Below are 202,139 nucleotides of genomic sequence, written 5' to 3'. Positions count from 1 at the left end.
GGGCGAGCAGACAAAGCCCGCAACAGAAAAAAGCAGAGAAGTTCGCATGGCTGTCGTATTTTCGATTAACGCTATGTTCTAACACGGTTCTTTCTGACGCTGGAAAGCCAGCGCGCCACCCAAGGCAGGCGCAGGCCCAGCAGAATCAGGACCAGCGCGCCGACCGCCAGTCCCTTGGGCGGCCACAGCTTATAGGCCCACAGCCAGTGCAAAACGCCCAGCAAAACAGCGCCATAGACCAGCCGATGCACGGATTTCCAGCGCGCAGCCCCCAGCCGCCGGATCGTCGAATCGGACGAGGTCGCGGCCAGAATCGCCAGAATCACGAACCCCGCCATGCCGAAGGTCAGATACGGCCGCTTGAGGATGTCGCGCAGCGCCTGTTCCCACAGCAGCCCCATGTCCAGGACCGCCCACGCCAGCAGATGCACCACGGCATAGCTGAAGGTGAGCAGCCCCAGCGGACGGCGCAGGCGGATCAGGTTGATTCGCGCCAGCCGCAGCAGCGGGGTCACGGACAGGGTCGCGATCAGCAGATACAGCGCCGTGCGGCCCAGGCGGTGCTCGATGTCGCGGATCGGGTCGACGCCCACGTTGCCGGTCGCGACATCTCCGACCAGCAGCGCCAGCGGAATCGCCCCCAGCAGCCAGACCGCCCAGATCGGGATGCGGCGCAGCAGATCCTGCAGGCGGGTCATCAATAGTCGCGCGCCAGATCCATGCCGGCGTAAAGCTGCGCGACCTGGTCGGCATAGCCGTTGAACATCAGCGTCTCTTCGCGCCCGGCCAGCAGGCCCGCGCCGATGCGCCGCTCGCTCGCCTGGCTCCAGCGGGGATGATCGACGGTCGGGTTCACGTTGGCATAGAATCCGTATTCCGACGGCTGCATCTGCTGCCACGTGCTGACCGGCTGCCGGTCGGTCAGGGTGATCCGCACGATCGACTTGATCGACTTGAAGCCGTATTTCCACGGCACCACCAGCCGGATCGGCGCGCCGTTCTGGTTGCGCAGCGGCTTGCCGTAAAGCCCCGTCGCCAGCAGCGTCAGCGGGTGCATCGCCTCGTCGATCCGCAGCCCCTCGCGATAGGGCCAGTCCAGCATACGCCCGCGCTGCGCGGGCATTTCCTCGGGGCGCAGCAGGGTTTCGAAGGCGACGAACTTCGCGCCCGGCTGCACGCCCGCGCGCGCCAGCACGTCGGCCAGCGGCACGCCCTGCCACGGGATCACCATGCTCCACGCCTCGACACAGCGCAGGCGATAGATGCGGTCCTCGACGGCGTTGGCGGGGGCGATGTCGGCGACCGACCAGCTGCCCGGCCGATCGACAAGCCCGTCGATCTGCACGGCCCAGGGCGCGGTCGTCAGCGCGCCCGCATTCTCGGCCGGGTCGGTCTTGCCCGCCCCGAATTCGTAAAAGTTGTTATAATTGGTGATCTCGTCAAAGCTGTTGGGCTTGTCCGCCGCGGCCAGCGCGGGCGCTGCGGCAGCGACACCCGCGCCGGCCAGAAAGGCGCGGCGGTTCAGGAACACGGCTTCGGGCGTGACGTCGGACCAGTTCAGTTTCATGGCGCGATCCCCCTGTCTGGCCACAGTGTAATCCCACGAACGCGATCCGCGGGAATCACGTTCCCGCCACAGGAAAAGCCCCGGCCCGCAATCGGGCCGGGGCCGCGCGTTACTGCAGCGGCACGTCCGCGGGGCGGTCGGCCGCGCCCCGCGCCCCGGTGCTGAGGCGGTTGCCCACCACCAGCCCGTCGGGCCCGGCCGTGACCCGGACGGTCTGGCCGTCCATCACCTCGCCCGACAGCAGCATCTCGGCCAGCGGGTTCTGCAGCGACCGCTGCAACACCCGCTTCAGCGGGCGGGCGCCGAAGACGGGGTCATACCCTTCGTCCGCCAGCCATGTCCGCGCCGCGTCGTCCATGTCCAGCGCGATCTTGCGATCCGCCAGGCGGCCTTCCAGCCCGCGCAGCTGGATGGTGACGATGCCGTCCATGTTCGCCCGGCTCAGCCGGTGGAAGATGATGATCTCGTCCAGCCGGTTCAGGAACTCGGGGCGGAAATGCGCCCGCACCGCCGCCATCACCTGTTCCCGCGCGGCCGAGCTGTCGGCCCCCTCGGGCAACTGGCTCAGCGCCTGCGCGCCCAGGTTCGAGGTCAGGATGATCAGCGTGTTCTTGAAATCGACCGTGCGCCCCTGCCCGTCGGTCAGCTGGCCGTCGTCCAGCACCTGCAGCAGCACGTTGAAGACGTCCGGGTGCGCCTTTTCCACCTCGTCGAACAGGATCACCTGATACGGACGCCGCCGCACCGCCTCGGTCAGCACCCCGCCCTCGTCATAGCCGACGTAACCGGGGGGCGCGCCGATCAGGCGGCTGACCGAGTGCTTTTCCATGAACTCGGACATGTCCACGCGGACCATCGCGCCATCGTCGTCGAACATGTATTCGGCGATGGCCTTGGTCAGTTCGGTCTTGCCGACGCCGGTCGGGCCAAGGAACAGGAACGACCCCAGCGGGCGGCGCGGGTCGTTCAGACCCGCACGCGCGCGGCGCACGGCGTTCGCGACGGCCGTCACCGCCTCGGACTGACCGATGACGCGGCGGCCCAGCTGGTCCTCCATCTTCAGCAGCTTGTCGCGTTCGCCCTCCAGCATCTTGCTGGTGGGGATGCCGGTCCAGCGCTCGACCACCTCGGCGATCTGCTCGGGGCGGACGGCCTCCTCGACCATGACGCCGTCGCCCTGGTCCTCGGTTTCGGCCAGCTGGCGTTCCAGTCCGGGGATGATGCCATAGGACAGCTCGCCCGCCTTGGCGAGGTTGCCCTCGCGCTTGGCCTGCTCAAGCTCGGCCCGGGCGCGGTCCAGCTGCTCCTTGATGTGGCGCGAGCCTTCCAGCTTGTCGCGTTCGGCCTGCCAGCGGGCGGTCATCTCGGCGCTGCGGTCCTGCAGGTCGGCCAGGTCGCGTTCCAGCCGTTCCAGCCGGTCGCGGCTGGCGGCGTCGTCCTCTTTCTTCAGCGCCTCGGCCTCGATCTGCATCTGCAGGATCTGGCGGTCCAGCGCGTCCAGCTCCTCGGGCTTGCTGTCCACCTCCATGCGCAGGCGGCTGGCCGCCTCGTCCATCAGGTCGATGGCCTTGTCGGGCAGGAAGCGGTCGCTGATATAGCGGTGGCTCAGCGTCGCGGCCGCCACCAGCGCGGCGTCGCTGATGCGGACGCCGTGGTGCAGCTCGTATTTCTCCTTGATGCCGCGCAGGATGCTGATGGTGTCCTCGACCGTCGGCTCCTGCACCAGCACCGGCTGGAACCGCCGGGCCAATGCCGCGTCCTTTTCGATATACTTGCGGTATTCGTCCAGCGTCGTTGCGCCCACGCAATGCAGCTCGCCCCGCGCAAGCGCCGGCTTGATCAGGTTCGCGGCGTCCATCGCGCCCTCGGTCTTGCCGGCACCGACCAGCACGTGCAGTTCGTCGATGAACAGGATGATCTCGCCGGCGGCGGTCTCGACCTCCTTCAGGACGGCCTTCAGCCGCTCCTCGAACTCGCCGCGGTATTTCGCACCGGCGATCAGGGCGCCCATGTCCAGCGCCATCAGCTTCTTGTTGCGCAGCGACTCGGGCACGTCGCCGTTGACGATGCGCAGCGCCAATCCCTCGGCGATGGCGGTCTTGCCGACGCCGGGCTCGCCGATCAGCACCGGGTTGTTCTTGGTCCGGCGCGACAGCACCTGCATGGCGCGGCGGATTTCCTCGTCGCGGCCGATGATCGGGTCGATCTTGCCCTCTCGTGCCGCCTCGGTCAGGTCGCGGGCGTATTTCCCCAGCGCCTCGAAGGTGTCCTCGGCCGACGCGCTGTCGGCGGTGCGGCCCTTGCGGATGTCGTTGACGGCGGCGTTCAGCGACTGCGCGCTGACCTTTCCCGCCTCGAGCGCGTCGCGGGCGCGGGTGTTCACCATCGCCAGCGCCATCAGCATCCGTTCCACCGGCACAAAGCTGTCGCCGGCCTTTTTCGCGACGGTCTGCGCCTCGTCCAGAACCCGCACAAGGCTGGTGTCCACATAGACCTGCCCGTCGCCGCCCGACACCCTGGGCAGTTTCGCCACCGCCTGATCGGCCGCCGCCTGAACGGCGCGGGCGTCGCCGCCCGACCGGGTGATCAGGTTGGCGGCCAGCCCCTGGTCGTCATCCATCAACGCCTTCAGCAGATGTTCGGGCACCACCCGCTGGTGGCCTTCGCGCATCGCGATGGTCTGCGCGGCCTGAATAAAGCCGCGCGACCGCTCGGTGAACTTTTCCATGTCCATCGGCAATTCTCCTTGTCAGCCCCCGCCCTGGCGCCGCCCGTCATGGCACGGCCCGTCGCGGGTCTTGCATCCCAGATGTGCGCCCCCGGGCGGGGTTTCAAGTGACCGGCTTCCGTGGCAAAAGCCGCTGATTTCGCAAGCCGAGGGGGTTCCGATGGACGACCGACTGATCGTGGCGCTGGACGTGCCTGACGCGCTTGCCGGGCTGGAACTGGCGCGGACGCTGGGCGACGCCGTGTCCTTCTACAAGATCGGGCTGGGCATGCTGACCGGCGGCGGGCTGGCGCTGGCGAACGAGCTGAAGCAGGACCACGGCAAGCGCATCTTCCTGGACATGAAGCTGTTCGACATCGGCGCGACGGTGGAATCGGCGGTGCGCGGGCTGGCGCGGTTCGACATCGATTTCCTGACCGTCCACGGCGATCCGCATGTGGTGCGCGCGGCGAAACAGGGCGCGGCGGGGTCGAACATGAAGATCCTGGCCGTCACGATCCTCACCTCGCTGGACCGCGCCGATCTGGATGCCGGGCTGATCCGTCCGGGCGACCTGCACGATCTGACCGTGGAACGCGCCGCCCGCGCGTTCGAGGCGGGGGCCGACGGCGTCATCGCCAGCCCGTGCGAGGCCGCGGCGATCCGCGCCCTGCCCGGCGCGCGGCTGATCGTGACGCCCGGCGTCCGCCCCGCGGGCAGCGCCTTGGGCGACCAGAAACGGGTGGAAACCCCCGCCGCCGCCATCGCCGCGGGGGCCGACCACATCGTCGTCGGCCGCCCCGTCTGGCAGGCCGCCGACCCCCGCGCCGCCGCCCGCGCCATCCTGGACGAACTGCCCGCGCGCTGACGGCCCGGCCGTGCTAGGCTCGCCCCGGACAACATCGGGGCGCGCGGGCGGGATGGGCGGCATCGACGGACGACACAGCGGCGCGGAACAGCGCGCCGACAACGATCTGGTGTTGTCGTTCCTGCGGGTGCGGCGCGCCATCGGGGTGCTGGGGTTCTTCCTGCCGACCGCGCTGGTGCTTTATTCGCTGACCCTCGGGTCCGGCCTGCTGCCCACGATCTCGGATTACTACTACTCTCCCATGCGCGAGGTGCTGGTCGGCAGCCTGTGCGCCATCGCCGTCTTCCTGTGGAGCTATGAGGGCTATGACCCCTGTCCCGGCGAATGGCTCAGCGACCGGATGGCGGCGCGCACGGCGGCGCTGGGGGCGCTGGCGGTCGCCTGGGCGCCGACCCGCCCGGACCTGCCGCTGGGCTGCCGTCTGGCCGAGCCGCCGCCCCTGATCTGCACCGCCAGCCAGGACGCGTTCGGCGAGACGGTCGCCTATGCGCTGCACTGGCTGGGCGCGGCGGCGTTCTTTGGCGCGCTGGCGGCCTTCTGTCTGGTGCTGTTCGTGCGCGGCACGGCCCGGACGCAGGAAAAGGCCGCCAGCAACCGCATCTATCGCCTGTGCGGCTGGACCATCATCGGCTGCATGGCGGCAATCGCGATCCTCAAGATCGGCCGGTTCGAGGCGGCGCTGATCGGCCTCAGCCCGGTGTTCTGGCTGGAAACGCTGGCGACATTCGCCTTTGCGACGTCGTGGCTGGTCAAGGGTGATTCGCTGCGCCCGGTGGTGCGGGCCGTCGCCCTGACCGACCCGCCCACGCCAGACGCCACCGTCCCCGCAGCGCCCCCGCCGGGCAGCGGCGGCGACCCGCTATCGGACGACTGACCCCGCCGACCGACACGGCGGCCGGGTTAACTCACCCCCAGCATCTCGCGCACGACGTCGCGGAAATGCGGGACGGCGCGGGGGTGGGCCACGAACTCGGCGACCGGCATCAGCCGCAGCTCGGCCCCCTCGTCGCCCAGCCGGGCGCTGGCGGCCTCGGCCTCGGTGATCTCGGCGCGGAAATAGAACCCGACGCGCCCCGGCTTGTGCGGCAGCGCCCGCGCGCCCCCCGACAGCCGCGAAGGCGCCAGCCGCAGGCCGGTTTCCTCGGCCAGTTCGCGCAGGGCGCAGGCGACCGGCGTCTCGTCCCCCTCGCGGCCGCCGCCGGGCAGATCCCACGCGCCGGGCCAGTTGATGGTCGGGATGTCGTCGCGCCGCATGACCAGCAGCCTGTCGCCGCAGGTCAGCACCAGCTTGGCCCCGCGCCAGTGCAGAGGGTCAGCGGTCATCGGCGCGCTGCCCGGCGCGGCCCTGGCCCGCATCCCACGGGCACCGGCCGCCCCATCGTCCCCGCCAGCGCGGGCGGCAGCCTCCCGGTCCGCAGCACGATCCATAGCGTCACGGCCATCGCCCCCGTCATTCGGCGGCAAGCGCCGCAGGCGGCTCGTCCATGCCCATCGGCGCAAGGCGCGCCACCACCGCGCCGAACCGCGCGGCAAAGGCGTCATAGCCCGCATGGGGCGCGATGCGCGATTCGTCCATGTAAAGCGCGCGGTCGATCTCGATCTGGACGACGTGGCGGCCCTGCGCCGGGCGGCCATAGGCGCTGGCGACATAGGCGCCCGCAAAGGGGCTGTTGTGGCGGATGGCAAATCCCGCCCCGCTCAGCACCGCCGCCACTGCGGCGGTGATGCCGGGCGCCGCCGACATCCCGTTGCGGTCGCCGATCACGATCTGCGGGCGCGGTCCGGGCAGATGGGCCAGGGCCTCGTGCGGCATCGAATGGACGTCGATCAGCACCGCGCGGCCGAACCGCCGCGCCGCCTCGGCCATCAGCGCCCCCAGCGCGGCGTGATAGGGCCGCCAATAGGCGTCCAGCCGGCGCATCGCCTCGTCGCGCGACAGGGGCGCGCGGCGGATCGGGCGGCCCTGCCCCACGACGCGGGGAATCACCCCCAGCCCAGACTGGATGCGCGGGCTGGGCGGGCGCGGCGGCGCGCCCGCGACGGCCAGCGGGTCCAGCTCGTCCACGGCGCGGTTCAGGTCCACCATGCAGCGCGGCATACGTGCCGCCAGCACCACGCCCCCCGCGCCCACCGCGGGCGCGATCAGCCGGTCCACGAACGCATCCTCGGACGACCGCAGCTGATGCGCGTCCAGGCCCGATTCGGCCAGAAACCAGTCGGGATAGTCGCGGCCCGAATGGGGCGAGGCGAAGATCACGCCGCCCGCCCAGCGGTCTGGCCGCGACAGGGTGAACGGCGCAGGCGCGGGGTCCGTCATGGCAGGGTGCGTCCCGTGGTTCCGGTCGGTCTGGCCCCGACTATACGCGTTGCAATCGCCTCGCCAACAGCACTTGCGCGGTCGAAATCCTGCCTATATAGACACGCGCACCAATGCGGTTCGGGGGCTTGCCCCGGTTCCACATGGAACGGGCGGTTAGCTCAGCGGTAGAGCACTACGTTGACATCGTAGTGGCCACTGGTTCGATCCCAGTACCGCCCACCATTTTTCGCCGCCCCCGGCATGTCACCGGGGGCATTTCAGTTTCAAGGCGCGATGCGAGCGCCGCGAAGAGGGAGAAAACCGATGAAGGTTCGCAACTCGCTGCGTTCGCTGAAAGAGCGTCACCGCGACTGTCAGATCGTGCGCCGCAAGGGCCGCGTCTATGTGATCAACAAGACGCAGCGCCGGTTCAAGGCCCGCCAGGGCTGATCCAAGGCAAGACCACGACAGGACGCCCGCGCCGAAAGGCCGCGGGCGTTTTCATGTGCGCCGGCCGGTTGCGCGCCGGTTCTTCCTTGCGCGGCTCATCCTTGGCTTGGGTCTTTCTCGGCCCGCGTATCTCTCGGCTCGGGTCTGCCTCAGGCCGCCTCTCCCTTGGCCCTCGTCTTCCTTCCCCGGCATCTTCCTTTGCCCGCGCCTTCCCCGGGCCGGTCATCTTCGGGCGGCGTCAGTTCTGCGGCAGCAGCGTGTCGGCCAGCAGCCGCACGATCGTCCCCTGGTTCAGATAGCCGCTGGCCGTCAGGCTGCGGTCCTGCTGGTAACGCCGGATCGCCTGCCGCGTCCCGGCATCGAATCGCCCGTCCACGGCCCCCGGTTCCAGCCCCATCTGCTGCAGCCGCGTTTCGACCAGCCGCATCGCGACGCCGTCCAGGTCCAGCCGCGCTTCCTCCGCCGCGTCCTGCTGGACGCGCGCGCGCAGCGCATCGTGGGCCTGCCGGGCGGCGGCCGCGTTGGCGCCGCGCGGGAACTTGTCCAGATACTCGCGATAGGCGGCCATCGTGTTGGCGGTCCGCGCGCGGGTCCAAGCCACCGCCTCGCCCGCGCCGTTCCCTGCGCCGCCGTTGCCGCCGGTCAGCCGGGCAAGGGCCTGCCGGGCCTGATCGGCATAAATCCCGTCGGGAAACCGCCTCAGATAGGTCTGCAGCCCGACCCGCCCGCCGCCAGCGCCCGACCGCGCCCAGTATTCCCGGTCGGCGGCCTCGGTCGCGGCGCGGACGCGGGCCGCCTCGGCCTCCAGCGTGGCGGTGCGGCGGGTTGCGGCCTGGTCCAGCCGGGCCAGCTGCTCGCGGGTCAGGTATCCGCTGGCGGCCTGGCCATTGCTGCGCTGCCACGCGGCGACGGCGCGGCGGGTCTGGTCGCCGAACACCCCGTCGATGCCGCCCGTGTCAAACGACAGCAGGGTCAGCTGCCGCTGGATCTGCGCGCGGCGCGGCCGGTCAAGGGCCAGCGCCGCCTCGGCCTGCGCGGCGGTGTTGGGCGCGGGGGCGGGCGCCTGCAGTTCGCCCATGCGTCCGCGCGCCGCGCCCGCAAAGATGCTTTGCGGGTATTTCGACAGAAACTCGCGATAGGCCGCGGCCGAGTTCGCGCGCTTGGCGCGCGTCCATGCCGCCATTTCCTCGTCGCCGGGCTGCGTCACGGTTCCGGGCGGAACGACGACCGGGGTCGCGCCGCCGTCGGGGCCGGGCACCACGACGGGGTCGGTCCCGGCCAGCCGGCTCCGCGCCTCGGCCGCGCGGCGGCCTTGCGGGTATTTCGACAGGAACTCGCGATAGGCGGCGGCGGTGTTGGTGCGGGCCGCGTCCTGCCAGGCGCTTTCCTCGTGCGGGTCGGGCGGGCGCTGATCCTCGCCCCTGACCTGCCGCAGCGAGGGCGCGGTGCTCATCACGTCGCGCAGGGTGGAACCGGGGCGCGCCAGCACCTCGGCCGCGCGCCGCACGCCATCGGCATAGCCGACGATGACCCTGACGCCCTCGGGCGGGTCCATCGGGCCAAAGCTGCGCTGCAGCCCGGCGCCGTTGGGAAACATGGACTGGTCCGTTCCCAGCATCAGCGTCGATCCCGGCCGACCGCCCGCCATCGCCTCGATGACGACGGACATCGGCACCCCGACCTGATCCGCCTGCAGCAGGTTGACCGGCCCGGCCTCGATGCCCAGGAACCAGGTGTCGCCGCGCGAATGGACAAAGCGGCCGATCAGCACGACGACGCGCGGGCCGGGCCGTGCATCGGCGCGCAACAGGTCGGCCAGCGCGCCCCGGATCTGGGCATTGGTCAGGTTGCGCCCCTCGACCATGCGATAGCCCGCCTGCTTGAACGCGGCGATGGCGGCGCTGGCGTCGGTCCGGTCCACGTCCGGCAACTGCTGGTAATCGCCGTTGGTCAGCACGACGGCGCGCGGTTCGGCCGCCGCCGCCAGCGGCGACAGCGCGGTCGTGGCGGCCAGCGCCGCGGCGCCCAGCATCTGCGAAATCCGGCGGCGCATGGCTGATCCTTTTGCGGTCGGGTCACGGGGTCAATGCCGGGGCGGCGGATCGGTTTCCGCCGCCCCGGCAATCGGCGATCAGTTCCGGGGCACGACCTGCCCGCGCAGCCGGGCCAGCTGCGCGGCGTCCAGATAGCCCGTCGCGGGCAGCCCGGCCGCCCGCTGCCACGCCGAGATCGCCGCCCGGGTGCCGGACCCGAAGCGGCCGTCGATGCCGCGGGTGTCGTGGCCCAGCGCGTTCAGCCGCGCCTGCACCTCGACCCGCGCCACCTGGTCCAGGTTCAGCGCCGCCTCGTCGGTGGCCTGCGCGCCGCGGCCGTTCGACACGACCGGCGTCGTCGTGCCCGCGTCGCGCAGCGCGCGCAGCTGGCCTTCGGTGACATAGCCGGTGCCCGCGTCGCCGCGCGCCCGCTGCCACGCCGCGATGGCGGCGCGGGTGCCCGACCCGAAACGCCCGTCGATGCCGCGCGTGTCATAGCCCAGCGCGCTCAGCCGCCGCTGCACGGCGGTGCGGTCGGCGTCGGTCAGGTTCAGCGCCAGTTCCGCCTGCGCCGCGCCCTGCAGGTTGCCCGGCTGCGGGTCGGCCAGCGCGGTCCCCCGCAGCGAGGCGACCTGCGCCGCCGTCAGANGTGTCATAGCCCAGCGCGCTCAGCCGCCGCTGCACGGCGGTGCGGTCGGCGTCGGTCAGGTTCAGCGCCAGTTCCGCCTGCGCCGCGCCCTGCAGGTTGCCCGGCTGCGGGTCGGCCAGCGCGGTCCCCCGCAGCGAGGCGACCTGCGCCGCCGTCAGAAAGCCGGTGTCGGCCAGCCCCTGCCCGCGCTGCCATGCGCCGATGGCGCGCCGGGTGCCGGACCCGAACACCCCGTCCACGCCGCGCGTGTCATGGCCCAGCGCGGTCAGGCGGCGCTGGATGTCCGTGCGGTCGGCGGTGGTCAGGCGCAGCGCGGATTCGACCCCCGCGGCATCGGTGGCGGGCGCGGGCGCAGCCGTTGACCCCCCGGCGATCAGCGTGTCGGCCTGCGAGCGGTTCAGATAGCCTGTCTCGGGCAGGCCCTGCCCGCGCTGCCAGTTGCCGATGGACCGGCGGGTGCCCGATCCGAACACGCCATCGACGCCCCGCGTGTCGTGGCCCAGCGCGGTCAGCCGCGACTGGATCGCGCGGCGCTGGTCGCGGGTCAGCCCCAGCGCCTGTTCGGTCGCGGAATCCGGCACGGCGGCGGTGCCGGGCGGCTGGCCCTGCGCCGCGCCCTGATCGCGGGCGATCGCCTCGGCCCGCGCCGCGTCGGCGGCCGACTGGGCGGCCCCGGATCCGCCAGCGCCAGACCCGCCGGTCTCGGTGCCGCCGGTCACGGGCACGCCCAGATCCTCAAGCCGCGCGCGGGCGACGGGCACATAGCGCCCGTTGGGGAATGTCGCCAGATAGTTGCGATAGGCGTCGGCCGTGCCGCGGCGGATGGCCAGCTGCCACAGCAGCTCGTCCTCGGCGTTGGTCGCCTGCGCCGCCGCGGGGGGCACCCCCGGCAGCGTCGCCGCGCCGGTGGCATTCGGGCCGACGACGACCGGCGCCTGCTGGGCGCCCGCGCCCCCGGCCGTCAGGATGGCGGCGCAGAGCGCGGCGGAAAAGGACAGTCTGACCATCTTGGTCCCCTTGTTCGGGGGCCGTGGTCAGCCATAGCTGCGGCGGTCCTCGATCACCTTGCCGTCGTTCGGCAGTGACCCCGGCGCAACCAGTTCGACCCGGCCCTTGAGCTTGAGTGCATCCAGCACCGATGCCTCATATAGCGCCGGGTTTTCCCCTTTGGTTTCAAGTTGCACGACCATCACGTCCATTTCATCCCGGCGGTCGGCGATGACACGGGCGCGTGACACATCCGGGTGGCGGGCGACAAGCGCCGCGACCTGTTCGGGGCGCACGAACATGCCCTTGATCTTGGCGGTCTGGTCGGCGCGGCCCATCCAGCCCGTGATGCGCATGTTGGTGCGCCCGCAGGGGCTTTCCCCCGGCATCACCGCCGACAGATCGCCGGTCGCAAAGCGGATCAGCGGATAATCGGGGTTCAGCGTGGTCACCAGAACCTCGCCCACCTCGCCGTCGGGCACCGGATCGCCGGTGCCGGGGCGGACTATCTCCACGATCACGCCCTCGTCCACGATCATCCCTTCGACGGCGTGGGATTCATAGGCGATGTTGCCCAGGTCGGCGGTCGCATAGCATTGCAGCGTGGTGATGCCGCGGTCGGCATAGGCGGCGCGCAGGCTGGGAAACAGCGCGCCCCCGCCCACCACCGCGCGGGTGATGGCCAGTGCCTCGCCCATCTCGTCGGCGCGGTCGAGGATCACCTTGAGGTAATCGGGCGTGCCCGCATAGCAGGTCGTGCCGATGTCCACGGCCGCGCGCACCTGCAGATCGGTCTGCCCGGTCCCGGCCGGCAGCACCGCCGCCCCCACGGCCCGCGCGGCGCTTTCGAACATCATGCCCGCGGGCGTCAGGTGATAGCCGAAGCAGTTCTGCACGATGTCGCTGCTGCCGACGTCGGCGGCGGCCATGAACCGGCCCAGCCGCCACCAGTCCCCCTCGACCCGGCCGGGTTCATAGATCGGGCCGGGCGACTGGAAGATGTGGTTGAACTCGTGCGGGTGGCGCGAGGTATAGCCGCCGAACGGGGGCTTTTTCCTCTGCGCCTCGGACAGTTCGGATTTGCGGATCACCGGCAGGCGCGCCAGATCGGCGCGGGTGCGGATCTGGTCGGGGTCCACGTCGCGCAGGACGCGGGCAAGCGCGGGGGTCTGGCGGGCATTGCCGATCGCGCGCGCCAGCGAGGGGGCCAGCGCCTCCTCGCGTTCGTCGGCGCTGCGGGTTTCCAGGTCGTCGTAATGGGCCATGATATCTTTCCTCAGGCCAGCCAGCGCTTGCGGCGGCGATACGACCGCACGTCGCGGAACGACTTTCGCCCCTCGTCCGACATGCCCAGGTAAAACTCCTTGACGTCCGGGTTCTCGCGCAGCGCCGCGGCCGCGCCGTCCATCACCACCCGGCCGCTTTCCAGGATATAGCCGTAATGGGCATAGCGCAGGGCGACGTTGGTGTTCTGCTCGGCCAGCAGGAACGTCACCCCCTCGCCCTCGTTCACGGCGCGCACGATCTCGAAGATCTGCTCGACCAGCTGCGGGGCAAGGCCCATCGACGGCTCGTCCAGCAGGATCGTTTCGGGGCGGCTCATCAGCGCGCGGCCCATCGCGACCATCTGCTGTTCGCCGCCCGAGGTATAGCCGGCCTGGCTTTTGCGCCGTTCCTTCAGACGCGGAAAATAGGTATAGACCATGTCCAGGTCGCGCCGGATCGCGGCCGAGCCGTCCGCGCGGGTATAGGCGCCGGTCAGCAGGTTCTCCTCGACCGTCAGATGCTCAAAGCAGTGGCGCCCCTCCATCACCTGGATGACGCCCTTTTTCACCAGCGCGGCCGGGTTCAGCGCCGAGATATCCTCGCCCCGATACAGGATCGAGCCTTTCGTCACCTCGCCGCGTTCGGAATGCAGCAGGTTGCTGACCGCCTTCAGCGTCGTCGTCTTGCCCGCGCCGTTGCCGCCCAAAAGGGCGATGATCCCGCCCTTGGGCACCGACAGGCTGACGCCCTTCAGCACCAGGATGACGTGGTTATAGATGACCTCGATGTTGTTCACCTCCAGCAGCGCCGGCGGTGCGGCGTCCGCGGCAGGCGCGGCGGCGGCGGGATGTGCGGCGTCCAGCATGGCAGGCCCTTTCGGTAACGGGGTGGCGCCCCGGCCGCGATCCGGCCGGGGACGATGTCAGACGCGCGGGATCAGCAGCGCGGCGTGATCCCGGCTTCCTTGGCATAGGCCTCGCTGTCGGCGGCGATCAGCGGCTGCAGGACGTCCTGGTCGGGTTCGGTGAACTCGGTGATCAGGTTCCACTTGCCGGCGGCGGCGTCCCACTGCTGGATGCGGGCCATGCCGCTGCCGCCGTGGTTGTCGCAGGTCATCTTGATCTCGGGGCCAAAGTCGGGAAGCCCCAGTTCCGTCAGCCGTTCCGGGGTGATGTCCAGCGCCTCGAACCCGTCGCGCACCTGGGCTGCGTTCACCGCCGGGGTGCCGGACAGTTCCTGCGCCTTGCGGATCGCCTCGGAGATGACCAGCGCCGCATAGAGGCCCCGCGAATACAGCACGCTGCCGACATGCTGGCCGCCCTGCGACGCCTTGCCGGGGTCGATGACATGGGTCTTGAGATCGGCATAGATCGGGTAATCCTGCCCGACCCCGTGGAACGTCGCGGATTTGTAACCGTTGGCGGCAGCGCCGGCCGGCACCACGTCAACCTCGGACCCCGACCACCAGATGCCGATGAACTGGTCCATCGGATAGCGGACGTTCGCGGCCTCTTGAATCGCGGCCTGGTTCATCACGCCCCAGCCCCACATGATGACATAGTCGGGCTTTTCGCGGCGGATCTGCAGCCACTGGGATTTCTGCTCCTGCCCGGCGGCGGCGTCCACCGGCAGCTCGGTCAGGGAAAAGCCGTGCTTTTTGCCCAGTTCCTGCAGGGTGCGGATCGGTTCCTTGCCATAGGCCGAGTTGTGATAAAGCAGCGCGATCTTTTTGCCGTCCAGCGAACCGCCGTTCTGGTCCAGCAGGTGCTTGACGATGACCGACGCGCCATCCCAATAGTTCGCCGGTGCGTTGAACACCCATTCGAACACCTTGCCATCCTTGGCCGAGGTGCGGCCATAGCCGGGCGTATACAGCGGGATGCCGTCGACCGAGACCTTGGGGATCAGCTGATAGGTGATCCCGGTGGACAGCGGGTTATAGGCCAGCGCCCCCTGCCCCTTGGTCGATTCATAGCATTCGACGCCCTTTTCGGTGTTATAGGCCGTCTCGCATTCCGGCACCTGCACCTTTTCCCCGCCGATGCCGCCGTCGCGTTCGTTCAGCAGGGTGAAATAGTCGTTGAAGCCGTCGGCGTATTGCGTGCCGTTCGCGCCATAGGCGCCGGTGCGATAGCTGAGGTTCGGCACCACCAGGTCGGCCAGTGCGGGGGCGGCCGACATGATGGCGGCGGCGACCAGCGAAGCGAAGCGAAGTTTCATCAGTTTCCTCCCAGAGGGGTCAGGGTTTCGCCGGGTTCGGCCCGGTCTGGTTGCAGGATTGTCAGTGCGGGAACGGCCACAGCCGCAGCTTTTCCTTGGTCAGGCGCCACAGCTGCGCCAGCCCGTGCGGCTCGACGATCAGGAAGAACACGATCAGCGCGCCCACGATCATCAGTTCGATATGCGCGGCCAGATCGGTGGGCCAGCCCAGGCCGCCGACCAGCAGGTTTTTCAGCAAGACCGGCAGCAGGACCAGGAACGCCGCCCCGGCAAAGCTGCCGAAGATGGACCCAAGCCCCCCGATGATGACCATGAACAGGACCAGGAACGACTTGTTGATGCCGAACGCCTCGCCCACCTCGGCCGCGCCGAGATAGACGCTGAAGAACAGCGCCCCCGCCACGCCGACGAAGAACGACGAGACGGCGAACGCGGTCAGCTTGGCGGTCAGCGGGTTCACCCCGATGATTTCCGCGGCGATGTCCATGTCGCGGATCGCCATCCATTTGCGCCCCACGGTGCCCCGCGTCAGGTTGCGCGCGATCCACGCCAGCCCGACCGCGAAGATCAGGCAGACCAGGTATTTCGCCGGCGCGCTGGTCTGCGGCCCGGTCACGAACCAGCCCAGCACCGTGCGTTCCGGGGCGGTGATCTGGCCCGACGCGGAATAGTTGTAGAACCACGGCACCTTGTTGAACAGCCACACCAGGAAGAACTGCGCGGCCAGCGTCGCCACGGCCAGATAGAATCCCTTGATGCGCAGGCTGGGCAGGCCGAACAGCATGCCCACGACCGCGGTGATGGCGCCCGCCAGCAGGATGTGGATCAGGATCGAGATGTCGGGAAACGAGGTCGACAGCTTGTAGGTCGCATAGGCGCCGACCGCCATGAACCCGCCCGTGCCCAGCGACACCTGGCCGGCATAGCCCACCAGGATGTTCAGCCCCAGCGCCGCGATCGCATAGACGAGGAACGGCACGAACACCGCGTTCGCCCAATAGTCGTTGATGACCAGCGGGATCACCAGGAACGCCACCGCCAGCGCCGCGTAATACCCCCAGCGGTCCAGCCGCAGCGGAAAGGTCTGGCTGTCCTCGCGGTAGGTGGTCTTGAAGTCGCCTGCCTCGCGGTAAAGCATCACTCGAACTCCCTGCCGTCGCGCGCCAGCGCCTCGGGATCGTCCGGCCCGACAAGGCAGAAGCGGTGGCCGGTCGGCGCTTCCATGACGATCCAGCCCTTGATCCGCGACACCTCGCGCGCGCCAAGCGCGCTCAGGCGCAGGCACTCGGCCTCCTTGTCGTCGGTCTCGAGGTCGAGGTGGACGCGGGGTGCGTGCTCGACCTTCTGCACCACCCAATAGGGGTCGGCGCCGTCGGCCGAGAGGCTGACATAGCGCCCGTCGCCCTCGTCCTTGGACTCGCGCCCCAGCGCGGCCGACCAGAAGCGCGCGGCCTCGGCAAGGTCGCCTTGGCAGTCGATCACGATCCCGCCCAGCCTTTGACGATGCGTCATGCTCATACCCTCTCGATGATGCGCTCGCCGAACAGGCCCTGCGGCCGGAACACGAGGAAGATCAGCGCCAGCACATAGGCGAACCAGTTCTCGGTCGCGCCGCCGACCAGCGGGCCGACATAGAACTCGAACAGTTTCTCGCCGACGCCGATGATGAGGCCGCCCACGATGGCGCCGGGGATCGAGGTGAAGCCGCCCAGCATCAGCACCGGCAGCGCCTTCAGCGCGATCAGCGACAGGCTGAACTGCACCCCGGACTTCGACCCCCACATGATCCCCGCGACCAGCGCCACGAACCCCGCGATGGACCAGACCAGCACCCAGATGAAGCGCAGCGAGATGCCCACCGACAGCGCCGCCTGATGGTCGTCGGCGACCGCGCGCAGCGCCCGGCCCTGCTTGGTGTATTGCGAGAACAGCATCAGCGCCGTGACCAGGATCACCGCGATGATCGCGGCCCAGATGTCCAGCTGGTCGATATAGAACCCATAGCCGGTCAGCCGCTCGGTCACGTTCATGATGGTTTCCGACGCGCCCTTGGGCACGCCCACGTCCAGCATCTTGATGTCGGCGCCCCACATCACGTCGCCCAAGCCTTCAAGGAAATAGGCCAGGCCGATGGTCGCCATGAACAGGATGATCGGTTCCTGGTTGACCAGATGCTGCAGCACCAGCTTTTCGATGGCGATCGCCAGCCCGACCATCACCACGGCGGTCAGCGCGATGGCCAGGATCGCGGGCAGCGTCCAGCCGAAGCTGTGCAGGTCCGTGCCCAGCGCGGCGTTGATCAGATGCGCGAACGGCACCTGCCCGTTCTGCAGCCCGACCAGCGTCAGCGCGGCGAACAGCGCCAGCACGCCCTGGGCATAGTTGAACACCCCCGACGCCTTGTAGATCAGCACGAAGCCCAGCGCGACCAGCGCATACATGACCCCGGTCATCAGGCCGTTCAGCACCACCTCGGCGGCATAGAGAAGCTGGTCCATCAGCGGTCACTCCGAAGGCGGGCGGGGAATGCGGGGCCGGCGTCAGTCATGGGCGACCCCCAGATAGGCGTCGATCACCTCCTGGTTGTTGCGCACCTCGTCGGGGGTGCCGTCGCCGATCTTGCGGCCGTAATCCATCACGACGACCCGGTCGGACAAATCCATGACCACGCCCATGTCGTGTTCGATCAGCGCGATGGTGGTGCCGAACTCGTCGTTCACGTCCAGGATAAAGCGGCTCATGTCCTCTTTCTCCTCGACGTTCATGCCGGCCATCGGCTCGTCCAGCATCAGCAGCTTCGGCTCGGCGGCCAGCGCGCGGGCCAGTTCGACGCGCTTTTTCAGCCCATAGGGCAGCCGCCCGACCGGGGTCTTGCGGATGTTCTGGATTTCCAGGAAGTCGACGATCTTCTCGACCCGCTCGCGGTGCCAGCTTTCCTCGCGCTCGGCCCGGCCCCACCAGAACGCCTGTTCCAACAGGCCGGATTTCATCATCGTCAGCCGGCCGGTCATGATGTTGTCCAGCACGCTCATCCCGTCGAACAGCGCGATGTTCTGGAAGGTGCGGGCGATACCCAGCCGCGCGACCTCATAGGGTTTCATCTGCGGGCGCTTTTCGCCGCGGAACCAGACCTCGCCCTGCTGGGGGACGTAAAAGCCGGACATGACGTTCATCATCGAGGACTTGCCGGCGCCGTTCGGGCCGATGATGGCGCGGATCTCGCCCTCGCGGATGTCAAAGCTGATGTCCTTGATCGCCACCACCCCGCCAAAGCGCAGGGTGATGTTGCGCATGTCCATCATCACGCCGCCGATGTGGCGGCCGTCGGCGGTGACATGGCCGCCCGCATCGGCGGAAATCGTCGGGGCGTGGGTCATTCTGCGGCCACCTTGTGATGCACGGCGGGAAAGGTCCGGGCGTCCTCGATCCGCACGGTCGCCTTCAGCAGGCCCTTGCGGCCGTCCTCATAGGTGACCTCGGTCTGGGTATGGATGCTGTCGCGGCCGGCATACATCGCCTCGATCAGGTCGACGAACTTCTCGGCGATCACCCCGCGCTTGACCTTGCGGGTGCGGGTCATCTCGCCGTCGTCGGCGTCCAGTTCCTTGTGCAGCACCAGGAAGCGGTGGATCTGGCAGCCCGACAGCATCGGGTCGGTCGCCACGCCGGCGTTCACCTCCTCGACGTGCTTTCGGATCGCGGCATAGACCTGCGGGTGGCCGGCCAGCTCCTGATAGGACGCATAGGCGATGTTGTTGCGTTCGGCCCAGTTGCCGACCGCGGTCAGGTCGATGTTGATAAAGGCCGTGCAGCGGTCGCGGCCGTTGCCGAAGACCACCGCCTCAAGGATGTTGGGGAAGAACTTCAGCTTGTTCTCGACGTATTTCGGCGCGAACAGGCTGCCGTCGGCCATGCGGCCCACGTCCTTGGCGCGGTCGATGATCCGCAGGTGGCCGCTGCCCGGTTCAAAGAACCCGGCGTCGCCGGTCGCGACCCAGCCCTGATCGTCCTTGGTGGACCGGGTGGAATCGGCGTTCTTGAAATATTCGACGAAGGTGCCCGGCCCGCGGTAATAGACCTCGCCGTTCTCGGCGATGCGGACCTCGACGCCGGGCGAGGGCACGCCCACCGTGTCGGACCGCACCTGCCCGTCGGGCTGCTGGGTGATGAACACCGACGCCTCGGTCTGGCCGTAGAGCTGTTTCAGGTTGATCCCGAGCGAGCGGTAGAAGTCGAAGATCTCCGGCCCGATCGCCTCGCCCGCCGTGTAGCCCACGCGGATGCGTGAATAGCCCAGCGTGTTCTTCAGCGGGCCGTAGACCAGCAGGTTTCCCAGCCCATAGCGCAGCCGGTCCACCAGCCCCACGGGCCTGCCGTCCAGCAGCGCCGGGCCGATCCGGCGGGCAAGCCGCATGTAATGGTCGAAGAGCCACTTCTTGAACCGGCCGGCGTCCTCCATGCGGATCATGACGTTGGTCAACTGCCCCTCGAACACGCGCGGCGGGGCAAAGAAATAGGTCGGCCCGATCTCGCGCAGGTCGGTCATCATGGTGTGCGCGCCTTCGGGGCAGTTCACGCAGAACCCCGTCCAATAGGCCTGCCCGAGCGAAAAGATGAAATCGCCGACCCAAGCCATCGGCAGATAGGCCAGCACGTCGTCGCCCGCGCGCAGCCCGTCGAAGGCCGAGGAATTGCGCGCCGTCTCGATGATGTTGCGGTTCGACAGCACCACGCCCTTGGGCTTGCCGGTGGTCCCCGAGGTATACAGCATGACGCAGGTGCTGTCGTAGCTCAGCTCGGCGATGCGGGCGTCCAGTTCCGCCTCGAACCGCTGGCGGGCGGCGCGCCCCTCGGCCTGCACGTCGGACAGCCAGTTCATGCGGGAATGGTCGTATTTCCGCATTCCGCGCTTGTCGGTATAGATGATCTGCTGGACGGTCCGGTCGTCCTCCTCGGCCTCGATGACCTTGTCGACCTGTTCCTGGTCGCCGCAGACGACAAAGCGGGCGCCGGAGTGGGTCAGCACATAGGACATCTCGGGCGCGGCGGCGTCCTGATACAGCGGCACCGGCACCGCGCCGCACATCTGCGCGGCCACCATCGCGCAGTAATGCGCAGGGCGGTTGCGCCCGATGATCGCAACATGGTCGCCGCGGTTCAGCCCCAGCGCCAGAAAGCCGGTCGCCAGCGCGCGGGTTTCCTCCAGCGTCTGGGCCCAGGTCCAGCTTTGCCAGATGCCGAACTCCTTTTCGCGATACGCCGGTCGGCCGCCCATGCGGGCGGCGTTGCGCGCCAGCAGCGCGGGAATGGACCGCAGGTCGCCCTGCGGTTCAGCCAAAGCCGTCATCGTGTTCCTCCCCGGTGCGCGGGCACCGCTGTCCGGGAACACCTCCCTGCCCCCGGACGCATCAGCCATCGCGGCCAAACCTTGCGGCAGTTTTACCCGATTCCTACGAATTGTTACCGGCTTTCGCCGTGGCGCGGGCGGTGCTAGCCCTTGGGGATGATGCCGCCCGACAGCCGCGCCGAACTGACCCAGTCGGGGTTGAACCTGATCCAGCAGGCGATCTCGATCTTTGACGCCGACCTGCGGCTGGCGGTGTCGAACCGCCCCTATCAGTCGATGTTCGACCTGCCCGACGCGCTGACCCGGCCCGGCGCCAGTTTTGAGGATACGATCCGCTATCTGGTGCTGCGCGGCGAATACGGGCCGCAGGACGACGCCGAGGGCGCGGTGCGCGCCCGCGTCGAGCAGGCCCGCACCTTCCAGCCCCATTATCTGGAACGCACCCGCCCCGACGGCAGCATCGTGTCGGTCGAGGGCTCGCCCCTGGGGCAGGGCGGGTGGATCGCCGTCTATACCGACATCACCGCCATCCGGCAGCAGGAACTGCTGCTGCGCGCCCGGTCCGAGGAGCTGTCGGAACAGGTGCTGGCCCACGCCGAACGGCTGTCGGCCGCGAACCGCCAGCTGGCCGCCACCAACGCGGCCCTGCAGGAAGCAAAGCGTGTCCTGACCGAATCCGAGGCCCGCACCCGCCACGTGACCGAGATGGTGCCCGCCCATATCGCGCATGTGGATACGGATTACCGCTATACGTTTTCCAACCGGCAGCTGGACAAGGTGTTCCCCGGCGCGGCCTCGGCCATCGTGGGGCAGACCGTGGCCGGCGTGCTGGGCGCCGAAACCTTCGCCCGGCTGCGCCCGCATCTGGACGCCGCCGTCGGCGGGCAGCCGCAGGTGTTCGAGGTGACGCACCCGCCGTCGGGGCGGCGCATCCGCATCGCGCTGACCCCGGATGGCGCGGCCGCGGGCGTCTATGTCCTGTCCACCGACGTCACCGCCGAGGTGCAGGCGCGCGAGGCGCTGACCCACGGCGCGCGCCGCGCGGCGGCGGCGCAGATGACCTCGGGGCTGGCGCATGACTTTGGCAACCTGCTGACCATCATCCTTGGCCTGCAGGGGCGGCTGGCCAAGGCCGGGCTGCCGCCGGGCGCCGCCGACGACGTGGCGGGCACGCTGGCCGCCGCCCGCCGCGGCGCGGCGCTGCTGGCGCGGATCGCCAAGATCACCGCGCCGCGCGATCTGGCGCTGGAACCCGTGGACCTGCCCGCGCTGCTGTCCGACCTGGCCGCGATGGCCAGCCCGATCCTGGGCCGCGGGCTGGTGCTGGCGGTCGAATGCGACCCCGGTCTGGGCCGGGTGCTGCTGGAACCCGGCGCGTTGCAGGATTCGCTGCTGAACCTGATCCTGAACGCGCGCGACGCCATTTCGGGCGCGGGGATGCAGGCCGGGCGGATCGTGCTGGACGCGCGCCCGGTCAGCGACTGGCTGGAACTGACCGTGACCGACAGCGGCCCCGGCTTTTCGCCCGAATCGCTGTCGCGCGCGGTCGAGCCGTTCTTCACCACCAAGGGCGGCCGGGGGTCGGGGCTGGGCCTGCCGATGGCCTATGACCAAACCAAGCTGGCCGGCGGCACGCTGCGGGTGGAAAACGCGGCCCAGGGCGGGGCGCGGGTGCGGCTGCGCCTGCCGCTGCGCCGCGCGGTGCCGCAGATGGTGCTGCTGGTCGAGGATGACGACGACATCCGCGCGCAGGTCCGCGCCATGCTGACCGGCATGGGCCATGCCGTGATCGAGGCCGGGTCGCTGGCCGAGGCGCAGGGACTGGCCGACCTGCCCGGCCTGACGCTGATCCTGTCGGACCTGCAACTGGGCGACGGGTCCGGCGCGGCGCTGGGTGCGGGGCCGCCGCCGCTGATCCTGATGACCGCCCTGCCCCCCGGCCACCTTGGCCGCGACGGGCTGTCCGCGCCGGTCCTGACCAAGCCCTTTGCCGCGGCCGAACTGGCGACGCTGATCGCCGCGCAGACCGCGCGCGCCCGTGCCGCCTTTGCCGCTGTCGCCCGTCCCACCCCTGCCCCTGCCGAAGCTGCCCCTGCCGAAGCTGCCCCTGTCGAACCTGCCCATGCCGACGCTGCCCATGCTGAACGTGCCGCAGCCGACCCTGCGCCAGCCGCGCGTGGTCCTTCCGAATCTGCCGCGGCCAAACCTGCCCTGTCCGAACCTGCCCGTGCCGGCGCCGACCCCTCGGCGCCCCGTCGGCCCGGTCCCGATCCGATAAAGGCCCGACGATGACCGACGCGCCGCTGATCGCCATCCTGGACGACGAGCCCGACATCCGCCGCCTGCTGGCCTCCGCGCTGGAGGAGGCGGGCTTCCGCACCGCGGCCTTTGCCCGCGCGACCGAGTTCGAGGCGGGCCTGCGCCGCATGACCCCCGACGCCTGCCTGATCGACCTGGGCCTGCCCGACCGCGACGGGCTGGCGCTGGTGCATCGGCTGGCGACCGAATCGGGCGCGGCGATCATCATCATCTCGGGGCGGGCGCAGGTGCAGGATCGGGTGACGGGGCTGGAACTGGGGGCCGACGACTATGTCACCAAGCCCTTCGATCCGGCCGAGGTCGTGGCCCGCATCCGCGCCCGCCTGCGCCGCCCCGCGCGCGAGGTGGCGCGCCCCGGCCAGCGCGCCCGCTTTGCCGGGTGGACCGCCGATTTCGACCGCTATGCCCTGACCGGCCCCGACGGCGCCGACACGCCCCTGAGCCATGCCGAGGCCGAGATGCTGCGCATGTTCCTGGACGCCCCGCGCCGCCTGATCAGCCGCGCGCAGATGCTGGAAACGCTGGGCGGCGCGGCAGGCGACAGCTTTGACCGGGCGATGGACGTGCGCATCTCGCGCCTGCGGACCAAGCTGGGCGAAGACCCGCGCAACCCGCGCCTGATCAAGACCATCTATGGCGCGGGCTATATCTTCCTGTCCGCGGTTGAATGGGGCTGACCGGGTGCGCCGCCCTGCCGCAGCCGCGCCGCTTGCCTGAACCGCCCCCGCGACGCAAACATCGCGCAAACGGAGGACTGTCATGCTGCTTGGCCGAATGATGACCCAACCGCTGTCGATCGCCTCGCTGATCGACCACGCCGCCCGCTATCACGGCGGCACCGAAATCGTGTCGGCCCTGACGCAGGGCGGGTTCGAAAGGGTGACGTGGGGATCGGTCGCGCAGAACGCGCGGCGCATCGCCTCGGCGCTGGTGCGGCGTGGGCTGGAACCCGGCGACCGCATCGGCACCATCGCCTGGAACAACCGCCGCCATCTGGAACTGTATTTCGGCGTGCCCGGCGCAGGCATGGTGTGCCACACCATCAACCCGCGCCTGTCGCCGGATCAGCTGGTCTTCATCGTCAACCACGCGTCCGACCGGATGCTGTTCATCGAACAGACCTTCGTGCCGCTGATTGCGGCGGTGCGCGACCGGCTGGCGTCGGTCCGGGGCATCGTGCTGATGGGGCCGCGCGACGACCAGGCGGCGGCGGCGCTGCCCGGCCTGTTGTTCCACGACGAGCTGCTGGCCGAGGGCGACCCCGGCTTTCCCTGGCCCGCGGTGGACGAGAACGCGCCCTCGTCGCTGTGCTATACCTCGGGGACCACGGGCAACCCCAAGGGGGTGCTGTATTCCCACCGCTCGACCATGCTGCACGCGCTGGCCGCCAACCAGCCCGACGGGTTCGCGGTCGGCGCGGGCGATTCGCTGATGCCGGTCGTGCCGATGTTCCACGTCAACGCGTGGGGCGCGCCCTATATGGCCGCCGCCGCCGGGGCGCGGCTGGTGCTGCCCGGCCCGCGGCTGGACGGCGAAAGCCTGGCGCGGCTGATCGACGCCGAGCGCGTGACCATCGCCGCCGGGGTGCCGACGATCTGGATGGGCCTGCTGGCGGCGCTGGACGCGGGCGTCGCCACCGCCGCCACGATGAAACGCACCATCGTCGGCGGATCGGCCCTGCCGCCGTCGATGCGCGCCGCCTTCCGCGACCGCTATGGGGTCGAGCTGATCCACGCCTGGGGCATGACCGAGACCAGCCCCCTGGGCACCGTCAACGCGCCTTTGGCCAAGCACCGCGGCCTGCCCGCCGCCGAACTGGACCGGATCCGCAACGGACAGGGCCGGCCGCTGTTCGGGGTCGAGCTGCGCATCGTGGACGCCGAGGGGACCGTCCTGCCCGCCGACGGCGAGACGCAGGGCGAGCTGCAGATCCGCGGCCACTGGATCGTCGACAGCTATTTCGGCGAGGAAAAGCCCGCGCTGACATGGGACGGCTGGTTCGACACCGGCGACATCGCCACGCTGGACCCCGACGGGTTCATGGTCATCCGCGACCGATCCAAGGACATCATCAAGTCCGGCGGCGAATGGATCTCCACCGTCGATCTGGAAAACATCGCCATCTCGCACCCCAAGGTCGCCAACGCCGCCGCCATCGCCGCGCGGCACCCGAAATGGGATGAACGCCCGGTCATCTGCGTGCAGAAACGCCTGCAAAGCGACCTGACCGAGGCCGAGCTGCTGGCCCACTATGACGGCAAGGTGCCGCGCTGGCAGGTGCCCGACCGCGCGGTCTTCGTCGAAAGCCTGCCGCTGGGCCCGACCGGCAAGGTGGTCAAGGCGCAGCTGCGCGCGGAATACGGCGAGGTGCTGTGGGACGAGGAGGCGGCTGCGTTGAAGGCCGAGGCGGAGGCGTAAGTGCGGCCTTGTGAGAGCAACCCGTGGTTGTTAAGGCGATCACCGTTGCAAAGGAAAATATCCACGGGGTCTCGATGCAGACGGAAACGCTGGCAAGCCATGACGATTATCTGATCACGCTGCATCGGGCGGGCGAAACGCCGAGCAAGAAGCTTGTCATTACATTCGGCCTGCTGCCTTCGGGAAAAACGCCAGCCGGCTTTGGAACAAGTTTTCTGCTGAAGAAAGGCTATGATACTATCTACGTCGCGCAAGAGCGCGGGACTCAGTATCAAGGCCTTTCTCAGGCGGCGTTCTTTGAAGCAGTTGCCGATCAGTGCATCGACCGTGACGTGGTCACTTATGGGTCAAGCTTGGGCGGCTATGCCGCGCTTTACTACGGGGGATGCCTAGACGCGAGGATAATTGCTGCAGCTCCCATGCTGCCGGCATGGCCTCCTCTCGAACATCCCAATTTCCCAGATTTCCGCATCGCGCACGAAGAGCTCTGGGATGCGTCCCGCTCCCTGAAGCCGCCGGTGGCCATTTATGACATGCATCTCCGATTTGATTGCATGATGATCGATGAAATGGTCCTGCGTGCCTACCCGAACGCCCGGCTGGTAAAGCTGGAACACACTGGGCATATCGTCCTTAAGGCTATCCAGAGGGCAGGCCAGCTGACTCCTTTCCTTCTGCGCCTGATCGAAGACGACGAGATCATCCCCTTGGACCTTCCAACCGAAGATTGCGCCTTATGGACCTTTGGGCGCGGCAAACTGCTGCTGAAGCAGGATCCGGAAGAGGCCCGGAGATTACTGGAGCGCAGCTTTGCACTCGAGCCGACCCGGTTTGCTTATGAGCTGCTTCTCAACATTCTATTGAGAAAGAACCTGCTCGCTGAAGCTCGCGACCTTATGAAACAAAGTAGCGAGCGGACGGGGCAAACATTTGATGTGAACAAGGGGATTGCCCGGCTGATTGAAGAAAAAGGCGTGAGCGCCTGAGAGACTCAGGCATTCGGCGGAAGGACAGCGGCACGAAAAAGGGCGCGTCACCGCGCCCTTTCCTTCTCGCCAACGTCAGGATCACTCGGCCTCGCCGTCCCAGCCCGAGATCTGCTTGCTGTCCATGAACTCCTCGATCCCCCAGACGCCGCCTTCGCGGGCGCGGCCCGAGGCCTTGACGCCGCCGAAGGCCGATCCGCGGCCGCGGCTGGTGCCGTTCATCTCGACCATGCCGGATTTCAGCTGCCGGGCCAGCCGGTTGCGGCGCGCGCCGTCGGCGGTCTGGACATAGTTCGTCAGCCCATAGATCGTGTCGTTGGCGATCCGCAGCGCCTCGTCCTCGGAGTCGAACGGCATGATCGCCAGCACCGGGCCAAAGATTTCCTGCCGGGCGATGGTCATGTCGCTGGTCACGTCGGCAAAGACGGTCGGGCGGACGAAATAGCCGCGGTTGACGCCCTCGGGCAGGCCGGGGCCGCCGGCGACCAGCCGCGCGCCCTCGTCGATGCCGGTCTGGATCAGGGACTGGATCTTGTCCCACTGCTGCTTGCTGACCACCGGGCCGATGTGCTGGCCCGGGTCGCGGGCGCTGCCGACGGCGGTGGCCTCGGCCACGGCCTTCGCGGTCTCGATCGCCGCCTCATAGGCCGGGCGCTCGACCAGCATCCGGGTCGGCGCGTTGCAGGACTGGCCCGAGTTATAGAACACGTGCCGCGTGCCGCGGGTCACCGCCTTGTCGTCGGCGTCGGCAAAGACGATGTTCGCCCCCTTGCCGCCCAGTTCCAGCGCGACCTTTTTCACCGTGTCGGCGGCGGCCTTGGTGATGGCGATGCCGGCGCGGGTCGATCCGGTAAAGCTGATCATGTCCACGTCGGGGTGGGTTGACAGCTGCGTGCCGACGCCCGCGCCGTCGCCGTTCACCAGGTTGAAGACGCCGGGGGGCAGGCCCGCCTCGTCCAGCACCTCGGCGAAGACCATCGACGACAGGGGCGCAATTTCGGACGGCTTCAGCACCACGGTGTTGCCCGCCAGGATCGCGGGGATCACCTTCAGCGTGACCTGGTTCATCGGCCAGTTCCACGGCGTGATCAGCCCGACGACGCCGATCGGCTCCCACGCGACCATGCTGGTGGGGGCGTGATCGCCCAGCGGGCGGATGAACTGGAAGTCCCGGAACTCGTTGATGAACGTCTCGATGTGAAACGACCCCGATCCGGCCTGATCCTCGCGCGACATGTCGGTGGGCGCGCCCATCTCGGCGGTCATGGCATCGCCGATGTCGTCGTTGCGGCGCTGATAGATGGCGAGGATGCGCTCGACATGCGCCAGCCGCTCGGCCGGGGGGGTCTGCGACCAGCCGGGGAACGCCGCCTTGGCGGCCGCGACCGCGCGGTCGGTGTCGGCCTGCCCGCCGACCGAGATGACGGCGACCGCTTCCTCGGTCGTGGGGTCGATGACCTCAAGGTCGCGGGGGCTGGCGGGGTCCACCCACGCGCCGTCGATATAGAATTTCCGCTTGTCGGCCAGATCGGACATCGCTGCTTTCCCCCTGCATAGGCGTCGGGCCGCAAGGTCGCACCCGGCCCGACCGGCCGCAAGGCGGGTGCGGCCGACGTTCTGCCCGGTTCGGCGGGCAGTCTGCCCGATGCACACCGCCGCGGGCGGCCGCGCCCATACCTCGGGCTGGCAATCGGGCGCAGGCGGCGTATGTTCCCCCTAGGTCATCACCCAGCAAAGGACGGCATCATGGGCTTGCGGATCAATGACATCGCCCCGGATTTCACCGCGGACACCTCGGATGGGCCGATCAGCTTTCACGACTGGATCGGCGACAGCTATGCGATCATCTTCAGCCATCCCCGCAGCTTCACCCCCGTCTGCACGACCGAATTCGGCGTCGTCGCCCAGCTGATCCCCGAGTTCGAGGCCCGCAGGACCAAGGTGCTGGGCGTGTCCGTCGATTCCGCCGACGATCACCGCAAGTGGAAGCGCGACATCGAGGCGGTCGCCGGCGTCCCGGCCAATTTCGCCATCGTGGACGACACCTCGCTGACCGTCGCCAAGGCCTATGACATGCTGCCGGCCGATGCCTATCTGCCCGACGGGCGCACGCCCGCCGACACGGCCACCGTGCGCACGGTCTATATCATCGGCCCCGACAAGAAGGTGCGGCTGACGATGACCTATCCGATGTCGGTCGGCCGCAACTTTGCCGAGATCCTGCGCGCGCTGGACGCGGTGCAGGCGACTGACGGCGTGCCGATCGCGACCCCCGCGAACTGGGTGCCGGGTCAGGACGTGATCGCCGCCATGTCGCTGACCGACGAACAGGCCGAGGCCAAGTTCGGCAAGGTCGACCGCAAGCTGCCCTATCTGCGCTATGTCGCGCAGCCCGCCCGGCCCTGACCTGACCGCCGCCGCGCCGCCGGGCCCGCCGCCCGGCGGCGCGCGCGCCCCAGCCCCTGCGAGGTGCGATGACCCCTTCTGATCCGCCGGCGCGCAAGGCCCTTGTCACCGGGCATTTCTCGACCGTGGGCGACCTCGAGGTGCTGGGCCACGTTCTGGACCGTCTGCGCGACAAGCGGGTCGAGCATGTCGTGTCACCCTATACGCAGGATCTGGTCGGGCTGGATCCCGGCTGGGTGGATGCGGCCACGCTGGACCCGGCCGGGTTCACCCATCTGATCGTCGTCTGCGGCCCCTATGCCCCGAACTATCCGGTCAGGCATCCGGTGATCTTTGACCGCTTTCGCCACTGCGTCCACATCGGGATCAACCTGACGATGGTCGCGCCCCTGGACGAGTGCAATCCGTTCGACGCGCTGCTGGAACGCGACAGCGACCGGATCGTGCGGCCCGACCTCAGCTTTCTGCGGTCCGTGCCGCGGATTCCGGTGGTGGGGCTGTGCCTCGTGCGCTCGCAGCGGGAATACGGCGACCGGCAGTTGCACAAGCAGGCCGAGGTCCGGCTGCGCGCCCTGCTGCTGCGCGCCGGCGTGGCGGTGGTCGAGATGGACACGACCGTCCCGCGGCAGGCCAACCGCAACGGCATCGGCACCGAGGCCGAGTTCGAATCGATCTGCGCGCGGCTGGACGCGGTGGTGACCAATCGCCTGCACGGCACCGTGCTGGCGTTGAAGAACGGCGTCCCCGCGCTGGCCGTCGATGCCATCGCGGGCGGCGACAAGGTCACGCGGCAGGCCGAACTGTTGCGCTGGCCCGAGGTTCTGGCGCTGGACAGCGCCACCGACGACGATCTGGACGCGGCGCTGGCCCGCTGCCTTGCCCCCGACGCGCGCGGCCGGGCGATGGCCTGCGCGGCGCGGGCGCGGGATCTGCTGGCGGGGCACGACGCCAGCTTTGCCGTCGCGCTCGAGGCCGAGGCCCGGCCCGACCGCCGCCCCCCGGTCACCGGGCAGCGCCACAGATTAAGCCAGATGGCCGCCCGCTATCGCCACTGGAAACGGGGGCGATTCCCGCGCCGGGGCTAAGCCGGCCGCCGCAATCGCCCCGCCCTGAACGCGGCCATGAAAAAGCCCCGGCCGCGCGGGGGCGGCCGGGGCGATGCGGGGACAGCCGCGCCGATTACTCGGCCGAGGCGTCCTCTTTCTTCTCGGTGATTTCCTCGCCGGTCTCCTGATCGACCATCTTCATGCCCAGGCGGACCTTGCCGCGGTCGTCAAAGCCCAGCAGCTTGACCTTGACCTCCTGGCCTTCCTTCAGGATCTCGTTGGGATGCTGCAGGCGCTTGTTGGCGATCTGGCTGACGTGGACCAGCCCGTCGCGCTTGCCGAAAAAGTTCACGAACGCGCCGAAATCGACCAGCTTGACGACCTTGCCGGTATAGACCTTGCCCTCTTCCGGCTCGGCCACGATCGACCAGATCATCTCGTGCGCCTTCTTGATCGAATCGGCGTTGGCCGAGGCGATCTTGATGGTGCCGTCGTCGTTGATGTCGACCTTGGCGCCCGAAACCTCGACGATCTCGCGGATGACCTTGCCGCCCGACCCGATCACTTCGCGGATCTTGTCGGTGGGGATCGTCATCGTCTCGATGCGCGGGGCGTGGGCGGAAAATTCGCGGCGGCCTTCCTTCAGCGCCTTGGCCATCTCGGCCAGGATCTGCATCCGGCCGTCTTTCGCCTGCGCCAGCGCCTGTTCCATGATCGCGGGCGTGATGCCCTGGACCTTGATGTCCATCTGCAGGCTGGTGATGCCGCGTTCGGTCCCGGCCACTTTGAAGTCCATGTCGCCGAGGTGGTCCTCGTCGCCCAGGATGTCGGTCAGCACGGCATATTTGCCGTCGTCCTCAAGGATCAGGCCCATCGCGACGCCGGCGACCGGCGCCTTCAGCGGGACGCCCGCGTCCATCATCGACAGCGAACCGCCGCAGACCGACGCCATCGACGACGAGCCGTTGGATTCGGTGATCTCGGACACGACGCGGATGGTATAGGGGAAATCCGCGGGTGCCGGCAGGACCGCCTGCAGCGCGCGCCACGCCAGCTTGCCGTGGCCGATCTCGCGCCGGCCGGGCGAACCCACGCGGCCGACCTCGCCCACCGAATAGGGCGGGAAGTTGTAGTGCAGCATGAAGTTCGACCGCGACGTGCCGTGCAGCGCGTCGATCATCTGCTCGTCGTCGCCGGTGCCCAGCGTGGTCACGGCCAGCGCCTGCGTCTCGCCGCGGGTGAACAGCGCGCTGCCGTGGGTGCGCGGCAGGATGCCCACCTCGCTGTCGATGGCGCGCACCGTGCGGGTGTCGCGGCCGTCGATGCGGGCGCCGCCGTTGATGATGTCGCCGCGCAGGATGCCCGATTCCAGCTTTTTCATGGCCGAGCCCAGGTTCGGGTTCGCCAGATCCTCGTCGGACAGGCCCGCCTTGACCTTGGCCTTGGCCACGTCGATCAGGTCGCGGCGCTCGCCCTTGTCGCGGATCGCATAGGCGGCGCGCATGTCGGCCTCGCCCAGCGATTTCACGCGGGCATACAGGTCCGAATAGTCGGGCGACTGGAAGTCGAACGGCTCTTTCGCGGCGGCCTCGGCCAGTTCGACGATCAGGTCGATGACCGGCTGCATCTGTTCGTGGCCGAACTTGACCGCGCCCAGCATCTCGTCTTCCGACAGCTCATAGGCCTCGGATTCGACCATCATCACGGCGTCGCGGGTGCCGGCGACCACCAGGTCCAGCCGCTGCTCGGGGTTGGACCGCAGGTGGTCCATGTCCTGAACCTCGGGGTTCAGCACATAGGCGCCATTGGCGAACCCGACGCGGGCGGCGGCGATCGGGCCCATGAAGGGGACGCCCGAAATCGTCAGCGCGGCCGAGGCGGCGATCATCGCCACGATGTCGGGGTCGTTGACCAGATCGTGCGACAGCACCGTGCACATCACCAGCACTTCGTGCTTGAAGCCGGGCGCGAACAGCGGCCGCACGGGGCGGTCGATCAGGCGCGAGGTCAGCGTTTCCTTCTCGGACGGACGGCCTTCGCGCTTGAAGAAGCCGCCCGGAATCTTGCCGGCGGCATAGAATTTTTCCTGATAGTGGACGGTCAGCGGAAAGAAATCCTGACCGGGCTTGGGTTCCTTGGCGAACGTCACGTTCGCCATGACCGAGGTTTCGCCCAGCGTGGCGATCACCGAACCGTCGGCCTGACGGGCCACCTTGCCCGTTTCCAGCGTCAGGGTCTCTTGCCCCCACTGGATCGACTTCTGAACAGCAGCTTCAAACATCACTTTTCCTTTGCAGCGCAGGGGCCCCTGCCCCCCGCCCATCATGCGCGGCCCCATTGCCGCGCGTCAGTCAAAACGAAACGCGCCCCGCAAAGGGGCGCGTCGGGCATCAGCGGCGCAGGCCCAGGCGGGCGATCAGGTCGGTATAGCGCGCCTCGTCCTTGCGCTTGAGATAGTCCAGCAGCTTGCGGCGCTGGGCGACCATCATCAGAAGGCCACGACGCGAGTGGTTGTCCTTCTTGTGGGTCTTGAAATGCTCGGTCAGCGTCGCGATGCGCGAGCTGAGGACCGCCACCTGAACCTCGGGCGAACCGGTGTCGCCGGCTTTGGTGGCGTATTCGCCCATGACGCGGGCCTTGTCTTCGACGGTGATCGACATCGGGGTCTCCTGTATCGGAAGGTTATGGCGCAGGCCGGGATGTCGTCCAGCACAGGCCCTTGGAGTGTGCCCGCCAGAGGGATTCGGACCGGCGGATCGGTGGCGCATACAGCAACGCCGCCCCAAAGGAAACCCCGCATGCGGGGCCGGGCGGCGGCAAGGCCCCACGGCAAAGGGCAACGGCGGCAGGCCGGGCCGGCGGTCAGGCGGTGGTTGCGGCGGCCCTCAGATGCGGGCGATGGCGATGTCGGCGGCGGCCAGCCCCTGCGGCGTCAGGACATGGGCGATGGCCTGCCCGTTCACGCGCAGCATCGCCGTGCCGTCGGGCTGCGCGTCGATCTCGATGCGCGGATGCGGCGCGTCGGCCGGCAGGGTAAGGGTGATGCGGTCGTGCTGCGCGTCGAAGTCGGCCAGCGTCGCCGGCCCGTGTCCGGCCCCGTGCGTCGCGGGCAAGGCGCCGGGCAGGTCGAAGCGGTCGGCCCCCGCGCCGCCCTCGGCCCAGTCGGCCGCGCCCACCGACAGGCGGTCGTCGCCCGCGTCGCCGTGCAGCCAGTCGGGCGTCGCGCCGTCGTCGTCCCCGATCAGCCAGTCGTCGCCCTCGTTGCCGGTCAGGTCGTCGGAACCCGCCCCGCCGCGCAGCGTGTCGTTGCCGCCGCTGCCGGTCAGCCAGTCGTGCCCCGCGCCGCCGTCGGCCCGGTCGTCGCCCTCGCCCCCGAACAGCGAATCATTGCCGCCGTCGCCGGTCAGGCTGTCGTTGCCGCCGTCGCCCACGACGCTGTCGTCGCCGTCGCCGCCCGACAGCGTGTCGTCGCCGCCCTGCCCGAAGGCGTCGTCGCCATAGATGACGTCGTCGCCGGCGCCGCCGCGCACCAGATCGTCGCCCAGACCCGCGCGCACGTCGTCATGGCCGTCCCGCGACATGATCCGGTCGCCGCCGTCGCTGCCGGTCAGCCATTCGTCGTCCGCCGTTCCCCAGACAAGGCGGCCCGGCTCGGGTTCGGGTTCGGGTTCGGGGTCGGGGTCGGTCGGATCGCCGTCCCCGTCGCCGGGCAGCGGGGCGGGCGTGTCGTCGCTGTCCTCGTCGTCCGCGCCCGTGGACGTGAAGTCCAGCGCAAGCCCCATCATCAGAACCGCGACCATGCTTGCCACGACCAGCATGACGAACCCCTTTGGCTGGGCGGCGCGCCCGATGGCCGCCGCGTCCACCATGACATAGCGTCGAACGATCCGCGGACGAACCGGAAAGTTGATGGAAAGTTAACGCCTTGGCGCGGCCGCGGTCAGACCCGGCGGCGCAGATAGACGTAATAGGCCCCGCCGCCGCCGTGGCGCAGATGCGCCGGGACGACCTGCAGCACCACCCCGGCCAGCGGCGCCATGTGCAGCCAATGCGGCACCTCGTGGCGCAGCGCGCCCGACCGGGTCGGCAGCGGGCCGTGATCGCCCTTGCCCTTGCCGGTGATGACCAGCACCAGCCGCCGCCCGGCGGCATGCGCCGACAGCAGGTATCCGGTCAGTTCGGCCTTGGCGGCGGCCAGCGTCATGCCGTGCAGGTCCAGCCGCGATTCGGGGCGCAGCTTGCCGCGCGTCAGCTGCTTGTGGGTCTTGTGATCCATCCGCAGCGGATGGGCGGCCAGCCGTTCGGCCGGTCCCGGCGCGGGATCGTGGCGCACCGGCGGCATGGGCGCCGGGCCGCCCCCACCCAGACGGAAACCGGGGGGCAGCGCGACCGCGCGCGGGGCCGCGACCGTCGGACCGGCCGCAGCGGCGGGCGGCCGGGCCGCTGCGGGGGGATCGCCAAGGGGGGCGAACGGGGGATCGCCAAGCGGGGCGAACTGCGCCCGCTCGGACAGGGTCATCGGCGCGATCTTGCGGGTCACGCGGGACCACAGGTCGCGGTCCTCGTCGCTCAGCCGGCCGCCCTTGCGGCGGCGCGCAGGGGGCGCGCGGGGACCATCCTTGCCGGGCGGTCCCGCGCCGTCGCGGCCCGCCATCGTCAGGCCGTGGCGACCAGTTGCCAGTTCGGGTCGTCCTGACCCATGCGCCGCGCAAAGGTCCAGACGTCGCGCTGCTTGCGCGCCGCCTTGGGGTCGCCGTCAACAACCGCCCCCGAGGCGTCGCGGTGGGCCGAGATCAGCTCGCCCACGAAACGCACCGACACCTCGCCGACGCCGGTCGCAGGGTCGTATTCCGCGCCCTCCAGCGCCGTCTCGCGGGTGCCCAGATAGGTCACCTCGGACGTGATGCCCTGCTGGCGACGCTGGGCGATGACGCCGTCCAGCGCCTCGGCGACGGGGGGGGCAAGAAACGCGCGCACCTCGGACAGGTCGCCCCGCTCGAACGCGGTCAGGATCATCTCATAGGCCTGGCGCGCGCCGGAAAGGAACGGCCCGACGGCGAAATCCGGCTCGGCCCGCTGCATGGCGGTCAGGGCGGCCGCGGCGGGCGAGCCTGCGGGCGCATGGTCCAGCACGTCGCTGGCGGGGTCGTCGTCGGGCACCACCGTCAGGCCGCCCCGGTCCGCGGGGGGCGAGACCTGGCGCGGCGGCTCGAACCCTTCGCGGGTGCCCAGCACGTTGCGCAGCCGCAGGATCAGGAAAACGGCGATGGCCGCCAGAACGACGATCTGCAACAGCGGGTTGGACATGGACCGGCGCCTCTGGTTGGTCTTGCGGGATTGCCTGTTTATGTAGGGACCACAGGCGGGCAAGTCCAGTTCGCCGCCCGCCGGATGCCGGCGTCTTGACCTAAAGGGGGCTGCCGATGTGGCTGCTGATACCGTTCGTCGTCTTGCCGGTCGTCGAGATCGCGCTGTTCCTGCAGGCCGGGGCGCTGATCGGGTTCTGGCCCACGATCGGCCTTGTCATCCTGTCCGCCGTGGCCGGATCGGCGCTGATGCGCCGGCAGGGGGCGGCGACGATGGCCGACATGCAGGCGGCGCTGCGCGACCTTCGCGACCCGACCGCGCCCCTGGCGCATGGGGCGCTGATCATGCTGGCGGGCGCGCTGCTGCTGATGCCCGGCTTTTTCAGCGACGCGCTGGGGCTGGCCCTGCTGGTGCCGCCGGTCCGGCGCGCGGTCATCCACCGCCTGGGCGCGCGGATGACCGCGCGGGCGGGTTTCGGCATGCGTCCGGGACCGGGGGTGCCGCCGCGCGGCCCTGCGGGCGAGCCGTGGCCCGGCAACGGCGGCCCGGGGCACGGCACGGTCATCGACGCCGATTTCAGCGTCGTGCCACCGGATCATGAGGCGCCGCCCCGCGATCCCCCGCGCCCCCCGTCGGGCTGGACGCGGCATTGAGCCGCCCTGCCCGCTTTGCTATCACGGCGGCTGACGCTTTATCCAGGGAAACACCATGACCGACGACACCCCGGCCAACGGCGCGGCGCAGCCCGCGCCCCCGCAGCAGCCGAAGGACCAGACGGTCCGCATGAACATCCTGGCCCAGTATGTCCGCGACCTGTCGTTCGAAAACGTGGTGGCGCAAAAGGGCCTGACCGGCGGCGAGGTCCAGCCCGAGATCAGCATCCAGGTCAGCCTGGACGCCCGCAAGCGCAGCGCCGACCACCAGTATGAGGTGATCTGCAAATACAAGGTCGCCTCGACCAACACCGCCGACAAGGCCAAGCTGTTCCTGTGCGAGCTGGACTATGCCGGCGTCTTCCACATCGAGGGCGTGCCGAACGACCAGATGCACCCGTTCCTGATGATCGAATGCCCGCGGATGCTGTTCCCGTTCGTGCGCCGCATCCTGTCGGACGTGACCCGCGACGGGGGCTTTCCGCCCTTCAACATGGACCCGGTCGATTTCGTGGCGCTGTACCGGACCGAGGCCGCGCGCCGCGCGCAGGCCGAACGGCCCGCCGACCAGCCGCTGTCGTGACCCGGCCGCAGGACTGAACGCGCCGCGGCCGGAACAGGCCGCGGCTTTTCATTGGGCGGGGGACGGATGGCCGGGCGGACCAGACGGGCGTGGCAGCGGATGCTGTCGGGGCGGCGGCTGGACCTGCTGGATCCCACGCCGATGGACATCGAGATCGGGGACATCGCCCACGGGCTGGCCTTTGTCGCCCGCTGGAACGGCCAGACGCGCGGCGACTGGGCCTATAGCGTCGCCGAACATTCCCTGCTGGTCGAGGAAATCTTCGCCGCCCTCGATCCCGCCGCGGCGGCGCGCTGGCGCCTGGCCGCGCTGTTGCACGATGCGCCGGAATACGTGATCGGCGACATGATCTCGCCGGTGAAATCCGCCCTTGGGTCGGAATACCGAGAGATGGATGCCCGGCTGGCGGCGGCGATCCACCGCCGTTTTGGCCTGCCCGCCACGCTGCCCGCGCCGGTCAAGCGCGCGATCAAGCAGGCGGACCGGCTGTCGGCGCGGCTTGAGGCGGTGCAGATCGCGGGGTTCACGCCGGCCGAGGCCGACCGGCTGTTTCCGGTGACCGACGACCTGCCGCCCGACGGGCTGGCGATCCGCCTGCGCCCGCCCGCCGAAACCCGCGCGGCGTATCTGGACCGTTTTGCCGCCCTGATCGTGCAGGTCGACCGCGACTGATCGGCCTTGACTGATCGGCCGGGCCTGGCGACGCAGCCCCGGCCGCGTTCTTATACCGCGAACTCCGACAGATCGCGCCCTGCGGCGACTTGTTCCGTCACCCAGCGCGGGCGGCGGCCGCGGCCCGACCAGGTCTGCGACGGATCGTCGGGATGGGCATAGCGCGGCGCGGACGCCTCGTCGGGGGCGCCGGCCTTGCGGCCGCGTCCGCGCCCGCGTCCCCCGCCGGCCCCGGTCAGGTCGGCCAGGGCAAACCCATGCTCGCGCGCGGCTTTTTCAACCGCGTCCATCGCCTCGCGTTTGCGGCGCGTTTCGAACGAGGCAATGGCCTGATCCACCTGCTTGCGCAGCGCGCGCAGCCGGTCCAGATCCATTCCGTTCAGATCGACATCCATTAACGTTTTCCCTTTGTGGAAACTTGCTGTGCATCAATAATCGCAGGAAATGCGGATTGGCGCAATCCGGGCCGTTACCGGGGACCGCGCTTGGCAAGAATGCGCTGCAATGTCCGGCGGTGCATGTGCAGCCGCCGCGCCGTTTCGCTGACATTGCGGTCGCATTGTTCGTAAACGCGCTGGATATGTTCCCAGCGCACCCGGTCCGCCGACATCGGGTTTTCGGGCGGCGGCGGCAATGCCCCGCCCGCCGCCAGCAGCGCGTTCGTCACCTCGTCGGCATCGGCGGGTTTCGACAGGTAATCGGTCGCCCCCATCTTGACGGCGGCGACGGCGGTCGCAATCGCGCCATAGCCGGTCAGCACCACGATGCGCGCGTCAGCGCGCTGCGCGCGCAATGCGTCCACGACGTCCAGCCCGCTGCCATCCTCAAGCCGCAGGTCGATCACGGCATAGGCCGGCGGCTCGGCCCGGACAGCGCCTGTCCCGGCCGCGACGCTGGTGGCGATGCGCGGGCGGAACCCCCGGCGCTCCATCGCGCGGGCCAGGCGCGCGACAAACACCTCGTCATCATCGACCAGCAGCAGGCTTGGGTCCGGACCGATCCGGTTGGCGATATCGTCGGACATGACAGCTCCGTTCTTGCCCTGCGGTCATAGGGCCAATCGCCGCACCCCGTCAAACGCCATTGCCGCGCGCGCCATTGCGCGGGGTCACATCCGGTCGACGAAACAGGCCACGCGATCCGCCATGTCCTGGGCCGTCACGTCGCGGCCAAAGAAATCGACGGTGCCATGCCCCGGCAGAACCAGGAACGTGGTGGTCATGTGATCGACCAGATAGTTTTCCTTGTCCGTCTCGTCGTTCAGTTTGTAATAGAACCGCCAGCCCTTGGCGACGTCGGCGATTTCCGCGTCCGATCCGGTCAGGCCGATCATGCGCGGGTGCATCGCATCGGTGAATTGCGCCAGCTGTTCGGGCGTATCGCGGCGCGGATCGACGGTCATGAACACCGGCGTCACGTCCACGCCTTTGCCGTCCAGCAGATCGACCGCGGCGGCATTGCGCGCATTGTCCAGCGGGCAGACGTCGGGACAGAACGTATAGCCCATGTAAAGCAGCGATGGCTTGGCAAAGACCTGCGCGTCGGTCACCCGCTCGCCGGTCTCGGACGTCAGGGTGAACGGCACCCCCAGCCCGCCCGCGCCGCCCGCAATCGCGCCGCGCCGGCACTGGGCGAACTCGTCCCCCCCCGCCGGGCGCAGCCAAAGCCACCCCGTCAGCAGCAGCAGCACCGCCGCCGCGATGCCCAGGATCATGATCCTACGGTCGGCCATCGTCATTCCCTCGCGTTGAAGCCCGTGTTGCCGGTCGCTATCAAGCGGGGGTCAGGTAACGCAAGGCGCGAAACATGCTGCTGGCCAACCGCCCGCCGATCGCCGCCCGGGCCGGGTCGATGCCCGACCCCATCCGGGCGCGCACGCTGACGGCCCTGCGCTGGGTCGCGCTGGCGGGCCAGGCGGCCGCCGTCGCCGGCGGGCTGGCGCTGGGGGTGGACCTGCCGCTGGGGCCGGTCGCGGCGATGATCGCGCTGTCGGGCGGGCTGAACCTGTGGCTGACGCGCCGCAGATCGACGCGCGTGACCCCGGTGCAGGCGGCCGCGCAGCTGTGCCTTGACGCCGGCCAGGTGGGCATCCTGCTGGCGCTGGTGGGCGGCATCAACAACCCCTTCGCGCTGTTCGTGCTGGCGCCGCTGACCATCGCGGCGACCGCCCTGCCGGCGCGGCTGACCCTTGCCGTGGGCGCGGTCACGGCCGGGATGATCGCGCTGATGACGCTGAACGACGCGCCCCTGCGGATGGCCGCGGACGCGCCCCTGTCGACCGGCACGGTGCTGACGCTGGCGCATGTGCTGGCGCTGTCGATCGGGGGCGGGTTCTTTGCGCTTTACGCCCACCGCGTCGCGTCGGAACTGGGCGCGGCTTCGGACGCGCTGGCCGTTACCGGGATGGCGCTGGCCCGCGAACAGCGGCTGCAGCACCTGGGCGGCGTCGTTGCGGCCGCCGCGCACGAGATGGGCACCCCGCTTGCCACCATCAAGCTGATCGCCGCCGAACTGGCCGACGAGCTGGACGACATCGCCGCCGACCGGCCGGGTCTGGCCGACGATCTGGCGCAGCTGCGCCGGTCCGCCGACCGCTGCCGCGACATCCTGCGCAGCATGGGCCAGGCCGGCAAGGACGACCTGCACCTGCGCCGTGCCCCGCTGGCCGCCCTGCTGGACGAGGCCGCGGGCCCCCACCGCGACCGGGGCAGGCTGGTGGTCATCAAGGCGGGCGATCTGGCCACCCTGTCGGTGCGCCGGGACGCCGCCACGATCCACGGACTGCGCAACCTGATCCAGAACGCCGTCGATTTCGCCGCCGCCACCGTCACCCTGACCGCAGAGCGCACCGCCACCGGCATCGCCGTGACCATCCGCGACGACGGCCCCGGCTATCCCGCGCATCTGCTGGGCCGTCTGGGAGAGCCGTTCCTGACCACCCGGCGCGGCGAACAGGGGCCGCCCGGCAGCTATGAGGGGATGGGCCTCGGCCTGTTCATCGCCCGCACCCTGCTGGAACGGCAGGGCGCGACGGTCGCGTTCCAGAATGACGGCGGCGCGTTGGCGACGGTGTCATGGCCGATCGAGGCGATCACCGGCGACGACCGGGCGGCGCTGGGGCACAACCCCGCAATCCCCGGTTGAAATGCGGGGGCCGCGCCGGTTAACCCTTTCTTAAATCCGGGCGTGCTACCGCCGGGGCAAGCCGCGCGGCCTGTCGCCCGCGGACCGGGGGATCGGATGTCCGCGACGGTGACGATGGTGATGGCGCTGGCGGCGGGGACGCTGTCGGTGATGCTGGCCCTGCTTGCCATGCGGCTTGTCGATCCGCTGCTGGATGCCCTGCGCGGGCGCGGCTGGACCGGCCGGCGCGCCAGCCCCGATTTTCGCGCCGAACCCGTGTGCCTGCTGCTGCGCGACGGGCGCATCATCGACGCCACCGGGCCTGCCCGCACGCTGCTGGCGACGCTGCCCGGCGACAGCGACTGGCAGCGGCTGCTGGCATGGCTCGCGCAGCGGTTCGACGACCCGCAGGCGGTGATTCGGCGCGCGCTGGCCGAGGGGCGCGCGGAAAGCCCCGGCGGGGCGGGCCTGGGCGCCGCGCGCCTGTGCCTTGCGGCCGAGGATCTGGGCGCGGGCGTCCTGCGCCTGACGATCACCGATCCGGCGGCCGAGAACGCCGGCATCGTCATCGATTCCCAGTCGCTGGCCGCGATGGAGGAGGAGCTGGCCGTCCTGCGCGAATCGATGGACCACGCCCCGGTTCTGATCTGGCGCGAGGATGCGGGCGGCGCCGTCACCTGGGCCAACGCCGCCTATCTGCACGAGGTCGAGACCCAGGCCGACGGCGAGGTGCGCTGGCCGATGCCGCGGCTGATCGACACCGGCGGGGCAGCCCTGCCGCGCCGCGCCAGCATCACGCTGGACGACCAGGTGCGCTGGTATGACTGCCATGCGCGCGCCGCCGACGGCCACCGGATGATCTTCGCGGTCCCCGCCGACGACGCGGTGCGCGCCGAACGCAGCCTGCGCGAGTTCGTCCAGACGCTGACCAAGACATTCGCCGACCTGCCCATCGGGCTGGCGATCTTTGACCGCGAGCGGCGGCTGCAGCTGTTCAACCCGGCGCTGATCGACCTGACCGGCCTTGCCACCGGCTTTTTGACCGCGCGCCCCACGCTTTACGCCGTCCTGGATGCGCTGCGCGAATCGCGCATGGCGCCGGAACCCAAGGATTACCGCAGCTGGCGCAACATGATGGCCACGCTCGAGGCGGCGGCGGCCAGCGGCCACCACGTCGAAACCTGGAGCCTGCCGGGCGGCCAGACCTATCGCGTCACCGGCCGGCCGCATCCCGACGGCGCCATCGCCTTCCTGTTCGAGGACATCACCTCGGAAATGGCGCTGACCCGGCGCTTTCGCGCCGAACTGGCGCTGGGGGCCGAGGTGCTGGACGCGGTCGGCGACGCGCTGGCGGTCTTTGACGCCGACGGCCGCCTGATCAGCGCCAACCGCGCATACGGGCGGCTGTGGGGCGACGGCCAGCCCTCGACCCTGCGCGGCCACCAGGAGCTGTGGCGCCGCACGGCGGGCGAAGGCGCGGGTTTCGACGGCTTGCGCAGCGCCCTGTCGGGGGCGGGCCGGGACGAGACCCCGCGCGGCGCGATGGCCGCGCCCGGCGGCGGGCTGCTGAGCTGGACCGTGCGCGGCCTGTCGGGCGCCCGGCGCATGGTGCTGTTCGGGCAGGCGCTGCCGCAGGCCGCAGCCGGCGCGGACAGCGCCACGGCCGGGTCGGGGGCGGGCGTCGCGGCCGCGCCGGTTGCGCCGGATGCCCGGCGCGCGGCACTGGCCGGGGCCGGAATTGAAGTCGCGGCCGGGGCCGGGTCCGGCGACGGACCCGCCCGCGAAGGATCGGGCGCAAAGGCCGGGGCCGCCTGACGGCTTGCTGCGGACGCCCGGCCTCGACGCGGGCAATCGGAAAGCCGCCCCGGCGACGCCGACAGATCGGGCAGCGGTTTTGGCCGCGCCGGCCGATCCGGCAATGCCCCGCCTCGACGCCGGTTCATCCGGCAGCCCCCGGCCCCGCAGGCTGGTCGGGCAACGCCCCGCATCGGCGCAGCCCGGCCAGACGCCCCGGGCCTCGCAGGCCTGTCCGGCCCACCGGCCACGCAGGCGGATCGGGCAATGCCCCGCCTGACGCAGGCCGGCCAGGCGCCCCGGGCCACGCGGGCCGATCCGGCAGCCTCAACCGCGCAGCCCGATCCGGCAGCAAATCCCCAAGACGCCCAAGTCAGGACGGGAGTTCGCCTGTCGCCTGTCGCGCGCCAAAGATCGCGCTGCCGACGCGGACATGGGTCGCACCCTCGGCGATGGCGGTCTCGAAATCCGCGCTCATCCCCATCGACAGGCCCGGCAGGCCGTTCCGTTCGGCGATGCTGCGCAGCAGGCGGAAATGGGGCACGGGGTCGGCGGCATCGGGGGGGATGCACATCGCCCCGGCCAGCGTCAGGCCCGAGCGGCGGCACTCGGCGACAAAGCCGTCCACCTCGTCCGGTAGGACGCCCGCCTTTTGCGGCTCGGCCCCGGTGTTGACCTGCACGAACAGCGTGGGCAGCGCGCCCGTGTCGTCGCCCACCTGCGCCAGCCGCCGCGCCAGCGACGGTCGGTCAAGGCTGTGGATCGCGTCAAAGAACCCGGCCGCCAGCCGCGCCTTGTTCGACTGCAGCGGCCCGATCATGTGCAGCGCAACGCCGGGATGCGCGGCGCGCCGGTCGGTCCAGCGGGCCTGCGCCTCTTGCACGTAATTCTCGCCGAAGACGCGCTGGCCCTGCGCCAGAACGTCGTCCACGCGGTCCGGCGGCTGCGTCTTGCTGACCGCGATCAGCGTCACGCTGCCCGCCGGCCGCCCGGCTGCCGCCTCGGCTCGCGCGATCCGCGCGCGTATGTCTGTGAGTGCCATCGCCCTGCCCCCGTCGTTGGCCCCTTGGCCCTTGGCCCCGACCCTGCCGCCATGCCGCGTCGGCCGGGGGTCGCAAATGAAAAGAGCGGGCGCAAGGCCCGCTCTCTCCGTTTCGCGTCGATCCGAAGGGATCAGAAGCTGAACTTGATACCCATGTCCGCGCGGGTCTCGTTGTCCGCGAACACTTCGTTCTTGATGATCGAGCCGGCCAGGACCGCGCCGCTGCCCAGGTCATAGGACGCGCCGATGCCGAAGGCGTCGTAGGAGTCCTCGGCGCCGTCGGCGAAGGCTTCCAGGATCTCGAGGTCGCGGCGGATCCACATCGCCTGCAGGCCGATGCCGTTCGCCATCGCGTATTCGACCGCCAGACCATAGGCCCGGTCATAGTCGACTTCGAACAGCGCCTCGTCGTCGCCGCCCAGGTCGAGATCGAAGTCACCCAGCTGGGCCAGGCCGCGATCGTCGTAATCGGCGTAGAACGCTTTGATCTTGAACTCGTTGATCGCAGCGGTACCGCCAAGCACGATCTCGCTGGCATCGCCGTCGTCCGAATAGGCCAGCGCGACGCTGTAGGCGCCAAACTCATAGCCGGCGGCCAGCGAGAAGGCGACGTCGGTGGCGGCGTCAGCGGCGGTGTCGTAGCAGTCCAGATCGCCGATGGTGGCGTTCGAGGCGCCGCAATCGCGACGCGAACCGTCGGTCAGCGAGGCGAACAGCTTCACGCCGTTGAAGGTGTATTCGTACAGCGCCGTCGGGCCCTGGTCTTCGTTCGCGCCGTCGCCGGTCAGATAGTCGATTTCTTCCGGGTTGGCAGCGAAATCACCGCTGGTGTAGCCCATTTCGACCAGGTCGCCGATCGCGGCTTCCGCGGCCGAGACGACGTCGCCCATCGACAGCTTGCCATAGGTGCCCGAGATGAACACCGAACCGGCCGAGCCGTGCGAGGCCGAGCGGCCTTCCGGGTTGGCCGAGAAGTTTTCCTGGTCGACGCGGAACGCACCGCCGAACGACAGGCCCGAGTCGGTTTCACCGGTCAGGTTGAACTTGGCACGGGCGCGGTTGCTGAACTGCATGTCGTCGCCGTCCCAGATCAGACCCATACGGCCATCACCGGTGACGGACACTTCGGCGTAGGCGGCGCCCGACAGGGCGACCAGCGCGCTGGTGGCGAAAAGAACCTTTTTCATGGCTTTCCCTCTTGTCTCTCTGTGTCCCCAATCCGGCATTGCGGCCTGGGTATGCGGTTAGCTGTCGCCGTTTAACCGCCGCATTGCAACGGATTGGCCCGGACCGGGGCGACTTGACGCGACTGTGATGCACAAGCGCCACAGTCCGTTGCAGGCCCGCCCCCGCGTCCCCGCGCCGCGCGCCACGGCGTTCCGGTGCGCTTCACAACAGCTTGTCGGCTTGCGGGCAAACGGGGTATGGCTGCCGCCAACGCCCCGCCGCCGGGGCCATCGGGGATGATCCTGCCATGACCGACCGCGCCGCCCTGCCGTTCCGCCGCCCGCTGCGTCTTGCGGCGGTCCTGTCGCTGACGGCGGCGCTGGCCGCGTGCGGCGGCGGCCAGCGCGGCCCGCTGGGGCTGCCGGCGTCGGATCATCAGGCGCGCGAGGCGGCGCAGCCCCGCCAGTCCACGATCTGGGACATGTTTTCCAACCGCGAGGATCCGAACCGCGCCGTCGCGGTGAACCGCTATCTGTGGAACGCCAGCCTGGACGTGCTGGATTTCCTGCCGATCCAGTCCATCGACCCGTTCACCGGCGTCATCGTCACCGGATACGGCACGCCCCCCGGCGGCGGCCGCGCCTATCGCGCGACGGTCAAGGTCAGCGACCCGGCGCTGGACGCACGCAGCCTGAAACTGTCGCTGCAGGGCGCCGGCGGGTCCGCCGTCGCCCCCGACACCGTGCGCGCGGTCGAGGATGCGATCCTGACCCGCGCCCGCCAGCTGCGGGTCCGCGACGGCCGGTTGTGACTCTGCTGGACCTGAACCAGCCGCAAGGCTAAACCCGCCGGGCATTTCACCGCCCGGAGCCGACGCCATGTCCTACGATCCCGCCACGAGCGAAAAGCACTGGCAAGACGAGTGGGAAAAGGCCGGCAGCTTTGTCGCCGTGCGGGATCAGCGGCCCAAGTATTACGTGCTGGAAATGTTCCCCTATCCGTCGGGGCGCATCCACATGGGGCACGTCCGCAACTATACGATGGGCGACGTGGTGGCGCGCTACAAGCGCGCGCAGGGGTTCTCGGTGCTGCACCCGATGGGCTGGGACGCCTTCGGGATGCCGGCGGAAAACGCCGCGATGGAACAGGGCGGGCATCCGCGCGACTGGACCTATGCCAACATCGCCACGATGAAGAAGCAGTTAAAACCGCTGGGCCTGTCCATCGACTGGAGCCGCGAGTTCGCCACCTGCGACGACGATTATGTCGCGCAGCAGCAGGCCCTGTTCCTGGATTTCCTGGACGCGGGGCTGATCTATCGCAAGAACGCCGTGGTCAACTGGGACCCGGTGGACATGACCGTGCTGGCCAACGAGCAGGTCATCGACGGCAAGGGCTGGCGGTCGAACGCCCCGGTGGAACGGCGCGAGCTGACGCAATGGTTCTTCCGCATCTCGGATTACTCCGAGGAGCTGCTGGAGGCCTTGGACCACCTGAACGGCTGGCCGGAAAAGGTGCGGCTGATGCAGGCGAACTGGATCGGCCGGTCGCGCGGGCTGCAGTTCCGGTTCGACACCGTGAACGCGCCCGATTTCCCGCAGATCGAGGTCTATACCACCCGCCCCGACACGCTGATGGGCGCAAGCTTCGTGGCGATCAGCCCGGACCACCCGCTGGCGAAATCGCTGGAGGCCGGGGACGCGCGCCTTGACGCCTTTGCGGCCGAGGCGCGCAAGCTGGGCACCAGCGAAGAGGCGCTGGAAAAGGCCGAGAAGCTCGGCATCGACACCGGCATCCGCGTCCGCCATCCGCTGGACCCCGACTGGGAACTGCCGGTGTGGATCGCGAACTTTGTGCTGATGGAATACGGGACCGGGGCGATCTTCGGCAGCCCGGCGCATGACCAGCGCGACCATGACTTTGCGCTGAAATACGGACTGCCGATCCGGGCCACTTTCGGCAAGCCGGGGATGGACGTCGAGGACGCCGACGCGCTGGTGGCCGCCGAACCCTTCGTGCCGCTGAAATCCGAAGCCGTCACCTATGTCCGCGGCTTTGCGGGCGAGGCCACCCAGACCGGCGAGGCCGCCGTGGACGCCGCCATCGCCCACGCAGAAAGCGCGGGCTATGGCGCGGGCGTGACGAAATACCGCCTGCGCGACTGGGGCATCTCGCGGCAGCGTTACTGGGGCTGCCCCATTCCGGTCGTCCATTGCGAGACCTGCGGCACCGTGCCCGAGGCGAAAGAGAACCTGCCCGTCCTGCTGCCGCGCGACGTCACCTTCGACGTGCCGGGCAACCCGCTGGACCGCCACCCGACGTGGCGGCAGACGACCTGCCCGAAATGCGGCGCGATGGCCCGGCGGGAAACCGACACGATGGACACCTTCGTCGATTCATCCTGGTATTACGCCCGCTTTACCGCGCCCCATGCGCCAACGCCGACCGTTCGCGAGGATGCCGATTACTGGATGAACGTCGACCAGTATATCGGCGGCATCGAACACGCGATCCTGCACCTGCTGTATTCGCGGTTCTTCGCGCGGGCGATGGTCAGGACGGGGCATCTGCCCGAGACGGCAAGCGAGCCGTTCGACGCGCTGTTCACGCAGGGGATGGTGACGCATGAAATCTACAGGACCACCGATGAACGCGGGCGGCCGGTCTATCACCTGCCCGAGGACGTGAGCGACGGAAAGCTGGCCGACGGCACGGCGGTCGACATCATCCCCTCGGCCAAGATGTCCAAGTCGAAAAAGAACGTCGTGGACCCGGTGAACATCGTCGACAGCTTCGGCGCCGACACCGCGCGCTGGTTCATGCTGTCGGACAGCCCGCCCGAACGCGACGTGGAATGGACCGCCGCCGGGGCCGAGGCTGCGGCCAAGTTCCTCGCCCGCGTCCACCGGCTGGCCGAGGCGGCCGCGCAGGGCGGCCAGCCCGCCGACGACCCCGCCCTGACCCGCGCCGCCCACCGCGCCATCGAGGAGGTGACGCGCGCGATCGACGGATTCGCCTTCAACAAGGCGGTGGCCAAGCTTTACGAACTGGGCAACGCGCTGGCGAAATCCCCTGCCTCGGGCGAGCCGCGGCGCGCGGTTCTGCGCCTGATGGCGCAGCTGATGGCGCCGATGGTGCCGCATCTGGCCGAGGATGTCTGGGCGCTTGCGGGGGGCACCGGGCTGGTCGTGGACGCGCCCTGGCCCAGGGCCGATCCGGCGGCGCTGGTCAGCGACGCGGTGACGCTGCCCATCCAGATCAACGGCAAGCGGCGGGCGGAAATCACCGTGCCGCGCGACATGGCCGCGCCCGACATCGAATCGCTGGTGCTGGCCGACGAGACGGTGCAGCGGTTCCTGAACCACCAGCCGCCGAAAAAGCTGATCGTCGTGCCGGGGCGGATCGTCAATGTGGTCGCCTGACCGCCGCGCCGCACTGGCCGCGCTGGCCGCCGTGGCGGCGCTGGCCGCCTGCGGGTTCACCCCGGTCCATGCGCCGGGCGGGGCGGGGTCGCGGCTTTTGGGGCAGGTGCGGGTGGCCGATCCGCGCACGCCCGACGACTATGCCTTTCTGCGGCGCATGACGGAACGGCTGGGGCCGGACCAGGCCGCCCGCTATGACCTGGCCTATACGCTGCGCATCGCGGTCGTGCCGCAGGCGATCACCCCCGACGAGGTGACGACGCGCTATTCCCTGAACGGCACCGCCGCCTATGCGCTGACCGACCGGACGACCGGCCAGGCCGTGGCGCAGGGCGAGGTCAGCAGCTTTGCCAGCCATTCGACCGTGGGCACCGTGATCGCCACCACCGCCGCCGAACAGGACGCCCGCGACCGGCTGGCCGTGATGCTGGCCGACCAGGTGGTGACGCGGCTTTATGCGGCGCTGCCGCCGCGATGATCCTGAAAGGCGCCGAGATCGCGCGCTATCTTGCCCGGCCCGACCCGACGCGCCCGGCGCTGCTGATCCACGGGCAGGACGCGATGCGCGTGGCGCTGAAACGGGCCGAGGCCGTGGCCGCCCTGACCGGCCCCGATGCCGAGGCCGAGATGCGCCTGACCCGCATCCCCGGCGCCGATCTGCGCAAGGATGCCGCGATCCTGTTGGACGAGATCAAGGCGGTGGGCTTTTTCCCCGGCCCGCGCGTGGTGCTGGTGGACGACGCCACCGACGCCGCCGCCCCGGCCATCGCGGCGGCGCTGGCGGACTGGGCGCATGGCGACGCGGTGATCGTGGTGACGGCAGGCACGCTGACCAAGGCATCCGCCCTGCGCAAGCTGTTCGAGCCGCACAAGGCCGCCGTCACCGCCCCCATCTATGACGACCCGCCCGGAGAGGAGGAGATCGCCCGCTGGCTGGCCGATGCCGGCCTGCGCGCCGTGCCGCCCGCCGCCATGCGCGATCTGACGGCGCTGGCCCGGGCGCTCGACCCCGGCGATTTCCGGCAGACGGTCGAAAAGATCGGGCTTTACAAATACGGCGACGAGACGCCCCTGACCCCTGACGAGATCGCGGCGCTGGCGCCCGCCACGGTGGACACCGACGTGGACGAGCTGATCAACGCCGCCGCCGAGGGACGGTCGGACGCGCTTGGCCCCCTGATGCGCCGGATCGAGACGCAGGGCATCGCCCCCGTCACCATCTGCATCGCCGGGCTGCGCCATGTCCGCGCGCTGCACGCCGCCGCGTCCGACCCCGGCGGGGCGGCGGCGGGGCTGGCGCGGCTGCGCCCGCCGGTCTTTGGCCCGCGCCGCGACCGCATGGCCCGGCAGGCGCAATCCTGGGGCATGCGCGCGCTTGAGGATGCGATGCATCTGATGGTGGACACCGACCTGACGCTGCGGTCGCGGTCGCGCGCGCCGGCGATGGCAGTCATGGAACGCGCGCTGATCCGGCTGGCGATGATGCCGCGGGGCCGGCGGTGAGCCACGCCGCCGACGCGCTGGTGATCGGCGCGGGGCCTGCCGGGCTGATGGCGGCCGAGGTGCTGGCCGACGCTGGCGCGCGGGTGCTGGTGGCCGAGGCGATGCCCACGCCGGCGCGCAAGTTCCTGATGGCGGGCAAGTCCGGGCTGAACCTGACCCGCGACGAACCCGCGCCCGTCTTTGCGGCGCGGCTGTCCGGGGGCGCTGCCCCCGCGTCCGTTCCGGCCGCCCCCCCGGAGTATTTCGGCCAAGAAGAACTGCGCGCCCTCGTCCGCGATTTCGGCCCGGCCGAGGTCGCGGTATGGGCGCGGGGGCTGGGGGTCGAGCTGTTCACCGGATCGACCGGGCGGGTGTTTCCGGTGGGCATGAAGGCCTCGCCCCTGCTGCGCGCGTGGCTGGCGCGGCTGGATCGGGCCGGGGTCGTGCTGCGGACGCGCTGGCGCTGGACCGGCTTTGACGGTGCGGCGCTGGCCTTCGACACACCGGGTGGCGCGGTGCGGCTGACCCCTGCGGTGGCGGTTCTGGCCCTTGGCGGCGCAAGCTGGCCACGGCTGGGGTCTGACGCGGCCTGGGTGCCGTGGCTGCGCGCGGCGGGGGTCGAGGTCGCACCGTTCCGCCCCGCGAACATGGGGTTCCGCGTGGACTGGTCGCCGCAGATGGCCCGGATGATCGGGCGCGCGGTCAAGGGGACGGCGCTGTCCGCCGGGCCGCTGTCCAGCCGCGGCGAATGGGTCATCGCCCGTCACGGGATCGAGGGTGGCGGCGTCTATGAGATCGCGTCCGCGCTGCGGGACGGCGCGGCGGGGGTGCTGGATCTGGTCCCCGACCTGGACGCGGCGGCGCTGGCCGCCAGGCTGTCGCGCTCCCGCGGGCGGCTGTCGGTCGGCAACCGGCTGCGCCGGGTGCTGGGCGATCCGGTGCGCACCGCGCTGGCGCTGGAATGGGGGCGGCCGCTGCCCGAGGGTCCGGCGGCGCTGGCGGCGCGGCTGAAGGCGCTGCCGGTCCGGCACGCGGGGCCGACGGGGCTGGACCGGGCGATCTCGTCGGCCGGGGGGATCGTCGCGGGCGCGCTGACGACCGCGCTGGAACTGCGCGCGCGGCCCGGCCTGTTCGCCGCCGGCGAGATGCTGGACTGGGAGGCGCCGACCGGCGGCTATCTGCTGACCGCCTGCCTTGCCACCGGCCGCCATGCGGGCCGCGGGGCGGCTGAGCGGCTGAGCGGCTAAGCGGGCCATGTGCGGGCCGCAATCCCGGCCTGCATGCGGGACATATTGACGCAGGCCCGCCCGGCGCGCCACTGTGCGCCGTCCTGCCCCGACCCGGAGCCTTTGCCGATGTCCCGCGACAGCGCGCGCCTGTTCACGCCGGTCCTGATCGGCGGCTCGTTGATCCTGATGATCAACTTTGCCCTGCGCGCCAGTTTCGGCGTGTTCCAGATCCCCGTGGCCGAGACCTTCGACTGGCCGCGGACCGAGTTCAGCATGGCCATCGCCATCCAGAACCTGGCCTGGGGCATCGGCCAGCCGATCTTCGGCGCGCTGGCCGAACGCTGGGGCGACCGGCTGGCGATCATCATCGGCGCGGCGCTGTATTCGCTGGGGCTGGTGATGACCGCGCTGGCGACCACCCCCGGCGAGATGCAGTTCTGGGAAATCGCCGTCGGCTTCGGCATCGCGGGCACCGGCTTTGGCGTCATCCTTGCGATCATCGGCCGCGCCGCCAGCGACGAGAACCGCAGCCTGGCCCTGGGCATCGCCACCGCCGCCGGATCGGCCGGGCAGGTCATCGGCGCGCCCCTGGCCGAGGGGCTGCTGGCCGTGCTGCCCTGGCAGCAGGTGTTCATCGTCTTTGCCGCGCTGGTCCTGCTGGTGCTGATCTTCCTGCCGATGCTGCGGTCCACCCGCCCCGCCAGCCGCCACGAGATCGAGGAATCGCTGGGCACCGTGCTGAAGCGCGCCTTTACCGACCCCAGCTATCTGATGATCTTCGCGGGGTTCTTTTCCTGCGGCTATCAGCTGGCCTTCATCACCGCGCATTTCCCCGCGATGATTACGGAAATGTGCGGCCCCATCGCGCCGGACGGCGGGCTGGCCGCGCTGGGGATCACCACCACCTCGGCGCTGGGGGCGGTCGCCATCGGGCTGATCGGGGTGGCCAACATCGCGGGGTCGATCGCGGCGGGCTGGCTGGGCAAGCGTTACAGCCGGAAATACCTGCTGGCGGGGGTCTATACGCTGCGCACGGTGATCGCGGCGTGGTTCATCCTGACCCCGATCACCCCCGCGACGGTCGTCATCTTCTCGCTGCTGATGGGGTCGCTGTGGCTGGCGACGGTGCCGCTGACCTCGGGTCTGGTCGCCTATATCTATGGGCTGCGCTATATGGGGACGCTTTACGGGTTCGTGTTCCTGTCCCACCAGCTGGGGTCGTTCCTGGGCGTGTGGCTGGGCGGCAAGCTGTATGATCTGTATGGCGACTATACGGTCGTGTGGTGGGTCGGCGTGGGTGTCGGGGCGTTTTCCGCCCTGATCCACCTGCCGGTGCGCGAGGCCCCGGCCCTGCGCCCCGCCGCGGTCCCCGCCTGAAGGCCGGGCCCGAGGTCCCCGCGCCCGGGGAAAGCGCGCCCTAGCCCGCCGCCGACAGGATATAGCGGGCGGCGATCAGGTCCAGATGCGCCCCGCCGCCGTTCTTGGCGACCGTGATCGCGTCATCCGACCGGCGGGCATAGGCCCCCGCGGGCAGGTCATAGAAATCGCCCAGAATGTCGTTTTCGGTGATGACGCCCGCATCCAGCGGGATCTGGATCTCGCCGATATGGCCGATGGTCGTGGCGCGGCTGTCCACGAACAGGCGGGCGCGGCGCAGAACCTCGTCGTCGGCCTCGCGCATGTCGGGGCGATAGGCGCCGATCAGGTCGACATGGGTGCCCGGCGACAGCCATTCGCCGCGCAGCACCGGCTGGCGCGACATGGTCGTGGTCGCGATGATCTCGGCGTCGCGGACGGCCAGTTCCAGGTCGCCCGTGGCCGCAGCGCCCTTGCGGTCGGCCAGCGCGCGGGCGGCCGGGGCCGAGCGGTTCCAGATCGTGACGGCGGCATCGGGGATCAGCGCGCGATAGGCGTCGATCATGCTGGCGGCGACGTTGCCCGCCCCGATCACCAGCACCCGGCGCGCGTCCGCCCGCGCCAGCCTGCGGGCCGACAAAAGGCTGTCGCCCGCCGTCTTCCATTTCGTGACCAGGTGGAAATCGACGATCGCCTCAAGCAGGCCGGTCGCGTCGTCCAGCAGGTTCACCGCGCCGTTGACCATCCCCAGCCCGCGGTCGGGGTTGCCCGGAAACACCGTCGCGGACTTGACCGCCAGCCCCAGCCCGTCGATCCACGCGCTGCGCGTCAGCAGCGTGTCGTCGCCGCGATAAAGGAAGGTGTCGGCCACCTCGGCGCGCGGCATCTCGTGCCCGGCGGCGATGGCGTCGGTCAGCGCGATCCAGTCGAGCCGCGGCTCGACCTCGGGTCCGATCAGGCGGGGGGCGGTCATGGGCAGTCCTTGTGCTGGGCCGCGTCGGCGATCACAGCGCAGGCTTTAGGCGGCGGCCGCCCGCGCCGCAACCCTGACGGGCAGGGCGGGCCAGGGGCGCGCCGCGATCCCCGTTGCGCCCGGCACCCAATTGCCGCAGCTTGCCCGCGTAACGACGCAAGGCCCCAGATGCGCGCCTTTCTGACCGCCGGCACGATCGCGCTGACGCTGGGCTATGTGCTCAGCCAGTTCTATCGCGCCTTCCTTGCCGTGCTGACCAGCACGCTGCAGACGGAACTGGGCGCGACGCCGGGCGATCTGGCGCTGTCGTCGGGGTTGTGGTTCCTGACCTTTGCGCTGATGCAGCTGCCGATCGGCTGGGCGCTGGACCGGGTGGGGCCGCGCCTGACCTCGTCCGTGCTGCTGGCGCTGGGGGGCGGGGGCGGCGCGGCGGTGTTCGCGCTGGCAACGCAGCCCTGGCACCTGCATGCCGCGATGGCGCTGATCGGCATCGGCTGCGCGCCCGCGCTGATGGCGGCCTATTACATCTTTGCCCACGACCACCCGCGCGCGGCCTTCACGACGCTGGCGGCGGCGGTGGTGGGCTTCGGCTCGCTGGGCAACATCCTGGGCGCGGCGCCGCTGGTGTCGCTGATCCACGCCATCGGGTGGCGGCCCGCGCTGTGGCTGCTGGCCGCGCTGACCTTGGCCGTGGCCGCGCTGCAGCTGCTGTCGGTGCGCGACCCCGCGCACCACGGCGGGGCGCCGCAGGTGCGGCTGTCGCAGATCCTGACCCTGCGGGCGTTGTGGTTCATCCTGCCGCTGTTCGCGGTCAGCTATGCGGCGTCGGCCGCGATCCGGGGGCTGTGGGCCGGGCCCTATCTGCGCGACGTGTTCGGCGCGGACGACACGGCGATCGGGCGGGCGACGCTGGTCATGGGGCTGGCAATGGTGATCGGCAGCTTTGTCGCGGGGCCGGCCGCGCGGCTGATCGGATCGACGCGGCGCGCGGTGCTGGCGGGCCATGTGCTGGCGGTCGCCACGCTGGCGGGGCTGTGGCTTGTGCCCGGCCACAGCCTGGCGCTGGCCGTCCTGCTGCTGGGGCTGATCGGGCTGACCGGCACCAATTATGCGCTGGTCATGGCCCATGCGCGGTCGTTCCTGCCGCCGCAGCTGGTGGGGCGCGGGGTGACGCTGCTGAACATGTTTTCCATCGGAGGGGTCGGCGTCATGCAGTTCGCCTCGCGTCCCGTGCACGCAACGGCGCAGGCGCTGAACCCGCCCGCGCAGGCCTACGGGTTCCTGTTCCTGTTCTTCCTGGTGCCGATGGCGGTCGGGCTGGGGCTGTATCTGCGCACGCCGGAATCCGGTGATGTCTGATCCGCGCACCATCGAGGTCGTGGCCCCGAACCTGAAACGCCGCCTGTCGGGCGTCACCGCGACGGTGGTGCGGCTGATCCCGGTGCAGGCGCGGATGGTCGGCATCGTCGCGACCGGGCCGGGCCTGCCGCCAGACGTGCCGCATATCCCGCTGGCCCGCGCCGCCGCCCTGCCGCGCGACCGCTGGCGGGTCTGGCACGCGCGCCGCAACACCGAAATGGCGCTGGGGCTGGTGCTGCGCCACGTGCTGCGCCGCCGCTATCGCTTGCTGTTCACCAGCGCGGCGCAGCGGCGGCACACCGGATTCACCCGCTGGCTGATCCGGCGGCAGGACGCGCTGATCGCGACCTCGCCGCAGGCCGCGTCGTTTCTGGAACGGCCCGCGACGGTGATCCTGCACGGCGTGGACACCGCCGTGTTCCGCCCCGCGCCCGACCGCGCGGCGCTGCGCCGCGACCTGGGGCTGGACGCGGACGCGGTGCTGGTCGGCTGCTTCGGGCGGGTGCGGGCGCAAAAGGGCGTGGACCTGCTGGTCCGCGCCGCGATCCGGGTGTTCCCGCGCCACCCCCGCGCGCAGCTGATCCTGACCGGGCGCATCACGCCCGACAATCGCGCATTCGCCGACGCGCTGATCGCCGAGGCCGCGGCCGCGGGCCTGGGCGACCGCATCCGGTTCCTGGGCGAGATCCCGTGGGATCAGGTGGTGCGCCATTATCAGGCGCTGGACCTGTTCGCCGCCCCGGCCCGGTGGGAAGGCTTCGGCCTGACGCCGCTGGAGGCGATGGCCTGCGGCGTGCCGGTCGTCGCGTCCCGCGTCGGCGCCTATGAGACGCTGGTCCGCGACGGCGAGACCGGGACGCTGATCGCGCGCGACGATTTGCCCGCGCTGGCGGCGGCGCTGGACCGCTGGCTGTCGGACGACGCGGCGCGCGCCCGCGCGGGACAGGCGGCGCGCGCCCATGTGGCCGCGCACCACGCGATCGAGGGCGAGGCCCGCGCCATCACCGCCGTCTATCGCGGGCTGCTGGCATGACGCCCCTGCGGTTCCTGCTGGCCCGGACCATGCGGAACGAGCCGATGCTGGCCAGCCTGTCCGCGCCCTTGTCCGACCTGCACGCCGAACTGGCCGGGCGGCGGGTGGCGCTGGTCGGGAACGCCCGCGCGCTGGCGCAGGCGCGGCAGGGCGCGCAGATCGACGCGGCCGACCTGGTGGTGCGGATCAACCGCGCGCCGATGCCCGACCCCGACAGCCACGGCACCCGCACCGACTGGCTGGGGCTGGCCGTGCGCCTGCCCCCCGCCGACCGCGCGCGGCTGGCGCCGGGGCGCATCCTGTGGATGTCGCCCAAGCGCAAGCGGCTGGACTGGCAGACCGCGCACAGCCCCGGGTTCTATCTGCATCCGCTGCCGGAATACGCGGCGCTGGCCGCCCGGCTTGGGGCGCCGCCCACGACGGGGGCGATGCTGATCGGGCTGATCCTGTCGGCGCCGGTGGCCGGGCTGACGCTGCACGGCTTCGACTTTTTCGCCAGCCAGTCGCTGTCGGGCCGCCGCCGCGCCGCGCAGGTGCCCCATGATTTCGCGGCCGAGGCCGAATGGGTCGCGCGCACGGCGCAGGACGATCCCCGGCTGCGGCTGGCCTGAGCGGCGGCGCGGCCGGACCGGGGTTTCACACCCCGGACCCCGTGGGATATTTGCCGCCAGAAGATCGCGCCGTCACGGCCCCATCGGCCCGTCGTCCCAGATCTGCGTCAGCGAGCGGTTGCCGACCCGCATCAGCCGCGCCAGCGTCGCCCCCAGCGCGGTGGCGTCCCGGCGGTCGGCGCAGGCGCCCACATCGACGGCCACGCCCGCCAGCGAGACCAGACCCATCTGCCACGCCAGCCGCGACAGCAGGTCGGCCTGCGCGACCAGCCGCGCCATCTCGCCGGCCATCGCGGCGCGGCGCGCCTCGGCCAGCGCGTGCGCCAGCTGTTCCAGCGCGACGCCGATGACGTTCTGCGCCGCCGTCTCGCCCAGCTCGTCCACGATGTCGCCCATCCGCCCGGCATCGAGGCGCACCGCCTCGTCCAGGGTCAGAACCGCAAGGTTCCCCATGTCCATCACCCCATCAACCCCGTGTCCCCACACGTCCGGGCACCTTTCGCCGCAAGCGCTTAAGATTTCCTTATGCGGCGCCGCGAAAACCTCTCGAAGTTTAGGCGACCGCTGCTTATGCACACGCCAGTCGCCGTCAAAACCGGGGGATATCCGATGACACAGGCCCTGCCCTTGCCGCATTATCTGGTGCAGCGCTATCACGGCTGGCGCGCCACCTCGTTCGCCGAGAACCGGGCATGGTACCGCCGGCTGGCGACCGACGGGCAGCGACCGCGGGCGATGGTGATCTCGTGCTGCGATTCGCGCGTGCATGTCACCTCGATCTTCGGCGCCGACACGGGCGAGTTCTTCATCCACCGCAACATCGCCAACCTGGTCCCCGGCTATGCGCCCGACGGCGAACAGCACGGCACCTCGGCGGCGGTGGAATACGCGGTCAAGACGCTGAAGGTCGCGCATCTGATCGTCATGGGCCACAGCCAGTGCGGGGGCGTGCAGGGCTGTCTTGCGATGTGCGCGGGCCACGCGCCGGACCTGGACGAAAAGACCAGCTTCGTCGGCCGCTGGATGGACATCCTGCGCCCCGGCTATGACCGCATCCGCGACCTGCCCGAGGATCAGCAGGTGGCCGCGCTGGAACGCCAGGCGGTGCTGATCTCGCTGGAAAACCTGATGACATTTCCCTTCGTCGCCGCCGCGGTCGAGGCGGGCGAGCTGTCGCTGCACGGCCTGCTGCACGACATTTCCGACGGGGCGCTGACCCAGTTCGACGGCGCCGGCTTCGTCGCCGTCTGAACGGCGGGGCCCTGCGGGCGGCGTCAGCGCGCCCGCAGGTGGTTCACCTTGGCCATGTGGTCGGCGATCTGCCCAACCTCGGCCAGCCACTGCCCGACCAGCAGCGGGTCGCGCGGCGCGGCATGGACGCCGGGCGCAAACCGCCCTTGCAGCGCCGATTCGACCGCCATCGCCACGGGGATCGACACCAGCTGCGCCATCGCCGTGCCGTCCTGGTTGCCCTGCGAATCCAGCACCCATTCCTTGCCGAACACCGCCGCGCCGTCGCGGCTGGCGTGCAGCGCCACGAACAGCACGACGCGGTCCGGCTCGCCCGGCGCATAGGCGTGGTCGGTCCAGAACCGCTCGGCCATCTGCCGCAGCCGGGCCTCGCCTTCCGGGCCGTCCAGCGTCTCGACCTCGGCAAAGACCGGCGCCCACGCCTCGGCCCACCCCTTCAGCCGGATGGTGCCGCGCACGAAGTCACGGATGTCCCAGTCGCGGTCAAAACCATAGTGATCGACGAACACCGTCGAATCGCGGTTGGGATAGACCTCGAACCGTTCGGGCACGGGCAGCGGCGCGTCATAGGGGTCGATGGCGTGCCACGGCCGGTCCACCATGCGTTCCGCCCCGTCCCGGATCGACCGCGACGGCGAGCGCAGCGCCCGCAGCACCCCCAGCGGCGACCACGAGAACTTGTAGCGGAACGGGTTCGGGTGCTTGGGGATGCCCCCGCAATAGCTGGTGAACCGCACCGCGTCGCCCGGCTGCGCGACGTGGCGATAGTCGTTGACCAGATCATGCGCCATCAGGTGGTCGATGCCGGGATCCAGCCCGACCTCGTTCACCAGCGCCACGCCCGCATCCACCGCCGCCTGTTCCAGCGCCGCCATCTCGGGCGAGATATAGCTGGAGCTGACGAAATGCGCGCGCCGGTCCAGGCAGGCGCGGGCCAGCGCCACGTGCTGGTCGGCGGGCAGCATCGACACCACCACGTCGCCCGGCCCGACCGCCCCGGCCAGCGCCGGCAGGCTGTATTCGCGGATGTCGTCCGCCACGTCGCCCACCGCGTCCCGCGCCTTGCCCACGGTGCGGTTCCAGACCGTCACCGGCACCGCGCCCCGCAGCAGGCGGCGCAGTCCGGGAACCGACGAGAGGCCCGTTCCGACCCAATGGATGGTCATGCCGAAAGCCCTTTCAGATGCGTGTCAAAGATGGCGGCGGCCCGGCCCCACGGCCCGGCGTCGATGGCGCTGAGCCCGCGCAGCACCGGCAGCAGCTGGCGGGCGTAATCCTCGCTGCTTTCGCGCGGCAGCATCGAGGGCAGGTTGTCGATGGCGGTGACGTCCAGCGGCGGCGTCTGCGCCACGCGCAGCGCCGGGACCGCCCAGTCGGTGGTGCGGTCATAGACCTTGATCGGGGAAAACTCGCTGGTCGGGTCGCAGGCGATGTCGCCGATCACCCGCAGTGCCCGGCCGGGGTTCACGGCATCCGCCGGGACGAACACCGGCGTTCCGGGCATCGCCAGGATGCAGTTGAGGAAGATCTCGTGCAGCAGGATTTCCGGGAACGGCCCGCCATGCGCGGTCTCGGCCATGTCCCATTTCGTGACCCGCACGCCCATCTCGGCGCACAGGTCGCTGGCCCCGGTGCCGACGCGCCCCAGCGCGCCGATCACGATGGCGCGGGGGCGCGGCTGGCCGGTTGCGTCCAGTTCGGCGCGCAGCTCGTCGGTCAGCGCGGCGCGGCCGGGATAGGGCGCGACCGGGCCGCAGATGCCGCCGCGGGCCTGCGCCGCCCAGCATTTCAGCGCAACCGCCGCGCCCGCGAACCCGGCCCAATAGCCAAAGGCCGCCAGCCTGCGGCCGTCCTCGTCCAGCAGATATTCCAGATCATAAAGCCGACCCCCGCCCGCGCGGAACCGACGCAAGAGCACCTGTCCGGCGGGCTGGCCCTTGAAGGCGTGGCCGAACATGATGTGACGGTGGGTCAGGGGGCTCTCGTCCTCGGGCAGCTCCTTGAGGCCGAAGACGATGGCGTCGGCGGGCGCCGCGCGCCACGATCCCTCAGCCGCGATGGTCGCCCCGGCGGCGGCGTATTCGGCGGCGGGGATGACGCGGGTGCGGCTGTCCTCGACCGTGACGCGGAAACCGGCGGCGACCAGATCGCGCACGCCGGCGGGGGTGATCCCCACCCGATCCTCGTTCGGGCGGCTTTCGGCCCGAACCCACAGATGCGTCATGGCTTGGCCCCCTTGTCCCGCGTCGTGAACCGCAGGCTTACGGAAAGGCGACGCGGTCGTCCAGCCGGGGCCGCCGCGCGCCAAGGAACGGGCCGTCGCCCGCCGCGTCGATGCGGGCGATGGCGGTGGCGATGCCTTCCGTGATGACCGACATGGTGAAGGCGGTGGCGTGGATCATGGTGGCGGCGTCCAGCGCGATGGCCACATGGCCGGGCCAGAACAGCAGGTCGCCGCGGCGTATCTGCGCCGTCTCGGGGAACGCCCCGCGTTGCATGTCGCTGTCGCCGGGGCAGGCGATGCCCGCGCCATGCAGCGCGGCCTGCGCCAGCCCGGAACAGTCGATGCCCGCGCGCGAGTTGCCGCCCCACAGATAGGGCGTGCCCAGCAGGGTCAGCGCGACCGTGGCGGGATCGTCGGCGGGCGTGTCGCCGATGTGCTGGACCGGCACGAAGAACCCGTCCGCCAACCGGGCAAAGCGGCCGTCGAAGCCGGTGACGGACAGCCGCGCGCCAAGGGACAGCCCGCCACGCTCCGCCTGCTTGAAATCCGGCGCGGCATAGACATGCGTCGCGGGCGCGGTGACGCGGTGAGTGATGGCGGGACGCTTACCGCTCAGATGCCTGCGCGCGACCCAGCCGCAATAGCCGTCCGCCGCCGCCTGCACAAAGGCCCAGCCGTCGCGCTCCTCGATCAGCGTGACGTCGGCGCCGTGCAGCAACTGGCGGTCGCGCGGCCCGTCCGGCGCGCGGTTCAGGTCGGCCAGCCCGCCGATGACCCGCATCGGGCGGCCGTCAGCGACCGCCTCGCGGTCGATCCCCGATCCGCGCAGCGCCACGCGGTCCGTCGCGGGGGTCAGGCGGCGGTCCATCAGGCGATTCGGGGCAGGGCGTGCAGGATGGCGCGCATCCCCTGCCCCGCGCCGCCCTTGGGCCGCCCCGGCGCAGCCGTGGGCTGCCAGCCATAGATGTCGAAATGCGCATAGACCTGCGCCCCATCGGTGAACCGGCGCAGGAACAGCGCCGCCGTGATCGCCCCGGCAAAGCCGCCGCCGGGGGCGTTGTCGAGATCGGCGATGGCGGGCTCGATCATCGCCTCGTAGGGTTCCCAGAACGGCATCCGCCAGATCGGGTCGGCGTGGTCGCGGCCCGCCTGATACAGCGCGTCGGCCACGGCGTCGTCGTCGCAGAAGAACGGCGGCAGATCGGGGCCCAGCGCGACGCGGGCCGCCCCGGTCAGGGTCGCCATGCTGACCAGCAGGGCAGGCGCCTCCTCGGCAGCCAGTGCCAGCGCGTCGGCCAGCACCAGCCGCCCCTCGGCGTCGGTGTTGTTGACCTCGACCGTCAGGCCCTTGCGGCTGGTCAGCACGTCGCCGGGACGGAAGGCGTCGCCGGCGATGGCGTTCTCGACCGCTGGAATCAGCACCCGCAGCCCGCCCGCGCGGCCCATCCGCGCCAGCGTCTCGGCCAGGCCCAGCACGTTGGCGGCCCCCCCCATGTCCTTTTTCATCAGCCCCATCGAGGATGCGGGCTTGATGTCCAGCCCCCCGGTGTCAAAGCAGACGCCCTTGCCGACCAGCGTGACCGCCGGGCCGTCGCCCGGAAAGCGCAGGTCGATCAGCCGGGGCCCACGCCCCGGCCCGGCGGCGCGGCCCACGGCGTGGATCATGGGGAAATCGCGGGCGAGTTCATCGCCAGCGACGACCGTGACCCCGGCTCCGTGGCGCGCCGCCAGATCGCGGGCCGCCTGCTCCAGCTCCGCCGGACCCATGTCCGACGCGGGCGTGTTGATCAGGTCGCGCGCCAGATATTCGCCCGCCGCCATCGCCAGCACCGCAGCGGCGTCCACGCCATCGGGGCAGACCAGCCGCGCGCGCGGCGCGTCGGCCGTTTTATAGCGGTCAAAGCGATACTGCGCGAACAGCCACGCCAGCGCCCCATGCGCGGCGTCATACCCCTCGGGCGCGCCGGCCAGGTGCCAGGCCCCCTCGGGCAGCGCCTCGGCGGCGCGGGCCAGGGTGAAGCGTTCGCGGGCCGGACGGTCGGCGGGCGTGCGCGGCCGGCCCAGCCCGAACAGCGCGCCCGAAACGCCATCCCCGCCCGGCAGCAGGCAGACCTGCCCCGCCTTGCCGAGAAAACCCGCCGCGCGCGGAAACGCCGGATCGACGCCCGCGGGCCACACCGGCCCGTCGCCGCCCTGCTCGACCAGCCACAGCGGCCTGCTGCCGGCGTCATCCGGGGCGAATGCGGGGTCGGTCATGGACGGCTCCTGTCGGTCGTGCGGCACCGTTTTGTGAGTATTTGGGCCAAGAAGAAACCCCGCGCGGCTTCTTCTTGGCCCAAATACTCATACTTCACTTTGGGCGGATTTCCGGCTATGGCCCGCCGTCTTGATCGTGAAAGGATCCCCTGATGGGTTACAAGGTCGTCGTTGCGGGCGCCACGGGGAACGTGGGCCGCGAAATGCTGAACATCCTGGCCGAACGCCAGTTCCCGGTGGACGAGATCGCCGTGCTGGCGTCGCGCCGCTCGCTGGGGACCGAGGTCAGCTTTGGCGACAAGACCCTGAAGACCAAGGATATCGAGGGGTTCGACTTCACCGGCTGGGACATGGCGCTGTTCGCCATCGGGTCGGACGCGACAAAGCAGTACGCCCCCATCGCCGCCAAGGCGGGCTGCGTGGTGATCGACAACTCGTCGCTGTATCGCTACGACCCCGACGTGCCGCTGATCGTCCCCGAGGTGAATGCCGACGCGATCACCGGCTATGGCAAGAAGAACATCATCGCCAATCCCAACTGCTCGACCGCGCAGATGGTCGTCGCGCTGAAGCCGCTGCACGACCGGGCGCGGATCAAGCGGGTCGTCGTCAGCACCTATCAGTCGGTGTCGGGCGCCGGGAAAGAGGGCATGGACGAGCTGTGGGAACAGACCAAGGCGATCTATAACCCGACCAAGGACGTGCCGCCGAGCAAGTTCCAGAAGCAGATCGCCTTCAACGTGATCCCGCAGATCGACGTGTTCATGGATTCCGGCGACACCAAGGAAGAATGGAAGATGGTCGCCGAGACCAAGAAGATCATGGACGCCAAGGTCAAGGTCACCGCGACCTGCGTCCGCGTCCCGGTCTTTGTCGGCCATTCGGAATCGATCAACATCGAGTTCGAGGATTTCCTGGACGAGGACGAGGCCCGCGACATCCTGCGCGAGGCGCCCGGCGTGCTGGTGATCGACAAGCGCGAACCCGGCGGCTATGTCACGCCCATCGACTGCGTGGGCGATTTCGCCACCTTCGTGTCCCGCATCCGCCAGGACACCACGATCGAGAACGGCCTGAACCTGTGGTGCGTCAGCGACAACCTGCGCAAGGGCGCGGCGCTGAACGCGGTGCAGATCGCCGAACTGCTGGGCAGCCGCGTGCTGAAGAAGGGGTGAGGAACGCCCGCAAACGGTCCAGTGGACCGTTTGCAGTTCCGAACGCCCGGAGCGTAAGCGAAGGGCCGGGCCGGATCAGGAAAAGGTCCAGTGGACCTTTTCCCCGGCGAACGCCCGGAGCGTCAGCGGAGGGGTGAAGGGCGGCCGCAAACGGTCCAGTGGACCGTTTGCAGCCCTGAACGCCCGGAGCGCAAGCGGAGGGCTGGCAGGCGCCCGCAAACGGTCCAGTGGACCGTTTGCAGCCCTGAACGCCCGGAGCGCAAGCGGAGGGCTGGCAGCGCCCGCAACCATTCCAGTGGACCATCGCAGTTCCGAACGCCGAGCGTCTGCGACTCGCCCGCATCGGGCCAAGACCCGCCGCGCACGTTCCCCATAGACCCGCGCGCGAAGTCCCGCGCAAGCGGACCGCTTCAAACCCCAGACTCTCCAACCCCGCCCGGACCGCCAACGGTCCGGTGATCCCAGCCAGTGCGCCTCGGGCGGGCCGCACCTGCACGTGTCCACGCCCTGTTTGCGCCTGTATCCGTCTCAGCCATCAGCCAACCCGCCCCGCAGCCCGGAAGGACGTCCACTCGGCAGTCCCCTGCCGATCCCCCTGCCCACAATCATTCGTGAGGGAACGGCGCATCGGACCGCACGTTCGACCAGGCAAATGCCCCGCCCGCCGCTCACGCGCCGCACAGCGCAAGGTGATGCGACAGTGATCGGCGGCGGGCCTAAATTGCGGCAAGACACCGTATCCTGGGAGACACGTTCATGGCTTATTCCGGCCTCATCACCGCAGGCACCTCGCGCGCGGGCACGATTTCCTCGTGGGGCGACTATGACACCTACAACACGACCTTCATCGCCGGGCTGACCTATTCGGTCGCGGCCAAGGGCGCGTCGTCGGGGTCGGGCACGCTGGGCGACCCGAACATCTCGCTGTTCAACAGCGCCGGGACGCGGGTGCTTTACAACGACGACATCAACCCGCCCAACGACGCCACGCCCGGCACCAACCGCGATGGCCAGATCACCTTCTCGATCGGCGCGGGCGGCACCGGCACATGGACGCTGGGCGTGGGCGAGACCGGCAACAACGCCACCGGCAGCTATACGCTGACCGTCTCGCTGGGCTATGCCACGAACGGAAACGACCAGGTGGTCGGCACCGCGGCGAACGACGGCATCCACGGCATGGCCGGCAACGATACGCTGTATGGCCAGGGGGGCAACGACATCCTGGTCGGCGCCGAAGGTAACGACCAGCTGCTGGGCGGGGCCAACGCCGACCGGCTGGACGGCGGCGCGGGGGCCGACGTGCTGCGCGGCCAGGCGGGCTGGGACGTGCTGCTGGGCGGCGCGGGGGCCGACCGGCTGATCGGCGGGGCGAACCCCGACCGCTTCGTCTTCAACTTCATCTGGGACAGCAGCGCCGCCGCGGGCGTGGACACGATCGAGGCCGGCGACGGCGCCATCGCGTTCGAGGGGATCGGCCAGACCGGCGGCGACGTGATCGACCTGTCGGGGATCGACGCGAACGTGAACCTTGCCGGCAACCAGACCTTTGGCTTTTCGGCCAGCGGGGCCGCGGGGACCGTCGTTCTCAGCGAAAGCAACGGCAGCACGATCCTGTCGGGGCACGTCAACAACGACGGCGTGGCCGATTTCCGGCTGGTCATCCAGGACGGCGCGATCAGCGCCTATGCCTATACCGCCGACGAGTTCATCCTGTAGGCCGCGCAGGGAACGGACGGGTCACGCCGCGGTTGTCACCCCAAGGCAACCAAGGAGATGCGCGATGACCCGTTTCGCCCTGACGACAGTTCTGGCGGCGGCGCTGGCTGGGCCCGCCGCCGCCGATTTCAATGCCACGCCCCCCAACGCGCCCGACCAGCAGCCCGCGTTCGACGGCCAGACCCGCGCGCCGGTGTTGCCCGACGACATCAAGCTGGCCACGACGACCGTGGCCGACGGGCTGGTGCATCCGTGGGCGATGGCCGAACTGCCGGACGGCGGCTGGCTGGTGACGGAACGCCCCGGCCGGCTGCGGATAGTCGCCGCCGACGGCACGGTCGGCCCCGAGATCGGGGGCCTGCCCCCGGTCGATGCGCGCGGTCAGGGCGGGTTGCTGGACGTGATGATCGCGCCCGACTTCGCCGACCGCCGCGTCTGGATCAGCTATGCCGCGCCCGAGGGCGACGGCAAGAACGCGACCGGCGTCGCCACCGGCACGCTGTCGGCAGACGGCACCACGCTTGAGGACGTGGCCGAGATCTTTCGCCAGACCCCCGCCTGGGACAGCGACAAGCACTTCGGCTCTCGCCTGGTGCTGGACGGACAGGGCGGGCTGTTCGTGACGCTGGGCGAGCGGTCGGACCCCGAACCCCGCGCCACCGCGCAGGACGACGGCAACCACATCGGCAAGCTGGTCCGCATCGACCCGATGGGCGGCGCGGCGGGCGCGGGCGTCGACGGCTGGCTGCCCGAGACATACGCCAAGGGCTTCCGCAACGTGCAGTCGGCGGCGCTGGACGGCCAGGGCCGGCTGTGGACCGTCGAACACGGCCCCAAGGGCGGGGACGAGTTGAACCGCCCCGAGGCCGGCAAGAACTATGGCTGGCCGATCATCACCTATGGCCTCGACTACAGCGGCGCGCCGATCGGCGAGGGGATCACCGCGCAGGACGGGCTGGAACAGCCGGTCTATTACTGGGATCCGGTGATCGCGGCCAGCGGGCTGGCGTTCTATGACGGCGGGATGTTCCCGGAATGGCAGGGCAACGCCCTGATCGGCGGGCTGGTCGGTCAGGCGCTGGTGCGGCTGACGCTGGACGGCGACCGCGTGACCGGCGAGGCGCGCCACCTGCAGGGCATCGGCAGGGTGCGCGACGTCGAGGTCGCGCGCGACGGCTCGGTCATGCTGCTGACCGACGCCGAGAACGGCGCGCTGATCCGCGTCACGCGCGAGTGATGCCCTGCGGGGCGGGCGGCGGTTCGTGACGCCGCCCGCCGCGATGGACCATGCGGGCTGGCGCTTGCCGCATCCGGCGGCTGCGGTTCGCCGGCATCCCGTCCAGCGCAGCGGGCGGCGGCGACTGGCCTGCCCCGCCACCCGCGCGGCCCCGCTCAGAACTTCAGCAGGTCGTTTCGGCGTTCGAAACCGGCGGCTGCGGGTCCGCCGGCATCCCGTCCGGCGCAGCGGGCGGCTGCGGGTCCGCCGCCGCGCCTGTGGCGGCGGCTGGCCTGCCCCGCCACCCGCGCGGCCGCGCTCAGAACTTCAGCAGGTCGTCCTCGGCATCCGCCGCATCCAGTCCCAGCGCGGCCATCCCGGCCTCCAGATGGTCGGCCAGGCGCGGCTCGCCCATCAGGTAATCCTCGGTCGGCGTGGTCTTTTCGGCGCGCGCCGTGGCCATCGCCTCGGCCAGCTCCTCGGCCTCGAACGTGCCGCGGCCGATCCACATGACGGCGGTCAGCGCCGCCTGCTCGTCGTCGTTCAGGTCGGCGATAAAGTCGCGCAGCTCGAACGCGTTGCGCCCCCCGCGCCCGTCCGGGCCCTGATCGTAATCGCGGGCGCGGATGATGACGAAGGCGATCTTGTCGGCGCTGATCTCCAGCATTGTCGGTCCCCTTTTCCCCGCTTGTCGCCCCAAGGGGCGCGGGCGTCAATCAGCGCCCGAACAGGCGTTCGATATCGGCCAGCTTCAGCTCGACCCAGGTGGGGCGGCCGTGGTTGCACTGGCCGGACCGGGGCGTCCGCTCCATCTCGCGCAACAGCGCGTTCATCTCGTCGGCGGTCAGGCGGCGGCCCGACCGGACCGAGCCGTGGCAGGCCATCGACGACAGCACCGCATCGAGGCGCGATTGCAGCCGGTCCGACGCGCCAAGGTCGGCGAGGTCGTCGGCGATGTCGCGGATCAGCGCGGCGGCGCCGATGCGCCCCAGCGCGGCGGGCATTTCGCGCACGGCGACGCAGCCGGGGCCGAAGGGTTCCACCACCAGCCCCAGCCGGTCCAGGTCGGCGGCCGCCGCCAGCACCGGGGCGGCCGCGTCGCCCAGATCGACGATTTCCGGGATCAGCAGCGCCTGCGAGGGGATGCGGCCGGCGGATTGCGCCTTCAGCCGTTCGTAGACCAGCCGTTCGTGGGCGGCGTGCTGGTCCACGATGACGATGCCGTCGCGGGTCTGGGCGACGATCCAGTTTTCGTGCAGCTGCGCGCGGGCCGCGCCCAGCGGGGCGTCGGACGGGGCGTCGGCGGCGTCGGGCGCGGGTTCGACCCGCGCCGCGGCCTCGGCAAAGCCGGGCGCAAGCGGGGCCTCCAGCGGCGCCTGCGCGGCCCACGACAGCGCCACGGCGGCGGGCGACGGGCGCGGGGTTTCCGGCCGAAACTCCGCCAGCGTCGCCGCCCCCCCGGTGGACGAGGCGCGGTGCCCCGCCCCGGCCAGCGCATGGCGCAGCGCCGTCACCACCAGCCCGCGCGCGGCGTCGGGTTCGCGGAACCGCACCTCGGCCTTGGCGGGGTGGACGTTGACGTCCACCTGCTGCGGGTCGCAGGCCAGATACAGCACCGCCGCCGGATGCCGTCCGGCGGGCAGCGTGTCGAAATACCCCGCCCTGAGCGCCCCGGTCAGCAGCCGGTCGCGCACCGGCCGGGCGTTGACGAACAGATGCTGCGCCACCGCCGCGCCGCGCGAATAGGTGGGCAGGGCCGCCAGCCCGGTCAGCCGCAGCCCGTCGCGGGTGGCGTCGATGGGCACGGCATTGTCCAGGAACTCGCGCCCCATGACGCGGGCGACGCGGGCGGCCAGCGCGTCGAACAGCTCGCCCTGCTCGGCGTCGGCGCGGAAAAGGACGCGCCCCTCGTCCTCGTCCGTCAGGGTGAAGGCGGTGGCGGGTTCGGCCATCGCCAGCCGGCGCACGATTTCGGCGATGGCCATCGTCTCGGCCCGGTCCGACCGCAGGAACTTCAGCCGCGCGGGCGTCGCGTGGAACAGGTCGCGCAGTTCGACCACCGTGCCGCGGTTGCCCGCCGCGGGACGGACCGGGGCGATGCGCCCGGCGCTGACGGCGATCTGCGCGGCCTCGGACCCGGCGGCGCGGCTGGTCAGCGTCAGCCGCGCCACTGCGCCCAGGCTGGGCAGCGCCTCGCCGCGAAAACCGAAGCTGCGGATGTTCAGCAGGTCGGACCCGTCGATCTTGGAGGTCGCGTGGCGGGCCAGCGCCAGCGGCAGGTCGGCCGCCGTCATGCCGCAGCCGTCGTCGGTGACGCGGATCAGCCGCTTGCCGCCGCCCGCGATCGCCACGTCGATGCGGGTGGCGCCCGCGTCCAGCGCGTTCTCGACCAGTTCCTTGACGGCCGAGGCGGGGCGTTCCACCACCTCGCCCGCCGCGATGCGGTTCGCGGCAGCCTCGTCCAGTTGGCGGATCACCGGCCGGATGTTGGGATCGTGTCGGGTCATGCCACCATATCTAGCATAACTGGCGCAGCGGTCACGCGATTCGCGCCACCGGCGGCATTTGCGGGAACCGGGCGGTCCATAGTCCGTTGAATCCTGAAGAAACAACGCACGAGGACGGACCATGAAGACGATGGCAATCATTGCGGCGGTCGGCATGCTGACCGTCGCGGGCTGCGGCGACAACGCGGGCGAACGCGCGCTGACCGGCGGCACGGCAGGTGCCTTGGCCGCCGGGCCGGTAGGCGCGATCGCAGGCGGCACGCTGGGTGCAAGTGGGGCCGTTCAGGTCAAGTAAGTCCCGCAAGCACAAGACCGCCGCGCCCCTTCCTAAAGGGCGCGGCGGTTTTCGCGTTCAGTCGCCAGTGACGCGCTCGGGCCGTCCAACCAGCACGAACCGCAGGTCGCCCGAATCCAGCAGCCGTTCGGCCACGCGCTGCACGTCCTCTGCCGTCACCGCCGCGATCCGGGGGTTGCGCGTGTTGACGTAATCGCGCGGCATCCCCATCAGCTGCATGCCCGTCAGGATGCCCGCGATCTTGCCGTTTCCGTCGAACCGCAGCGGGTATTCGCCGGTCAGATAGGTCTTGGCGTCGGCCAGTTCCCGTTCCGTCACCCCGTCCCGCATCCCGTCCCAGACCTGCCGCACCAGCGCCACCGCCTGCGCGGTCTTGTCGTTGGCGGTGGCCATGCCGCCCTGCCACGTCTGGCCCAGCACCTGGTTGGCAAGGCCGGTGCCGACGCCATAGGTCAGGCCGCGCTTTTCGCGGATCTCCTCCATCAGGCGGGACGAAAAGCCGCCGCCGCCAAGGATGTGGTCCAGCACGAAGGCGGCGAAATAATCCGGGTCGTCCATCGGCAGCCCCGCCTGGGCAAAGCCCACGACGGTCTGCGGGCTGTCCCAGTCGATGACCGTGGTGCCGCCGGTCAGCTGCAGCGCGGCGGGCGGCGGCAAGGGCGCGGTCGCCTGCGCCGGCAGGCCGCCCAGGATCGCGTCCAGCAGGTCGCCCAGTTCGGCCGCGGTGATGTCGCCCGCCGCCGACACGATCACGCGGTCGCGCGCCAGCACCCGGTCCTTGGCGTCCAAGAGGTCGTCGCGGGTCAACGCCGCCACGCTGCCCGCCGTCCCGTTGACCGAGGTGGCATAGGGGTGGTCGCCCCACGCCTGCCGCGCCATCTCGCGCGCGGCCAGCGTCTGGGGGTCGGTGTCGCCCGACCGGATCACCGCCTGCACCTGCGCGCGCACCCGTTCCAGCGCGTCGGCGTCGAACCGCGGCGCGGTCAGCGCGTCGCGGATCAGCGCGGCGGCGGCATCGCGGTTTTCGGTCAGCAGCCGCGCGCCCACCGTGACCGCGTCGTCGCCCGCGTCGAAGGACAGCCGCGCGCCGGTCGCCTCCAGCGCCTGCGCGAAGGCGGTGGCGTCACGCTCGCCCGCCCCTTCCTCAAGCAGGGCGGTCATCAGGTTGACGGCCCCCCGCCTGCCCGGATCGTCGACCGAGGCGCCGCCGCGGAACGCGATGTCCAGCGCGACAAAGGGGATCGAGTGATCCTCGACCAGCCAGGCGGCTATCCCGCCGGGCGAGGTGGTTTCCTGGATGTCGATGGCCCGCGCGGGCAGCACAGCCAGCAGGGTCAGCGCCAGGGCGGAAAGCAGGGTGCGGATCACGGCTTGGCCTTTCCGGTTGTGTCGGCGTCGGCCGGGGCGGCGGCAGCGGGCGCGCTGCCCCCGTCGGGGGGCGGCGGCGGGGCCGCCGGGGGTGCGGCGGGGTGCGGGGTGTCGGCGGCGGGCACCGGCGCAGGTGCGGCGTCGGCGTCGGGCGGGGCGGGGGCGGTATCGACGTCCGCTGCGGTTGGCGCGTCGCCGCTGCCCGGCACTGGCGCGGGCTGGGCCACCACCGGCAGCGTGGGGACAGCGGCGGCGGCAGCGGTGGCGCCGTCCGCCGCGCCCGCACCGCCCGCGACCTCCGCCGTCGCCGGATCGGGCAGCAGCCACGAGGTCACGCCGGGCCGGTCGCCCAGCACCAGCGCGGCGGCGGCGCGCACGTCGTCGGCCGTGACCGCCGCCAGCAGGTCGGGCCAATCGTTCACGTCCCGCACCGACAGCCCGATCGCCAGCCCCTGCCCATAGTCATAGGCGCGCCCATGCGCCGAATCGCGTTCATAGATGCGCGCCGCGCGCAGTTGCGTCCGCACCCGGTCAAGCTGGTCGGGGTCGGGTCCGTCCCGCAGGAAAGCGTTGATCGCGGCGTCCAGCGCCGCCTCGGCGTCGGCCTGCGCCACGCCGGGCGCGGGCACCATCGACACCGAGAACTCGGTCGGATCGACCGCCAGCCCGTCATAGCCCGCGCCGACATACAGCGCCTTGCCCGGCAGCACCAACGCCTGCCCCAGCGCCGAGGTCTGCGGCGACCCCGCCAGCAGTTCGGCCAGCACGGTCAGCGCGGCGGCGGTCCTTTGATCGCCGGGGTTGCGTTCGGGCGCGATCACGCTGCGCGACAGGATCGGCTGCGCGACGCGGGGATCGGCCATCTCGATCCGGCGCTCGGCCCGTTGCAGGGGTTCCTGCGGGCGGGCCTTGCGGTCCGCGCCCGGCTTGGGCGCGATCGGGCCGTAATGCTTTTCGGCCAGCGCCCGCACCTGATCGGCGGTCACGTCGCCGGCCACGACCAGCACGGCGGCGTTCGGCGCATAATGGGCGTCATACCAGGCCAGCGCGTCGTCGCGGGTCAGCCCCTCCATCTCTTGCCGCCAGCCGATGACGGGGCGGCCATAGGGGTGGTTATAGAACTGGACGGCGCTGCGCTCCTCTCCGAACAGGGCGCGGGGGTCGCTGTCGGTCCGCTGGGCGCGTTCCTCCAGCACGACCTGGCGTTCGGCCTGCCAGTCATCCTCGCCGATGCGCAGGTTTTCCATGCGGTCGGCCTCCATCCCCATCACAAGGTCCAGCCGGTCGGACGCGATGCGCTGGAAATAGGCGGTGAAGTCATAGCTGGTGAAGGCGTTGTCCATGCCGCCGTTGGCCGTGACCGTCTTCGACAGCTCGCCCGCCGCCAGCCTGTCGGTGCCCTTGAACATCAGGTGTTCCAGGTAATGGGCAAGGCCGGTCTTGCCCGGCACCTCGTCGGCGGACCCGATGCGATACCACACCATCTGGACGACGACGGGGGCGCGGTGATCCTCGATCACGACCGCCTGCATGCCGTTCGGCAGGGTGAAGTGGCTGACGCCGGGCGGCATGGCGGATGGCGTTTGCGCGGGCGTCTGGGCGGGCGCGGCGGCCGCCGTCGCCAGCATCAGCGCGGCAGCGACGGGCAGGATGGGACGGCGCATGGGAAACCTCCGGTGTTGCCGCAAGGTGGCGCGCGGGAGCCGCAGGCGCAACCCGCGGCCCGGTCAACCCGCGGTGAGCGGGTCGTTCCCGGACGTGCGGCAGATAAGGCGGCGCGTCAGTCCGCGACCGGCGGCGCGCTGGGGGTCTGCACGCCGGTCGGGCGCCAGCGGTCCAGTTCGGCCCAGCTGTCCAGCGTCTGCGGGCGATAGGCGCGGTAATAGACGCCGGTGCGGGCCAGCACCTCAAGCGGGCGGCGGCGGTGGCCGGACCGATAGGCCTGATCCTCGGCCGCGGTGACCTGGCGGATGCCGGGGGTCACGCCCGCCCGCGCGGCATGCGCGATCAGCGCGCCGTCGGCGGCGCCCACGCCCTGCGCCGACAGATGGCCGGGGTTGCCGCCCAGCGCGGCCACGGCGTCGGCGGCGGGCGCGGGGTCGGTGATGTTGCCCCCGCCCGGCGTCGGCGGCGGCAGTTGCGCCAGATCGGGCGGCATCGACAGCGCGCGGGTCGGCAGGATGGCGAATTCGTCCGGGCCGTCGCCGCCGCCGCTGATGTTCATCAGCCGGCCGTCGTCGCTGCACGCGCCCAGCGCCGCGACGACCATGAAACCCAGCGCGATTGCCCGCATGTAAACGGCTCCGATCCCAGTTCGCGCCTGTCTAGCGCGTCTTGCGCCGCGCGTCACGGGTCTTGTCCTGCCCCGCATCGGGCCGCGGGCCGGGCTGGAACACCAGCCCCACCGCCCCGACAAAGATCGCGATGTCCGCCACGTTGAAGCTGTAGGGGTTGCGCCAGCCGGGCAGCGACATGTTCAGGAAATCCGCCACCGCGCCATAGGCGATGCGGTCGATGACATTGCCCAGCGCGCCCCCGATCAGCAGCCCGGCCGCGACCTGCGCCAGCCGCCCCGGACGGACGCGGACCAGCCACACGCCCACCCAGACGCAGACCGCCACCGCGACGGCGACCAGCACCCAGCGCATCACATCCTCGCTGGACGCGAACAGGCCAAAGTTCACGCCCTGGTTCCAGGCCATGCGCAGGTTCAGCCACGGGTCGATGACGTCGATGGCCTGCACCTGGGCCAGGTTCAGCGCGTGGACGACGATCCACTTGATCAGCTGGTCCAGCGCGACGATCCCCAGCGCCACGCCCGCCGCCCACCACAGCGAGGGCGGCGGCGGGGGCGGCGGCTCGACCGGCTTGCGCTTGCGGGGCGCGCGGGGGGCGCCGTCACGGGTCGCGCTGCCCGCCTTGCGCGGGGCCTTGGGCCGGGGCGCGGGCGCGGTGTCGGGCTGCGGCGGGGGGGGCGTCTCGTGGGTCATCAGTGGCGGAAATGCCGCTGGCCGGTGAACACCATCGCCAGCCCCAGCCGGTCGGCGGCCGCGATCACCTCGTCGTCGCGCATCGACCCGCCGGGCTGGATGACGGCGCGCGCGCCCGCCTCGGCCAGCGCCTCGATCCCGTCGGCAAAGGGGAAGAACGCGTCGGAGGCCACCGCCGCCCCCTCGGTCAGGGGGGCGGACAGGCCCAGCGCCTGCGCCATGTCCTCGGACTTGCGGCGGCCGATGCGGGTGCTGTCCACCCGGCTCATCTGGCCCGCGCCGATGCCGACGGTAGCAAGGTCGCGGGCATAGACGATGGCGTTCGATTTCACGTGCTTGGCGACGGTCCAGGCGAACATCAGGTCGGCCAGCTCGCCCGCGTCTGGCTGGCGCCGGGTCACCACCCGCAGGTCGGCCCGCGCCACATGGCCGTTGTCGCGGCCCTGCACCAGAAACCCGCCCGCCACCTGCCGGAACGTCAGGCCGCCCGCGCCGGGGTCGGGCAGGCCCCCGGTGGTCAGCAGGCGCAGGTTCTTCTTGGCGGCAAAGATCTCGCGCGCGGCCGCGTCGGCGTCGGGGGCGATCACGACCTCGGTAAAGATCTCGGTGATGGCGCGGGCGGTCGCCGCGTCCAGCGGGCGGTTCAGCGCGATGATGCCGCCGAAGGCGCTGGTGCGGTCGCAGTCGAAGGCGCGGCGATACGCGGCGTCCAGCGTGTCGGCGCGGGCCACGCCGCAGGGATTGGCGTGCTTGATGATGGCGACGGCCGGGCCGTCCGCCGGGTCGAACTCGGCCACCAGCTCGAACGCGGCGTCGGTGTCGTTGATGTTGTTGTAGGACAGCTCCTTGCCCTGCCACTGGCGCGCCGTGGCAACGCCGGGGCGGGCGGAGCCGTCGGTATAGAACGCCGCCTGCTGGTGGGGGTTCTCGCCATAGCGCAGCGTCTGCGCCAGCGTCCCGGCGAAGGCGCGGCGGCGGGGATTGTCCTGCCCGATGGCGCCCGCCATCCAGCTGCTGACGGCGGCGTCATAGGCGGCGGTGCGGGCATAGGCGGCCTGCGCCATGCGCTGCCGGAACGCCAGCGTCGTCGCGCCCTCGTTCCCGTCCAGTTCGGCCAGCAGCGCGGCGTAATCGCCCACATCGACCAGCGTCGCGACAAAGCCGTGGTTCTTGGCCGCCGCGCGGATCATCGCCGGGCCGCCGATGTCGATGTTTTCCACGCAGTCGGCATAGGGCGCGCCGCGGGCCACCGTCGATTCGAACGGGTAAAGGTTCACCACCAGCAGGTCGATGTCCTCGATCCCGTGCTCGTCCATCGCGGCGCGGTGGTCGGCATTGTCGCGCAGCGCCAGCAGCCCGCCGTGGACCTTGGGGTGCAGCGTCTTGACGCGCCCGTCCATCATCTCGGGGAACCCGGTCAGGTCGGCCACGTCGCGCACCGGCAGCGCGGCCTGGCGCAGGGCGTGGGCGGTGCCGCCCGTGGACAGCAAATCCACGCCGCGGGCGTGCAGCGCGCGGGCGAAATCGACCAGCCCGGCCTTGTCGGACACGGAAATCAGGGCACGGCGCAGGGGGATGCGGTCGGTCATGTCGTCCTCGGGCGTTGGCTGCCGCTGACTATCCAAAGCCCGACCCGAGGTCCAGCCGCGCCGTTCCGCTCAGGCCCCGGGGTGTGAATAGCCCAGCACCGTGCCCGACGCATCCACCCGGCACAGGTGCAGGCGGTTGCCGTCGCGCGCCTCGACCGTCGCGGTCCCGCCGGTGTCCGCCACCCGGCGCACCGTGACCTCGGCCACGGGCCGGCGGATATGGGCCGCGATGGCGGCGGCGCAGGCGGTTTCCTGTCGGGCCCAAGGGTCTGGGACAGCCGGCGGTTCCGGCTGCATGCAGGCCGCGAGCGGCAGAAGGGCAAGGGGCAACAGGGCAGCGCGCATCCCGGCGTCTTTGCTGATCGAACGGCACCAGCCTATCACCGGCGGCGGCGCGGTCATAGGCCGGGCGCTCAGCCCGGGCGCGCGGGCGGCGACGCGGTCACAGGCCGGGGCGCTCAGCCCCGGCGCAGGCGCACGACAAAGAACCCGTCCAGCCCGCCCCGGTCGGGCCAGTGGTCGGGGCGGGTGCGGATCGCGCCCTGGGCGGTGATCCAGCCGGGGTCCAGCCCCGGCAGCGCGGCGGGGTCCACCGTCAGCCCCGGATGGCGGGCGAGCGCCGCGGCAAGCTGCGCCTCGCCCTCGGCCGGATGGATCGAGCAGACGGCATAGACCAGCCGCCCGCCCGGCTTCAGCAGCGACAGCGCGTGGTCGATCAGCCGCGCCTGCAGGGCGACCAGTTCGGGGATCATCGCCCCGTCGCGGATCAGCGGCAGTTCGGGATGGCGCCGGATCGTGCCGGTGGCCGAGCAGGGCGCATCCAGCAGCACCGCATCAAGGGGCGCGCCGGGCCGCCAGTCCAGCGCGTCGGCCGCGACCAGCGTTGCGGCCAGCCCGGTGCGGCGCAGGTTCTCGGCCACGCGGTCCAGCCGGGCGGGCGACAGGTCGATGGCGGCGACATCGGCCCCGGCGGCGGCAAGCTGCATCGTCTTGCCGCCGGGCGCGGCGCACAGGTCGGCGATGGCCTCGCCCGGACGCGGGTCCAGCAGCAGGGCGGGCAGCGCGGCGGCGGCGTCCTGCACCCACCATTGCCCCGCGTCATAGCCGGGCAGCGCCGTGACCTGTGTGCCCGCAGGCAGCCGGCGGCTGCCGGTCGGCAGCGCCTCGCCCGGCGTGTCGCCGTTGGGCGTCAGGTCCAAAGGCGCGGGGCGTTCATGCGCGGCCTCGATGGCGGCGGCGACGGCCTCGCCCCAGCGGTCGGCCACCGGGCGGCGCAGCCAGTCGGGCAGGCGCGCGGGCGGGGCCGCGTCCCACGCCGACTGCGCGTCCGCCGCGCGGCGCAGGACGGCGTTGACCATCCCCGCGGCGGCCGCCGCTTTCGGCCCGCCCGCGCGGGCCAGCGCGACGGCGGCGTTGACGACGCCATGCGGCGCCTCCGCCAGCGCCAGCATCTCGGTCACGGACAGGCGCAGCAGGTCCAGCGTCTCGGGGCGGGTGCGCCCGGACAGCAGCGGCGCCAGCACCGCGTCGGCGCGGCCGCGGTGGCGCAGCGTGTCGGCGGCCAGCCGCTGCGCGCGGGCGCGGTCGGGGGGCGCCAGGCGGTCCAGCGCGGCCGCGCCTTCGGCCAGCGTCGCGCCGTCGCGCACGGCGGCCAGCAGCCGCAGCGCGCCCTGCCGCGCGGCGTGGGGCTGGTCGGACCGGGGGGCCGGGGGCTGCGTGGGCCGCTGTTTCGGCGCGGCCTTGCGGGACGACGCGTCGCCCGACGGCGTGGCGGCGTTCCCGCGCGGCCCCGGTCCGGCGGGCCTGCGGCGCGGGCGGGCGTGGGCCGCGGGGGGTGGCGTGTCGTCGCGCTTGTCCATCGGCTCCTCGGCGCTTAGCTGAGGGTTGTTGATACAGAACCGCAGCGGGGTTTTCCATGATCGACGAGACGCAGGCGACGCCGCCCGACACCGACGCCATCCCCGGCGACCGCCCCGACCTGCCCCCCGCCGCGCGCCGCGCGCTGGCCGAGGCACACGCCCGCCGGCAGGCGGCCAGGCCGCTGGACCTGCCGCCGGAACTGGGCGGCCGCGACGGGCCGGAACCCGTCCGCTATGGGGATTACGAACGCAAGGGGATCGCGGTCGATTTCTGACCGCGACCCGGCTCAGGCCGCCGCGGGGCGCAGCGCGGACCGTGCCGCGCGGGCGCCGCGCAGATAACGGGCATAGCCCAGATCGCCCGATTCGATGTCGGGCGTGCGGCCGGTCATCAGGTCGGCCAGAACCGCCGCCGACCCCGCCGCCATCGTCCAGCCCAGCGTGCCGTGGCCGGTGTTCAGCCACAGATTGCCGACCGGCGTCGCGCCGACGATGGGCGTCCCGTCCGGGGTCATCGGCCGCAGGCCGGTCCAGAACGTCGCGGCATCCAGATCGCCCGCGCCGCCGAACAGCTCGCCCACCGACTTCGCCAGCGTGGCGCGGCGGCGCGGCGACAGCGACAGGTCAAAGCCCGCCAGCTCGGCCAGCCCGCCCACGCGGATGCGGTCCCCCAGCCGGGTGATCGCGACCTTATAGGTCTCGTCCATCACGGTGGACACAGGCGCACGCGATTCGTCCACGATCGGCAGGGTCAGCGAATAGCCCTTGATCGGATGCACCGGCAGACTGATCCCGAACGGCCGCACCAGCGCCGGCGAATGGCTGCCCAGCGCCACGACAAAGGCGTCGGCCGTCAGCCGCCCGGCCGAGGTCAGCGCGGCCTCGATCCGGCCCGCCGTCCCCTCCAGCCCGTGAATCGTGGTGTCATAGTGGAACACGACGCCATGCGCCGCGGCCAGCGCCGCAAGGCCCTGGGTAAAGATGTGGCAGTCGCCGGTCTCGTCCCCCGGCAGGCGCAACCCGCCTGCCAGCAGGTGCCGCGCATGGGCCAGCCCCGGTTCCGCCGCGATGCAGCCGTCCACGTCCAGTTCCTGATAGGCGACGCCGTCGGCCTTCAGAACCTTGATGTCCTTCTGCACGGCCTTGACCTGCTTGGCATCGCGGAACACCTGCAGCGTGCCCTGCGTGCGCTCGTCATAACGGATGCCGGTTTCCGTCCGCAGCATCCCCAGCCGGTCGCGCGAATATTCCGCGATCCGCATCATCCGCGACTTGTTCACCGCATAGGCGTCGGTGGTGCAGTTGCCCAGCATCCGCGCCATCCAGCCCGCCCGCACCGGGTCGGCCGATGCGTGCAGGACCAGCGGCGCATGACGCTGGAACATCCAGCGCAGCGCCTTTTGCGGGATGCCCGGCGCGGCCCAGGGGGTGGAATAGCCGGGCGAGACCTCGCCTGCGTTGGCAAAGCTCGTCTCCATCGCCGCGGCGGGCTGGCGGTCCACGACCGTCACCTGATGGCCCGCGCGGGCCAGCGCCCATGCGCTGGTGACGCCGATGACCCCTGCCCCCAGAACGACGATCTTCATGGCCGATTTCCCCCGCCCGATGTGTCGAGAGAGAGAATATGCGGTGGCGATGAAATGTGCTGCGGATGTTTGCGACGGCGCGGGCCGGTGACGCAAGAATGTGCGGTGTCAGCTGGTGAGAGCCGAAGCATGTTGCGTGTGCACGCTGGCGGCCGGGCGAATCAGCTGCCTCACGGCCGATCCGCGCACCGTCTGCGGCGTCACAGCCCCAGCACGTCCGCCATGTCGTATTCGCCCGGCCCCTTGTCCTGCCCCCACAGTGCCGCGCGCAGCGCGCCCCGGGCAAAGATCGCGCGGTCGGTGGCCAGATGGCGCAGCACGACGCGCTCGCCGTCGGCGGCAAAGATCACGTCATGCTCACCCACCACATCGCCGCCGCGGATGGCGGAGAACCCGATGGCTCCGGGGACGCGGGCGCCGGTCATCCCGTCGCGGGCGGGCACCCGCAGGTCCGCCAGCGCGCCGCCCCGCCCCTCGGCCGCGGCATCGGCCAGCATCAAGGCGGTGCCCGAGGGCGCGTCCACCTTCATGCGGTGGTGCGCCTCGACGATCTCGATGTCCCAGTCCGTGCCCAGCGCGGCGGCCACACGGCGCGTCAGCCCGACCAGCAGGTTGACCCCCAGGCTCATGTTGCCGGCGCGGATGATGGGGGCGTGGCGGGCGGCGGCAGCGATGCGCCCAAGGTCGTCGTCCGACAGGCCGGTGGTGCCGATGACATGGACGGCGCGGGCCTGCGCGGTCAGTTCGGCGAATGCCACGGTCGCCGCGGGCGCGGTAAAGTCGATGACCGCCTGCGCCTGCGCAATGGCCGCGACCGCGTCGTCGGTCACGGCGACGCCCAGCGCCGCCCCGCCCATCGCTGTGCCCACGTCCTGCCCGACCCAGCCGTGCCCCTCGCGTTCGACCGCGCCCACCAGCCGGCAGGCGTCCGACGCGGCCACCGCGGCGACCAGCATCCGGCCCATCCGGCCCGAGACGCCGGTGATGACGATACCGGGTTTCTCCATTCCAGCGCCCCCAAGGTCGTGACCGGCCAGTCCAGTTTGCGCCGGTCTATCCGGTTGCCGCGGGCACCGCGACCCCCTACATCTGCGCGTATGGCCAATCGCTTCAACCACGGACCCGGCCCGTCGCAGCGCCAGCTGCGGGTGGGCGAGCTGATCCGCCGCACGCTGTCGGACGTGCTGCTGCGCGGCGACGTGCACGACCCCGACCTGAACCGCCATTCGATCACCGTGGGCGAGGTGCGGACCTCGCCCGACCTCAAGGTGGCGACGGTCTATGTGCTGCCGCTGGGCGGCCACGGCGCCGACGAGGCGCTGGCCGCGCTGCGCCGCAACACGCGCGAGCTGCGCCACCACGTCGCCAAGGACATGTCGCTGAAATACGCGCCCGACCTGCGGTTCATCCTGGACGAGACGTTCGATCGCATGGACGACACCCGCCGCCTGTTCGCCGACGACCGCGTGCGCCGCGACGTCGAGGGCGGGGCCGATGACGACGAGAGCGACTGGGATCAGGGCGCCGACGCCGCAAGGGACAGCCGCCCCGACGATGATCGCTGATCTGAAACGCCGGCTGGGGCTGGCTGTGGGCGCGCTGGTCGCCATGACCCTGCCCGCCGTGGCCGACCTCTGCGAAAAGCGCCGGTTCGAGGGGGTGGGCTATGCCGTCTGCACCGTGACCGCCGCCGACCAGTCCAAGCTGCGCCTGTGGCTGGACGGGCCGGACGGCAAGGTGCTGGGCGATTTCACCGCCGTGCGCGGCCAACTCGCCCCCGGCGAGGTGCTGGGCTTCGCCATGAACGCCGGGATGTATCACGCCGATTATTCGCCCGTGGGCCTCTATCTTGCCGATGGGGTCGAACGCGGCGAGATCGTGACCGCGGCGGGGGGCGGCAATTTCGGGATGCGGCCGAACGGGGTCTTCTGCGTCGGCGCGCGGGCGCCCTTTCAGGTCATCGAAAGCCGCCGCTTTGCCGAGGCGTGGCCCGGTTGCCGGCTGGCCACGCAATCCGGGCCGATGCTGCTGATCGACGGCGAGTTGCACCCGCGCTTTTTGCCCGACAGCGACAGCCGTTACATCCGCAACGGCGTCGGCGTGTCGCGGGACATGCAGACGGCGTGGTTCGCCATTTCCGACAGCGCGGTAACGTTCCACCAGTTCGCCCGGTTCTTCCGCGACGGGCTGGGGGCGCGCAACGCGCTGTATTTCGACGGCGCGATTTCGCGGCTTTACGCGCCCGCGATCAACCGCGCCGACTGGGGCCGCCGGATGGGCCCGATCATCGGACTGGTCGAGGGGCCTTGATGGGACGCAGGAAGGGCCGCGAGATTTCCGGCTGGCTGATCGTGGACAAGCCCGCGGGCATTGGGTCGACCGACGTCGTGGGCCGCGTCCGCTGGGCGCTGGACGCGAAAAAGGCGGGCCACGCGGGCACGCTGGATCCCGACGCGACCGGCCTGCTGGCGGTGGCGCTGGGCGAGGCGACCAAGACCGTGCCCTATCTGACCGACGCGCTGAAAGCCTATGACTTCACGGTGAACTGGGGGGCGGAAACCGCCACCGACGACGCCGCCGGCGCGGTGCTGCGCCGGTCGGACGCGCGCCCCGGCGCGGCCGCGATCGAGGCCGCGCTGGCCCCCTTCCGCGGCGACATCATGCAAACCCCGCCCGCGGTCTCGGCGGTCAAGGTGGACGGCGCCCGCGCCTATGACCTTGCCCGCCAGGGCGAGGTCGTCGATCTGGCCGCCCGCCCCCTGTGGGTCGATCAGTTGGAGCTGCTGGACGCCCGCGCCGAGGAGGCCGATTTCCGCATGGTCTGCGGCAAGGGCGGCTATGTCCGCGCCATCGCCCGCGACCTTGGGCGCGAACTGGGTTGCCTCGGCCATGTCGCCCGCCTGCGCCGGGTCTGGTCGGGGCCGTTTGACGTGGCGGACGCGATCCCCTTCGACCGCATCGACCGCGCCAACATGGCCGAACTGGACGCCGCCCTGCGCCCGGTGCAGGCGGCGCTGGACCTGCCCGAGATGCGGGCGACCGACCAGGGCGCGGTGCGCTTGGGCAACGGCAACCCCGGCCAGGTGCTGGGCGTCGCCGACTACGGGTCCGAGGTCTGGGTCAGCCACCAGGGCCGCGCCATCGCCATCGGCCGCTATCTGGGCGGCGAGGTGCATCCGTCGCGCGTGTTCGTCCAGCCGTGAACCGGGGCGCACTGCGCCATCCATGAACCCCTTGGGCTTCTTCTTGGCCCAAATACTCATGCGACGGCGACGAAGCGCCCCCGTTTCAGACGATCGACACGTCCCGCGTCTCGCGCCCGATCAGAAGCGACACGGCCGCCGCCAGCACCAGCAGCGCGGCGAACAGCCCGATCATGGCGCTGAAGTCGCGCGTGGCCAGCGCCGCCATCACCGACGGCGCGGCAAGCCCCCCCAAACGCGCCGCCGCCCCGGCGGTGCCCATGCCGGTCGCGCGCAGCGTCGTCGGATAGACCTCGGGCGTCAGGGCATACAGCGCGCCCCATGTGCCCAGCAGCGCAAAGCTCATCAGCAGCAGGGCGGCGGCGACGATCAGCGTCGCCTGCGCCGACACGAACAGCAGGCAGCCCGCCGCCGACAGGATCAGGAAAATCCGCAGGGTCCGCTGGCGGCCCCAGTTTTCCACCCCCCAGGCGGCCAGCGCGTATCCGGGCAGCTGCGCCAGCGCCAGCAGCACGAGGAACCCATAGCCGCGCACAAAGCCGAAGCCTTCGGTCGCGAGCTTCCCCGGCAGCCAGACGAAGACGCCGTAGTAGGACAGCGAGACGAGAAACCACACCGCCAGCACCGCGACGGTGGTGCGCGCCAGCGCCGGGGCCATGATGCCGCCCTGCGGGGCGGGGGCGGACGCCGGCAGGATCAGCCGCGCCTGCGCGGGCAGCGCGGCGGTGCCGTTCGCCACGCGGACGCGGTCGATGACGGCGCGGGCCTCGGGCTCGCGGTCGCGGCGCAGCAGGAACATGGGCGATTCCGGCACCCACAGCCGCAGGAAGATGCCAAGGCAGGCAGGCAGCGCGGCGACCAGATAGATCAGCTTCCACGGCTCGGCGACGCCGGATGTCGCGGCATACCAGGCGGTCAGCGCCACGATCAGCGTGCCGACGGCCCAGAACCCCTCCAGCCAGACCAGCCACCGGCCGCGGTTCCGGGGCGGCAGGAACTCGGCCATCATCGCGTAATCGACCGGCAGCGTGCCGCCCACCGCCGCCCCGGTCAGGAAGCGCAGCGCCAGCAGCCAGCCCAGCGTCGGCGCAAAGATCGAGGCGATGCCGAACACCGCGTCGCAGGCCACCGTCACCAGCAGGACGTTGCGCCGCCCGATCCGGTCCGCCAGCCGCCCGAACAGCGCCGCGCCGACGAACATGCCCAGAAAGAACAGCGTCCCGGTCTGCAGCGCGGTCGGCATGTCCACGCCGAACCGGGCCGCGATCGACGGCGCGGCAAAGCCCACGGCCACGACCTGCATCGCGTCGGCTGCCCAGACCAGCCCGAATATGCCCAGCAGGCGGCGCTGAAAGCGCCCGGCCCCCGCCTCGGCCAGCGCGTCGTCAACGGTGCGGTTCATGCTGCGGTCCCCCCGGCGCGCCCCAAGTGCCCTAACGAAGAAGGGGCCGCGCTTTCTGCGCGACCCCTTTTCAATGCGTCCGCCGTTCAGGCGTTGACGCTGTCCTTCAGCGCCTTGGCGATGGTGACCTTGACCACCTTGTCCGCCGGCTTGGTCATCATTTCCTGCGTCTGCGGGTTGCGGACCTGGCGTTCCGGGCGGGCGCGGCAGGCGACCTTGCCGATGCCCGGCAGGGTCAGCGCGCCGCCCTCGGACACGACCCGCGCGACCAGCGACTGGATCGCGTCCAGCGCCGCGGTCGCGGTTTTCTTGTCGCTGCCCATCTCGTCGGCAAGCGCGGCGACCAGCTGGGTCTTGGTCATGGGTTTCGCGGGTGCTGTGGCCATCGGACCTGTCTCCTCATGTCACCCGCGTCGGTGCGGGCGTAAATCGCGCCACGTTATGGTGGCATGGGCACTGCTACACCGGGTTTTCAGCGGCATTTCAAGCCTTTTTGATCGCCTCTGGTCCCGAAGGGCGGGGTTGGGCCGAAAAAGACGCGCACCGCCGCCGCGTGCGGGTCCGCGGCGCGGCGCCTCACGGAACGGCATCACAGGAACGCCGTCTCGTCAAAGGACCGCAGCTTGCGGGAATGCAGCCGCGCCAGCGGCGTGTCGCGCAGCTTTTCCATCGCCCGGATGCCGATCAGCAGGTGGCTGGCGACCTGGGTGCGATAGAAATCCGTGGCCATGCCGGGCAGCTTCAGTTCCCCGTGCAGGGGCTTGTCGCTGACGCACAAAAGCGTGCCATAGGGCACCCGGAACCGGAACCCGTTGGCGGCGATGGTGGCGCTTTCCATGTCCAGAGCCACCGCGCGCGACTGCGACAGGCGCTGGACCGGGCCGGACTGGTCGCGCAGTTCCCAGTTGCGGTTGTCGATGGTGGCGACGGTGCCGGTGCGCATGATCCGCTTCAGATCATAGCCTTCCAGTTGCGTCACCTCGGCCACGGCGTCCTGCAGGGCCACCTGCACCTCGGCCAGCGCCGGGATCGGCACCCAGACGGGCAGGTCGTCGTCCAGGACGTGATCCTCGCGCAGATAGGCGTGGGCCAGCACATAGTCGCCCAGCCGCTGGCTGTTGCGCAGCCCCGCGCAGTGCCCGACCATCAGCCAGGCGTGCGGGCGCAGCACGGCGATATGGTCGGTCGCGGTCTTGGCGTTGGACGGGCCGACCCCGATGTTGACCAGCGTGATCCCCTGCCCGTCCGGCCGTTTCAGGTGATAGGCCGGCATCTGCGGCGTCTTGGCGATGGGCACCGACGCGTCGTCGGGCCGTTCGATCAGGTGGTTTCCCGGCCCGACAAAGGCGGAATAGCCTGACGCCGGGTCGGCCAGCGCGCGACGGGCAAAGGCCTCGAACTCGTCCACATAGAACTGATAGTTGGTGAACAGCACGAAGGTCTGGAAATGCTCCGGCAGGGTCGCGGTGTAATGCGCCAGCCGGGCCAGCGAGTAATCCACCCGCTGCGCGGTGAAGGGCGCAAGGTGGCGGGTGCCGTCCGGCATCGGGCCGGCGGTGCCGTTGACGATGTCGTCGTTCATCGTGTCCAGGTCGGGCACGTCGAAGACGTCGCGCAGGGAATAATCCAGCACCCCTTCCTGCGGCACGTTCAGGTCGCTGCGCGTCGCCACCGCGAAATGCACGGGCATCGGCGTGTCGCTGGTCCCGATCGCCACCGGCACGCCGTGGTTGCGGATCAAGAGCCCGATCTGCTGGGTCAGATAGCCGCGGAACAGATCGGGCCGCGTCACCGTCGCCGCATAGCTGCCCGGCAGCGGCACATGGCCGAACGACAGCCGCGAATCGCCCATGTTGTGGCTGGCGGTGGTCATGCGGATTTCAGGATAATGGGCGCGATAACGGGCGCGCGGCTGCCGTCCGCCCAGCGTCGCCAGGAACCGGTCCAGCAGATAGCCGGTCGCGCGGTCGTAAAGATCGACCAGCCGTTCCACGGCGGCGTCGGGGTCGTCGAAATAGGCGCGCTCGACCGGGTCGGGCGTCTCGACCGGCAAAAGCCGGGTGGTCCTGTCGCTGCGCGCGTCGTCCATGACTGCATCGTGGCAGGGGCGGCGGGGGCTTACAAGGCGACGTGCAAGGTGCCGCGGCCCTGCCCGCTCTGGCAACCGCGGGCGGGGGCACCTATCTGTGGGGCATGAAAATCTCGATCCTCGATCTGGCCCCCGTCCCCGAGGGGTCCGACGCCCGCACCGCCATCGCCCGGTCCGTCCGGCTGGCCCAGGCCGCCGAGGCGCAGGGCTATGCCCGCTTCTGGCTGGCCGAACACCACAACATGCCCGGCATCGCCAGCGCCGCGACGGCGGTGCTGATCGGCCATGTCGCGGACCACACCCGCACGATCCGCGTGGGCGCGGGCGGGATCATGCTGCCCAACCACGCGCCCCTGGCCGTGGCCGAGGCGTTCGGGACGCTGGCCACCATCCACGGGCCGCGCATCGACCTGGGGCTGGGGCGCGCGCCCGGCGGCGACGGCGCGGTGATGCACGCGCTGCGCCGGGGGATGTCGCGCAACGACGATTTCCCGAACGACGTCATCGAACTGCTGACCTATCTGGGTCCGCCCCGCCCCGACCTGGCGGTGGCCGCGCATCCCGGACAGGGGACGCACGTGCCGGTCTGGATTCTCGGCTCGTCGCTTTACGGCGCCAGCCTCGCCGCCGCGCTGGGGCTGCCCTATGCCTTTGCGTCGCATTTCGCGCCCGACGCGCTGGACGAGGCGGTGCGCCTGTATCGCCAGCGTTTCCAGCCGGGGCCGTGGGGGGATGCGCCGCGCTTCATGCTGGCGGTGAACGTGTTCGCGGCCGACAGCGACGCGCAGGCCCGCCGCCTGCAGACCAGCCAGCAGATCAGCTTTGCCCGGCTGCGGTCGGGCCAGCCGGGGCTGCTGCCGCCGCCGGTCGATGACCTTGACGCCCAGATCGCGCCGCACCAGCAGCGGCAGGTGGACGCCGCCCTGCGGGTCAGCGCGGTGGGCGGGCCGGACACGGTCAAGGCGCAGCTGGACGCGCTGGTCGCGCAGTATCGCCCGGACGAGCTGATCCTTGCCGCCAATATCTGGGACGAACAGGCGCGGCTGCGGTCCTATGCCATCGCGGCCGAGGTGATGGGCATGACCCCCCGCAGCGCCGCCGCATGAGGCTGGTGACGCTGGGCCACGGCTATTCCGCGGGGTTCCTGACCCGGCGGCTGGTCGCGCAGGGCTGGACCGTCACCGGCACCACCCGCGACGACCCATCCGGCGGGGGGCCGGCCCGCGTCGCCGCCGCCGGCGCCGCGCCCCTGCTGTGGCCGGGGGACGAGGGCGCCGTGCGCGCCGAACTGGCCCGCGCCGACGCGATCCTGCTCAGCGCCGGGCCGGGGCCGGACGGCGACCCGGCGCTGCGCGATTTCGGCCGCGACATCGCGGCCAGCCCGGCGCGCTGGCTGGGCTATCTGTCCACCACCGGGGTCTATGGCGACCGGCAGGGCGCGTGGGTGGACGAAACCGCCGCGCTGACCCCCGCGACCACGCGCGGGCACGAACGCGTCGCCGCCGAGGCGGCGTGGCAGGCGCTGGCCGCCGCCCACGGGCTGCCGCTGCACATCTTCCGGCTGGCGGGGATCTATGGCCCCGGACGCGGGCCGTTCGAAAAGATCCGCTCGGGCACCGCCCGGCGCATCATCAAGCCCGGACAGGTGTTTTCCCGCATCCACGCCGAGGATATCGCGCTGGTGCTGGCCGCATCCATCGCGCGCCCCGCGCCGGGCGCCATCTATAACGTCTGCGACGACGACCCCGCCCCGCCGCAGGATGTGCTGGCCCACGCCGCCCGGCTGTGCGGCCTGCCCGTCCCCGCGGCCGAGGATTTCGCCACCGCCCGCATGACCCCGATGGCGCGCAGCTTCTATGCCGAAAGCAAGCGGGTGGCGAACGGCCGCATCAAGCGCGAGCTGGGCGTGACCCTGCGCTATCCCGATTACCGCGCCGGGCTGGCGGCGCTGCTGGACGCCGGGGACGCGCCTGCCGCGTAAGGCCGCAGCCCAGTCCAGAGGGTTCGACGGGAACAGACGGCCACGCCCGACGCTCGCCGCCGGACGCCGCAGTCCGGGCTGGCGGCGCTGCTGGACGCCGGGGACGCACCCGCCGCTTAAGGCCGCAGCCCCTGTGCCCACAGCGTCCGACGGGAACAGACGGACTCGCCCGGTGGCCGCAGTCCGGCGGCCGCAGTCCGGGCTGGCGGCCAAGGTCCGCCGGCCTGGCTCCCCTCCGGGGTCGGCCGCCTATGGCCCGACCCGGCAGCAGCCGGTCAGCATCCGCGTCGCCTGCCCGCTGCCGTCCAGCAGGACCGTCACGCCCAGCGGATAGCGTTGGTCCGACATGCCGTCGCTGCACTGTTCGCTGCGGATCACCGCCGTCACCCGCCCCGCGGCGTCGCCGCCGATCATCGCCTGGGTGCGCACCGGGTCCAGCCCGTCGGTCAGCCCCGCGCGCAGGGTCATGGCGCGCGGCGCGGTGTCCGGCGTCGTCCAGGTCAGCGTGTCGTCGAACCGGGTCAGCGACCAGAACGGCTCGGTCCCCAGACAGGTCAGCTGCGGCGCGGCCACCGGCGCGGCCCGGACCAGATAGCGGGCGTTGACCCAGCCCGTGCGGGTGCCGTCATGGATGCGCGCCCAGCCGTTGGCGGATGTCTCGGACACCTCGAACCCGCGCGCATTGGCGGGCAGGGTGCCCACGATGCGGGCGCGGGCGTTCGGTTCGGCCCGGATGTTCAGAACGTCGCCCGCCGACACGCCGGTCACGTCATACAGCGTAGGCGTGGCCAGCGCCGGCGTCGTCAGCACGGGCACCGCCAGCGCGGTCAGGGTCGCAAGCAGCAGGGCGCGGATCATGGCGGTCCTTTGGTTCAGCCGACGGATACGCCGAAAGCATGCCCGATCGCGGCCGTCACGGCCATCGCGAACCCGCCCCACAGGATCACGCGTGCGACAGCCCGCCCGATCGGCGCGCCGCCCGCCCAGGCCCCGATCGCCCCCAGCGCGCCCAGCGCCAGCAGCGTCACGACCAGCACCACCGGCAGCGTCTGCCCGCGCGGCGCGGCCAGCGCCGCCAGCAGCGGCACGGCAGCCGCCGCGCTGAAGGTGACGCCCGAGGCCAGCGCCGCCTGCATGGGGTTGGCTGCGTGGACCTCGCTCAGCCCCAGCTCGTCGCGGATATGGGCGCCCAGCGCGTCATGCTCGGTCAACTCGGCCGCGACCATCAGGGCGGTGTCGGGCGCCAGCCCGCGCGCCTCATAGATGGCGGCCAGCTCCTCCAGCTCGACGTCGGGCTGGGCCTTCAGGGCGCGCTTTTCGCGGCGGATGTCCGCCCGCTCGATGTCGGCCTGCGAGCTGACGCTGACATATTCCCCCGCCGCCATCGACAGCGCCCCCGCCGCCAGCCCCGCGATGCCCGCGATGGCCACCGCGCCGGGGGCGGGGTTGGCCATCGTCACGCCCACGATCAGCGAGCTGACCGACACGATCCCGTCATTCGCCCCCAGCACCGCCGCCCGCAGCCAGCCAGAGCGGCTGATGTAATGCGGATCGTCCGGGTGCGCGTCGGGATGGGTGTGGCGAGTCATGCGCGATCCTTTATGATGGCGGGGGCGCCGGGGCCAGACCGCAGGGGCGCGGGGGAACATCCACGATGCGAAAACTGGTGAAACGGACGCTGGCGCTGTCGGGCATCCTGCTGGCGTTGCTGGGCGTCCATCTGGGCGCGCTGCATCTGCGCGGCAATTTCCACGAGATCATCCCCGGCGAATACTATCGCTCGGGGCAGATGGACGGGGCGATGCTGCACGACCGGATCACCGACCACGGCATCCGCAGCGTCATCAACCTGCGCGGCAGTCATCCCGGCACGCCCTGGTATGACGACGAGCTGGCGGTCACCGGCGATCTGGGTGTCCGCCACTATGACATGGCCCTGTCGGCGGCCGACCACATCGACCGGGCCGAGGCGGCGCAGCTGATCGCCCTGCTGCAATCCGCGCCGAAGCCGGTTCTGGTCCATTGCCAGGGCGGGTCCGACCGCACCGGGCTGGCGTCATCGCTGTATCTGTCCGCCATCGCCGGCCGGGACGAGGAGGAGGCCGAATGGCAGCTGTCGCTGCTGTATGGCCACATCGCCCTGCCGTATCTGTCCCGCGCCTGGCCCATGAACGAAAGCTGGGAACAACTTGAGGGTTGGCTGGGCTATCCCGAATCCTGACGCGGCGGATCGGGCTTGCCTTGGGCGGTCCGTGTCGATCCGGCGCAAGGATGGCGATGGTCCGCATGCCCGTGCGGGGAATGGTCGCGGGACGGGGCGTCGCGGCCGGGCCGTCGCCGATCACCAGGCGCGCAGGCCCGCGGGACGGCGCTTCAGGTATTGCGGCCGATCAGGGGCCGCGCCAACGCGGCGCGGGGGCGTCCCGGCCAGTGGCGTCAACGGCGGCATCGGTTCTTCGTCAGACGGCAGCCCCTCGCCGCTCACGCCCGCCGCTCCAGCGACGCCACCCCCAGAACCTCCAGCACCTTGGCCTCGATCTGCGGCGCGCTCATGGCGGCGGCGCGATACATCGCCTCGGGGCTGGCGTGGTCGATGAACGTGTCGGGCAGGACCATGCTGCGGAACCGCAGCCCGCGGTCAAAGACGCCCGCGTCGGCCAACAGCTGCGCGACATGGCTGCCAAAGCCGCCCGTCGCGCCCTCTTCGATGGTGATCAGCGCCTGATGTTCGCGCGCAAGGCGCAGGATCAGGTCGCGGTCCAGCGGCTTGGCAAAGCGGGCGTCGGCGACGGTGGGCGCGATGCCGCGCGCGGCGAGCGACTCGCGGGCGGCCATGACCTCGGCCAGCCGGGTGCCGAAGGACAGGATCGCGACGCCCGCGCCCTCGGCCACGATGCGGCCGCGGCCGATTTCCAGCGGCACGCCGCGGTCGGGCATCTCGACGCCGGTGCCCTCGCCGCGGGGAAAGCGGAAGGCGCTGGGGCGGTCGTCCAGCGCCGCGGCGGTGGCGACCATGTGGACCAGTTCCGCCTCGTCCGCCGCCGCCATGACCACGAACCCCGGCAGGTTCGCCAGGAACGCGATGTCATAGGCGCCGGCGTGGGTCGCGCCGTCGGCGCCGACCAGCCCCGCGCGGTCGATGGCGAACCGCACCGGCAGGCGCTGGATCGCGACGTCATGGACGACCTGATCGTAACCGCGCTGCAGGAACGTCGAATAAAGCGCGCAGAACGGCCGCATTCCCCCTGCCGCCAGCCCGGCGGCGAATGTCACCGCATGCTGTTCGGCGATGCCCACGTCAAAGCAGCGGCGCGGAAAGCGGTCGGCGAACAGGTTCAGCCCGGTCCCGTCCGGCATCGCGGCGGTGATGGCCACGATCTTCTCGTCGCGCTCGGCCTCGGCGATCAGGGATTTGGCGAACACGCTGGTATAGCTGGGGGCGTTCGATTTCGCCTTGGCCTGCTCGCCCGTGACCACGTCGAACTTGGCGCGCGCGTGGCCGCGGTCGGCGGCGTTTTCCGCCGGGGCATAGCCCTTGCCCTTTTTCGTCACCGCGTGGATCAGCACCGGCCCGTCCGCCCGCGCCTTGACCGTCCGCAGCAGCGGCAGCAGCTGGTCCAGGTCGTGCCCGTCCACCGGGCCGATATAGGAAAACCCCAGCTCTTCGAACAGGGTGCCGCCGATGGTCATGCCCTTCAGCATTTCCTTGGCCCGCCGCGCGCCTTCCTGCATCGGGTGGGGCAGCAGGCTGACCGCGCCCTTGGCGGCGGCCTTCAGCTCCTGGAACGGGCCGCGGGTGTATAGCCGCGTCAGATAGGACGACAGCGCCCCGGTGGGGGGCGCGATCGACATCTCGTTGTCGTTCAGGATCACGATCAGCCGCGTTCCCAGATGGCCCGCGTTGTTCAGCGCCTCGAAGGCCATGCCCGCGCTCATCGCGCCGTCGCCGATGACGGCGATGGCGTCGCCCGGATCGCCGCCCAGATCGCGCGCCGCCGCGAACCCCAGCGCCGCGCTGATCGAGGTCGAGGAATGGCCCGCCCCGAACGGGTCAAAGGCGCTTTCGCTGCGCTTGGTGAACCCCGACAGGCCCCCTTCCATCCGCAGGCTGCGGATGCGGTCGCGGCGGCCGGTCAGGATCTTGTGGGGATAGCACTGGTGGCCCACGTCCCAGATGATCTTGTCGCGCGGCGCCTCAAAGACGGCGTGCAGCGCGACGGTCAGTTCCACCACGCCCAGGCCCGCGCCCAGATGGCCGCCGGTCACGCTGACGGCGCTGATCGTCTCGGCCCGCAGCTCGTCGGCCAGCTGGTGCAGCTCGCGGTCGGACAGCGCGCGCAAATCGGCGGGGGCGGCGACCCGGTCAAGGACCGGGGTGCGGGGCCGTTCGGGGCGGTCGGTCATGGCGTGCCCCTTTGCGGGCGGCTGGCGCTGGCTGCGCGGGCCTTCAGGTCTGGCGTTCGATAACGAAACGCGCCAGCGCCCGCAAGTTTCCGGCCGGATCGCTTTCGCCGCAGGCGTCCAGCGCGGCCTCGGCGCGGGCGACCAGGCGGGCCGCCTGCCCGCGCGCGCCGTCCAGCCCCAGCAGCGACACGAAGGTCGCCTTGCCGGCGGCCGCGTCCTTGTGGACGCGCTTGCCGGTCGCGGCCTCGTCGCCGGTCACGTCCAGGATGTCGTCCGCGACCTGGAACGCCAGCCCCAGGTTGCGCGCGTAGTCTGCCAGCGGCGCGGGATCGGCGCGGGCGATGACCGCGCCCGCCGTCGCGGCAAAGCCGATCAGCGCGCCGGTCTTGCCCTGTTGCAGGGCCTTGACCGCGGCCAGATCCAGCGGCTCGGCCGCCGTCTGGGCGGCGATGTCCTGCGCCTGCCCCCAGACCATGCCGCGCGCGCCGGCCGCATCCGCCAGCCGCGCCACCAGCGCGACGCGCACGTCGGCGTCGCCGATGGCGGGGTCCGCAAGCTGCCGGAACGCCAGCGATTGCAGCGCGTCGCCCGCCAGGATCGCCGTCGCCTCGGACCACTGGATATGGCAGGTGGGCATCCCCCGGCGCAGATCGTCGTCGTCCATCGCCGGCAAATCGTCGTGGACCAGGCTATAGGCGTGCAGCATTTCCACCGCGACCGCCACCGGCAGGGCGGCAGAGTCCGCCAGCCCGTGCAGACGCGCCGATTCCATCACCAGAAAGGCGCGCACCCGCTTGCCGCCGACGCAGGCATAGCGCATCGCATCCGCCAGATCGCCGTCCGGCAGATCGGCGAACGCGTCGTCCAGCGCCTGCTGGACGGCGGCGCGGACGGCCTGCAGCCGTGACTGCATCACAACCCCTCGACCGGGGTGGTGCCGGACGGCTCGCCATTGGCGGCCAGCATGATCTTTTCGACCCGCTCCTCGGCGGCGCGCAGGCGGCGTTCGCAATGCGCGCGCAGCAGCGCCCCGCGTTCATAAAGCGCGATGGACTGTTCCAGCGTGGCGTCGCCATGTTCCAGCCGGCCGACCGTCGCCTCCAGCTCCTTCATCGCGTCCTCGAAGGACAGCGAGTCGATCTCGGGGTCGGTCATCGGGCAGGCTCCTTCAACGTCTGGACGTGCAGGCGGGCCGAACGGCCCAGCGCGGCCAGATCATAGCCGCCTTCCAGCACCGACACCACCGGCGCGCCCGCGTCGCGCGCGGCGTCGCGGATCAGCGCGGTGACGGCGGCGAAATCGGCGTCGTCCCAGTCCAGTTCCGCCAGCGGGTCGTCGCGATGCGCGTCGAACCCGGCCGAGACGACCACCAGCCCCGGCCGCCACTCGCGCAGCCGCGCGGCGATGGCCGTCCACGCCGTCCGCGCCTCGGCCCCGCCGCTGCCGGGGCGCAGCGGCACGTTCATCATCTGGTCATGCGCGCCGCGTTCGCCCGCAGCCCCGGTGCCGGGATAAAGCGGCATCTGGTGGGTCGAGGCGAAGAACGCGCGGCCTTCGTCCCACAGCAGATCCTGCGTGCCGTTGCCGTGGTGGACGTCGAAATCCACCACCGCCACCCGGTCCAGCCCGTGATGGTCCAGCGCCCGCATGGCCGCGATGGCGGCCGTGCCCAGCAGGCAGAACCCCATCGGGGTTTCGCGCTCGGCATGGTGGCCCGGCGGGCGCATGGCGACAAAGGCGCTGTCGTCCTGCCCGCCCAGCACCGCATCGACCGTCGCGCACGCCCCGCCGACCGCGTGCAGCGCCGCGTCCAGGCTGTCGGGCGACAGATGCGTGTCGGCATCCAGCGCCGCCGTGCCCCGGTCCGGCAGCGCGCCGCGCAGCCGGTCCAGGTGGCGCGCCGGATGGCAGCGCAGCACGTCGGCTTCCGCCCCCATCCGCGCCACGCGGCGATCCAGGTCCATGTCGGCCAGCGCGTCCAGCACCGCGCGGTGCCGGGCGGCCTGTTCGGGGTGGCCGGACGGGGTTTCGTGGCGGGCCGCGACGGGATGCGAATAGAGCAGTGTCATGGCCCGCAGGCTGATCCATTCGCGCGCCGCAGGCAAGCGGCCAGCGCCGGGACCGTGCCTTGGTCGCAGCCCGCGGGCGTGCTGGCGGGGCCGCGCGGCACCCTGCCGACGCCGTTCATCGGAAAGGCCGAGCCGTGCCGCGCCCGGCCGACGCTGACGCTTGCCAGCCGCGTCGTGCCGCGGGGGGCGGGCGGTGCCACCGGGGCCGGGGCGGTCAGGCGGGCCAGCGGCGCGACAGGTCAGCAGGCGGGGCGGCGTCGGCCGGCAGGTCCGCGCGCCCACGATGACGCGAATCCCCTGTCGGTGCCGCCGGACCGGGCCGATCGCCGCGCACCGTCACACGATGCCCGCTCAGGCGGTCAGCCGCGCGCCGTCGTGGCCGGTGACGGCGGCGTCGATCAGCGCGCCCTCGGGCATGTCGCGGGCGAAGGCGACCTCGGTGAACTGTTCCGTGCGGCCGGTGCGCGGGCCTTCGGTCAGGATGCGGTGGGTGCGCCCGACCTGCGCGTCCAGATGCGCCGTCAGCGCGGCTTGTCCCACGGCGCGCAGCCGCGCGGCGCGGTCCTTGATCGCCGGGCCGGGCACACGCGGCATCCGCGCGGCGGGGGTGCCGGTGCGCGCGCTGTAGGGGAACACATGCAGGAAGGTCAGGCCGCAATCCTGCACCAGCCTGACCGAGTTCTGGAAATGCGCCTCGGTTTCCGTGGGAAAGCCCGCGATGATGTCGGCGCCGAAGACGATGCCGGGGCGCAGGCGGCGGGCCTCCTCGCAGAAGCGGATCGCGTCGTCGCGCAGGTGGCGGCGCTTCATGCGTTTGAGGATCAGGTCGTCGCCGTGCTGCAGGGACAGGTGCAGGTGCGGCATCAGGCGCGGCTCGGTGGCGATGGCCTCCATCAGGTCGGGGTCGGCCTCGATCGAATCGATGCTGGAAATCCGCAGGCGCGGCAGGTCGGGCACCATCCGCAGGATGCGCCGCACGAGGTTGCCCAGACGCGGCGTCCCCGGCAGGTCCGCGCCCCAGCTTGTCAGGTCCACCCCCGTCAGCACGACCTCGTTGAAGCCCCGGTCGCGCAGCCGCCTGATCTGGTCCACCACAACGCCCGCCGGGACGGACCGCGAGTTTCCCCGCCCATAGGGGATGATGCAGAAGGTGCAGCGGTGGTCGCAGCCGTTCTGGACCTGCACATAGGCGCGGTGGCGGCCAAAGCCGTCGATCAGGTGGCCGGCGGTTTCCCGCACCGACATGATGTCGTCCACCATCACCCGTTCGGTCCCGAAATCGGGCGCGGCGAGGCTGGCCCAGGTGGCGGGCTGCATCTTCTCGTGGTTGCCGACGACGCGGGCGACCTCGGGCATGGCGGCGAAGGTTTCCGGTTCCGTCTGGGCGGCGCAGCCGGTGACGATGATCGGCGTGCCGGGGTTTTCGCGCGCAAGGCGGCGGATTTCTTGGCGGGCTTTGCGCACGGCCTCGGACGTCACGGCGCAGGTGTTGACGATCACCGCGCCCTGCAGCCCGGCGGCCGCGGCCAACTCGGCCATCGCTGCGGATTCGTAAGCGTTCAGGCGGCAGCCCAGCGTGGCGAAGATCGGGGGCGCGGTCATGTCGCGGCCAGCCATTCGGGCGACAGCACCCCGTCAAACACCCGCGCCACCGGCCCGGTCATCCAGACGCCATCGTCGCGCCAGTCCACGACCAGCGTGCCGCCGTCCAGATCCAGCGTCACCCTCCGCCCCGTCAGCCCGCGCCGGTGCGCCGCGACCGCCGTGGCGCAGGCCCCCGACCCGCAGGCGAGCGTGACGCCGGTGCCGCGTTCCCACACCCGCATCCGCAGGCGGTCCGGCCCGATCACGCTGGCGAACTCGACGTTGGTGCGTTCGGGGAACAGCGGGTCGTGTTCCACGCGCGGGCCAAGGGTTTCCAGCGCCACCGCCTGCGCGTCGGGAACGAAGAACACGCAATGGGGATTGCCCATGCCCACCGCCGCCGGATCGCCGTCCAGCGGCAGATGCAGCGTGTCCACCGCCTGCGCCAGCGGCACCCGGTCCCAGTCCAGCTGCGGATGACCCATGTTCACGGTGACGCCCGCGCCTTCGCGCCGCGCCTCAAGCGTGCCGCGGGCGGTCGCAAAGCACACGGCCTCGCGGCCCAGTCCGGTCATCATCAGCTCCGCCACGCAGCGCGAGGCGTTGCCGCAGGCCCCCGCCTGGCTGCCGTCGGCGTTCCAGAACACCAGCCGGTAATCGGCATCCGCATCGGGCAGGATCTGGGCCAGCTGGTCGAACCCCACGCCGCGGTTGCGGTCGCCCAGCGCGCGCGCCAGCGCGGCCGTGACCGCCGCGCCGCCCGGACGGCTGCGCGAATCGATGACGACGAAATCATTGCCGGCCCCGTGCATCTTGACAAAGGGCAGGCCGGAAACCGAGTGGCGATCCATCGCGGCGATATACGCGCCCGGCGGGGTTTGTGCCAGTGCCCCGCGCTTTTCCGCTTGACCCCCGCGCAGCACGTGGGTAATCGGCCACCCTGTGTTGGGCCCATAGCTCAGTTGGTAGAGCAACTGACTTTTAATCAGTGGGTCACAGGTTCGAATCCTGTTGGGCTCACCACTGTATCCCTGATTTTGCTGGATAATTCCCGTCAAGGGGAAAGTGCATCGTCCGACGTCCGAGAGCGTCCGAGTTCGGCTGACGCGACCCGCGCGCCTTTGCCGCCCGGTTGAGGGGCGTTGCGCGCCCTGACCGTCAAGCTTGCTGCGGGTGAACCAGCGTCGCGACTCCGCAGGCTTCGCCGCCCGTTCTCCAAGGCCGCAGATCTCAGCCCCGCTGCACCAGATAGCGCCGCGCGCCGTCCGGCAGGGGCGTCTGGGCCAGCAGCGCATGCCCGGCCTGCGCGCAGAAATGCGGCACGTCCAGCACCGCCGCGGGGTCGGTGGCGATCAGCGCGACGCGGGCGCCGGGCGGCAGCGCCGCCAGCGCGCGGCGCAGCCGCAGCACCGGCAGCGGGCACAGCAGGTGGCGGGCGTCCAGATCGACCGGCGGGGCCGTGGCGTCCGGCGCGGTCATGCAGGCGCGCGGGCCGCAGCGCGGCACCACGCCTCGGCCCCGGCCGGGGCGAGGGGGGTGGCAAGGCCGTCCGCAAAGCCCCGGAACGCCGCCATCTGCGCGGGCGCGACGGCGGTCAGCACCGGCACGCCATCGGCCAGCGCCCGCGCGATCAGGGCACGAAAGCCGCGGCCCCCGGCCTCGGCCTTGCCGAACTTGTTGACGATCAGCAGGTCGGCCCCGCCCGCCAGCACCGATTCCGCCAGCCCGACCGCGCGTTCCAGCGCGTCGCTGTCCAGCCGGCAGCCCGTGGACCCCGCCCCCAGCGACTGAGAGATCGCCACAAGCGCGCCGTCCATGCCCAGGATCTCCAGCGTGATGTCGCAGGCGCAGTCGGGGCCGCGGTCCAGGGTGTGCTGCACGGCCCCGGCCAGCCGCATCCCCTGCGCGGCAAGGCTGCGGGCCAGCGCCGCGATGGCCGCGTTCGCATCGCCCGCATCGTCGTGGATCAGATAGGCCAGCATGGGGCGGTGATACGCGCCCCGTCCCCGCGCCGCAATCCCGCGCGCCGGCTTGCCCCCGCCCCCGCGGCGGGCGATCCTTGGGGCATGACACAGCTGACGGGCATCGTGCTGGCCGGGGGGCGGTCCCGGCGGATGGGCGGCGGGGACAAGGCGCTGGCCGATCTGGGCGGGCGACCGATGATCGCGCATGTCGTGGCCCGGCTGGGTTGCGCGCGGGCAATCAGCGCCAATGGCGACCCCGCGCGCCTTGCCGCGCTGGGACTGCCGGTGCTGGCCGACAGCCTGCCCGGCTGGCCGGGGCCGCTGGCCGGGGTGCTGGCCGGGATGGACTGGGCCGCCGCGCGGGGCATCGCCCGCATCGTCACCGCGCCCGCCGACACGCCGTTCTTTCCGCCCGACCTGGCCGCGCGGCTGGCGGCGGCCCCCCCGCCCGTGGCGCTGGCCAGCCACGACGGGCGCGACCACCCGGCCTTTGCCGCCTGGGACACCGGGCTGGCGGACGACCTGCGCGCCGCCTTGGGCGCGGGCCAGCGCCGCATGATCGACTGGATGGAGACGCACGGCGCGCGCCGTGTCGCCTTCGGGGGCGACGATCCGTTCTTCAACGTGAACACCCAGGGCGATCTTGACCGCGCCCGGCTGCGGCTTGCTGGACAATCCCCGGCCGCGCCTGTCTTGTGACCGCGACCGCCGCAGGGCGCACGGGGAAACCGCATGGATCTGAAATCCGTCCTGATGGGCCTTGGCTTCGCGGCGATCTGGGCGTCGGCGTTCACCGCCACGCGCGTCGTCGTGCTGGACATGCCGCCGCTGACCGCGCTGGTCATCCGATTCGCGATCTCGGCCGTCATCGCGATGGCGCTGGCGCGCGCGATGGGCCAGACGATGCGGTTGACGCGCGTGGAATGGCGCACCGTCGTCGTGTTCGGCCTGTGCCAGAACGCGCTGTATCTGGGCCTGAACTGGGTCGGCATGCAGTGGGTCGAGGCGTCGGCCGCGGCCATCATCGCATCGATGATGCCGCTGCTGGTGGCCTTTGCCGGCTGGGCGGTCATGGGCGAGCGGCTGCGCCCGATGGCCGTCGCGGGGCTGGTCCTGGGCATCGTGGGCGTCGCCATCATCATGGGCGTGCGGCTGTCGCACGGCATGAACCTGCTGGGGCTGGCGATGTGCATGGCGGCCGTGGTGGCGCTGACCGTCGCCACGCTGGCGGTGCGGGCGGCGGGGGGCGGGCCGAACGTGCTGATGATCGTGGGGCTGCAGATGGCGGTCGGGTCGGCCGCGCTGGTCCTGCCCGCTCTGGCGCTGGAATGGGGGCGCCCCATCGACTGGTCATGGGGGCTGGTGGGCGGCCTGTTCTATTCGATCCTGGTCGCGGGCATCCTTGCGACGTTCATCTGGTTCCGGCTGGTGACGCGGATCGGGGCGGTCCGCGCCGCCGCGTTCCATTTCCTGTCGCCGCCGCTGGGCGTCGCCATCGCCGCGCTGTGGCTGGGCGAACGGTTCGGCTGGTCCGACGTCATCGGATCGCTGGTCGTGGCGGCGGGCATCCTGCTGGTGCAGATGGCGCGGGTCGCGCCACCCGCGGCTCAGCCGTCGCCCTCGCCGTCATCGGCGGCGGCGCGGCGGATCGAATCGCGGTCCTGACAGCGGTCCACCCACGCAGCGATGGGGCCGCTGTCGGGGATCATCTGGCGAAAGAACGCAAACGCGCCGGCGACCAGCAGGTCGGCGGCGGAATAGCGGTCGCCCAGCAGATAGGGCCGGTCCTGCAACGCCGCCTGGACCTGCGCGACCGCGGTGGACACGTCGCGGAACGAGGCGGTCAGGGCGGGGTGGCTGATGTCAAGGAAGTCCAGGATCGCCACCGGCTCGAACACGCCCTGATACCAGAACAGCCACGACAGGAACGCGCCCCGCCCCGGCTGCCCCGGCAGCGGCGCCAGGTCCGAGGGATAGCGTTCCGTCAGCCAGACGATGATCGCGCCGCGTTCGCGGATCATCCCGTCGCCATCGACCAGCACCGGCACCTTTTTTTCCGGGTGCGGGTTCTGCGGGTCAGGCGCCCCCGACCCGTCCTGCCGGGGGATGGTGACGCGCACGATGTCCAGGTCGGCCGGGTCGCCCAGTTCGTGGACCAGCGCCACGATCACGGTCGAGCGGCTTTGGGGCGCGTGATACAGGGTCGGCATCGCAAGCTCCCTTTGTTTCATGTGGCGCCATGATACGCGCAAGCGGCGGCCGATAAAGGACCGTGCGCGGGCGGCGGCCAAGGAACGCCGACCGCCCGGTCCGGGTTGATGCGCAATGCGCGCCGATGATTTCCTGTATCCGACCGACGCCGGGCTTTACTGCGCCCCGGGCGATTTCTTCATCGACCCGGTGCGCCCGGTGCCGCGCGCGCTGATCACCCACGGGCATGGCGATCACGCGCGGGCGGGGCACGGGACTGTCATGGCCACCCGCGAGACGCTGGACATCATGGCGATCCGCTATGGCGAGGATTTCTGCGCCACCCGGCAGGCGGCGGACGGTCCGGCGCAGGTCGGCGGGGTGCGCGTCAGCTTTCATCCGGCGGGGCATATCCTGGGGTCGGCCCAGATCCGGCTGGCCTGCGACGGCGGCCCGGTGTTCGTCGTCTCGGGCGATTACTGCCGCACCCCGAATCCCGTCTGCCAGCCGTGGGAACCCGTCCCCTGCGACGTCTTCGTGACCGAGGCGACGTTCGGCCTGCCGGTGTTCCGCCACCCTGAGCCTGCGGCGGAAACCGCCCGGCTGCTGGCCAGCATGGCCGAGTTTCCCGGCCGCCCGCACCTGATCGGCGCCTATGCGCTGGGCAAGGCGCAGCGGGTGATCGCGCTGCTGCGGGCGGCCGGATACGACCGCCCGATCCACCTGCACGGCGCGGTCCAGCGGCTGACCGATTACCACGCCGAACAGGGGATCGAGATGGGCTGTCTGCGCCCCGCGACCCAGCCGCGCGAGATCGAGGGCCAGGTGGTCATCGCCCCTCCCTCGGCCTTTGCCAGCCCGTGGGTGCAGCGCTTCCGTGACCCCGTGATCTGCTTTGCCAGCGGCTGGATGGCCGTCCGCGCCCGCGCCCGGCAGCGCGGGGTGGAGCTGCCGCTGGTCATTTCCGACCACGTGGACTGGCCGCAACTGACCCGGACGCTGGCCGAACTGCGCCCCGAACAGGTCTGGGTCACCCACGGCGCCGAAGAGGGGCTGGTCCGCTGGTGCGAGTTGAACGGCCTTCACGCCCGGCCGCTGCGGCTGGTCGGATACGAGGACGAGGCGGAATGAGGGGTTTTTCCTTGCGCAAATATCCTTGGGTGTGCCGAGCGCCCGGAAAACAGCCCGGCGAACGGTTTTCTGCCAGACAGGGGGCGGCAGCCCCTAACCCCGGCGCAGACGGCCGCCCGTCCGGGGGCGCGCCATGAGGCAGTTCGCCGCCCTGCTGGAACGGCTGGCCTTCACGCCGTCGCGCAACGCCAAGCTGCAGATCCTGCAACATTACCTGGAACGCACCCCCGACCCGGACCGCGGCTATGCCTTCGCCGCGCTGACCGGCGATCTCAAGCTGCGCGCGGTCACGCCGGGGCTGCTGCGGGGGCTGGCGGCGGAACGCTTTGACGAGGTGCTGTTCAGCCTGTCCCACGACTTCGTGGGCGATCTGGCGGAAACCATCGCCCTGATCTGGGAGGGAGAGCCCGGCGGCGACCTGCCGCTTGTCGACGCTGTGCGCCTGCTGGAAACCACCGGCAAGACCGGGCTGCCCGCCGCCATCGCGGGGGTGCTGGACCGGCTGGCCCCGTCCGAACGGCTGGCGTTCCTGAAACTGGCGACCGGCAACCTGCGCATCGGGCTGTCGGCGCGGCTGGCCCGCACGGCGCTCGCGCAGATGGGCGGCCCGACCCTGGCCGAGATCGAGGAGATCTGGCACGGCCTGACCCCCCCGTTCCCCGAGCTGTTCGCCTGGATCGAGGGTGGCCCCCGCCCCGAACGCGCGTCGCTTGCGCCGTTCCGCCCGATGATGCTGTCCACCCCCACCGACCTGGACGAGCTGCGCGCGCTGGACCCGGCCGACCATGTCGCGGAATGGAAATGGGACGGCATCCGCGTGCAGGCGGTCAGCGATGGCGGGGTGCGGCGACTGTATTCCCGCACCGGCGAGGATGTCTCGCCCGCGTTTCCCGACGTGATCGAGGCGATGAACTTTGACGGCGCGCTGGACGGCGAGCTGATCGTCCGGCGCGACGGCGGGGTCGCCAGCTTCAACGACCTGCAGCAGCGGCTGAACCGCAAGGGCGTCAGCCGCGCCCTGCTGTCCAGCCACCCGGCCGGGCTGCGGATCTATGATTTGCTGATCTGGCAGGGCCGCGACCTGCGCGCCCTGCCGCTGACCCAGCGGCGCGCGGTGCTGGAGGCCGCGGATTTCGGGTCCGACCGGATCGACGTCTCGGCCCTGCTGCCGTTCGACAGCTGGGACGACCTTGCCGCGCTGCGCGCCGACCCGCCCGAGCCGGTGATCGAGGGCGTGATGATCAAGCGCCGCGACGCGCCTTACGTCGGCGGCCGCCCGCGCGGGCCGTGGTTCAAGTGGAAGCGCGACCCCCGGGTGGTGGACGCGGTGCTGATGTATGCGCAGCGCGGCCACGGCAAGCGGTCGGGGTTCTATTCGGATTTCACCTTCGGGTTATGGGATGGCGAGGCGCTGGTGCCGGTCGGCAAGGCCTATTTCGGCTTTACCGACGAGGAGCTGCGCGAACTGGACCGATTCGTGCGCAACAACACGACCGAACGCTTTGGCCCGGTCCGCGCCGTCGCCCCGAAACTGGTGGTCGAGGTCGCGTTCGAGGGCGTCAACCGATCGACCCGCCACCGGTCGGGCGTGGCGATGCGCTTTCCCCGTGTCAGCCGCATCCGCTGGGACAAGCCCGCGGCCGAGGCCGACCGGCTGACGACGCTGGCCGCAATGATCGACGCCCCCAACGTCTTTGCCGCCGAGGCGGCGCGGGCGGGCGTGCGCCACGGGCGCAAGAAACGGGGCGGCGCGGGCGATGACGGCGATGTCCCCGGCGCTCGCGCGGCGCCCGAAGCGGCGGGGGCTTCGCGCCCCCTGGATGGGGCCGGGGCCCCATCCACCCCCGCGGGATATTTGGACAAGGAAGAATGAGCCTGCCCCCCGCCTTTGCGGACTGGTTCGCGCGGCAGGGCTGGTCGCCCCATCCGCACCAGCTTGCGCTGCTGGACGCGCGGGGCGACAGCCTGCTGATCGCGCCGACCGGTGGCGGCAAGACGCTGGCGGGGTTCCTGCCGTCATTGGTCGAACTGAGCGGCGGCTGGCAGGGGCTGCACACGCTGTATGTCTCGCCGCTGAAGGCGCTGACGGCGGATATCGGGCGCAACCTCGCGCGGCCCGTGGCGGATCTGGACCTGCCGATCCGGGTCGAGGACCGGACCGGCGACACCAAAAGCAGCGCCCGCCAGCGCCAGCGCACCGACCCGCCGCAGATCCTGCTGACCACGCCGGAAAGCCTGGCGCTGATGCTGTCCTATCCCGAGGCGCCGCGCATCTTCGGCAACCTGCGCCGGGTGGTGCTGGACGAACTGCACGCGCTGTCGGAAAGCAAGCGCGGCGACCAGCTGATGCTGGGGCTGGCGCGGCTGCGCACGCTGTCGCCGGGGCTGACGGCGACCGGGCTTTCCGCGACGGTCGAAGACCCCGGCGCGCTGGCCGCCTTCATGGGTGGGGCGGCGGTCATTCACGCCGACCCCGGCCCCGACCCCGACATCGCGATGCTGGCCACCGCCCGCCCGGCGCCGTGGTCGGGCGGCGGCGGGCATTACGCCGTGCCCGACGTGCTGGACGCGGTGCGGCAGGCCAGCACCACGATCATCTTCATCAACACCCGCGCGCAGGCCGAACTGTTCTTTCAGGCGATCTGGGCTGCCAACGACGACAACCTGCCCATCGGCCTGCACCACGGTTCGCTGTCGCGAGAGGCGCGCGCCCGCGTCGAGGCGGCGATGGCGGCGGGCAGCCTGCGCGCCGTCGTCGCGACCGGCAGCCTTGACCTGGGGATCGACTGGGGCAACGTCGATCTGGTGATCCAGGTCGGCGCGCCCAAGAACGTCAAGCGGCTGGTCCAGCGCATCGGGCGGGCGAACCACCGCTATAACGCGCCGTCGCGCGCCCGCATCGTGCCCGCCAACCGGTTCGAGGTGATCGAATGCGTCGCCGCGCTGGAGGCTGTGCGCGCCCATGACCTGGACGGCGACGATCGCGGCCCGGGACCGCTGGACGTGCTGTGCCAGCACATGCTGCTGACCGCCTGCGCGGGACCGTTCGACGCCGACGCGCTGTTCGCCGAGGTGCGGACCGCCGGCCCCTATCGCGCGCTGACGCGGGCGGATTTCGACGACTGCCTGCAATTCGCCGCGACCGGCGGCTATGCGCTGCGCGCCTATGATCGCTGGCAGCGCCTCATGGAACGCGGCGGCCTGTGGGGCCTGCGCGACCCCCGCGCCGCCCGCGACATCCGCATGAACGTTGGCACCATCGTCGAGGCCGAGATGATGAAGGTCCGCTGGCGGCGCGGCGGCGGCCTGCTGGGCGAGGTCGAGGAGGCGTTCGCCGCGACGCTGGTGCCGGGCGACACCTTCCTGACCGGCGGCCAGACGGTGCGGTATGAAGGATTGCGCGAACTGGTGATCGAGGTCAGCCCCAACCCCCACAAGGAACCGAAGATCGCCGTCTTCAGCGGCCTCAAGCTGGCGATGTCCACGGAACTGTCGCACCGCGTGCTGGCGCTGATCGGCGATCCCGCCCGCTGGGACGCGCTGCCCGCCGACACAAGCGACTGGCTGGCCCTGCAGGCCGAGGTGTCGGCCCTGCCCCGGCCCGGCACGCTGCTGGCCGAGACCTTCCCCTATATGGGCCGCTGGCATCTGGCGATCTATGGCTTTGCCGGGCGCAACGCGCTGCAGACGCTGGGCCTGCTGCTGACGCGGACGATGGAGGGGGCGGGGCTGGGTCCGCTGGGGTTCCTTGCGACCGACTATGCGCTGCTGGTCTGGTCGCTGGACCCGGTGGCCGACCTTGACCCGCTGCTGGACCGCCAGGGGCTGCGCGCGGGTCTGGGCGACTGGCTGGCCGACAATGCGGTGATGAAACGCACGTTCAAGAACGTGGCCATCGTCGCGGGGCTGGTCCACCGCAACGTGCCGGGCGGGCGCAGGTCGGGCAAACAGGCGACGTTTTCGACCGACATCCTGTATGACACGCTGCGCCGCCACGACCCCGACCACCTGCTGCTGCGGATCACCCGGACCGAGGCCGCCCGCGGCCTGGTCGATTTCGGCCGCATCGACGAGATGCTGGACCGGTCCCCGCGCCTTGACCACCGGATGCTGGACCGCGTATCCCCCCTGGCCGCGCCCCTGATGCTGGAGATGGGGCGCGTCCGGATCGAGGGGCAGGGCCGGATGCGGCTGGCCGAGGCAGAGGCAGAGGCGATGATGCGCGACGCGGGACTGACGCTGACGGGGGGCGCGACGGGCCTTGACGCGCCCGCTCCTGCCCCTGCACCCGCGCGGGTGGCGGCGCCTGCCCGCGCCCGGCGGGCACGGCCGCGCACGGTGCCGTTGCCGCGATGACCGGCTTTGGCTTTTCCTGGCACGGGCTGCGGCTGGAACTGCGCTGTTCGGGGGCGTTGTGGTGGCCGGGCGGGCGCGCGCTGGTCGTGGCCGACCTGCATCTAGGCAAGTCGGAGCGCATGGCCCGGCGCGGCGGCCCCTTGCTGCCGCCCTATGAGACCGCCGAGACGCTGCGCCGGCTTTCCGACGAGATGGCGGCGCTGGACCCGGCCGTGGTCGTCAGCCTTGGCGACGGCTTCGACGACGATGCGGCCGCCGGGGCGCTGGAGGCCGAGGCGCTGGGCGCGCTGGGATCGATGGCGGCGGGGCGCGACTGGATCTGGGTCGCGGGCAACCACGACCCCGCCCCTGCCGCCCTGCTGCCGGGGCGGATGCTGCCCGCGATGCGGCTGAGCGATGTCACGCTGCGCCACGACGCGCAGGGCGACGGGCCGGACATCAGCGGGCATTATCACCCGGTCGTCCGGCTGGCGGGCGCGCGCCGCCGCGCGGCGCTGGTCGGGCCGCGCCACCTGATCCTGCCCGCCTTCGGCAGCTATACCGGCGGGCTGGACGCAGCCGACCCGGCGCTGGCGCGCTGGGTCGCGGGCGGTTTCGCCGTCGTCTGCATGCACCGCGCCCTGCCGGTGCCGCTGCCCCCGGCCGCGGGCCAGCACCACGCCGGGCAGGCGCACGCCGGATAGGCGCGCAGCGGGGAAGCGTGCAGAGGGCACGCACCCACCGGATCAGGCGCGTATCGGGCCAGCGCGCATGGAAAAGGCCGCCCGATCGGGGCGGCCTGATGCCTTGGGGCAGACGCGGCGAGCCGCGCGAGGATCAGAACTTGAAGTTCAGGCCCAGCTTGACGTTGCTGAACTTGGGGGTCGCGGTGGTGGTGACGCCGGGCGCGATCTCGACATCGGTGTTGCCGAAGTCGGAATATTCCCATTCGCCCGTCACCGACATGCGGTCGGTCAGCTTGCGTTCCGCGCCCAGGCCCACGACATAGCCGTCGGCGTCGTATTCGCTTTCGACGCCCGCGACGTCATAGGTGAAATCGCCGCGCTGCCAGCCCGCGATGCCATAGACCAGCGTGTCCGGGCGCACCGCATAGCCGGTCTTCAGCTTGACGGCCAGCAGGCTGTCGACCTGCGATTCGAAGGTGCCGCCCGCCGCCAGGTCGAACTCGTCGCTGATGTCGCCCGCCTGATACGAGATTTCCGGCCCGACGACCCAGCGGTTGCGCTGCCAGCGGTAACCGGCGCGGATGCCGGCGTTGGCGCCCGACAGCTCCTCGGTGCCCAGGTCGCCCAGGAAGGTGTCGCCCGCGAACGCGCCGACCACGTCGTCGCCGCCGAAGGCATAGCCCAGCGTCACCCCGGCATAGCCGCCGGCCCAGTCACCCGGTTCGGCCGCGATGACCACAGGCTCGACCGGCGCCACGTCGACGGTGGGCGCGGTGAAGCCGCCCGCATGGGCCGCGCCGGCTGCAATGATCGCGGCGGCGACGGCGGATGCGAATCTGATGGTCATGGCAGGCTCCTGTTCATGGGGCATGTGCAGGCAGAACCTGCCCTCGCCTCGTCAACGTCTACATAAGGGGGCGGTTTCCCCCCTGCAACGCCCGCAGCCCCTTCACTGGGCCGCGCGCGCGGCAGCTGCGGCCGATGGTGGCCATTTTGCCACAGCGCGGCGGCCTCAGGTATCCAGATTTTCCACGTTCAGCGCGTTCGCCTGGATGAAATCGCGGCGCGGCTCGACCACGTCGCCCATCAGCTTGGTGAAGATGTCGTCGGCCTCGGCCACGTCCTCGATGCGCACCTGCAGCATGGTGCGCGCCTGCGGGTCCAGCGTGGTTTCCCACAGCTGTTCGGGGTTCATCTCGCCCAGCCCCTTATAGCGTTGCAGGCTGAGGCCCTTTTCCCCCTCGGCGAAGATCGCGTCCAGCAGCGACCCCGGCCCGGTGATCGGCAGGCTGCGGTCCTTGCGGACCAGCACGGCGCGGTCGCCGTAAACCTCGGCCAGCGCGTCCGACATCTGCCCCAGCCGGCGGCTTTCGCCGGACCGCAGCATCGGGCCGTCCAGGGTGCGCGTCTCCTCGACCCCGCGCAGCATCCGCGACAGGCGCACGCCGCCGTCCTGCGTCGGCCGGGCCGACCAGCCGCGTTCGTATTCGGGCGCGATGGCGTCCAGCCGGTCGGCGATGGCCTGGCCCACGCCCGCCGCATCCGTGTCGATGGCGCCGGGGCGCATGGCCCCCGCGATCGCCGCCTGTTCGGTGATGTGGGGCGGATAGTTCGTCGGATAGGTCCGCAGCACGCGGCGCGTCAGCCGCGCCTCGTCCACGACGCGGGCCAGGTCCGCGCCGGTGATCTCTTCGCCCGAACCCAGCCGCAGGGCGGCGCCCTCGATCCCCTGCTGGACCAGGTAATCCTCCAGCGCGGCCTGATCCTTCAGATAGACCTCGGACCGGCCGCGGGCGACTTTGTAAAGCGGCGGCTCGGCGATATAAAGATGCCCCGCCTCGATCAGCTCGGGCATCTGCCGGAAAAAGAACGTCAGCAGCAGCGTGCGGATATGCGCGCCGTCCACGTCGGCGTCGGTCATGATGACGATCTTGTGGTAACGCAGCTTCGACAGGCTGAACTCGTCCCGGCCGATGCCGGTGCCGAGCGCCGTGATCAGCGTGCCGATCATGTCCGACGACAGCATCCGGTCGAAACGCGCCCGTTCCACGTTCAGGATCTTGCCGCGCAGCGGCAGGACCGCCTGGTTCTTGCGCGACCGGCCCTGCTTGGCGGACCCGCCTGCCGAGTCACCCTCGACGATGAACAGCTCGGCCAGCGCGGGGTCTTTCTCCTGACAGTCGGCCAGCTTGCCGGGCAGGCTCGCCACGTCCATCGCGGTCTTGCGCCGGGTCAGTTCGCGGGCCTTGCGCGCCGCCTCGCGGGCCAGCGCCGCCTCGACGATCTTGCCGACGATGGATTTCGCCTCGGCCGGGTTCTCCTCGAACCACTCGGCCAGCTTTTCGTTCACCAGGTTCTCGACCGCCGGGCGCACCTCGGAACTGACCAGCTTGTCTTTTGTCTGGCTGCTGAACTTGGGGTCTGGCACCTTGACCGACAGCACGCAGGTCAGCCCTTCGCGCGCGTCGTCGCCGGTGAAATCGACCTTTTCCTTCTTCGCGATGCCGCTGGTTTGGGCATAGTTGTTGATGACCCGCGTCAGCGCGCCGCGGAAACCCGCCAGATGGGTGCCGCCGTCGCGTTGCGGGATGTTGTTGGTGAACGGCAGCACGGTTTCGTGATAGCTGTCGTTCCACCACATCGCGACCTCGACCCCGATGCCGCCGCGTTCGCCCTGGATAAAGATCGGGTTCGCCAGCACCGCCTGCTTGCTGCGGTCCAGATAGCGCACGAACTCGCGCACGCCCCCTTCGTAGACCAGCTCGGTGCACAGGGGTTCGGCGGGACGCTCGTCCTCAAGCACGATGCGGACGCCGCTGTTCAGGAACGCCAGTTCGCGCAGCCGGGCTTCCAGCGTCTTGAAGCTGTAATCCAGGTTGGAAAACGTCCCCGTGCCGCCGTCCGCCTTGGACGAGGCCATGAACCGCACCTCGGTCCCCTTTTCGCCGGGGGCGGCGTCGCCCACGACGCGCAGGTGCTGGACCGTGTCGCCGTTTTCAAAGCGGACGAAATGTTCCTTGCCGCCCCGCCAGATGCGCAGCTCCAGCCAGTCGGACAGGGCGTTGACCACCGACACGCCGACGCCGTGCAGCCCGCCCGACACCTTGTAGCTGTTCTGGTCGAACTTTCCGCCCGCGTGCAACTGGGTCATGATGACCTCGGCGGCGCTGACGCCCTCGGTCGGGTGCATGTCCACGGGGATGCCGCGGCCGTTATCGCGCACGCTGACGCTGCTGTCGGAATGGATTTTCACATGCACATAGTCGGCGTGACCGGCCAGCGCCTCGTCGATGCCGTTGTCCACCACCTCGGTGACCATGTGGTGCAGCCCCGACCCGTCGTCGGTGTCGCCGATATACATGCCGGGACGTTTGCGCACCGCCTCCAGGCCCTTGAGAACCTTGATGGAATCGGCGTCGTAGGTGGGCTGGGGCGCGGCGGCTGCGCTCATGCGAAAAAAATCCTGCGGTTGACCGGCCTGATATAGCGCCGCGACCGGGGGATGTCACGGCAAAGACACGGAAACTTGCCCGCCGCTTTCGCCGGTGGCGGCCATCGGGCGCTTTCCTGCCCGCAACGCCGCGCCGCGGGGCGCGGCTGGCGCGTCGCTCAGTCGCGCAGGAACCGGCGCAGCACCCGTTCCAGCTTTTCCGCGCCCAGCGGGGCCATCGCCTTGGTGTGGTCGTGGCTGATGCGTTCCGCCGACAGCCCCGCGCCCATGTTGGTGATCACCGACACCGCCGCGCAGCGCAGGCCCAGGAACCGGCCCAGGATGATTTCCGGCACGGTGGACATGCCGACCGCATCCGCGCCCAGAACGCGGGCGGCGCGGATTTCCGCAGGCGTCTCGAACGACGGGCCGGAAAACCAGCAATAGACCCCCTCGGGCAGCGCCACCCCCTCGGCCGCCGCCGCGTCGCGCAGGTCGGCGCGGATGCCGGGGTCGTGGGCGTCGGTCATGGGGACGAAGCGGGCCTCCGTCGCCTCGCCGATCAGGGGGTTCGTCCCGGCGAAGGCGATGTGGTCCGACAGCAGCATCAACGATCCGGGCGGCATGTCGTCGCGCAGGGAACCGGCGGCGTTGGTCAGGATCAGCCGGTCGCAGCCCAGTTCGGCCAGCACCTCAAGCGGCAGGCGCATCGCGTCGGCGCGGCCGCTTTCGTAATAATGCGCCCGCCCGCCAAAGACGGCGACGCGCCGCCCTTCCAGCGCGCCGACGTAAAGCTGCGGCACGTGGCCCGACACGCCCGCGTGGAGAAAGCCGTCAAGGTCGGCATAGGGGATCCCCACGCCCTGCACCATGCCGCCCAGATGCCCCAGCCCCGACCCCAGCACCAGCCCGTAATCGGGCGGCGCCGACCCCGCGCGGTCGCGGATCAGTCGGGCAAGCTCAGCGCTCCTTGACATAGGGTTCGCCTCCGGCGCGGGGGGGTGTGGCGCGGCCGATAAAGCCCGCGAGGATGATGACCGTCAGGATATAGGGCAGCGCCGTCATGAACATCGACGGCACCGTGACCGGCCCAAGGTCAAGGCTGGGAAAGCGGTTGGCGACCGCCTCCATCAGCCCGAAGAGGAACGTCGCGCCCAGCGCCCGCCACGGCCGCCAGTTGGCAAAGATCAGCGCCGCCAGCGCGATATAGCCGCGCCCGGCGGTCATTTCCTTGACAAACCCCGCCGACAGCCCGGTCGCCAGATACGCCCCGGCCAGCCCGCACAGCACCCCCGCGATCAGCACGGCGGCCCAGCGCAGCCGCACCACCGACACGCCCGCCGTGTCGACCGAGGCGGGGTTTTCCCCCACCGCCCGCAGCCGCAGGCCAAAGCGGGTGCGAAACAGCACCCACCATGTCGCGGGCACCAGCGCCAGCGCCAGATAGACCAGCGGCGTGTGCCCCGACAGCACGTCGGCATAAAGCGGCCCGATGACGGGGACGCCGCGGACCCCCTCGGCCCCCGGCAGGGTGATCGGCGCGGCCCGCGCCGCCCCCTCCAGCGACGGCGTGCGGCCGCCCAGCCCGAACCAGCTTTGCCCCAGCAGCACCGTCAGCCCGGACGCAAGAAAGTTGATCGCCACGCCCGAAATCAGCTGGTTGCCGCGAAAGGTGATCGAGGCGAGCGCGTGCACCGCCGCCAGCGCCAGCGACGCGCCGATGCCCGCGGCCAACCCGACCCAGACGCTGCCCGTGACCGCCGCCACGGCGGCGGCGGCAAAGGCCGCGATCAGCATCTTGCCCTCCAGCCCGATGTCGAACACGCCCGCGCGTTCCGACCACAGCCCCGCCAGGCACGCCAGCAGCAACGGCGCCGTCAGCCGCATCGCGCTGTCGAGGATCTGCAGGACGGTGGCGTAATCCATCACGGCGTCCCCCGCCGGGCGAACAGCGGCGCGATCAGCATCCGCACCATGTTGTCCAGCGCCCCCGTGAACAGGATCACCAGCGCCTGGATGACCACGATCAGCTCGCGCGGGATCGCGGTGAACAGCGCCAGTTCCCCCCCGCCCTGATACAGGAACCCGAAGAGCAGCGCCGCCAGCAGGATGCCCAAGGGGTGGTTGCGCCCCATCAGCGCGACGGCGATGCCGATAAAGCCCGCGCCCTCGACGCTGTTCAGGACCAGCCGCCCGGATTCGCCCATGACGTTGTTGATCGCCATCAGCCCCGCCAGCCCGCCGGAAATCAGCATCGCCACGATGGTGATGCGCGCGGGCGGGATGCCGGCATAGCGGGCGGCGCGTTCCGACTTGCCGAAGGCGCGGATTTCATAGCCGAGGCGTGAGCGCCAGATCAGCGCCCAGACCAGCCCGCAGGCCGCCAGCGCCACAAGGAACGACACGTTCGCGGGCGTGGCCTTGCCCCATTCGATGCCGACCGCCGCCGCCATGTCGGTCAGCCGCGGCAGCACGGTCCCGGCCGGGAACCGCGCCGTCGCCGGGTCCATGCTGCCCACTGGGCGCATCAGGTTCACCAGCACATAGTTCAGCGTGGCGGCGGCGATGAAGTTGAACATGATCGTCGTGATGACGATGTGGCTGCCGCGTTTCGCCTGCAACCACGCCGGGATCAGCGCCCACAGCGCGCCGAACGCCGCGCCGCCGATCATCGCCGCGGGCAGCGCCAGCGCCCAGTGCGGCCAGGGCAGCGCCAGGCACACCAGCGCGACGCCCAGGCCGCCCAGCGCCGCCTGCCCCTCGCCCCCGATGTTGAACAGCCCGGCGTGATAGGCGACCGCGACCGCCAGCCCGGTGAAGACAAAGTTCGTCGCGTAATACAGCGTATAGCCCCAGCCATAGGACGACCCCAGCGCCCCTGTGACCATCGTCTTCAGCGCCATCCACGGCGACTGCCCGATGGCCAGGATCACCAGCGCCGAGATGGCGAAGGCGAGAGCCAGCGAGATCAGCGGGGTCAGGACCAGATCGGCCCAGCGCGGCAGGCGGGTCATGAGGCGGCCGCCCCCGCCATCATCAGCCCCAGCTCGCCGGCCGTGGCCGCGTCGGGCATGCGTTCCCCCATGATCCGCCCGTCAAACATCACCGCGATGCGGTCCGACAGCGCCATGATCTCGTCCAGTTCGACCGACACCAGCAGGATCGCGCAGCCCGCGTCGCGCAGTTCGATCAGGCGGCGGTGGATGAACTCGATCGCGCCGATGTCCACGCCGCGCGTCGGCTGGCCGACCAGCAGCAGGGCGGGGTTTTCCTCGATCTCGCGGGCGACGACGATCTTTTGCTGGTTGCCGCCGGAAAAGTTGCGCGCCGCAAGGTCGCCCAGCGGCGGGCGCACGTCGAACTGCGCCATCAGCCGTGCGGTGCGTGCGCGGATCGCGGCATGGTCCATGACCGGGCCGGACTGGTATTCGGGATCGCGGTGGTGGCCGAAGACCATGTTCTCCCACGCGGCGAAATCCATGACCAACCCCTCGGCCTGCCGGTCCTCGGGGATGTTGCCGATGCCGGCGCGGCGGCGCTGCGCGGCGTCGGCGCCCGCCAGCGGCAGGGCCGCGCCCTTCAGCGCCGCACGGCCGGTCACGGTCGCGCCCGGCTCGGCATAGCCGCCAAGGATCTCCATCAGTTGCGTCTGGCCGTTGCCGCTGACGCCCGCGACGCCCAGGATCTCGCCCGCGCGCACGGTCAGGTCGATGCCGCGCAGCCGTTCGACCCCGTCCGCGTCCACCATCCGCAGGCCGGACAGTTCCAGCACCGGCGGCCCCGGCCGCGCGGGCGCCTTGTCCACCCGCAGCAGCACCTTGCGCCCGACCATCAGCTCGGCCAGCGACTCGGGGGTGGTGGCGGCGGTGGGCCGGGTCGCCACCATCTCGCCGCGGCGCATGACGCTGACGTTGTCGGTGATCTCCATGATCTCGCGCAGCTTGTGGGTGATCAGGACGACGGTGGTGCCCTGCTCGCGCAGGCCCCGCAGGATGCGGAACAGGTGGTCGGCCTCGGCGGGGGTCAGGACGCCCGTCGGCTCGTCCAGGATCAGAACGCGGGCGTGGCGATGCAGCGCCTTGAGGATCTCGACCCGCTGCTGGTGGCCGACCGACAGATCGCCCACCACGGCGTCGGGATCGACGTCCAGCCGGTATTCCGCCGCCAGCCGGCGCAGCTCGCTGCGTGCGCGCGACAGCGACGGCGCCAGCAGCGCTCCGTCCTCGGCCCCCAGGATGACGTTTTCCAATACGGTGAAGTTCGGCACCAGCTTGAAATGCTGGAACACCATGCCGATGCCGGCGCGGATCGCGGCCTGGCTGTCGCGGATCGCCACCGCGCGCCCGTCGATCAGGATGGTCCCGGCGTCGGGGCGATAAAAGCCGTAGAGGATCGACATCAGCGTCGATTTCCCGGCGCCGTTCTCGCCCACGATGCCGTGGATCGTCCCGCGCGGCACCGCCAGCGCGATGTCGCGGTTGGCCTGCACCGGGCCGAACGCCTTGCTGATGCCGCGCAGCTCGATGGCGAACGGCGCGGCCGCTGGCGCCCCGGCGGCGGCCGTTGCGGTCAGGCCCACGGTCCCCTGCCGGCCAAGCTCATTCCACCGGGCAGGCGTTGTCGGTCATATAGTCGTGGACCGCCAGCGTGCCGCCCACGATGGCGGCGCGCGCCTCGTCGATGGCCTTGACCATGTCGTCGGTCATCAGCGCCTTGTTGTTGTCGTCCATCGCCAGCGTCACGCCTTCGGATTTCAGGTCCATGACCTTGACGCCGGGGGTGATCGCGTCGGGGTTGCTGAACGCCTCGAACACGGAATTGTCGACGCGCTTGACCATCGAGGTCAGCACTTTACCCGGATGCAGGTGGTTCTGGTTGCTGTCCACGCCGATGGACAGGATGCCCTCGTCTGCCGCCGCCTGCAGGACGCCGATGCCGGTCCCGCCCGCCGCGGCATAGATCACGTCCGCGCCCTGCGATTTCTGCGCGCGCGCCAGCTCGCCGCCCTTGACCGGGTCGTTCCAGGCGGCGGGGGTGGTGCCGGTATAGTTGACCAGCACCGTGCCGTCCGGCCGCGCCGCCTTGAACCCTTGCGCGAACCCGCACTGGAACTTGCGGATCAGGGGAATGTCCATGCCGCCGATGAACCCGACCGTGCCGGTCTTGGACGCCTTGGCGGCGGCGATGCCGGCCAGATAGCTGCCCTGTTCCTCGGTAAAGACGACGGACTGCACGTTGGGCTGGTCCACGACCATGTCGATGATGACAAAACGGTTGTCGGGGTAATCGGGCGCGACCTTGTTCAGCACGTCGCCAAAGGCGAATCCGGTCATCACGATCGGATCGGCGCCGGTTTCCGCCAGCCGCCGCAGCGCCTGTTCGCGCTGCGCCTCGGACTGCATCTCAAGTTCCTTGTAGGTGCCGCCCGTCTCGGCCTTCCAGCGTTCCGCGCCGGTGTGGGCGGCCTCGTTGAAGGATTTGTCGAACTTGCCGCCCAGGTCGAAGATCAGGGCCGGTTCGGCCACGGCCGCCACGGCCGACAGGGCCAGGGCCGCCGCGCCGCAGGCCAGACGGGTCATCAGGGTCATCGATCGCACCTATCTTGCTCGGGGGCGACGGCCCCCGGATCACGCCCGATTAGAGGTATTGCCCCGCCGCCCGTCAATGATCTTTGCCGCAGGCCCCGCGCCCGCATGCGCCCGCGTTGGACAGGCCCCCGCAAAGCTGCTAACCGCAGCCTGCAAATCCGCCGAGAGAGGTGCCATGTCCCGCCCTGCCGCCGCCGCCGCCGTCGTCGCCGCACCGGATCGCACGCACTGGACCGGGGCCGAGGCCCGCGCCCTGCACGACCTGCCCTTCATGGAGCTGCTGTTCCGCGCCCAGACCGTCCACCGCCAGCATTTCGACCCCAACCGCATCCAGCTGAGCCGGCTGCTGTCGATCAAGACCGGCGGCTGCCCCGAGGATTGCGGCTATTGCAGCCAGTCGGCGCGCCACGGGTCGGGGCTGTCGGCCTCCAAGCTGCTTGAGGTGCAGCGCGTCATCGCCGAGGCGAAGAAGGCCCGCGACGCCGGGGCGACCCGCTATTGCATGGGCGCGGCGTGGCGCAGCCCCAAGGACCGCGACATGGATCAGGTCGTGGCGATGGTCGAGGGCGTCAAGGCGCTGGGGATGGAGACCTGCATGACGCTGGGGATGCTGAACGGCGACCAGGCGCGCAGGCTCAAGGACGCGGGGCTGGATTACTATAACCACAACGTCGACACCTCGGAATCGCACTACGCCAATGTCGTGACGACGCGCAGCTTTGCCGACCGGCTGGACACGCTGGCGGTGGTCCGCGACAGCGGCATCAAGGTCTGTTCCGGCGGCATCCTGGGGCTGGGCGAGGGGCAGCAGGACCGCGTGGACATGCTGGTGACGCTGGCCAACCTGCCCGAGCCGCCCGACAGCGTGCCGATCAACATGCTGATCGCCATCCCCGGCACGCCGCTGGCGGACGCCGCGCCGGTCGATCCCATCGACTTTGTCCGCACCATCGCGGTGGCGCGGATCATGATGCCGCAAAGCCACGTCCGCCTGTCCGCCGGCCGGACCGAGATGTCGGACGAGATGCAGGCGCTGTGTTTCTTTGCCGGCGCGAACTCGATCTTTGTCGGCGACACGCTGCTGACCGCCGGCAATCCCGACGAGGACTGCGACATGCGCCTGCTGGCCCGCCTGGGCATGTCGCCGATGGTCGCGCATGAACACGCGCCGCAGGACGCGCCGCCACCGGACCGCGCCGCCATGCCGGTGCCGATCCTGCGGTGAGCGGGGCTGTTCCCGACCGCCTCGCGGTGTTTCGCGCCGATCTGGACGGGCTGGCCGCGGCCTCGCGCCAGCGGCGGCTGATCCCGCGCGCGGGCGTCGATTTCGCGTCGAACGACTATCTGGGGCTTGCCGCCTCGCCCCGCCTGCGCGACGCCGTGCGCGCGGCGCTGGACGAGGGCGTGCCGGTGGGCGCGGCCGGATCGCGCCTGCTGCGCGGCAACACCGGCTGGCACGAGGTGTTCGAGGCCAAGGCCGCCGCGTTCTTTGGCGCCGAATCGGCGCTGGGGTTCACCGGCGGCTATCCGGCCAATGTCGCGCTGATCTCGACCCTGCCGCAGCGGGGCGACCTGCTGCTGATGGACGCGCTTTCCCACGCCTCGACCCACGAGGGCGCGCGGCTGACCCGCGCCACGGTGGCCGGGTTCCGGCACAATGACGCGGGCCACGCCGCCGATGTGATCACGGGCTGGCGGCGGGATGGCGGGACGGGCGCGGTCTGGATCGCGGTCGAAAGCCTCTACAGCATGGACGGCGACCGCGCGCCGCTGGACGATCTGGCGGCGCTGGCCGACCGCGAGGGGTTTCTGGTCGTGGACGAGGCCCACGCCACGGGCGTCTGGGGGCCGCAGGGCCGCGGTCTGTCGCACGCGCTGGAAGGCCGTGAGAATGTGATCACGCTGCACACGCTGGGCAAGGCGCTGGGCGGGTCGGGCGCGCTGCTGTGCCTGCCGCGCGTGCTGCGCGATTTTCTGGTGAACCGCGCCCGGCCCTTCATCTTCGCCACCGCGCCCTCGCCGCTGATGGCGGCGGCGGGATCGGCGGCGCTGGACATCCTGCGCGATGAACCCGAACGGCGGCAGCGCCTGCACGACCTGATCGCGCTGTTCGGGCGCGAGATGGCGGCGCGCCTGCCGCATCTGCCGATGTCGGGCAGCCAGATCGTGCCGCTGATCGTGGGCACGGACGCGGACGCGATGGCGCTGGCCGCGCATGTGCAGGCGGCGGGCCTTGACGTGCGCGGCATCCGACCGCCGACCGTGCCCGCCGGGACCGCCCGGCTGCGCGTGTCGCTGACCCTGAACGCCACGCCGGACGACGTGACCCGGCTGGCCCAAGTGCTGGAGGCTGAATGGCCCGTTTCGTGATCACAGGCACCGGCACCGACATCGGCAAGACGGTCTTCGCCGCCGGGCTGACCGGGCTGCTGGGCGCCGACTATTGGAAGCCGGTGCAGACCGGGGTGGCGGCAACGTCCACCCACCCCGCCCCGGGCAGCGACGGCGCCTTCGTCGCCCGCATGACCGGCGCGCGCATCCACCCCGAGGCGGTGGTCCTGCCGGAACCGCTGTCCCCGCACCGCGCCGCCGAGCTGGCCGGGGTCGCGATCCCCGACCTGACGCCCCCCGACGCCGACCCGCTGGTGATCGAGGGCGCGGGCGGCGTGCTGGTGCCGATGACCCGGCAGCTGCTGTCGGCCGACCTGTTCGCCCGCTGGGGCCTGCCGGTGATCGTCGTCGCCACCACCGGCCTTGGCACCATCAGCCACACGCTGACCGCGCTGGAATCGCTGGACCGGCGCGGGGCGCGGGTCCACGGCGTGGCCTTCGTGGGCGACGACAACCCCGACAACATCGCCACCATCGCCGCGCTTTCCGGCGCGCGGGTGCTGGGCCGCCTGCCCCGGCTGGACCCGCTGACGCCCGACACGCTTGCCGCCGCGATGCGCGCGCGCTTTGACCCGAGGGATTTCGCATGACCACCCCCCACCGTGGCACTCGCCCCGACAGCCCCGTCTGGCACCCCTTCACCCAGCACGCGACCGAACCGCCGCCGCCGATGGTCAGCCAGACGCAAGGGGCGTATCTGGCCACCGACCGCGGCCAGCTGATCGACGCGATTTCCAGCTGGTGGGTCATCACCCACGGCCACCGCCACCCGCCGATCATGGACGCGATCCGCGACACCGCCGAACGGCTGGACCAGGTGATCTTTGCCGGGCTGACCCACGCCCCGGCCGAGGATCTGGCCCGCGCGCTGGTCGATCTTGCCCCGCCCGGACTGACGCGCGTGTTCTATTCCGACAGCGGATCGACCTGCGTCGAGGTGGCGCTGAAGATGGCGCTGGGGTTCTGGCGCAACACCGGCCGCCCGCGCCACCGCATCGCCGTGATCGAACACGGCTATCACGGCGACACCATCGGCACGATGAGCGTGGGCGAACGCGGCATCTTCAACGCCAGCTATGAGCCGCTGATGTTCTCGGTCGACCGCCTGCCGTTTCCGCGTGGCGACGGCGCAGGCACGCTGGCCATCTTCGAGACGCTGGCCGCGACCGGCGAGATGGCCGCCCTGATCGTCGAGCCGCTGGTGCTGGGCGCGGGCGGCATGCTGATGTATGGCCCCGAGGTGCTGGCCGGGCTGCGCGCGATCTGCGACCGCCACGGCGTCCTGATGATCGCCGACGAGGTGATGACCGGCTGGGGCCGCACCGGGCGGCTGTGGGCCTGCGACCACGCGGGCGTCGCGCCCGACATCCTGTGCACGTCCAAGGGGCTGACCGGCGGCGCGATCCCGCTGGCCGCCACCATCGCCAGCGAGGCGGTGTTCCAGGCCCACTGGTCGCAGGACCGGTCCCGGACGTTCTTTCATTCGTCCAGCTATACCGCCAACCCGCTGGCCTGCGCGGCGGGTCTGGCCAACGCCCGCATCTGGGCCGCGGGCGGGATGCAGGCGCGGCTGGACGCGGTCGGCGCGATGCAGGCCGACCGGCTGGCCGATCTGGCCCGCGACCCGCGCTTTGCCAACCCCCGCCGCACGGGCACCATCGCCGCCATCGACCTGCGGGCGGACGCGGCGGGCTATCTGGCCGCCGCCGGGCCGCGCCTGCGCGCCCACGCGCTGGACCGGGGCGTGCTGCTGCGTCCCTTAGGCAACACGGTCTATGTCCTGCCGCCCTATTGCGTGACCGACGCCGATCTGGACGCGGTCTGGGGGGCGATCGCGTCTTTCGCGGGGTGACGGTTTTTCGCGTGGCGACGGTCTTTCGCCTTGCGACGGCCGCCCGCGCGCGCGACCCCGCTTGACCGGCCCGCAAGGCGCGGGCAGGCAGGCGGGATGATCGACGTCCGCCCCGTCATTCACGCCATTTCCCGACTGGCCATTGCGATGGGCGGGCTGATGGTGCTGCCGATGGCGACCGACCTGATGCGCGGCGATCCCAATTGGCAGGCGTTCCTGGCGGCGGGCGCCATCACCGTTTTGGGGGGCGGGATGGCGGCGCTGGCGACCTCGTCGCGGTCGCGCACGCTGACGGTGGAACAGGCGTTCCTGCTGACCTCGGGGCTGTGGATCGTGCTGCCGGTGCTGGGGGCGCTGCCGTTCATGTTCGGCGCGCCCGGCGCCAGCCTGACCGACGCCATGTTCGAGGCGATGTCGGGCATGTCCACCACCGGCGCCACCGCGTTTCCCCGGCTGGACGGGCTGCCGCGGGGCACGCATCTGTGGCGCGGGCTGCTGCAATGGGCGGGCGGGCTGGGGATCGTCGTCGTGGCGATGATCTTCCTGCCGGTCATGCGCGTCGGCGGCATGCAGTTCTTTCGGTCCGAGGGGTTCGACACGCAGGGCAAGACCATGCCCCGCGCGGGCAGCATCGCGGCCCAGATCACCGAGATCTATCTGCTGCTGACCGTCGCCTGCGCCGCGACCTATGCCGCGCTGGGGATGGGCGGGTTCGACGCGATCATGCACGCGCTGACGACCTCGTCCACGGGCGGATTCTCGAACTATGACGCCAGCTTCGGCAAGTTCCTGGGACCGCCGCAGCTGGCCGCGTCGGTGTTCACGATCCTCGCCTCGATCCCGTTCGTGCGGATGGTGCAGGCGATGCACGGCGATCTGGTCCCGATGTGGCGCGACACGCAGATCCGCGCCTATCTGGCGATCATCGCGACGCTGGTCGGGCTGATCGTGCTGCACCAGGTGGTCTGGCTGGGCGGACCCGCCGACGGGCGGCTGCTGACCGAGGCGGTGTTCAACGTCACGACGATCATCTCGGGCACCGGCTATTTCTCGATCGACGTGACGCAATGGGGGCACCTGCCGTTCGTGCTGCTGATCGCGGCGGGGCTGATCGGCGGGTGCAGCGGATCGACGGTCTGCTCGATCAAGGTCTTCCGCTATCAGGTGCTGTTCCAGGCGGTGCGCGGCCAGCTGGCCGCGATGCAGTCGCCGCACCGGGTCCGGCCGCTGCGGCTGCAGGGGCGGCGGCTGGACGCGGACGTCGTCCATTCGGTGATGGCCTTCTTCACGATGTTCATCCTGACCTTCGGGCTGCTGATCGTGGGGCTGGCCCTGACCGGGCTGCACCCGCGCACGGCGCTGACCGCGGCCTGGACATCCATCGCCAACGTCGGCCCCGCCTGGGGCCCCGAGGTGACCAGCAACGGCAGCGTCGCCGATTTCCCCACCCCGGCCAAGTGGCTGATGATCGTCGGCATGTATCTGGGCCGGCTTGAGCTGATCACCGTGTTGGTCGTGCTGATGCCGCGGTTCTGGCGGCAATAGCCGGGGAGGCGGGCGCCGGTCAGGGGGGCGCGGGTCGGGCCGCGGCCGCGACGGCGGGTCAGGCGATCAGGGGTCGCCGGTCAGGCGGCGGCCGCGGGCGCGGGGTCGCGTTCGGGCGGGCGGATGCCGAAGACCACGCAATACAGCGCCGGCACGAACACCAGCGTGATCAGCGTGCCGGCGATGATGCCGCCCATCATCGCGAAGGCCATCGGGCCCCAGAACACCTGCCGCGAGATCGGGATCAGCGCCAGGCTGGCGGCGGCCGCCGTCAGCAGGATGGGCCGGGCGCGGCTGTCGGACGCCTCGAACACGGCGGCCCAGGCGCTGCGGCCCTTTTCGCGCAAGACCTGGATCTCGTGCACCAGGATGATCGAGTTGCGGATCAGGATGCCGATCAGCGCAAGGATGCCCAGGATCGCCACGAACCCCATCGGCACGCCAAAGGGCACCAGCGCCGCGACAACCCCGATCAGCCCCAGCGGCGCCGCGGCAAAGACGATCAGCGACAGGCGAAAGCTTTGCATCTGGATCATCACCAGCAGCGCCATCGACAGCAGCATCAGGGGCACGACCGCCGCGATCGGGGCCTGACTTTCGCCCGAGCTTTCGACCGTGCCCCCCACGACCACCCGGACCTGCGGCGGCAGCGTGGCGACATAGCCGGCGACGCGGGCTTCCAGCGCCGCGACCAGCGTGGCGGGCTGGTCGGCGGTTGCGATGGCAGCCTTGACCGTGACAGTGGGCAACCCGTCGCGCTGCGCAATCAGCGGCTGTTCGATCCCATAGGACAGCCGCGCCAGCGTCGCCAGCGGGATGGGCTTGCCGCTGGGCATCGCCAGTTCCAGGCTTTGCACCGATTCCAGCGATTCGCGGTCGGCCGCCTCGCCCCGCGCCACCACGTCGATCAGGAAGATGCCGTCGCGCAGCTGCGTCACGGTGCGGCCCGAATACAGCGCCGCAAGGGCCGCCGCGATGTCCTGGTTCGACAGGCCCAGCTGGCGCGCGCGGTCCTGATCGACCTCGACCCGGACGACGCGGGCGGGTTCGTTCCAGTCCAGCGAGACGTCGCGCAGGCGCGGTTCGGCCGCGATCACGGCGGCAAGGCCCCGCGCGGCGTCGCGGGCGGCGGCGATGTCGGGGGCGCTGACGCGATACTGCACCGGCTTGCCGACCGGCGGGCCGATTTCCAGGTTCTTCACATAGACATCGGTGCCCAGCATCTCGTCGCGGGCAAAGTCGGCCAGCCGCGCCTTCAGCGCGTCGCGCGCGGCCAGGTCCGGGGTCTGGATCACGACCTGCCCCATGAACGGCCCCGGCGTCGGCACGTCCATCGCCAGGACGAACCGCGGCGCGCCGCGCCCGACATAGCTGGTCCAGAACAGCGCCTCGGGCTGCGCGGCCAGGAACGCGTCAAGCTGCGCGATCGAGGCGTCGGTGCGGGCGATGGACGCGTTGTGGCGTTCGGTGACGTCCAGCAGGATCTCGGTCCGGTCGGAGGTCGGGAAGAACTGCTGCTCGACGAACTGCATGGCCCAGACCGACAGGCCGAAGATCGCCAGCGTGACGGCGACGGTCAGCCATTTCAGCCGCATCGCGCCGCGCAACAGCACCCGGAACCCCCGCCGCAGCAGCCCGGGGCGGTCGGCGTGGTGTTTCATCGCGGCGGGCAGGAACGTCACCCCCAGCAGCGGCGCGAACAGCACCGCCACGATCCAGCTGACCACCAGCGACACCGCGATGACGACGAACAGGGAAAACGTGAACTCGCCCGCGGCCGAGTTGTTCAGCCCGATGGGGATGAAGCCCGCGACCGTGACCAGCGTGCCGGTCAGCATCGGAAACGCGATCGAGGTCCAGGCATAGCTGGCCGCCTCGGTCAGGCTTTCGCCCAGTTCCAGCCGCGAGATCATCGTCTCGATCGCGATCATCGCGTCATCGACCAGCAGCCCCAGCGCGATGATCAGCGCCCCCAGCGAGATGCGCTGCAGCGTGATCCCCCAGTAATCCAGCACGACGAAGGTGATCGCCAGCACCAGCGGGATGGTCAGCGTGACGACCAGCCCGGCGCGCATCCCCAGGCTGACGAAGCTGACCAGCAGCACGATGGCCACCGCCTCGGCCAGGGCGGTGATGAAATGGCCGACCGCGTCCTTGACCACCTGCGGCTGGTCGGCGAACTTGTGCATCTCGATGCCCACCGGCAGGTCGGCGGCGATGCCCGCCATCAACTCGTCCAGCGCCGCGCCATAGGTCTGGATGTTCTCGCCCCGGCGCATCGCCACCTCAAGCCCGATGGCCTCGCGCCCGTTGTGGCGGAACAGGGCCGACGGCGGGTCCGCATAGGCCCGGCGCACCGCCGCCACCTCGCCCAGGTTGAAGAAGCGGTCGCCGATCCGCAGGTTCACGGCCGCGATGCTGGCGGCGGTGTCGAACTGGCCGTCGACGCGGACCAGCACCTGTTCCGGCCCGGCCTGCACGATGCCGGACTGCGCGATGGCGTTCTGCGCGGCCAGCGTCTGGATCACCTCGTACTGGCTGACCCCAAGGGCGGCCAGCCGCGCGGACGAGAACTCCAGGTAGATCTGTTCCTCGCGCACGCCCAGCAGGCCGGTCCGGCCGGCGGCGGGCAGGGCCTGCACCTGCTTGCGGATATCCTCGACCCGGTCGCGCAGCTCGCGCTGGGTAAAGCCGTCGGCGGTGAACGCATAGATGTTGCCGAACACGTCGCCGAAACTGTCGTTGAACTGGAAACCGGCGAACTCTTGCGGGAACTCGGGGCGGATGTCGGACATCATCGACCGCACCCGTTTCCATGTTTCCGCGACGTCGTCGCCGCGGACCGTGGGCAGCAGCTCGACATAGACGACCGTCTGGCCCGGCATGGTGACCGAGCGGGTGAAACTCAGCTCGTCCAGCTCCTCCAGCTTGGTCTCGATGCGGTCGGTGACCTGGTCCAGCGTCTCCTCGATGGTGGCGCCGGGCATCGCGGCGGACACGACCATGACCTTGATGGTAAAGTCGGGGTCTTCCTCGCGGCCGAGGTTCTGATAGGCCATGATGCCCGCGACCATCGACACGGCCAGCAGGAACCAGACCAGCGACCGATGGTGCAGCGCCCAGTCCGAAAGGTTGAAGCTGCTGCGTCTCATGCCGGGCATCCCATCCTGCTGGTTCCGGCGCGGGGGGCGGGACGGGGCGCGGCAGGACGGGGGACGCGACCGCGGACGGGGCGGGGCGGCGCGGCGGCACCGCGCGGCGTGGCGCGGCACGGCGCGGCGGAACGTCGCGCGGGGCAACGGGGCACGGCGGAGCGCGGCGCGGCGGATCGCGGCGTCGTGGCGGGACGGGGCGCGGGGCGGGGCGTCATGGCTGCACCCGGCGGCCCACGGCCTGCCCCTCGGCCAGCGAGTTGACGCCGCGGACCACGACCTCGTCGCCTGCGGCGATGCCGTCGGCCACGACGACGCGGTCGCCCTGGCGTTCGCCGGTCACGATGGCGCGGCGGGCCACGGTCGCGTCCAGGATGTCGCGGGTCACGATCCAGACCGCCGCGTCGGCGCCGGGGATGATGGCGGCGGCGGGCACCGTCAGCATCGGGGCGCCGTCGCCCGCGCGCACCGCGCGGATCAGGGTGCCCAGGCGAAGGCCGCGCGCATCCGACAGCGCAAGATGCACCCGCCGGGTGCGGGTCTGGGCGTCGGCCACCGGCTCGATCCGGTCCACGGTAGCGCGGACCGGCGCTGCGTCGGCGGCGGCGCGGCTGACCAGAAAGACGGTGCCGGGTGCCACCCCCGCGCCAAGCTGCGTGTCGCCCAGGTCGATGATCGCCTCGTGCGCGTCCTCGCCCGACAGGGTCAGCACCGGGTCGCCCGCCGCGACGACCGCGCCGGTGCTGGCGAAAACCCTGCTGACCACACCGGCGATGGGGGCGCGCATCTCGGCGAAGCCCTGCGCGTCCCGCGCCCGCAGCAGCTGCGACTGCGCGTCGGCAAAGGACGCCTCGGCGGCGGCCAGCGCCTGTTCGGCCTGCTCAAGCTGGGCTTGCGGCGCGACGTTGCGGTCGGCCAGCGCCCGGGTGCGTTCGGCGGTGCTGCGCGAGGTCGCGAGCCTGACCTCGGCCGCCGCGGCCGCCGCCTCGGCGGCGCGGACATCGCCGTCCAGGTCGTCGGGGTCCAGCCGCGCCAGCAGCGCGCCCTGTTCGACGCGGTCGCCGATGTCCACGCCGCGTTCGACGATGCGGCCCAGCGTCTGAAAGGCCATGTCCACCTGCGACCGCGCCACGATGACGCCGGGGATGCCGCGCGGCGCGGCGGCCATGTCGGTCACGATCTCGGTCACGACGGGGCGCGGCGCGTCCGGGGCCACGGGGTCGGCGGACCGCCCCCACGGCAGCGTCAGCGCGGCCGCCGCGACGGGCAGCGCCAGCAGCAGCGCCAGCGCGGCGGCGATCAGGCCGGCCCGGCGCGTCATGGCCGCACCTTCCCCGCCACGACAGGCCGGCCGGGATACATCATCTGCGCCCCCTCGCCCACCACGATGTCGCCCGGCTCGATCCCCGAGGCCAGGATCACCGCGCCGGTCTGGAACCGTTCGACCGTGACCGGCGCGATGGCCACCCTGCCGTCGGCCCCGACCCGCCACACCGCCGGCAGGTCGCCCGTGGCGGTCAGCGCCGTCCACGGGATCACGATGCCCGTTCCCGCCGGCAGATGGACGCTGCCCCGGACCGCGCCGCCCAGCAGCGAGGTGTCGGTTTCCCCGGGGATCACGGCCCGGACGGTGACCGCGCCGGTCGCGGGATCGACCAGCGGCGCGATCTCGGTCACGGTGGCGGTCAGCGTCGCGCCGGGCCGGTCCAGCGGCTGCAGGGTGACGGTGGCCCCCATCGCGGCGTCAAGCTGCGGGCTGTCGGGGGTCTGGAACACGGCCTCCAGCCCCGTCAGCGCGGCCAGCCGCAGGATTTCCTGCGCGGCGCCGACGATCTGGCCGGGCTCGCCCGACCGGGCGGTCACGACGGCGTCCTGCGGCGAAATCAGTTGGGTGTCCGCCAGGGCGCGGCGGGCCTGATCGACGGCGATGCGGGCGCGTTCGGCCTGCCCGGCGGCGGCCGACAGCGCCTGCCGCGCGCCGTCGCTGCCCGCGCGGGTGCCCACGCCCCGGCGCAGCATCGCGTCGGCGCGGCGGGCGGCCTGCTCGGCCTGCGCCTCGGACGCCAGCGCCGCGTCAAGCGCGGCCTCGGCGGCGGCGCGGGCCTGTTCCTGCTGGACCGGGTCAAGCCGCGCCAGCGCCTGACCGGCAGCCACGCGGTCGCCGGCATCGACCAGCATGGCGGCGATCTTGCCGCCCTGCGGGAACGACAGGGCAAGGCTGTCCTGCGCCTCGATCGTGCCGGTCAGCGACACGTCGAAGGTCAGCGGCTGGCGGGCGACGGTCACCAATTCGACCGGCATCGGATCAGGCGCGGGGGTCGGGCCGCCCGCAGGCTGCGCCGCCGCGGGACCGGCCAGCGCGGCCAGGATCAATGAAAACCGGATGAAACGCGATGGCTGAGGCACGAATTGCTCGATGAAAACACGTCCTGTTCTGCCGCTGCGCGGTGGCGAAGGAAAGCGATTTTCCCGGACGATCTTACGTAACCGCGCCGCGCTGGTGGAATTGGTAACCGCGCCGCGCTGGTGGAATTGGGGCCGGTCCCACGATCCGTCGCGCAGGATCGCGGCCAGCACGGCCACCGCCCGGTCCACGTCGTCCATGCCGTTGAACAGCGGCGCAAAGCCGAACCGCATGAGGTCGGGGGCGCGGAAATCGCCGATGATCCCCTGCGCGATCAGCGCCTGCATCACCGCATGGCCCTGCGGGTGGCGCAGGCTGACCTGCGATCCGCGCAGCGCCGGGTCGCGGGGCGTCGCCAGCGCCAGCGCCGGACAGGCGGCGCCGACCCTGTCGATGAACGCCCCGGTCAGCTGGATCGACCGGGCGCGCAGCGCGGCCATGTCCACGCCGTCCCAGACATCCAGCGCCGCGTCCAGCGCCGCCATCGCGATCACCGGGGGCGTGCCGACGCGCATCCGCTCGATCCCCGGCGCGGGGGCATAGGCGGGATCGAAGGCAAAGGGCGCGGCATGGCCCATCCACCCCTGCAGGCATGGCTGCGCCGCCTCGGCATGGCGCGGGTTGACCCAGATGAAGGCCGGCGCGCCCGGCCCGCCGTTGAGGTATTTATAGCTGCAGCCGACCGCGAAATCGGCGTTGGCCGCCCGCAGGTCCACGTCCACCGCGCCCGCGGAATGGGCCAGATCCCAGACCGCCAGCGCCCCCGCGTCATGGGCGGCGGCGGTCAGGGCGGCCATGTCGTGGCGGCGGCCGGTGCGGTAATCGACCTCGGTCAGCATCAGCACCGCCAGATCGGGGGTGATGTGGGCGGCGACATCCTGCGGCGCCACGACCCGCAGTTCCGCGCCGGTGACGCGGGCCAGCCCTTGGGCCACATAGAGGTCCGACGGAAAATTGCCGCTGTCCGACAGGATCACGCGGCGTCCGGGGTTCAGCGCCAGCGCCGCGCTGACCGCCTGGAAGACCTTGATCGACAGCGTGTCGCCCATGACGACCTCGGCCGGCCCCGCGCCGATCAGCCGCGCGATCCGGTCGCCCACCCGGCGCGGCTGTTCATACCAGCCCGCGCGGGTCCAGCCGGTGATCAGCATCTGCGCCCATTCGTCCCGCATCATCGCCGCGACCCGGTCGGCGGCGCCGCGCGGCATCGGCCCCAGCGAATTGCCGTCGAGGTAGGTGATGCCCTCAGGCAGGTGGAATGCGGCACGGGTGGCGGCGAAGTCGGTCATCCGGGTTTCCTTTGGGTGGAGCCTAGCATCGCGACGCGCGGCGGCAAGATGGGGGCGTTGCCCCCGTCCCTGCGGGACTCCCCCAGGATATTTAGGCAAGGAAGAATTGGTGGGCGCGGCTTTGCGGCAGAGGGTTGCATCATCGCGCCCACCGACGTCCGGCGCTGCAAGCGGTCCGGCGGGGTGGTTCCTGTCGTCTTGCACCGCCCTGCGATTGCGCATGGGTGATGGTCCGTGGGGAAGGACAGTCCGGCGGCGGTTTGGGGCCGTGCAGCCCTGCGCTTGCGCGTCGGGCGGTCGGCTTGCGGCGCCTGCTCGCTTTCGCTTGCGCTGCGAGCGTTTGGGAAATGCAAGCGGCCCATTGCTTGCGGACGTCCGGGCTTGCGGCGTTACGGGCGGTCGCGGCTGAAAGAGGGCCGCTGGACCGCTTGCGGACATCCGGCCCAGCATTGCACTTGCGCCGCGCGCGTTCCCGGCTGGAAAAGGCCCACGGGGCGTTTGCAGACGCCCGACCCGTCGCCTGCCCAGCCCTTCGCTTGCGCTGCGGGCGTTCGGGACTGGAAAAGGTCCACTGGACCTTCCGGGCGCCGCCGGCCCTTCGCTTGCGCTGCGGGCGTTCGCGGCTGGAAAAGGTCCACTGGACCTTCCGGGCGCCTGCCCAGCCCTTCGCTTGCGCTTCGGGCGTTCGGGACTGCAAACGGTCCACTGGACCGTTTGCGGGCGCCTGCCCAGCCCTTCGCTTGCGCTTCGGGCGTTCGGGACTGCAAACGGTCCACTGGACCGTTTGCGGACGTCCCTCACCCCTCAACCTTCCCGAAATCCGCGATCAGGCGGCCGGCCTCGCGGATGCGGCTGAGCAGGTTCAGGCGGTTGCGGCGGAGGATCTGGTTGTCGGCGTTGACCTGCACCGCCTCGAAGAAGGCGTCGATGGGGGCGCGCAGGGCAGCGATGGCCGACATGGCGGCGGGGAAGTCCTCGGCCCGCATGGCGGCGGCGATCTGCGGCTCGGCGGCGTCGAGGGCGGCGAAGAGGGCGCGTTCCTCGTCGGTTTCCGCGAATTTCGGGTCCGCGCCGAAGGAATATTCGACGCCGTCCTTTTCCTCGGCCTGGGCCAGGATGTTGGCGGCGCGCTTGAGCCCCTGCAGCAGGTTCGGGCCGCCCTCGCTCCCCAGCATCGCGTTCAGCGCGGTGGCGCGGCGCACGACCAGCGTGAGGTCGTCCGACCCCGGCATCGCCAGCACCGCGTCGATCACGTCATGGCGGATGCCCTGATCGCGGAGATGGACCTTGAGGCGGTCGTGGAGGAAGGCGAGGAGGTCGGCGGACAACTCAATTTGAGTAAGGACCGGCTTAGGATCACGTCCGGTGCGGTCAATAGATGTGTCGATGTCATATTCTGTCGCAATGCAGTGCCTGCTTAGCTTGTGCAGGAACATTTCCTTTGACATCTGCAAGGCGACCTGACCGCTTTCGTCCGTGTAATAACCACCAGTCCAGCGTGTGACGCCGTTTCCGAGCGACAGGAGATGACCAAGCATTGAGGGTCGCTGGTAATAGGCCCAGTATGCTTCGCCTGCTTGTCCTTCGAGTAGCGGAGCTAGGGCCATCCGCACCCCATTCCCCAGCACCAGCCGGATCACCCCCAGCGCCGCTCGCCGCAGCGCAAAGGGGTCCTTGCTGCCGGTGGGCTTCTCGTCGATCGCCCAGAAGCCGGTCAGCGTGTCCAGCTTGTCCGCCAGCGCCACGGCCACCGACGCCGGCGCGCTGGGCACCTCATCCGACGGCCCCAGCGGCGAATAGTGGTCGCGGGCGGCGTCGGCCACCGCATCCGGCAGCCCGGCGGCCTGCGCGTAATAGCGGCCCATCGTGCCCTGCAACTCGGGGAACTCGCCGACCATAGCGGACCGGAGGTCCAGCTTGGCGACCTTCGCCGCCTGCTCGGCCTCACCAGCATCAGCGCCCACAATGGGCGCGATCTCGCGGGCCAGTGCGGCGATGCGTTCCACCCTGTCGGCCTGCGATCCCAGCTTGGCGTGGAAGGTCACGGCCTTCAGCCCCTCGGCCCAAGCCTCCATCCCTGACCGCGCCTCGCGCAGGTCGTTTTCCCAGAAGAACGCCGCGTCCGACAGGCGCGCGGCCAGCACGCGCTGGTTGCCGGCAAGGATCGTCGCGCCGTCGTCAGGCGTCTCGATGTTGGCGACGGTGACATAGCCTTCGATCCGGCCCGTCCTCGGGTTGCGGGCGGACAGGAACTTCTGGTGCTCCTTCATCGAGGTCTGCAGCACCTCGGGCGGCAGGTCGAGGAAGCGGTCCTCGATCACCCCCATCAGCGGCACCGGCCATTCGACCAGCCCGGCGAGTTCCGTCATCAGCGCGTCGTCGGGCACGATCTCCCACCCCCGCGCAAAGGCGAGGTTCGCGGCCTCCTGCCGGATCGCGGCCTCGCGCTCGGCCGGGTCGAGCATGACCTTCGCGCGGCGCAGCTTGGCCGCATAGTCGTCGAAGCCCGTGACGCGGAAGGTATCAGCCGCCATGAAGCGGTGGCCGCGCGTGGTGTCGCCGGCCGCGATGCCGTCCACGGTCAGCGGCACGACCCGCGCGCCCGCCTCGTCCGACAGGACGGCGATGATGGAATGCAACGGGCGGACCCAGCGCAGGCTGCCGCTGCCCCAGCGCATCGACTTGGGCCACGGGAAATCGCGGATGGTGGCTTCCAGCACTTCCGCCACGATCTCCGCCGCCTTGCGGCCGGGCTTCTCGACCACGGCAAAGAAGACCTCGCCCTTTTTTTCGGCGCGGCGTTCCAGCTGCTCCAGCGTCAGGCCGGTGGATCGCAGGAAGCCCTGCACCGCCGCCTCGGGCGCATCCACGCGCGGCCCCTTGCGCTCCTCGCGCACGGGTTTGGACTCCGCGCTCAGCCCCTCGACCGCCAGCGCCAGCCGGCGCGGCGTGGAAAACGCCCCGGCGCTGGCATAGGTCAGCCCGGCCTCGACCAGCCCGTCCGTCATCAGACGCCGCAGATCCTCGCGCGCGCGGGGCTGCATCCGGGCGGGGATTTCCTCGGAGAACAGCTCGATCAGCAGGTCCATCAGTCCATCACTCCGCGTTCCGGCGTCTTGTCGTTGAACTGGTGCCAGGCGAAGGCGCGGCCGTCGGGATAGACGACGATCACCCGGTCCACGTCGGGGCGCACCTCGGACTGGCCCAGGATCGCGCGGGCGTTCCCGGCCTCGAGGTCCGCCGTCAGGCCGCGTGCCGAATAGCACTGGAACCAGCCCGGCCCGTTCAGCGGCGTCGCGGCCGGATAGGGGGCGGCGTCGGCGACCTCGGCCGGGTCCAGCGTAAAGCAGGCCCGCCAGCGGATCGGCGAGGACGAGGCGTCGATGGCGCGGAAGCCATCGACCGCGACCGGATGCGCGGCCCCGGCCGCGTCGGTCACGACGATCTCGGCCGCGCCGGTGATCTCGTCCACGTCCTCGTAAAAGCCGTAGACCTGCAGATACCACACCGCCAGCCCCGCCAGCAGCGCGGTCAGCACCAGCATCGACGCCATGATCTTGCCCGAGCTCATGCGGCGGCCTCCGTGTTGGCGCCGGTGGCGGCCTCGGTCGTGACAAACAGGTCGGCGCAGGCCTTGGCCAGCGCCCGGACGCGGCCGATATAGGCCTGCCGTTCCGTGACGCTGATGACGCCGCGCGCGTCCAGCAGGTTGAAGATGTGGCTGGCCTTGATCGCCTGATCATAGGCCGGATGCGCCATCGGGATATGCCGCCCGGCGCTGTCCGTCTCGGGCGCGGCAAGGATGCGGGCGCATTCGGCCTCGGCGTCCTTGAAGTGGGCCAGCAGCATGCCGGTGTCGGCCTGCTCGAAGTTCCAGCGGGAATATTCGCGTTCCGTCTGGCGGAAGACGTCGCCATAGGTCAGCGGGATCGGGCTGCCGGGGGCGTTGAAGGGCATGTCCATGACGTGTTCGACGCCCAGCACATACATCGCCAGCCGTTCCAGCCCATAGGTCAGCTCGCCCGACACCGGGCGGCAGTCATGCCCGCCGACCTGCTGGAAATAGGTGAACTGGCTGACCTCCATACCGTCGCACCAGACCTCCCACCCCAGGCCCCAGGCGCCCAGCGTGGGGGATTCCCAGTCGTCCTCGACAAAGCGGACATCGTGGACCAGCGGGTCCAGCCCGATCGCCTTGAGGCTGCCCAGATACAGATCCTGCAGGTCCGGGGGCGAGGGTTTGATGATGACCTGATACTGGTAATAATGCTGCAACCGGTTCGGGTTCTCGCCATAACGCCCGTCGGTCGGCCGGCGCGAGGGCTGCACATAGGCCGCCGCCCACGGGCGCGACCCCAGCGAACGCAGCGTGGTGGCCGGGTGGAAGGTGCCCGCGCCCACCTCCATGTCATAGGGTTGCAGCACCGCGCAGCCGGTCGCCGCCCAATAGGATTGCAGGCGCAGGATCACGTCCTGGAAACAGCGCGGACGGTCGGCTGCGTCCGTGATGGCGGCGGCGTGATCGGTCTGGGGGCTGGTCATTCCAGCGTCCTTTCGCATAACTGACGCGAATGTCAGGCGCCTTCTAGGGGGCGGTCCTGACCGGGTCAATGGCGGGTCAAGAAGGGGCGCGGATGCGGGCTTTCGCTTTTCTGATCGCGGCGCTGCTGCCGGGGCTGGCATGGGCCGAGCCCGTGGTCCTGCGGCTGGAAGCCAAGCGCGACGCCGCCGGCGCGGCCGAGGCGGCCGGCCGCTGGGGCGCGCAATTCCCCGACGTGGTGACGTTTCCGCTGAACGCCGGCTGGACCGCGATCGCGCTGGGTCCGATGGAACGGGCCGAGGCGCAGGCGCGGCTGGACGCGCTGAAGGCCGAGGGTCGCGTGCCGGGCGACAGCTTCCTGGGGCCGGTGCCCGAGGGGATGGTGCCCGCCGGGGACACCGCCGCCGCGCCCGCTGATGAAGATACCGCCCCTGCCGAACCCCTGCCTGCGCCCGACCAGCCGCGCCCCGGCGACTATATCCGCCTGCAGGCCCTGCCCTCGCGCGCCGAGGCGGACGCGGCGCTCGCCGACTGGCGCCGCGATTTCCCCGCAGCCGGGCTTTACGCGCTGCCCGACGGGTGGTTCGCGGTCGCGCTGGGGCCGATGCGGGCGGACACGGCGTCCGCGTGGCTGTCGGCGATGCAGGCCACGGGGCGCGCGGCGCGCGACGCCTTCGTGGCCGGTCCCGACCGGCTGGGCAGCGTGGCGGACGCGGGCCGCGCCCCCGACCTGCCGCCGCCGGGCGACACCCCGATGCCGCCCCTGGACGAGGTTCAGCGCGCGCTGCGCTGGGCCGGGCTTTACGACGGCGCGATCGATGGCAAGGACGGGCCGAACACCCGCGCCGCCATCGCCGCCGAGATCGTGGCCCACCGCGCAGCCCCCGACGCGGGCACCGCGATGGCCGCGCTGATCGAACGGCGGCAGGCGTGGCGCGACCGGATGGGGCTGACGCGGCTGGACGACGCCGCCAGCGGTCTGTCCGTCATGGCGCCGATGGACCGGCTGGCGTTCGACCGGACCGAACAGGGGCTGTCGATCTATGGCCCGCGCGACGGTTCCGGGGCCGCGCTGATCCTGTGGTCGGCCCCCGGCGGCCAGCAGGAGATGCTGGATTTCACCGGCCTTGTCACCGCGCTTGGCTGGGTGCCCGCGCCCGAACGCAACGTGACGCCGGGCCGCGCCACGCTGCGCGGGCAGAACGACACCCACATCGGCCAGGCCGAGGCGCGGGTCGCGGACGGCCGCGCCGAGGGTTTCGTGCTGATCTGGCCGCTGGCCGACGCCGAGGACCAGCCCCGCGTCGCCGCCGAGCTGAGCGACAGTTTCGGGCCGACGCCCGCGCCCGCGGACGACACGGGCGGCAGCGGCGTGGGCAGCGGCGGAATGGGCGGCAGCGGCGAAAACTGACCCGCCGCGGGCTGGGGACATCGGCCCGCCACGCGGCGGCGGAAACGGATCGTTAACGCCCGCGTGCTAGCTGTCGGCCATGATCCCACAGCCGTTCCGCCCCTTGCTGATTCTGCTGTGCTGGCTGTGGCGGTCAGTCGCGCGCCGCGATCTCGGCGGCAAAGGCGGGGCCGAAACGGTCCAGCCGCGGCGCGTCCAGATAGCGCGACAGGTCGCGCGGGCAGTCCTGGGCGATGCGGCGCAGGGTGGAATTGCCCACCGACAGCGGCTTTTCCGTTCCGTCCTCGCCGCGCGCCAGCCGCCGCTGGGCGGCGTCCAGCCGGTCGAACAGCGCACCCCCGGGCCGCCCCGCCAGCGCGCGCCGCGCCGGATGCATGGGCGCGACCTCGCCCGCGATGACCGACAGGAAGGCCGCGCCGAAGCTGTCCAGCTTTTTCGCGCCGACGCCGCCGATGCGCGCCATGTCGTCCAGCGTCTGCGGACGGCTCTGCGCCATCTCGATCAGCGTGCGGTCGGGAAAGATGACATAGGCGGGCACGCGCGCGGCCTCGGCCAGCTCGCGCCGCTTGGCCTTCAGGGCCGACAGCAGCGGCGCGTCCTCGTCGTCCACCTGCGTCCTGACCACGGTCGAGGGCCGGGCCTTGCGGACCAGGTCGCGGCGCAGGATCACCGCCGCCTCGCCGCGCAGCACGGGATGGGCGGCCTCGGTGATGCGCAGCCCGCCGTGGCGTTCCGGGTCGGGGCGGATCAGGTCGCGGCCCAGCATCTGGCGCAGGATCGCCTGCCATTCCGCCTTGGGGGTCGCGCGGCCGACCCCAAAGGTCGGCAGCTGGTCGTGGCCGCGCTGCGTGACCTTGTCGGTGGCGTTGCCCAGCAGCACGTCGATGATGTGGCCCTGCCCGAACCATTCCCCGGTCCGCAGCACCGCCGACAGCGCCATCCGCACCGGCTGGGTCGCGTCGAAGGTTTCGGGCGGCGTGTCGCACAGGTCGCAGTTGCCGCAGGGCGCGGCGTCCTCGCCGAAGTAACCCAGCAGCACCTGCCGGCGGCAGGCCACGGCCTCGGCCAGCCCCAGCAGCGCGTTCAGCCGGGCGTGGTCGGCCTCTTTGCGGTCCAGCGGGGCCAGCCCCTCGTCGATCTGGGTGCGGCGCAGGCGGATGTCGTCGGGACCGTACAGCGTCAGCGTTTCCGCAGGCGCCCCGTCGCGGCCGGCGCGGCCGATCTCCTGGTAATAGGCCTCGATCGACTTGGGCAGGTCGGAATGGGCGACCCAGCGGATATCGGGCTTGTCGATGCCCATGCCAAAGGCGACGGTCGCCACCACGACCAGCCCGTCCTCGCGCTGGAACCGCGCCTCGACCTCGCGCCGGCGGTCGGCCTCCATGCCGCCGTGATAGGCGACGGCGGCAATCCCCTCGGCATTCAGCGCCGCCTCAAGCGTTTCGGTCCGGGCGCGGGTGGCGCAATAGATGATGCCGGACTGGCCGCGCCGCGCGGTCGCGAACTCCATGATCTGCCGGCGCGGCCCGTCCTTGGGCTGGAAGGCCAGATGGATGTTCGGCCGGTCAAAGCCGCGCAGGAACGTCTGGGGAAGGGCGCCGTCGAACAGCCGCGCCACGATCTCGTCGCGCGTCTCGGCGTCCGCCGTGGCGGTGAAGGCGGCAAGCGGCACGGCCAGCGCCCGGCGCAGGTCGCCCACGCGCAGATAGTCGGGGCGGAAATCATGACCCCACTGGCTGACGCAATGCGCCTCGTCCACGGCGATGGCGGTGACGCCCGCGCGGCGCAGCAGCGGCAGCGTGCCCCCCGACGCCAGCCGTTCCGGCGCCATGTAGAGGATCTTCAGCGCGCCCGCCGACAGCGCCTCGAACACCTCGCGCGTCTCGTCCTCGGTGTTGCCGCTGGTCAGCGCGCCGGCGGCGACGCCCGCCGCGCGCAGGCTGCGGACCTGGTCGCGCATCAGCGCGATCAAGGGCGAGATGACGACCGTCACGCCGTCGCGCATCAGCGCGGGCAGCTGATAGCACAGCGACTTGCCCCCGCCGGTCGGCATGATCGCCAGCACGTCGCGGCGCGCGGCCACGGCGTCCACGATGTCCTGCTGGCCGGGGCGGAAGGCGTCAAAGCCCCAGACCCGCCGCAGCAGGTCGGTCGCCTGCGGGTCGGTCATCAGAATCCCATGAAGAACCCGGCGTTGTTCGCCAGTGCCCGCTGCAGGATGATGATGCCGATGAAGACGACCAGCGGCGCAAGGTCCAGCCCGCCGAGGTCCGGCAGGATGTTGCGGATCGGGCGATACAGGGGTTCCAGCAGCCGCGACAGCCCGTCCCAGACCTGCGCCACCAGCGGCTGGCGCAGGTTCAGCACCTGAAAATTGATCAGCCACGACATGATGATATGGGCGATCATGATGAACCAGATCACGTCCAGGATCAGCATCAGCGCCTGAAAAAGCGTCGTCATCGCGGCCTCGCGTCGGAAAGGGTCGCTTTCAGGTAGGCGAGAGCGCCCGCGGGCGCAAGGCGGCGAAGGACGGACGCGGCGGCGGGGGACGGTGGGTGGCGGAGCGGTGGCGGGGGGCGGCGGCGGCGCAAGGCGGTGGCGGACGGGCGCAGTGACGGGCGGGCGCGGTGACGGCGCTGCCCGCAGGGATCGCGCGGTCGCGCTGGCGGACCGCGGCGCTGCCCATGCAGGCACGGCAGGGCACTTCGCCGCCCCCCCTCGCGTGCGACCCGCATAGGACGGGCGCGCGCAGGGGGTTTCGCCACCGGATCGTGGACAGCATCGCGCTGACCGCGCGGGTGATGGCGGGGCGGGCAAGCCCGACCTTCCATCGCTGAACCCCCGCAGGGGCGACAGCCGCAACTTCGGGGACGAGGATGACAACGCCATCGCCCCCGCCGTGCAGCCGCGGCGCGGGGCAACGGGTCGCGGGTCCGGTCCGTCACGGCCTTGCGACAGGCGGGCCCACGGCTCTCCCCCTAACCCGCCGTCACGGTTGACGGGCGCCGTGGCGCGTCCTAGCCCGGCGCAGACCCGCAGGCCGCAAGGACCGTCCATGTATCCGCTGATCCGCTTTGCCCGCGAGGTGCTGTCCGCCCGGCGCGCGCCGCGCCTTCCGCCGACGGGCACCCATGTGTCCACCCACCGCTGCTGGCCGTGGGATCTGGACCCTTGGGCCGAGCTGAACAACGGCCGCACCCTGACGCTGTATGACCTGGGCCGCATCCCGATGGCGATCCGGCTGGGCATCACCGACACGCTGCGCGACCGCGGCTGGGGCTTTACCGTGGCCGGCAACTCGGTCCGCTATCGCCGCCGCATCCGGGCGATGCAGCGGTTCACGCAGGTCTCGCGCACCATCGGGTGGGACGCGCGGTTCCTGTACATGGAACAGTCGATGTGGATCGGGGGCGATTGCGCCAACCACATGCTGCTGCGCGTGGCCATCGTGGGCGGCGGACGCAGCGGCATCGTGCCCCCGGCCGAGTTCATGGCAGCCCTGGGCCACGCCGGCGCCAGCCCGCCCCTGCCCGACTGGGTGCAGGCCTGGATCGACGCGGACGCGGCCCGCCCCTGGCCGCCCGGGATCGGCGACGTGGGCGCCGACCGAACGGACGACTTGCCAGCCTGACGCCGCCGGTGCCTTATGCACGGCGACGAAACGGGGGCATGAATGAACCGCAGGCGTATCTGGGGATGGTGGTTCTTTGACTGGGCAAGCCAACCTTACCACACGCTGCTGCTGACCTTCATCTTCTCGATCTATTTCGCCGAAGTGGCGCAGCACCGCTTTGCCATGCTGGGCGCGGCGGATGCCGTCCACGCGGGGGCGCAGGCGCAGGCGACATGGGGTTACGCGCTGTCGCTGTCGGGGGTCGTCATCGCGGTCCTTGCCCCGGTGCTGGGCGCGGTCGCCGACACGACGGGGCGGCGGATGCCGTGGATCTGGCTGTTCTCGGCGCTTTACGTCGTCGGCAGCGCGGGGCTGTGGTTCCTGACCCCCGACGGCAGCGCGCTGATGCAGACGCTGGTGCTGTTCGGCATCGGCCTGATCGGGCTGGAGTTCGCGACCATCTTCACCAACGCGCTGATGCCGACGCTGGCCGGGCGCGACGAGATGGGGCGCATCTCGGGCAGCGGCTTTGCCTTTGGCTATCTGGGCGGGGTGATGGCGCTGGTCGCCATGCTGGCGCTGTTCGCCGAAAGCCGCACGACCGGGCTGACGCTGCTGGGCAATCCGCCCGCCCTGGGCCTTGACGCCGCCGCGCGCGAGGGCACGCGCTTTGTCGGGCCGTTCACGGCGATCTGGTATGTCGTCTTCATGATCCCGTTCTTTTTGTGGGTGCGCGAGCCGCGGGGCGCCGGCCGACCGCTGGAACCGGGCCGCGTGGCGGGCGAGCTGTGGCGGATGATCCGGTCGCTGCGCCACCGCCGGTCGCTGGCGGCGTGGCTGGTGTCGTCGATGCTGTCGCGCGACGCACTGAACGCGCTTTATGCCTTTGGCGGGATCTATGCGGCGACGGTCCTGGGCTGGCCGGTGATCTGGTCGGGCGTCTTCGGCGTGGTCAGCGCGCTGGCGGCCGCCGTCATCAGCTGGCTGGGCGGGCGCGCCGACCGGCGCTGGGGGCCAAAGCCGGTGATCGTCACCTGCACCGTGGTCCTGATCCTCGTCTGCCTGGTCATCGTCGGGATGAGCCGGCAGTCCTTCTTCGGCCTGCCGCTGGCGGCGGGTTCGCGCCTGCCGGATGCGCTGTTTCTGGGCTGCGGGGTGGCGATCGGGGGCGCGGGGGGCGCGCTGCAATCGGCGTGCCGCACGATGATGGTGCGCCACACGACCGCCGCCCGCGCAACCGAGGCGTTCGGCCTTTACGCGCTGTCGGGCAAGGCGACGGCGTTCCTGTCGCCCTTCCTGATCGCGGTCGCGACCGACCTGTCGGGCAACCAGCGGATCGGCATCTCGCCGCTGATCGTGATGTTCCTTCTTTCGCTAGCGCTGCTAAGCTGGGTCAACCCAGAGGGAGAACCCGAGCAGTGATCCGCAAGACCCTGACGATGGCCGCCACGCTGCTGGCGCTGGCCCTGCCTGCCGCGCCGGCGCTGGCCGACCCGCTGGCCAAGGACGTGTTCGGCGCGCAGGTCGCGGCCACCCGCGGCCAGCCGCTGGCGCTGGGCGGCTATTCCCGCGGCTGCGCGTCGGGCAGCGTGCAACTGCCGGAAACCGGCCCCACCTGGCAGGCGATGCGCCTGTCGCGCCACCGCAACTGGGGGCATCCGCAGCTGGTCGATTTCCTGGTCGGGCTGTCGCAGCAGGCGACGCGGTTCGGCTGGCCCGGCATCTATGTCGGCGACATGAGCCAGCCGCTGGGCGGCCCGATGCTGTCCGGCCACGCCAGCCACCAGATGGGGCTGGACGCCGACATCTGGATGCTGCCGCCGTCCAGCCTGCGGCTGTCGCCGCGCCAGCGCGAGAACCTGTCCTCGCAGTCGGTCGTGGCGCGCGGCGGCACCGCCCCCAGCCCGCTGTGGTCGGCGGCGCATCACCAGCTGCTGCGGGCGGCGGCGTCCGATCCGCGCGTGGCCCGCGTCTTTGTCGATCCCGTCGCCAAGGTCGTGATGTGCCAGTCCGAACGCGGCAACCGCGCCTATCTGCGCAAGATCCGCCCGATCGACGGGCACGACTATCACTTTCACGTCCGCCTGGCCTGCACCAACCAGGGGTGCGAGGATCAGGCCGCCCCGCCCCCCGGCGACGGCTGCGCCGAGGCCGCGCAGTGGATCCGCAACCGCATCGACCCGCCGCCCGCGCCGCCGCCGAATCCCGACTACCGCCACCCTCGCAGCTATCGGCTGAGCGAGATGCCCCGCGCATGCCAGGCCCTCGTCGCGCGCTGATCGCGGCGGCGGCGGTCGGGGCGGCGATGCTGGCGGGGCCGGCGCCCCCATCGGCCAACGCGGCGGCCGCCGCGTCGGGCGCGGTGGTGGATTACCTCGGCACCTATGTCTGGCGGGGCCTCGACGACGATTTCGGCGGGTTCTCGGGGATCGAGCTGGACGCGGACGGCCGCCGCTATACCGCGCTGTCGGACCGGGGAACGGTCCGGTGGGGCAGCGTGGACCGCGACGGGCAGGGCCGCATCCGCGGCCTGACCACCGCCGGGACCGCGCGGCTGCAGGACAGCGGCGGGCGCAAGCTGCGCGCCGGATACCTGGGCGATGCCGAAGGGCTGGCCATCGACGCGCAGGGCCGGCTGTTCGTCAGCTTTGAGGGGCTGGACCGGATCGCCCGCTTTGACACCCCCGACAGCCCCGCCGTGCGCATCCCCCCCGCGCGCGAATTCGCCCGGATGCGCCCCAACGCGGGGCTTGAGGCGCTGGCCGTCACGCCCGGCGGCGACATCCTGACCATTCCCGAATCGTGGGATGACGACGACGAAGGGTTCCCCGTCCTGCGCCGCAGCGGCAACGAATGGTCGGTGCCGTTCCGCATCCCCCGGCTGGGGTCGTTCGTGCCGGTCGGCGCGGACGTGGGCCCGGACGGGCGGCTGTATCTGCTGGAACGCGCCTTCAAGGGCGTGCGCGGATTCGCCAGCCGGGTGCGGCGGTTCGACATGACCGGCGCCACGCTGTCGGCGGGCGAGGTGCTGATCGAGACCGGCTTTCTGCGCCACGACAACCTTGAGGGGATCGCCGTCTGGCAGGACGCTCAGGGCATCCGGCTGACGATGATCTCGGACGACAATTTCCTGTTCGTTCAGCGCACCGAGCTGGTCGAATACCGCGTCCGGGACTGATCGCGGCTTGACGCGCGGCGCCCGCGGCCCTAGATGCCGCGCGTCCCGTCAACGGGGCCGAGTTCTTCCGCCACCTTGTAAAACGGAAAAAACCCCATGCGTTCGCTGATGCCCGCGGTCCTCGCGATGGCTGCCGTCGTGCTTGCCTCGAACATCCTGGTCCAGTTCATGCTGGGCGACTGGCTGACCTGGGGGGCGCTGACCTATCCGATAGCCTTCCTTGTCACCGACGTGACCAACCGGGTCCACGGCGCCGCCGCCGCGCGCCGGGTCGTCGTCGCGGGCTTTGTCGCCGGCGTCGCCTGCTCGCTGGTCGCGGCCGGGCTGGACAAGACCACGCTGCGGATCGCGCTGGCGTCTGGGCTGGGGTTCATCATTGGACAGCTGCTGGACGTCGCGATCTTTGACGCGCTGCGCCGCCGGTCGTGGTGGAAGGCCCCGTTCCTGTCCTCGCTGGCCGGATCGGCGGTCGACACCGCGCTGTTCTTTGCCATCGCCTTCGCCGCGTTCCTGCCCGCCGATGCCAACACCGGCTGGGCGACCGAGGCCGTGCCGCTGCTGGGGCAAGGCCCGACCGCGCCGCTGTGGGCGTCGCTGGCCTTGGCCGACTGGTCCGTCAAGCTGGCGCTGGCGGCGCTGGCCCTTGTGCCGTTCCGCATGCTCGTCCGCAAAATCTTGTCCGCGCCGGTCGGAAACTGATTGACTTGCCCGGGGGGTGTGGCAGGCTTCCAGTCAGCGTCAACAGCGAAAGGAGGTGGTCCAGTGTCGAGAGTGATGTTGGAGAACGGAGTCGGGACAGCCGGAGGGTCCGCCGCCTGAGGGCAAACCCTGAGGCACAGAACCAATGGCTGGGAACCGGATGCATTCCATCCCTAACCGGACCATCTCCCATGATCTCGCGGGCCGTCCTTTGGGGCGGCCCGTCCGTTTTTGGCCGTGGGGGGCGTGGCCTTGCCGTCGATCGGCGCGGGGTGCAATTTCCCGATCCGGGGTCCATCATCCCGCAGGCATTGCAGACGCCCAACGCAGGACGCCATGACCCCGCGCTGTTCCATCGTGATCCCCTGCCGCAACGAGGCGGGCAACATCGCGCCCCTGCTGGACGGCGTCGGGGCGGCGCTGGAACCCCTGACCCCGTTCGAGGTGATCGTCGTGGACGACGCATCGTCGGACGAAACCGCGCGGATCGTGCTGGACATGGCTGCCGGTCGCCCGTGGCTGCGGCTGCTGTCGCACCCCCGGCCGGGCGGGCAGTCGGCGGCGATCCACAATGGCGTGCTGGCCGCCCGCGCGCCCCTGATCGCGACGCTGGACGGCGACGGCCAGAACCCGCCCGAAGAACTGCCGCGGCTGCTGGCGCCGTTGCTGGCGGCCCCGCAGGACGGCCAGCCCGAACTGGGGCTGGTCGCCGGGCAGCGGGTCGGGCGCAAGGATGCGGCGTCACGGCGGCTGGCATCGGGGCTGGCGAACCGGCTGCGCGCGCTGGTGCTGCGCGACGCGACCCGCGACACCGGCTGCGGCCTCAAGGCGTTCCGCCGCGACGCCTATCTGGCGCTGCCGTTCTTCAACCACCAGCACCGCTTCCTGCCGGCGCTGTTTGCGCGCGACGGCTGGCGGGTCGCGCTGATCGACGTGTCCCACCGGCCCCGGCTGGCGGGCCGGTCGAATTATTCCAACTGGCAGCGCGGTCTGGTCGGCGTGTCGGACCTGGCCGGGGTGGCCTGGCTGATGCGGCGGCGCAAGACCGTGCGCGCCACCGAGACGGCGCCGCGATGACCGGGGTGCTGCGGTTTTTCGATGTCCACACCACGGGCGAACTGCTGTGGGTTCTGTTCGGCTTTATGGCGCAGGGGCTGTTCATGATGCGGTTCCTGGTCCAGTGGATCGCGTCGGAACGGGCGAAACGGTCGGTCGTGCCGGTGGCGTTCTGGTATTTCTCGCTGGCGGGCGGGCTGACGCTGCTGGCCTATGCGATCCACCGGCGCGACCCGGTGTTCATGGTCGGGCAGGCGCTTGGCACGGTCATCTATCTTCGCAACCTGTGGCTGATCCATGCCGAACGCCACCGGGGCTGAGCGGCTGGCGCTGGCTGTCATCGTCGCGCTGACCGCGTGGCGGCTGGCGTGGCTGCCGGCGGCCGACCTCGAACTTTATGTCGACGAGGCGCAATACTGGCTGTGGGGGCGCGAGCTTGCCGCGGGCGCCTGGTCCAAGCCGCCGCTGGTCGGCTGGCTGATCCGCGCCGCGAACGGGATCGCGGGTTCCGACGCGCCGTGGGTCGCCCGCCTGCCGTGGCCGCTGGTGCATGGCGGCGCGGCGCTGGCGGTGTGGGCGCTGGGACGCGCGGTGGCGGGGCCCGCCGAGGGCGCGCTGGCGGGCGTCGTCTATGCAACCCTGCCCGCTGTCGCCGTCGGCAGCATCCTGATTTCCACCGACAGCCCGCAGATGCTGGCGCTGGCGCTGTTCCTGCTGGCGTGGGCGCGGGCGCGGGGCCGGTCCGGGGCGGCGCTGGCGGGCGCGGCGCTGGCGGCGGGGATGTGGTCGAAATACGCGATGCTGTTCGCGGTTCCGGGGCTGACGCTGGCGGCGCTGATCGACCCGCGGTGGCGGCGGCCGTGGGGGCATGCGGCCGTGGCGGCGGCGGTCGCGCTGGCGCTGTTTGCCCCCAACATCCTGTGGAACCTGGCCCACGATCTCGCCACCGTGCGCCACACCGCCGACAATGCCGACTGGCAGGGCGCGCCGGACGCGGGCCGCGTGGCGCTGTTTCTGGCCGCCCAGTTCGCCGTCGCCGGACCGCTGACCTTTGCCGCCCTGCTGGTCGCGCTGCTGGCGCGCCGCTGGCCGCCGGGGATGCGCGGGCTGGCCGCGATCACCGCCGCGCCGCTGGCGATCGTGGCGGCGCAGGCGCTGCAATCGGGGGCGAATGCGAACTGGGCGGTCGGGGCCTATGTGCCCGGCGCGGTGCTGATCGCGGCGGTGCTGGCCCCCCGGCCGCGACGGGCGGTGCTGGCGGTCGGGCTGAACGCCGCCGTGGCGCTGGCGCTGCCGGTGATCGGCACGCGCGCGCAGGAATGGCGGCGCGATGGCGCGCCGGTGCTGGCCCGCTATGTCGGTAACGCGGCCGCCGCCGACGCCATGCTGGCGCGCGCCCGGCAGGATGGCGCAAGGCTGATCGTCGCCAGCGACCGGGCGGTGCTGGCGCAGCTTTTCTGGCGCGCGCACACGACCGCAGCGCCCGTCACGATCCGGGCCGTGCCCGCGCCGGGCGGGCCGGTGCCCAGCCACTATGACCTGATCTATCCGCTGCGCGGCGACGCCGGCCCGGCCCTGTGGGCAGGCGAGACCGCGCAGCCGCCCGCCTGCGCGGGCGCGCCGCTCGACCTGCCCGCCGGCACCGGCGACCTGGGCGGCCGGGCGCTGGCCACCATGCTGCTTGCGCCCGACTGCCTCGACCGGCTGCGCCGCTGATCCCATCTTCTGGCCGAAAATATCCTCGGGGGAATCGTCGTTTACGACGATGGGGGCGGACAGCCCCCGCCGCTGCGGTCAAGAAAACGCCCCGGCCGCCATGACGGCCCGGGCGAGGGTTGGCCCGAACGTCGCGTCAGATGCGCTCGATCGCCAGCGCGATGCCCTGGCCGCCGCCGATGCACATCGTCACAAGCGCCTTTTTCCCGCCGGTGCGCTCCAGCTCATACATCGCCTTGACGGTGATGATGGCGCCGGTGGCGCCGACCGGGTGGCCCAGCGCGATGGCGCCGCCGTTCGGGTTCACCTTGGCGGCGTCCAGCTTCAGGCCCTTGTTCACGGCCAGCGCCTGCGCGGCGAACGCCTCGTTCGATTCGATGACGTCAAAGTCCTCGATCTTCAGCCCGGTCTTTTCCAGCAGGTTCTGCACCGCGGGGATCGGGCCGATGCCCATCACCTCGGGGCGGACGCCCGCGTGGGCGTAACCCAGGATGCGGAACTTGGGCGTCAGCCCGGCTTCGCGCGCGGCGCCTTCGCGCGCCAGCACCAGCGCGGCGGCACCGTCGTTGATGCCCGACGCGTTGCCGGCGGTGACGCTGCCTTCCTTCTTGAAGACGGCGCGCAGGCCCCCCAGCGCCTCGACCGAGGTCGCCTTGGGGTGTTCGTCGGTGTCAAAGGTGACGGTGCCCTTGCGGGTCTTGATCTCGACCGGGACGATCTGGTCCTTGAAATAGCCCTGCTCGATCGCGTTCGCGGCGCGCTTCTGGCTTTCCATCGCGAAGGCGTCCTGCTGTTCGCGCGTGACCTCGTGTTCGGATGCGACGTTCTCGGCGGTGACGCCCATGTGGCCGGTGCCCATCGGACAGGTCAGCGCGCCGGTCATCATGTCCACGATCTGCTGGTCGCCCATCTTGGACCCCGACCGCAGCGCGGGCACCAGATAGCCGCCCCGGCTCATCGATTCGGCGCCGCCGGCGATGGCGAAATCGGCGTCGCCCAGGCTCAGCGACTGCGCCGCCGACACGATGGCCTGCGCGCCCGACCCGCACAGGCGGTTCACGTTCATCGCGGGGGTGGTGTTCGGAATGCCCGCGTTCAGCATCGCCACCCGCGACAGATACTGGTCCTTGGGTTCGGTGTTGATCACATGGCCGAACACCACAGCCCCGATCTTGTCGGGCGAGACGCCCGCGCGTTCCATCGCCGCCTTGGTCACGGTGGTCGCCAGCTCGATCGGCGGCACGCCGGCCAGGCTGCCGCCGAATCCGCCGATGGCGGTGCGCGCGCCCGACAGGATGACGATATCGTTGTCTGCCATGTGAGAGTCCCCCAATGAATGATCCTTGGGCTGAACTTAGCGGCCACGGGCCGGCAGGCAAGGGGCCGCGGCCCGGGGCGCGTGTCGGCCAGCCGCGGGCCGGGTGCGGCAAACCGCCCTGTGGCGGGCCGCCGCCGCGTGGCGGATTCGTGATTTCCCCCACCCGCGTTTGCCCCTAGGATCGCCGCAAAAAGCAAAAGAACCGGGGGCGCAGTCTGGCATGAACACCTATCTCAAGCTGGCGATCGTGATGCTGGTCGCGTCCTGCGGCGGGGGCGGCGGCAATTTCAAGGCGCCGCGCCAGCTGGACAACGCCTGCGCCATCGTGGGCGAACGCCCGGCCTATCTGCGCGCGATGCGCGACAGCCAGCGGCGCTGGGGCGTGCCGGTGGCGGTGCAGATGGCCGCGATCCACCAGGAATCCAAGTTCATCGGCGACGCGCGGACCCCCCATCAATACGCGCTGGGGATCATCCCCATCGGGCGGCAAAGCTCGGCCTTCGGCTATTCGCAGGCGCTGGACGGCACGTGGGAGGAGTATCTGCGCGAGACCGGCAAACGCCGGGCGCGGCGCGACGACATCCGCGACGCCACCGATTTCATGGGCTGGTACATGAACGGCACCACGCGGCGGCTGGGCGTCGCGCCGCATGACGCGGCCTCGCAGTATCTGGCTTATCACGAGGGGCGCAGCGGCTTCGCCAGCGGCAGCCACCTGTCCAAGACATGGCTGCTGGGGGTCGCGGCGCAGGTGCAGTCGCGCGCCGGCATGTATGACGCGCAACTGCGGTCCTGCGGCCGCGCCTGACGCGGGCGCGGGGTCAGCCGGCGGCGGTCACTTCCGCCGCTCGGCCTCGGCGGTGATCGAGAAGCGCGACGGCGGGATCGACCCGCCCTTTTTCATCTGGCCCAGCACGACGGTCGTGCGCTTGCCCGCGTCGTCGGTCACGACCCACTGGCGCAGTTCCGTCGGGTTGGCGGTGAACACCATCTGGATGTTGCCGTATTCGGGATGCGCGGGGTCTTGCGCGGTGACGACGGTGGTGTTCTTGCGTTCCGTGTGCCCCGTCACCATGCGGGCGCGGCCCAGGTTGACGTTATCGTCCAGGATGATCGACAGCGGGGTTTTCGACAGCGGGTATTGCTGCGCGCCGGTGTTCGACTTCCTGTCGAAGACCGCGACCTGTCCGCCCGACGCCAGCACCAGCGTCTGGTCGCCCTTGTATTCGAACCGCACCCTGCCGGGGCGGTGGATATAGACGGTGCCGGGCGTCACCGACCCGTTCGGGTTCACCTGCGTAAAGTCGGCGACCACGGTTTTCAGGCTGTTGAGGTAACGCGAGATCTCGTTGAGGGGAATCTTCTCGGCCGCCGCCGGCAGGGCGAAGGCGAGTGCGAAGGCGGGCGCAAGCGCGAGAGAGCGAAGGTTCATGATCTGGATCATACCGCCTTTCCAAAGGGTTGCACGTCACGAAACCGGGACGGCACGGGCCTGAACGCTCGCGCTGCGGTGATCGTTCCGGGTTACAGCGGGCGCCCGGCCAGCAGCCGCGGCATGGGATCGATCGACAGCCCCGCCGCCTGCCGCATGAACGCGCGGCGCAGCGGGCCGGTCGCGGTGACCGCGCCCATGCCCAGCCCGCGGGCCGTCCGCAGGATCGGGTTGTCATTGGAAAACAGCTTGTTGACGCTGTCCATCCCCAGCCCCAGCGCGGTCGAGTCGAACCGCCGCCAGCCCTGGTATCGGGCCAGCACGTCGGGGGCGCCGATATCCTCGCCGCGCCGGGCGGCGTCGGCCAGCACCTCGGCCAGCGCCGCCACGTCGCGCAGGCCAAGGTTCAGCCCCTGCCCCGCGATGGGGTGGACGCCATGCGCCGCGTCGCCCACCAGCGCGATGCGCGGCGCGACATGGGCGTCGGCCAGGCTGAGGCTGAGCGGATAGGAAAACCGCGGCCCGGCCAGCCTGATCGCGCCGAGAAAATCGCCAAAGCGCGGGCGCAGCAGGTCCAGGAACGCCTGATCGTCCAGCGCGGCGATGGCGCGGGCGGCCGCGTCGGGCTCCGACCAGACGATCGAACTGCGGTTGCCGGGCAAGGGCAGGATCGCCAGCGGTCCGGTCGGCATGAAATACTGCCACGCGGTGCCGCCGTGGGGGCGGTCGTGATCGACCGCCGCGACCAGCGCGGTCTGGCCGTACCCCCAGCCGCGCCGGGGGATGCCCGCGCGCGCGGCGACCCCCGACCCGCGCCCGTCTGCGCCGACCAGCAGCCGCGCGGTCAGGGTGCGCCCGTCGGACAGGGTGGCCGCGACATGGCCCGGCCGCACCTCCTGCGCCACGACCTGCGTCGCGGGGACATGCGTCACGCGCCCCGCCATCGCCTTCATCAGCGCGGCATAAAGATAGCGGTCCTCGACCATGTGGCCGACGGCGCCCTCCTCGATCTCGGCGCTGTCGAAGGTCAGGCGGAACGCGCCGGCCCCCTCGCCGGGGTGGCCCTGCGCGGCCTCGACCCGCAGGATCGGCTGCGACCGGGGGGCAAGGTCCGCCCACAGCCCCAGCGCCGTCAGCAGGCGGCGCGAGGCCAGCGCCAGCGCATAGGCGCGGCCGTCGAAATCGTCGGCGGCGCGCGCGCGGGGGGCTTGCGCGTCGATGACGGCGACGGAAAACCCGGCCCCCGCCAGCGCCAGCGCCAGCGCGGGGCCGTTCAGCCCGCCGCCCGCGATCAGGATGTCATGGTCCGGTGTCATGACCCGCAGACTAGGGCGGCGCGGCGGCGGGGTCCATGCGGCATCGCCGCCCGCAAGGCCGTTGCCGTGGCCCGCGCCGGGCACTAGCCTGCGCCGACGGCAAGGGGGGCGCGCATGGACTGGCGGACAACATCGGCGACCGATCAGGGCCGGGCGATCCTCGCGGGGCTGGTCAGCCCAGTGGACCTCGCCGACGCCTATCTGGACGCCATCGAGCGCCACCCGGACGGCGCGCGCATCTATGCCCGCACCACCCCCGACCGCGCCCGCGCCGAGGCCATCGCCGCCCACGACCGCGCCCGCGCCGACCTGCGCCGCGGCCTGCTGGACGGCGTCGCGCTGAGCTGGAAGGACAATTTCGACAGCGCCGGGGTGGCGACCGAGGCCGGATCGCTGCTGCTGGAGGGGCGCACCCCGGACCATGACGCCGCCGTGCTGGCCGTAGCTACGACGCAGGGGGCGGTCTGCCTTGGCAAGACCCACATGACCGAGCTGGCGTTTTCGGGGCTGGGGCTGAACCCTCCGGTCGCCACCGTGCCGAACGCGCTGGACCCGGCGCTGGTCGCGGGGGGATCGTCCGGGGGCGCGGCGGTGTCGGTGGCGCTGGGGCTGGCGGCGGCGGCGATGGGGACGGACACCGGCGGGTCGATCCGGGTGCCGGCGGCGTGGAACGGGATCGTCGGCTTCAAGCCCACGCACGGGGCGGTGGACGCGACCGGCGTCGTGCCGCTGTGCCGGCGCTTTGACACCGCAGGCCCCCTGGCCCGCACGGTCGAGGATTGCGCCGAGATCTTCGCCCTTCTGCGGGGCGAGCCGGCGGTCGATCTGCGCGGCGCGGACCTGCGCGGCCTGCGCCTGATGGTGCTGGACGGCGCCCCCTTCGACAACGCGCGCGAGGCGCCGGTCGCCGCCTTCGAGGAGGCGGTCGCCACCCTGTCCGCCGCGGGCGCGCGTGTCAGCCACGCCGCCCCCGACTGCGTGGCGCAGGCGCTGGCGCTGTCGCCCACCCTGTTCGCCGCCGAGGCCTATGGCATCTGGCGCGACCAGATCGAGGACGCGCCCGAGCTGATGTTCCCGCCCATGCTGGAACGGTTCCGCGGGGGCATGGGCGTCAGCGCGCCCGACTATGTCGCCGGCTGGGAAACGCTGGCGCGGCTGCGCGCCGAATGGGCGGCGGCTGCGGCGGGGTTCGACGCGGTCATCCTGCCCACGGTCGCGATCCTGCCCCCCGACGCGGCGCGGCTGGAACGCGATGCGGCGTTCTTTGCGGCCGAGAACCTGCTGGCGCTGCGCAACACCCGCATCGGCAACCTGCTGGGCCTGCCCGCGATCACCCTGCCCACGGCGCGCCCGGCCTGCGGCATCATGCTGATGGGCGCGGCCCGGGCCGACCGGGCGCTGCTGCGGGTCGCGGCGGCGGCCGAAGGGGCGCTGCGGGGCTGACCGGGACGCCCGCATGGCCCGGCTTTGGCTGGACGCACAGCGGCTTTGCCGATAGTCTTGCGGCAAACGGGGCGATGCACGACCCCGTGAAGCGAGGCAGTCATGGCACCCCCCGAGCGGTTCTCGAACCTGCCGGCCTATGCGTTTCCGCGTCTGCGGCGGCTTTTGGCCGACGTGACGCCCGGTCCCGACCCGGTGGTGATGACCATCGGCGAGCCGCGCCATGCCATTCCCGACTTCGTCGCGCCGACGCTGGCCCGCACCGTGGACCAGCTGGCGAAATATCCGTCCAACGACGGCACGCCCGAACTGCTGGCGGCGATCTCGGGCTGGATCGGCACCCGCCACGGCATCGACGTCGCGCCCGACCGCATCACAGTCCTGAACGGCACGCGCGAGGGGCTGTTCAACGCGGCCTTGGCGCTGTGCCCCGAGGACAAGAACGGCGCCCGGCCCAACGTGCTGATCCCCAATCCGTTCTATCAGGTCTATGCCGTGGCCGCCGCCGCCGTCGGCGCGCAAGCGGTGTTCGTGCCCGCGACGACGGACACCGGCCACCTGCCGGATTTCGCGGCGCTGGACCCCGCCACGCTGGACGCCACGGCGATCTGTTACCTGTGTTCGCCCGCCAATCCGCAGGGCGCGGTTGCGGACCGCGACTATCTGGAAACGCTGGTCGCCCTGGCCGACCGGCATGATTTCCTGATCTTCGCCGACGAATGCTATTCGGAAATCTGGCGCGACACGCCGCCCCCCGGCACACTGGCCGTGGCGCAGGGGATGGGGCTGGCCGACCGGGTGGTGATGTTCAACTCGCTGTCCAAGCGGTCGAACCTGCCGGGGCTGCGGTCGGGCTTTGCCGCCGGGTCCGCGGACGCCATCGCGCGGTTCCGGGTGCTGCGGTCCTATGCCGGCGCGCCCGTGCCCCTGCCCCACCAGCGCGTCAGCGAGGTCGCCTGGGCGGACGAGGATCACGTCACCGAAAACCGGGCCCTGTATCAGCAGAAATACGCCATCGCCGACCGGGTGCTGGGCAATGTCCCCGGCTATCTGCCGCCGCAGGGCGGGTTCTTCCTGTGGCTGCCGGTCGCGGACGGAGAGGCGGCGGCGCGCCGCCTGTGGGCCGAGGCGGGCGTGCAGGTGCTGCCCGGCGCGTATCTGTCGCGCGACGTGGACGGGGCCAATCCGGGCAAGGGTTACATCCGCGTGGCGCTGGTCGGACCGGCGGCGGAAACCGAGGACGCGCTGATCCGCCTGCGCGACTGTCTGTTCCAAGAGGGAAGCTGAGGCATGGCAAGCTGGCAGGCGAAACACCGCGACCCGCTGTTCGATCAGTCGACGCAGGCGGCGCTGGAACGCCGCGGCAAGGAACTGGTCGGCGCGGGGCTGGTCGTCTTCGGCATCGTCGTGGCGATGATGCTGTTCAGCTATTCCCCCGACGACCCCGGCATCGGCACCGCCACCGACCAGCCGGCGCAGAACCTGCTGGGCCGGCTGGGCGCCTATGTCGCCTCGGCGCTGTTCATGATCACCGGCTATGGCAGCTGGATGCTGTCGGTCGCCGCGCTGGTCTGGGGGTTGCGGCTGATGCTGCACCGGGGCGAGGACCGGCTGATGCGCGGCGTCTTCACGCCGCTGGCGATGGTGCTGGTGTCGGTCTATGCGACCTCGATGGTGCCGCCGCCAGGCTGGACGCAAAGCTTTGGCCTGGGCGGGCACCTGGGCGACATGCTGATGGGGGCGATGCTGGGGCTGATGCCCCTGCCCGCCGCCGTCGCGCTGAAGATCCTGGCGCTGCTGACCGCCGCGGCATCGGTCGTGTTCGGCGGCTTTGTGCTGGGCGTGGACCGCGCCGAGGCGATGGGGATCGGGCGGTTCCTGGCGACGGGGCTGGCCACCGCCTATGACCTGGCGATGACGGCCGCGGGCCGGGGCGCCAGCGCATCGGTCGCCGCCGCGCGCGAATTGCGCCGCCGCGCCGAGGCCCGCCGCACGGGCGGCGGCGACGCCGCGCCCCAAAGCGTCGAGGCGCCCCCCGCCCGGCTGCTGGCACGCCTGCGCCGTCCGTCCCAGCCGGCGGTGCCGGAATCCGAACTGGTCGATCCCGAAACCCACTATGACGACAGCCCCGGCCCGGACGCCGACGCGATCCACACCCGCATCACCGACGCCATCCGCCACCGCGCCGAACAGCCCGCCGACGACCCTGCGGCGCGGTCGGTGCTGTCGGCCGTCACCGCCCGGCTGACCGGCCGCAACCCCGCCCCGCCGCCGCTGGAACCGACCGACACCAGCCGCGTGATGATGCCCCCGATGCGCAAGCCCGCGCCGTCGAAACAGGCCCGCGCCGAGGCGCAGCCCGGCCTGTCCTTCGACGCCGCCGCGCCCAGCGATTACGAACGGCCCCCGCTGTCGCTGCTGACCGCGCCCGGCACGGTCGAACGCCACGCCCTGTCCCCCGAGGCGCTGACCGAGAACGCCCGCATGCTCGAGGCGGTGCTGGACGATTACGGCGTCAAGGGCCAGATCACGGCCGTCCATCCCGGCCCGGTGGTCACGCTTTACGAACTGGAACCCGCGCCGGGGCTGAAGGCCAGCCGCGTCATCGGCCTGTCCGACGACATCGCGCGGTCGATGTCGGCCCTGTCCGCGCGGGTGTCCACCGTCCCCGGCCGCACCGTCATCGGCATCGAACTGCCCAACCAGCGCCGCGAAAAGGTGGTGCTGCGGGAAATCCTGTCGGCCCGCGCCTTCGGGGACTCGTCCATGCCGCTGCCGCTGGCGCTCGGCAAGGACATCGGCGGCGAGCCGGTGGTGGCCAACCTCGCCAAGATGCCGCATCTGCTGATCGCGGGGACCACGGGTTCGGGCAAGTCGGTGGCGATCAACACCATGATCCTGTCGCTTTTGTATAAACTGACGCCGCAGGAATGCCGGCTGATCATGATCGACCCCAAGATGCTGGAACTGTCCGTCTATGACGGCATCCCGCATCTGCTGTCCCCCGTCGTGACCGACCCGAAAAAGGCCGTCGTGGCCCTGAAATGGGTCGTGTCGGAAATGGAGGAACGTTACCGCAAGATGTCCAAGATGGGCGTGCGCAACATCGAGGGCTATAACGGCCGCGTCGCCGAGGCGCTGGCCAAGGGCGAGATGTTCCGCCGCACCATGCAGACCGGCTTTGACGAGGACACCGGCGAGCCGATCTTCGAGACCGAGGAGTTCCAGCCCGAGACCTTCCCCTATATCGTCGTCATCGTGGACGAGATGGCCGACCTGATGATGGTCGCCGGGAAAGAGATCGAGGCCTGCATCCAGCGTCTGGCCCAGATGGCCCGCGCATCGGGCATCCACATCGTCATGGCGACGCAGCGCCCGTCCGTCGATGTGATCACAGGCACGATCAAGGCGAACTTTCCGACGCGGATCAGCTTTCAGGTCACGTCCAAGATCGACAGCCGCACCATTCTGGGCGAACAGGGCGCCGAACAGCTGCTGGGCATGGGCGACATGCTCTATATGGCCGGCGGCAGCCGCATCACCCGCGTCCACGGGCCGTTCGTTTCCGACGAAGAGGTCGAGGAGGTCGTGAACCACCTGAAATCCTTCGGCCCGCCCAGCTATATGGCGGGCGTGGTGGAATCGCCGGACGACGAGCGCGACGCGGAAATCGACGCGATCCTGGCCAGCGACGGGTCGGACGACGCGCTGTATGACCAGGCGGTCGCCATCGTCGCCAAGGACCGCAAATGTTCGACCAGCTATATCCAGCGCAAGCTGGCCATCGGCTATAACAAGGCCGCCCGCCTGGTCGAGCAGATGGAAGAGCAGGGCGTCGTCAGCCCCGCCAACCACGTCGGCAAGCGCGAGGTGCTTGTCCCCGAGGTGTGACCGGCCCGGCGCGTGCCGGGTATCAGCCCGCGCTTTCCGTGTGTGAAAATCACGCACCCTGCCGGCCTGTCCCCGGCGGCACCGCCGTCGTGAGCGTGAGTTCTACGCACCGATATCCCGCCGCCCCCGCCGGCTGATTTATGTTGCCCCACGGCGGCTGGAACCCCCCCGCCCTTCCGCGTGTTCGCCACCTGCCACGGGACGGGCGGAGGACTGACCTTGCATCTGCGATCCAGCCGATCCGGCTCGCCCGTCTCGCAACGGGCGGGCTGGCCATGCGCGCCCGCCCTCGCGAACCGCCACCGACAGAGAGGAAGCAAGCGATGACCACCAAGGACGGCAAGCCGCAGCCCGCCGCCAAACCCGCCCCGGCCAGCCCCACTGCCGCCGACGGAAAGCCCGGGCCGAACCCGGCCGAGGCCCGCCCGCAGCATCAGGGAACCAACAGCGACGCGGTGACCGCCACCTATGACCACCAGACCGGCAGCGGCGGCGAGCCGCAGGAGATCGTCGCGCCGGGCGACGCCGCCGGCCGCATCACCACCAACCACGGCGTCCCGATCAGCGACAACCAGAACAGCCTCAAGGCCGGGTCGCGCGGGCCGACGCTGCTGGAAGATTTCGTGCTGCGCGAAAAGATCTTCCACTTCGACCACGAGCGCATCCCGGAACGCATCGTCCACGCCCGCGGATCCGGCGCGCACGGCACATTCACCGTGACCCGCGCCATCCCCGAACTGACCCGCGCCGCGCTGTTCCAGAAACAGGGCAACAGCTGCGACACCTTTACCCGCTTTTCCACCGTGGCCGGGTCCAAGGGGTCCAAGGACACGCCCCGCGACGTGCGCGGCTTTGCGACCAAGCTGTATACCCAGGACGGCAACTGGGATCTGGTCGCCAACAACATGCCGATCTTTTTCATCCAGGACGCGATGAAGTTCCCCGACATGGTCCACGCCTTCAAGCCCGAGGCGGATCGGATGATGCCGCAGGCGGCGACCGCGCACGACACCGCCTGGGATTTCATCGGGCTGATGCCGGAATCGCAGCACATGGTCATGTGGCTGATGTCCGACCGCGCCATCCCCCGCAGCTTCCGCACGATGGAGGGGTTCGGCGTCCACACCTTTCACCTGGTCAACGCCGAGGGGAAGGTCAGCTTTGTCAAGTTCCACTGGAAGCCGCGGCAGGGCATGCAGTCGCTGCTGTGGGACGAGGCGGTCAAGGTGTCGGGCGCCGATCCCGACTTTCTGCGCCGCGACCTGTGGGAGGCGATCGAGGCCGGCGATTACCCCGAATGGGATCTGGGCATTCAGGTCTTCGACGAGGCCTTTGCCGCCGCCCAGCCCTATGACGTGCTGGACGCGACCAAGATCATCCCCGAGGAGGACGTGCCCGTCCAGCTGATCGGGACGCTGCAGCTGAACCGCAACCCCGACAACTTCTTCGCGGAAACCGAACAGGTCGCGTTCCTGCCCACCAACGTGCCGCCGGGCATCGACTTTTCCAACGACCCGCTGCTGCAGGGGCGGCTGTTCAGCTATATGGACACGCAGAAATCGCGGCTGGGGACGACCAACTTTCACCAGATCCCGATCAACGCGCCGCGCTGCCCGATGCGCAATTTCCAGCGCGACGGCATGATGCAGACGCAGATCCCCAAGGGCCGCGCGAATTACGAGCCGAACTCGCTGGCCGAGGGGGGCGAGCCGTCGGGGCCGCGCGTGGATGCGCAGCACGGGTTCCGCACCGTGGCAAAGCTGTCGGAACTGGGCAACCAGCCCGACGAAAAGCTGCGCGTCCGGGCCGAGCGGTTCGCCGACCATTTCACCCAGGCGCGGCAGTTCTGGCAGTCGCAGACCCCGGTCGAGCAGGGGCACATCGTCAGCGCCTTTGTGTTCGAACTGTCCAAGGTCGTGATGGTCCACATCCGCGTGCGGCAGCTGTCGCAGTTGCGCAACGTGGACGAGGCGCTGGCGCAGCGCGTGGCCGACGGGCTGGGGATGGACCTGCCGCCCGCGGCGACGCCGGCCAAGGCGCCGGTCAAGACCAAGCCGTCGGACGCGCTGTCGATCCTCAAGCAGCCGGTTCCGCCGCCCAAGGGCCGCAAGCTGGGCATCCTGGTGACGGATGGCGCTGACGCCGCGGCGGTCAAGGCGCTGAAGGCCGCGGCCCAGGGCGCGGGCGCGATGGCGATGGTGGTGTCGGCCAAGGTCGGCGGTCCCACCCTGGCAGACGGCACCAGGCTGGCCGCCGACGCGCAGCTGGACGGCGCGCCGTCGGTCATCTTCGACGCGGTGGCGGTGGTCGCCTCGGCCAAGGGCGCGGACGCACTGACCCGCCACAAGCCGGCGGTGGACTGGCTGTCGGACGCCTTTGCGCATCTCAAGGCCATCGGGGCCTCGGCCGAGGCGCAGCCGCTGCTTGACAAGGCGGGGGTCGCCCGGGACGATTTCGTCATGGATGCGGCGAACGCCGACGGGCTGATCAAGCGGCTGGCCGACCGCAACTGGGACCGCGAAAAGACGATGTGGATGCCCAAGTAAGCGTGCCGACGGGAGCATAGACCTTCGGCGTGCCGATCCTGTCCTTCTCCTCGATCAAGAGGCTATTGATCGAGGCGGCAGCCCCGAGCGGGTGTGCCGGAGAGGATCTGGATCGGCATCAGCTTGCTGCGCCCGCGGTTGCCGATCGTCGGAGGGCGCAGCCGCGTCCCGGGCACGCCCTCGGGACCGGCCTGATCGCGGAACCGGTCCCGGGTCGTGTTGAGCAGGTGCTCGGCCACGTTCGCCAGCAAGCCCCGCGGGTCGTCCATGCGGCCGATCAGCTCCGCCAGCTGGGCGGCGGCGCCGTCGAAGGTGGCCCGTGTGCTTGCCATCGTTCCTTGCGAATAGCCCCATCAACGCTTATGTTTCATGTGCCGGGCTGTAGAGTGAGTGCCTCGCCTGATAATCGACCCGGCTGAAGCGGCGTTGGCACTGGCGCCGCTTCCTGCTTCCTCTTGGGCCATAGCAGCTTGCCTGACCGGCCCGAGGCCAGGGCATGAAAGTCCGTTCCCTTCGCGCCGAGCGGATGAGTTCACCGGGCCGTGGGGGCATCGACGCAGGCATGGGCCAGTTCGGCAGCACGTGCCGGTGGCCGCCCCCTCACCCGCCGTAGTGGGCGACAAACCAGCGCACATACGCCGCGACGCCCGTCGTCACGGGGGTGCGCGGCGACTGCCCGGTCAGCGCGGTCAGCAGCGTCGTGTCGGCCCAGGTCGCGGGCACGTCGCCGGGCTGCATCGGCTGCAGGTCGCGGATTGCGGTGCGCCCGGTCGCGGTCTCGATCGCGGCGATGAAATCCGTCAGCTGCACTGGCGCGCCATTGCCGATGTTCACCACCCGGAACGGCGCGACCGGCGACAGGCTGTCGAAATCCCCGACCGGAACCCCGCCGGGCACCGCGTCGATCAGCCGGGCCACCCCCTGCACCAGATCGGCGACATAGGTGAAATCGCGCTGCATCGCGCCGTGGTTGAACACCCGGATCGGACTGCCGTCCAGGATCGCGCGGGTGAACAGCCAGGGCGCCATGTCGGGCCGCCCCCACGGCCCATAGACGGTAAAGAACCGCAGCATCGTGACCGGCAGGCCGAACAGATGCGCATAGCTGTGCGCCATCGCCTCGGTCGATTTCTTGGTCGCGGCATAGAACGACATCTGGGTGTCGGCCTTGTCCGTCTCGCGATACGGCATCGCCGTGTTCGCGCCATAGACCGAGCTGGTGGACGCCAGCAGCAGATGCGCGGGCGGGTGGGCGCGCGCGGCCTCGAGCAGTTCGAACGTGCCCAGCAGGTTCGCCCGGACATAGGCACCGGGATTGTCGATGGAATGGCGCACCCCGGCCTGTGCGGCCAGATGGATCACCGCGTCGGGGCGTTCGGCGGCGAACAGACCGGCCAGCAGGCCCGGCGTTTCCACCGTGCCGCGCAGGGCGCGGAACTGCGGATGCGGGGTCAGCCACGCCTCGCGCGCGGATTTCAGCGCCGGGTCGTAATAGTCGTTGTGGCTGTCCACGCCCACGACGCGCCAGCCCTGATCCAGCAGCAGCCGCGACAGGTGGAACCCGATGAACCCCGCCGACCCCGTGACCAGCGCCGTCCGCATCAGTCGGCGCCAAACAGGTCGCGGGTGAACACCTTGTCGGCCACGTCGGCCAGGTCGGGCGACATGCGGTTCGCGATGATCAGGTCGGCCCGCGCCTTGAAGTCGCCCAAGTCGCGCACGACGGGCGAGTTGAAGAAGCGGTCCTCTGCCAGCACCGGTTCATAGACGATGACGGGGATGCCCTTGGCCTTGATCCGCTTCATGATGCCCTGGATGGAACTGTCGCGGAAATTGTCGGACCCCGCCTTCATCACCAGCCGGTGGACGCCCACGCAGGCGGGGCGGCGGGCGATGATCTGGTCGGCGATCATGTCCTTGCGGGTGCGGTTCGATTCCACCACCGCAGCGATCAGGTTCTGCGGCACATTGCCATAGTTGGCCAGCAGCTGCTTGGTGTCCTTGGGCAGGCAATAGCCGCCATAGCCAAAGCTGGGGTTGTTGTAATTGCCGCCGATCCGGGGGTCCAGGCTGACGCCCTCGACGATCTGGCGGGCGTCCAGCCCCTTGGTCAGCGCATAGCTGTCCAGCTCGTTGAAGAAGGCGACGCGCAGCGCAAGATAGGTGTTGGAAAACAGCTTGATCGCCTCGGCCTCGGTCGGGCCGGTGAACATCACCGGCATGCCGCGGTCCTCGGCCCCGGCGACCAGCAGGTCGGCGAAACGGCGCGCGGCGGGCGTCTGGTCGCCCACGACGATGCGCGAGGGATGCAGATTGTCGTAAAGCGCGCGCCCCTCGCGCAGGAACTCGGGCGAGAACAGGATCGCGTCGGTGCCATGTTCGGCCCGCATCCGCACGGTGAACCCCACCGGCACGGTCGATTTCACGACGATGGTGGCGTCGGGCGCGTGCAGGCGGGCCTGCGCGATCACCTGTTCCACGCTGGAGGTGTCGAAATGGTTGGTGCGCGGGTCGTAATTCGTGGGCGTCGCCACGATGACGTAATCCGCGCCCGCCATCGCGGCGCCTGCGTCCAGCGTCGCCGTCAGGTCCAGCGCGCGGCCGGACAGGAAGGCCGCGATCTCGGCATCCTCGATCGGGGATTTGCGGGCGTTGACCGCATCGACGCGCGCCGCGGCCACGTCCAGCGCCATGACGCGGTTGGCCTGCGCCAGCAGCACGGCCAGCGACAGCCCGACATAGCCCAGCCCGGCAACGGCGATTTTCATCCGCGGCTCCTATCCCCAAGTCCCCGAAGGGATGGACCGGCAGGGGCGCGGCGGCAAGGCCCCGCCATGGCGTCGCTTCACGGCGTCCCGTCATACCGCGGCGGCGGCCAGCCCCCGGCGGGCGACCCGCCCGGCCAGCGCGTCGGGGACGACGAACGGCGTGCCCGGTTCGGCGCGCGCCGCCAGCCAGATCAGGTCGCGCCGCGCCATCGCGATGCAGCCCGCGGTCGGAAACCCCGGCCTGCGCCACTGGTGCAGGAAGATGGCCGACCCGCGCCCGGCCCGCGCGTCGGGCCAGTTCCAGTCGCTGACCAGCACAAGGTCATACAGCGGATCGGCGCGGCGCAGGCATTCGTGGCTGGGGCCGAAGGGCGCGCGGACGTGGTGGTTATAGGCGGCGTCGCCGGATGCGTCGCACCACAGATCGCCCGGCCCGATGGGTTCCGCCCAGGGGGCCGGGCGGGCCAGCCGGTCGGGGCGATACAGCAGCCCGGCGATGCGGTGGATGCCCGCGGGGGTGGCGCCGTCGCCCTCGGCCTTGGCGGCGCTGACACCGGTGCGCCCGATGCTGCACGGCAGGATGCGGCCAAAGGCCCGCAGCCCGGCGGGGGTCAGCACCATCACAGCAGATGCCCCGACTTGGCGGCCTTGACCGACAGATAGGCGTCGTTCCAGCGGTTGCGCCCGACCGCCAGCGGCACGCGTTCGGCCACCTCGATGCCGTGGGCCTGCATCATGGCGACCTTGCGCGGGTTGTTGGTCATCAGCCGGACCGCCGAAAAGCCCATGCGGCGCAGCATCGCCGCGCCAAGGCGGAAATCACGCTCGTCATCCTCGAACCCCAGCCGGTGGTTGGCCTCGACGGTGTCGAAGCCCTGGTTCTGCAGGCCGTAAGCGCGCATCTTGTTGGCCAGCCCGATACCGCGCCCTTCCTGGTTCAGATACAGCAGCACGCCCGCCCCCGCCTGCCCCATCGCGTCCAGCGCCGCGGCAAGCTGCGGGCCGCAGTCGCATTTCAGGCTGCCCAGCACGTCGCCGGTGAAGCACGCCGAATGCAGCCGCGCCAGCACCGGCTGGTCGCGCGGCGGGCTGCCGATTTCCACGGCGTAATGTTCGGCCCCGCCATCGGCCGGACGCAGGATGTGCAGCTGCGACCGTTCCGCCGCCGCCAGCGGCAGCCGCGCCGCCGCCACCGGGGCCAGCGCGGTTTCCGCGGCCAGCTGCGCCAGCGTCGGCCCGGCCGGCAGCACCGTCAGCCCCGGCAGCGACGCGCCCAGCGCCACCACGGCAACCGCCGGCAGCAGCTGCGCGGACTTGGCCAGCGCGATGGCGGCGCGGTGCGGGGCCACGTCGCCGCCGCCGCCTTCATCGGGGCGGTCGGTGAACAGCGGCCCCTTCATCGGGGTCATCAGATCGCCCGAGGGATCGGCCACCGCCCGCAGCCAGGCGGTGTCCGCATCCTCGGGGACGCGCACGCGGGCCAGATCGCCGTCATAGGCGCGCGCCTTCAGCGTCTCGGCCCGCCGGTCGGTGATCGCCAGCACCACCCGTCCCATCGCCCGCAGGTCGGCCAGCCGCGCGGGCGTCAGCGTTTCCACCGCCGCGGCCAGATGGCCGCCGATGACGACCGGCAGCCCCATGCGCAGGTCGGTGCGCGCGCGGCTGATCGTCTCGGACAGGGTGGGAACAAGGCTCATGCGGCGGGCTTTGGCGGGGAAATCTGAAACAATCCGTAACATAACCCGCCCCCGCGACAACTGCATGTGAGAAAGATTGCAACCGGCTGGACCGCCCGGCCCCTCGCGCCATCTTCAGGACAACGGAACACCAGGAGGCTTGAATGGCCGGTTTGAAAAAGATCCTGCTTGTCGATGACGAGGATGACCTGCGCGAGGCGCTGGCCGAACAGCTGGTCGCCACCGAGGATTTCGACGTGTTCGAGGCCGGGACCGGCGCCGAGGCGGTCGAAAAGACCAAGGGCACCATCTTCGACCTGGTGGTGCTGGACGTGGGCCTGCCCGACACCGACGGGCGCGAGCTGTGCAAGCGCCTGCGCAAGCAGGGCGTGAAATGCCCGGTCGTCATGCTGACCGGCCACGACACCGACGCCGACACGATCCTGGGCCTGGACAGCGGCGCCAACGATTACATCACCAAGCCGTTCAAGTTCCCGGTCATGCTGGCCCGGCTGCGCGCGCAGCTGCGCACCCACGAACAGTCCGAGGACGCGATCTTCCAGCTTGGCCCCTATACGTTCAAGCCGGCGATGAAGATGCTGATCGACGCCAAGGACCGCAAGATCCGGCTGACCGAAAAGGAAACCAACATCCTCAAGTTCCTGTATCGCGCCAAGGACGGCGTGGTGCAGCGCGACGTGCTGCTGCACGAGGTCTGGGGATACAACGCCGGGGTCACGACCCACACGCTGGAAACCCACATCTATCGCCTGCGCCAGAAGATCGAGCCGGACCCGTCGAACGCCCGCCTGCTGGTGACGGAATCGGGCGGTTACCGGCTGGTCGCCTGACGGCTGCGGGGGGCGGGAACCAAATCGCCTTTTGCGTGTTTTGTCTGCGAAGCCCAGTGACCGGGGATGCGGTCACATTCCCTCCTCCCTGTCCCTGGCCCCGGCTTTATGCCGGGGCTTTTTTTTGCGCGTCAGCCGCGCCCGTGGGGTTCGTCCCAGTCGATGACCGGGTTGATCGGGACGATTCCGAACGGATTGATGTCGGGATGGCTGCGGTAATAATGATGCGTGATGTGGTCCTGCCGCACGGTCGCGGCGATCCCCGGCATCTGATACAGCTCGCGCGTCCAGCCCCACAGGTGGGGATAGTCGCGCAGCCACGCGCGGTTGCACTTGAAATGCGTGTGATAGACGGTGTCGAACCGCACGGCGCTGGTGAACATGCGCCAGTCCGCCTCGGTCAGGCGGTCGCCGGTCAGATAGCGGCTGCGCGACAGCAGGTCGTCGGCCCAGGCCATCGTGTCGAACACCGGCCCCACGGCAGCGTCATAGGCGGCCTGGGTGGTGGCGAACCCGGCGCGATAGACGCCGTTGTTGAAATCGGGATAGACACGGTCGTTCACCGCCTCGCACGCCGGGCGCAGATCGGCCGGCCAGAAATGCACCTCGCTGCCGGTGATGGCGTCAAAGGCGCTGTCGAACATGCGGATGATCTCACTGGATTCGTTGGACACGATGGTGCCCTGCGCCTTGTCCCACAGCACCGGCACGGTCGCCTTGCCCGTCATCCGCGGATCGGCCCGCAGATAGACGTCGCGGATATGGTCCGCCCCGTGCAGCGGATCGCCGGTGGCGCCGGGAAAGTCGGTCGCAAACGACCAGCCGTCGCGCCCCATCACCGGATGCACCACCGACACGTCGATGTGCCGGGCCAGCCCCTTGAGCTCGCGGAAGATCAGCGTCCGGTGCGCCCACGGGCAGGCATACGAGACGTAAAGGTGATAGCGCCCGCTTTCCGCCGCGAACCCGCCCCGCCCGCTTGGCCCCGGCGCCCCGTCCGGGGTGATCCAGTTGCGGAACCCGGCGTTCTGGCGGCGGTAATCGCCGCCCTGATCGGGATCGGCCCCGACATGGCCATAGGTCCAGCGGCCGTCCACAAGCTGGTTCATCGGCTTTCCCTTTCGCGCAAGGCGGGCTATCCCGCCCGCCATGTTCACCGTTGCCACCTGGAACATCAACTCGGTCCGGCTGCGTTCGGCGCTGGTCCTGCGGCTTTTGACCGACGAGGCGCCGGACATCCTGTGCCTGCAGGAATGCAAGTCTCCGGTCGACAAGATCCCCGCGCAGCTGTTCCACGACGCCGGATACCGCTGGATGGTCGCGCGCGGGCAGCGCGGCTATAACGGCGTGGCGATCCTGTCCCGGCTGCCGATCGCGGACGCGGGAGAGCGTGACCACGCGGGCCTCGGCCACGCCCGCCACGTCGCTGCGCGGCTGGAAAACGGGGTGACGGTCCACAATTTCTATGTGCCCGCCGGCGGGGACGAGCCGGACCGCGCGGTCAACGTCAAGTTCGGGCAGAAGCTGGATTACCTGACCGACATGCGGGACGCCTTCCGCGCGGACAGGCCGGAACGCTCGATCCTTGTCGGCGACCTGAACATCGCCCCGCGCGAGGATGACGTGTGGTCGCACAAGGCGCTGCTGCGCACCGTCAGCCACACCCCCATCGAGGTCGCGCATCTGGCCGAGGCGCAGGACGCGGGCGGCTGGGTGGACGTCACCCGGCAGGACATCCCTGCAGGCAAGCTGTTTTCCTGGTGGTCATACCGCAACCGCGACTGGTCGGCGTCCGACCGCGGCCGCCGGCTGGACCACATCTGGGCGACCGCCGATATCGCCGCATCCGGCCACGACAGCCGCATCCTGCGCCCGGTGCGCGGCTGGGACCAGCCCAGCGACCATGTTCCGGTGATGGCCTGTTTCGACCTGCCGGTCTGACGCGGACCCGCCGCCCGGCCCTGTCGCGGCGCGGTGTCCCGGCGGGCGGGCAGCCTCGGCGGGATCGTCCACATCATCGACCCCCTGCCGCCGCTGTCGGGTGGGGTGTCGCCCGTTCGGCCGTCGGCACCGGATCGGACGGCGCGGGTCTCGTGGGGCGGTGCCGGCCGGGTGCGGTGACGCCGCAGGTCCGGGCTGGCGCGGGGCGGCGGGGGCGCGACGCCCCGTGGGCGATGACGTTCCGCCCGTGGCGCGGCCCCCTTTCATCCGCCCGGTGCAGGGGCCATATTGCCGCAAACCGGAAACACGAAAGGGCCATCGCGATGTTGCTTCAGGGCGCGGGCGACCAGCCGCAGACCGCCGATTTCATCAAGGACGTGACCGAGGCCGACTTCATGGCCGAGGTGATCGACGCCTCGATGCAGGTGCCGGTCATCGTCGATTTCTGGGCGCCGTGGTGCGGCCCCTGCAAGACCCTCGGCCCCGCGCTGGAGGCGGAGGTGACGCGCCACAAGGGCCGCGTCCGCATGGCCAAGGTCGATGTGGACAAGAACCAGATGATCGCCTCGCAGCTGCGGGTGCAGTCGATCCCGACGGTGTTCGCGTTCTATCAGGGACAGCCGGTCGATGCGTTCCAGGGCGCGCTGCCGCCCAGCGAGATCCGCAAGTTCGTGGACAAGCTGATCGCCCTTGGCGGCGATGACGGCGGCCTTGGCGCGGCGCTGGAGGCGGCCGAACAGATGCTGGCCGAGGGCGCGGCCGACGACGCGGCCGAGACCTTCGAGGCCATCCTGGAGGAAGAGGGCGACAACGCGCAGGCCTGGGGCGGGCTGATCCGCGCCCGGCTGGCGGGCGGCGACACCGATGCCGCCGCCGGGGCGCTGGCCCGCGTGCCCGCCGCGATTGCCGGGTCCGCCCCGGTCGAGGCGGCGCGCGCCCAGCTGGCGCTGGCGCAGCAGGCCGCGAACGCCGGGCCGCTGGACGATCTGGAACAGCGCGTCGCGGCCGACCCCGCCGACCACCAGGCGCGGATCGACTATGCCGGCGCCCTGCACGCCGCGGGCCGGGTCGAGGAGGCGATCGACCAACTGCTGGAATCCTTCCGCCGCGACCGCGACTGGAACGACGGCGCGGCCAAGGCGCAGCTGATCACCATCTTCGACGCGCTGAAGCCGAACGACCCCTTGGCGCAAAAGGGCCGGCGGCGGCTGTCGTCGCTGATCTTCGCCTGACGATGGCGCGCCGCGAGCCCACGCTGCCGGACACGATCCCGTTGTTCCCGCTGCCGGGCGCGGTGCTGCTGCCGCGCACGCGCCTGCCGCTGCAGATCTTCGAGCCGCGCTATCTGCAGATGATGGAGGACGTGCTGAAATCCGGCCACCGGCTGATCGGGATGATCCAGCCGGCGGGCGACGGGCTGGCGGGCGTCGGCACGGCGGGGCGCGTGACGATGTTTTCGGAAACCGACGACGGGCGGATGATGATCTCGCTGGCGGCGGAATCGCGGTTCCGGCTGGTCGAGGCGATCGAGGGCTTTACCCCCTATCTGCGCGGCCGCGTGGACTGGTCGGGGTTCAAGCGCGACCGCGCCGCGCAGCCCGGCGACGACCCCGGTTTCGACCGGCCGGCGTTCATGGAACGCCTCAGCCGCTATATGGCGGCGCATGAGCTGTCGACCGACTGGAACGCGGCCGAAGAGGCCGAGGACGAGCTGCTGGTCAACAGCCTGGCCATGCTGCTGCCGCTGGGGGTCGAGGAAAAGCAGGCCCTGCTGGAGGCCGAGACCATGCCCGACCGCCGCGCCATGCTGGACGGGCTGATCGAATTCGCGCTGCACATCGGCGGCGACGACGAGGAGCGCATGCATTGACCCAGACGACCGACCCGGCCACCCCCGCCTTTGACCGCCACATGCTTGAGGCGCTGGTCTGTCCGCTGACCCACGGCCGGCTGGATTACGACGCCGCCCGGCAGGAGCTGGTGTCGCGCACCGCCGGACTGGCGTTCCCGATCCGCGCGGGCATCCCCATCATGCTGATCGGCGAGGCGCGCCAGATCAAGGCCGACTGAGGGGGCGCGGCCGCCACCGGGGGCTTCACGCCCCCGGACCCCCGTGGAGTATTTCAGCCAAGAAGAAGGGCTTACAGCCCCGCGTCCTCGGCCGCGCCGATCATCAGGTTCAGGTTCTGGACGGCGGCGCCCGACGCGCCCTTGCCGAGGTTGTCCAGCACCGCGACCAGCACGGCGCAGCCGTTGTCGTCGCTGCCATGCACGGACAGTTCCAGTTCGTTGGTGCCGTTCAGCGCGGTGGGCACCACGCGCGCTTGCGGCGGGGTGACGCGCACGAAGCGTTCGCCCGCGTAATGCGCGGCCAGCGCGTCGTGCAGGTCGGCGATGCGGCGGCCGTTCAGCTGCACCGGCACCTGCACGACCATGCCCTGCGCGAACCGCCCGACTGACGGGGCAAAGACCGGGCGGCTGGTCAGGCGGGAATGGGCCATGACCTCGGGCAGGTGCTTGTGGGACTGGGCCAGCGCATAGACGAAGTGATCGGGCGCGCCCTCGCCCTGCATCTCGGCGATCAATTCCTTGCCGCCGCCGGTATAGCCGCTGACGGCGTTGATCGAAGCCACCTCGTCCGCCGCCAGCACGCCCCGCGCGACCAGCGGCGCAAGCAGCGCGATGGCCCCCGTCGCATAGCAGCCGGGGTTCGACACCCGCGCCGATGCCGCGATGGCAGCGCGGGCATCCGGCGTCAGTTCGGGGAACCCATAGGTCCAGCCCTCGGCCACCCGATGCGCGCTGGAGGCGTCGATGAACCGCACGTCCCCGCCACCGGGCAGCCCATCCGCCAGCGCCACCGCCTGCCGGGCGGGCTCGTCCGGCAGGCACAGGATCGCCACGTCGGCCGCCGCCATCGCCTCGCGCCGCGCGTCCGCGTCCTTGCGCCGTGCAGGATCGATCTGGATCAGCTCGATATCGTCGCGGCGCGTCAGCCGGTCGCGGATCTGCAGCCCCGTGGTGCCAGCCTCGCCGTCGATGAAAACCTTGTGCGCCATGATCGTCCCCATTCCGTCCGGCCCGATGTGGCCCGTCCGGTCAGACGGCGCAAGTGGGCGAGCGCACCACGAAGCGTTCATCCCGCCCGTTGTCCAGGCTGAACATGCCGCCACGGCCGGCGACCGCGTCGATCAGCAGGTCGGTGTCGGCCCAGGCCGCCGCCTGCGCGCCGCCTGTATAGAACGGCGCATCTCCGACATGGCCCAGCAGCACGTCGCGTTCGCCCAGCCGGAAATCGCCCACCGCATAGCACATCGGCGACGACCCGTCGCAGCAGCCGCCCGACAGGTGGAAGATGACCGGGCCGTGATCGGCCACGATCCGGGCCAGCAGCGCCAGCGCGGCGGGGGTGGCGGTCACGCGGTCGCGATCTGTCGTCATGCGGCAAGCCTTTCGCGAAGGAAGGTCAGGACGCGCCGTTCCTCGGGGCGCAGGGCGGGTTCGTCCAGTTCGTCCTCGATCTCGTCGCGCAGGTCCAGCGCCAGTTCGTCGGCAAGATAGCTGTCGATCACCACCGGATGGACATAGCATTTGCGGCAGATCGTGGGCGTGTTGCCCAGCCGCGCCGCCACCCGCTCGATCGCGTCGCGCACGTTGCGTTTCGCCGCCGCCTGGCTGTCGGCCGCGTCGTATTCCGCCAGCGCCAGCGCGGCCAGCACCGTGCCGGTCCAGGTGCGGAAATCCTTGGCGGTGATGTCGGCGCCGGTAATCTCGCGCAGATAGGCGTTGACGTCGCCCGAGGTCACGCCGCGTTGCTGGCCGTCGTCGTCGAGATACTGGAACAAATGCTGGCCGGGCAGATCCTGGCTGGCCTTGACGATGCGGGCCACGCGGCGGTCGCGGACGTCCAGCGTCCATTGCTTGCCGCTTTTGCCCTTGAAGGAAAACTTGACCTGCGCGCCCGACACGCTGACGTGGCGGTCCTTCAGCGTGGTCAGGCCGTGCGACTTGTTCTGTTTGGCGTAATCGGCGTTGCCGACCCGGATCATGGTCGTTTCCAGCAGATGCACGACGGTCGCCAGCACCTTTTCGCGCACCATCCCGCGCCGCGCCATGTCGGCGTCCACGCGCGCCCGCAAATCGGGCAGGGCGGCCGCGAAATCCAGCATGCGTTCGTATTTGGTGCTGTCGCGCACCTCGCGGAAACGGGGGTGATAGCGGTATTGCTTGCGCCCCCTGGCGTCGCGGCCGGTGGCCTGGATGTGGCCGCTCGGATCGGGGCAGATCCAGACGTCGGTCCAGGCGGGCGGGATCGCCAGCGACCGGGCGCGGGCCAGCGTGGATTTGTCCTTGATGGCGCGGCCGTCGGCGTCGCGAAAGGAAAACCCCTTGCCCGCGCGGCGGCGCGTGATGCCGGGGCCGGCGTCGGTGACATAGACCAGCCCGACGCTTTCGGCGGCGTCCTGGGGATCGACGATGGTGCCGCTGTCGTTGGCCATGACCCGCATCCGTTGTCGTGCGGAACGCCGCAAGGGGGATCGCGGTTCAGCGGCTTGCCGTGGATCTGCGGATGCGGCCAGCAGGCGGCCACCAGTCCGCAGCGCGGGCCCATTGCCAGACGAGTTGCCACCTGCATAGTTGCGTGCGGCAGGTGTTCCATTTCGGGGCAGCTTTCTTGCCGGACCATCAAACCCGCAAAAAATCGGATACACGCAAGAGGATTGGAAATGCAGTGTTCCGGCGTTCGAGGCGGATGACAACAAGGGTCCGATCGTCCTGGGCAGGGGCGAAAAGTTCAAGGCGTATCCTGACGGGAAAGAAGAGTTCCCCGACCTTCTGACGCTGAACGTCGTGGACACACCGCGGGGGCGCATGGTCGCAAGCGTGCACCGCGCCGAGGTCTTTCCCGACAAGGACCAGGCGGCCGATCCCTATATTTCTGCATTCCTGGAGAAATACGGCGAGAACCCGTCATCGGGATGGAAGTTCAAGTATGACGGCCAGCGCGAATACGGGTTCAATCCCTGTGGCGAGGTTCCGATCATCCTTGAGCCGCGCGGACTGGGGCGGACGCCGACGACTGGTGTCAGCCTGACCGTTCGTCAGACCGATGCAAGCTGCGCCTATCAGACCGATTACCAGATCAGCGACATGGGCGGCGTGATCCGCGGCTATGCCGTGATGTCCGTCAGCCCGTTCGTCCATTACGAATCGATCTATCCGCAATGGGCGGAAAAGCAGGCCGAAGAGCTGAGGGATGCAACGCGGTTGCAGTCATCGACAAGCGCGCCAGAACTGTGACCGCGACCGCCGGATGCGGACGGCGCGCCCCTTGGGGGCGCGCCGCGCAGTGGTTCAGAAGAAGCCCAGCTTCTTGGGCGAATAGCTGACCAGCATGTTCTTGGTCTGCTGATAGTGGTCCAGCATCATCTTGTGCGTCTCGCGCCCGATGCCCGACTGCTTGTAGCCGCCAAAGGCCGCATGCGCGGGATAGGCGTGATAGCAGTTGGTCCAGACCCGCCCGGCCTTGATCCCGCGGCCCATGCGATAGCAGGTGTTCATGTCGCGCGACCACACGCCCGACCCAAGGCCGTAAAGCGTGTCGTTGGCGATCGACAGCGCCTCGTCCTCGTCCTTGAAGGTCGTGACCGAGACCACCGGGCCGAAGATCTCCTCCTGGAAGATCCGCATCTTGTTGTTGCCCTTGAAGATCGTCGGCTGGATGTAATAGCCGCTGGACAGCTCGCCCCCCAGGTCGGCCGCGCCGCCGCCGGTCAGCACCTCGGCGCCCTCGCCCCGGCCGATGTCCAGATAGGACTGGATCTTGTCGTGCTGTTCCTTGGACGCCTGCGCGCCGATCATGGTGTCGCTTTCGCGCGGGTCGCCCTGCTTGATCGCCTGCACCCGCTTGACCGCGCGTTCCATGAACCGCTCATAGATCGATTCCTGGATCAGCACGCGCGACGGGCAGGTGCAGACCTCGCCCTGGTTCAGCGCGAACATGCTGAACCCTTCCAGCGCCTTGTCGAAGAAATCGTCATCCTCGCGCGCGACGTCGGCAAAGAAGATGTTGGGCGACTTGCCCCCCAGTTCCAGCGTGACGGGGATGAGGTTTTCGGACGCATACTGCATGATCAGCCGCCCGGTCGAGGTTTCGCCGGTGAAGGCGATCTTGCCGATGCGGTTCGACGACGCCAGCGGCTTGCCGGCTTCCAGCCCGAAGCCGTTGACGATGTTCAGCACGCCCGGCGGCAGCAGGTCGCCGATCACGCTGGCCCAGACCATGATGGACGCGGGCGTCTGCTCGGCCGGTTTCAGCACCACGCAGTTGCCGGCGGCCAGCGCGGGCGCCAGCTTCCAGCAGGCCATCAGCAGCGGAAAGTTCCACGGGATGATCTGGCCCACGACGCCCAGCGGCTCGTGGAAGTGATAGGCGACGGTGTCGTCGTCAATCTGGCTGAGCGAGCCTTCCTGCGAGCGCAGGCACCCGGCGAAATACCGGAAATGGTCGATCGCCAGCGGCAGGTCGGCGGCCATCGTCTCGCGGATGGGCTTGCCGTTGTCCCAGGTTTCCGCCGTCGCCAGCAGTTCCAGGTTCTGCTCCATCCGGTCGGCGATCTTCAGCAGGACCGTGGCGCGGGCCTGCGGGCTGGTGCGGCCCCAGCCGTCGGCGGCCGCGTGGGCGGCGTCCAGCGCGGCGTTGATGTCATCGGCGTCGGACCGGGCGATCTCGCCGATCGAGGCGCCGGTGATCGGCGTGGTGTTGTCGAAATAGCGCCCGGCCTTGGGCGCGACCCAGTCGCCGCCGATGAAGTTGTCGTAGCGCTTGGCGAAGGGCATCGCGCTGACACCCTTGAACTCATGCGTCTGGTCGTTCGGCATCGTCATCCTCCCTGATGTCGATCTGTCGGTCTGTCCCGGCTCCTCGGCTCCGGGTCGGCCGTCATGCTGCGGCGGCGGACCCGGTCCGGTCAATTCGGCCGCGGTCGATTTCCGCGCCCGGTTGTCTCATGGGTGAGACAATGGGGGCGCCGTCATCATCGGGCGTCCAGCCCCAGCCGCGCCATCTTGCGATAGAGCGTGGCGCGCCCCACCCCCAGCGCGCGCGCCGCGGCCGAGACGTTGCCGTCGGCCCGCGCCAGCGCCCGCGTCAGCGCCGCGCGCTCGGCGCGGTCAAGGCCCTGCATGTCGTCGTCGCGGCCGATCAGGTCGGCCAGCGGCCGGGGTTTCAGCGCGCCCAGCCGCGGCAGCCCCAGCGCCCGGCGGGCGTCGCGCGTGGCCCCGATGGCCAGATCGTCCCGGTCCACCGCGACCAGCGATTCGCCGCTGTCGCCCGCCACGACGAACCGCGCGCCGACAAAGGCCGCGCGGAAATACGCGGCCTCGATCTGGCGGGCGGTCTGGCCGACCATCGCCCCGATCAGCGCGTTCATCGGCTCGGTCTGGTCGGCGCGCGCCGACGACACGTCCAGCGCCGCGATCACCTGCCCCTCGGGGCCGTGGATCGGGGCGTCAAGGCAGCTCATCGCGGTGTTGCGCGACAGGAAATGTTCGTCGCGGTGGATGATGACCTGCCGCCCCTCGACCAGGCAGGTGCCGATGCCGTTGGTGCCCTGCGCCGATTCCGACCAGTCTGTGCCGGGGGCCAGATCCCAGCCGTCGAACGCCGCGGCGTCCGCGTCGGCCACGCGCCGGTCCAGCACGATCCCCTCGGCGTCGGTCAGCAGCACCGAACACCCCGAGGCGCCGACCAGCCGGTAAAGCGCGTCGATCTGGGGCGCCGCGACGTGCAGGAACCCGTCCATGCGCTGCCGCCGCTGGGCCAGCGCCGCGCCGTCGATGCGCGGGCCGCGCGGCTGCGCTGCCGGGTCCAGCCCGTGCTTGACCGCCGACCGCCGCCAGCTTGCGGTCAGCGCCGACAGGTCGCCCGCCGCATGCGTGCGCTGGATCACCATGTCCGCGTGATGCCGCTGGGCCATGATTCGCTCTCTCCCCCCTGCAACTATAGCAGCGGGGGGCGGCGCGGCGGCAAGCCATGCGAAAGGGGCGGGTCAGTCCCACTCCATCTCGGCATAGGCGGCGGCGGCGTTGCGGGCGGTGGTGGCGTCGAAATCGGCCCAGCCCGCGCGCTGCGGCGTCATCGCCGCGACGATGGCGGGCACCGCCTGCGACAGCCCCTGTCCCGCGTCCAGCGCCGCCCGCACCGCGCCCCGCAGCGCGGTCAGGTAACGGATCTCGTCCGCGGCGGCCCGGTCCAGCGCGGGCGCGACGGGCCCGTGACCCGGCACCACCGGCCCCGGTTGCGCGGGCTGCGCCAGCCACGCCAACCAGCCTTTCAGCGATCCGTCCACCACCGGCGTCAGGCCGCGAAACACCAGGTCGCCGGTGAACAGCGTCCCGGTCAGGTCGTCGCGCACGGTCAGGTCGCCGTCGGTGTGGGCGCGCGGCACCGGGTTCAGCCGCAGGCTGCGGCCGCCCAGGTCGAACGTCGCGGGCGCATCGACCAGCCGCGTCGGATCGACCAGCACGGTGCCCAGCCACGCCTGCGCCCCGATCTGCGCCGGGATGCTTTCCATCCAGGTCGCGCGACGGGCGGCCAGCGCCGCAGGCAGCCGCGCGTCGCCGATGATCTCGGCGCCGGCCTCGGCGAACACCTCGGCCCCGGCGATGTGGTCGGGGTGCATGTGGGTCAGGATCACCGGCCCCAGCGGCAGCGGCGTGGCGCGGCGGATGGCGGCGAACAGCGCATCGCCCTGTTCGCGGGTGCCGCCGGGGTCGATCACCGCCACGCGCTCCGTGCCCACGACAAAGGACAGGTTCGCAATCCCGCCGCGATTGTCGGGCGACAGCGCCGCATCGGCGCCGCGGTGGACGTGGATGCCGGGCGCGGTTTCCGTCACCGCCAGCACGGGCGCGTCGGACAGCGGCGCGCAGGTCCAGCCCTGTGCGACCAGCCCCGGATGCCCGGCGATCCAGTCTGCGGCGACCGAATCACCCCGCGCCTCACAGGCTGCGGCTGTGTCGCCCAGCCCGCCCGGCAGCAGTCGCGGCGCGCAAACCCCGGGAGAGGCGGCCAGACAGGCAGTCAAGATCAGAACATGCATTGCCGAACCTTCCCGTTAATGGCGGGGCAAGTTTCCCGCCTGCCGCCTGCATTCGGGTTTCTTTGCCCGCCTGCCACTTTCGTCTGCTTGCCAGCCGCCGCCACCGCCTTAGCCTGATCGCTCGACCGGCTTGCCCGGTTTCACCAAGGGAGAGACGACATGGCCTGGACCAAACCCGCCCTCAAGGAAATCGCCTGCGGCATGGAAATCAACATGTATGCGCCGGCCGAGGACGAACCGGTTCTGTTCTGAACAGCCGCGACAGCCAGCGGCCCCGCCCGGCAGCATCGGGCGGGGCCGTTCCGTCCCCGACCGCAGCAGGCACGGCGATGCACATCATCATCCTGGGGGCCGGTGCCGGCGGCGGCCTGCCGCAGTGGAACTGCGGCTGCCCCAACTGCGCCGCCGCCCGAACGGGCCGGCTGGCCCCGATGAGCCAAAGCAGCCTTGCCGTCAGCGCCGACGGACAAGCCTGGGCGATCCTGAACGCCTCGCCCGACATCCGCGCGCAGCTGGCGGCGACGTCCGCACTGCATCCGACCGGACTGCGCGACCTGCCGCTGCGGTCGGTGCTGGTCACGAACGGCGACATCGACCACGTGGCGGGGCTGCTGACCCTGCGTGAAAGCCAGCGGTTCGACCTGTTGGCCACGCCCGCGATCCACGCGGTGCTGGACGCGAACCCGGTGTTTTCCGCACTGAACCCCGATCTGGTGCCACGCCGTCCGCTGGCGATGGACCAGCCCGTCGAACTCGCCCCCGGCCTGACCGCCACGATCTTTGCCGTGCCCGGCAAGGTGCCGCTGTATCTGGAAGGCGAGACGGTGCAGACCGACCTGATCGGCGAAACCACCGTCGGCGTGGAACTGGCCGCGAACGGCCGCCGGGCGCTGTACATCCCCGGCTGCGCCGACTTGCCCGGCTGGTTGGCCGACCGCATCGGCGGCGCCGATCTGGTGCTGTTCGACGGCACGCTGTGGACGGATGACGAGATGATCCGCGCGGGGCTGGGGACCAAGACCAGCCGCCGCATGGGCCACATGCCGGTGTCCGGCCCGGATGGCAGCCTGTCGCGCCTGACCGCGCCCGCCCGGCGCGTCTATGTCCACGTCAACAACTCGAACCCGCTCTGCGACCCCGCATCGCCGGAATCGGCGCAGGTCCGCGCCGCCGGCTGGCAGGTCGGCCACGATGGCATGGAGATCACGCTGTGAACGCCCCCACCCCCAATCTCCCCCTCTCCCGCGACGCGTTCCACGCGCGGCTGCGCCGGATCGGGGATGAGCGTTATCACGACCTGCACCCGTTCCACCGCCGCCTGCACGGCGGCGACTGCACCCCCGACGAGGTGCGCGCCTGGGTCATCAACCGCTGGCAATACCAGTCGCGCATCCCGATGAAGGACGCGGCCTTCCTGTCGCGCGTCACCGACCCCGATTTGCGCCGCGTCTGGCGGTCCCGGATCGAGGATCACGACGGCGGCGTCACCGAGGGCGGCGGCATCCGCCGCTGGCTGGCGCTGGCCCGTGCGGTGGGCCTCGACCCTGACTATGTCGCCAGCGGTGCGGGGGTGATGCCGGCCACCCGCTTTGCCGTCGACGCCTATGTCCGCTTTGTCCGCGACATGCCGCTGCTGGACGCGGTCGCCGCCAGCCTGACCGAGATGTTCGCGCCCCGCATCCACGCCGAACGGATCGAGGGGCTGCTGCGCCACTATGACTTTGCCGACGAAACCGCCCTGTCCTATTTCCGCACCCGCCTGGCCGAGGCGCCCAAGGACGTGGCCTTTGGCCTGAACTGGGTGCTGGACCGCGCCGACACGCTGGAAAAACAGGACGCCGCCGCCGCCGCGCTGACCTTCAAGACCGACGTGCTGTGGGCGCAGCTTGACGCGCTGTGGCACGGCTATGTCGCGGGCAACATCCCCCCCGGCGCATGGCGGCCCGGCCAGGGGCTGCTGCCATGACCGCGCAGCCGCAAGCGGCCAGCGTCGCCTCGCCCGATCTTCTGGCGGCAAATATCCCGGGGTCCGGGGCGGCGCCCCGGTCCGACGCCGCGGGCTTCACCGCGCCGCCGCCCGACCCGGCGCTGGCCGCCGACACCGTGCCGTTCCTGCCGCGCGGGGTCCGGCTGGCGCGCGACCATGTGCGCGACATGGCGATCCTGCAGGCGCCCGAACGCGCGATGCAGCTTGATGCGGTCGGGCAGGCGATCCTGACCGCGCTGGACGGCCGGACGCTGGGCGCCATCGTGGCCGACCTTGCCGCCCGCTATGCCGCGCCCGCCGAACAGATCGACGCCGATGTCCGCCAGTTCCTGCAAGGGCTGATCGACCGCCGCATGGTCTTCGTGAGGATGCCATGACTATCGCCGGACCCCGGGACTTCCAGGGCAATCCCGTCACGCCCGGCCTGCCCGTCGCCATGCTGGCCGAGGTCACCCACCGCTGCCCGCTGTCCTGTCCCTATTGTTCCAACCCGGTCCAGCTGACCCGCGCCAGCGCCGAGATGACGGCTGCGCAGTGGGCCGACGTCTTCGCGCAGGCCGCGGCGCTTGGCGTGCTGCAGACCCATGTCTCGGGGGGCGAGCCCGCCTCGCGCCGCGATCTGGCCGACATCGTGCGCGGGGCGCGGGACGCGGGGCTTTACGTCAACCTCATCACCTCGGGGCTGGGGCTGACGCTGGCGCGGCTGCGGGAACTGGACGCGGCCGGGGTGGACCATGTCCAGCTGTCGCTGCAGGGGGTGGGCCGGACCGCTGCGGACCGCATCGGCGGGATGCAGGGGTCGTGGGACCGCAAGATGCAGGTCGCCCGCTGGATCGCCGAGGTCGGCTTTCCGCTGACCATCAACGCCGTGGTGCATCGCCAAAACCTGGACACCCTGCCGCAGATGATCGAGCTGGCGCTGGCGATGGGCGCGCGGCGCATCGAGGTGGCCACGGTGCAGTTCCACGGCTGGGCCGACCTGAACCGCAGCGCGCTGATGCCGACGCGCGAACAGGCGGCCGAGGCCCGGCGCGTCGTTGATGCCGCGCGCATCGACCTGCGCGGGCGGATGGTCATCGACTATGTGCCCGCCGACCATCACGCGCGGTTCCCCAAGGCCTGCATGGGCGGCTGGGGATCGACCGGGCTGAACGTGACGCCCGACGGCACGGTGCTGCCCTGCCACGCCGCGCAGACGATCCCGGATCTGACCTTCGACAACGTCCGCGACCGGCCGCTTGCGGACATCTGGCACGACGGGCAGGCGTTCAACGCCTTTCGCGGCACCGCCTGGATGCCGGAACCGTGCCACAGCTGCGAGCGGAAAACATTGGATTTCGGCGGCTGCCGCTGTCAGGCTATGGCAATGGCGGGACAGGCGTCGGCCACCGACCCGGTGTGCAGCCGCTCGCCCCTGAATGCCGCCATCCACGCACGGGCCGACGCCGATGCGGCGGCGCCGGCCGACGACTTCATCCACCGCCGCATGGCGCGAGAGGAGGCGCCCCGGACATGACCGCACCCCTTCGCCTGCTGCCCCGCCTGCTTCCGCTGGCGCTGGCCGCATGGGCCGCGCCCGCATGGGCCGCCGACAATCCGCTGATCGCCTCGCCCGCTTGGGACGATCTGCGGTCGTCGATCATCGGCACCGAAACCGAGCCGCCGGTCGATCCGGCGGTGCTGGACCTCGACGCGCCGCCGCGCGCCGACAACCCGGCGCTGGTCCCGATCCGCATCACCCAGCCCAGGGACGCGCCGCGCATCGCCAGCCTGACGCTGGTGATCGACGAAAACCCCGCGCCCGTCGCGGGCGAGTTCACCTTCGGCCCCGCGACCGGCCCCCTGGATTTCGAGGTGCGGGTCCGCGTCGACGCCTATTCCGACGTGCGCGCCATCGCCACGCTGGACGACGGGCGGCAGGTCATGGCCGGGCGGTTCGTCAAGGCGTCGGGGGGCTGCGCCGCGCCCGCGGGCCAGTCGGGGGATGTTCGCGCGACGATGGGCCAGATGCGCTGGAAGACCGAACCCGCGGACGGCCGCGTGATGGGCACGCTGATGATCCGCCACCCCAATTTCTCGGGGCTGCAGCGCGATCAGGTCACGCTGCTCGACATCCCGGCCGAGTTCATCTCGACCGTCGCGCTGCGGCAGGGCGACGAGATGCTGATGACGATGGAGGGGGGCATCTCGATTTCCGAGAACCCCGTGTTCCGGCTGGGCTATGTCCCGAACGGGCAGCCCGTCGCCGTCAGCGCCACCGACACCGAGGGCCGCGCGTTCAGCGAAACCTTCGCGCCGGGCAGCTGAGCGCGGGCGCGGCCCCGCCCGCGCCTGTTCCGCGTCAGTGCCGCGCCCCCGCGCGCGCCTTGGACGTCAGCACGACGGGGCGCGCCTCCTCGGCGCGATGCGCCTCGCGCTGCGGCGTGGCGGGGCGGAAGCGCATTTCTACCCGATAGACGCCGTTCTCGGCCGCGACCTCGGCCTCGCCCTCCAGCTGCATGGCAAAGGCCTCGATCAGCTGGCTGCCCAGCCCCGTCCCCTCCATCTCGCGGCTTTCCGGGCCCAGCGAGTTTTCCACCCGCAAGGACGCCCATTCGTCCTTGTCGCGCGCCAGCGTGACGCGCACCCAGGCGGGCGTGTCAGGGTCGGCGCGCCCCGCGTATTTCACCGCGTTGGTGAACGCCTCGTTGGTCAGCAGGCTAAGCGGCACGGCCTGGTCGGGCAGCAGGGTCAGCGGTTCCAGGCTGGTCTCGATCCGCATCTCGGTGCCGGTGGCGACGGTCGCCGAGCTCATCTGCTGGATGATGTCGGCGACCAGCCGCTCGGCCTCGACCGAATCCAGATGCTCGGCCTGATAGAGGTTGCGATAGATCGTCGCCAGCGACTGCACCCGGTCCTGCACCGAGCGCAGCACCCGTTTCGCGTCGGCGTGGTCGATCACCCGGCTTTGCATGTTGATGATCGAGGCGATCAACTGCAGGTTGTTCTTGACCCGGTGGTGGACCTCTTTCAGCAGGACGGTCTTTTCCTGCACCGCCTCCTCCATCGCGGCCTCGTCGCGGATCAGGATGCGGGCCATGTTGTGGAACGTCTCGCTGACGTCGGCGATCTCGGCCGGGGCGTTCTGCAGCACCGGCGGGGGGGTGGACCGGTCGCCGATGGCAAAGCGGCGCATCTGCCCGCGCAATTCGCGCACATGGCGCAGCACCAGCCGATAGACGGCGAAATACGCCACCGCCAGCGACACCGCCCACAGCGCCAGCGGGAACACCACGGCGGCGAACCGCGACAGGCCCAGCCCGGCGATGCCGGTCTGCCGCGGGCTCCAGCTGCCCAGGGCATAGACGAGGCCCGGCACGACCGACACGACGGCGAAGACGCGGTTCTCGCCGGTGTTCGACCGTTCGGCAAAGGTGGTTTCACGCCGCGCGACCAACTGCGCCAGCGTGGTGTCCTGCGGCAGGATGGCGGCGGTGTCTTCGTCGCTGTCCGACGACAGCGTCTGGCCGGCGGCGTTGAACGTCACGATATGCGCGCCGTCCGTGCCCGGCGTCATGCTGTGGGTGGACCGCAGCAGGTCGTGCGACAGCGAGACGGCGATATAGCCCAGCAGTTCGCGGTCCCGATACAGCGGCTGCGAGACGATGACCACGGACTGCCCGGACATCGGTCCCCGCCGCGTCGCCGTGACCAGCGTGGACGGGCTGCGCATGAACGCCTGATAATGCGGCGAGGACGTCAGGTCGCGCGGCGGCGTCGCGCCGGAATTGCAGCGGTTGATCCCGTCGACCGGGGTGAAGCCGGCGAACACGAAACTGGCGCTGCGCTGGATGAAATTGCCCATCACCTCGGAACAGGCCGCCGGGTCGTCCAGCGTCGTCAGCACCGCCGGCCCCAGCGCGTCCGCCGTGCCGATGGCGCTTTGCAGCAGCGCGCGTTCGCCCGCGGCGGCCGCGCTGGTCCGGCCCAGCAGCGCCAGCTCGGCCGACCGCTCGGCCTCGCGCGACAGATGCAGGGTCTGGATGATCGAGATCAGCCCGATGGGCAGGATGGCGATCGTCAGCAGCATCGCCAGCCGAAAGCCCAGGCTGCGGGTAAAGCCGAACAGATCGCCCGACGGGCGTGCCATGCCGCCGCGCGCCTTAGCGGGAAACGGGCTGATGCGCCGCCATCACGGCCTTGGTGGCCCGATCGGTCATGTCCAGTTCCTCGCCTTCGACCATGTGCAGCAACTCGGCCAGCCGCCGCCGCCCGCGATTGGCGCGCGACTTGACCGTGCCCACGGCGACGCCGGTCATGCCCGCGGCCTCCTCGTAGGAAAAACCGGACGCGCCGACAAGGATCAGCGCCTCGCGCTGTTCGTCGGGCAGCTGCTCGAACGCGACGCGGAAATCGTTCATGGCCAGCCGCCCGTCATGCTCGGGGCGGGTCGCCTGCCGGGCGGCGTGGATGCCGTCGGTGTCGCTGACCTCGCGCCGGGTCTTGCGGCGGGCGGAATAGAAGGTGTTGCGCAGGATGGTGAACAGCCAGGCGCGCAGGTTCGTCCCCGCCTGGAACTTGTCCATGTTGGTCCAGGCCTTGACGATTGTGTCCTGCACCAGGTCGTCGGCGGACGCGCCCTCGCGGGTCAGCGACAGCGCAAAGGCCCGCAACGCGGGCAGGTGGTTCACAAGCTCGCTGCGCGGGTCGTCGCCGGACCGCGCATTCGCTTCTGTCGTGCGGGTCATCTCGTCTGTTACTCCTGCTCGCGCAATCGCTGCAGCAGCGACAGGAAGCGATCCGGCACGTCCTGCGAACTTTCCTGCTCATACACCTTCCGCAGATTCTCGTCGATCTGCTTCTCGATGGCGGCGCGCTTGCGCTCTTCCCGCCTTATGTTCATTTTTTTGTTTATCCCAGAAATCTTGTGCGCACGGTGGCCAACCGTTAGACGTTCGTGAAAGTTCCCGAAAGGGACAAGTTTTTGAGGTTGCCATGTCCGCTGCTGATCTTGCCCAATCCATCGGCCGTGAGCTGCCCTATCTGCGCCGTTACGCACGCGCGCTGACAGGCAGCCAGACCGCCGGCGACAATTACGCCGCCGCCACGCTGGAGGCGATTCTGGCCGACCGGTCGCTGATGAACGGCGAGGATACGCGGATCGGGCTGTTCCGCACCTTTCACGTGATCTGGCAAAGTTCGGGCCAGCCGGTCGAGGTCGAGGACCAGCCGGGCCGCGAGGCGACGGCGCAAAGCCACCTGCGCGGCCTGACCGCCAACTCGCGCGAGGCGCTGCTGCTGCGCACCATCGAGGAACTGCGCTATGACCAGATCGCGCAGATCATGCAGGTCGAACAGGACGAGGCCGAGGAGCTGGTCCAGATCGCCCTGAACGAGATGGGCCGCGCGATCCGCGGCCGCGTCATGGTGATCGAGGACGAGACGATCATCGCGATGGACCTGAAGGGCATCGTGCAGGCGATGGGCCACGAGGTGACCGGCATCGCCCGCACCCACACCGCCGCCATCGAACTGGCGGCCGACCGCCGCCCCGACCTGATCCTGGCCGACATCCAGCTGGCCGACGGGTCGTCCGGCGTCGATGCGGTCAACGAGCTGATGGGCAGCCTGGGCGACGTGCCGGTGATCTTCATCACCGCCTTCCCGGAACGGCTGCTGACCGGCGACCGCCCGGAGCCGGCGTTCCTGATTTCCAAGCCCTATTCCGAGGAACAGGTCCGCTCGGCGGTCAGCCAGGCGATGTTCTTCGCCTCGACCGAGGGGCTGGGGGCGGCCTGACGCCTTCGGCGAGAGTATTTGGACCAAGAAGAAGCCGGGCGCGTCAGCCCGGCTTTTTCATGGCGCGGCCCGCGGCATAGGTTTCGACCACCGCCCGGTCGTCGCCCATCGTGGTCAGCACGAACAATTCGTCGGCCAGATCGGCGGCGCGGTCCATCCGCAGCCGCATGGCGGGGGTGGCGCGGGCGTCCAGCACCACCAGATCGGCCTCGGTTCCGGCGTCCAGCGTGCCGATGCGGTCGGCCAGCCCCATCGCCAGGGCGTTGCCGCGCGTGGCCCAGTGCATCAGTTCCAGCGGATGCAGCCGGTGGCCGCGCATCTGCGAGACCTTGTAGCCCTCGCCCAAGGTCCGCAGCATCGACCAGTCGGTGCCGCCGCCGATGTCGGTGGCGATGCCGGTGACGACGCCTTCGCCGTGCAGGCGCTTGCGGTCGAAGAGGCCGGAGCCGAGGAACAGGTTCGAGGTCGGGCAGGCGATGGCGCGGGTGCCGGTCTCGGCCATGCGCGCAATCTCGACATCCGACAGATGCAGGCAATGGCCCATCAGGCTGCGCTGGCCCAGCAGGCCGAAGTGGTCATAGATGTCCAGATAGTCGCGCCGGTCGGGATAAAGCTGCATGGTCAGCGCGATCTCGTCGCCGTTTTCCGACAGATGCGTCTGGATCGGGCAGTCGGGGAAGTCCTGCGCCAGCGCCTGCGCCGCCGCCAGCTGTTCGGGCGTCGAGGTGATCGCGAAACGCGGTGTGATCACATAGGAAAGCCGCCCCTGCCCGTGCCAGCGCCGGGCCAGCGCGGCGCTGTCGTCGTAGGACGTCTGCGCCGTGTCCAGCACGCCAGGCGGGGCGTTGCGGTCCATCATCACCTTGCCGACGTTCATCCGCAGCCCACGCCGGTCCGCCTCGGCCAGCAGCGCATCCGCCGACGCGGCGTGGCTGGAGGCGTAGACGCTTGCCGTGGTCGTCCCCGCCCGCGCCAGTTCGTCCAGGAACGCACCCGCCGCCCAGGCCGCGTGGCCGGGGTCGGCAAAGCGGCTTTCCTCGGGGAAGGTGTAACGCGTCAGCCAGTCCAGCAGGTCCGACCCCCAGCTGGCCGTGACCTGCAGTTGCGGGAAATGGAGATGCGGGTCGATGAATCCGGGCAGGATCAGATGCGGCCGGTGGTCGATCTCGGCCAGGCCATCAGCGCGAAGGGCGGCGTAGTCGCCGACCGCCTCGATGCGCCCGTCGGCGACGATCAGCGCGCCGTCCTCGACATAACGGTGCGCTTCGGCGCTGTCCGAGGGGTCGGCGTGGAACGTCAGCAGGCGGCCACGAATCAGCGTTCTCATGCGTCGGTCCTGGCAGGGGTCAGCAGGCGGGCCGCGATTTCGGTGGCGGCGAAGGCGGCGATGACGGCGGGGCGCTTGTCGCCCGTCGGGTTCGCCCCGATGGGGCAGACCAGCGGGGCGGGGTCGATACCCTGCGCGCGGGCGTGGCGGGCAAAGGCCGCGCGTTTCGTGGCGCTGCCGATCATGCCGACATAGGCGGCGCGGCGGCCCTGCGCCAGCGCCTCGGCGGCCAGCAGGAAATCCAGCGCGTGGTCGTGGGTGACGATGACGATGGCGGCGCCGAGGCGGGCGGCGCGGATCTCGGATTCGGGCAGGGGCGTCAGGCGGGTCGGAACGTCGCCCGCCTGCGCCAGTTCCCCCGCGCGGCTGTCGATCAGCACCGGCGCCAGCGGCAGCGGGGCCAGCGCGCGGGCCAGCGCCCGGCCCACATGCCCCGCGCCAAGGATGAGAACCTGCGGGCGCGGCGGCTCCGGCGTGGCGGGCGCGCGGTCCAGCACCAGCGCGACGCGCCCGCCGCAGCATTGCCCGATCTCGGGGCCAAGGGGCACGTCCATCGTGGCGCGATCCTCGGCCCGCGCCAGCATCGCACGGGCGCGGTCGATGGCCATGTATTCCAGCGCCCCGCCGCCGATGCTGCCGGTGACGGTGTCGGCGCCGACCATCATCTCGGCCCCTGCCTCGCGCGGGGCGGACCCGCGCACCGAACTGATGCGGACGCGGATCATCGCCGCAGCCGTTCCACCGCCATCAGCACCCGTTCCGGCGTCGCGGGCGCGTCCAGCCGCGGGTTCTCGCGGTAATCCGCGACCGAGGCGACCGCCATGCCGATGGCCTGAAAGGCCGAGATGCCCAGCATCAGCGGCGGCTCGCCGACCGCCTTGGACCGCTTGATCGTCATCTCGCGGTTTTCCGACCAGTCGGCCAGCGCCACGTTGAAGATGCGCGGCCGGTCCCCCGCCAGCGGGATTTTATAGGTCGAGGGCGCGTGGGTCCGCAGCCGGCCGGCTTCGTCCCACCACAGCTCCTCGCTGGTCAGCCAGCCGACGCCCTGTATATAGCCGCCCTCGACCTGGCCGATGTCGATCGCCGGGTTCAGGCTGCGGCCCGCGTCGTGCAGGATGTCGGCGCGCTCGATCAGGTATTCGCCGGTCAGCGTGTCCACCGACACCTCGGTCACGGCGGCGCCATAGGCGAAGTAATAGAACGGCCGCCCCTGCCCGGTCTTGCGGTTCCAGTGGATTTTCGGCGTGCGATAGAACCCGGCCGCCGACAGATGGACGCGGGCGAGATAGGCGGTTTCGATGAACCGCGACCATTGCATCGCCTCGCCGCCCATGTGGACGCAGCCGCCCTCAAAGCGGACCTGATCCGGCGTCAGCCCCTTGGCGGCGCAGGCGAAATCGACCAGCCGCGCGTGGATCTGCTGGCAGGCGTCCAGCGCCGCCATGCCGTTCAGATCGGTCCCGGAGGAGGCCGCGGTGGCCGAGGTGTTGGGCACCTTGTCGGTCGCGGTGCGGGTGACATGGACAAGACCCAGATCGACCTGAAAGGCGTCGGCCACCACCTGCGCGACCTTGACGTGCAGGCCCTGCCCCATCTCGCAGCCGCCGTGATTCAGGTGGATGGACCCGTCGGCATAGACATGGACCAGCGCGCCCGCCTGGTTGAAATGCGTGGCGGTAAAGCTGATGCCGAACTTGACCGGGGTCAGCGCGATGCCGCGGCGGATCGGGCCGCCGCCCGCCTGCGCCCGCGCGTTCCAGTCCAGCACCGCCTGCCGCCGGCGCTGGTAATCGGACGAGGCTTCCAGATCGTCCAGCAGGCGCGGCAGGATCATGTCCTCGACCGTCTGGTGATAGGGGGTCAGGTCGCCGTCGCGGTAAAGGTTGGCGCGCCGCACCGCCAGCGGATCGCGGCCCAGCGCATAGGCGATATCCTCGACCATGCGTTCGGCGACGATGACCCCCTGCGGGCCGCCGAAACCGCGAAAGGCGGTGTTCGACACCGTGTTCGTCCGCATCGGGTGCGACCGCAGCCGCACCGCCGGATAGAAATAGGCGTTGTCGCCGTGAAACAGCGCCCGGTCCGTCACCGCCTGCGACAGATCGGCCGAAAAGCCGCAGCGCGCGTAATAGTCGCCGGTGACGCCCAGGATGCGCCCTTCGTCGTCGAACCCGACGCTGTAATCCACGACGAAATCATGCCGCTTGCCCGTGGCCGTCATGTCGTCGTCGCGGTCGGGGCGCAGCTTGACCGCGCGGTCCCAGCGTTTCGCCGCCACCGCCGCCACGCAGGCGAACAGGTTCATCTGGGTTTCCTTGCCCCCGAACCCGCCGCCCATGCGCCGCATGTTGACGACCACCGCCGCGGCGGGCACCCCCAGCGCGTGGGCGACCATGTGCTGCACCTCGGTCGGGTGCTGGGTGGACACGTGGATGGTGATCTCGTCCCGCTCGCCGGGGATGGCCAGCGCGATCTGGCCCTCCAGATAAAAATGGTCCTGCCCGCCGATGGTGAACCGCCCGTCGATGCGGCGCGGCGCGGATGCCAGCGCCGCGTCGGCGTCGCCGCGGGTCAGGGTCAGGGGATCGGCCACGTAATCCGCGCCGCCGTCGCGGGCGGCGATGGGGTCCAGCAGATGCGGCAGCGGGTCATAGTCGATGCGCGCCAGCGCCGCCGCGCGGCGCGCCTGGTCGCGGGTCGTGGCGATCACGGCGAAGACCGGCTGGCCCCAGAACCGGACCTCGCCCTCGGCCAGGATCGGGTCGTCGTTGCGCCCCTGCGGCGAGACGTCGTTGCGCCCCGGAAGATCGGCGGCGGTCAGCACGCCGACGACGCCGGGCGCGGCGCGCACCGCGTCAAGGTCCATCTCCCGGATGCGCCCGTGCGCCACCTGCGACAGGCCCAGATAGGCGTGCAGCGTGCCCGTGGGTTCGACGATATCGTCAGTGTAATCGGCCCGGCCGGTGACGTGCAGCGTGGCCGAGTCATGCGGGACGGATTGATGCACGCCGCCGCGGATAATGCTGTCGGTCGCGTCCTTCATGGTCAGTCCCCCGCGACGCGGGCCAGCCGCACCGGCTGGTCGCCGCCCGCCTGTTCCAGCCAGAACCGCCGGAAAAAGTTGCGCGCGATGGCGCGGCGATAATCGGCGCTGGCCCGCCAGTCGCCCAGCGGCTGGAAGTCATCCTGCACCGCCTCGCCCGCAGCCGCGAAGGTTTCCGCCGAAAACGGCGCGCCGGTCAGCGCCGCCTCGGCCGCTGCGGCGCGTTTCGGCGTCCCCGCCATGCCGCCGAACGCCACGCGCGCGGATGTGATCACGCCGCCTGCCACCTCGATGCGGAACCCCGCCGCCACGGCCGAGATGTCGGCCGACTGGCGTTTCGAGATCTTGTAGGCCGCGACCAGCGCATTGCCCCGGCGCGGCAGGATGACTGTTTCCACGAACTCGCCCGGACGGCGGTCCTGCTGGCCATAGGCGATGAAGAAATCCTCCAGCGCGATCTCGCGCCGCGTGTCGCCGTGGCGCAGCACCAGCCGCGCGCCCAAGGCGATCATCAGCGGCGGGCTTTCCCCGATGGGCGAGCCGTTGGCGATGTTGCCGCCGATGGTGCCCATGTTGCGGACCTGCCAGCCGCCGATGCGGTGCCAATAGTCGCTGACCTCGGGAAACTCGGATTCGATCAGGGGCACGGCCTCGGTATAGGTGACGCCGGCGCCGATGCGGATGTCGTCCCCGACGTCGATCCGCTTCAGCCCATCCAGATGGCCGATGAACACGGCGGGCGAGATCGGGCGCAGGAACTTGGTCACCCACAGCCCCACATCGGTCGCGCCCGCGACGATGGTGGCATCGGGGTGTTCGACCAGAACCGCCGCCAGATCGTCCACGTCGGCGGGCAGGATCGCGCGGTCGTCCCCGCGCGCCACCTCGACCCGGCCCCCCTGCATGGCGGCCAGACGCGCCGTCACCTCGTCCCGTTCGCGCGCGATGCGGTCGCCCGCCTGCCCGCCCGCGGCCAGCACCGCCTGCGCCGCCCGCACGATCGGCGCATAGCCGGTGCAGCGGCACAAATTGCCCTGCAGCGCCGTCTCGATCGCGGTCATGTCGGCGTCGGGGTTGGTCATCCACAGCCCGTAAAGCGCCATGACAAAGCCGGGCGTGCAGAACCCGCACTGGCTGGCGTGGTGGTCCACCATCGCGCGCTGGACCGCGTGCAACCCGCCATCCGGGTCGCGCAGATGCTCGACCGTGACGACGTGGCAGCCGTGGCAGGACGCGAGAAATCGGATGCAGGCGTTCACTGGCTCATAGACCAGCCGGCCGTCGTGCAGGCGGCCCAGCATCACCGTGCAGGCGCCGCAGTCGCCCTCGGCGCAGCCTTCCTTGGTGCCGGTCAGGCGGCGGCCGATGCGCAGGAAATCCAGCAGCGTGTCGGAAGCGCCGCATTCCGTCAGGCGGATCTCGTCGTCGTTCAGCAGGAATTGCAGCATCGGGGCCTCCGCCACACAGCCTAATCCGTTTGGCGGGCAAGGAAAGCCCCCGCCGCGGCCGCCGCGTTCACGGCCTTGCGCAGCGCGGCGATCAGGGCGGCGTCGGCGCGCGGGCGTTCGGGCGCGATGCGCAGGCTGCCCAGCGGGCCGGTGACGGGGCGGGGCACGCTGCACGACGCATGGACCGCATCCACCCCGCAGGAGGCCAGCGCGGGGACATGCGCCGGAACGACCCCGCCGCCGGCCATGACCTGCACCCGGCCCGCCGACTGGCGCACCAGCGCGGCGAGTTCCCCGGCCCCGTCCACCGCGCAGGGCGCGTGGCCCGCGGTCATGATCCGCGTCACGCCCAGCGCCACCGCCGTCTCAAGCGCCTGCGCGGCGTCCGGCGTCACGTCGAAACAGCGGTGCAGCGTCACCTCCATCGGCCCGGCGGCGTCGGTCTGGCGCGCCAGCGCAACGGCATCCAGCCGCCCGTCGGGGGCCGAGACGCCGATGACGACGCCCGCCAGCCCCGCCGCGCGGGCGGCGCGGATGTCGTCCAGCGCAATGGCGAGATCGGCGGGCGAAAACCGGAAATCCCCGGCCCGCGGGCGGATCATGGCATGAACCGGCACCCCGCAATCGGCCGCAAGGCGCATCAGCCCGGCCGAGGGCGTCAGCGCGCCAAGCGCCAGCGCCGCGCACAGCTCGATCCGGTCGGCGCCGCCGGCAGCGGCCAGCGCCAGCCCCTCGGCGTCGTCCACGACGATTTCCAGTTGCATGCCGCCCCCCCTCGCGCCGCTGCGCGGCTGGCGTTATCACATTCCCGAACAGGGAGGGACAGCGGTGATCTGCGGCGGGCTGGACATCGGCGGGACCAAGATCGAGGCGCGGCTGTTCGACGCCGCGCTGGACACCGTGGCGACCCATCGCGTGCCGACGCCGCGGGACAGCGCGGACGCGTTCTTTGACGCGCTGGCCGGGCAGGTCGGCTGGCTGCAGGCGCAGGCGGGCGCGCCTGACCTGCCCGTGGGCATCGCCATGACCGGCGTGGTCGAGCCGGACAGCGGGATCGCGCAGACCGCCAACCTGCCGATCAGCGGCCAGCCCATGCAGGACCGGCTGGTCGCGCGTCTGGGCCGCCGCCTGCCGGTGATGAACGATTCGATGGCGCTGGCATTTTCCGAGGCGAACGGCGGCGCGGCCGAGGGCTCGGACGCGGCCGTCGGGCTGATCCTGGGCACCGGGGTTGCGGCCGGGCTGTGCATCGCGGGCGCGCCCGCGCCGCGCTATGGCGGCATCGCGGTGGAAATCGGCCATGCGGGCATGCCCGCCCGCGCGCTGGCGCGCCACGGCCTGCCGCTGTGGCCCTGCGGCTGCGGGCGCGAGGGCTGCGTGGAAACCTATGTCGCGGGGCCGGGGCTGACCCGGCTGGCGCAGCACGCCGGACTGGGGCCGCTGACCGCGCTGCAGGTGGTCGCGGCAGGGGCGGCAACCGAGCCGGTGCTGGCGATGTGGGCCGATCTGGCGGCGGAATGCCTTGAGATGCTGCAGATGACCATCGATCCGCGCGTGGTCGTGCTGGGCGGCGGGCTGTCGCAGATGCCCGGCGTGGCGCAGCGGTTGACCGATGCGCTGCCCGCGCGGCTGATGCCGGGCGTCCCCGCGCCCGCGATAAGGGTGGCGCGGTTCGGCGACGCCAGCGGCGTGCGCGGCGCGGCGCTGCTGGCGCGGCGCATCGCCGAAGGCGTGCTGCCCTGGACGCCCTGATCGCCCCCGAGCTGACCTGGCGGGATGGCGCGCTGCACCCCGGTCTTTCGATCCGCGTCCGCGGCGGCGTGGTGGATCAGGTGCGGCCGCTGGGCGGCGCGACCCCCGACGCACGTCCGCACCTGGCGATCCCCGGCCCGACCGACCTGCAGGTGAACGGCGGCGGCGGCGTGCTGGTGAACACGACGCCAACGCCGGACGGCCTGCGCGCCATCCGCGCCGCGCATCGCGCCCTTGGCACCCTCGCCATGCTGCCGACCGTCATCACCGACGCCCCCGAGGTGATGGAGGCCGCCGCCGACGCCGCCATCGCCGCCCACGGCGACGGCATCGCGGGCCTGCATATCGAGGGGCCGCACATCGCCCCCGAAAAACGCGGCACCCATGACGCCGCCCACATCCGCCCGCCGGACGACCGCACGCTGGCGGTGCTGGCGCGGCTGCGGGCGGCGGGCGTCCCGGTCCTGCTGACGCTGGCGCCGGAACGCGCCGAGCCTGCGTGGCTGGCGCGGGCGGCGGCCCTGGGCGTGGTGCTGTCGGCGGGGCACAGCATGGCCACGGCGGCGCAGGCGCGGGCGGCCTTTGCGCAAGGCGTGACGATGGTCACGCATCTTTTCAACGCCATGCCGCCGCTGGCGCACCGCGAGCCCGGGTTGGCGGGCGCGGCGATCCTGTCCGACGCCCACGTGGGCCTGATCGCGGACGGCCACCACGTCGCCTGGGACGCGCTGCGCATCGCGCTGGCCGCGCATCGGGCCGATCGCAGCTTTCTGGTGTCGGACGCGATGGCGACCGTGGGGGGGCCGGACCGCTTTGCGCTTTACGGGCGCGACATCGCGGTGCGGGACGGGCGGCTGGTCAACGCGGACGGCGCGCTGGCCGGCGCCCATGTGGACCTTGTGACCTGCCTGCGCCGCCTGCACCGCGACGGCGGCGTCGCGCTGGACCGCTGCCTGGCGATGGCGACCGACATTCCCCGCGCGGCGATGCGCCTGCCGCCGCTTGCCATCGCGCCGGGCACGCCCGCCGCCCATGTGGCGACGCTGGACGGGGAACTGCGCTTTGCGGGATGGCTGGGCTGAGCCCCCATCCTCGCGCCCGGTTGACGAGGGCGTGATGCTGGCGCGCCCGGCAGCGGGTTGATCGCGCGGGGGGGTGCTGCCACACCAATGGGAACGCATCCGAGGTGCCATGATCCTTCCCCGATCCGCCCTGATCGTCCTGTGCGCGGCGCTGGCCGCGCCCGCGCTTGCGCAGCAGGGCGGCGGCACCCCGGGCGGCGACGGCGGTTCCGGCGGCCCGGCCCAGGTCGGCGTCGCCGAACTGCGGCGCGAGGATGTCACCGTGACCGTCACACTGCCGGGACGCGCCGTCGCGGTGGCGCAGACCGCCATCCGCCCCCAGGTCGGCGGCGAAATCGTCGAGATCGCCTATGAACCCGGCGAGCAGGTGGACACGGGCACGGTGCTGTTCCGGCTGGACACCGAGACGCTGGCCGCCGAGCTGACCGCCGCCCAGGTGGGTGTGACCGGGGCCGAGGTCGCCGTCACCGGCGCGCAGGCGACGGTGGACCGCTATGACCGCCTGCAGGGGTCGGGGGTCAGCCGGGCCGAATTGGAAACCGCGCAGGTCTCGCTTGCGTCGGCGCAGGCGCAGCTGGCCGCGGCGCAAGCCGCGCGCGACCTGGCGCAGCTGGCGCTGAACCGCGCGCAGATCCGCAGCCCCATCGACGGCGTGGTGGACATCGCGGCGGTGTCGGTCGGCGACCTGGTCACGGCCAGCCAGACGCAGGCGCTGACCACCGTCACGCAGCTGGACCCGGTCTATGTGGACGTCTCGGAAAGCCGCGCGCGCATCCTGCGCAACCGCGAACGCGCCACGCAGGGCAATTTGCAGCCCAGCGATGGCCCCGACGCAAGGCTGATCCTTGAAACCGGGCAGGATTATCCGCTGGGCGGGCGCATGGTCAGCCCCGGCATCGCGGTATCGGCGACCACCGGCACCGTGCCGTTCCGGCTGGAGTTTCCCAACCCCGACCGGCTGATCCTGCCCGGCCAGTTCCTGCGGGTCGAGGTGACGGTCGGTTCGGTCAACGCCGTGCTGGTCCCGCAGCGCGCCACCAGCCGCGCCGCCAGCGGGGCGCTGACCGCGTTCGTCGTCCGCGACGGGCGCGCCGACCAGGTGACGCTGACCGAAACCGGCACCCATGAAAACGCCTGGATCGTGACCGAGGGGGTCGAGGCCGGCGACGCGCTGGTGCTGGACGGGCTGACCAACCTGCGCGACGGGGCCGAGGTGACGCCCGTCCCGGTCGAGATCGACGCCCAGGGCGTGGTGCGCGAGATCGGGGCCGCCGCCGCTGGCGCCGACACGCCCCCCGCACAGGCGGGCGCGGCCTCCGCACCGGCGGGCGTGGCGCCGCCCCCGGCCGAGGTCAGCGCCGCCGCCGCGCCCGCCCGCCCTGCCGGGGCCGGGCCGACCGCGGCGAACTGATGGCGCAATATTTCATCCACCGCCCGGTCTTTGCCTGGGTGCTGGCCATCGTCACGATGCTGGCGGGGATCTGGTCGGTGCTGGGTCTGCCGGTGTCGCAGTATCCCGACATCGCGCCGACCACGGTCCGCATCTCGGCCAGCTATCCCGGCGCCACCGCCGAGGCGGTGCAGAACTCGGTCACCACCCAGATCGAGGACACGCTGACCGGCATCGACGGGCTGATCTATTTCGAATCCAGTTCCTCGCAGGGGCGGTCGTCGCTGACCCTGACCTTCGACGACAGCGTCGAGCCGACAGACGCGCTGAACGACGTGCAGTCCAAGGTCCGCAGCGTCGAATCGCGGCTGCCGACGCAGGTGCAGAACCAGGGCGTGTCGGTGACGCGCTCGACCTCGTCGATCCTGATGGTGGGGGCGGTCGCGTCGATGGACGGCCGCTATCAGACGGTCGAGCTGGGCAATTTGCTGGAAGAGGTCGTCGAAGGCCCGGTCAAGCGCGTGGACGGGGTGGGCGGCATCAACATCTTCGGGTCCGGCTATGCGATGCGGATCTGGCTGGACCCGCTGCGGCTGGCGCAATACCAGCTGACCCCGTCCGACATCACGGCGGCGGTGGCCGAACAGAACGCCACCGTCTCGGTCGGGTCGCTGGGCAGCCAGCCGGTGACGCAAGGCCAGCAGTTCACCGCCACGATCACCGCGCAAAGTCAGCTGACCAGCGTCGAGGATTTCCGCAACATCCTGCTGCGCACCGGCGCCGACGGGTCGTCCGTCTGGCTGGGCGACGTGGCCGAGATCGAGATCGGGCAGCAGTCCTATGGCAGCGGCTCGCGGCTGAACGGCAACAACGCGGCCGGGTTCGGGGTCAACCTCGAGACGGGCGCAAACGCCGTGGACACCGCCGCGGGCGTGCGCGCGGTGCTGGACAGCCTGCGCCCGGCCCTGCCCGAGGGCGTGGACCTGTATGTGGCCTACGACACCTCGCCCTTTGTCGAACGCTCGATCGAAAAGGTCTATCACACGCTGATCGAGGCCATCGCGCTGGTCATCGCCGTCATCCTGATCTTCCTGCAGAACTGGCGCGCGACGATCATCCCCGTCGTCGTGGTGCCGGTGGTGCTGCTGGGCACCTTCGGCGTGCTGGCGGTGATGGGCTATTCGATCAACACGCTGACCATGTTCGCGATGGTGCTGGCCATCGGCCTGCTGGTCGATGACGCCATCGTCGTGGTCGAGAACGTCGAGCGCGTCATGGCCGAGGAGCATATCGGCCCCGTCGAGGCGACCGAGAAATCCATGCGCCAGATCACCGGCGCGCTGATCGGCATCGCGGTGGTGCTGTCGGCGGTATTCCTGCCGATGGCCTTCATGGCCGGGTCCACCGGCGTCGTTTACCGCCAGTTTTCCGTCACCATCATCAGCGCCATGATGCTGTCGCTGGCCGCCGCGCTGATCCTGACGCCGTCGCAGACCGCGGCGCTGCTGCGCCCGGGCCACGGGCCGGCGCGGTTCGCGCCCGCGCGCTGGTTCAACACCGGGTTCGACTGGCTGACCGAACGCTATGCCCGCGCCGTGGCGCGGATCGTGCGGCATCCGTTCGTGGTGCTGGTGCTGCTGGCGGCGATCTCGGCCGGGGTCTGGGCGCTGTTCACGCGGATGGAATCCACCTTCCTTCCGACCGAGGACCAGGGCGTGCTGATGGCCCAGATCAACCTCTCCGAAGGCTCGACCACCCAGCAGACGCTGGCCGTGGTGCAAGAGGTCGAGCAGTTCATGCTGACCGGGGAATCCGCCGTCGCGTCCACCTTCGGCGCGCTTGGCTTCGGCTTTTCCGGCACCGGGCAGGGCCGCGCGACGCTGTTCGTGCGGCTGAAGGATTTCGACGAACGCCCCAACCCCGACCAGTCGGCATCGGCGATCACCCAGCGGGCGAACGACCGGTTCCGCGACCACCGCGCCGGCCGGGTCAGCTTTGTCCAGCCGCCGCCGATCCAGGGCCTTGGCAACTCGGCCGGGTTCGAGATGTTCATCATCGACCAGTCGAACCAGGGCCTTGCCGCGCTGCGCGAGGCCGCCAAAAGCGTCGAACTGGCGGCCGAATCCGACCCGCGCCTGACCAACGTGCAGGGCCGCGGCGACGAGGATGACGCCGCCCTGCGGCTGGACATCGACACCCAGCGCGCCGAGGCGGCGGGGCTGAGCCTGTCGGACGTGAACGGGATGCTGTCCACGATCTTTGCCGGACGCGAGGTCAACGACTTTGCCCTTGGCAACACGCTGCGCCCGGTCATCGTGCAGAGCGCCGCCGCCTTCCGCATGCAGCCCGAGGATCTCGAGGCGTGGTATGCGCGCAACGCCTCGGGCGAGATGGTGCCGTTTTCCGCCTTCATGTCGGCCCGGTGGGTGCCCGTCTCGCCGCGCCTTGCGCGGTTCGAGGGGACGAACGCCATTTCCCTGTCGGGGTCCGAGGCCGAGGGGTTCAGTTCCGGTCAGGCGATGGACGCGATGGAAGAGCTGGTGACGCAGCTGCCGGGCGGCTTTGGCGTGGCGTGGACGGGGCTGAGCTATCAGGAACGCCAGTCGGGCAATCAGGCGCCCTATCTGTATGCGCTGTCGGCGCTGGTCGTGTTCCTGTCGCTGGCGGCGCTGTATGAAAGCTGGTCGGTGCCGTTTTCCGTCATCCTGTCGGTGCCGGTCGGCATTCTGGGCGCAGTGCTGGCGGCGCTGATCTTCGGGCAGTCGAACGACGTCTATTTCAAGGTGGGGATCCTCACGACCATCGGGCTGGCCGCCAAGAACGCGATCCTGATCGTCGAGTTCGCCCGCGACCTGGAAACCCGCGGCCGCACGCCCGCCGATGCCGCGGTCGAGGCGGCGCGCCTGCGGCTGCGGCCGATCCTGATGACCTCGCTGGCGTTCATCCTGGGCGTGCTGCCGCTGGCGATCGCCACCGGCGCGGGGGCGGCCGCACAGAACTCGATCGGGATCGGGGTGATGGGCGGGATGATGGCCGCGACCTTCCTTGGGATTTTCTTCGTGCCGGGGTTCTATGTCGCCGTGCGCCGCCTGACCGGCAACCGCCCCCCCAAACAGGTCGCGGCGCAACCGGCCTGAGCGGTCAGGCCCGCCCGCCCATCGCCGCGCCAAGGTCGCGCGCCGCCCGCGCCAACACCGGGGCCAGCGCCTCGATCCGGGGGCCGTCCAGCCGGGCGGCGGGTCCGGCCAGCGTCAGCGCCGCGACCGGATCGCCGATGCCGGAAAACACCGGGGCCGCCAGCGCCGCCTGACCGTCCGCCGATTCGCCAAGGTCGGTCAGCACGCCGCGATGGCGCAGCGTCGCCAGATCGGCGGTCAGTTCGCCCTGATCGGTCATCGTCCGCGCCGTCAGCGCCGGCAGCGACCCGCGCCCCAGCAGGTCGCGCGCCCGTTCCAGCGGCAGATGCGCGATCAGCGCCTTTCCGGCCGCGCTGGCGTGCAGCGGCAGGCGCGTGCCCGGTGTCAGGCTGACCCGCAGCGCGGCGTGGGATTCGACCTGCGCCACCACCAGCGCGCCGTCGCCGTCCGGCACCGCCAGCGCCGCGGTCTCGCCGCTGGCGGCGGCCAGCGCGCGCAGATGCGGCTGGGCGCGGTCGGCCAGCCCGCCCCGGCGCAGGAACGCCGCGCCCAGACGGAACGCGCCCGGCCCGACCGCCCAGCGCCCGGTGGCGGGGTCCGATTCCGCCAGCCTGCGCGCCGCCAGCGGCACCAGCAGCCGGTGCATCGTGGAGATCGGCAGGCCCAGCCGCGCGGCCAGCTCGCTGAGGGTCAGCCCCTCGGATTCCGCCAGCGCGGCCAGCGCATCCAGCGCGCGGTCCACCACGCGGGCGCCCGCGGGCGCCTCGCTGCGGCGCGGACGGCCGGGGCGGCGCGAGGGCTGGGCGGCGGGTTCGGCGGGCGTGTCCGGCGGCGTATCGGGGGGCGGGCAGGTCATCGGGTCTGAGGCTGGTCCATCGCAAGCGGCGGCGCAATCGGGTTCCACCCTGTGGAAAGGCGGATCAGGCCTATTGCGCGCCCGTTCCGATGGACCATCATCACAGGCAAAACCGACACGCAAGGACAGGGACCATGCAATCAACGACCCACGCGGGGGCAATGCCGGCCCGCGATGCCGTGGACGAGGTGCTGCCAGCCCCGCGCATGTTCGCGCTGGGGCTGCAGCATGTGCTGGTGATGTATGCCGGCGCCATCGCGGTGCCGCTGATCGTCGGCCGCGCGCTGAAACTGCCGCCCGAGGATGTGGCGTTCCTGATCTCGGCCGACCTGTTCGTCTGCGGCATCGCCTCGATCATCCAGTCGATGGGCGTGGGGGCCTGGCTGGGCATCCGCCTGCCGGTGATGATGGGCGTGACCTTCGCCGCCGTCGGCCCGATGGTCGCCATCGCCAACGCCACGCCCGGACCGGACGGCGCGCGGGCGCTGTTCGGCGCGGTCATCGGGGCGGGGATCGTGGGCATCCTGATCGCGCCGCTGGTCAGCCGGATGCTGCGGTTCTTCCCGCCGGTCGTCACCGGGACGGTGATCCTGACCATCGGGATCTCGCTGATGCCGGTCGGCATCAACTGGATCTTCGGCCTGCAGCAGGGGCCGACCGCGCCCCGGATCGTCGATCCGGCGATGCAGGCCTGGCTGGACGCGCAGATCGCCACCGGAACCGTGCCGGACGGTCTGCGGCTGGCGCCCACCGTGCCCAACCCGCTGTATGCGGCGCCCGGCAACATCGGGGTGGCGCTGGTCGTGCTGGCGGTGATCCTGCTGGTGGCGCGGTTCGCGCGCGGGTTCCTGTCCAACATCGCGGTGCTGATCGGCATCGTGGTGGGCGGCGTGGTGGCCGCGGCGATGGGGCTGATGCATTTCGAAAAGGTCGCCTCGGCCGCGTGGTTCGCGCCGATCGCGCCGTTCCATTTCGGGATGCCGACGTTCGATCCGGTGATGATCGTCACCATGTCGCTGGTCATGCTGGTGGTGATGATCGAATCGACCGGCATGTTCCTGGCGCTTGGCGACATCGTCGGGCGCAAGGTGACGCAGCCCGCGCTGGCCGCCGGGCTGCGCGCGGACGGGGTCGGCACGCTGCTGGGCGGCATCTTCAACACCTTTCCCTATACCTCGTTCAGCCAGAACGTCGGGCTGGTCGGCGTCACCGGGGTCCGGTCGCGGTTCGTGTGCGTCGTGGGCGGGGTCATCATGGTGGTGCTGGGGCTGATCCCCAAGATGGGCGCGCTGGTCGAGGCGCTGCCCACGGTCGTCCTGGGCGGCGCCGGGCTGGTCATGTTCGGCATGGTGGCGGCGACCGGCATCCGCATCCTGGCGCGGGTCGATTTCACCTCGGGCCGGCACAACCTGTTCATCGTCGCGGTGTCGCTGGGGTTCGGCATGATCCCGATGATCGCCAACGACTTTGACCAGTGGCTGCCGCAGGCGACCAAGGTTCTCAGCCATTCGGGCATTTTGCTGGCGGCGGTCGCGGCGGTCGCGTTGAACTGGTATTTCAACGGCGCGCGCCCGGTGGACGAGGATGAGCTGCGCCGCGCGGGCGCCGCCGCCGACGCGCATTGAGGGAAGGAAACGACATGGCCGGTTACCTGACGACCCATGTTCTGGACACCGCCGGCGGACGCCCCGCCAGCGGGATGCGGATCGAACTGTTCCGGCTGGACCCCGGCACGCCGGGCGGGCGCGAGCGGCTGGCCGAGATGCTGACCAACCGCGACGGGCGCACCGACGCCCCGATCCTGCCGGCCGAGAGCTTTGCCACGGGCCGGTACGAGCTGGTGTTCCACGTCGGCGCGTGGCTGGACGCCGAGGGCGTGGACGCCGCCGGGCCGCGGTTCCTGGACGAGGTGCCGATCCGCTTTGGCCTGGCCGAGGAGGATCATTATCACGTCCCGCTGCTGATCGCGCCGCACGGCTATTCGACGTATCGGGGCAGCTGATGGACCCGATCCTGTGGGAATGGCTGTCGGCGGGCGTCCGCTGGCTGCATGTGGTGACGGCGATCGCGTGGATCGGGTCGTCGTTCTATTTCATCGCGCTTGACCTCAGCCTGCAAAAGGCGCCCGACCTGCCCCCCGGCGCGCACGGCGAGGAATGGCAGGTCCACGGCGGCGGGTTCTATCACATCCGCAAGTATCTGGTGGCCCCGGCCGCCATGCCCGAGCATCTGACCTGGTTCAAATGGGAGAGCTACTCCACCTGGCTGTCGGGCGCGGCGCTGCTGGCCGTCACCTATTGGGCGGGGGCCGAGCTGTTCCTGATCGACCCGGCCAAGGTCGAGCTGAGCAAATGGGCGGCGATCCTGATTTCCGCCGCGTCGCTGACGGTGGGCTGGCTGGTCTATGACCGGCTGTGCAAGTCGGGGCTGTCGGCGCGGCCCACGCTGCTGATGCTGATCCTGTTCGCGGTGCTGCTGACGATGGGCTGGGCCTATGACCAGGTGTTCACGGGGCGCGCCACGATGCTGCATCTGGGGGCGTTCACGGCGACGATCATGACCGCCAACGTGTTCCTGATCATCATGCCGAACCAGCGGATCGTGGTCGCCGACCTGAAAGCCGGGCGCGCGCCCGATCCGAAATACGGCAAGATCGCCAAGCTGCGGTCCACCCACAACAACTATCTGACCCTGCCGGTCGTGTTCCTGATGCTATCGAACCACTATCCGCTGGTGTTCGCGACGCGCTGGAACTGGGTGATCGCGGGGCTGGTGTTCCTGATGGGGGTGACGATCCGGCATTTCTTCAACACCAAGCACGCCCGCAAGGGCTGGCCGTGGTGGACCTGGGGGGTGACGGCGGCGCTGTTTGCGGCCTGCGTGTGGCTGTCGGCGGCGGGAACCCAGGGCGCGCCCGAGGACGAGACCGCCGCCCTGCCGGCGCAGGCGCAGCGATTTGCCGACGCGGCCGGGTTCGACGAGGTGGCGGGCATCGTCATGGGGCGCTGTTCGATGTGCCACGCGGCGGAGCCGGGGTGGGATGGCATCGGGACCGCGCCCAAGGGGCTGCACCTGGAAACGCCGGACGAGATCGCGCGCGCCGCGCACGAGATATTCGTCCAGGCGGGGCTGACCGACGCCATGCCGCCTGCCAACGTCAGTTTCATCGAACCTGCCGAGCGGCAGGCGATCCGCGACTGGTATCGCGCCGGCGCGGGCGCGCGGCTGGCCGCGAACTGACGCCAGCGCGGGCAAGCGCCGTCGCGGCCCAGCGGATTGGAAACAGGCCGGAAGGCGGTCGAGGCGGCGCGACGGGGCCGGATCAACCGGCGATGACGACCCTGCCGTCGATCACTGCCACGGGCACGGGGTCCAGCGCGCAGCCGACGCCTTCGCCCGCCACGCCGCAGCCGGTCGCGGCATCGAACTGCGCGCCGTGGGCGCTGCACATCAGCCGCGCGCCGTCCGCCGACAGGATCGACGCGCTGCGGTAATCAAGCGGCAGATACTGGTGCGGGCAGGCGTTGACCCACGCCCGCACCCCGTCGGCCACGCCCACCACGATCATCGGGAATACCCCTTGCGCGCCGGACAGCCGGACGCAGGCGACCGCCCCCGCACCGGGCACGGCGCAGACCGGCGTGCCCGGCGCGGGCGCGCTGCGATAGTCGCGCCACGCCACCGTCATTCGGCCGCGGGCAGCACGCCGCGGCGGACCTGATCCTCTTCGATGGATTCGAAGAGCGCGCGGAAGTTGCCCTCGCCAAAGCCGTCGTCGCCCTTGCGCTGGATGAACTCGAAAAAGATCGGGCCGATCACGGTCTTGGAAAACACCTGCAGCAGGATGCGCGTCTCGCCGCCGCCGACGACGCCCTCGCCGTCGATCAGGATGCCGTTGCGCATCATCCGGTCCATCGGCTCGTCGTGGCCGGGCACGCGCTTGTGCGACATCTCGTAATAGGTGTCGGGCGGCGCGGGCATGAACTCGACCCCCAGCGCGGCGATGGCGTCGGTCGCGGCATAGATGTCGTTTGTCGCAACCGCGATGTGCTGGATGCCCTCGCCCTTGTATTCGCGCAGGTATTCCTCGATCTGGCTGTGCTCGTCGGTGGATTCGTTGATCGGGATGCGGATCTTGCCGTCGGGACTGGTCAGCGCCCGGCTGGTCAGCCCGGTCTGCTTGCCCTTGATGTCGAAATACCTGATCTCGCGGAAATTGAAGGTGTCGTGATAGAACCGATACCACGTGTCCATGTTGCCGCGGATCACGTTGTGGGTCAGGTGGTCGATGTAGTAGAAGCCGACGCCCTGGGGGCGCGGATCGCGTTCGCCCAGCCAGTCGAAATCGACCTCATAGGCGCTGCCCTTGCTGCCGTAGGTGTCCACGAAATACAGCAGCGAGCCGCCGATGCCGATGACCGCCGGCACGTCGATGGACTTGGCGCCGCGGTATTCGGTCGCGCCCAGTTCGACCGCCCGGCGCAGGGCGTGCTGCGCGTCCACCACGCGCCACGCCATTGCGGGGGCGCACGGCCCGTGTTCGGCGACAAAGCCCGCCGCGTGGCTGCCCGGTTCGGCGTTCAGCAGATAGTTGATGTCGCCCTGCCGATACAGGGTGACGGCCTTGGTCTTGTGGCGGGCGACGGGGGCAAAGCCCATCTGCCGGAACAAACGGTCCAGCACCGACGGGTCGGGGTGGGCGAACTCGACGAACTCGAACCCGTCGGTGCCGGCCGGATTGGCGGCGTCGATCTGTGCCGGTGCGGCGTCGTGCGGAAACGGTCCCATGCGAAAGCTCCTGTCAATGTCTGCGACAGTGTGTCGCATCCGGCCTGCGCGAGGTGTGCGAGTTGACGCGGCTGCGGGTTGCCAGATGCGCGATTTTCGCGTCGAGTGGGGCATGGTGACGAATGTGACGCTGGACCGCTTTGATCGTGCGATTCTTGCCGCGTTGCAGCGCGACGGGGCGATGACTGCCGCCGCCCTGTCCGAGGTGGTTCACCTGTCGCCCAGCCAGTGCGCCCGCCGCCGCGCCGCGCTTGAGGCGGCGGGCATCATCAGCGGCTATGCGGCGCGGCTGGACGCGCAGGCGCTGGGGTTCGGCATCCGCGCCATCGTCCGGGTCAACCTGCGCAGCCACGGCCAAGACCGCGAGGGCGCGTTTGCCCGGTTCCTGGACAGCGCGCCGCAGGTGCAGTCGGCGTTCTCGGTGTCGGGGGATGCCGATTACGTGCTGGACCTGCGCTGCCGCGACCTGGCCGATTTCGCGGGATTCATCCACGAACGGCTGCTGCCGCATCCGCAGGTGGCGCAGGTGCGGTCAGAGATCGTGCTGCGCACGCTGAAGGACGGGGCGGCGCTGGATCTGTCGTGACCGCCTAGCCCCAGCCCGCCAGCCGCAGCGCCAGCCCTGTCAGGGCACAGCATCCCATTACCGGCACGACACCCCAGCGCAGGCCGAACACCAGTGCCAGCGCCAGCGCCGACAGCGCCGCGGCCCACGCGTCGAGGACGCCGCCGGGGACGACGAAGTGCCAGCCGAACCAGACCGCAAGGTTCAGGATCACGCCCACCACCGCGGCCGTCACCGCCGACAGCGCCGCGGCCAGCGCCCGGTTGCGGCGCAGCCGTTCGATGAAGGGCGCGCCGAGAAAGATCCACGCAAAGCACGGCGCAAAGGTGACCCATGTGGTCAGCGCCGCGCCCGCGATGCCCGCGCCGATGCCGCCGGCCTCGCGGAACGCGGCCAGAAAGCCCACGAACTGCACCACCATGATCAGCGGCCCCGGCGTCGTCTCGGCCAGGCCCAGCCCGTCCAGCATCTCGCCGGGGGCAAGCCAGCCGAACCGCGTCACCGCCTCTTGCGCGACATAGGCCAGCACCGCATAGGCGCCGCCGAAGGTCACCACGGCCAGCTGGGAAAAGAACAGCGCGATGTGACTGAAGACGCTGTCCGGCATCGCCAGCCACAGCGCCGCCACCGGCGCCAGCCACAGCGCCAGCGCGACGCCGCCGGCGCGCAATGCGCCCGCCGTCGCCGGCGGCGGGGCGGTGCCCAGCACGGTGCCCGCGTCGGGAACATGGCTGCCCGCGGGACCATGCCCGCCATCGGTGCCGGTCAGCCCCGGAACGCGGGCACGCTGGCCCAGCCACCCCACCAGCGCGGCCGCCGCCACGATCACTGGAAACGGCACCCCAAGGGCCGCGATGGCCAGAAAGCTGGCCGCGGCGATGGCGCGCAGCGCCGGCGTCTTCAGCGCCCGGCGGCCGATGCGCACCACCGCCTGAACCACGATCGCCAGCACCGCCGCCTTGAGCCCGAAGAACAGGCCCGCGACGATGCCGACGCCGCCCCACAGCGCATAGACGATCGACAGCGCCAGGATCGACAGTGCGCCGGGCAGGACGAACAACCCGCCCGCGACCAGCGCGCCCCGCACCCCGTGCATCAGCCAGCCGACATAGGTGGCCAGCTGCATCGCCTCGGGGCCGGGCAGCAGCATGCAGAAATTCAGGGCATGCAGGAAACGGTCGTCGCCCAGCCAGCGGCGCTCCTCGACCAGGATGCGGTGCATGACGGCGATCTGGCCCGCCGGCCCGCCAAAGGACAGCGCCGCGATGCGGCCCCAGACCGGCACCGCCTGGCGCAGCGTGGGATGGGCGGGACGGCCCGCTGGAGTGTCGCCGGCCACCGCGGGTCAGCCTGCGCAGAGCGCCTGTTTCGCGTCGCCGTATTCGCGGGTCAGCCGATCCACCAGCGCGCCCGCGGGGACGATGTCCTTGACCGCGCCGATGCCCTGGCCCGATCCCCAGATCTGGCTCCATGCCTTGGCCTTGCCGGGGGCCTTGCCGAAATCCATCGTGCTGGCGTCGGCGTGGTCCAGCGCGTCCGGGTCCATGCCCGCCGCCCGGATCGAGGGTTTCAGATAATTGCCGTGGATGCCGGTGAACAGCGACGAGTTCACGATGTCCTCGGCCCCGCTGTCCACGATCATCTGCTTGTAGCCAGGGGGCGCGTTCGCCTCGGCCGTGGCGATGAAGGGGCTGCCGACATAGGCGAGATCCGCCCCCATCGCCTGCGCGGCCAGCACCGCGCGGCCGGTGGCGATGGCGCCCGACAGCAGCAGCGGGCCGTCGAAGAACTCGCGGATTTCCTGGATCAGGGCAAAGGGGCTTTGGCTGCCCGCGTGGCCGCCCGCGCCCGCGGCGACCGCGATCAGCCCGTCGGCGCCCTTGTCCAGCGCCTTGCGGGCGAATGTCGCGTTGATGATGTCGTGCAGCGCGATGCCGCCGCAGTCATGGGCGGCGGCGTTCACCTCGGGGCGGGCGCCAAGCGAGGTGATCCAGATCGGGACGCGGTGGCGGTGGCAGATCTCGATGTCGCGGTCCAGCCGGGCGTTCGAGCGGTGGACGATCTGGTTCACCGCGAAGGGCGCGGCGGGCCGGTCGGGGTTGGCCTGGTTGTGGCGGTCCAGTTCCTCGGCGATGCGGGTCAGCCAGACGTCCAGCAGCGGTGCCTCGCCGTCCTTTTCGCGGGCGTTCAGCGCCGGAAAGCTGCCGACGATGCCGGCCTTGCACTGGGCGATGACCAGTTCGGGGCCGGACACGATGAACATGGGCGAGGCGACGACGGGGATGCGCAGGTTCTGCAGGATGGGCGGCAGCATGGGGTTTCCTTCGTGATCGCCGCGATGATGGCAGGCGGGCCGCCGCCCGTCACCCGCGCCGCTGCGTCAGTAGGGCAGCGGGTGGTCGCGGTGAAAGCGGTCGATCGCCGCCAGCGCGCCGCGGTCAAGCCGCAGCGTCAGCCCGGCGATCAGGTGATCCAGCTGCGCCGGGGTCGTGGCGCCGATGATCGGGATCGCCGGGAACGGGCGCTGGCGGACAAAGGCGATGGCCATCTGCACCGGATCGTGGCCCAGCTCGCCCGCCAGCCGCAGCCACGCATCGACCGCCGCCGCGGCATTCGCGGTGCGCCGCCCGCCCAGGTCGCCCGGCCCGCCATGCGTCACGTCGCCCGCCGCGCGGCTGGACGCGGGCGTCGCGCCGCCGGCGTATTTCCCGCTGAGCAGCCCCGCCGCCAGCGGCGAATAGGCCAGAAGGGTGATCCCCTCTTTCTCGCCCAGTTCGGCCAGGTCGGTGTCGTATAGCCGGCACAGCGCGGAGTATTCGTTCTGAATCGACACCGGGGCGGGGCCGCCGGTGCGTTCGGCCGCGGCCATCCACTGCATCATGCCCCAGGCGGTCTCGTTCGACAGGCCGAACCGGCCGACCTTGCCCGCCGCGACCAGATCGCGCAGCGACGTCAGCACGCCGTCCATGTGGTCGCGCACCCTGGCGGCCGGGGTGCCGCGCGGGTCAAAGCGCCAGTTCTGTCGAAAGGCATACGACCCGCGCTCGGGCCAGTGCAGCTGGTAAAGGTCGATCCGGTCGGTGCCCAGCCGCCGCAGCGAGCCATCGACGGCCTGGGCGACGGCATCCGCACCGAACCCGGCATTGCCGCGGCTGAAGCGGCCGCCACCGCCCTTGCCGCTGGCCTTGGTCGCAATCTGCACGCGGCCGCGCGCGCCGCGGCTGGCGAGGTATTCGCCGATGATCGTTTCCGTCAGGCCGTAAGCCTCGGCGGTGGCGGGGTTCACGGGATACATCTCGGCCGTGTCCCAGAAGGTGATGCCCGCATCCAGCGCCCGGTCCATCTGGGCGAATGCGGCGGCCCGGTCTGTGTCGTGGCCGAAGGTCATCGTGCCGAGGCAGATCTCGGTGACGGTCAGCCCGCCCAAATCGCGCGTGTCCATGATGTCTTTCCTGCGCCGGTTCAGCCGCTTGCGGCGGACCCTGCCAGCGGGGACCGGCATGTGCAAGACAACGCAAGGGGCCGGTCAGTCGGCGGCGCCCTGCGTGGCGGCGGCGGCCTTGTCGGCCGCCATCTGCCGGGCCAGGTCGCGGGCCTTGCGGGCCTGCGCGATGCGGCGCCTTCGGCTCAGCTCGACGTTCATCAGCGCGCCCAGCATGACCGAGAACCCGGCCAGATAGAACCACATCAGCAGCGCGACGACCGCCCCGATGGACCCGTAGATCCGGTTATAGCTGTTGAAGCTGGTCAGATAGGCCGAAAACGCCAGCGACGCGAGGCCCCAGGCGACGGCGGCGAACAGCGCCCCCCAGGTAAAGATGGGCGTCGGCGGGGTTTTGACGTTCGGGCCATAGCGGTAAAGGATGCCGATGGCGATGATGACGATCAGGAACATCGCCCCCCACGGGACCGAGCTGACCAGCCACGCCCGCAGCGGCCCCGCCTGCATGAAGTTGAAGGCCAGCGGCACGATGACGATGGTCGTCAGCCCCATCAGCACCACGCCGACGATGGCCAGCGTCAGGCCATAGGCCAGGATAAAGCCCGCCAGCGTCGAATGGGACCGCACCCCATAAGCCGCGTTCAGGCCCCGCACCAGCGCATCGACGCCCGCGCGCGCGGCCACCGTGGCGATCAGGAACGAGATGGCCGAGGTCCAGCCCAGCTGCGTCCGCCCGCCCGAGGTCAGCGCGTCGATCTGCGCGTGCAGGATCTCGGCCGCCTGGCGTGGGATGAACTCATCCACATACCGGTCATAGTCCTGGATGATCGCCGGGTCGAACCACAGGCCCCACAACGCGATGATCGCGGCAAGGCCGGGAAACACCGCGAACATCGCATAGAACGCGACGCCGGCGGCGATCAGGCCCATGTGGATCTTGT

The 202,139-nt window shown here is 70.8% G+C and carries 184 protein-coding genes, 2 tRNA genes and 1 pseudogene (1 of these 187 running past the window's edge); 83 read left to right on the top strand and 104 right to left on the bottom strand.

Annotated features, from left to right (window positions below; genetic code table 11):
* Window positions 1–71: 71 nt before the first annotated feature.
* The 3 genes from EPA64_RS04875 to clpB all read right to left on the bottom strand — a co-directional run bounded on the left by EPA64_RS04875 (window position 72) and on the right by clpB (window position 4,301).
* Window positions 72–698 carry a protein-methionine-sulfoxide reductase heme-binding subunit MsrQ gene (locus EPA64_RS04875; RefSeq protein WP_246026601.1) on the bottom strand — a complete coding sequence of 209 codons (627 nt, stop codon included), beginning with the start codon at window positions 696–698 and terminating at the stop codon, window positions 72–74.
* The gene (msrP, locus tag EPA64_RS04870; RefSeq protein ID WP_134725109.1) at window positions 698–1,567 is read right to left on the bottom strand and encodes a protein-methionine-sulfoxide reductase catalytic subunit MsrP; all 870 of its coding nucleotides are present in this window, start codon (window positions 1,565–1,567) and stop codon (window positions 698–700) included. Before msrP ends, EPA64_RS04875 begins: the two co-directional genes overlap by 1 nt.
* Window positions 1,568–1,676: 109 nt before the next feature.
* Entirely contained in the window at window positions 1,677–4,301 is a 2,625-nt protein-coding gene (gene clpB, locus EPA64_RS04865; protein WP_134725108.1) for an ATP-dependent chaperone ClpB, read from the bottom strand.
* Between the two features lie 154 nt (window positions 4,302–4,455).
* On the opposite strand from clpB, the gene pyrF reads away from it, so the two are divergent.
* The gene (gene pyrF, locus EPA64_RS04860; protein ID WP_134725107.1) at window positions 4,456–5,142 is read left to right on the top strand and encodes an orotidine-5'-phosphate decarboxylase; all 687 of its coding nucleotides are present in this window, start codon (window positions 4,456–4,458) and stop codon (window positions 5,140–5,142) included.
* Window positions 5,143–5,194: 52 nt separating this feature from the next.
* Window positions 5,195–6,016 carry a DUF998 domain-containing protein gene (locus tag EPA64_RS04855; protein WP_134725106.1) on the top strand — a complete coding sequence of 274 codons (822 nt, stop codon included), beginning with the start codon at window positions 5,195–5,197 and terminating at the stop codon, window positions 6,014–6,016.
* 26 nt (window positions 6,017–6,042) lie between these two features.
* On the opposite strand, the gene EPA64_RS04850 is transcribed toward EPA64_RS04855, so the two are convergent.
* Together EPA64_RS04850 and EPA64_RS04845 are read right to left on the bottom strand one after the other, a co-directional pair.
* Window positions 6,043–6,465 carry an NUDIX domain-containing protein gene (locus tag EPA64_RS04850; RefSeq protein ID WP_134725105.1) on the bottom strand — a complete coding sequence of 141 codons (423 nt, stop codon included), beginning with the start codon at window positions 6,463–6,465 and terminating at the stop codon, window positions 6,043–6,045.
* Window positions 6,466–6,592: 127 nt separating this feature from the next.
* Window positions 6,593–7,459 carry an N-formylglutamate amidohydrolase gene (locus tag EPA64_RS04845; RefSeq protein WP_134725104.1) on the bottom strand — a complete coding sequence of 289 codons (867 nt, stop codon included), beginning with the start codon at window positions 7,457–7,459 and terminating at the stop codon, window positions 6,593–6,595.
* Between the two features lie 150 nt (window positions 7,460–7,609).
* On the opposite strand from EPA64_RS04845, the gene EPA64_RS04840 reads away from it, so the two are divergent.
* Both EPA64_RS04840 and ykgO read left to right on the top strand, forming a co-directional pair.
* Window positions 7,610–7,684 (top strand) — tRNA-Val (locus EPA64_RS04840).
* 81 nt (window positions 7,685–7,765) lie between these two features.
* Window positions 7,766–7,891 (top strand): type B 50S ribosomal protein L36, encoded by a 126-nt coding sequence (gene ykgO / locus EPA64_RS04835; RefSeq protein WP_112873261.1) that lies wholly within the window; start codon window positions 7,766–7,768, stop codon window positions 7,889–7,891.
* A 238-nt stretch (window positions 7,892–8,129) separates the two neighbouring features.
* On the opposite strand, the gene EPA64_RS04830 is transcribed toward ykgO, so the two are convergent.
* From EPA64_RS04830 to EPA64_RS04780, 11 genes are all read right to left on the bottom strand, one after another.
* Complete coding sequence (locus EPA64_RS04830; RefSeq protein WP_134725103.1) at window positions 8,130–9,944, bottom strand: peptidoglycan-binding domain-containing protein; 1,815 nt, start codon at window positions 9,942–9,944, stop codon at window positions 8,130–8,132.
* A gap of 78 nt (window positions 9,945–10,022) precedes the next feature.
* On the bottom strand, window positions 10,023–10,448 hold the full coding sequence (locus tag EPA64_RS16240) for a peptidoglycan-binding domain-containing protein (RefSeq protein ID WP_246026600.1): 426 nt from the start codon (window positions 10,446–10,448) through the stop codon (window positions 10,023–10,025).
* A complete protein-coding gene (locus tag EPA64_RS16445) occupies window positions 10,417–11,580 on the bottom strand; it encodes a peptidoglycan-binding domain-containing protein (protein WP_220443703.1) in 1,164 nt (387 codons plus the stop codon). Before EPA64_RS16445 ends, EPA64_RS16240 begins: the two co-directional genes overlap by 32 nt.
* 27 nt (window positions 11,581–11,607) lie before the next feature.
* Window positions 11,608–12,825, bottom strand: coding sequence for a phenylacetate--CoA ligase family protein (locus EPA64_RS04815; protein WP_134725102.1), 1,218 nt, complete (start codon window positions 12,823–12,825; stop codon window positions 11,608–11,610).
* An 11-nt stretch (window positions 12,826–12,836) separates the two neighbouring features.
* A complete protein-coding gene (locus tag EPA64_RS04810; RefSeq protein WP_134725101.1) occupies window positions 12,837–13,691 on the bottom strand; it encodes an ABC transporter ATP-binding protein in 855 nt (284 codons plus the stop codon).
* 71 nt (window positions 13,692–13,762) lie between these two features.
* Window positions 13,763–15,046: an ABC transporter substrate-binding protein gene (locus EPA64_RS04805; protein ID WP_134725100.1), complete on the bottom strand. Its 1,284-nt coding sequence runs from the start codon at window positions 15,044–15,046 to the stop codon at window positions 13,763–13,765.
* Window positions 15,047–15,107: 61 nt separating this feature from the next.
* Entirely contained in the window at window positions 15,108–16,184 is a 1,077-nt protein-coding gene (locus EPA64_RS04800) for a branched-chain amino acid ABC transporter permease (RefSeq protein WP_134725147.1), read from the bottom strand.
* A complete protein-coding gene (locus EPA64_RS04795) occupies window positions 16,184–16,558 on the bottom strand; it encodes a VOC family protein (RefSeq protein ID WP_134725099.1) in 375 nt (124 codons plus the stop codon). Before EPA64_RS04795 ends, EPA64_RS04800 begins: the two co-directional genes overlap by 1 nt.
* 2 nt (window positions 16,559–16,560) lie before the next feature.
* On the bottom strand, window positions 16,561–17,544 hold the full coding sequence (locus tag EPA64_RS04790) for a branched-chain amino acid ABC transporter permease (protein WP_134725098.1): 984 nt from the start codon (window positions 17,542–17,544) through the stop codon (window positions 16,561–16,563).
* Window positions 17,545–17,586: 42 nt separating this feature from the next.
* Window positions 17,587–18,423, bottom strand: coding sequence for an ABC transporter ATP-binding protein (locus EPA64_RS04785; protein ID WP_134725097.1), 837 nt, complete (start codon window positions 18,421–18,423; stop codon window positions 17,587–17,589).
* On the bottom strand, window positions 18,420–20,384 hold the full coding sequence (locus tag EPA64_RS04780; RefSeq protein WP_134725146.1) for an AMP-binding protein: 1,965 nt from the start codon (window positions 20,382–20,384) through the stop codon (window positions 18,420–18,422). The genes EPA64_RS04785 and EPA64_RS04780 overlap by 4 nt, the downstream gene beginning before the upstream one ends.
* A gap of 165 nt (window positions 20,385–20,549) precedes the next feature.
* Here EPA64_RS04780 and EPA64_RS04775 point away from each other — a divergent pair, with 165 nt between their 5' ends.
* From EPA64_RS04775 to EPA64_RS04760, 4 genes are all read left to right on the top strand, one after another.
* The gene (locus EPA64_RS04775) at window positions 20,550–22,685 is read left to right on the top strand and encodes a PAS-domain containing protein (RefSeq protein WP_425467011.1); all 2,136 of its coding nucleotides are present in this window, start codon (window positions 20,550–20,552) and stop codon (window positions 22,683–22,685) included.
* A complete protein-coding gene (locus tag EPA64_RS04770) occupies window positions 22,682–23,389 on the top strand; it encodes a response regulator transcription factor (protein ID WP_134725096.1) in 708 nt (235 codons plus the stop codon). Before EPA64_RS04775 ends, EPA64_RS04770 begins: the two co-directional genes overlap by 4 nt.
* A gap of 85 nt (window positions 23,390–23,474) precedes the next feature.
* Window positions 23,475–25,130 (top strand): long-chain fatty acid--CoA ligase, encoded by a 1,656-nt coding sequence (locus EPA64_RS04765; RefSeq protein ID WP_134725144.1) that lies wholly within the window; start codon window positions 23,475–23,477, stop codon window positions 25,128–25,130.
* Window positions 25,131–25,153: 23 nt separating this feature from the next.
* Entirely contained in the window at window positions 25,154–26,116 is a 963-nt protein-coding gene (locus EPA64_RS04760) for an alpha/beta fold hydrolase (RefSeq protein ID WP_134725095.1), read from the top strand.
* 81 nt (window positions 26,117–26,197) lie between these two features.
* Here EPA64_RS04760 and EPA64_RS04755 read toward each other — a convergent pair whose 3' ends face one another.
* Window positions 26,198–27,643 carry an aldehyde dehydrogenase family protein gene (locus tag EPA64_RS04755; protein ID WP_181953498.1) on the bottom strand — a complete coding sequence of 482 codons (1,446 nt, stop codon included), beginning with the start codon at window positions 27,641–27,643 and terminating at the stop codon, window positions 26,198–26,200.
* Between the two features lie 219 nt (window positions 27,644–27,862).
* Here EPA64_RS04755 and EPA64_RS04750 point away from each other — a divergent pair, with 219 nt between their 5' ends.
* Both EPA64_RS04750 and EPA64_RS04745 read left to right on the top strand, forming a co-directional pair.
* Window positions 27,863–28,522, top strand: coding sequence for a peroxiredoxin (locus tag EPA64_RS04750; protein ID WP_134725093.1), 660 nt, complete (start codon window positions 27,863–27,865; stop codon window positions 28,520–28,522).
* A 68-nt stretch (window positions 28,523–28,590) separates the two neighbouring features.
* On the top strand, window positions 28,591–29,607 hold the full coding sequence (locus EPA64_RS04745) for a polysaccharide pyruvyl transferase family protein (protein WP_134725092.1): 1,017 nt from the start codon (window positions 28,591–28,593) through the stop codon (window positions 29,605–29,607).
* A gap of 94 nt (window positions 29,608–29,701) precedes the next feature.
* On the opposite strand, the gene pnp is transcribed toward EPA64_RS04745, so the two are convergent.
* The 5 genes from pnp to EPA64_RS04720 form a co-directional block, all read right to left on the bottom strand.
* On the bottom strand, window positions 29,702–31,849 hold the full coding sequence (gene pnp / locus EPA64_RS04740) for a polyribonucleotide nucleotidyltransferase (RefSeq protein ID WP_134725091.1): 2,148 nt from the start codon (window positions 31,847–31,849) through the stop codon (window positions 29,702–29,704).
* Between the two features lie 109 nt (window positions 31,850–31,958).
* Window positions 31,959–32,228, bottom strand: coding sequence for a 30S ribosomal protein S15 (gene rpsO / locus EPA64_RS04735; protein ID WP_134725090.1), 270 nt, complete (start codon window positions 32,226–32,228; stop codon window positions 31,959–31,961).
* Window positions 32,229–32,453: 225 nt separating this feature from the next.
* A complete protein-coding gene (locus tag EPA64_RS04730) occupies window positions 32,454–33,437 on the bottom strand; it encodes a calcium-binding protein (protein ID WP_134725089.1) in 984 nt (327 codons plus the stop codon).
* Window positions 33,438–33,508: 71 nt separating this feature from the next.
* The gene (locus tag EPA64_RS04725; protein WP_167626580.1) at window positions 33,509–34,222 is read right to left on the bottom strand and encodes a Smr/MutS family protein; all 714 of its coding nucleotides are present in this window, start codon (window positions 34,220–34,222) and stop codon (window positions 33,509–33,511) included.
* A 2-nt stretch (window positions 34,223–34,224) separates the two neighbouring features.
* Window positions 34,225–34,875 (bottom strand): Tim44/TimA family putative adaptor protein, encoded by a 651-nt coding sequence (locus EPA64_RS04720; protein WP_134725088.1) that lies wholly within the window; start codon window positions 34,873–34,875, stop codon window positions 34,225–34,227.
* A gap of 116 nt (window positions 34,876–34,991) precedes the next feature.
* Here EPA64_RS04720 and EPA64_RS04715 point away from each other — a divergent pair, with 116 nt between their 5' ends.
* The 3 genes from EPA64_RS04715 to EPA64_RS04705 all read left to right on the top strand — a co-directional run bounded on the left by EPA64_RS04715 (window position 34,992) and on the right by EPA64_RS04705 (window position 36,783).
* Window positions 34,992–35,528, top strand: coding sequence for an FxsA family protein (locus EPA64_RS04715; RefSeq protein ID WP_134725087.1), 537 nt, complete (start codon window positions 34,992–34,994; stop codon window positions 35,526–35,528).
* 55 nt (window positions 35,529–35,583) lie between these two features.
* Complete coding sequence (gene secB / locus EPA64_RS04710) at window positions 35,584–36,111, top strand: protein-export chaperone SecB (protein ID WP_134725086.1); 528 nt, start codon at window positions 35,584–35,586, stop codon at window positions 36,109–36,111.
* Window positions 36,112–36,177: 66 nt separating this feature from the next.
* On the top strand, window positions 36,178–36,783 hold the full coding sequence (locus EPA64_RS04705; protein WP_134725085.1) for a YfbR-like 5'-deoxynucleotidase: 606 nt from the start codon (window positions 36,178–36,180) through the stop codon (window positions 36,781–36,783).
* A 50-nt stretch (window positions 36,784–36,833) separates the two neighbouring features.
* On the opposite strand, the gene EPA64_RS04700 is transcribed toward EPA64_RS04705, so the two are convergent.
* The 3 genes from EPA64_RS04700 to EPA64_RS04690 form a co-directional block, all read right to left on the bottom strand.
* Complete coding sequence (locus tag EPA64_RS04700; RefSeq protein ID WP_134725084.1) at window positions 36,834–37,178, bottom strand: H-NS histone family protein; 345 nt, start codon at window positions 37,176–37,178, stop codon at window positions 36,834–36,836.
* 74 nt (window positions 37,179–37,252) lie between these two features.
* Window positions 37,253–37,807, bottom strand: coding sequence for an ActR/PrrA/RegA family redox response regulator transcription factor (locus EPA64_RS04695; RefSeq protein ID WP_134725083.1), 555 nt, complete (start codon window positions 37,805–37,807; stop codon window positions 37,253–37,255).
* A gap of 84 nt (window positions 37,808–37,891) precedes the next feature.
* A complete protein-coding gene (locus EPA64_RS04690) occupies window positions 37,892–38,515 on the bottom strand; it encodes an SCO family protein (RefSeq protein ID WP_246026599.1) in 624 nt (207 codons plus the stop codon).
* Between the two features lie 74 nt (window positions 38,516–38,589).
* Here EPA64_RS04690 and EPA64_RS04685 point away from each other — a divergent pair, with 74 nt between their 5' ends.
* Both EPA64_RS04685 and EPA64_RS16880 read left to right on the top strand, forming a co-directional pair.
* Window positions 38,590–39,927, top strand: a complete 1,338-nt coding sequence (locus EPA64_RS04685; RefSeq protein WP_134725081.1) for an ActS/PrrB/RegB family redox-sensitive histidine kinase — start codon at window positions 38,590–38,592, stop codon at window positions 39,925–39,927.
* A gap of 96 nt (window positions 39,928–40,023) precedes the next feature.
* Complete coding sequence (locus EPA64_RS16880) at window positions 40,024–41,721, top strand: PAS-domain containing protein (protein ID WP_281278541.1); 1,698 nt, start codon at window positions 40,024–40,026, stop codon at window positions 41,719–41,721.
* A gap of 352 nt (window positions 41,722–42,073) precedes the next feature.
* Here the strand turns inward: EPA64_RS16880 and EPA64_RS04675 are convergent, their stop codons facing one another.
* Both EPA64_RS04675 and EPA64_RS04670 read right to left on the bottom strand, forming a co-directional pair.
* The gene (locus EPA64_RS04675; RefSeq protein WP_134725080.1) at window positions 42,074–42,742 is read right to left on the bottom strand and encodes a YggS family pyridoxal phosphate-dependent enzyme; all 669 of its coding nucleotides are present in this window, start codon (window positions 42,740–42,742) and stop codon (window positions 42,074–42,076) included.
* Between the two features lie 131 nt (window positions 42,743–42,873).
* On the bottom strand, window positions 42,874–43,929 hold the full coding sequence (locus EPA64_RS04670) for a porin (protein WP_134725079.1): 1,056 nt from the start codon (window positions 43,927–43,929) through the stop codon (window positions 42,874–42,876).
* A gap of 287 nt (window positions 43,930–44,216) precedes the next feature.
* Here EPA64_RS04670 and EPA64_RS04665 point away from each other — a divergent pair, with 287 nt between their 5' ends.
* From EPA64_RS04665 to EPA64_RS04640, 6 genes are all read left to right on the top strand, one after another.
* Window positions 44,217–44,720, top strand: a complete 504-nt coding sequence (locus EPA64_RS04665) for a DUF3576 domain-containing protein (protein ID WP_134725078.1) — start codon at window positions 44,217–44,219, stop codon at window positions 44,718–44,720.
* A gap of 67 nt (window positions 44,721–44,787) precedes the next feature.
* A complete protein-coding gene (gene leuS / locus EPA64_RS04660; RefSeq protein WP_134725077.1) occupies window positions 44,788–47,331 on the top strand; it encodes a leucine--tRNA ligase in 2,544 nt (847 codons plus the stop codon).
* Complete coding sequence (lptE, locus tag EPA64_RS04655) at window positions 47,318–47,809, top strand: LPS assembly lipoprotein LptE (RefSeq protein WP_134725076.1); 492 nt, start codon at window positions 47,318–47,320, stop codon at window positions 47,807–47,809. Before leuS ends, lptE begins: the two co-directional genes overlap by 14 nt.
* Window positions 47,806–48,834 (top strand): DNA polymerase III subunit delta, encoded by a 1,029-nt coding sequence (gene holA / locus EPA64_RS04650; protein WP_134725075.1) that lies wholly within the window; start codon window positions 47,806–47,808, stop codon window positions 48,832–48,834. The genes lptE and holA overlap by 4 nt, the downstream gene beginning before the upstream one ends.
* Window positions 48,831–50,060, top strand: a complete 1,230-nt coding sequence (locus EPA64_RS04645; RefSeq protein WP_134725074.1) for a TIGR03862 family flavoprotein — start codon at window positions 48,831–48,833, stop codon at window positions 50,058–50,060. Before holA ends, EPA64_RS04645 begins: the two co-directional genes overlap by 4 nt.
* Before the next feature lie 108 nt (window positions 50,061–50,168).
* Window positions 50,169–51,419 carry an MFS transporter gene (locus EPA64_RS04640; RefSeq protein WP_134725073.1) on the top strand — a complete coding sequence of 417 codons (1,251 nt, stop codon included), beginning with the start codon at window positions 50,169–50,171 and terminating at the stop codon, window positions 51,417–51,419.
* 40 nt (window positions 51,420–51,459) lie between these two features.
* Here EPA64_RS04640 and EPA64_RS04635 read toward each other — a convergent pair whose 3' ends face one another.
* Window positions 51,460–52,371 carry an ornithine cyclodeaminase family protein gene (locus EPA64_RS04635; protein ID WP_134725072.1) on the bottom strand — a complete coding sequence of 304 codons (912 nt, stop codon included), beginning with the start codon at window positions 52,369–52,371 and terminating at the stop codon, window positions 51,460–51,462.
* A gap of 168 nt (window positions 52,372–52,539) precedes the next feature.
* On the opposite strand from EPA64_RS04635, the gene EPA64_RS04630 reads away from it, so the two are divergent.
* Genes EPA64_RS04630 through EPA64_RS04620 form a run of 3 tightly spaced genes read left to right on the top strand, consistent with a single transcriptional unit; the run spans window position 52,540 to window position 55,374 of the window.
* The gene (locus tag EPA64_RS04630) at window positions 52,540–53,730 is read left to right on the top strand and encodes an MFS transporter (protein WP_134725071.1); all 1,191 of its coding nucleotides are present in this window, start codon (window positions 52,540–52,542) and stop codon (window positions 53,728–53,730) included.
* Window positions 53,723–54,763 (top strand): glycosyltransferase family 4 protein, encoded by a 1,041-nt coding sequence (locus EPA64_RS04625; RefSeq protein WP_134725070.1) that lies wholly within the window; start codon window positions 53,723–53,725, stop codon window positions 54,761–54,763. The genes EPA64_RS04630 and EPA64_RS04625 overlap by 8 nt, the downstream gene beginning before the upstream one ends.
* Window positions 54,760–55,374 carry a glycosyltransferase family 29 protein gene (locus EPA64_RS04620; RefSeq protein WP_134725069.1) on the top strand — a complete coding sequence of 205 codons (615 nt, stop codon included), beginning with the start codon at window positions 54,760–54,762 and terminating at the stop codon, window positions 55,372–55,374. Before EPA64_RS04625 ends, EPA64_RS04620 begins: the two co-directional genes overlap by 4 nt.
* Before the next feature lie 72 nt (window positions 55,375–55,446).
* Here EPA64_RS04620 and EPA64_RS04615 read toward each other — a convergent pair whose 3' ends face one another.
* Complete coding sequence (locus EPA64_RS04615; protein WP_246026598.1) at window positions 55,447–55,833, bottom strand: hypothetical protein; 387 nt, start codon at window positions 55,831–55,833, stop codon at window positions 55,447–55,449.
* Between the two features lie 150 nt (window positions 55,834–55,983).
* Here EPA64_RS04615 and EPA64_RS04610 point away from each other — a divergent pair, with 150 nt between their 5' ends.
* Window positions 55,984–56,625: a carbonic anhydrase gene (locus tag EPA64_RS04610; protein WP_134725068.1), complete on the top strand. Its 642-nt coding sequence runs from the start codon at window positions 55,984–55,986 to the stop codon at window positions 56,623–56,625.
* Window positions 56,626–56,648: 23 nt separating this feature from the next.
* Here the strand turns inward: EPA64_RS04610 and EPA64_RS04605 are convergent, their stop codons facing one another.
* Genes EPA64_RS04605 through EPA64_RS04590 form a run of 4 tightly spaced genes read right to left on the bottom strand, consistent with a single transcriptional unit; the run spans window position 56,649 to window position 61,105 of the window.
* On the bottom strand, window positions 56,649–57,791 hold the full coding sequence (locus EPA64_RS04605; protein ID WP_134725067.1) for a saccharopine dehydrogenase C-terminal domain-containing protein: 1,143 nt from the start codon (window positions 57,789–57,791) through the stop codon (window positions 56,649–56,651).
* A complete protein-coding gene (locus EPA64_RS04600) occupies window positions 57,788–58,849 on the bottom strand; it encodes a saccharopine dehydrogenase (protein ID WP_134725066.1) in 1,062 nt (353 codons plus the stop codon). The genes EPA64_RS04605 and EPA64_RS04600 overlap by 4 nt, the downstream gene beginning before the upstream one ends.
* Before the next feature lie 37 nt (window positions 58,850–58,886).
* Window positions 58,887–59,717 (bottom strand): C40 family peptidase, encoded by an 831-nt coding sequence (locus EPA64_RS04595; RefSeq protein WP_134725065.1) that lies wholly within the window; start codon window positions 59,715–59,717, stop codon window positions 58,887–58,889.
* On the bottom strand, window positions 59,717–61,105 hold the full coding sequence (locus tag EPA64_RS04590) for a leucyl aminopeptidase family protein (protein WP_134725064.1): 1,389 nt from the start codon (window positions 61,103–61,105) through the stop codon (window positions 59,717–59,719). Before EPA64_RS04590 ends, EPA64_RS04595 begins: the two co-directional genes overlap by 1 nt.
* Before the next feature lie 152 nt (window positions 61,106–61,257).
* On the opposite strand from EPA64_RS04590, the gene EPA64_RS04585 reads away from it, so the two are divergent.
* The 3 genes from EPA64_RS04585 to EPA64_RS04575 all read left to right on the top strand — a co-directional run bounded on the left by EPA64_RS04585 (window position 61,258) and on the right by EPA64_RS04575 (window position 65,236).
* Window positions 61,258–62,280: an aspartate-semialdehyde dehydrogenase gene (locus EPA64_RS04585; RefSeq protein ID WP_134725063.1), complete on the top strand. Its 1,023-nt coding sequence runs from the start codon at window positions 61,258–61,260 to the stop codon at window positions 62,278–62,280.
* A 756-nt stretch (window positions 62,281–63,036) separates the two neighbouring features.
* Window positions 63,037–63,999: a calcium-binding protein gene (locus EPA64_RS16385; protein ID WP_134725062.1), complete on the top strand. Its 963-nt coding sequence runs from the start codon at window positions 63,037–63,039 to the stop codon at window positions 63,997–63,999.
* 64 nt (window positions 64,000–64,063) lie between these two features.
* Entirely contained in the window at window positions 64,064–65,236 is a 1,173-nt protein-coding gene (locus EPA64_RS04575; RefSeq protein ID WP_134725061.1) for a PQQ-dependent sugar dehydrogenase, read from the top strand.
* Window positions 65,237–65,534: 298 nt separating this feature from the next.
* Here EPA64_RS04575 and EPA64_RS04570 read toward each other — a convergent pair whose 3' ends face one another.
* Both EPA64_RS04570 and mutL read right to left on the bottom strand, forming a co-directional pair.
* Entirely contained in the window at window positions 65,535–65,882 is a 348-nt protein-coding gene (locus tag EPA64_RS04570; protein ID WP_134725060.1) for a DUF3775 domain-containing protein, read from the bottom strand.
* A gap of 49 nt (window positions 65,883–65,931) precedes the next feature.
* Complete coding sequence (gene mutL / locus EPA64_RS04565; RefSeq protein WP_134725059.1) at window positions 65,932–67,722, bottom strand: DNA mismatch repair endonuclease MutL; 1,791 nt, start codon at window positions 67,720–67,722, stop codon at window positions 65,932–65,934.
* Between the two features lie 121 nt (window positions 67,723–67,843).
* Here mutL and EPA64_RS16230 point away from each other — a divergent pair, with 121 nt between their 5' ends.
* Entirely contained in the window at window positions 67,844–68,017 is a 174-nt protein-coding gene (locus tag EPA64_RS16230; RefSeq protein ID WP_167626579.1) for a hypothetical protein, read from the top strand.
* A 57-nt stretch (window positions 68,018–68,074) separates the two neighbouring features.
* On the opposite strand, the gene EPA64_RS04560 is transcribed toward EPA64_RS16230, so the two are convergent.
* The 7 genes from EPA64_RS04560 to EPA64_RS04530 form a co-directional block, all read right to left on the bottom strand.
* Window positions 68,075–69,385, bottom strand: a complete 1,311-nt coding sequence (locus EPA64_RS04560; protein WP_134725058.1) for a M16 family metallopeptidase — start codon at window positions 69,383–69,385, stop codon at window positions 68,075–68,077.
* Window positions 69,382–71,049 carry a M16 family metallopeptidase gene (locus EPA64_RS04555; protein ID WP_342773346.1) on the bottom strand — a complete coding sequence of 556 codons (1,668 nt, stop codon included), beginning with the start codon at window positions 71,047–71,049 and terminating at the stop codon, window positions 69,382–69,384. Before EPA64_RS04555 ends, EPA64_RS04560 begins: the two co-directional genes overlap by 4 nt.
* Before the next feature lie 116 nt (window positions 71,050–71,165).
* Window positions 71,166–71,678, bottom strand: coding sequence for a DUF3035 domain-containing protein (locus tag EPA64_RS04550; RefSeq protein WP_134725057.1), 513 nt, complete (start codon window positions 71,676–71,678; stop codon window positions 71,166–71,168).
* A gap of 31 nt (window positions 71,679–71,709) precedes the next feature.
* Window positions 71,710–72,375: a signal peptidase II gene (gene lspA, locus EPA64_RS04545; RefSeq protein WP_134725056.1), complete on the bottom strand. Its 666-nt coding sequence runs from the start codon at window positions 72,373–72,375 to the stop codon at window positions 71,710–71,712.
* Entirely contained in the window at window positions 72,375–73,964 is a 1,590-nt protein-coding gene (gene purH / locus EPA64_RS04540) for a bifunctional phosphoribosylaminoimidazolecarboxamide formyltransferase/IMP cyclohydrolase (protein WP_134725055.1), read from the bottom strand. The genes lspA and purH overlap by 1 nt, the downstream gene beginning before the upstream one ends.
* A gap of 69 nt (window positions 73,965–74,033) precedes the next feature.
* A complete protein-coding gene (locus tag EPA64_RS04535; protein WP_134725054.1) occupies window positions 74,034–74,261 on the bottom strand; it encodes a hypothetical protein in 228 nt (75 codons plus the stop codon).
* A gap of 161 nt (window positions 74,262–74,422) precedes the next feature.
* Window positions 74,423–75,823 carry an RsmB/NOP family class I SAM-dependent RNA methyltransferase gene (locus tag EPA64_RS04530; RefSeq protein WP_220443702.1) on the bottom strand — a complete coding sequence of 467 codons (1,401 nt, stop codon included), beginning with the start codon at window positions 75,821–75,823 and terminating at the stop codon, window positions 74,423–74,425.
* Window positions 75,824–75,921: 98 nt separating this feature from the next.
* On the opposite strand from EPA64_RS04530, the gene EPA64_RS16655 reads away from it, so the two are divergent.
* Complete coding sequence (locus tag EPA64_RS16655; protein ID WP_342773350.1) at window positions 75,922–76,098, top strand: DUF1674 domain-containing protein; 177 nt, start codon at window positions 75,922–75,924, stop codon at window positions 76,096–76,098.
* A gap of 12 nt (window positions 76,099–76,110) precedes the next feature.
* On the opposite strand, the gene EPA64_RS04520 is transcribed toward EPA64_RS16655, so the two are convergent.
* A complete protein-coding gene (locus tag EPA64_RS04520; protein WP_342773349.1) occupies window positions 76,111–77,430 on the bottom strand; it encodes a D-amino acid dehydrogenase in 1,320 nt (439 codons plus the stop codon).
* Window positions 77,431–77,609: 179 nt separating this feature from the next.
* Window positions 77,610–78,416 carry a 4-hydroxy-tetrahydrodipicolinate reductase gene (gene dapB, locus EPA64_RS04515; protein WP_134725052.1) on the bottom strand — a complete coding sequence of 269 codons (807 nt, stop codon included), beginning with the start codon at window positions 78,414–78,416 and terminating at the stop codon, window positions 77,610–77,612.
* Window positions 78,417–78,506: 90 nt separating this feature from the next.
* Here dapB and rbfA point away from each other — a divergent pair, with 90 nt between their 5' ends.
* Genes rbfA through truB form a run of 3 tightly spaced genes read left to right on the top strand, consistent with a single transcriptional unit; the run spans window position 78,507 to window position 80,612 of the window.
* The gene (gene rbfA, locus EPA64_RS04510; RefSeq protein ID WP_134725051.1) at window positions 78,507–78,974 is read left to right on the top strand and encodes a 30S ribosome-binding factor RbfA; all 468 of its coding nucleotides are present in this window, start codon (window positions 78,507–78,509) and stop codon (window positions 78,972–78,974) included.
* On the top strand, window positions 78,964–79,719 hold the full coding sequence (locus EPA64_RS04505) for a phosphodiester glycosidase family protein (protein ID WP_134725050.1): 756 nt from the start codon (window positions 78,964–78,966) through the stop codon (window positions 79,717–79,719). Before rbfA ends, EPA64_RS04505 begins: the two co-directional genes overlap by 11 nt.
* Window positions 79,719–80,612 carry a tRNA pseudouridine(55) synthase TruB gene (gene truB / locus EPA64_RS04500; RefSeq protein ID WP_134725049.1) on the top strand — a complete coding sequence of 298 codons (894 nt, stop codon included), beginning with the start codon at window positions 79,719–79,721 and terminating at the stop codon, window positions 80,610–80,612. The genes EPA64_RS04505 and truB overlap by 1 nt, the downstream gene beginning before the upstream one ends.
* A gap of 85 nt (window positions 80,613–80,697) precedes the next feature.
* On the opposite strand, the gene EPA64_RS04495 is transcribed toward truB, so the two are convergent.
* The 3 genes from EPA64_RS04495 to EPA64_RS04485 all read right to left on the bottom strand — a co-directional run bounded on the left by EPA64_RS04495 (window position 80,698) and on the right by EPA64_RS04485 (window position 84,103).
* The gene (locus tag EPA64_RS04495; protein WP_134725048.1) at window positions 80,698–82,014 is read right to left on the bottom strand and encodes an MFS transporter; all 1,317 of its coding nucleotides are present in this window, start codon (window positions 82,012–82,014) and stop codon (window positions 80,698–80,700) included.
* An 86-nt stretch (window positions 82,015–82,100) separates the two neighbouring features.
* Window positions 82,101–82,400, bottom strand: a complete 300-nt coding sequence (locus EPA64_RS04490) for an HU family DNA-binding protein (RefSeq protein WP_134725047.1) — start codon at window positions 82,398–82,400, stop codon at window positions 82,101–82,103.
* A gap of 203 nt (window positions 82,401–82,603) precedes the next feature.
* A complete protein-coding gene (locus tag EPA64_RS04485; protein WP_134725046.1) occupies window positions 82,604–84,103 on the bottom strand; it encodes an AMP nucleosidase in 1,500 nt (499 codons plus the stop codon).
* Window positions 84,104–84,207: 104 nt separating this feature from the next.
* On the opposite strand from EPA64_RS04485, the gene EPA64_RS04480 reads away from it, so the two are divergent.
* Together EPA64_RS04480 and EPA64_RS04475 are read left to right on the top strand one after the other, a co-directional pair.
* Window positions 84,208–85,209: an LLM class flavin-dependent oxidoreductase gene (locus EPA64_RS04480; protein WP_134725045.1), complete on the top strand. Its 1,002-nt coding sequence runs from the start codon at window positions 84,208–84,210 to the stop codon at window positions 85,207–85,209.
* Window positions 85,206–86,084: an SDR family oxidoreductase gene (locus EPA64_RS04475; protein ID WP_134725044.1), complete on the top strand. Its 879-nt coding sequence runs from the start codon at window positions 85,206–85,208 to the stop codon at window positions 86,082–86,084. Before EPA64_RS04480 ends, EPA64_RS04475 begins: the two co-directional genes overlap by 4 nt.
* Window positions 86,085–86,333: 249 nt before the next feature.
* Here EPA64_RS04475 and EPA64_RS04470 read toward each other — a convergent pair whose 3' ends face one another.
* Together EPA64_RS04470 and EPA64_RS04465 are read right to left on the bottom strand one after the other, a co-directional pair.
* On the bottom strand, window positions 86,334–86,942 hold the full coding sequence (locus tag EPA64_RS04470; RefSeq protein ID WP_134725043.1) for an SH3 domain-containing protein: 609 nt from the start codon (window positions 86,940–86,942) through the stop codon (window positions 86,334–86,336).
* A gap of 14 nt (window positions 86,943–86,956) precedes the next feature.
* A complete protein-coding gene (locus tag EPA64_RS04465; RefSeq protein WP_134725042.1) occupies window positions 86,957–87,673 on the bottom strand; it encodes a VIT1/CCC1 transporter family protein in 717 nt (238 codons plus the stop codon).
* Between the two features lie 65 nt (window positions 87,674–87,738).
* Here EPA64_RS04465 and EPA64_RS04460 point away from each other — a divergent pair, with 65 nt between their 5' ends.
* Window positions 87,739–88,305: a tyrosine-protein phosphatase gene (locus EPA64_RS04460; RefSeq protein ID WP_134725041.1), complete on the top strand. Its 567-nt coding sequence runs from the start codon at window positions 87,739–87,741 to the stop codon at window positions 88,303–88,305.
* A 260-nt stretch (window positions 88,306–88,565) separates the two neighbouring features.
* On the opposite strand, the gene dxs is transcribed toward EPA64_RS04460, so the two are convergent.
* From dxs to dapF, 6 genes are all read right to left on the bottom strand, one after another.
* Entirely contained in the window at window positions 88,566–90,488 is a 1,923-nt protein-coding gene (dxs, locus tag EPA64_RS04455) for a 1-deoxy-D-xylulose-5-phosphate synthase (protein ID WP_134725040.1), read from the bottom strand.
* 43 nt (window positions 90,489–90,531) lie between these two features.
* Window positions 90,532–91,401, bottom strand: a complete 870-nt coding sequence (locus EPA64_RS04450) for a polyprenyl synthetase family protein (protein WP_134725039.1) — start codon at window positions 91,399–91,401, stop codon at window positions 90,532–90,534.
* Window positions 91,401–91,643 (bottom strand): exodeoxyribonuclease VII small subunit, encoded by a 243-nt coding sequence (locus EPA64_RS04445; RefSeq protein WP_134725038.1) that lies wholly within the window; start codon window positions 91,641–91,643, stop codon window positions 91,401–91,403. Before EPA64_RS04445 ends, EPA64_RS04450 begins: the two co-directional genes overlap by 1 nt.
* Window positions 91,640–92,557 (bottom strand): histone deacetylase family protein, encoded by a 918-nt coding sequence (locus EPA64_RS04440; protein ID WP_134725037.1) that lies wholly within the window; start codon window positions 92,555–92,557, stop codon window positions 91,640–91,642. The genes EPA64_RS04445 and EPA64_RS04440 overlap by 4 nt, the downstream gene beginning before the upstream one ends.
* Before the next feature lie 351 nt (window positions 92,558–92,908).
* A complete protein-coding gene (gene mtaB, locus EPA64_RS04435) occupies window positions 92,909–94,159 on the bottom strand; it encodes a tRNA (N(6)-L-threonylcarbamoyladenosine(37)-C(2))-methylthiotransferase MtaB (protein WP_134725036.1) in 1,251 nt (416 codons plus the stop codon).
* Window positions 94,156–94,992: a diaminopimelate epimerase gene (dapF, locus tag EPA64_RS04430; protein WP_134725035.1), complete on the bottom strand. Its 837-nt coding sequence runs from the start codon at window positions 94,990–94,992 to the stop codon at window positions 94,156–94,158. The genes mtaB and dapF overlap by 4 nt, the downstream gene beginning before the upstream one ends.
* A 96-nt stretch (window positions 94,993–95,088) precedes the next feature.
* Between dapF and EPA64_RS04425 the strand changes: the two genes are divergently transcribed.
* A tRNA-Lys gene (locus tag EPA64_RS04425) sits at window positions 95,089–95,164 on the top strand.
* A 207-nt stretch (window positions 95,165–95,371) separates the two neighbouring features.
* Here the strand turns inward: EPA64_RS04425 and EPA64_RS04420 are convergent.
* Both EPA64_RS04420 and EPA64_RS04415 read right to left on the bottom strand, forming a co-directional pair.
* Entirely contained in the window at window positions 95,372–95,620 is a 249-nt protein-coding gene (locus EPA64_RS04420; RefSeq protein WP_134725034.1) for a sulfurtransferase TusA family protein, read from the bottom strand.
* Window positions 95,617–96,123: a DUF2478 domain-containing protein gene (locus EPA64_RS04415; RefSeq protein ID WP_134725033.1), complete on the bottom strand. Its 507-nt coding sequence runs from the start codon at window positions 96,121–96,123 to the stop codon at window positions 95,617–95,619. Before EPA64_RS04415 ends, EPA64_RS04420 begins: the two co-directional genes overlap by 4 nt.
* A gap of 84 nt (window positions 96,124–96,207) precedes the next feature.
* On the opposite strand from EPA64_RS04415, the gene mobA reads away from it, so the two are divergent.
* Complete coding sequence (gene mobA / locus EPA64_RS04410; protein ID WP_134725032.1) at window positions 96,208–96,804, top strand: molybdenum cofactor guanylyltransferase MobA; 597 nt, start codon at window positions 96,208–96,210, stop codon at window positions 96,802–96,804.
* Between the two features lie 33 nt (window positions 96,805–96,837).
* A complete protein-coding gene (locus EPA64_RS04405; RefSeq protein WP_134725031.1) occupies window positions 96,838–97,770 on the top strand; it encodes a DMT family transporter in 933 nt (310 codons plus the stop codon).
* Here the strand turns inward: EPA64_RS04405 and EPA64_RS04400 are convergent.
* On the bottom strand, window positions 97,713–98,315 hold the full coding sequence (locus EPA64_RS04400; protein WP_134725030.1) for a glutathione S-transferase family protein: 603 nt from the start codon (window positions 98,313–98,315) through the stop codon (window positions 97,713–97,715). The genes EPA64_RS04405 and EPA64_RS04400 overlap by 58 nt on opposite strands.
* A 115-nt stretch (window positions 98,316–98,430) precedes the next feature.
* Between EPA64_RS04400 and EPA64_RS04395 the strand changes: the two genes are divergently transcribed.
* From EPA64_RS04395 to pdeM, 4 genes are all read left to right on the top strand, one after another.
* On the top strand, window positions 98,431–99,426 hold the full coding sequence (locus tag EPA64_RS04395) for a ligase-associated DNA damage response exonuclease (RefSeq protein ID WP_134725029.1): 996 nt from the start codon (window positions 98,431–98,433) through the stop codon (window positions 99,424–99,426).
* Between the two features lie 133 nt (window positions 99,427–99,559).
* Window positions 99,560–101,299, top strand: coding sequence for a cisplatin damage response ATP-dependent DNA ligase (locus tag EPA64_RS04390; RefSeq protein ID WP_134725028.1), 1,740 nt, complete (start codon window positions 99,560–99,562; stop codon window positions 101,297–101,299).
* Window positions 101,296–103,782, top strand: a complete 2,487-nt coding sequence (locus EPA64_RS04385) for a ligase-associated DNA damage response DEXH box helicase (RefSeq protein WP_134725027.1) — start codon at window positions 101,296–101,298, stop codon at window positions 103,780–103,782. The genes EPA64_RS04390 and EPA64_RS04385 overlap by 4 nt, the downstream gene beginning before the upstream one ends.
* Window positions 103,779–104,465, top strand: coding sequence for a ligase-associated DNA damage response endonuclease PdeM (gene pdeM, locus EPA64_RS04380; protein WP_134725026.1), 687 nt, complete (start codon window positions 103,779–103,781; stop codon window positions 104,463–104,465). Before EPA64_RS04385 ends, pdeM begins: the two co-directional genes overlap by 4 nt.
* 133 nt (window positions 104,466–104,598) lie before the next feature.
* Here pdeM and EPA64_RS04375 read toward each other — a convergent pair whose 3' ends face one another.
* From EPA64_RS04375 to EPA64_RS04345, 7 genes are all read right to left on the bottom strand, one after another.
* Window positions 104,599–105,294: an outer membrane protein gene (locus EPA64_RS04375; RefSeq protein ID WP_134725025.1), complete on the bottom strand. Its 696-nt coding sequence runs from the start codon at window positions 105,292–105,294 to the stop codon at window positions 104,599–104,601.
* Between the two features lie 165 nt (window positions 105,295–105,459).
* Entirely contained in the window at window positions 105,460–107,898 is a 2,439-nt protein-coding gene (gene gyrB, locus EPA64_RS04370) for a DNA topoisomerase (ATP-hydrolyzing) subunit B (protein ID WP_134725024.1), read from the bottom strand.
* Window positions 107,899–108,056: 158 nt separating this feature from the next.
* Window positions 108,057–108,854 (bottom strand): purine-nucleoside phosphorylase, encoded by a 798-nt coding sequence (locus tag EPA64_RS04365; protein WP_134725023.1) that lies wholly within the window; start codon window positions 108,852–108,854, stop codon window positions 108,057–108,059.
* Window positions 108,838–109,803 (bottom strand): ABC transporter permease, encoded by a 966-nt coding sequence (locus tag EPA64_RS04360; RefSeq protein WP_134725022.1) that lies wholly within the window; start codon window positions 109,801–109,803, stop codon window positions 108,838–108,840. Before EPA64_RS04360 ends, EPA64_RS04365 begins: the two co-directional genes overlap by 17 nt.
* The gene (locus tag EPA64_RS04355; protein ID WP_134725021.1) at window positions 109,803–110,891 is read right to left on the bottom strand and encodes an ABC transporter permease; all 1,089 of its coding nucleotides are present in this window, start codon (window positions 110,889–110,891) and stop codon (window positions 109,803–109,805) included. Before EPA64_RS04355 ends, EPA64_RS04360 begins: the two co-directional genes overlap by 1 nt.
* The gene (locus EPA64_RS04350; protein WP_425467013.1) at window positions 110,888–112,450 is read right to left on the bottom strand and encodes an ABC transporter ATP-binding protein; all 1,563 of its coding nucleotides are present in this window, start codon (window positions 112,448–112,450) and stop codon (window positions 110,888–110,890) included. The genes EPA64_RS04355 and EPA64_RS04350 overlap by 4 nt, the downstream gene beginning before the upstream one ends.
* A gap of 25 nt (window positions 112,451–112,475) precedes the next feature.
* Window positions 112,476–113,465 carry a BMP family lipoprotein gene (locus tag EPA64_RS04345; RefSeq protein ID WP_167626577.1) on the bottom strand — a complete coding sequence of 330 codons (990 nt, stop codon included), beginning with the start codon at window positions 113,463–113,465 and terminating at the stop codon, window positions 112,476–112,478.
* Between the two features lie 175 nt (window positions 113,466–113,640).
* On the opposite strand from EPA64_RS04345, the gene bioB reads away from it, so the two are divergent.
* The 5 genes from bioB to EPA64_RS04320 all read left to right on the top strand — a co-directional run bounded on the left by bioB (window position 113,641) and on the right by EPA64_RS04320 (window position 119,253).
* Entirely contained in the window at window positions 113,641–114,690 is a 1,050-nt protein-coding gene (gene bioB, locus EPA64_RS04340; protein ID WP_134725019.1) for a biotin synthase BioB, read from the top strand.
* A complete protein-coding gene (locus EPA64_RS04335) occupies window positions 114,687–115,835 on the top strand; it encodes an aminotransferase class I/II-fold pyridoxal phosphate-dependent enzyme (protein WP_181953496.1) in 1,149 nt (382 codons plus the stop codon). Before bioB ends, EPA64_RS04335 begins: the two co-directional genes overlap by 4 nt.
* Entirely contained in the window at window positions 115,820–116,446 is a 627-nt protein-coding gene (bioD, locus tag EPA64_RS04330; protein ID WP_134725018.1) for a dethiobiotin synthase, read from the top strand. The genes EPA64_RS04335 and bioD overlap by 16 nt, the downstream gene beginning before the upstream one ends.
* The gene (locus tag EPA64_RS04325; protein WP_134725017.1) at window positions 116,443–117,708 is read left to right on the top strand and encodes an adenosylmethionine--8-amino-7-oxononanoate transaminase; all 1,266 of its coding nucleotides are present in this window, start codon (window positions 116,443–116,445) and stop codon (window positions 117,706–117,708) included. Before bioD ends, EPA64_RS04325 begins: the two co-directional genes overlap by 4 nt.
* A gap of 96 nt (window positions 117,709–117,804) precedes the next feature.
* Entirely contained in the window at window positions 117,805–119,253 is a 1,449-nt protein-coding gene (locus EPA64_RS04320) for a TrkH family potassium uptake protein (protein WP_134725016.1), read from the top strand.
* 80 nt (window positions 119,254–119,333) lie between these two features.
* On the opposite strand, the gene EPA64_RS04315 is transcribed toward EPA64_RS04320, so the two are convergent.
* The 7 genes and pseudogenes from EPA64_RS04315 to EPA64_RS04290 form a co-directional block, all read right to left on the bottom strand.
* The gene (locus EPA64_RS04315) at window positions 119,334–122,405 is read right to left on the bottom strand and encodes an efflux RND transporter permease subunit (protein ID WP_134725015.1); all 3,072 of its coding nucleotides are present in this window, start codon (window positions 122,403–122,405) and stop codon (window positions 119,334–119,336) included.
* Window positions 122,406–122,619: 214 nt separating this feature from the next.
* Entirely contained in the window at window positions 122,620–123,726 is a 1,107-nt protein-coding gene (locus EPA64_RS04310) for an efflux RND transporter periplasmic adaptor subunit (protein ID WP_134725014.1), read from the bottom strand.
* Entirely contained in the window at window positions 123,723–124,706 is a 984-nt protein-coding gene (locus EPA64_RS17050; RefSeq protein WP_246026609.1) for an efflux RND transporter periplasmic adaptor subunit, read from the bottom strand. The genes EPA64_RS04310 and EPA64_RS17050 overlap by 4 nt, the downstream gene beginning before the upstream one ends.
* Window positions 124,707–124,913: 207 nt before the next feature.
* Window positions 124,914–126,098 (bottom strand): annotated as a pseudogene (gene kynU, locus EPA64_RS17045) (kynureninase); the annotation flags it as partial.
* 797 nt (window positions 126,099–126,895) lie between these two features.
* On the bottom strand, window positions 126,896–129,190 hold the full coding sequence (gene glyS, locus EPA64_RS04300) for a glycine--tRNA ligase subunit beta (protein WP_134725135.1): 2,295 nt from the start codon (window positions 129,188–129,190) through the stop codon (window positions 126,896–126,898).
* On the bottom strand, window positions 129,187–129,669 hold the full coding sequence (locus EPA64_RS04295) for a DUF6446 family protein (protein WP_134725013.1): 483 nt from the start codon (window positions 129,667–129,669) through the stop codon (window positions 129,187–129,189). Before EPA64_RS04295 ends, glyS begins: the two co-directional genes overlap by 4 nt.
* A complete protein-coding gene (locus EPA64_RS04290) occupies window positions 129,666–130,640 on the bottom strand; it encodes a glycine--tRNA ligase subunit alpha (protein WP_134725012.1) in 975 nt (324 codons plus the stop codon). The genes EPA64_RS04295 and EPA64_RS04290 overlap by 4 nt, the downstream gene beginning before the upstream one ends.
* A gap of 92 nt (window positions 130,641–130,732) precedes the next feature.
* Between EPA64_RS04290 and EPA64_RS04285 the strand changes: the two genes are divergently transcribed.
* Window positions 130,733–132,049, top strand: a complete 1,317-nt coding sequence (locus EPA64_RS04285; protein WP_134725011.1) for a peptidoglycan-binding domain-containing protein — start codon at window positions 130,733–130,735, stop codon at window positions 132,047–132,049.
* A 133-nt stretch (window positions 132,050–132,182) separates the two neighbouring features.
* On the opposite strand, the gene recQ is transcribed toward EPA64_RS04285, so the two are convergent.
* Together recQ and EPA64_RS04275 are read right to left on the bottom strand one after the other, a co-directional pair.
* Window positions 132,183–134,219 (bottom strand): DNA helicase RecQ, encoded by a 2,037-nt coding sequence (gene recQ, locus EPA64_RS04280; protein ID WP_134725010.1) that lies wholly within the window; start codon window positions 134,217–134,219, stop codon window positions 132,183–132,185.
* Window positions 134,219–134,512, bottom strand: coding sequence for a YggT family protein (locus EPA64_RS04275; RefSeq protein ID WP_134725009.1), 294 nt, complete (start codon window positions 134,510–134,512; stop codon window positions 134,219–134,221). Before EPA64_RS04275 ends, recQ begins: the two co-directional genes overlap by 1 nt.
* A 595-nt stretch (window positions 134,513–135,107) precedes the next feature.
* On the opposite strand from EPA64_RS04275, the gene EPA64_RS04270 reads away from it, so the two are divergent.
* From EPA64_RS04270 to EPA64_RS04235, 8 genes are all read left to right on the top strand, one after another.
* A complete protein-coding gene (locus EPA64_RS04270) occupies window positions 135,108–135,683 on the top strand; it encodes an acyl-CoA thioesterase (protein WP_134725008.1) in 576 nt (191 codons plus the stop codon).
* Window positions 135,684–135,725: 42 nt separating this feature from the next.
* Complete coding sequence (locus tag EPA64_RS04265; protein ID WP_134725007.1) at window positions 135,726–137,087, top strand: MFS transporter; 1,362 nt, start codon at window positions 135,726–135,728, stop codon at window positions 137,085–137,087.
* On the top strand, window positions 137,084–137,944 hold the full coding sequence (gene mepA, locus EPA64_RS04260) for a penicillin-insensitive murein endopeptidase (RefSeq protein ID WP_425467010.1): 861 nt from the start codon (window positions 137,084–137,086) through the stop codon (window positions 137,942–137,944). The genes EPA64_RS04265 and mepA overlap by 4 nt, the downstream gene beginning before the upstream one ends.
* Window positions 137,920–138,843, top strand: a complete 924-nt coding sequence (locus EPA64_RS04255; RefSeq protein WP_246026597.1) for an esterase-like activity of phytase family protein — start codon at window positions 137,920–137,922, stop codon at window positions 138,841–138,843. Before mepA ends, EPA64_RS04255 begins: the two co-directional genes overlap by 25 nt.
* A gap of 96 nt (window positions 138,844–138,939) precedes the next feature.
* Window positions 138,940–139,542: a VUT family protein gene (locus EPA64_RS04250; protein ID WP_134725006.1), complete on the top strand. Its 603-nt coding sequence runs from the start codon at window positions 138,940–138,942 to the stop codon at window positions 139,540–139,542.
* 336 nt (window positions 139,543–139,878) lie between these two features.
* Window positions 139,879–140,619: a glycosyltransferase family 2 protein gene (locus EPA64_RS04245; protein ID WP_134725005.1), complete on the top strand. Its 741-nt coding sequence runs from the start codon at window positions 139,879–139,881 to the stop codon at window positions 140,617–140,619.
* Entirely contained in the window at window positions 140,616–140,918 is a 303-nt protein-coding gene (locus EPA64_RS04240) for a lipid-A-disaccharide synthase N-terminal domain-containing protein (RefSeq protein ID WP_134725004.1), read from the top strand. The genes EPA64_RS04245 and EPA64_RS04240 overlap by 4 nt, the downstream gene beginning before the upstream one ends.
* Entirely contained in the window at window positions 140,896–142,314 is a 1,419-nt protein-coding gene (locus EPA64_RS04235) for an ArnT family glycosyltransferase (RefSeq protein WP_134725003.1), read from the top strand. Before EPA64_RS04240 ends, EPA64_RS04235 begins: the two co-directional genes overlap by 23 nt.
* A gap of 136 nt (window positions 142,315–142,450) precedes the next feature.
* Here the strand turns inward: EPA64_RS04235 and EPA64_RS04230 are convergent, their stop codons facing one another.
* Window positions 142,451–143,632, bottom strand: coding sequence for an acetyl-CoA C-acyltransferase family protein (locus EPA64_RS04230; protein WP_134725002.1), 1,182 nt, complete (start codon window positions 143,630–143,632; stop codon window positions 142,451–142,453).
* A 220-nt stretch (window positions 143,633–143,852) separates the two neighbouring features.
* On the opposite strand from EPA64_RS04230, the gene EPA64_RS04225 reads away from it, so the two are divergent.
* Window positions 143,853–144,440, top strand: coding sequence for a transglycosylase SLT domain-containing protein (locus EPA64_RS04225; RefSeq protein WP_134725001.1), 588 nt, complete (start codon window positions 143,853–143,855; stop codon window positions 144,438–144,440).
* Between the two features lie 27 nt (window positions 144,441–144,467).
* Here EPA64_RS04225 and EPA64_RS04220 read toward each other — a convergent pair whose 3' ends face one another.
* Both EPA64_RS04220 and EPA64_RS04215 read right to left on the bottom strand, forming a co-directional pair.
* The gene (locus tag EPA64_RS04220) at window positions 144,468–145,064 is read right to left on the bottom strand and encodes a LolA family protein (RefSeq protein ID WP_134725132.1); all 597 of its coding nucleotides are present in this window, start codon (window positions 145,062–145,064) and stop codon (window positions 144,468–144,470) included.
* Window positions 145,065–145,156: 92 nt separating this feature from the next.
* Window positions 145,157–146,380, bottom strand: coding sequence for a UbiH/UbiF/VisC/COQ6 family ubiquinone biosynthesis hydroxylase (locus EPA64_RS04215; RefSeq protein WP_134725000.1), 1,224 nt, complete (start codon window positions 146,378–146,380; stop codon window positions 145,157–145,159).
* Window positions 146,381–146,494: 114 nt separating this feature from the next.
* Between EPA64_RS04215 and EPA64_RS04210 the strand changes: the two genes are divergently transcribed.
* The 4 genes from EPA64_RS04210 to EPA64_RS04195 all read left to right on the top strand — a co-directional run bounded on the left by EPA64_RS04210 (window position 146,495) and on the right by EPA64_RS04195 (window position 154,260).
* A complete protein-coding gene (locus EPA64_RS04210; protein WP_134724999.1) occupies window positions 146,495–147,823 on the top strand; it encodes an amidase in 1,329 nt (442 codons plus the stop codon).
* Between the two features lie 102 nt (window positions 147,824–147,925).
* Window positions 147,926–149,110, top strand: a complete 1,185-nt coding sequence (locus tag EPA64_RS04205; RefSeq protein ID WP_134724998.1) for an aminotransferase class I/II-fold pyridoxal phosphate-dependent enzyme — start codon at window positions 147,926–147,928, stop codon at window positions 149,108–149,110.
* Between the two features lie 3 nt (window positions 149,111–149,113).
* On the top strand, window positions 149,114–151,714 hold the full coding sequence (locus EPA64_RS04200; RefSeq protein WP_134724997.1) for a DNA translocase FtsK: 2,601 nt from the start codon (window positions 149,114–149,116) through the stop codon (window positions 151,712–151,714).
* A gap of 323 nt (window positions 151,715–152,037) precedes the next feature.
* The gene (locus EPA64_RS04195) at window positions 152,038–154,260 is read left to right on the top strand and encodes a catalase (protein WP_134724996.1); all 2,223 of its coding nucleotides are present in this window, start codon (window positions 152,038–152,040) and stop codon (window positions 154,258–154,260) included.
* A gap of 62 nt (window positions 154,261–154,322) precedes the next feature.
* Here EPA64_RS04195 and EPA64_RS04190 read toward each other — a convergent pair whose 3' ends face one another.
* From EPA64_RS04190 to ribA, 5 genes are all read right to left on the bottom strand, one after another.
* A complete protein-coding gene (locus EPA64_RS04190) occupies window positions 154,323–154,592 on the bottom strand; it encodes a phage virion morphogenesis protein (protein ID WP_134724995.1) in 270 nt (89 codons plus the stop codon).
* 268 nt (window positions 154,593–154,860) lie between these two features.
* On the bottom strand, window positions 154,861–155,862 hold the full coding sequence (locus EPA64_RS04185) for an NAD-dependent epimerase/dehydratase family protein (RefSeq protein WP_134724994.1): 1,002 nt from the start codon (window positions 155,860–155,862) through the stop codon (window positions 154,861–154,863).
* Window positions 155,862–157,028 carry a nucleotide sugar dehydrogenase gene (locus tag EPA64_RS04180; RefSeq protein ID WP_134724993.1) on the bottom strand — a complete coding sequence of 389 codons (1,167 nt, stop codon included), beginning with the start codon at window positions 157,026–157,028 and terminating at the stop codon, window positions 155,862–155,864. Before EPA64_RS04180 ends, EPA64_RS04185 begins: the two co-directional genes overlap by 1 nt.
* 90 nt (window positions 157,029–157,118) lie before the next feature.
* A complete protein-coding gene (locus tag EPA64_RS04175) occupies window positions 157,119–157,649 on the bottom strand; it encodes a L,D-transpeptidase family protein (RefSeq protein WP_134724992.1) in 531 nt (176 codons plus the stop codon).
* Window positions 157,649–158,725: a GTP cyclohydrolase II gene (gene ribA / locus EPA64_RS04170; RefSeq protein ID WP_134724991.1), complete on the bottom strand. Its 1,077-nt coding sequence runs from the start codon at window positions 158,723–158,725 to the stop codon at window positions 157,649–157,651. The genes EPA64_RS04175 and ribA overlap by 1 nt, the downstream gene beginning before the upstream one ends.
* A 143-nt stretch (window positions 158,726–158,868) precedes the next feature.
* Between ribA and EPA64_RS04165 the strand changes: the two genes are divergently transcribed.
* Window positions 158,869–159,555 carry a response regulator transcription factor gene (locus EPA64_RS04165; RefSeq protein WP_134724990.1) on the top strand — a complete coding sequence of 229 codons (687 nt, stop codon included), beginning with the start codon at window positions 158,869–158,871 and terminating at the stop codon, window positions 159,553–159,555.
* Between the two features lie 131 nt (window positions 159,556–159,686).
* Here the strand turns inward: EPA64_RS04165 and EPA64_RS04160 are convergent, their stop codons facing one another.
* Window positions 159,687–160,664, bottom strand: coding sequence for a glutathione S-transferase family protein (locus EPA64_RS04160; protein WP_134724989.1), 978 nt, complete (start codon window positions 160,662–160,664; stop codon window positions 159,687–159,689).
* Window positions 160,665–160,704: 40 nt separating this feature from the next.
* Between EPA64_RS04160 and EPA64_RS04155 the strand changes: the two genes are divergently transcribed.
* The 4 genes from EPA64_RS04155 (at window position 160,705) to EPA64_RS04140 (ending at window position 163,566) form a co-directional block, all read left to right on the top strand.
* Window positions 160,705–161,496 (top strand): exodeoxyribonuclease III, encoded by a 792-nt coding sequence (locus EPA64_RS04155; RefSeq protein WP_134724988.1) that lies wholly within the window; start codon window positions 160,705–160,707, stop codon window positions 161,494–161,496.
* Between the two features lie 323 nt (window positions 161,497–161,819).
* Window positions 161,820–162,728 (top strand): thioredoxin family protein, encoded by a 909-nt coding sequence (locus tag EPA64_RS04150; RefSeq protein ID WP_134724987.1) that lies wholly within the window; start codon window positions 161,820–161,822, stop codon window positions 162,726–162,728.
* Window positions 162,729–162,730: 2 nt separating this feature from the next.
* Entirely contained in the window at window positions 162,731–163,366 is a 636-nt protein-coding gene (locus tag EPA64_RS04145; protein WP_134724986.1) for an LON peptidase substrate-binding domain-containing protein, read from the top strand.
* A 41-nt stretch (window positions 163,367–163,407) separates the two neighbouring features.
* The gene (locus tag EPA64_RS04140; protein ID WP_134725131.1) at window positions 163,408–163,566 is read left to right on the top strand and encodes a Trm112 family protein; all 159 of its coding nucleotides are present in this window, start codon (window positions 163,408–163,410) and stop codon (window positions 163,564–163,566) included.
* A 71-nt stretch (window positions 163,567–163,637) separates the two neighbouring features.
* Here EPA64_RS04140 and argC read toward each other — a convergent pair whose 3' ends face one another.
* From argC to EPA64_RS04125, 3 genes are read right to left on the bottom strand one after another with little or no spacing between them, the layout of a single operon-like run.
* Window positions 163,638–164,555 carry an N-acetyl-gamma-glutamyl-phosphate reductase gene (argC, locus tag EPA64_RS04135; protein ID WP_134724985.1) on the bottom strand — a complete coding sequence of 306 codons (918 nt, stop codon included), beginning with the start codon at window positions 164,553–164,555 and terminating at the stop codon, window positions 163,638–163,640.
* A 40-nt stretch (window positions 164,556–164,595) separates the two neighbouring features.
* Window positions 164,596–164,937, bottom strand: a complete 342-nt coding sequence (locus tag EPA64_RS04130; protein ID WP_134724984.1) for a DUF779 domain-containing protein — start codon at window positions 164,935–164,937, stop codon at window positions 164,596–164,598.
* A complete protein-coding gene (locus tag EPA64_RS04125; protein WP_134724983.1) occupies window positions 164,934–165,995 on the bottom strand; it encodes a DNA topoisomerase IB in 1,062 nt (353 codons plus the stop codon). The genes EPA64_RS04130 and EPA64_RS04125 overlap by 4 nt, the downstream gene beginning before the upstream one ends.
* 139 nt (window positions 165,996–166,134) lie before the next feature.
* On the opposite strand from EPA64_RS04125, the gene EPA64_RS04120 reads away from it, so the two are divergent.
* Window positions 166,135–166,797 (top strand): hypothetical protein, encoded by a 663-nt coding sequence (locus EPA64_RS04120; protein ID WP_134724982.1) that lies wholly within the window; start codon window positions 166,135–166,137, stop codon window positions 166,795–166,797.
* Between the two features lie 54 nt (window positions 166,798–166,851).
* On the opposite strand, the gene adh is transcribed toward EPA64_RS04120, so the two are convergent.
* From adh to EPA64_RS04105, 3 genes are all read right to left on the bottom strand, one after another.
* Window positions 166,852–168,378, bottom strand: a complete 1,527-nt coding sequence (gene adh / locus EPA64_RS04115) for an aldehyde dehydrogenase (protein WP_134724981.1) — start codon at window positions 168,376–168,378, stop codon at window positions 166,852–166,854.
* Between the two features lie 155 nt (window positions 168,379–168,533).
* The gene (locus tag EPA64_RS04110; protein WP_134724980.1) at window positions 168,534–169,475 is read right to left on the bottom strand and encodes a GAF domain-containing protein; all 942 of its coding nucleotides are present in this window, start codon (window positions 169,473–169,475) and stop codon (window positions 168,534–168,536) included.
* A 72-nt stretch (window positions 169,476–169,547) separates the two neighbouring features.
* A complete protein-coding gene (locus EPA64_RS04105) occupies window positions 169,548–170,600 on the bottom strand; it encodes a quinoprotein relay system zinc metallohydrolase 2 (protein ID WP_134724979.1) in 1,053 nt (350 codons plus the stop codon).
* Window positions 170,601–170,759: 159 nt separating this feature from the next.
* Here EPA64_RS04105 and pqqA point away from each other — a divergent pair, with 159 nt between their 5' ends.
* The 6 genes from pqqA to EPA64_RS04075 all read left to right on the top strand — a co-directional run bounded on the left by pqqA (window position 170,760) and on the right by EPA64_RS04075 (window position 174,894).
* On the top strand, window positions 170,760–170,852 hold the full coding sequence (gene pqqA / locus EPA64_RS04100; RefSeq protein ID WP_019353469.1) for a pyrroloquinoline quinone precursor peptide PqqA: 93 nt from the start codon (window positions 170,760–170,762) through the stop codon (window positions 170,850–170,852).
* A gap of 77 nt (window positions 170,853–170,929) precedes the next feature.
* On the top strand, window positions 170,930–171,814 hold the full coding sequence (gene pqqB, locus EPA64_RS04095) for a pyrroloquinoline quinone biosynthesis protein PqqB (RefSeq protein ID WP_134724978.1): 885 nt from the start codon (window positions 170,930–170,932) through the stop codon (window positions 171,812–171,814).
* Window positions 171,811–172,566 (top strand): pyrroloquinoline-quinone synthase PqqC, encoded by a 756-nt coding sequence (pqqC, locus tag EPA64_RS04090; RefSeq protein WP_134724977.1) that lies wholly within the window; start codon window positions 171,811–171,813, stop codon window positions 172,564–172,566. The genes pqqB and pqqC overlap by 4 nt, the downstream gene beginning before the upstream one ends.
* On the top strand, window positions 172,563–172,964 hold the full coding sequence (gene pqqD / locus EPA64_RS04085; RefSeq protein WP_134724976.1) for a pyrroloquinoline quinone biosynthesis peptide chaperone PqqD: 402 nt from the start codon (window positions 172,563–172,565) through the stop codon (window positions 172,962–172,964). The genes pqqC and pqqD overlap by 4 nt, the downstream gene beginning before the upstream one ends.
* Window positions 172,961–174,103 carry a pyrroloquinoline quinone biosynthesis protein PqqE gene (gene pqqE, locus EPA64_RS04080; protein ID WP_134724975.1) on the top strand — a complete coding sequence of 381 codons (1,143 nt, stop codon included), beginning with the start codon at window positions 172,961–172,963 and terminating at the stop codon, window positions 174,101–174,103. Before pqqD ends, pqqE begins: the two co-directional genes overlap by 4 nt.
* Window positions 174,100–174,894, top strand: a complete 795-nt coding sequence (locus EPA64_RS04075) for a quinoprotein dehydrogenase-associated SoxYZ-like carrier (RefSeq protein WP_134724974.1) — start codon at window positions 174,100–174,102, stop codon at window positions 174,892–174,894. The genes pqqE and EPA64_RS04075 overlap by 4 nt, the downstream gene beginning before the upstream one ends.
* A 34-nt stretch (window positions 174,895–174,928) precedes the next feature.
* Here the strand turns inward: EPA64_RS04075 and EPA64_RS04070 are convergent, their stop codons facing one another.
* From EPA64_RS04070 to EPA64_RS04060, 3 genes are read right to left on the bottom strand one after another with little or no spacing between them, the layout of a single operon-like run.
* Window positions 174,929–176,716 carry a histidine kinase dimerization/phosphoacceptor domain -containing protein gene (locus EPA64_RS04070; protein ID WP_134724973.1) on the bottom strand — a complete coding sequence of 596 codons (1,788 nt, stop codon included), beginning with the start codon at window positions 176,714–176,716 and terminating at the stop codon, window positions 174,929–174,931.
* Window positions 176,717–176,729: 13 nt separating this feature from the next.
* Complete coding sequence (locus EPA64_RS04065; RefSeq protein WP_134724972.1) at window positions 176,730–177,314, bottom strand: RNA polymerase sigma factor; 585 nt, start codon at window positions 177,312–177,314, stop codon at window positions 176,730–176,732.
* An 8-nt stretch (window positions 177,315–177,322) separates the two neighbouring features.
* A complete protein-coding gene (locus EPA64_RS04060; RefSeq protein WP_134724971.1) occupies window positions 177,323–177,469 on the bottom strand; it encodes a NepR family anti-sigma factor in 147 nt (48 codons plus the stop codon).
* A gap of 92 nt (window positions 177,470–177,561) precedes the next feature.
* Here EPA64_RS04060 and EPA64_RS04055 point away from each other — a divergent pair, with 92 nt between their 5' ends.
* A complete protein-coding gene (locus EPA64_RS04055; protein ID WP_134724970.1) occupies window positions 177,562–178,365 on the top strand; it encodes a response regulator in 804 nt (267 codons plus the stop codon).
* 43 nt (window positions 178,366–178,408) lie between these two features.
* Here EPA64_RS04055 and guaD read toward each other — a convergent pair whose 3' ends face one another.
* The 5 genes from guaD to EPA64_RS04030 are packed head-to-tail and all read right to left on the bottom strand — an operon-like array spanning window position 178,409 to window position 184,950.
* Window positions 178,409–179,692: a guanine deaminase gene (gene guaD, locus EPA64_RS04050; protein ID WP_134724969.1), complete on the bottom strand. Its 1,284-nt coding sequence runs from the start codon at window positions 179,690–179,692 to the stop codon at window positions 178,409–178,411.
* Window positions 179,689–180,417 carry a xanthine dehydrogenase accessory protein XdhC gene (gene xdhC, locus EPA64_RS04045; RefSeq protein WP_134724968.1) on the bottom strand — a complete coding sequence of 243 codons (729 nt, stop codon included), beginning with the start codon at window positions 180,415–180,417 and terminating at the stop codon, window positions 179,689–179,691. The genes guaD and xdhC overlap by 4 nt, the downstream gene beginning before the upstream one ends.
* Window positions 180,414–182,738 (bottom strand): xanthine dehydrogenase molybdopterin binding subunit, encoded by a 2,325-nt coding sequence (gene xdhB / locus EPA64_RS04040; protein ID WP_134724967.1) that lies wholly within the window; start codon window positions 182,736–182,738, stop codon window positions 180,414–180,416. Before xdhB ends, xdhC begins: the two co-directional genes overlap by 4 nt.
* 2 nt (window positions 182,739–182,740) lie before the next feature.
* Complete coding sequence (gene xdhA, locus EPA64_RS04035) at window positions 182,741–184,186, bottom strand: xanthine dehydrogenase small subunit (protein WP_134724966.1); 1,446 nt, start codon at window positions 184,184–184,186, stop codon at window positions 182,741–182,743.
* A gap of 20 nt (window positions 184,187–184,206) precedes the next feature.
* Window positions 184,207–184,950 carry a copper homeostasis protein CutC gene (locus EPA64_RS04030; protein WP_134724965.1) on the bottom strand — a complete coding sequence of 248 codons (744 nt, stop codon included), beginning with the start codon at window positions 184,948–184,950 and terminating at the stop codon, window positions 184,207–184,209.
* Here EPA64_RS04030 and EPA64_RS04025 point away from each other — a divergent pair.
* The 4 genes from EPA64_RS04025 (at window position 184,949) to EPA64_RS04010 (ending at window position 191,547) form a co-directional block, all read left to right on the top strand.
* Window positions 184,949–185,938, top strand: a complete 990-nt coding sequence (locus tag EPA64_RS04025) for an ROK family protein (protein WP_134724964.1) — start codon at window positions 184,949–184,951, stop codon at window positions 185,936–185,938. The genes EPA64_RS04030 and EPA64_RS04025 overlap by 2 nt on opposite strands.
* Window positions 185,939–186,018: 80 nt before the next feature.
* Complete coding sequence (locus EPA64_RS04020) at window positions 186,019–187,020, top strand: N-acetylglucosamine-6-phosphate deacetylase (protein ID WP_246026596.1); 1,002 nt, start codon at window positions 186,019–186,021, stop codon at window positions 187,018–187,020.
* Between the two features lie 109 nt (window positions 187,021–187,129).
* Window positions 187,130–188,431, top strand: coding sequence for an efflux RND transporter periplasmic adaptor subunit (locus EPA64_RS04015; RefSeq protein ID WP_134724962.1), 1,302 nt, complete (start codon window positions 187,130–187,132; stop codon window positions 188,429–188,431).
* Entirely contained in the window at window positions 188,431–191,547 is a 3,117-nt protein-coding gene (locus tag EPA64_RS04010; RefSeq protein ID WP_134724961.1) for an efflux RND transporter permease subunit, read from the top strand. Before EPA64_RS04015 ends, EPA64_RS04010 begins: the two co-directional genes overlap by 1 nt.
* Window positions 191,548–191,551: 4 nt before the next feature.
* Here the strand turns inward: EPA64_RS04010 and EPA64_RS04005 are convergent, their stop codons facing one another.
* Window positions 191,552–192,403, bottom strand: coding sequence for an IclR family transcriptional regulator (locus EPA64_RS04005; protein ID WP_134724960.1), 852 nt, complete (start codon window positions 192,401–192,403; stop codon window positions 191,552–191,554).
* Window positions 192,404–192,537: 134 nt separating this feature from the next.
* Here EPA64_RS04005 and EPA64_RS04000 point away from each other — a divergent pair, with 134 nt between their 5' ends.
* The 3 genes from EPA64_RS04000 to EPA64_RS03990 are packed head-to-tail and all read left to right on the top strand — an operon-like array spanning window position 192,538 to window position 195,643.
* On the top strand, window positions 192,538–194,028 hold the full coding sequence (locus tag EPA64_RS04000) for a nucleobase:cation symporter-2 family protein (protein WP_246026595.1): 1,491 nt from the start codon (window positions 192,538–192,540) through the stop codon (window positions 194,026–194,028).
* 14 nt (window positions 194,029–194,042) lie between these two features.
* On the top strand, window positions 194,043–194,405 hold the full coding sequence (uraH, locus tag EPA64_RS03995) for a hydroxyisourate hydrolase (protein WP_134724959.1): 363 nt from the start codon (window positions 194,043–194,045) through the stop codon (window positions 194,403–194,405).
* A complete protein-coding gene (locus tag EPA64_RS03990; protein ID WP_134724958.1) occupies window positions 194,405–195,643 on the top strand; it encodes a urate hydroxylase PuuD in 1,239 nt (412 codons plus the stop codon). Before uraH ends, EPA64_RS03990 begins: the two co-directional genes overlap by 1 nt.
* An 82-nt stretch (window positions 195,644–195,725) precedes the next feature.
* Here the strand turns inward: EPA64_RS03990 and EPA64_RS03985 are convergent, their stop codons facing one another.
* A complete protein-coding gene (locus tag EPA64_RS03985; RefSeq protein ID WP_246026594.1) occupies window positions 195,726–196,091 on the bottom strand; it encodes a Rieske (2Fe-2S) protein in 366 nt (121 codons plus the stop codon).
* Complete coding sequence (gene hppD / locus EPA64_RS03980) at window positions 196,088–197,191, bottom strand: 4-hydroxyphenylpyruvate dioxygenase (protein WP_134724957.1); 1,104 nt, start codon at window positions 197,189–197,191, stop codon at window positions 196,088–196,090. Before hppD ends, EPA64_RS03985 begins: the two co-directional genes overlap by 4 nt.
* A gap of 85 nt (window positions 197,192–197,276) precedes the next feature.
* Here hppD and EPA64_RS03975 point away from each other — a divergent pair, with 85 nt between their 5' ends.
* Window positions 197,277–197,777 (top strand): Lrp/AsnC family transcriptional regulator, encoded by a 501-nt coding sequence (locus EPA64_RS03975; RefSeq protein WP_246026593.1) that lies wholly within the window; start codon window positions 197,277–197,279, stop codon window positions 197,775–197,777.
* Window positions 197,778–197,781: 4 nt separating this feature from the next.
* Here the strand turns inward: EPA64_RS03975 and chrA are convergent, their stop codons facing one another.
* The 4 genes from chrA to EPA64_RS03955 form a co-directional block, all read right to left on the bottom strand.
* Entirely contained in the window at window positions 197,782–199,095 is a 1,314-nt protein-coding gene (chrA, locus tag EPA64_RS03970; protein WP_134724956.1) for a chromate efflux transporter, read from the bottom strand.
* A gap of 6 nt (window positions 199,096–199,101) precedes the next feature.
* Entirely contained in the window at window positions 199,102–200,070 is a 969-nt protein-coding gene (locus EPA64_RS03965) for an NAD(P)H-dependent flavin oxidoreductase (RefSeq protein WP_134724955.1), read from the bottom strand.
* A gap of 66 nt (window positions 200,071–200,136) precedes the next feature.
* Window positions 200,137–201,198 carry an aldo/keto reductase gene (locus tag EPA64_RS03960; protein WP_134724954.1) on the bottom strand — a complete coding sequence of 354 codons (1,062 nt, stop codon included), beginning with the start codon at window positions 201,196–201,198 and terminating at the stop codon, window positions 200,137–200,139.
* 84 nt (window positions 201,199–201,282) lie between these two features.
* A protein-coding gene (locus tag EPA64_RS03955) for a YihY/virulence factor BrkB family protein (protein ID WP_134724953.1) crosses the window boundary here: on the bottom strand, window positions 201,283–202,139 show its 3' portion. It continues 58 nt past the right edge of the window; the window shows 857 of its 915 coding nt (coding positions 59–915); its start codon lies off the right edge, out of view; its stop codon occupies window positions 201,283–201,285.

It is taken from the genome of Paracoccus luteus (assembly GCF_004522155.1).
Taxonomy (GTDB): Bacteria; Pseudomonadota; Alphaproteobacteria; order Rhodobacterales; family Rhodobacteraceae; genus Paracoccus; species Paracoccus luteus.
The sequence above is the reverse complement of the archived record's forward strand: the minus strand, read 5'-3'. Positions and strand labels throughout refer to the sequence as shown.

Coding starts and splice junctions, on each gene's coding strand:
- EPA64_RS04875 (WP_246026601.1), bottom strand. CDS start 698: ATGACCCGCCTGCAGGATCTGCTGCGCCGCATCCCGATCTGGGCGGTC.
- msrP (WP_134725109.1), bottom strand. CDS start 1,567: ATGAAACTGAACTGGTCCGACGTCACGCCCGAAGCCGTGTTCCTGAAC.
- clpB (WP_134725108.1), bottom strand. CDS start 4,301: ATGGACATGGAAAAGTTCACCGAGCGGTCGCGCGGCTTTATTCAGGCC.
- pyrF (WP_134725107.1), top strand. CDS start 4,456: ATGGACGACCGACTGATCGTGGCGCTGGACGTGCCTGACGCGCTTGCC.
- EPA64_RS04855 (WP_134725106.1), top strand. CDS start 5,195: ATGGGCGGCATCGACGGACGACACAGCGGCGCGGAACAGCGCGCCGAC.
- EPA64_RS04850 (WP_134725105.1), bottom strand. CDS start 6,465: ATGACCGCTGACCCTCTGCACTGGCGCGGGGCCAAGCTGGTGCTGACC.
- EPA64_RS04845 (WP_134725104.1), bottom strand. CDS start 7,459: ATGACGGACCCCGCGCCTGCGCCGTTCACCCTGTCGCGGCCAGACCGC.
- ykgO (WP_112873261.1), top strand. CDS start 7,766: ATGAAGGTTCGCAACTCGCTGCGTTCGCTGAAAGAGCGTCACCGCGAC.
- EPA64_RS04830 (WP_134725103.1), bottom strand. CDS start 9,944: ATGCGCCGCCGGATTTCGCAGATGCTGGGCGCCGCGGCGCTGGCCGCC.
- EPA64_RS04815 (WP_134725102.1), bottom strand. CDS start 12,825: ATGGCCCATTACGACGACCTGGAAACCCGCAGCGCCGACGAACGCGAG.
- EPA64_RS04810 (WP_134725101.1), bottom strand. CDS start 13,691: ATGCTGGACGCCGCACATCCCGCCGCCGCCGCGCCTGCCGCGGACGCC.
- EPA64_RS04805 (WP_134725100.1), bottom strand. CDS start 15,046: ATGAAACTTCGCTTCGCTTCGCTGGTCGCCGCCGCCATCATGTCGGCC.
- EPA64_RS04800 (WP_134725147.1), bottom strand. CDS start 16,184: ATGCTTTACCGCGAGGCAGGCGACTTCAAGACCACCTACCGCGAGGAC.
- EPA64_RS04795 (WP_134725099.1), bottom strand. CDS start 16,558: ATGACGCATCGTCAAAGGCTGGGCGGGATCGTGATCGACTGCCAAGGC.
- EPA64_RS04790 (WP_134725098.1), bottom strand. CDS start 17,544: ATGGACCAGCTTCTCTATGCCGCCGAGGTGGTGCTGAACGGCCTGATG.
- EPA64_RS04785 (WP_134725097.1), bottom strand. CDS start 18,423: ATGACCCACGCCCCGACGATTTCCGCCGATGCGGGCGGCCATGTCACC.
- EPA64_RS04775 (WP_425467011.1), top strand. CDS start 20,550: ATGATGCCGCCCGACAGCCGCGCCGAACTGACCCAGTCGGGGTTGAAC.
- EPA64_RS04770 (WP_134725096.1), top strand. CDS start 22,682: ATGACCGACGCGCCGCTGATCGCCATCCTGGACGACGAGCCCGACATC.
- EPA64_RS04750 (WP_134725093.1), top strand. CDS start 27,863: ATGGGCTTGCGGATCAATGACATCGCCCCGGATTTCACCGCGGACACC.
- EPA64_RS04745 (WP_134725092.1), top strand. CDS start 28,591: ATGACCCCTTCTGATCCGCCGGCGCGCAAGGCCCTTGTCACCGGGCAT.
- pnp (WP_134725091.1), bottom strand. CDS start 31,849: ATGTTTGAAGCTGCTGTTCAGAAGTCGATCCAGTGGGGGCAAGAGACC.
- rpsO (WP_134725090.1), bottom strand. CDS start 32,228: ATGTCGATCACCGTCGAAGACAAGGCCCGCGTCATGGGCGAATACGCC.
- EPA64_RS04730 (WP_134725089.1), bottom strand. CDS start 33,437: ATGGTGGACGCGGCGGCCATCGGGCGCGCCGCCCAGCCAAAGGGGTTC.
- EPA64_RS04725 (WP_167626580.1), bottom strand. CDS start 34,222: ATGGCGGGCCGCGACGGCGCGGGACCGCCCGGCAAGGATGGTCCCCGC.
- EPA64_RS04720 (WP_134725088.1), bottom strand. CDS start 34,875: ATGTCCAACCCGCTGTTGCAGATCGTCGTTCTGGCGGCCATCGCCGTT.
- EPA64_RS04715 (WP_134725087.1), top strand. CDS start 34,992: ATGTGGCTGCTGATACCGTTCGTCGTCTTGCCGGTCGTCGAGATCGCG.
- secB (WP_134725086.1), top strand. CDS start 35,584: ATGACCGACGACACCCCGGCCAACGGCGCGGCGCAGCCCGCGCCCCCG.
- EPA64_RS04705 (WP_134725085.1), top strand. CDS start 36,178: ATGGCCGGGCGGACCAGACGGGCGTGGCAGCGGATGCTGTCGGGGCGG.
- EPA64_RS04700 (WP_134725084.1), bottom strand. CDS start 37,178: ATGGATGTCGATCTGAACGGAATGGATCTGGACCGGCTGCGCGCGCTG.
- EPA64_RS04695 (WP_134725083.1), bottom strand. CDS start 37,807: ATGTCCGACGATATCGCCAACCGGATCGGTCCGGACCCAAGCCTGCTG.
- EPA64_RS04690 (WP_246026599.1), bottom strand. CDS start 38,515: ATGGCCGACCGTAGGATCATGATCCTGGGCATCGCGGCGGCGGTGCTG.
- EPA64_RS04685 (WP_134725081.1), top strand. CDS start 38,590: ATGCTGCTGGCCAACCGCCCGCCGATCGCCGCCCGGGCCGGGTCGATG.
- EPA64_RS16880 (WP_281278541.1), top strand. CDS start 40,024: ATGTCCGCGACGGTGACGATGGTGATGGCGCTGGCGGCGGGGACGCTG.
- EPA64_RS04675 (WP_134725080.1), bottom strand. CDS start 42,742: ATGGCACTCACAGACATACGCGCGCGGATCGCGCGAGCCGAGGCGGCA.
- EPA64_RS04670 (WP_134725079.1), bottom strand. CDS start 43,929: ATGAAAAAGGTTCTTTTCGCCACCAGCGCGCTGGTCGCCCTGTCGGGC.
- EPA64_RS04665 (WP_134725078.1), top strand. CDS start 44,217: ATGACCGACCGCGCCGCCCTGCCGTTCCGCCGCCCGCTGCGTCTTGCG.
- leuS (WP_134725077.1), top strand. CDS start 44,788: ATGTCCTACGATCCCGCCACGAGCGAAAAGCACTGGCAAGACGAGTGG.
- lptE (WP_134725076.1), top strand. CDS start 47,318: ATGTGGTCGCCTGACCGCCGCGCCGCACTGGCCGCGCTGGCCGCCGTG.
- holA (WP_134725075.1), top strand. CDS start 47,806: ATGATCCTGAAAGGCGCCGAGATCGCGCGCTATCTTGCCCGGCCCGAC.
- EPA64_RS04640 (WP_134725073.1), top strand. CDS start 50,169: ATGTCCCGCGACAGCGCGCGCCTGTTCACGCCGGTCCTGATCGGCGGC.
- EPA64_RS04635 (WP_134725072.1), bottom strand. CDS start 52,371: ATGACCGCCCCCCGCCTGATCGGACCCGAGGTCGAGCCGCGGCTCGAC.
- EPA64_RS04630 (WP_134725071.1), top strand. CDS start 52,540: ATGCGCGCCTTTCTGACCGCCGGCACGATCGCGCTGACGCTGGGCTAT.
- EPA64_RS04625 (WP_134725070.1), top strand. CDS start 53,723: ATGTCTGATCCGCGCACCATCGAGGTCGTGGCCCCGAACCTGAAACGC.
- EPA64_RS04620 (WP_134725069.1), top strand. CDS start 54,760: ATGACGCCCCTGCGGTTCCTGCTGGCCCGGACCATGCGGAACGAGCCG.
- EPA64_RS04615 (WP_246026598.1), bottom strand. CDS start 55,833: ATGGACATGGGGAACCTTGCGGTTCTGACCCTGGACGAGGCGGTGCGC.
- EPA64_RS04610 (WP_134725068.1), top strand. CDS start 55,984: ATGACACAGGCCCTGCCCTTGCCGCATTATCTGGTGCAGCGCTATCAC.
- EPA64_RS04605 (WP_134725067.1), bottom strand. CDS start 57,791: ATGACCATCCATTGGGTCGGAACGGGCCTCTCGTCGGTTCCCGGACTG.
- EPA64_RS04600 (WP_134725066.1), bottom strand. CDS start 58,849: ATGACGCATCTGTGGGTTCGGGCCGAAAGCCGCCCGAACGAGGATCGG.
- EPA64_RS04595 (WP_134725065.1), bottom strand. CDS start 59,717: ATGGACCGCCGCCTGACCCCCGCGACGGACCGCGTGGCGCTGCGCGGA.
- EPA64_RS04590 (WP_134725064.1), bottom strand. CDS start 61,105: ATGACCGACCCCGCATTCGCCCCGGATGACGCCGGCAGCAGGCCGCTG.
- EPA64_RS04585 (WP_134725063.1), top strand. CDS start 61,258: ATGGGTTACAAGGTCGTCGTTGCGGGCGCCACGGGGAACGTGGGCCGC.
- EPA64_RS16385 (WP_134725062.1), top strand. CDS start 63,037: ATGGCTTATTCCGGCCTCATCACCGCAGGCACCTCGCGCGCGGGCACG.
- EPA64_RS04575 (WP_134725061.1), top strand. CDS start 64,064: ATGACCCGTTTCGCCCTGACGACAGTTCTGGCGGCGGCGCTGGCTGGG.
- EPA64_RS04570 (WP_134725060.1), bottom strand. CDS start 65,882: ATGCTGGAGATCAGCGCCGACAAGATCGCCTTCGTCATCATCCGCGCC.
- mutL (WP_134725059.1), bottom strand. CDS start 67,722: ATGACCCGACACGATCCCAACATCCGGCCGGTGATCCGCCAACTGGAC.
- EPA64_RS16230 (WP_167626579.1), top strand. CDS start 67,844: ATGAAGACGATGGCAATCATTGCGGCGGTCGGCATGCTGACCGTCGCG.
- EPA64_RS04555 (WP_342773346.1), bottom strand. CDS start 71,049: ATGCGCCGTCCCATCCTGCCCGTCGCTGCCGCGCTGATGCTGGCGACG.
- EPA64_RS04550 (WP_134725057.1), bottom strand. CDS start 71,678: ATGCGGGCAATCGCGCTGGGTTTCATGGTCGTCGCGGCGCTGGGCGCG.
- lspA (WP_134725056.1), bottom strand. CDS start 72,375: ATGACCCACGAGACGCCCCCCCCGCCGCAGCCCGACACCGCGCCCGCG.
- purH (WP_134725055.1), bottom strand. CDS start 73,964: ATGACCGACCGCATCCCCCTGCGCCGTGCCCTGATTTCCGTGTCCGAC.
- EPA64_RS04535 (WP_134725054.1), bottom strand. CDS start 74,261: ATGCAGCCGGAACCGCCGGCTGTCCCAGACCCTTGGGCCCGACAGGAA.
- EPA64_RS04530 (WP_220443702.1), bottom strand. CDS start 75,823: ATGGACAAGCGCGACGACACGCCACCCCCCGCGGCCCACGCCCGCCCG.
- dapB (WP_134725052.1), bottom strand. CDS start 78,416: ATGGAGAAACCCGGTATCGTCATCACCGGCGTCTCGGGCCGGATGGGC.
- rbfA (WP_134725051.1), top strand. CDS start 78,507: ATGGCCAATCGCTTCAACCACGGACCCGGCCCGTCGCAGCGCCAGCTG.
- EPA64_RS04505 (WP_134725050.1), top strand. CDS start 78,964: ATGATCGCTGATCTGAAACGCCGGCTGGGGCTGGCTGTGGGCGCGCTG.
- truB (WP_134725049.1), top strand. CDS start 79,719: ATGGGACGCAGGAAGGGCCGCGAGATTTCCGGCTGGCTGATCGTGGAC.
- EPA64_RS04495 (WP_134725048.1), bottom strand. CDS start 82,014: ATGAACCGCACCGTTGACGACGCGCTGGCCGAGGCGGGGGCCGGGCGC.
- EPA64_RS04490 (WP_134725047.1), bottom strand. CDS start 82,400: ATGGCCACAGCACCCGCGAAACCCATGACCAAGACCCAGCTGGTCGCC.
- EPA64_RS04485 (WP_134725046.1), bottom strand. CDS start 84,103: ATGGACGACGCGCGCAGCGACAGGACCACCCGGCTTTTGCCGGTCGAG.
- EPA64_RS04480 (WP_134725045.1), top strand. CDS start 84,208: ATGAAAATCTCGATCCTCGATCTGGCCCCCGTCCCCGAGGGGTCCGAC.
- EPA64_RS04475 (WP_134725044.1), top strand. CDS start 85,206: ATGAGGCTGGTGACGCTGGGCCACGGCTATTCCGCGGGGTTCCTGACC.
- EPA64_RS04470 (WP_134725043.1), bottom strand. CDS start 86,942: ATGATCCGCGCCCTGCTGCTTGCGACCCTGACCGCGCTGGCGGTGCCC.
- EPA64_RS04465 (WP_134725042.1), bottom strand. CDS start 87,673: ATGACTCGCCACACCCATCCCGACGCGCACCCGGACGATCCGCATTAC.
- EPA64_RS04460 (WP_134725041.1), top strand. CDS start 87,739: ATGCGAAAACTGGTGAAACGGACGCTGGCGCTGTCGGGCATCCTGCTG.
- dxs (WP_134725040.1), bottom strand. CDS start 90,488: ATGACCGACCGCCCCGAACGGCCCCGCACCCCGGTCCTTGACCGGGTC.
- EPA64_RS04450 (WP_134725039.1), bottom strand. CDS start 91,401: ATGCAGTCACGGCTGCAGGCCGTCCGCGCCGCCGTCCAGCAGGCGCTG.
- EPA64_RS04445 (WP_134725038.1), bottom strand. CDS start 91,643: ATGACCGACCCCGAGATCGACTCGCTGTCCTTCGAGGACGCGATGAAG.
- EPA64_RS04440 (WP_134725037.1), bottom strand. CDS start 92,557: ATGACACTGCTCTATTCGCATCCCGTCGCGGCCCGCCACGAAACCCCG.
- mtaB (WP_134725036.1), bottom strand. CDS start 94,159: ATGACCGCGCCCCCGATCTTCGCCACGCTGGGCTGCCGCCTGAACGCT.
- dapF (WP_134725035.1), bottom strand. CDS start 94,992: ATGGATCGCCACTCGGTTTCCGGCCTGCCCTTTGTCAAGATGCACGGG.
- EPA64_RS04420 (WP_134725034.1), bottom strand. CDS start 95,620: ATGACCGCGCCGGACGCCACGGCCCCGCCGGTCGATCTGGACGCCCGC.
- EPA64_RS04415 (WP_134725033.1), bottom strand. CDS start 96,123: ATGCTGGCCTATCTGATCCACGACGATGCGGGCGATGCGAACGCGGCC.
- mobA (WP_134725032.1), top strand. CDS start 96,208: ATGACACAGCTGACGGGCATCGTGCTGGCCGGGGGGCGGTCCCGGCGG.
- EPA64_RS04405 (WP_134725031.1), top strand. CDS start 96,838: ATGGATCTGAAATCCGTCCTGATGGGCCTTGGCTTCGCGGCGATCTGG.
- EPA64_RS04400 (WP_134725030.1), bottom strand. CDS start 98,315: ATGCCGACCCTGTATCACGCGCCCCAAAGCCGCTCGACCGTGATCGTG.
- EPA64_RS04395 (WP_134725029.1), top strand. CDS start 98,431: ATGCGCGCCGATGATTTCCTGTATCCGACCGACGCCGGGCTTTACTGC.
- EPA64_RS04390 (WP_134725028.1), top strand. CDS start 99,560: ATGAGGCAGTTCGCCGCCCTGCTGGAACGGCTGGCCTTCACGCCGTCG.
- EPA64_RS04385 (WP_134725027.1), top strand. CDS start 101,296: ATGAGCCTGCCCCCCGCCTTTGCGGACTGGTTCGCGCGGCAGGGCTGG.
- pdeM (WP_134725026.1), top strand. CDS start 103,779: ATGACCGGCTTTGGCTTTTCCTGGCACGGGCTGCGGCTGGAACTGCGC.
- EPA64_RS04375 (WP_134725025.1), bottom strand. CDS start 105,294: ATGACCATCAGATTCGCATCCGCCGTCGCCGCCGCGATCATTGCAGCC.
- gyrB (WP_134725024.1), bottom strand. CDS start 107,898: ATGAGCGCAGCCGCCGCGCCCCAGCCCACCTACGACGCCGATTCCATC.
- EPA64_RS04365 (WP_134725023.1), bottom strand. CDS start 108,854: ATGTCAAGGAGCGCTGAGCTTGCCCGACTGATCCGCGACCGCGCGGGG.
- EPA64_RS04360 (WP_134725022.1), bottom strand. CDS start 109,803: ATGGATTACGCCACCGTCCTGCAGATCCTCGACAGCGCGATGCGGCTG.
- EPA64_RS04355 (WP_134725021.1), bottom strand. CDS start 110,891: ATGACCCGCCTGCCGCGCTGGGCCGATCTGGTCCTGACCCCGCTGATC.
- EPA64_RS04345 (WP_167626577.1), bottom strand. CDS start 113,465: ATGACCCTGATGACCCGTCTGGCCTGCGGCGCGGCGGCCCTGGCCCTG.
- bioB (WP_134725019.1), top strand. CDS start 113,641: ATGTCCCGCCCTGCCGCCGCCGCCGCCGTCGTCGCCGCACCGGATCGC.
- bioD (WP_134725018.1), top strand. CDS start 115,820: ATGGCCCGTTTCGTGATCACAGGCACCGGCACCGACATCGGCAAGACG.
- EPA64_RS04325 (WP_134725017.1), top strand. CDS start 116,443: ATGACCACCCCCCACCGTGGCACTCGCCCCGACAGCCCCGTCTGGCAC.
- EPA64_RS04320 (WP_134725016.1), top strand. CDS start 117,805: ATGATCGACGTCCGCCCCGTCATTCACGCCATTTCCCGACTGGCCATT.
- EPA64_RS04315 (WP_134725015.1), bottom strand. CDS start 122,405: ATGAGACGCAGCAGCTTCAACCTTTCGGACTGGGCGCTGCACCATCGG.
- EPA64_RS04310 (WP_134725014.1), bottom strand. CDS start 123,726: ATGACGCGCCGGGCCGGCCTGATCGCCGCCGCGCTGGCGCTGCTGCTG.
- EPA64_RS17050 (WP_246026609.1), bottom strand. CDS start 124,706: ATGCCGGTCGAATTGGTGACCGTCGCCCGCCAGCCGCTGACCTTCGAC.
- EPA64_RS04295 (WP_134725013.1), bottom strand. CDS start 129,669: ATGAGCTCGGGCAAGATCATGGCGTCGATGCTGGTGCTGACCGCGCTG.
- EPA64_RS04290 (WP_134725012.1), bottom strand. CDS start 130,640: ATGACCAGCCCCCAGACCGATCACGCCGCCGCCATCACGGACGCAGCC.
- EPA64_RS04285 (WP_134725011.1), top strand. CDS start 130,733: ATGCGGGCTTTCGCTTTTCTGATCGCGGCGCTGCTGCCGGGGCTGGCA.
- recQ (WP_134725010.1), bottom strand. CDS start 134,219: ATGACCGACCCGCAGGCGACCGACCTGCTGCGGCGGGTCTGGGGCTTT.
- EPA64_RS04275 (WP_134725009.1), bottom strand. CDS start 134,512: ATGACGACGCTTTTTCAGGCGCTGATGCTGATCCTGGACGTGATCTGG.
- EPA64_RS04270 (WP_134725008.1), top strand. CDS start 135,108: ATGTATCCGCTGATCCGCTTTGCCCGCGAGGTGCTGTCCGCCCGGCGC.
- EPA64_RS04265 (WP_134725007.1), top strand. CDS start 135,726: ATGAACCGCAGGCGTATCTGGGGATGGTGGTTCTTTGACTGGGCAAGC.
- EPA64_RS04255 (WP_246026597.1), top strand. CDS start 137,920: ATGCCAGGCCCTCGTCGCGCGCTGATCGCGGCGGCGGCGGTCGGGGCG.
- EPA64_RS04250 (WP_134725006.1), top strand. CDS start 138,940: ATGCGTTCGCTGATGCCCGCGGTCCTCGCGATGGCTGCCGTCGTGCTT.
- EPA64_RS04245 (WP_134725005.1), top strand. CDS start 139,879: ATGACCCCGCGCTGTTCCATCGTGATCCCCTGCCGCAACGAGGCGGGC.
- EPA64_RS04240 (WP_134725004.1), top strand. CDS start 140,616: ATGACCGGGGTGCTGCGGTTTTTCGATGTCCACACCACGGGCGAACTG.
- EPA64_RS04235 (WP_134725003.1), top strand. CDS start 140,896: ATGCCGAACGCCACCGGGGCTGAGCGGCTGGCGCTGGCTGTCATCGTC.
- EPA64_RS04230 (WP_134725002.1), bottom strand. CDS start 143,632: ATGGCAGACAACGATATCGTCATCCTGTCGGGCGCGCGCACCGCCATC.
- EPA64_RS04225 (WP_134725001.1), top strand. CDS start 143,853: ATGAACACCTATCTCAAGCTGGCGATCGTGATGCTGGTCGCGTCCTGC.
- EPA64_RS04220 (WP_134725132.1), bottom strand. CDS start 145,064: ATGAACCTTCGCTCTCTCGCGCTTGCGCCCGCCTTCGCACTCGCCTTC.
- EPA64_RS04215 (WP_134725000.1), bottom strand. CDS start 146,380: ATGACACCGGACCATGACATCCTGATCGCGGGCGGCGGGCTGAACGGC.
- EPA64_RS04210 (WP_134724999.1), top strand. CDS start 146,495: ATGGACTGGCGGACAACATCGGCGACCGATCAGGGCCGGGCGATCCTC.
- EPA64_RS04205 (WP_134724998.1), top strand. CDS start 147,926: ATGGCACCCCCCGAGCGGTTCTCGAACCTGCCGGCCTATGCGTTTCCG.
- EPA64_RS04200 (WP_134724997.1), top strand. CDS start 149,114: ATGGCAAGCTGGCAGGCGAAACACCGCGACCCGCTGTTCGATCAGTCG.
- EPA64_RS04195 (WP_134724996.1), top strand. CDS start 152,038: ATGACCACCAAGGACGGCAAGCCGCAGCCCGCCGCCAAACCCGCCCCG.
- EPA64_RS04190 (WP_134724995.1), bottom strand. CDS start 154,592: ATGGCAAGCACACGGGCCACCTTCGACGGCGCCGCCGCCCAGCTGGCG.
- EPA64_RS04185 (WP_134724994.1), bottom strand. CDS start 155,862: ATGCGGACGGCGCTGGTCACGGGGTCGGCGGGGTTCATCGGGTTCCAC.
- EPA64_RS04180 (WP_134724993.1), bottom strand. CDS start 157,028: ATGAAAATCGCCGTTGCCGGGCTGGGCTATGTCGGGCTGTCGCTGGCC.
- EPA64_RS04175 (WP_134724992.1), bottom strand. CDS start 157,649: ATGGTGCTGACCCCCGCCGGGCTGCGGGCCTTTGGCCGCATCCTGCCG.
- ribA (WP_134724991.1), bottom strand. CDS start 158,725: ATGAGCCTTGTTCCCACCCTGTCCGAGACGATCAGCCGCGCGCGCACC.
- EPA64_RS04165 (WP_134724990.1), top strand. CDS start 158,869: ATGGCCGGTTTGAAAAAGATCCTGCTTGTCGATGACGAGGATGACCTG.
- EPA64_RS04160 (WP_134724989.1), bottom strand. CDS start 160,664: ATGAACCAGCTTGTGGACGGCCGCTGGACCTATGGCCATGTCGGGGCC.
- EPA64_RS04155 (WP_134724988.1), top strand. CDS start 160,705: ATGTTCACCGTTGCCACCTGGAACATCAACTCGGTCCGGCTGCGTTCG.
- EPA64_RS04150 (WP_134724987.1), top strand. CDS start 161,820: ATGTTGCTTCAGGGCGCGGGCGACCAGCCGCAGACCGCCGATTTCATC.
- EPA64_RS04145 (WP_134724986.1), top strand. CDS start 162,731: ATGGCGCGCCGCGAGCCCACGCTGCCGGACACGATCCCGTTGTTCCCG.
- EPA64_RS04140 (WP_134725131.1), top strand. CDS start 163,408: ATGCTTGAGGCGCTGGTCTGTCCGCTGACCCACGGCCGGCTGGATTAC.
- argC (WP_134724985.1), bottom strand. CDS start 164,555: ATGGCGCACAAGGTTTTCATCGACGGCGAGGCTGGCACCACGGGGCTG.
- EPA64_RS04130 (WP_134724984.1), bottom strand. CDS start 164,937: ATGACGACAGATCGCGACCGCGTGACCGCCACCCCCGCCGCGCTGGCG.
- EPA64_RS04125 (WP_134724983.1), bottom strand. CDS start 165,995: ATGGCCAACGACAGCGGCACCATCGTCGATCCCCAGGACGCCGCCGAA.
- adh (WP_134724981.1), bottom strand. CDS start 168,378: ATGCCGAACGACCAGACGCATGAGTTCAAGGGTGTCAGCGCGATGCCC.
- EPA64_RS04110 (WP_134724980.1), bottom strand. CDS start 169,475: ATGGCCCAGCGGCATCACGCGGACATGGTGATCCAGCGCACGCATGCG.
- EPA64_RS04105 (WP_134724979.1), bottom strand. CDS start 170,600: ATGCATGTTCTGATCTTGACTGCCTGTCTGGCCGCCTCTCCCGGGGTT.
- pqqA (WP_019353469.1), top strand. CDS start 170,760: ATGGCCTGGACCAAACCCGCCCTCAAGGAAATCGCCTGCGGCATGGAA.
- pqqB (WP_134724978.1), top strand. CDS start 170,930: ATGCACATCATCATCCTGGGGGCCGGTGCCGGCGGCGGCCTGCCGCAG.
- pqqD (WP_134724976.1), top strand. CDS start 172,563: ATGACCGCGCAGCCGCAAGCGGCCAGCGTCGCCTCGCCCGATCTTCTG.
- pqqE (WP_134724975.1), top strand. CDS start 172,961: ATGACTATCGCCGGACCCCGGGACTTCCAGGGCAATCCCGTCACGCCC.
- EPA64_RS04075 (WP_134724974.1), top strand. CDS start 174,100: ATGACCGCACCCCTTCGCCTGCTGCCCCGCCTGCTTCCGCTGGCGCTG.
- EPA64_RS04070 (WP_134724973.1), bottom strand. CDS start 176,716: ATGGCACGCCCGTCGGGCGATCTGTTCGGCTTTACCCGCAGCCTGGGC.
- EPA64_RS04065 (WP_134724972.1), bottom strand. CDS start 177,314: ATGACCCGCACGACAGAAGCGAATGCGCGGTCCGGCGACGACCCGCGC.
- EPA64_RS04060 (WP_134724971.1), bottom strand. CDS start 177,469: ATGAACATAAGGCGGGAAGAGCGCAAGCGCGCCGCCATCGAGAAGCAG.
- EPA64_RS04055 (WP_134724970.1), top strand. CDS start 177,562: ATGTCCGCTGCTGATCTTGCCCAATCCATCGGCCGTGAGCTGCCCTAT.
- guaD (WP_134724969.1), bottom strand. CDS start 179,692: ATGAGAACGCTGATTCGTGGCCGCCTGCTGACGTTCCACGCCGACCCC.
- xdhC (WP_134724968.1), bottom strand. CDS start 180,417: ATGATCCGCGTCCGCATCAGTTCGGTGCGCGGGTCCGCCCCGCGCGAG.
- xdhB (WP_134724967.1), bottom strand. CDS start 182,738: ATGAAGGACGCGACCGACAGCATTATCCGCGGCGGCGTGCATCAATCC.
- xdhA (WP_134724966.1), bottom strand. CDS start 184,186: ATGCTGCAATTCCTGCTGAACGACGACGAGATCCGCCTGACGGAATGC.
- EPA64_RS04025 (WP_134724964.1), top strand. CDS start 184,949: ATGCCGCCCCCCCTCGCGCCGCTGCGCGGCTGGCGTTATCACATTCCC.
- EPA64_RS04030 (WP_134724965.1), bottom strand. CDS start 184,950: ATGCAACTGGAAATCGTCGTGGACGACGCCGAGGGGCTGGCGCTGGCC.
- EPA64_RS04015 (WP_134724962.1), top strand. CDS start 187,130: ATGATCCTTCCCCGATCCGCCCTGATCGTCCTGTGCGCGGCGCTGGCC.
- EPA64_RS04010 (WP_134724961.1), top strand. CDS start 188,431: ATGGCGCAATATTTCATCCACCGCCCGGTCTTTGCCTGGGTGCTGGCC.
- EPA64_RS04005 (WP_134724960.1), bottom strand. CDS start 192,403: ATGACCTGCCCGCCCCCCGATACGCCGCCGGACACGCCCGCCGAACCC.
- EPA64_RS04000 (WP_246026595.1), top strand. CDS start 192,538: ATGCAATCAACGACCCACGCGGGGGCAATGCCGGCCCGCGATGCCGTG.
- uraH (WP_134724959.1), top strand. CDS start 194,043: ATGGCCGGTTACCTGACGACCCATGTTCTGGACACCGCCGGCGGACGC.
- EPA64_RS03990 (WP_134724958.1), top strand. CDS start 194,405: ATGGACCCGATCCTGTGGGAATGGCTGTCGGCGGGCGTCCGCTGGCTG.
- EPA64_RS03985 (WP_246026594.1), bottom strand. CDS start 196,091: ATGACGGTGGCGTGGCGCGACTATCGCAGCGCGCCCGCGCCGGGCACG.
- hppD (WP_134724957.1), bottom strand. CDS start 197,191: ATGGGACCGTTTCCGCACGACGCCGCACCGGCACAGATCGACGCCGCC.
- EPA64_RS03975 (WP_246026593.1), top strand. CDS start 197,277: ATGCGCGATTTTCGCGTCGAGTGGGGCATGGTGACGAATGTGACGCTG.
- EPA64_RS03965 (WP_134724955.1), bottom strand. CDS start 200,070: ATGCTGCCGCCCATCCTGCAGAACCTGCGCATCCCCGTCGTCGCCTCG.
- EPA64_RS03960 (WP_134724954.1), bottom strand. CDS start 201,198: ATGGACACGCGCGATTTGGGCGGGCTGACCGTCACCGAGATCTGCCTC.